Raw genomic sequence first — 230,686 nt, 5'->3', positions numbered from 1 at the left:
CGTCACCCCAGCTGAGGAACTCGTCGCGGGAGGCGTGCGGGAAGCCCAGCATCTCGGTGATGATCGCGATCGGCACCTGCTGTGCGAAGGCCGCGATGAGGTCGGCGGAGCCGTTCGGCGGCAGCGCGTCGAGCAGCTCGGCGGTCACCGACTCCACCCGGTCGCGCAGCCGGCCGATGGCGCGCGGGGTGAACGCCGCCGACACCGACTTGCGGATGCGGGTGTGATCCGGCGGATCGATCATCAGCATCGACGGCGGTTCGACCGGATTGGGCGGGGTCTGCGCCCGCTTCAGCCGGCCGCGCAGCCATGCCGGCATATCCACGCCATCGGGCCCGAACGCGCCGAAGCGGTTGTCACGCAGGATGGCCCGGGTCAGCTCGTAGTCGGCCGTGGCCCAGGTGTACGGGTTGTGCACCAGGCGCCCGCGGCGGCGAATCTCCTCGATCTGCGGGTACGGGTCGTCCAGCGCGTCCGAGGTGGTGATCAGTTTCGCGAACGGATTGTCCTGGCGGGCCTGCAGTCGCAGTGCCCACCGCGGGGCACCGTGTTCGACCAGCCATCGGGTCCAGTATCGAGGACTCATCATCGCGGGACTCCCTCGTCGTCGGATGATTCCACGGTACGGAAACCTCCGCGGGCGAGAAACATCCGTAGGAGGGAAACGGCCCTCCTACCGCGGTAGGAGGGCCGTGCTCGGGAAAGGCGTGCTCAGCGGCGCTGGGCGGTCACCCGCTCCGAAGTGATGCGGCGTTCCTGAGCGGCCGGGTCTGGATTGGCGACCTGGACCAGCGAGGCGCCTACGGCCAGCACCGCGACGAGTCCGTCGACGAGTTCGGCCGGGGTGTCCCAGGCCGCGGTCGACAGCACCCGATCCTCGGCGGTGAAGCCCTGGCGGGCAGCGGATTTGCGGGCCTCGTCGAGGACCGCGGAGACCGAGGTGCCGTCGAGCGCGCAGCCGATGCCGCGCGGATGGAACTGGTCGCCGTGCACCCGCACCGACGTGGCGTAGTCGGTGACGCCGATCGGCAGATCGCGCACCGGCATGCCCATCGGATCCAGGGACAGGGCGGCGACCTCCGCGATCCCGTCGGCCTCGTCGATGCGGTCGGCGGTGACCAGCGCCAGCTCGGCGTCGGGATCGGCGTGCAGCACCACCTCCACACCCGCCCACCAGCAGCCCAGCAGCACGGCCGCGGTCTGCCAGTGCGCCGGGAGCAGCACCGCGACCCGGGCGCCGGAGGACAGCCCGAACTCGTCGCGAATCATATTGGCGGTCTTGGCCGCCCAGTTGGCCAGCGTCAGCGCGGACAGCTCGATCCGCGCGCCCGTGGCGTCGTCGTAGTAAGTGATGCGCGGGCCCGCGGGATCGCGGGCGAGGATGGGGTCGAGTACCGCGTCGGTGAGGGTCTCGTTCAGTTCACGCATTTCGGTCCGTTCGTACCGGCGTCGATGGGTGGGGCGGGTGGCACCGGCGTCGCGGTCGTACTGCTTCCGGAGAAGTCGAAGGTGGCGCTGCCGGTCGCCGAACCCGGACCAGCGTAGTCAGTCGCCAGCACCACGCGAACCGCCCCCTCGGGCAGTCCCGATTCCGCCATCACCGGCAGCCCGCCCAGCGCCTGCGCCACTGCCCTCGCTTTGGCGTCGCCGCCCGAGGACGCCTGCACCCGGCTGCTCTGGATCGGACCGCCGATCCAGTTGTCCACCGTGCCGGTGCGGAAACCCTTGGCCGCCAGCGCCTGCGCCGCCTGCGCGGCCAGGCCACCGGCGCCCGAGGCGTTGTAGACGTCGACGGTCACCGTGGACGGGTCCACTCCGCCCTCGGTCCGGGCGTCATCGTTGCCGATCGCCCTGGCCACATACTTGTGCACCGCCGCCGGATCCACCCGGACCACGGATTCGCCATCCTCGGTCCAGCCGTTGAGGTCCTTGACCGGGATGGTCTCGAACTTCACCTGGCCGCCGGACAGATCCTGCAGCTCGTGCAGGAAGCCGAGCACATCCCAGCCGTCGTCGAGCACGATGGTGCGGCCGACGGCATCGCTGAGTTCCTTCAACCGGCCGGGGCTGGTGAGCGTCCTGGCGCTGAGCACCTGGTGCACCAGCTGCGCCATGTACACCTGCTGGCGCACGATGCGGTCCAGGTCGCCGCGCGGCAGCTCGTGGCGCTGGCGCACGAAGCTCAAAGCCTGTGCGCCATCGAGCTTCTGCTGCCCGGCGGGGAAGTCCGCGCCCGAAAGCGGTTCGTCCACCGGATTCTTCAGGCACACCTCGACGCCGCCGACGGCATCGGTGAGCAGCACGAACCCCAGCAGCCCGACCTCGGCGTAGTGGTCGACGGTGATGCCGGTGAGGTTTGCCACCGTCTTGACCAGCGCCTGCCGCCCGGCCAGCGTCGACTGACGGTCGGCCTCGCCCGGATCGGTGCCCTTGTTGATCAGCTTCTGCTGCGTGGTCGCCTTGGTGACGCCGTAGGCGGAGTTGATCTTTCCCATGCCCAGGCCGGGGATATCGACGTAGGAGTCGCGGGGGATCGAGATGGCGGTCGCCGAGCTGCCGTCGTTGGGCACCCGGATGAGCACGATGGTGTCGGTGTTGAGCCCGCCCTCGCCGTCGTCGCCGGCGTGCAGCATGGCCAATTCGCCTGAGGTGAGCGGGTTTCCGTGGGCGTCGGTGCGGGAGTCGATGCCGACCACCAGGATGTCGGTCGCGCCGTCGGCCCGGTCGCCGCCGAGTCCCAGATTGCCGATCCGCTCGATGCCCGACACCAGCTGATCCACGCTGTGCCAGCCCAATCCGGTCACCGTCAGCACCAGGACCGAGATCACGGCGGCGAGAGCGCGGCCCGGACCGCCGAGCCATCGCCCACGCGATCCCATGCCGGAGCGCGGCGGTAGCGGCGCGGATGCCCACGTGCGGTCCGGCAACCCGATCTCCCTTTCGCGTCTTCGGCCGAGCGGACCCCGATGAGCGAGGTCACGTCGATGGGAAGGCCCCCGCCAGTCAGGCTAGTGGTGGTAGCCGTGATGTTGCCGCATCACCGGCTCCGTGAGTCGTGCGGGGTCCGTGCCAGACTGGCAGCCGTGACCGCCCATGACGTGAGCCCGACCACCGGCCGACCGCGCCCGGATTCCGCGCGACTGCTGGTGACGGGTGCGCGCGGTCAGCTCGGGCGCGCGATGATGACGCTCGCTCCCGGTGCGCGTGGCGTGGCCCACACCGATCTCGACATCACCGACGCCGATGCCGTGCGCAAGCTGGTGAATCCCGGTGACGTGCTGATCAACTGCGCCGCCTACACCGCCGTCGATCGGGCCGAGACCGACGTGGACGCGGCCTTCGCGGTGAACGCCGCCGGGCCGGGCGTGCTGGCCCGGGTGTGCGCCGAGAACGGCGCGCGCCTGATTCACGTCTCCACCGACTACGTCTTCCCCGGCACCGGCACGCACCCGTACGAACCGGACGATCCGACCGGACCGGCCACGGTCTACGGACGGTCGAAACTGGCTGGGGAGCAAGCGGTTCTGGAGTTCGCGCCCGACGCGGACATCGTGCGCACCGCGTGGGTCTACACCGGTGCGGGCGTCGACTTCGTGGCCACCATGCGGCGGCTGGAACGCGAGCGCGACACCATCACCGTGGTGCGCGACCAGATCGGCTCGCCCACCTACGCGCCCGATCTCGCGGCGGGCCTGCTGGAATTGGCGGGCCGGCCCGGCAATCCCGCTACACCTCGAATCCTGCACGCCACCAATGCAGGCCAGGCCAGTTGGTTCGATCTGGCCCGGGCCGTCTTCACCGGCCTCGGCGCGGACCCGGAACGCGTACTGCCCTGCGGCACCGAGGATTTCCCGAGACCCGCTCCGCGCCCGGCGTATTCGGTACTTTCGGGCAATTCGTGGGCCGCTGCGGGCCTGTCGCCACTGCGTCACTGGAAGCGGGCACTGAACGACGCACTGGCCGCCATCTCCGACTATCCTGGGCCCCCGTGAGCCCCTCGGATTCTGTCGGACAACCCCCCGCCGCGGAGAAAAAACCGCAGCTGGCCGTCGTCACGGTGACCTACTCGCCCGGCGAGCACCTGGAACATTTCATCAGCACGCTGGCCACCGCCACCGGTGAGAAGCCGCAGGTCATCCTGGCCGACAACGGCTCGGTGGACGGCACCCCGGAAATGGCCGCCGAGGCCAACGCCCATGTGCGCCTGCTGCGCACCGGCGGCAATATCGGCTACGGCGGCGCCATCAACCGCGCGGTCGCCGAGATCGACCCGGACATCGAATTCATCGTCATCGCCAACCCGGACGTGCGCTGGGGTACCGACTCCATCGACGAGCTGCTGGCCGCGGCCCGCCGCTGGCCGCGCGCCGGCGCCCTGGGCCCGATGGTGCTCGAGCCGGACGGCAGCACCTATCCGTCCGCGCGCTCGGTGCCCGGCATCGCCGACGGCGCCGGCCACGCCATCCTGGGCAGCATCTGGCCCAAGAACCCGTGGACCCTGCGCTACCGCCAGGACAACGAGGAGATCTCCGAACGTTCGGTCGGCTGGCTGTCGGGCTCGTGCCTGCTGGTGCGCCGCGCCGCCTTCGACTCCATCGACGGTTTCGACTCCCGCTACTTCATGTACATGGAGGACGTCGACTTCGGTGATCGCATGGGCAAAGCAGGCTGGCACAATGTCTTCGTGCCGTCCGCGGAGGTCACGCATGCCAAGGGGCATGCCGCGGGTCGTCATCCGGAGACCATGCTGCCCGCGCACCACGCCAGCGCCTATCGGTTCCAGGCCGACCGGCATCCGCACTGGTGGCAGGCTCCGCTGCGGGTCGCGCTGAAGGCTGGACTTGCGATCCGATGCCGGCTTGCGGTTCGATCCGCACTGCGCGAACGTGATCGAAACGAGATTGTTTAACATCGCGGGCGCGCATTCCTGACAACCTGACAACAGGGGAGAAGATGGCGAACAGCGGTAGTACCGCCGGGTCAACGGACGCGGTGATCCTGGTCGGAGGCCAGGGCACCCGCCTGCGTCCGCTGACCTTGTCCGCCCCCAAGCCGATGCTGCCCACGGCCGGACTGCCGTTCCTGCAGCATCTGCTGGCCCGCATCGCCGATGCCGGCATCACTCACGTGGTGCTCGGCACCTCCTACAAGGCGGAGGTGTTCGAGGAGCACTTCGGTGACGGCTCCGACCTCGGCCTCGAGCTCGAATACGTCACCGAGACCGAACCGCTGGGCACCGGCGGCGGCATCCGCAACGTGCTGCCCAAGCTGCGCGCCGACACCGTCCTGGTGTTCAACGGCGACGTACTCGGCGGCACCGACCTCGGCAGCGTCCTCGAGACGCACCACACCTCCGGCGCGGACGTCACCCTGCACCTGGTGCGGGTGAGCGACCCCCGCGCGTTCGGCTGCGTCCCCACCGACGAGAACGGCCGGGTCACCGCGTTCCTGGAGAAGACCCAGGATCCGCCCACCGATCAGATCAACGCGGGCTGCTACGTCTTCCGCCGCGAGTACATCGAGAAGATCCCCGCCGGCCGTCCGGTCTCGGTCGAGCGGGAGACCTTCCCGTCCCTGCTCGCCGAGGGCGCGCACATCCAGGGCCACGTGGACATCTCCTACTGGCGTGACATGGGCACCCCCGAGGACTTCGTCCGCGGCTCGGCCGATCTGGTCCGCGGCATCGCCCCGTCCCCGGCCCTGCCGGGCCAGCGCGGCGAATCCCTGGTCCATCCGGGTGCGGGTGTCGCCCCCGGCGCCCTGCTCATCGGCGGCACGGTTGTCGGCCGCGGCGCCGAGGTCGGCGCGGGCGCCCGCCTCGACGGCGCGATCCTCTTCGACGGCGCACGCGTGGAAGCCGGTGCCACCGTGGAGCGTTCGATCATCGGCTTCGGCGCCCGCATCGGCCCGCGTGCCCTGGTCCGCGACGCCGTCATCGGCGACGGCGCGAACGTCGGCGCCCGCTGCGAACTCCTCCGCGGCGCCCGCATCTGGCCCGGCGTCGACATCCCCGACGGCGGCATCCGCTTCTCCACCGACGTCTGACCGGCGCGAAACCCCTCGATCGGCCGTCCACCTCCCGAGGTGGACGGCCGATCGCATTCTGGCAGTTGGACATTCGCCACGTCGTGGTCGGCAATCACTTTCGATCGCGGGCGACGACAACGTCCGATCGCGGTCGGCAACTACTCCGAAGAGAGTGCGGCCAGCAGGGATTCGCCGCGTGGGGTGAGCCGGTAGACAACATTTCGGCCGGTGCGGGCGCCTGCGATGATGCCTGCGTCGCGCAGTACGGCGAGGTGGGCGCCAACCGTGCCGAGTGAGATGTCGAGCAGGGCGGCCAGTTGGGTGCTGGTGGCGGGGGCCGTCAGTTCGCGGGTGACTCGGGCGCGGCCGGGGCCGAGCAGGGTGGCGAGCGGGTCGGAATCGGCGGCCGGCGCGGGGGCGGCGGTGCCGCGGGCCTGGTAGACCAGGGCGTAGGCGGGTGCGTTGTCGCAGGTCCACCAGCCGCCAGGGGTGGTGCGGGGGACGAAGATCAGGCCTTCCTCGGTGATGTCGAGGTCGGGGTAGTCCCGATTGCTGAAGCGGATGGCGGTGTCGGCGGCGGACCAGATGGGCTTGGCGCGCAGTGAGGCGATGGCCTCGTGCCAGCCGTGGTCGGCGACCAGTCCGGCGCGAAAGGTGATGTCGCGGTCCAGGATTGCGCGCCGGCGCGCCCAGTCCGGGGCGACCAGGGCGGTCCACGCGTACTCGAAGACGGCGGCGATGCGCGGCCCCAGGTTGTCCAGCGCCAGCCACCCGGTGTCCGGTTCCGCCCAGCACGCCGTCAGGGAATCGCGGACCTCGGCCCGCACCAGATCATCGGAATAGGCTGCCACCGCGGCCAATTCGTCGGCCAAGCGGGTGTTCATCCCACCGGTGGGCGGGATGGCGACGAAGGACGGGAACCATTTGGTGGCGGCGACCAGCGGCACCAGGCCGGCGGCCACCGGAGCGCGGTCCAGCCATTCCGACAGGACGGGCCGCAGGCGGGCGTGCCGCTCCGAATAGGCCGGATCCGTGTTCGAGCGGTGGAGGGCGATGAGCGTGCCGAGCGTTTCGGCCAGGGGTGACAGGGCGAAGCGGCACCGGGTCAGCGCGACCGCGTTCAACCTGAGCAAGGTCATCGTTTCGCCTTTCTCCGAAGCGTTAGCCTAGCGAGCCGCCGCCTGAGGAATATCGGAGCGTGGTCTCGCTCTCTGCTCACCCCCGGCTGTCCCCGCTCTTCCGGCGCTTCCTGCTGATTCGCGCGATCTCGCTGGCGGGGAGTGCGATGACTCCGGTGGCCCTCGCGCTCGCGGTGCTCGGGGTGTCGGGTCGGGCGGGGATCTGGGGATTGTGCTTGCGGCACAGGTGATTCCGCAGATCGCATTGCTGCTGGTCGGCGGGGTGGTGGCCGATCGGTGGTCGCGGCGGGCGGTGTTGATGGGGGCCAATCTGTGTGCGGGGGTGACGCAGGCCGGGGTGGCGGCCGTGCTGATCAGCGGGCACTACAGTCTGCCGTTGATCGCGGGGCTGGAGCTGGTCAATGGTGCGGCGAGCGCATTCGCCGCGCCCGCGCTGCGCGGGATCGTGCCGGAGTTGGTCTCGGATGATGGCCTGCAGCGGGCGAATTCGCTGCTCGCCGGGACCCGCAATGCCACCAAGATTCTCGGTCCGGCGGCGGCCGGGGTGCTGGTGGCCACGGTCGGCGGAGGCTGGGCCATCGCGGTGGACGCCGCCAGCTTCCTCGTCGCCGCGGCCCTGCTCACCCGGCTGCGGCTCGCTCCGGTCGCCGCCCCGGCGCGGACCGGGTTGTGGTGGGAGCTGCGGGCCGGGTGGCGCACCTTCCGGGGCATCCGGTGGGTGTGGGTGATCACGGTGGCGTTCTGCCTGATCAACCTGCTCTATACCGGAGTCTGGCAGATCCTCGGTCCGGCGCTGACCCGGCAGCGGGCCGGTGACGCGGCCTGGGGGCTGGTGCTCGGGGTGCGGGCGCTGGGACTGTTCGCCATGAGCGCGGTGATGTACCGGCTCACGTTCCGATATCTGTTGCGCGCCGGGCAACTGCTCGGGGTGTTCGGCGGATTCGGGCTGCTGGCCTTGGGTTTCGGTGCGGGCCTGCCGGTGCTGCTGGGGTGCGCCTTCCTGGCCGGGGTGGGATTCACCGCCCTGGACATCGCCTCGGAAGTCTCACTGCAGCAGCATGTTCCGCGTGACACGCTCTCGCGGGTCACCGCCTACGGCGATCTGCTGTCCTATGCGGCGATCCCGGTCGGGCAGCTGGCAATGGGCCCGCTGGCCGACCGCTTCGGTGCGTCGCCGGTGGCGCTGGTGGGCGGATTCGCCTTCGCCATGGTGTCTCTCGCGCCGCTGCTGGTGTCCGAGGTGCGTGACCTTCCCGGGTAGGAGCGGGTCAGCGCTCCCACTTGCCGGGGTTGAGATGGAACTGGACCAGTGCGGTGGCGTGACCGTGGCCCAGCTCGTGTTCGGTCTTCAGCCAGTTCACCAGGTCCTTGTGCCCGGTGAGTCCGGAAGTGGTCAGTGCGGCGAACCATTCGTCCACGGGGCGGCCGTATTTGGCCTCGATGGAGGGGAAGTACGAGGCCGGGCCGTGCGGCTTGGTGGTCGCCATGATCATCTCCTTGCGCTGTGGTGTCGAAGGGATCGACGGTGCGGCTCGGGCGAATTCATCGCGGTGTGACGCGGGTCATGCGGTGAGGGCGCGGTCGGCGGTGGCGGTGCGCTCGTTCACCAGGAGCAGGCCGGTGGCGGCGACCAGCGCGGCGGTCACGCCGTGGACGCCGAAGGCCATGGCAGTCGAGCCGTCGTGGCGCAGGACGGTGAGCATGTCGCCGGTGGGGATGGTGGCCATGACCAGCATGACGATACCCAGCGAGTAGCGCTGGCGGGCGGCGAGCAGGGCCACGATGAGCAGTCCGCAGGCGGCATCGCGGACGCCCTTCACGTTCAGGAAGTCGGCGGCTTCGCCGGTGGGCGAGACCCGCATGCCGAAGGTGGGCGCCGCGGCCTGCGGGTCGGTCAGGTAGCGGAAGCCGATGTAGGTGATGAAGCTGGCTCCGGCGACGGCGAGGGTGGTGGCGATGCGGGAGGTGAGGCGTGGGGTGATCATGCGGGGTGCTCCAAGTTCTAGCGGTGCTAACTGATGAAGCAACGCTAACTCGTTCGTCGGTAGTTTGTCTAGCGGTGCTAGAGTTTTCTTCATGAGCGCCATCCAGACCCGTAAGGAACGTGAGCGCGCCGAACGCCGGCAGCGCATTGTCGACACCGCCCGCGAGATCGCCGAGACCGACGGCTGGGACGCGGTCACCGTGCGCAAGCTCGCCGAACGCATCGAATACAGCCAGCCCGTGCTGTACAGCCATTTCGCGGGGAAGGACGCCATCGTGTCGGCCGTCGCCGAGGCGGGCTGCACCGAATTCGGCGCGGTCGTCAAGCAACTTCGCGCGTCCGCCGCCACCCCGGAGCAGGCGCTGCGCGCGGTCGCCCAGGGCTTCCTCGACTTCGCCCGCGACAGCGCCGCCCTCTACGACGCCATGTTCCTGCTGCACACGGACCTGAAGTTCGGCCCCGAAGCGCCGCAGGCGTTGAAGGACGCCTTCGGCGAGCTGCTGCAGACCTTCGCCCCCTTCGCCCCGCCGCACGATCCCGAGACCTTCACCGAGGTCGGCTGGAGCAGCCTGCACGGGCTGGCCACCCTGGACCGCAGTGGCCGCCTGCGGCCCGGCTTCCGGGACCAGCGGCTGGAAATCCTGGTCGCGCAATGGGTTCGCGGTGACTGACCCCATGGTTGGGCCGCCACCGGCCGAGCCCGGCCTAGGCTGAATCCATGGCTGACGCGGTGGTGGTTGGATCCGGGCCCAACGGGCTGGCGGCGGCGGTGATCCTGGCTCGGGCCGGGCTCGAGGTGGAGGTGTACGAGGCCTCCGACCACATCGGCGGTGGCTGTCGCACCGGCGAGGTGACCCTGCCGGGCTTCCATCACGACCTGTGCGCGGGCGCGCATCCCATGGCGGTGGCGTCCCCGTTCTTCCGGGCCTTCGATCTGAAGGCGCACGGCGTCGAACTGCTCACCCCGCAGGTGTCCTACGCGCATCCGCTCGACGGCGGGCACGCCGGTCTGGCCTGGCGCGATCTCGACCGCACCGCCGACGGCCTGGGGCGCGACGGCGGTTCCTGGCGGCGGCTGTTCGGCCCGCTGGTGCGCAAGTGGGAGGACCTGGTCGGGCTGGCCATGTCGGATCTGCGGCATCCGCCGATCGACCCGGCCGGCCTGCTGCACCTGGATCCGGGCATCGAACTGCGCTTCGTCCGCCGGGTGCTGGAACAGTCGACGCCGTTGTGGAACATGCGTTTTCGCGAGGACATCGCGCCCGCCCTGCTGACCGGCGTGGCCTCGCATGCCATCCGGCCCCCGCGCGGTGTGCCGGGCGCGGGCGTCGCGATGCTGCTCGGCACCCTCGCCCATGTGAGCGGCTGGCCGGTCCCGCGCGGCGGCAGCCAGGCCATCGTGGACGCGCTCGCCGATGATCTGAAAACCCATGGCGGCCGCATCTTCACCGGCCACCGCGTCGACTCCCTCGACGAATTCGACGAGGTCCGGGCCGTTCTGCTGGATGTCGCGCCCGCCGAACTCCAGCGCATCGCGACCCTGCCCGCCCGATACAACTTCGCGCTCAACAGATTCCGCTACGGCGGTGCGGCCTGCAAGGTCGACTTCGCGCTCGCCGGACCCGTCCCGTGGCAGGCCACCGGCTGTGATCGCGCCGGCACCCTGCACCTGGTCGGCACCCGCGCCGAGGCCGTCGCCGCCGAAAAGGCCGTGACCGCAGGGCGTCACGCCGACCGCCCCTACGTGCTGGCCATCCAGCCCGGGGTCGTCGATCCGACCCGGGCCCCGGAAGGCAAACACACTCTCTACACCTATGCCCACGTCCCCAACGGTTCCGTCGAGGATCTCACCGAGGCCGTCACCGCCCAGGTCGAACGCTTCGCCCCCGGCTTTCGCGACCTCGTCCTCGCCACCCACGTCCGCACGGCCGCCACCATGCCCGCCCACAACCCCAACTACATCGGCGGCGACATCTCCGCGGGCGCGATGACCTTGCGCCAGACCGTGTTCCGCCCCGCGCCCCGCTGGAATCCGTACTCGACCCCGCTATCCGGCGTCTACCTGTGCTCCGCTGCGACCCCGCCCGGCCCGGGCGTGCACGGCATGAACGGCTACTTCGCCGCCCGCCATGCCCTTCGCACCGAATTCGACGTCCGCACCGACCCCCTCGAACTACTGACCGACCACTGGCGCATTTGATTGCTACGCTCCGGGGCATGGCCGGATATTCGGGCACGCCCCTGCCGCGCAAGCTCGGCATCAAGGCCGAGAGCCGGGTGCTGCTGGCCGGTGCGCCGGCGGGTTTCGAGCTGGGCGAACTGCCCGGCGGGGCCGAGGTGCATCGCCGGGCGGGCGCCGGGCCGTACGACGTGATCCTCGGGTTCTGTCCGGACCGTGCCACCCTGACGCGCCGGTTCCCCGGGTGGCGGCAGCGGCTGGCGATCGACGGCGGCCTGTGGCTGGCCTGGCCCAAGAAGGCGAGCGGCGTGCCCACCGATCTCGGTGAGAACGCCGCTCGGGAATACGGTTTGGCTCAGGGGCTGGTCGACAACAAGGTCGCCGCCATCGACGACACCTGGTCGGGCTTGCGGTTCGTCATCCGCCTCGCCGATCGATGAGTGACAACTGATTTCGTGCCGGTCAGGGTAACTCGTCGGGTACTTCTGAAATCGGTTGGGCCGCCAACCGCCGGCACGGGTTCCCAACTGTCAACGGCAGCTGAGCCGTCCGCTAAAGGCTCGGGGAGGCGGAGGAGTGCGTCCGATACAGATCCGGCTCCAGGTAGATGACCCGGGCGGCCGGGACCTCCGCGCGTACCCGCGCCTCGGCGTCGTCGATCGCCGTGGCGATATCGGCGATCGTCAGGCCGGGCACGATGGAAACCTTTGCCGCCACCAGCATTTCCTCCGGGCCCAGATACTGGGTGCGGAGGTGGATGACCCGGTCGATGCGCCGGTCGTCGACCAGTGCGGTGCGGATCTTGGCGTCCTCCTCAGGCGTCGCGCCTTCACCGATGAGCAGGCTCTGCATCTCGATGATGAGGATGACGGCGATGCCGCCGAGCAGCAGGCCGATGGCCAGGGTGCCCACGCCGTCCCACACCGGATCGCCGGTGATCATGGTCAGGCTGATGGCCGCGAAGGCGAAGATCAGGCCGATGAGTGCGCCCGAGTCCTCCAGCAGCACCACCGGCAGCTCCGGATTGCGCGAGTTGCGGATGAACCGCCACCAGCTCGAATTGCCCTTGAGCGGCTTGGATTCCCGCATGGCCGTGATGAAGCTGAAGCCCTCCAGGCCGATGGCGAGGCCGAGAATGATGATCGCGACGACCGGATTGGACAGTTCCTCGGGATGCTGGATCTTGTGGATGCCCTCCCAGATCGCGTACAGCGATCCGAGCGCGAAGATGACCAGCGCGACCACGAACGAATAGAAGTACCGGTTGCGCCCGTAGCCGAACGGGTGCAGCTGGTCGGCCTCCTGTTCCGCGCGGCGCTGGCCGAGCAGCAGCAGCCCCTGGTTGGAGGTGTCGGCCACCGAGTGCACGGCTTCGGCCAGCATGGACGCCGATCCGGTGATCGCCGCGCCCACGAATTTGGCCGCCGCGATACCGGCGTTCGCGCTCAGCGCCGCCAGGATGGCCTTCTTACCGCCGCCCGCAGACAATGAACCGCCCCTTCCCGAATCTATGTCCGTTTTGTCCTAAAACGCCTATGACCGGGAGAGCCTACTGGAGCCCGGGCGTCACTCCTCGCCGACGGCGGCGCAGAACAGCTGCGCCGAGCCGTCCGCTTCCTCGGCTCCGCACTTGTCCCCGGCAATCGCCTGCGCGCGAATCCCGCCGTCGGCGGCCGAGATCCACGCCGCGTGCCCGCATTCCACGATCAGCTCGTGATTGCCATGCGACAGCTTCACCCGCCCGTGCGTGACCAGCGCGATCACCGGCCCCGACCGCACCACCGGCACCGGCTCGGCCCCCGCGGCCAGTTCGAAACGGCTGAGCGCGAATTCGGGCGCGGGCGTGTGATAGCGGAACACGCTCTCCGACACCCGCTCCGCCGTCACGACGGGCAGATCCAGCGGCTCGAAGTCCAGCACCCGCAGCAGCTCCGGCACATCCACGTGCTTGGGCGTGAGCCCGCCGCGCAGCACATTGTCGGAGTTGGCCATGATCTCCACGCCGACCCCGCGCAGGTACGCGTGCAGGTTCCCGGCGTCCAGGAACAGGCCCTCGCCGGGCTCCAAGGTGATGCGGTTGAGCAGCAGCGCCGCCAGCACTCCGGCGTCGCCGGGATACGCCTCGGCGAGCTCGAGCGCCGTGCGCAGCTCGGCCACGAATTCCTTGCCGGCGCCGCCGCTTCGGGCCTCGGACAGATACCGCACGCAGCCGTCGAGCACCTTGGGCAGCAGCATGCTCAGACTGCCCTGTGGCAGCGCGATCCAGGTGGTGAACAGCGTGCGCAGCCCCGCCGAGTCGGGCTGGGCGGCAAGCAGTTCGGCGTACTGGCTCAGTTCCGGCACATCCAGGGCATTGAGCAGCCGCACGGTCTGGCGCGGATCGCGGAATCCGGCCAGCGCCTCGAAGCGGTGCAGCGCCACCACGAGTTCGGGCTTGTGGTTCTCGTCGCGGTAGTTGCGCATGGGGGAGTCGATGGCAACCCCGCTGTGGTTCTCCCGCGCGAACCCGGCCCGGGCCTGTTCAGTGCTGGGATGCGCCTGCAGCGAGAGCGGTTCCTCGGCGGCCAGGATCTTCAGCAGGAACGGCAGCCGTCCGCCGAATTCGCCCGCCACCGGCCCGAGTTCGCGCTCCGGGTCGGCGCTGACCAGCTCCAGCAGGGATTCGCTGTGCCCGTTGATCTGCACCCGCGCCGGATCTGCGGGATGCGCGCCGAACCAGAGTTCGGCCTCCGGGTGCGCGGAGGGGACCGGTCGTCCGCACAGCTGAGCGAGCGCGGTGCGCGAACCCCAAGCGTAGGAACGCAGCGCACCAACGAGTTCGTGCACTAGTAATTGCCCCCGTCGTAGCGTCCCGGTCCGGTGGCCGGGCGGGAACCGAGTAGTCGGAGATAGGCGGCCGCCATCTCCAGCCGAAGTGCGAGTACCGCAAGCTTTTCCAGCTCACCACCCTGGACGGCGGGCGCGGTCTGCCCCTCCGCCTCGGCGGCAACGGTGGCTGCGGCGGCCACCTCGGTGTCCACGGTGATCAGGTTGGTGTCGACCAGCCCCGCGTCGGATCCGAACACGGCCAGTCGCCTGCGCACCGTCACCTCGTCCGGATCGGCGCTCACCACGAACACCCGCACCTGCTCCACCGGTGCGGGCCCGTCCAGCTGCTCGTCGTGGAACAGCGGATCGAATCCGGGGGCCGCGACCCCGGCGGCGGCGACCAACCGGCCGTGCGCCGCAACGGCTTCCGAGAGCGTGACCGCGGTGGCGGTCTGCCCGGCCGTGGCCAGCAGCACCTCGGCGCCGTGCTCGGCGAGCACGGTTGCGGCGCCGGAATCACCGGCCAGTACCAGGCGCTTGCGCTGCTGCATGCGGGTGGCCAGGGTCTTGGCGGGATTGTGGAAGGCCTCGTGCTGCGGTCCGTCGCGCAGCGCCTCTTCGTCGAGCAGGTCTGCGAGAGTGTTCAATTCGGGCACCAGCGGCCCGATACGGTGCGGGTCGATGGTGGTCAGCACGGCCAGACCCGCGGCCAGATAGCGCAGCATGCGGTTGTGGTCGAGGACCCGCACCCGCGGCGCGAGAATGGTGGCGCGCCCGGCGGCGGCCGCCCGCATGGGTCCCTCGTCCGGCGCGGCCACGACCACTTCGGCACCCCGTCGAAGTGCTCGGTCCACCGCTTCGGCCAGCCGCGGATCACCGGCGTCGTCGCCGGCCACCAGCACCACGTCCAGCGGTCCGACCCACGGCGGAATCGAAGTCGCCGGTACCAGCGGCATACTCGTGCGGTCACCCAGGGCCGCGACCAACAGCGCCGCCGCGCGTGCGGCGCGCCCGCTGCCCGACACCAGCACCAGGCTGCGGGGCCGTAGATCGGTCAGTCGGGTCAGCGCATCTTCGGAAAGTGCCGCGGCGGTTGCCCTTACCTGGGCTCCCCCCGACGCGGCGGAGCGGAGTACACCCCCGGCGTCCGCCGCCTCCAGCGAGGCGACGTCATCGAGGTCGATTACCGGTGTCCCAGCGATCATCGGGCGTTGCCACCTCCCCTCATCGGGTCACCAGACGCTGGTGAATCCAAGCTCTGTGATTCCACTATTCCAGTCAGGCGCGGACGATGCTCAGGATCTCGGTTACGAGTGCGTCTACTTCATCCTGCGAGCGCGCCTCGACGTTGAGCCGCAGCAGCGGTTCGGTATTGGAGGCCCGCAGGTTGAACCACGCGCCGTCGGCCAGCTGCACGGTCACGCCGTCCAGCCGATCAACCGATTTCGCCCGCTTGCCGAAGGCCTCGAGCACGGCGAGGGTCCGCTCCTGCGCATCCGAAACCGTCGAATTGATCTCTCCGGAGGCCGCGTACGTCGAGTAGGCGGAGGCCAATTCCGACATGGGCCGGTCCTTCTCGCCCAGTGCAGCCAGCACGTGCAGGGCCGCGAGCATACCGGAGTCGGCGCCCCAGAAGTCGCGGAAGTAGTAGTGCGCCGAGTGCTCGCCGCCGAAGATCGCGCCGGTGGCCGCCATCTGCTGCTTGATGAACGAGTGCCCGACCCGGGTGCGCACCGGGGTGCCGCCGAGCTCGGTCACCAGCTCCGGCACCGCCCGCGAGGTGATCAGGTTGTGGATGACGGTCGCGCCCGGTTCCTTGGTCAGCTCGCGCTCGGCCACCAGGCCGGTGATGGCCGACGGCGAGACCGGGTCGCCCTTCTCGTCCACCACGAAGCAGCGGTCGGCGTCGCCGTCGAAGGCCAGGCCGAGGTCGGCGACGGTCTTGCGGACGTAGTCCTGCAGATCGACCAGGTTCTTCGGATCCAGCGGATTGGCTTCGTGATTGGGGAAGCTGCCGTCGAGTTCGAAGAACAGCGGCTCGACCGTGTACTGCGGCAGCGTGCCCAGCACGGCGGGCACGGTATAGCCGCCCATGCCGTTGCCGGCGTCCACCGCGATGCGCAGCGGGCGCGAGCCGCTCAGGTCCACCAGCTTGTGCAGGAAGTCGGCGTAGGCCGAGAGCAGGTCCTCCCGGGTCTCGCCGCCGCGCGGCCCGTCGAAGGCCGGGACACCCGCGACGACTTCCTCGGTGATGGTGGCCAGCCCGGTGTCCTGGCCGACCGGCAGCGCCTTGGCGCGGCACAGCTTGATGCCGTTGTACTTGGCGGGATTGTGGCTGGCGGTGAACATGGCCCCGGGGCAGTCCAGGCGGCCGGAGGCGAAGTAGAGCTCGTCGGTGGAAGCCAGGCCGATGTGCACCACATCGAGCCCCTGGGCGAGCACGCCGTCGGCGAAGGCGGCAGCCAATTCCGGTGAGGAGTCGCGCATATCGTGACCGATGACGATGCGCTGGGCGCCCTCGCCGCGCATCAGCCGGGCGAAGGAACCGGCGACGTCCCGGACGAAGTCCGCGTCGATCTGTTCGCCGACAACCCCGCGAACGTCGTATGCCTTGATAACTGCTCGAACTGACTCGGCGGACCGGGCGACTGTCATGGCCACCACCCTAGTGGCAGAGTCCGGCAACGCGAGACTTCCCCTGCCCCTGCTGTCTGGGCAACTGAATTCGCGAGGCGAGGGTAACTCGCCGGGTATGTCCGAATTTGGTGACGGCACCCGACCGCCGGCACGGATTGCCAATGGATCACGGCTCCCGGCTGCCCGCTTAAGATTCGGGGAGGCGGTCCGGAGGGTCCGGTAGGACGCGAAGATGGCCGCGTCTGCCGGTGCGACCCGCGCGGGTCGGGCGCTGCGGGGCGGGAGCGTAGTCGGTGTAGCCGCGCGGATCGGGTTCCGGTGTGCGGCGGCGCAATCCGGCCTCGCGGACGGCTTCGGCGAGCGCGGTGAGATCGTCGTCATCCGGCGTCGAGGAGGAAAACCCGCCCTCGTGGCGGACCAACTCCCAGCCCTTGGGCGCGGTGATCCGGGAAGCATGCGTTTCACACAGGTCCCAGGAGTGTGGTTCGGCCACCGTGACCAGCGGACCCACGACTGCCATCGAGTCGGAGTACACATAGGTCAGCGTCGCGACGGCCGGGTTTTTGCAGCCTGGACGGCAGCAACGACGCATGGGAATCACGCCATGCAGGGTAACCCCCCTCACGGCCTCGTGGACACAGACACGCTCAATGAAGCCCGTCTCACTCGTGCCACGAGGGCCTCGGGTAGCTGTGCGCTTTCGTGCCGCGGGCGCGTCGCAACGGCCCTCGGAATGCGGCTCGCCGGGTCTCCGGAACGGCGTCGCAGCGGGCCGCCGCACCGGCCGGGCGGCCGTGCCGGGCGGGTGCGCACACCCGCCCGGGGTAAGGGCTAGATTCAAGGTATGACCCGTTCACGTAAGAGGCGGCCGCCCACCGCGCGGTCGGTCATCCGCCGCGGGCGGGGTGTGCGCGGGCCGATGCTGCCGCCGACAGTGCCCGCCCGGCGCACCCGGGGCCAGGAGTTCGACCGCCTGGTGCTGGAGGCCTTCGCGCCGCTGGAGACCCGTTGGCACGAGCAGCTCACCAAGCTCGACATCGCGGTCGACGACGTGCCGAAAATCCGTCCGCTGCACCCGGATTCGGTCACCTGGCCGGAAGAGGTGGTGGCCGACGGCCCGGTGCCCCTCTCCCGCCTGATCCCGGCCGGTGTGGACCGCTACGGCATGGCCACCCGCGCCCGCGTCGTGTTGTTCCGCAAGCCGTTGGAGCTCCGGGCCGGGGACCCCGACGACCTGGTCGACCTGCTACGCGAGGTCCTCGTGCAACAGATCGCGACCTATCTGGGCGTAGAACCCGACATCATCGACCCTGACCCGGAGTAGGAAAACCCACCGCCCTACCCCGAACTACGTTTCGCAACAACTGATTTCGTAAGTTCGGGGTAACTCGCCGGGTACGTCCAAGGCAGTTTCGGCCCCCAACCGCCGGCACGGGTTGCCAACGGCCCACGGCTCTCGAGCCGCCCGCTGAAGCCGCGGAGAGGCGGGGGAGCGGGAGTTAGCCGATGCCCCGCTTCAAGCGGCGGCGCTCCCGCTCGGAGAGTCCGCCCCAGATGCCGAAGCGCTCGTCGTTGGCCAGGGCGTATTCGAGGCACTCGTCGCGGACCTCGCAGCCCATGCAGATGCGCTTGGCCTCGCGGGTGGAGCCGCCCTTCTCCGGGAAGAACGCCTCCGGGTCGGTCTGGGCGCATAGCGCCCGTTCCTGCCACTGTTCGGCCTCGGTCATCATGCGGCCGCCGCGCGAGAAAGTGTCGTACATATCCTCGGCACCGGTGACGATCAGGCTCAGCCGCGGTGGTTCGGGCTGATAGGCGGCTCGCGCCCACTGCCCGCCCCCCGGTCGCGCAGTCGTCATCGGTTCACCCCCCTCGTATCCGTTCCGATCGTCGGCGCAGAAGTCAGGTGCTGCGCCAGTCGTGGAATCGGTTTGCGATACACCGCCCGGAATGCCCGACGGGGCCAGCTCTTCGGCCATCGCTCCGCCTCCTCACTGTGTGTTAGCGCAGAATGATTAATCCGTCGGAGCCGATCCCACCGACGGCCCAACGCCGCGGCGTAGTCCCGCGGCCATCCCCGAGCTTGGCGCCACCCCGGTGCGAACGCCTGTTCGAAAACCCGTCCGCGCCTTGCACTCTCACGCGGACCCGGAATGACATGCCTGTGATTAGACACGCCGGGAGCGGCGATGGTCAAGCTACCGAAGCGATTCCGTTACCATCTGCGACCCCGTCGGGAGGCGTTCCCGCAGTTCAAATAGCAAATTCACAGCAAATGAACTGCCGACCGACTTTCCGCTCCGAACGCATAGGCTGTGCGGATGTGACTCGAGAACAAGCGGACACCGCGCCCGGCACCGGCCTGCGGATCGCCGTCCTGGTCGGCGGAGTCGGCGGCGCGCGGTTCCTGATGGGGGTGCGCGAACTGCTGCCCGGAGCCGACACCACGGCCATCGTCAATGTCGGCGACGACGTGTGGATGCACGGGCTGCGCATCTGTCCTGACCTGGACACCTGCATGTACACCCTGGGTGGCGGCATCGACCCCGAACGGGGCTGGGGGCACGCGAACGAGACCTGGAGTGCCAAGGAGGAGCTGGCGAAATACAAGGCTCAGCCCGATTGGTTCGGGCTGGGCGACCGGGATATCGCCACACATCTCATTCGCACCGAAATGCTGCGTCAGGGATACCCGCTCTCGGCGGTCACCGAGGCGCTCTGCAATCGGTGGCAACCGGGTGTGAAACTGCTCCCGGCAACCGATGATCGATGCGAAACACATGTCGTAATCGGTGACCCGGAGAACCCTGGCGAACGCCGCGCGATCCATTTCCAGGAGTGGTGGGTTCGATACCGGGCGAACGTAGAGACCCATGGATTCGTGACTATTGGGGCAGATGCTGCGAAACCAGCCCCGGGTGTGATCGAAATCATAGATTCAGCGGATGTGATCCTGCTCGCTCCGTCGAACCCCGTCGTGAGCGTGGGCGCCATCCTCGCGGTTCCGGGCATCCGGGGTGCACTGCGCACCACGGGTGCCAAGGTGATCGGACTGTCTCCGGTGATCGGCGGAAAACCATTGCGCGGCATGGCCGATGAGTGCCTGTCGGTGATAGGTGTGGAAACCTCCGCCGAGGCCGTCGGCACCCACTACGGCGCGCGCTCGGGCACCGGCATTCTCGACGGCTGGCTCGTGCACACCGGCGACACCGCCGACATTCCGGGCGTCGAAGTCCGGAGCGTGCCGCTGCTCATGACCGACCCGGTCGCGACCGCCGAGATGGTTCGCGAAGCCCTCGACATCGCGGGAGTCAAACCGTGACAACGGATTCCATCGAAGCGCTGGGCGATCACGCGTCCGGTGGCGAACTGCGCATCCTGCCTGTTCCCGGCCTGCCGGAATTCCGCCCGGGCGACGATGTCGCCGAAGCCATCGCGGCACAGGCGCCCTGGCTCCAGGACGGCGACGTGCTGGTGGTGACCAGCAAAATCGTCGCCAAGGCCGAGGGTCGCGTCGTGACCGTGCCCAGCGACCCAGAGGAACGCGACGCCGCGCGCCGGCAACTGGTGCTCGACGAGTCGGTGCGAGTGCTGGCGCGCAAGAACCGCACCCTCATCACCGAGAACCGGCTCGGCATCGTGCAGGCTGCCTCCGGAGTCGACGGCTCCAATGTGGAACAGGGCGAACTGGTCCTGCTGCCGGAGGATCCGGACGCCAGCGCCAAGGCGCTGCGCACCGCGCTGGCCGACCGCCTGGGCGTGCAGGTGGCCGTGGTCATCACCGACACCATGGGCCGGGCCTGGCGCAACGGCCAGATCGACGCCGCCATCGGGTCGGCGGGCATCCGGGTGCTGCACGACTACAACGGCGCGGTCGACGGGCAGGGCAATGAACTGCACGTCACCCTGGTCGCGGTGGCCGACGAGCTGGCCGCGGCCGCGGACCTGGTGAAGGGCAAGCTGGGCGGCGTCCCGGTCGCGGTGGTGCGCGGGCTCGACTACATCGACGACGGGTCCACCGCCGGGCATCTGCTCCGGCGCGGCGAGGACGATCTGTTCTGGCTGGGCACCGAGGAATCCGTCGAGCTCGGCCGCAAACAGGCGGTGCCACTACGGCGTTCGGTGCGCCGGTTCGCCGAGACGCCGGTGCCGCCGGAGCTCATTCGAGAGGCCGTCGCCGCCGGTCTCACCGCGCCCGCACCACACCACACCCGTCCGGTCCGCTTCGTCTGGGTCCGCAAGCGCGGCCTGCGCGAGCAGCTGCTCGAGGCCATGGCCGAGAAGTGGCGCACCGACCTGACCGGTGACGGCCGCACCACGGAGAGCGTGGAGAAGCGGGTCGCGCGCGGGCGCATCCTGTTCGACGCCCCCGAGATGATCATCCCGTTCTGCGTGCCCGACGGCGCGCACGACTATCCGGACGAGCGCCGCCGCGCCGCCGAGCAGACCATGTTCACCGTCGCGGTGGGCGCGGCCGTGCAGGGCCTGCTGGTCTCGCTGGCCGTGCGGGGCGTGGGCAGCTGCTGGATCGGGTCGACCATCTTCGCGCCCGAGGTCACCCGTGACGTGCTGGGCCTGGAGGCGGACTGGAATCCGCTGGGCGCCATCGCCATCGGGTACCCGTTCGACGAGGTCGCCCCGCGCGAGGCGCGCGAGCCCGGCCTGGGGCTGGTCGAGCTGTGAGCGCCGAGTCGCTGCACAAATCGGCGACCGAGCTGCTGGAGACCTGGTCTCCGGCAACGGGTTCGGAGTGCTCGATCCGGGAAGCCATGCTGGCCTTCCTGGGTTCCGCGCCGCGCGGCTGCCTGCGCGAGCACGCGGCCGGGCACATCACCGCCTCGGCCATCGTGTTCTCCCACGACGAGCGCGAGGTGCTGCTCACCCTGCACCCGCGGGTGGGCCGGTGGATCCAATTGGGCGGGCACTGCGAGGAATCCGATGATTCGGTCGCGGCGGCCGCCTTCCGCGAAGCGACCGAGGAGTCCGGCATCGACGGGCTGGTGCTCGAGCCCGGCCTCTACGGCGCGCAGGCGCACCCCATCACCTGCTCACTGGGCGTGCCGACCCGGCACTTGGATCTGCTGTTCAAGATCAAGGCACCGGAAGGCGCTGTGCCGGTGCGCAGTTCGGAGTCGACCGACCTGCGCTGGTGGCCGGTGGACGGGCTGCCCGCCGATTCCGACGTACTGGTGCGCTGACACACGGCCGTGCTGTCGCATTGTGCGGTACACGGGGTTCCGGATGCTGGAATCCCCGTGTTACTGTCCGCTACGTAACACGTTCTCAGGGCGGGGTGGAATTCCCCACCGGCGGTAATGGCATCCGGGCCGATCCGGAGCGCACGAGCCCGCGAGCGCCACAGTGTCTTTCATCGGCAGTGTGGGTCGAGCAGATTCCGGTGTGATCCCGGAGCCGACGGTCACAGTCCGGATGAAAGAGAGCGCGGCACCGGCGCGTCCGCACCGCTGGACGGGCCTGTTCGCGTCTTGCCCTGGGTGACATCGCGAACAGGAGGAATCCCCATGTCACCCACTCCCACTCGCATCGCCCTCGTTGCCGCACGCTGGCACAGCGACATCGTCGACAGGGCCGTCGCATCCTGCCGGGCCGGGCTGCTCGAGCGCGGCTACACCGAGGTCGACGTGATCGAGGTGCCCGGTGCGTTCGAAATCCCGCTGCAGGTCAAGCGTTTGGCCACCGGCGGCTCCTACGCCGCTGTCGCGGGCTGCGCGCTCGTCGTGGACGGCGGCATCTACCGGCACGACTTCGTGGCCTCGACCGTCGTCGACGCGCTCATGCGCGTGCAGCTCGAGACCGATGTGCCGGTGTTCTCGGCCGTGCTGACCCCGCACCATTTCCACGAGCACGGCGAGCACCTGGCCTATTTCGCACGGCATTTCGAGGTGAAGGGCGCGGAACTGGCCAATGCCATCGCCGCCACCCTGGCCCTGGACGTGGTCGGCGCCTAGGCAAAAGGGAAACCCTGCCCGCACGAGCCGGAGGCGGCTGGTCGTGCGGGCAGGGTGCGGGTTCCGCCGGCGGGTACGGGGGAGAACGCGCCGACGGTCCGGGCTCGGCCTGGGGGTTGGGTTCAGGCCGGAACCAGGTCTTTCTCTCGAGAGCCCTGCTCGTCGGGGGCGGCGGGCGCCGGGTGGTCCTCCACCATGGCCTGCTCGTCGAAGGGGATCTCGCGATCCAGCACCGCGCGGACGCGGGCCGGGTCGATGGTCTTCGTCCAGGTGCCGATCAGCAGCGTGGCGACCGCATTGCCCGAGAAGTTGGTCAGCGCACGGGCTTCCGACATGAACCGGTCGATGCCGACGATCAGGCCGACGCCGTCCAGCAGTTCCGGGCGATGACTCTGCAGGCCGCCGGCCAGTGTGGCCAGGCCCGCGCCGGTGACACCCGCCGCGCCCTTGGAGGCCACGATCATGAACAGCAGCAGGCCGATCTGCTCGTGCCAGGCCAGCGGCTTGCCCATGGCGTCGGCCACGAACAGGGTGGCCATGGTCAGGTAGATGGCGGTGCCGTCCAGGTTGAACGAATACCCGGTCGGGACGACCACACCCACCGTCGTGCGGTCCACGCCGACGTGCTCCATCTTGGCGATGAGCCGCGGCAGCGCCGACTCCGAGGACGAGGTGGCGAAGATCAGCAGGTACTCCCGCGCCAGGTAGCGCACCAGCTTGAAGATGGAGTTCCCGGCCACCAGCCGCAGCAACAGGCCCAGCACGCCGAAGATGAAGACGACGCAGGTGAGATAGAACGCCACCATCAGCAGCGCCAGCTGCTTGACCGCGTCGAGCCCGGTGCGCGCCACCACATTCGCCATGGCGCCGAACGCGCCGATCGGGGCCAGCCACAGGATCATGGTGAGGATTCGGAACACCAGCTTCTGCACCGACGCGACCCCGCGCAGGATCGGCTCGCCCGCGGCGCCCATGGCCTGGATACCGAAGCCCACCAGTAGCGCCACGAACAGCGCCTGCAGCACCTTGCCCGAGGTGAGCGACGACAGCAGGGTGGTCGGCACGATGTCTTCGAGGAACTGCCAGGTGCCGCCCGCCGCCTTGGCGTCGGTGGCGTACTTGGTGATCTCCTTGGCATGGGCGGCCACGTTCAGGCCCGAACCCGGGTGCAGCAGGTTGCCGACCAGCAGGCCGATGGCCAGCGCCACCGTGGACATGATCAGGAAGTAGCCGATGGCCAGCCCGCCGACCTTGCCGACCTTGGCCGCCGCCCGCACCGAGCCGATGCCGAGCACGATGGTGCAGAAGATGACCGGGGCGATCATCATCTTGATGAGGTTCACGAAGATCGTGCCGAGTTCGCCGACGCTCTTGCCGAAGCCCGGGGCCAGCCAGCCGACCAGGACGCCCGCGACAACGGCCACGATGACCGCCAGGTAGAGCCAGTGGGTACGGTCTCGGCGCCGTCGTGTTGTCGTGTCGCTCATCTCGCTGGTGCCTCCGGGTCAGTGCCCGCATGACGTTTGCTCCACGCGGGTGTTCGGAGAGAATCATGGTCCGGAGAGTGACGCGGGTCACTGTTTCGTAAATTATGTTCATGAAGTACCCGGAGGAATCGTGAGAGGTCGAAGAACCCGGGCCCGCCGTACGCTGGCCGGGCAGGTGTTCATGGTGCAGGTGCTGGTCCTGGCGGTGGTGATCACTGCCGCGTCGATGCTGGCGTTCCTGCAGACCCGCCGGGTACAGGACGACGCCACCCGTGCGGCGGTCATCGATACCGCGATCGCGGTGGCGCAGTCGCCCTCGACGCTGGCCGGGGTGCGGAGCCCGGATCCGACCGCCGCGCTGCAGCCGGTGACCGAGGCCATCCGCAAGGCGACGGGTATGGACTTCATCGTGGTGATGGCCCCGGATCGGACCCGCTACACCCACACCGAGACCGACCGGATCGGAAAACCCTTCAGCGGCAACATCGATCGCGCCCTGGCAGGGGAGACGTTCACCGAGACCTTCACCGGCACGCTGGGTCCGTCGATTCGCTCGGTCACCCCGGTGCGCGATGCCGACGGCCGCATTGTCGCGCTGGTGTCGGCGGGCGTCACCCGCACCCACATCGGCGAACAGGTGCGCGCCCAGCTGCCACTCATCCTCGCCGCCGCGGCGGGCGGTCTGGCGTTGGCCATGATGAGTTCGCTGTTGTTGCGGCGCAGGCTGTTACGGCAGACGCACGGCCTCGCGCCCGCCGAGCTGCGGGCCATGTACGAGCATCACGACGCGGTGCTGCACTCGATCCACGAGGGGCTGCTGGTGTTCGACAGCTCCGATGAGCGCGCCGAGGTGGTCAACGATCAGGCGCGGCTGCTGCTCGATCTGTCGGCCGGGCCGATCACGCGCGCGGATCTGCCGGTGTCGTTGCAGCGCTTGGGAACCGGCGTGGTCCGTGACGAGATGCACGTGACCCCGGACCGGGTGCTGGTCGTCAACCAGGACGTGGTGGAGCAGGCCGGACGCCGCATCGGCACCGTGCTCACCCTGCGCGACCACACCGAATTGCGGGATGTGCTCGGCGAATTGGATTCGGTGCGCGGCTTCGCCGAATCGCTGCGCGCCCAGGCGCACGAGGCCGCCAATCGGCTGCACACCGTGGTCACCATGGTGGAGCTGGGTCGCCCGCGGGAGGCGGTGAACTTCGCGACCGCGGAACTCGAACTGTCCCAGGCCCTCATCGACCGGCTCACCGGCGCGGTGGCCGAACCCGCGGTGGTGGCGCTGCTGCTGGGCAAGGTGGAGCAGGCGGCCGAGAACGGGGTGGAGCTGACCGTCACCGGCGACACGCTGCTCGACACCACGGACCCGCTGACGCCGCACGAGATGGTCACGCTGCTGGGCAATCTCATCGACAACGCCCTGGACGCCGTCGGGCACGACGAGGACGCGTGGGTGGAGGTGACGGTGCGGCGGGACGAGCCGGAGCTGTACATCCGGGTGGCCGACAGCGGCCCGGGCATGTCGGAGGAGCTGTTCACCCGCGCCACCGAACGCGGCTATTCCACCAAGACCGACCACCACGGGCTGGGCCTGGCGCTGGTACGCCGGTTGGTCGCCAGGCACGCCGGTGAGTTGCGGGCCCGGCGGGAACCGGAATCCGCGGTGATCGTGAGGTTTCCGCGATGAACGCCGCGCCGGCATCGGCGATCCGCGTGCTGATCGTCGAGGACGAGCCGAAAATCGCTGCGGCACATCGCTCTTACGTGGAGCGGGTGCCGGGCTTCGCGGTGGTCGCGGTGGCGCACACCGGCCGCGACGCCATCTCGATCGCGAAAAGGTCACAATCTTCCGGCGTCCCCGTTGATTTGGTGTTGATGGATATCGGGTTGCCGGATATGAGCGGGCTCGCCGTCGCCGCAGCGCTGGCGGGATTGCGGCCGCGGCCGGACGTCATCGCCGTCACCTCGGCGCGCGATCTGGCCATGGTGCGCTCGGCCGTCTCGCACGGCGTGGTCCTGTATCTGTTGAAGCCGTTCACCTTTGCGGCCTTCCGCGAGAAGCTGGACCGCTACGTCGAATACCGGGCGGCGCTGCCGGCCGGGGAGACGGCGGTGTCGCAGCAGGACATCGATCGCGCCTTCGGTGTACTGCGCACGCCGGATCAGCGGCCCACCTCACCGAAAGGCATTGCGCCGCAGACGATGGACGAGGTGTCGCGGGCGGTGCGGGCCGCGCCGGGCGGGCTGTCCGCGGGTGAGGCGGGGCGCGCGGTAGGGGTGTCCCGGGTGACGGCGTGGCGGTATCTGGAGCGGATGGCCGAAGACGGCGTGGTGGAACGGCGAACCGACTACGGTCGGACCGGGCGCCCGCAGGTTCGATATGTGTGGCTCCGCTGAGCCCGGTTTCGCTCCCGGTTTGCGCTCGAGGGCTGGTGACGGGTACCGCATGGTCGGTTGCAGCGGAACCGACTGCTCATGATGTAACGGTGGCCACCTTTCGGTTCAGCCGGGTGCTGTAACAGGGGCTAGGTTCCAAGATATGTAGCTGCGAAGTTCTTCGAGGCATTGAATAGCGGGGCAAACGTGCAAATGGTCGGCAAACGGTTGGGTTCGCCGGATCCGAAACGACACCTGTGGGTGCTGGGGTTGATCGCGCCCGGGTGTGCGTTACTGCCGTCGCAGCTGGTGTTGCACACCAAGCTGGAGGTGTTCTGGTGGATCGGACCGATCATCATTCTGATCGCCATTCCGGTCCTGGACTGGGTCGTCGGGGAAGACGGCACCAATCCGCGCGACGAGGATTACGAATTACTCTCCAATGACCGGTACTACCGGTGGTGCACCTATATGTTCCTGCCGATCCAGGTGGTCGGCCTGATCATCGCCGCCTACATGTGGGCCGGAGACGATCTGTCCGTCCTCGACAAGCTCGGGCTGGCGGCCACTCTCGGATTCGTCAGCGGCATCGGCATCAACGCCGCTCACGAACTCGGCCATCGGGTCGAGCGATTGGAGCGCTGGCTGTCGAAAATGGCTCTGGCGCAGTCGGCCTACGGGCACTTCTTCGTCGAGCACAACAAGGGCCACCACGCCCGCGTCGCGACGCCCGACGATCCGGCCAGCGCCCGGATGGGTGAGTCGCTGTGGGAGTTCCTGCCCCGCAGCGTGATCGGTGGCTTCCGGTCGGCAATTCATCTGGAAGGAGAGCGGCTGCGCCGCAAGGGACACCGCTGGTTCAGTGTCCACAACCACGTCCTGCAGGCCTGGGCTATGACCGTCGTGCTGTTCGGCGGGCTGCTGGCGGTCTACGGCTGGCGGGTGCTGCCGTATCTGCTGCTGCAGGCGGTGATCGGGGCGGGCCTGCTCGAAACCGTCAATTACGTCGAACATTACGGCCTGCTGCGGCGTCGCCGCCCGAACGGCGGCTGGGCCCGCTGCTCCCCGGCGGACAGCTGGAACAGCGACCGGCTGGTCACCAATATCTTCATGTTCCACCTGCAGCGGCACAGTGACCACCACGCCAATCCGGGACGGCGGTACCAGACGCTGCGCACCTCCGAGGAGGCCCCGCAGCTGCCCGCGGGCTACGCCACCATGATTCTGCTGGCACTGTTCCCGCCGCTGTGGCGCTCCGTCATGGACCCGCGCCTGCTCGCGCACTACGCGGGCGACGTGAGCCGGGCCAATATCCAACCCCGCAAGCGGGAGCGCATCCTCGCCGAGTACGAGTATCCGGCCGCCGCGTAGGGTTTTGGGAAAGCATCCGACCGGGAGAGGCAGATGACGACCGCTGTGTCCAGCAACATGACCCCTGACGTCCGCAATGGGATCGACTACAAGGTGGCGGACCTGTCACTGGCCGACTTCGGCCGCAAGGAGATTCGCCTGGCCGAGCACGAGATGCCGGGCCTGATGGCGCTGCGTCGCGAATACCACGACGTGCAGCCGCTCAAGGGCGCCCGCATCTCCGGCTCGCTGCACATGACCGTGCAGACCGCCGTGCTGATCGAGACCCTCGTCGCCCTCGGCGCCGAGGTCCGGTGGGCCTCCTGCAACATCTTCTCCACCCAGGATCACGCGGCCGCCGCGGTCGTGGTCGGCCCGCACGGCACCATCGACGAGCCCAAGGGCACTCCCGTCTTCGCCTGGAAGGGCGAGACCCTGGAGGAGTACTGGTGGGCCGCCGATCAGATGCTGACCTGGCCGGGCGAGCCCGCCAACATGATCCTGGACGACGGTGGTGACGCCACCATGCTCGTGCTGCGGGGCGCGCAGTTCGAGAAGGCCGGCGTCGTTCCGCCCGAGGACGACACCCACTCCGCCGAATACAAGGTCTTCCTGAACCTGCTGCGCGCCAGCCTCGAGACCGACAAGGGCAAGTGGGGCAAGATCGCCGAGAGCGTGCAGGGTGTCACCGAGGAGACCACCACCGGTGTGCTGCGCCTGTACCAGTTCGCGGCCGCGGGTGAGCTCGTCTTCCCGGCGATCAATGTCAACGACTCGGTCACCAAGTCGAAGTTCGACAACAAGTACGGCACCCGGCACTCCCTGATCGACGGCATCAACCGCGGCACCGACGTTTTGATCGGTGGCAAGAAGGTCCTGATCTGCGGCTACGGCGACGTGGGCAAGGGTTGCGCGGAGTCGATGGCCGGGCAGGGCGCACGCGTACAGGTCACCGAGATCGACCCGATCAACGCTCTGCAGGCGTTGATGGACGGCTTCGACGTCGTCACCGTGGAACAGGCCATCGGTGACGCCGACATCGTCATCACCTCCACGGGCAACAAGGACATCATCCTGCTCGACCACATGAAGGCGATGAAGGACCAGGCCATCCTGGGCAACATCGGCCACTTCGACAATGAGATCGACATGGCAGCCCTCGAGCGTTCGGGCGCGGACCGGCTCAATATCAAGCCCCAGGTCGACCTGTGGACCTTCAAGAAGTCCGGCAAGTCGATCATCGTGCTGTCCGAGGGCCGCCTGCTCAACCTGGGCAACGCGACCGGCCACCCGTCGTTCGTGATGTCGAACAGCTTCTCCAACCAGGTGATCGCGCAGATCGAGCTGTGGACCAAGCCCGACGAGTACGACAACGAGGTCTACCGCCTGCCCAAGCACCTCGACGAGAAGGTCGCGCGGATTCACGTGGAGGCCCTGGGTGGCACGCTGACCAAGCTCACCAAGGATCAGGCCGAATACATCGGCGTGGACGTGGAGGGCCCGTACAAGCCGGACCACTACCGCTACTGAGCGGAAACTGCCTGTAGCACATAAAGATTCGGCCGGTCACCCGAGAGGGTGACCGGCCGAATCTCGTTGGCGCCGTGCGTCCGCTACTTGAGGCAGATGTCGATCAGGGGGACCCACTTGCCGCCCTGGATGGTGCAGATGGCGGCGCTGAGGAGTTCACTGGCGCTGGAGCCGGTGCCGGCGACATTGCTGGAGCCGGAGTTGCTCGACAGGGAGGATGCCGAGCCGGAGTCGGCCACGGGGCCGGCCTGGTCGGCGGTGGCGGGTTCGAGGGTGACGGGGGCGGCGGTGGCGGTGGCGGCCGTGGAAAGAGCGGCGGCGGTGATCGCTACGGCGGCCAGGGTGGCACGCGGACCGTGGTGTGCGAGATGGGACTTCATCAGGGTTGCGCTCCTTGCAGGGGGAGTGTTGTCCGGGACCCTACAAGAGTTGAACGGCGAGTGTTTCGGATTTGCGTGGCTTATTTGCGAAAGGGCCTCGGGAGGGGGTAGCCCTTCTCCTGCATGACTGGATGACGTCGACGAATTCCCTGGGGGGCAGCGGACTGTACGGGGTGGGCGGCCTCGATTTTGGTCTCCACGTTGTAGCGCACGGTGCCGAACGCGCCCGGATGGCTCTTCACCAGATCGAACAGTTGCGGCAGCGTCGCGATCCTGTTGCCCGGAAGCTCCTGTGCCGCTGCGAATCCCGCGAGCTTCTCGCCGCAGTCGAGGGTGTGGACCCGGTCGTAGGTCAGGTCGTGGACCAGCTTGCCGACATAGGGGAACCGCGGATCGCCGGGGAAGGACGGGGCCGTGTCGGCGCACTTCTCGGCCTGGATGACCGGGTCGCGCCAGAGAGCGGCGTCTTGTCGGCGGTGAGCACGATGTCGAGTTCCAGGGTGGTGACGCCCAGTTCGATGGCCTTGGCCAAGCAGGGCGGCGACACCTCGATGGTCATACCGCGGCCGCCGCGGTGGGCTTGCGGATCGAAGGGGCGGCGTGGATCCGGCCACGGTGACCGGGTTCGTGTCGCTGGAGTTGCTGCCGCAGGCCGTAAGACCGATAGCGGCAATTGCTACCCCGAGGATCGAAAAAGCTCTCTTGAACTGCGTTGACCTCACGTATCCAGCGGTCATGGCCGGACTATGGCAATCGAATGGCTACGAAAATCTGAGCCTTTGGAACAAACGGGATCCCGCCGGTGCGGACCGCGGCCGATTCGGTACTCTCGCGGCATGGGTGCACTGGTTCCGGTGGAAGGACTCGACGGCGCGGGCAAACGCACGCTCACCGATGCCGTGGTCACCGCCCTGCGCGCCCGCGGGCTGCGGATCGCCACGCTGGCCTTCCCGCGCTACGGCGTCTCCGTGCACGCCGACCTCGCCGCCGAGGCCCTGCGCGGCGGTCATGGAGATACCGCTCGGTCTGTGAACGCCATGGCGCTGCTGTTCGCGCTCGACCGGGCCGACGCCCGCGACGAGCTCTCGAAACTGCTGGCGGACAACGACATCGTGCTACTGGACCGCTATGTCGCCTCCAATGCCGCCTACTCCGCGGCCCGCGTGGAACAGGACGCGCACGGCGAAATCGTGGCCTGGGTCGAGGAATTGGAGTTCGAGCGCTTCGGACTGCCCGCTCCGGATGTCCAGATTCTCCTGGATGTTCCGGTCGATGTGGCCGAGGAACGCGCGCGCCTGCGCGGCGAAGCCGATGCCGCACGCGCTTTGGACGCTTACGAGAAAGACGGGGGACTGCAGCGTCGCACCGGTACTGTCTACCGTGAGCTGGCCGAAATGAACTGGCACGGACCGTGGTGGGTGCATCGGACCGGTGACGATCCGGCAACACTGGCCGCGCGCCTCGCGGAAATTGTTGCTGGATAGGGTTGGATGTGCGCCGACAGGTCACGAGTGTTGGCGTGGCGGCCGAATCAGAGCCGGAGAGGTGACAAACTAGACGTTATGAAGCCGAAGATTCTGGTCGTCGACGACGATATGGCTCTCGCGGAGATGCTCACGATCGTCTTGCGGGGTGAGGGTTTCGACCCCCACGTCGTCGGTGACGGCACGCAGGCGCTGACCGCGGTCCGGGAGCTGCGTCCGGATCTCGTGTTGCTGGATCTCATGCTGCCAGGCATGAACGGCATCGACGTGTGCCGGGTGCTGCGAGCCGATTCGGGAGTGCCCATCGTGATGCTGACGGCGAAGACCGACACGGTCGACGTCGTCCTGGGTTTGGAAAGTGGCGCGGACGACTACATCGTCAAGCCGTTCAAGCCGAAGGAACTCGTGGCCCGGGTGCGGGCCCGCCTGCGCCGGACCGAGGAGGAGCCGCAGGAGCTGCTGTCCATCGCCGACATCGTCATCGATGTGCCCGCGCACAAGGTGACTCGCGGCGGGGCGCAGATCTCACTGACTCCGCTGGAGTTCGATCTGCTGGTGGCGCTGGCACGCAAGCCGCGCCAGGTGTTCACCCGTGAGGTGCTGCTGGAACAGGTCTGGGGCTATCGGCACGCCGCCGACACCCGCCTGGTCAACGTGCACGTCCAGCGGCTGCGCGCCAAGGTGGAGAAGGATCCGGAGAACCCTGAGATCGTGCTGACCGTCCGAGGTGTGGGCTACAAGGCCGGACCGCCGTGATCGCTGGCTCCAGAAACCGCGTTCAGCGGTGGCTGGCGGTAGCGGTGGCCTGGTTCCGCAATCTGGGCGAGCAACTGGGCCATGTGTGGCGGCGTTCGCTGCAGTTGCGTGTTGTCGTGTCCACGCTCACCCTGTCGCTGATCGTCATCACGATTCTGGGCGTCGTGCTCACGAGTCAGATCACCGACCGGTTGTTGGACGCGAAGATCAACGCGGCCGTCGAGGAAATGGGCCGCGCTCGCAACACCGTTCAGAACCAACTGACCGGTGTGCACGATTCGGGTACCCAGCAGAGTCGCCTGGACGACGCCCGCCGCGCGCTTTTCAGCAGCGCCGGCGGGACCCAGACCGGCGGCGCCGCAGGAAGTTACGAAGCCGCCCTGGCCATGACGGGCGACAGCGGGCAGGAGATCACCTCGGGCGCCATCCAGGAGATCCCCGCCGAGCTACGCCAATTCGTCAAGCAGCGGCAGGTCTCCTATCAGTTCGCCACGGTCTCCAGTCCGGACGGGTACCGGGGCTCGGCGCTGATCATCGGCAGTCCCTCGGCCGATATCGACTCGCTGGAGATCTATCTGATCTTCCCGCTCACCAATGAGCAACGGAGTCTGTCGCTCATGCGCGGCACCATGCTCATCGGCGGCATCGTGCTGCTGGTGCTGCTGGCCGCCATCACGGCGCTGGTGACGCGACAGGTGGTGCTGCCCATCCGATCCGCGGCGCGGATCGCGAGTCGGTTCGCCGACGGGCGGCTCAAGGAGCGCATGCTGGTGCGCGGCGAGGACGACATGGCGAGGCTCGCCATGTCGTTCAACGAGATGGCCGAGAGCCTGTCCAACCAGATCACCCAACTCGAGGAGTTCGGAAATCTGCAGCGCCGCTTCACCTCCGACGTCAGCCACGAACTGCGCACGCCATTGACCACGGTGCGCATGGCGGCCGACCTCATCCACGGATCGAGCGACGACCTGGACCCGGCGCTGGCGCGCTCGGCCGAACTGCTGGTCAACGAACTCGACCGCTTCGAGGGACTGCTCAACGACCTGCTCGAGATCAGCCGTCACGACGCGGGTGTGGCCGAGCTGCAGGTGGAATCGCTGGACGTGCGCATGTGCGCGCGGGCCGCGGTCTCCACGGTGCGGCACCTGGCCAAGGAGTCCGGCGTCGAACTGGTGGTGGACATGCCCGAGGAACCGCTGGTGGCCGAGGTGGATCCGCGCCGCGTCGAACGCGTGCTGCGCAACCTGCTCGCCAATGCCATCGACCACAGCGAGGGCAAGCCCGTGCTCATGCGCATGCGCGGCGACGTGGACGCCAATGCCGTCGCCATCGTGGTGCGCGACCAGGGCGTGGGCCTGCGGCCGGGCGAGGAGAAGCTGGTGTTCAACCGCTTCTGGCGCTCGGACCCCTCACGCATGCGCCGCTCCGGCGGCACCGGACTCGGTCTGTCCATCAGCGTCGAGGACGCCAACCTGCACGAGGGCAAGCTCGAGGCGTGGGGCGAGATCGGTGTGGGCGCGAGCTTCCGGCTCACCCTGCCGCTGGTCCGCGGCCGCAAACTCGGCACCAGCCCACTCTCGTTGGAGCCGCCCAAGATTCGCGGCGCGGTCTCGCCCGAGCAGCTGGCCCTCGACATCGCGGGCTCGGACGCCGCCCCGGCGGCCATCGGCTCCATCGCGGCGGTGCTCGAATCCGCGCCCGCCGCACCGGAACCGGGCACCGCGGGCCTGGACGGCGCCGCGGCCGAACCCGGCCCCGAGGAGCCGACCGCGGAAACCGAGGACGGGGAACCGGGATTCGAGGTCATCGCCCCGGAATTCCCCTCGACAGCCGGGACTGAAAACGGCACCGCCGCTGGGACTCAAAACGGCACCGCCGCGGGGCCCGGAAACGGCACCGCAGCCGAGGGGGAATCCGCCGCCGCCGCCGCCAACGGGGAAAACCATGCCGCCGATAGTGATTCCGCCGGTTCCGGCGGAACCGGTTCCGGCCGTGACACTTCCGGCGGCTCGGTACCGGCCGCCCAGGGGGACGGCCAATCATGAGGAGGCCGTCCGCGGGCCCGCGCCGGGCCCTGGTGGTGCTCTGCTGCCTGCTCGGTGTCAGCGCGTGCGCGAGCCTGCCGGACTCCTCGGCGCCGCAGGCGCTGGGCAGCCTGGACCACCAGCCCACCAGCGCCTCGCCGCTGCCGCCCGTGGCCGGGCGGGAACCCGAGCAGTTGCTGCTGGACTTCATGGCCGCTACGGCCGATCCGTCCAACCGGCATCAGTCGGCCCGGCAGTTCCTCTCGCCCGCGGCGAATGTGCAGTGGGACGACGCGGCGTCCACCAGCATCGTGGACTCGCAGCCCAATACGCTGCGAGAGTCCCGCAACGGCGACTCCGCCACCTACGTGATCCGGGCGCGCAAGATCGGCGAGTTGGCGTCCGACGGCTCGTACCGGCCCGGTGACGGCACCCTGGAGACCAAGGTCGATATGGAGAAGATCGACGGCGAGTGGCGGATCAAGGATCTGCCGCCCGGCGTGATCGTCGAACAGGCCGCCTTCGCCAAGTCCTACCATCGGTATTCGCTGTTCTTCCCGAACCTGGCCGGGCTGGCCATGGTGCCCGACCTGCGCTGGATCTCCGCCCACAAGGACCAGCTGGCGCAGCGGCTGCTCGGTCTACTCGCCGAGGGACCCCAGTCCGCGCTCGCGCCCGCAGTGCACAACCCCATTGGCGCGCCGGTGACGTTTCGCGGGCCGATCACCAAGGCGAATGGCGATGCCGACAACGTCGGTGTCGGCGGCGGCGGGCTGAGTGTCGACTTCTCCGGTGCCACCGCCCTCGACCCGCCCACCCGCGACGTGATGGCCGCCCAGATCGTGCTCACCCTCTCCGGCGCCGACGTGCTCGGCCCCTACCTGCTCAACGTCGACGGCAAGCCGCTCGACGACAAGTACGCCGGCGGCTGGCAGCGCGCCGATGTGGACGCCCGCAGCCCCGACACCATCGCCCGTAACCGGGCCGGCATGCACGCCGTGCGCGATGGGTCGCTGGTGGCGATCACCGACAGCGGAATCACCGCTGCCCCGGGCTTCTTCGGCGCCACCCACACCCTGCAGTCGGTGGGACTGTCGCCGGACGGGCAGCTGGTCGCCGCCGTCGCCAAGTCCGGCCGTCCGGACCCCGAGCCCGAGCGCACGCTGATCATCGGGACCTATGACGGCCAGGGCTTCCCGGTCGCCACCGGCGGCACCTTCACCCGGCCCACCTGGCCCGCCGACGGCAGCTCGGCCTGGTCGGTGGTGGACGGCCACCGGGTGATCCGGGCCGTCCACGACCGCGCCACCGGCAATGTCTCGGTACAGGACGTCGACATCGCGGAACTGACCGCGGTGGTGGCCAATTCGACCTCGCCGCGCGGGCCGATCACCGAGCTGCGCATCTCGCCGTCCGGGGCGCGGGCGGCCCTCATCGCCAACGGCAAGGTGTACGTGGCGGTGGTGGTGCCGCAGCCGAACGGGAAGTTCTCGCTGTCCTCGCCGCTGCCGCTGGCCATCGGGCTGAGCACGCCCGCGGTGTCCATCGACTGGCTCTCCGACGAGAAGGTCGTGGTGGGCCGCGACGGCAATGTGGACCCGGTGGCCGGGGTGCTGGTGGACGGCTCCGAGTTCCGCGCCCAGACCTCTCAGAACCTCACCCCGCCGGTGCGCGTGCTGAGCGCCGCACCGGACCAGGAGTACGTGGCCGACTCCCGCGCGGTGCTGGAGCTGACCCGCAATCCCGAAGGGCGCGAGGACTACTGGCGCGAAGTTCCGGGTCTGGGGGCCAACGCGGTTCCGGTGCTGCCCGGCTAGGCGCACACTGAGAGGCATGGGGGAACTGTTGGATCTGATCCTGCCGCGTGCCTGCGGCGGGTGCGGGCGGGCCGGCACGGGGTGGTGCGCGGACTGCGCCGCCGCGCTGTCGGGTCCGCCCATCCGGATCCGTCCGCGCGCCGACCCCGGGGTGCCGTGCTGGGCGCTGGCCGGCTACGCGGGCGCGCCGCGGCGGGCTGTGCTGGCGGTCAAGGAGCATGGCCGCCGGGACCTGGCGCGGCCGCTCGGTGCCGGATTGGCCAGGGGGCTGGATCATTTGCGGGACACCGCCCGCCCGCTGGTGCTGGTGCCGGCGCCCAGTCGCGGGTCCGCCGCCCGGCGGCGCGGGGGAGATCCGGTGGCGCGTGCCGCGAACGTCGCGGCGAGTTGGCTACCAGGTTGCCGACTGGTACGTCTGTTGGGCATGCGGCCAGGTGTGCGCGACTCGGTGGGCCTCGGGCACCGCGATCGCCAGCACAATCTGCACGGGCGGATCATCGTAGCCACCACCCGCCCGCCGGGTGCCCTGTTTCCGGCAAATGCCGAGGTAGTGGTGATCGATGACGTGTTGACCACCGGTGTCACGGCGCGGGAGTCGGTGCGTGCGCTGGCTGATGCGAGCGTGACGGTTCGTGCCGTGCTGGTTACTTGCGCGGCTTGATTCTCCGAAATTTGCGTGAACACTGGCGGACGGGTCGCTGGCGCACTAGGTTGGCGATCAGACACCCGAACCGCAAGTTTGGAGGTGGCGCCTCGGACATATGTGCCGAGCGAGTTCATCGATCGGCACACGTTTCAATCCCGCCGCACGAGCGGCTTGTGCGGCCAGATCCGGGAGGTACGCGTGACGACTACTTCACGACTCTCAGCGAAGAACGCAGACACCACGGTGCTGCTCGATGACGAGGTCATCTCAGACGATTCATCCACTCGGGCCACCATCGCGGATGTCGTGGTCAAGGGCAGGACCCTCGGTGAGGGCGGAGTGCCCGACCATTTCCGAATTCACGTGGCGGACAAGCTCTCTCGGCTCGAGCGGTTCGACCCCACCATCTACCTCTTCGACGTGGAACTCACCCACGAACGCAACCGTCGTCAACGCAAGAACTGCCAGCGGATAGAGATCACCGCCCGCGGTAAGGGCCCGGTCGTCCGGGCCGAAGCGTGCGCGGACAGCTTCTATGCTGCCCTCGAGCTCGCGGTCGAGAAGCTGGAGAGCCGACTGCGCCGGCTCAAGGACCGCCGTCGTGTGCATCACGGGGACAAGACACCGATCTCGGTGTCCGAGGCGACCGCCGGTCTCATCGACGAATCCCTGTTCTCCGCCAATGGATCCATCGCGCACGATCACGCGGCCGACGAGATGGACGAAGCCGCCGGCCCCGGCCATGTGGTGCGTACCAAACAGCACTCCGCGATCCCCATGACGGTCGACGACGCCCTCTACCAGATGGAGCTGGTAGGCCACGATTTCTTCCTGTTCCAGGACAAGGAGACCGACCGACCGTCGGTCGTCTACCGCCGCCACGCCTTCGACTACGGGCTGATCAGGCTCGCGTAATCAGCGGCTGAGGAACACCCACCTTTCGACCGGGGTCACGAACAGGACCCCGGTCGCCTGCTGTACCGCCTCCCCGCGACTTTGGCGGGAGGCTGGGGAGCCGTTGGAGTTGGGCACCCGTGCCGGCGGGTTGGGGGTGTCTGGATTTTGGACGTACCCGGCGAGTTACCCCTGGCGCAGCGAGCTCAGTGGTCGCGTTCCGGTCGAAGGCAGCTGTTGCGGCGATGTGTAGTCAGATCCGTCACTTGCTGTGACGCTGTGTATCAGTTAATACTGTGGCCATGGCTACCAAGGGCGCTCGCCGTGCTGTCATCGTCGCCGGGGCGCGGACCCCGTTCGTGCGGGCATTCACCGACTTCACGCGGATGGACTCCATCGACCTCGCCGATACCGCCGTGCGCGGGCTGCTGGAGCGGACCGGGCTGCCCGAGCAGGATGTCCAGGCCATCGTGTGGGGCGGGGTGATTCTGCCCAGCGGTGCACCGAACATCGCGCGGGAGATCGCGCTCGATCTGGAACTGGACCCGGGCTGCGAGGGCTACACCGTGACACGCGCCTGTGCGTCCGGGCTGCAGGCGGTGGTGTCGGCGGCGGCCGCCATCGAACGCGGCGAGTACGACATCATGGTCGCCGGCGGCAGCGACTCCACCAGCAATGCCGAGATCAAGCTGCCGCAGAAGCTGGTGCACGCCGCCGCGCCGCTGGCGCTGGGCAAGCCCAAGGCCAAGGACTATCTCACTGCCGCAACCCAATTGGCCCCGTTCTTCGACCTGATGCCACGCCGGCCCCAGATCGCCGAGCGCACCACCGGTGAGGTCATGGGCGAGTCGGCCGAGAAGATGGCGCGCATCCACGGCATTTCGCGCGGCGCACAGGACCACTTCGCCGTCACCTCGCATCACCGGGCCGCCGCTGCCATCGCCTCCGGCCGCTTCGACCGCGAGGTACTGCCGGTCCACACGCCCGACGGGACCGCGGTGTCGCGGGACGGGCTGGTGCGGCCGGACACCAGCCTGGCCAAACTCTCCAAGCTGGCACCGGTTTTCGCAGAGAACGGCACCGTCACCGCCGGCAATTCCAGCCCGCTCACCGACGGCGCGTCGGCGGTGCTGCTGATGAGCGAGGAGAAGGCGCGCGCGCTCGGCTTCGAGCCCCTCGCCGCCTTCCGCTCCTGGAGCTTCGTCAGCGTCGACCCGCGCGACCAGGTGCTGATCGGCCCGGCCGTCTCCATGCCGCGAGCCCTGGACCAGGCTGGAATGTCGCTAGCGGACATCGATTTCGTCGATATCCACGAGGCTTTCGCCGCCCAGACCCTGTCCGTGGTCTCGGCGCTGGCCAGCCGCGAATGGGCCAAGACCCGCCTGGACCGCGACGCCGCGGTGGGCGAGATCGATCCGGCCAAGCTCAATGTGCACGGCGGCTCGGTCTCCCTCGGCCACCCCTTCGGCGCGACCGGCGCGCGCATGGTCACCACCATGGCCAACGAACTCGCCCTCACCGGCAAGTCCACCGCCCTGCTCGGCATCTGCGCGGCCGGCGGTATCGGCGCCTCGGCGGTGCTGGAACGGGTCTAGCCGACACGCTTCTGCGTCACCGGTTTTCGGCGGCTGTCGCCCGGTCGATTCCCGCCATCCAGGAGTCCGAACCGGCTCGATCAGCATCAGCGGGGACGCGTTCCGCGACCGGTGGACCGGCATCGGCACCGTGAACCGCGTGGGCGGAGATTTCCGGAGCAGTGTGCTGGCCGGCGGATGTGGGCGGTGCCATCGGTGCAGGCCGCGGTTGCCCGAATGCGCCGCAGCGGTGAGCATCGGCGCGAACACGACTTCATGCAGGTGAGACCCTGGCTCGCGGATGCGGGCCGGGGTCTTTTGCGTGCTGCGCGGAAATGGTCGGTGGTGAGGTGATCTCGAATGGGTATTCCCGGGTGACCGAGACGAGCGGAGGTAGGTCATGGTAGCGAGAACGATGATCGGCGCCGCGGCACTCGTGGCCGCGGCGAGCGGCTGTGGCGTGGGAAGCGCTGCGGCGCTGCCACTTCCGGCGACCGGGTCCGAGGGCGGGCAACCGGTGGCGGACCACGACCTGAATCTGCGGCTGCGCAATGCCGAACAGCACGCGGGGGAGCGGTATCCCGTGTACGGGCTGGTGTATTCCGATGCGGCGGTGTGGACTCTGGCGTTCGTGAGCGGCGGGCCGACCGACTACTACACCATCGACGGCGCGCGGGTGGAGCTTGCCGAACCGGCGGCCCGCACTGTCGCGCAGGGCGACGTGTTCACCGGGACCATCACCGTCACGGGTAAGCGCGACTCCGGGGATCCGGTGGTGACCCTCGACGACGTCGCGGTCATCGGTCATCGCCCGGCCGAGGCGCTGCGCTGACACAGAGACGGACCGCCCGTCAGCCGAGCAGCGACTCACCGGTCGCGGAAACGGGTCATCGCCGACAGCCTCACCTATGGTGTGAGTTCGATCGCGGCCGGGGGCTGGACCCCGTGCCGAGCGGCGATACGAAGACCAATCCAAGACACAACGATGCGAACGGCTCGGGCGTGGATTGCTGGACGAATCGCGCGCGGCCGCTGGAGGAGCGGATGGACAGCGTCTTCGCAATCGCCATCGCGATCACGGCCGCCGTGGCGCTGGCCCGGCTCGCCCTGTGGTGCGATGCGCCGCGGACTCGCCCCATCACCGTGGTGCTGTCGCTGCTGGCGATCGGCGCGATCTTCATCGAACCGCAGTGGCATGACGGCGTCGATTCCTTCTTCGCCACCCGTGGTCTGGCGGGCCTCGTCTCGGATGTGGTGCTGCTGGTGGCGGTCTGCCTGCTGTGCGCGCACGTCGCGCGGGTGTGGGACAACGAGTGGCTCCACCGGGCGGCGCTGGTGATCGCGGTCGCCGGGGGTCTCGCGCTCGTCGTCGTCCACGCGATCGCCGTGTACGCGGGCGCGCAGCGCGGATACACCGGTCAATTGAGCGGTCCGGCAACGGTCTACGGGATCTTGCTGTCGGTACTGCTGATCGCAGTGAACGTCGCTCCGCTGATCACGGTGGCGCTGGCGCGTCCCGTCACCCGCATCCAATTCTGGTTCGCTGCTTCGGCTCTGACCTGGATCGTGATCGCCGGGCTGGGTGGCGCGGCGGCCGTCGACCCTGAGCGGTTCGCCGATGTCCTCTGGCAGTTACGCCTGCCGCTGGACACGCTCGCGCTGTTGACAGGATCGGCCGTGGGGCTGTCGAATCTGTGGCGCAGGCGGCGGGCCGGGGCGGCCCCGGTGGGTTGGTCCGCCCGGACATGACGGCGGTCACTCACAGCCACCGGGCAACGACCTGGAAACTGCCACCGCGAACGTATACTCGGCAAATGGCCGAGTGGATCTTTATGATGCATCCGCCCCGCGACAATTTCATCGCCACCATGACCGCCGACGAAAGATCCGCATTCGTCGCGCACAGGGACTGGCTGGCGCGCCTGGACACCGCCGGCGTGCTGCTGGTGGCCGGGCCTACCCTGGGCACAGTCAATACCGGCGTCGGGATCTTCACCGCCGACGACGAGGCCGCCGCGCGGCGCATCATCGCCGATGAGCCTGTCACCAGCGGAGGCTTCATGCGCGGCGATCTGCGGCCGATCCAGCTCGGCTACCTCAACCCCCGCACTGAGAGCGAACCCGTCACCTGATCGTCGCGCCAGCAGGATGGCGTGCGCAGTCCTAGGTCTTTCCCTACCATCCGAGGACAGACAATGGCCATCGCGCATCCGACCGAGCATCACGAAATCATCGATGTCACCCGTGCTCAGCGTCCCCGAGTGCTGATGGTGGTCGCCAACCCGGCGACCTCGACGACGTTGAACATTCCGGTGGGCTTCTGGGCCGCCGAACTCACACATCCCTTTTACGAATTCACCAGAGCCCGTTATGAGATCAGCATTGCCAGCCCAGACGGAGGGCGAGTCGAGATGGACGCCATGTCCGACCCGCGCGACGAGAGCAACTGGTCGGCGGACGATCTGATCACCATGGGCTTCATCAACACCCCCGAATTGGCTGCTCTGCTGGACAATACGGCTGTATTGGCCGATCTGAACCACGACGACTTCGACGCCATCGTGGTCTGTGGCGGTCAGTCGCCGATGTTCACCTTCCGGGGCCGCAAGGATCTGGCCACCACGATCGGGGCATTCCACGCCGCCGAGAAGCCTACTGCGGTGCTATGTCACGGTACCTGCGCGCTACTGGACGTTGTCGCCGACGACGGCACGCCGCTCATCACGGGCAAGACCATGACCGGCTTCGCCAATGTCGAGGAGGACTTCTCGGATCAAGCCCTGGGTCGTACCGTGATGCCGTTCCGAATCCAGGACGAGGCCACCGCGCTGGGCGCCAACTTCGTCACCGGTGGCCTGTTCCGCGCCTTCGCCGTCCGCGACGGCAACCTCATCACCGGCCAACAGCAGTACTCCGGAGCGAAAGTCGCTCAGATGGTGATCGAGTCGCTGGGAATCTGAACGGATCAGGCCGGTGCGTTCAACTGGATGCCGAGGTCGACGGTGAGGATGCGGCCGATCATGCCGCCGAAGGACGGGCCGACGCCGAACTCGCCGCGGTCCAGCCTGCCGGTGGCGGTGAAGCCGATGGACGGGCGGCCGGTCACGGGATGCGGCCGCAGCCCGTTCCATGACACGGTCAGGGGCAGCGGCCGCGTCAGCTCGCCGAAGGTGACCTCGCCGTTCACGTCGAAGGATTCGCCGATCCGGATCGGGCGGGGCGCCCGGAAGGTCATGGTCGGCCGGCGCTCCACATCCAGGAAGTCGGCGTGGCGGACGTGGTCGTCGCGTTTCGCATTGCCGGTGTCGAAGGAATCCAGGTGAACGGTGGCCTCGATGGCCGCCGCTCCGGCCTCGTCCACCATGAATCCGGTGTCGAAGCGCCGGAATTCACCGCGCACGCGCAGCAGTCCGAAGCTGCGCAGCGAGAAGCCGACGGTGGAGTTCGCGGCGTCCAGGGTCCAGAGGCCGGGGGTGAGGGCGATGCCGGTCGAAGTCGTCATGGCCTCGACTGTTGTCCGTTCGGCGGGGCGTAACCAGACCGGCTTGGTCCAGGGACCGCCGGTCCGTGGCTAATCGTCCGTGCGTGGCGTGAATTGTTCCCAGTGCACGGCCGATTCGAGGGGCCGCCGATGGCGCCAGCCGAAGCGCTCGAGGTCCGGGACCTGCTGGAACTCGTGGACCGGGCCGACACAGAGCCAGGCGACCGGTTTCACGCCCGGCGGCAGCGAGAGCAGATCGGTGAGGAACGGCTCGTCGTAGAAGCTCACCCAGCCCACGCCCACGCCCTCGGCGGTGGCGGCCAGCCACAGGTTCTGGATGGCCAGGATGGTGGAGTAGATGCCGGTCTCCGGCACGGTCGCGCGACCCAGCACGTGGGTGCCGCCACGCGCCTGATTGTGGGTCACCACGATGCCGGTGCCGCTCTCCACAATCCCTTCGATCTTGATCGGATTGAAGGTCTCGGCACGATCGGAGGGCAGCGAGTCGTGGAACTGCTGCCGCTTCTCGGCCACATGGTCGGCGAACTTGGTCAGCGTGGCCGGATCTCGCAGCACCACGAAATCCCACGGCATCGAATTGCCGACGCTGGGCGCCCGATGGGCCGCCTCGAGAATCCGGAGCAGCGTGGTGTCGTCGACCACCTCGCCGGTGAATTCGGCACGGACATCACGACGCAGTTTGATGGCGTCGTAGACGCTCAGACATTCGGTGGCGCTGACGGGACCTTCGGAACACACGGCGTCCAGTGAACCAGGCCGGAGGTCGGCCGGGGTCATCGGCCCATTCCCGCGAAAACGCCCCCGCCGGAAATTCGGCGGGAGACGTCTCGGGATGCCGGGTGGCTCAGCCGACCAGGGCCGGTTCGCGCCGGGACAGCTTGCGGCGGCCCTCCCGCAGCGCGGTGCGCAGGCCGCGGCGGCGTCCGGTCATCGGGTCGATGCTTGACTCGCCGCCGAAGATCTTCTCCGACTTGGTTTCCGGAGCGTCGTCGGTGGAGCGGCGCAGGTACTTGTTGGGCAGCGACAGCTTCATGATGGTGCGCCACGACTTGGCGTACTGCACCGGCAGCGAGCCGGTGGTGTAGGGCAGGTCGTACTTCTCGCACAGCGCCCGAACCCGCACCGCGATGGTCGACAGGTGGTTGGACGGAATGTCCGGGTACAGGTGGTGCTCGATCTGGTGCGAGAGGTTGCCGGTCATGAAGTGCATGAGCGGGCCACCCGAGATATTGGCCGAACCCAGCATCTGGCGCAGGTACCACTCGCCCTGCGTCTCGTTGTCGCAATCGAACCTGGTGAACTTCTCGGCGCCGTCGGGGAAGTGGCCGCAGAAGATGACCGCATTGGTCCACACATTGCGGACGATGTTCGCGGCCAGATTGGCGGTCAGCGTGCCCAGGAAGGCCGGGCCGGTGAGCAACGGGAAGATCAGGTAGTCCTTGGCGGCCTGCTTGCCGATCTTCTCGAGAACGGTCTTGCGGTCCTCCTCGAACTGGATGCGCTCGGGCGAACCCGGGGCCCACTTCTTCTTGGCGACCTTGCCGAGCTCCAAATGCTGGATGGCGACACCGTATTCGAAGAACATCTGCAGCAGCAGGTTGTAGACCGGCTGTCCGAGATAGAACGGCGACCAGCGCTGATCGCGGGTGACGCGCAGCAGGCCGTAGCCGATGTCGTCATCCATGCCCAGCACATTGGTGTACTTGTGGTGCAGGAAGTTGTGGGTGATCTTCCAGTGTTCGGACGGGCCCGCGTTGTCCCATTCCCATTTGGTGGAGTGGATTTCCGGATCGTTCATCCAGTCCCACTGCCCGTGCATCACATTGTGGCCGATCTCCATGTTCTCGATGATCTTGGCGGTACCCAGCAGGGCCACGCCGGCCAGCCACGCGGGCGGGAAGAGACTCGCGAAAAGCACTGCGCGGCCACTGATCTCGAGGCCGCGCTGGAGACGGATCACATTGCGGATGTAACGGGCATCCTTCTCGCCCAGGGACGATTCGACCTCACGGCGGATGGCGTCTAGCTCCGCCCCGATCGCTTCGACGTCCTCCGGGGTGAGGTGCGCGTATTCCTTGACATCCGAGATCGCCATGGCGGTTACACTACCGTAGGTTACGGTCCCGTAGGTTGGCGAAGATCGAATCTCTAACGTGTCGAATACCGCATTGTTTTCGTGACTCGACTCTGCTATTGATTGCGTCGGAGTTTACGCGAGAACCAGCCACCGCGTTGGGCTTTATCGGCCAGCGCGGCCTTTTCCGTCCGGGCCTTTTCCTGCAGTGCGGCCTTGGCCTCGCGCAACACCTGCTTCTCCTGCGCGGCCTTCTCCTTGAGCGCCACCTTGGCCTCCTGCATGGCGGACCGCAGCCCGCGCCGCTCGCCGGTCTCGGGGTCCAGACCCCAGCGCGGCTGGTGCTCGGCCAGCCACTCGCTCGCGCTGTGTCCGGCCAGCCATTCACTGCCGTTCCACGTCGGCATGGACGGCAGCGAGATGCCCGCGAACTTGCGCTCCGAGGAGGTCTCCGGTGCGTCGTCGGAGGTCCGCTTGAGCCACTGGTCCGGCAGCGCCAGCTTGTGAATCGTGCGGAATGCCAACAGGTACTGCTTGCCCAGCGAGCCGGTGGTGTACGGCAGGTCGTACTTGTCGCACAGCTCCTGCACCTTCACCGAGACCTCGGGATACCGATTGCTTGGAATATCCGGGAACAGGTGGTGCTCGATCTGGTAGCTGAGATTGCCGCTCATGAACGCCATCACCGGGCCGGCATCGAAATTGGCGCTGCCCAGCATCTGGCGCAGGTACCACTCGCCCTGCGTCTCGTTCTTGAACTGTTCCTCGGTGAACTTCTCGGCGCCGTCCGGGAAATGGCCGCAGAAGATGACCGCGTACGCCCACAGATTGCGAATCAGGTTCGCGGTGGCATTCGCCTTCAGCGTCGACTTCCAGGCGCGACCGGTGAGCGCCGGATAGATCACGAAATCCTTGGCGGCCTGTTTACCGGCCTTGCGCCAGAACGCCCTGTTCGGTTCGTTGATGACGTAGCGCGGGGGGAAGAGCTGGGTCGGGGGCACACCCATCTGCTCCTTGGTGGCCGCCAGATCGTGCAACGCGATGCCCCACTCGAACAGTGCGGCCAGAAACAGATTCGCGACCGGCTGCGCCAGATTGATCGGCTTCCATTCCTCGTCGCGCGTCATGCGCAGGATGCCGAAGCCCAGATCGTCATCCATGTCGAGGATGTTGGTGTACATGTGGTGCGAATAATTGTGCGCGGCTTTCCACTGCGCCGAGGTGCCCGTCATATCCCACTCCCAGGTGGTGGAGTGGATCTCCGGGTCGTTCATCCAATCCCATTGCCCGTGGCTGACGTTGTGCCCGAGCTCCATGTTCTCGATGATCTTGGCGACCGACAGCAGCGCGGTGCCGGTCAGCCACGCCCAGCGCTTCTTCGACGCGAAGAGCGTGGCGCGGCCGGCGGCCTCCAGAATCCGTTGCGCCGCAATGGTGCGCCGGATATAGCGGGCGTCGCGTTCACCGAGCGAGTGCTCGATATCGCGCCGAACGGTGTCGAGCTCCTGACCCAGGGTCTCGATATCGGCCGCCGTCAGATGGGCGAACGCTTTGATGTCGGTGATGGCCACCGGCAATCCTTCCGTGTCTGATTTGCCCTCCGCTTCGCTACGGGCGGGTTCGCGGCCCGGGAGGTCTCGTTCTTCCCTCCCTCCGCTCCCCCCGCTTCGCTCCGCTCAGTCGAGAACGAGACGGGCCGCGAACCAGGAGGGGGCTGATAACGAGAGTAGCGGTGTCTGCGCGTTCGGGTGTCGGTCAGTGGGTGTCAAACCTCGAGGGTGCAGTCACCCGCCGCGGCCGAGATACAGGTCTGGATCTTATCCCCGGCACGGTGCTCCTTGCCGTTACGCAGATCGCGCACATGGCCCTCGGTGACCGTGACCACGCAGGTCTGGCAGATGCCCATGCGGCAGCCGAACGGCATCTGCACGCCCGCGCCCTCACCGGCCTGCAGCAGCGTGGTCGCGCCGTCCACCTCGGCGGAGCGGCCGGCCTTGGCGAAGGTGACGGTGCCGCCCTCAGCGGTGGCGTTGCGCTCGATCTCGAAGCGCTCCACGTGCAGCTTGGACTCCAGACCGGCGGCGGCCCAATGGTTCTCGATCTCGTCCAGCATGGGCAGCGGGCCGCAGGCCCAGACCTCCCGCTCGCGCCAGTCCGGCACCACCTCGTCCAGATCGGCGAGCGCGAACTTGCCCTGCTCGCCGGTGAGGTGCAGGTGCGCGGCGAAACCCGGGTGCCGGTCGTGCATGTCGCGCAGTTCGTCGCCGAACATCACGTCGTCGGGGGTGCGGGCGGAGTGGATGTGCATGACATCCGGGACCGCATTGCGCCGATCCATGGTGCGCAGCATGGCCATGACGGGCGTGATGCCCGAGCCCGCGGTCAGGAACAGCACCTTGGACGGCGCCGGATCCGGCAGCACGAACCCGCCCTGCGGCGCGGCCAGCCGCACGATGGTCCCGGCCGGCACGCCGGAGACGATGTGGCTGGACAGGAAGCCCTCCGGCATCGCCTTCACCGCGATGGAGATGAGCCGCCTGCCCCTGTGCGTGCTGTCGCCGGTCCAATCCGGCGGGCAGGTCAGCGAATACGAGCGCCAGTGCCAGCGGCCGTCCACCAGCACGCCGATGCCGATGTACTGGCCCGGCTCGAATTTGAAGTCGAAACCCCAGCCCGGCTTGATCACCAGGGTGGCCGAATCCGCGGTCTCCTTGCGCACCTCCACGATGCGGCCGCGCAGCTCGCGCGCCGACCACAGCGGGTTCACCAGGTGCAGGTAGTCGTCGGGCAGCAGGGGAGTGGTGATGCGTGCCGCAGCGCCGCGCAGCGTGTCGAGGGGAGTCCGTCCGCCGGTGCCGCCTTCGGCCACGGGGGCTTCCAGCCAGTCCCGCAGTCCTCGCACGGAGAACCCACCACTCTTCGATGCCATATCCCGGAACGCTTCCTGTCGTCGTGCGCGCTGGTCAGCGCGTCGTCGTACGCCTGTCGCCCATGTGATGAGCAACCATCACAGCCAGGTTACGGCATCGTAGGTTACGGGGCCGGAACTACCTGTCGAAGTTCTGTCAGAGCAGGTCGAGCAGGAACGGGAGTTCCTGGGCCGCGTACCAGGCGAGCTGGTGGTCCTCGGCGTCGCCGAGCACGAATTCGGCGTCGGCGTCGCCCATGTCGGCGGCGTCGATGACATCGACGGCCTTGGCGACCTCGGACTCTGCCTCGGCCAGGTCCACGTGGATGGACGCGATGCGGTCGTAGGTGATCGGGCCCGAGAGGCGGACCACGGCATCGTCGAGATCGGGGCGCAGGGTCGCGCCGTCCACGTCCGCCGCGATGACCGCGCGGCGGAATACCGGTCCTGCCGGGGTCTTGCCGGACTCGTCGCCCGCGTCCTCGCCACCAAGATCAGCGACGGCCTGTTCCTCGGCGAGCAGTCGCAGCGAGGCGCGCGCGGCCTCGGCCATGGCGACCTCGGCCAGCTCCTCGTCGTCGCCGGAGGCGTAGGCCTCGCGCAGTGCCGGCGTCACCGCGAAGGCGGTGTCGTTGAGCGCGCGAATCTCGCGGTCGGCGACCAGTTCCCGCAGCATCGGCACCGTGGCCGGGACGTAGACCCGTAGTTTCTTCGAGACGCGGGACGACTCACTGGACGCAGGCACCGAGCATCTCCTCCATCGACTCGTGCACCGAAGCGGTCAGCACCGCGATGTCCGCCATGGCGTCGCGATCGGCGGTGAGTCCGTAGAACACCCGTCCGTCGTAGGACGTGAGCCCGATGCTCAGAGCCTGAAAGCGCAGCAGCGGCGACACCGGGTACATCTCCAGCATCCGCGCGCCGCCGATGTACATGGGCTGCTGCGGACCCGGCGCGTTGGTGATCACCAGATTGAACGTGTGCTCTGCAAAAGTACTCGCCGACCGCACGCTCATGGCATGCAGGCTCGCCGGTGCGAATCCGGCCATGTGCATCAGGGTGCGGGCGCGGACCCCGAGTTGATGCCGGGAGTGGGCCTCGGTCGCGTGCTTGATGTGCTCCATGCGGATCACCGGATTCGGTTCGCCCACCGGCAGATCCACCAGCAGTGAGGTGACCTCGCCCGCGGGTTTGAGCTCACCGTTCGGTCCGTCGGCGTAGACCGACATGGGCACGACCGCCCGCAGCGCGTCGGCCTCGGTGAGCACCTGCCCGCGCGAGAGCAGCCAGTTGCGCAGGGCGCCCGTCACCACGGCGAGGATCACGTCGTTGATGGAGCAGTCGAAGCGCTTGCGGATCTTGCGGTAGTCCTCCAGATCGGTGCGCACCACCTCGAACCGGCGATTGCGGGAGGTGCGGGTGTTCAGGGGACTGTCGGGTGCGCCGATGGCCGCGGCCCGGACCATGGAGACCAGCTTCCGCACCGCCTTGCCGGTGGCGTCGACCATGGCGAAGGCCTCGGCGACGTGGTGGCGGGCCACCTCCAGGCCCTCGCGCGGCTGGGTGGCCAGATGCAGCACCGCGCCGAGCAGCAGTTCGATGTCGGCGGGCTCGCGATGGGCGATCCAGGCGTCGTCGGCGACCTCGCGGGGTGCGGTCGAGGTGTCCAGGATCACATGCCCGATCTCGAGCGCACTGTCCCCGTCGACCAGGGCCGAATGGGTCTTGGTGAAGATGGCGCAGCGGCTCTCGGAGAGGCCCTCGACCAGGTACATCTCCCACAGCGGCCGGGAGGGGTCGAGCGGGCGTGACGCCAGCCGCGCCACCAGATCCAGCAGCTGCTCGTCGGTGCCCGGCTCGGGCAGGGCGGAGCGGCGGATGTGGTAGGTGATGTCGAAGTGGCTGTCGTCCACCCACACCGGGCGGCCCAGCGTGAACGGGATCTCCCGCACCTTGCGGCGGTACAGCGGCACCAGCGGCAGCCGCGCCTCGACCAGGGTTGCCAGCCGCTCGTAATCCAGCGGCCCGTGCCCCGAGTTTCCGGCCGGCGCGGGATTGCGCAGGATGGCCAGGGAACCGATGTGCATCGGGTTGCTGCTGGATTCCAGCCGGTAGAACGACGCGTCCTGGGGCGTCAGTCTGGTGATCACGCTGCCCGCTACTCCCTAGTCCCTGCCTGCGCCCGCAGTGTCCCCCTGCCTAGGCGTCGGCGGTTCTTCCATCAAATGCTGCCGTGGCATTCTTCGAAGGCAAGCTATCGCAATCCGATCACCTGGGGGAATGGATGGGCGGCGCTGCCCGAGATCACACACCGTCATCGGTGTCCCCTGCTCCGGGTGCGCGGGCGCAGGCCTCCGCACGCCGGACCCCCTACATCCTACGTCAGGGGTAACGAATCAGCCTCGGAGGCAAGATCATTCGCTGAACGGTCGCTGGCCCTCCCGATCGGCTCCCGGGCAACCGCGCGGGCCGCTCGGTTTCACAGCTTTCCCTCAGCACGCACACCCTCGCCCGCGCAGTTCAGCACCTACGATGGGCTCCGGATTACCATGGCTAGTGATTGCGCGCCCGCGCGCAGGCTTCCCGCCATGGTGGGGGCTACCGACAACACCGACCAGAGGACTACAAGACCCGTGCCTGCGCTGAGTTTTTCAAGGTTGCTACGGATTGGTGAAGGTCGCACGGTCAAGCGGCTGGCAAGCCTGGCGGACGAGGTCATCGCCCTCGACGAGGAGTACACGGCCCTCACCGATGCCGAGCTGCAGGCCAAGACCGCGGAGTTCCAGCAGCGCTACGCCGACGGCGAGAGCCTCGACGAGCTGCTGCTGGAGGCTTTCGCGACCGCGCGGGAAGCGTCCTGGCGAGTGCTGAACCAGAAGCACTACAAGGTGCAGATCATGGGTGGCGGCGCCCTGCACATCGGCAATGTGGCGGAGATGAAGACCGGTGAGGGCAAGACCCTGACCTGTGTGCTGCCCGCCTACCTCAACGCCATCTCCGGCGAGGGCGTGCACGTCGTCACCGTCAACGACTACCTGGCCAAGCGTGACGCCGAGTGGATGGGCCGCGTGCACCGCTTCCTCGGTCTCGAGGTCGGCGTGATCCTGGGCGGCATGAGCCCGGCCGAGCGCCGCGAGGCGTACGCCGCGGACATCACCTACGGCACCAACAACGAGTTCGGCTTCGACTACCTGCGCGACAACATGACCCACTCGCTGGACGATCTGGTTCAGCGCGGGCACAACTTCGCCATCGTCGACGAGGTCGACTCCATCCTCATCGACGAGGCCCGCACCCCGCTCATCATCTCGGGCCCGGCCGATGCCTCCTCGAAGTGGTACGCGGAGTTCGCGCGCATCTCGCCGTTGCTGAAGAAGGACCTGCACTACGAGGTCGACATCAAGAAGCGCACCATCGGTGTGCACGAGGCGGGCGTCGAATTCGTCGAGGACCAGCTGGGCATCGACAACCTGTACGAGGCGGCGAACTCGCCGCTGGTGAGCTACCTGAACAACGCCATCAAGGCGAAGGAGCTCTACACCAAGGACAAGGACTACATCGTCCGCAGCGGCGAGGTCATCATCGTCGACGAGTTCACCGGCCGAATCCTGGTGGGCCGCCGCTACAACGAGGGCATGCACCAGGCCATCGAGGCCAAGGAAGGCGTGGAGATCCAGCCGGAGAACCAGACGCTGGCCACCATCACGCTGCAGAACTACTTCCGCCTCTACGACAAGCTCTCGGGCATGACCGGTACCGCCGAGACCGAGGCGGCCGAGCTGCACCAGACCTACGGCCTGGGTGTGGTGCCGATCCCCACCAACAAGCCGATGGTCCGCCAGGATCAGTCCGACCTGATCTACAAGACCGAAGAGGCCAAGTTCGCCGCGGTCGCCGACGACATCCAGGAGAAGCACGAGCTGGGTCAGCCGGTCCTGGTCGGCACCACCTCGGTCGAGCGCTCGGAGTACCTGTCCAAGCTGCTGACCAAGCGCGGTATCCCGCACAACGTGCTGAACGCCAAGTTCCACGAGCAGGAAGCGCAGATCGTCGCCGAGGCGGGCCGCCCGGGCGCGGTCACCGTCGCCACCAATATGGCCGGTCGTGGTACCGACATCGTGCTGGGTGGCAACCCGGACATCATCGCAGACATCCTGCTGCGCCGGCAGGGGCTGGACCCGGTGGAGACCCCGGACGAGTACGAGGCCCAGTGGCACCCGACCCTGGAGCGGGTCAAGGAGCAGGTGGACGAGGACGCCGAGGCGGTCCGCGACGCTGGTGGCCTGTACGTGCTGGGCACCGAGCGGCACGAGTCGCGGCGCATCGACAACCAGTTGCGCGGTCGTTCCGGCCGTCAGGGCGACCCGGGCGAGTCCCGCTTCTACCTGTCGCTGGGTGACGAGCTGATGCGGCGCTTCAACGGCGCGGCGCTCGAGTCGATCATGACCCGGCTGAACCTGCCCGACGATGTGCCGATCGAGGCCAAGATGGTCTCGCGCGCCATCAAGTCCGCGCAGACCCAGGTCGAGCAGCAGAACTTCGAGATCCGCAAGAACGTCCTCAAGTACGACGAGGTCATGAACCAGCAGCGCAAGGTGATCTACGCCGAGCGTGCCCGCATCCTCGAGGGCGAGGACATGGAGGGCCAGGTCCAGGAGATGATCACCGACGTGATCACCGCCTACGTCAATGGCGCCACGGCCGAGGGCTATGTCGAGGACTGGGATCTGGAGAAGCTGTGGGGCGCGCTGAAGACGCTGTACCCCATCGGCATCGACTACAAGGACCTCACCGGCGAGAGCGACGGCGGCGAGGTGGGCGAGCTGTCCCGCGAGGAGCTGCTGGACGCGGTGCTCGAGGACGCGCACGCCGCCTACGACAATCGCGAGTCGGAGATCGACGGCCTCGCGGGCGAGGGCAGCATGCGCAATCTGGAGCGCCAGATCCTGCTGAGCGTCCTGGACCGCAAGTGGCGTGAGCACCTCTACGAGATGGACTACCTCAAGGAGGGCATCGGCCTGCGCGCCATGGCGCAGCGCGACCCGCTGGTCGAGTACCAGCGCGAGGGCTTCGACATGTTCGCGGCCATGCTCGAGGGCCTCAAGGAGGAGTCGGTCGGCTTCCTGTTCAACCTCCAGGTCGAGGTGCAGCAGCCGCAGCCGGTCGGCGTGAACGTGGCCGCGGGTCTGCAGTCGCCGGTCGGCAACCGCCCGCTCCCCACCGAGGAGGACGCGGCCGGCAGCGGCAATGGCGCTCCGGCGGCCCTGCGCGCCAAGGGCATCGACGAGTCCGGTCCGCGCGGCCTGTCCTACTCCGGTCCGGACGAGGGCGGTCACGCCGCCATCCGCAGTGACCGCGACGAGTACGGCCTCGAGGACGGTCAGGGCGGCACTCGCCGCGAGCGCCGGGAGGCGGCCCGTGCCCAGGGCAAGGTCGACCGCGCCCCGCGCTCCAAGCGCCGCCACTGAGCCAAGCGCCGCCACCGAGCGAATCGGAAAACACTGCGCCCCGGGTGTTCACACCCGGGGCGCAGTGTTTTCCGGTCTGGACCAGCGGTTTTCGCGTGGTCATGAAACAGTCACGATCGGTTCGCTGAAATGGGTTCCAGTCCGGTCGCCGTGGGGCGGCCGAGCAGGAAGGAATCACGATCATGCGCAAGACTTTTGCCCTCACCGCCATGGCCCTGGGCATCGCCGGGCTGGGCGCCGCGACCGCGCACGCGGAGACCCTGACAGTCGACGGCAACTACGCCACCGTCGACGCCTGCGCCGCCGACGGCAATGGCGGTCAGTTCCACGCGGGCGGCGTGCAGCTGCGCGGTGAGGACGGCTGGCAGTGGCGGTGCGATCAGGGCGCCGACGGCCTGTGGTACATGACCATCTTCCGTTGATCGAACGCCGGACCCCGGCTCCGGCGGAAACCGTGCCCTCGGCGAAAATGCCGGGGGCACTGTCATTTTCGGGAACGAACCGCACGGCTGATTCCTGATGAGGACGTCCGATTCGGACGACCGCAGGGCCGCCGGGTTGGCGTCCGGTGAAATTCCCTGCCGCTCAGGTGTTTCGGCGGCCGGGCAGGGGGTACTCGGTCTCTGGGCGTGGTTGTTGCAGCCTGCCGCCGATCCGAATCCCATTTGTACCATTTTTACTTCGCGGGGATCGCAATCGAGGGCATTTTTATCGCGCGAACCGGGTTGCACGTTAATTGAATTGCTCCCCTCGGATTTGTGATGTGCGTCATTCGAGACATTTTGTGCCAATTGCTCGGCTGCCGCTTGGTTGCACACTATTAGCTGAGTTAAATTCCCGGATGTGTGGGAGGACCTGAAGTTTTACGGGCGGGAACGCGAACGGAGCCAGTTGGATCACGCTCTCGCGGCGGCCAGGTCGGGGCGGGGATCGGCGCTGGTGCTGTACGGCGATCCGGCCATCGGCAAGACCGCGCTGCTACGCGCCGCCGTCGATCGCGCCACCGATTTCCGGGTGCTGCGCTGCCAGGGCATCAGCACCGAATCCGAACTGAATTTCGCAGCCCTGCACGAACTTCTGCTGCCGGTGGCCGACCGGCTACCGACGCTGCCCACGGTCCAGTCCCGGGCCCTGGGCGTGGTGCTCGGCCTGCACGCCGGTGCGGCCGACGCCTTCCTGGTCGGCGCCGCCCTGGTCCGGCTGCTGTCGGCGCTCGCCGCCGAGGGCCCGCTGCTGCTGGTGGTGGACGAGGCCCAGCTGATGGATCCGGAGTCGGCGCAGGCGCTCGTCTTCGCCATCCGCCGGCTGAACGTGGCGCCGGTGACGCTGCTGGTGGCACTGCGCGACGATCCGGCCGGCACGCTCTGGCGGGAACTACCCGCGCTGCCGGTCACCGGCCTACCCGATTCCGACGCCTGCCGCCTGATCGCCGAGCGGCACGGCGCGCTGGGTGCGCTGCGGCTGGCCCGGATCCTCGCCGTGGCCGGTGGCAATCCGCTGGCCCTGCACGAATTGCCGGACATCGTCGGTGATCTCGCGGGCACCGCGCCCGAGCCGATCGCGCTGGGACCCGGACTGCGCGCGGCCTTCCGCGATCGCGTCGCCGCGCTGCCCGCCGGGGTGCGCGTGCTGTTGACCATCGCCGCCACCGAGACCCGCGGCGTGCTGGGCATCGTGACCGCCGCCGCGGAGGCCCTCGGCGTCGATGCCACCGCGTGGGAATTCGCCACGGCCGCAGGCCTGCTCACGGTCGGCGACGGCCGGGTGGAACGCACCCATGCGCTGCTGTGCGCCGCCGTCCACGATGCCGCCACGGCCGCCGAGCGCCGCGCCGCGCAGCTGGCCGTGGCGGACGCGCTGACCGGACCGGGCACGGCGGATCTGCGCCTCTGGCACCGGGCCATGGCCGCCGAGCGCCCCGACGAGGAGATGGCCGCGGCGCTCGCCGCGGAGGCCGCCGGCTCGGATCACGGGCACATGGCCGCCGCGGCCATGCTGCGGCAGGCCGCCGCGATCACACCGGATCCGGAGCGGGCGGGGGAGCGGCTGGCCGCGGCCGGTCGATCCGCCTGGGCGGGCGGCGATATCGCCTCCGCGCGCGGCCTGCTCGATCGCGCCACCGCCCGGCTCGGGCCGGAGCGGGCCGCGGTGGCCGGGCGCGGGCTGGCGGGGCTGCTGGAATTCGTTGCGGGAGAACCGGAGCGGGCGAGCCGCCTGCTGCTGCGCGATGCCGAGCTGGTGGACCCCGAGACGGCCGCGCACCTGCGGATCGACGCCGAACGCGCGCGTTGGGTGGCCGGGCACGGCGTGCTCGACCTGGATCCCGCGGAAGTGACCGTGCGGGAAGGTATTTCGCGCTTCCACACCATGGTCCGTCCGCTGCCGCCGGCGCCGCTGGTGCTGCTGTGGGGGCTGGCGGACGCGGCCCTGGAGCCATATACCCAGGCGGCGGCGTACCTGCGGGGCAGTTCGGCGCCCGCCGCGGTGTCGCTGTTGCCGCAACTGGCGATCATCCAGTTCGCCAATGGCCGGTTCGCGGCCGCCGAGCAGACCCTGGCCGAGGCGTTCGAGCTGGCCGCGGCGGGCGGGGTGGAGAACGTGCTCGCCCAGTGCTGGGCCCTGCGCGCGAAGATTGCCGCGCTGCACGGTGATTCGGATGCGGTGCTGGACAGCGCGGACCGGGTGCTGGCGCTGGCACGTCCGCGCCGGTCGCATGCGCTCATCGCGTCGGCGCACTGGCATCTGGGCTTCCACGCGCTGAGCCTGGGTGATCCGGAGACCGCGTACCTGCGGCTGCGGACCCTGGCCCAGCCGGGGCACGACGCCCACCACCCGACCTACGCGCGGCTGGCGGTGGTGGAGCTGGTGGAGGCCGCCACCCGGGTCGGCCGGCAGGCCGACGCGCTCGAATATTACGGGGAGATCCGCGATTGGGCGGTGCGGTCCCGCGCGGACTGGGCGCTCTCGGCCGCCTACACCTGCCGGGCCCTGCTGTGCTCCGGCGATCGGGCCGACCATTACTTCCGGCGCGCGCTGGCCGTCCGGCGCACCCGCCACGATCTGAATCATGTACGCACCCAGCTGCTCTACGGCAAATGGCTGCGCCGGGCCCGCCGGCGCGCCGACGCGGCCGACCAATTGCGCACGGCCGCAGAGGCGTTCGAGGGCATGGGCGCGGCCCGGTGGGTGCTGCGCGCCCGGCAGGAGCTGGAGCTCACCGGCCGCCGGGCCGCACCGGTCACCGCGCACGGCGAGACCTCGGTGCTGACGGCGCAGGAGCTGCGGGTCGCGCGGCTGGCGGCGCAGGGCCTGACCAATCGGGAGATCGGGGCCGACCTGTTCCTGAGCCCGCGCACGGTGGGCCATCATCTGTCGCGGGTGTTCGGCAAGCTCGGGCTCAGCGGCCGGGCCGATCTGGTCGACGTGGATTTCGACAATGGCATGCGAATTGTGCGGCCACGCTGAAGTTCTCGTATCGGAGTGACGCTCCCGGACGTCATTCCAGGTGGACCGACTCGCCCCAATAGCGTGGATCCCAGTTGATGAGGATCATCCCGGCCACACTGCCCGCGCAGCCACCGCAGGCGTGTACCTGGATGAGATTGTCCACATCGGTGTCTCCGGCGAGCACGGCGCGGGTGGAAAGCCACACCGCCCGCAGGTGCAGGGCGGCGGGCTTTCCGCAGCGCACGCATTCCGGCAGCGCGCCTTCCGGATCGTTGCGCCCTATCCGGACTTCCGGGGTGACGGGTGCGCCGGGCCCGAGGGCGTCGTCGAGGAGCGGCGAAAATTCCTTGCGCTCACGGTCTTCCACCTGGGCAGGCTAACTATTTCCGGCGGTGTCCGCACCCCGGCGGCCGGGATCGGCGACCCCCTTCGGCGTCGATCCGGGACGGCATGGGAACCGGTCGGATCAGTTTCCGGTGGTGGTGGTCGTGGTCGTGCCCGGGGTGGTCGGAGTGGTGGGGGTGGTCGGGTTGGCCGGTGTGGTGCCGTCGGCGGAAGCCGGGCCCGCACCGGCGAACAGCGGACCGGTGGCAGCGGCAGCCACACCCAGAACACGGATCTTGCGCATGAAATCTCCTTGGAATCAAACGAATCAGCGGAACTTCAGCTGACGACGAATGTTTAGTACGCAATCTTCTGGGAATGCAAGGTATCGATTTCGTAAGTCGCCGAATTTCGGGATCGATCGCGCCGCATTTTAGCCGACAGCATGCGAATCAAAATCGGTCGCTGTATCGGTCACTGAATCGGTCATCGATGAAAGGTTCGAAATCGCATATCCCCCACGGGATCTCAGCCGATGGGACGACGGCGACTTCGAGTTTGTCCGGCCCTCGGGCGCCGAGGTAGCTTGCAATGTGCGCGATATCCGGGTTATCCAGGGGAGGGAACGAGAACAGACTGAACTGTCTCGTGTATTGAGCGAGGCGCGCGCCGGCCGCGGCGGGGGATTGCTCCTGTGGGGTGAACCGGGAATCGGAAAAACCGCACTGTTACGTGATGCCGAAGTGCGCGCCACCGATTTTCGAGTGGTGACCTGCCGTGGATTTCCCGCCGAAACGGAGCTGGATTTCGGCGCGCTGCACGAGCTGCTGCTCTCGCTGACCGATCGGGTCGCCGCGCTGCCCGTCCCGCAGGCGCGGGCCCTGGCCGCGGCCCTCAGCCGGGACGCCGGCCCGGCCGACCGTTTCCTGGTGGGCGCGGCCCTGGTCACACTGCTGGCGACGGTCGCCCAGGAACGACCGTTGCTGCTCATCGTCGACGACGCCCAGTGGGTGGACGCCGCTACGGGGCAGACGCTCACCTTCGCGCTGCGCCGCCTGGGCGCCGGCCGGGTGGCGATGCTGGCCGCGATGCGCGAATGCCCGGCCACCACGGTGTGGCAGGCGCTCCCCGTGCTGCCCGTCGCACCGCTGACCGACGCGCACGCGCGACGACTGCTGGCCCTGCGCTCCGGCGGCATCGGCGAGCCGCGCGCGACGCGCATGCTGCGGCTGGCCGACGGCAATCCGCTGGCGCTGCAGGAATTTCCCATCGACTCCGAGGACGGCGCCGGAATCGGCTGGGGACCGGCGCCTTTCGGACCGCGGCTGCGCGCCGCGTTCGCTGATCGGCTGGCCGCCCTGGAGCCTCAGGTGCGCACCCTGCTGAGCGTGGTGGCCGCCGAGGACCATGGCACGCTGTGCCCGGTCACGACGGCCGCGACCGAACTCGGTGTCACCGCGGCGGATTGGGAGTCCGCGCTGGCGACCGGGCTGCTCACGGTCACCGACGGGCGCGTCGAGATGCGGCACCGTCTGCTCTGCGGCGCGGCCTACGACGCCGCGTCCACGGCCGAGCGCCGCACCGTCCACCTGGCCCTGGCCGATGCCCTGCCCGGCCCCGAGAACGGCGACCTGCGCACCTGGCATCTGGCCGTCGTCCTCGACGGCCCGAATCCCACGCTGGCGCAGTCGCTCGCCGACGGCGCCGAGCGTGTGCGGGTCCGCGCCGGAGCGCTGGCCGCGGCCGCGGTGCTGCGCCGTGCCGCGGCCATCACCCCGGACCCGGACACCGCCGGGGTGCGGCTGGCCAGTGCCGCCCGATTCGCCTGGGAGGGTGGTGATATCGAGTCGGCCCAGCGTCTGCTCGCCCTTGCCGAGACCCGCACGACGCCCGCCGCGATCGCAGCGGCCGGCGGCGGCCTGTCCGGCCTGCTCGAATTCGTCACCGGCGACCCGGCCCAGGCGCACATCCTGCTGCTGCGTGATGCCGAGGCCATCCGCTCGTCCGCCGCGCTGCCGGAAACCGCTGCCGCGGGCCCGGATTCGCCATGGAAGGGCGGCGGCGCCGACCTCGCGGCCGGTCTGCGGCTGCTCGCCGACCGGGCGGCCTGGTCGGTGGGCCGCGCCGCGGACCTGCCGTTGGACGGTCAGCTCGAGGCGGCCGGGGCCGCGCCCTCGCCCATCGCGGCCGCGCATCTGCTGCCGCCGGCCGGGCAATTGCTCGAGTGGGGTCTGGCCGAGCGGGCGCTGGAGCCGTATCTGAGAGTGGCCGGGGGCCTGCGTAATTCGGGCGGCCGGCCGGCCGCGCTCGGCGTGCTGCCGCAACTGGCCGTGGTGCAGTTCGCCACCGGCCGCTGGGAGGCGGGGGAGAGCACCCTGGCCGAGGCGTTCGACCTGGCCGCCGGCGCGGGCGCGGCCAATATCCTGGCCCAGTGCTGGAACCTGCGGGCCCGGCTGGCCGCGCAGAGCGGCGACGGGGACACGGTGGCCGAGAGCGTGGATCGCGCGCTGGCCCTGGCTCGCCCGCACGCGGTGTCGGCGCTGATCGGCGGCGCGTACTGGCATCACGGCTTCCACTCGCTGACCGCCGGGGATGCGGAGTCGGCCTATCGCCGCCTGCGCACGCTGTACCTGCCGGGCCACGAGGCCGCGCATCCCACGCTGGCCCGGCTGGCCACCCTCGACGTGGTCGAGGCCGCCTGCCGGGTGGGCCGCTTCGACGAGGCCGCCGAGTACGCCGAGCTGATCTCGGCCTGGGCGCGGCGCACGCGGGCCCGCTGGGCGCTGACGACCGCCTATTCCTGCCGGGCCCTGCTGGCCGACGAGGACCGCATCGAGCACTACTACCGCCGCGCCCTGGCGGTTGGCGACACCCGACATACCAGCTTCGGCCGCGCCCGCACCCAGCTGCTCTACGGCAAGTGGCTGCGCCGGGTTCGCCGCCGCCGCGCCGCCGCCGAGCAATTGCGCGCCGCCGCCGACGCTTTCGACCTCATCGGCGCCATCGCCTGGGCCACCGGCACCCGCTCCGAGCTGGACCTCACCGGCACCGGCGGCAAGCCCGCCACCGGCTCGACACCGCTCACCGCGCAGGAATCCCAGGTGGCCCGGCTGGCCGCCCAGGGTCTCACCAATCGGGAGATCGGCGCGGAACTGTTCCTCAGCCCGCGCACGGTCGGGCACCACATGTCCCGGATTCTCGAAAAGCTCGGTCTCACCAGCCGTGCCGAGCTGCGCGGCATCGACTTCGACAATGGCATGCGCCTGACACGCCCGCACTGAGGCCCGGTTCCAGCAGCCGCGAATGCCGACAGCTAATGTCCAGCAGCAATTTTCGGATCAGGTCCGGGTGAGTTCGAACAGCCGGAAACGGCGAGCGCCCGCGAGCCGCTGCTCCATGGCGTAACCCGGCCAGAACTCCAGCGCCCGCCGCCACGCGCGATCCCGCTCGGCGCCTGTCAGCTGCCGCACCTCGACCGGGAACCGTTCCTCGCGGACCAGCAGTTCGGCCCGTTCGGCGTCGCGCAGATTGGCCGACCAGGACGGCTGTTCGGGCCGACCCCAATTCGACGAGACGATCAGGAAGCGCTTCTCGTCGTACGGGTCCGGGACATAGAGCAGGCTGACCGTGCGCGGCAGGCCGGTGCGGCGGCCGGCCACCGTGAGCTGCAACGCGGGCAGGCCCGCGACATCGAGTATTCCCTTGCGGCCGTGCGTCACTCGCCGGGTGACGCGTTCGAGCGCGAACACCGCCGGCGCGATGCGCATGACGGTCCGGCGGCGGGCCAGGCCGCGGCCCAGCCGCGGGAGCGGGTTCCAACGGGCGGGCGCCTCGGGCCGGCGCCGCCATTCAGCGAAAACCATGCACCGATTATGTTGCTAGGGCGCCCAGCGTGCCCGATCCCAGTCGTCCTGCCACTCGTGCGCGTCGGCCGGGGACCGGTCGTCCGGATGCCCGGGCGGCAGCGTCTCATCCTGGCCCCGCGGCCCGGAATCGTCCTGGTCCCGCCCCGATCGACCCGCCTCGTCGGGTGCTGGCCGGACATCGCTGTGCCGCCACCCGTTGGCGTGCGGCGGTTCGGGAAGTTCCTCGCTCATGACCATCCCTTCGTGCCGGTTATGCACAAAAGGTATCGAATGGGCGATTTTCTAGCTAACTCAGGGCTAGCTTCAGGTGTCGCTGTTGCCCCGGAACCACGGATCGTTCGAACTGAGGGCGATGAGCAGGCGGCGGATGGCCGCTACCCGGAGTTCCTTGCCGGGCAGTTCGTCGAGCGCGCACTCCGGATCGGCGGGCGGGCCCAGGTGGGTGCAGCCGCGCGGGCAGTCCTCGATGGCGTCGGCCAGATCGGAGAACGCCTGGATGACGTCGTCGGGGGTGATGTGCGCCAGACCGAACGAGCGCACGCCGGGCGTGTCGATGACCCAGCCGCCGTCGGGCAGCGGCAGCGCCACCGACTGGGTCGAGGTGTGCCGCCCCTTGCCGACTCCGGACACCTCGCCGACGGCGCGCTCCGCCTCCGGAACCAGCCGGTTCACCAGGGTCGACTTGCCCACCCCGGAGTGGCCGATGAACGCGGTCAGCTTGTCGTCCAGCAGGTCCAGCACCGGCTCCAGCGGATCCTCGATGCCGCCGTAGACGATGGTCAGATCCAAATCCTCGAAGGCCGAGGCGAATTCGGAGTCGGCGGCCAGATCGTGCTTGGTCAGGCACAGAATCGGTTGCAACCCACCGACATACGCCGCCACCATGGCCCGCTCCACGAACCCGGTGCGCGGTGGCGGATCGGCCAGCGCCACCATGATGAACAGCTGCTCGGCATTGGCCACCACCACCCGCTCGAACGGATCGGTGTCATCGGCGGTGCGGCGCAACACCGTTCGCCGATCGACGACCCGGACGATGCGGGCCAGGGTGTCGGGCTTGCCGGACAGGTCGCCGACCACGTCCACCTGATCACCCACCACGATCGGCGTGCGGCCGAGCTCGCGCGCCCGCATGGCCGTCAGCGGCCGGTCCGGATCCCCGTCCAGCACGCACCCCCAGCGTCCGCGGTCCACCGAAACCACCATGGCCGCTTCGGCATCCAGGTGCTGCGGCCGGGTCTTGGTGCGCGGACGCGAGCCCTTGCCCGGGCGTACCCGGACATCGGACTCGTCGTACTCGCGCCGCCTCAGTGGTCTGCTCCCGACGAGCCGAGCATGCCGTCCCAGAGTTCGACGAAGTTCGGCAGGGTCTTGGCGGTGGTGCCGATGTCCTCGATCTCCACACCCGGCGTCACCAGGCCGATGATCGCGCCGGCGGTGGCCATCCGGTGGTCGGCGTAGGAGCGCCACTGCCCGCCGGTGAGCGGGTTGGGCACGATGACCAGCCCGTCCTCGGTCTCGGTGACCTTGCCGCCCAACCGGTTGATCTCGGCGGCGAGCGCGGCCAGCCGGTCGGTCTCGTGCCCGCGCAGGTGCGCGATGCCACGCAGCCGGGACGGCGAATCAGCCAGCGCCGCAAGGGCGGCCACGGTCGGGGTCAGCTCGCCCACGTCGTGCAGGTCGATGTCGATGCCGGCCAGGCGCTCGGGCCCGCGCACGGTGAGCACGCTGTCGAAGAAGCGCGCCTCGGCGCCCATGCGCACCAGGATCTCCCGGATCACGTCGCCCGGCTGGGTGGTGAGCCGCGGCCAGTGCGGAATGCTCACCTCGCCGCCGGTGACGGCCGCGGCCGCCAGGAACGGGGTGGCATTGGACAGGTCCGGCTCGACCTCCCAGTCCACCGCCCGGATCGGGCCGGGGGCCACGGTCCAGGTCTGCGCCTTGCGCGGATCGTTGGGCGCGTCCACGCGAACGTCGGCCCGCCGCAGCATCTCCACGGTCATCTCGATATGCGGCATGGACGGCAGCGCCGCACCGTCGTGGTTCACAGTGACGCCCTGCTCGAACCGCGCCGCCGACAGCAGCAGCCCGGACACGAACTGCGAGGAGCCCGAGGCGTCGATGGTGACCGGCCCGCCGCGCAGCGTGCCCATGCCGTGCACCACGAAGGGCAGCCGGTTGCCGTCGATGTCGAGGCCCAGTGCGCGCAGCGCGTCCAGGATCGTGCCGAGCGGCCGTGCCCGCGCCTGCTCGTCGCCGTCGAAGGCGACATCGCCGCGCGCCAGCGCCGCCACCGGCGGCAGGAAGCGCATGACGGTGCCCGCGAGCCCGCAATCGACCATGGCGCTGGTGAATTCGGCGGGCGGGGTGACGGTGAGCGTCTCGCCCTCGCCCTCGATGCCGGTGCCCATGGCCCGCAATGCCGCGATCATGAGGTTGGTGTCCCGGCTGCGCAGCGCGCCGGTGATGGTGGACGGCCGATCCGCCAGCGCGGCGAGGATCAGCGCACGATTGGTAATGGATTTGGACCCGGGCAGGGTCACGGTCGCGTGGACGGGAACTCGGACGTGGGGCGCGGGCCAGAAAGTCACATGGCCATCTTCGCACTCCCGCGTCCCCGAGCCTTTTCGCCGACCGATAATTCTCACAGGACCTGCGTTGCGGACCGGCGGTCGGGTGCAGTGCCCGACCGAGTCCGTACCCGATGAGTTACCCCGAACTCGCCAAGTCGGTTGTTTCGTCGGGCATGACGAGCCTAGACGTATACGTATATGAGTACGTATACTAGGCCCGTGATCGATCCCATCAGCCTCGTAATCGGTGGCGCGCTCGTCGGCGGCGGCTGGCTCGCGGGCCGATTCGGCTCCCGCCGCATCAAACCCGGCACCGCGGTCGGCCCGGCCGTGTGCGGCTGCGGCCACGACCTCGCCCTGCACGACCGCGAAGCGGGGCATTGCCACGCCGAGACCTTCCGCAAGACCGGCATGGGTATCAAGGCGTGGGCCCGCTGCAACTGTCAGCGCTACACCGGTCCCACCCCGCTCGAAGAGTTCTTCGCCCCCACACCCTTGCCACCGGCTCCTTGAACGCGCGATGCCGGTCTCCGTGGCGGAGACCGGCATCAACTGCCTGTGGCGCTTGGCATTTCGGGGAACCGCTGAGCGCTGTTCCTGTGGTGCTCGGGGTTTCCGGACTCTGAGAGTCCCGAGAGTTGGCTCTCCCTACTTGGCGCGCCCGTGAATCAGCGGCACGATCTTGCGCAGTAGCTTCATGGTGCGGTCGGTGCGGGTGTAGGACAGCAGCGCCATGCCGGGAATCGCGAAGCGCTGCACCGCGATCGAGTGCGGACGCGAGAACTCCAGCAGGCCCGGCGCACCGTGGATGCGGCCGATGCCGGAGTCGCGCACGCCACCGAACGGCAGCCCCGAGATCGCCGCGTAGGACAGCACGGAGTTCACCGAGGTGCAGCCGACCTGGAGGCGACGGGCGATCTCCATGCCCTGATTCTTCGAGTACACCGCCGACCCGAGCCCGTACTTGCTCTTGTTGGTCAGCTCCACGGCCTCGTCCACGCCGTTGACGGTGCGGATGGTGACGGTGGGCCCGAAGGTCTCCTCGCACACCGCATCCGAGGACTCGTCCACGTCGACCAGCACGACCGGTTCGATGAAGGGCCCCTTGACCGATTCGGGCCCGCCCAGCACGGCCTTGCCGCCGTTCTTCAGCGCGTCGTCGATGTGCCGGCGCACGATGTCGACCTGGCTGGGCATGGTCATCGGACCGTAGGAGGCCTTGGCGTCCGAACCCGGCTTGATGTCGGTGAGGATGCGCTTGACCTCGGCGACGAACTCGTCCGCGACCGACTTGTCCACGTACACCCGCTCCACGCCCGCGCAGGTCTGGCCGGAGTTGGCGGTGGCGCCCCAGGCGACCGCGTCGGCGGCGGCCTTGACGTCGGCGTCCGCGGCCACGATCACCGCGTCCTTGCCGCCGCACTCCAGCAGCACCGGGGTGAGGGTCTCGGCGGCGGCGGCCATGATCTTCTTGCCGGTCGCGGTGGACCCGGTGAAGGCCAGCTTGTCGACGCCGGACTGCACCAGCGCCGCACCGGTCGCGCCGTAGCCGTTGATGGTGATGAAGACGCCGTCCGGCAGGTCCGGATTCGCCTCGGCGAACGCCTTGGCCACGAAATTGCCGATGCCGGTGGAGAATTCGCTCGGCTTGAAGACCACGCAATTGCCGGCGGCCAGCGCGTAGGCGATGGAGCCGTTCGGGGTGTAGATCGGGTAGTTCCAGGGCCCGATCACGCCGACCACGCCCAGCGGGCGGTACTCGAGGTGGGCGGCGAAGTTGGCCATGAACGCGCCGGGCGCGACCTTCTTGGCCTCGAGCACCTTCTCGGCATTGGAGGCGGCCCACTTGATGTGCTCGAGGGCCAGCATGAGCTCGAGGAAGGCGTCGTCGAGGGGCTTGCCGTTCTCGGCGTGGATGAGCTCGCTGAGCTCGTCGGACTTCTCGACCAGCTTGCTGCCCCAACGCAGAATGTGCTTCTTGCGCTCGGCGTAGGTCAGCGCGCCCCAGGTGGTGGCGGCGGTCCGGGCCTTGGCGACGGCCGCGCGCACCGCCGCCTCATCATCGATCTTGTAGGTGGCGAGGGCCTCGCCGGTGGCAGGGTTGACCGAAGTCAGCGTGTCGGCCTGATCGAGCGGGGCGGTTTCGGTTGCAGTCATGATTGGCGGCGATCCCTTGATGAGAGTGTGATGAGACGAACGTCTCATACCGTCCAAGTGATGTCAATTGCCATCACATCGTGGACGATTCACTTCTGGTGACTGTCGGCACGCGATGGCAGCATGGTCGGCATGTGCGGTAGATACGCGACCACGACGAATCCCGCGAAGCTGGCCGTCGAGCTCGATGCTATCGACGAGACCGGCGACAGGGGCTTCGATCCGAATTACAACGTGGCCCCGACCAATCAGGTGCTCACCGTCGTCGAACGCCACGACCGCGACCACCCGGAGGACCCGGCCACCCTGCGCATCCGGGCCATGCGCTGGGGTCTGATCCCGCCCTGGACCAAGGCCGCCGAGCCCGGGATCCCGGTGAAGGGCAAACCGCTGTTCAATGCCCGCGCCGACAAGGCCGCCACCACCGCCTCCTTCCGCGATGCCGTGAAGAAGCGCCGCTGCCTGGTGCCCATGGACGGCTGGTACGAGTGGGTCACCGCGGCCGATGCATTCGGAAAGGCCATCAAGCGGCCGTATTTCATGTCCCGCGCAGACGGGGGACGCCTCTATATGGCGGGTCTGTGGTCGGTCTGGCGTGACCGCAGCCAAGGTGACGAGGCGCAGCCGCTGCTGTCCTGCACCATCCTGACCACCGATGCGGTCGGTGATCTGACCAAGGTCCACGACCGCATGCCCCTGCCGATGCCGCGCGAGCACTGGGACGCGTGGCTGGACCCGGACCACCCCGCTCCCGAATCGCTGCTGGAAACGCCTTACCCCGCAGCGGTTTCGGACATTCTGGTCCGGGAAGTGCCGTCGCTGGTCAACAGCGTCAAGAACAACGGCCCCGAACTGCTGGCGCAGGTGGACGAGCAGGCCGGTCAGATCAGCCTGATCTGACCGGCCCGCGAGAGATTCGAATCCCGCTGCCCGCACTTCACGGTCGGTAGCCAATCGCAATGCCCCCGCCGCGTCTCCGCGTCGGGGGCATTGCCGATTCGGTTGTGGTCCGGCCGATCAGACCGCGGCGGCGTCCGCCTCCTCGACGGCTTCCTTCCTGGCCTGGATGCCGCCCGCGGTGCGCAGCGGCACCTCCTTCCAGAACAGCACCAGGATGAATCCGAGCAGCGCCACGAAGGTGGCCGACAGGAACACCCGATCCATGGACTTGGCGAAGCCCTCCTTGAAGGGGTGCGCCAGCGTCGGATTCAGCTGCTGAATCACCGAGCTGTCGTTGAGCACCTGGCCCACGACCGCCGGAGCGGTCTCCTGGTTCGACAGGCCGAGGACGACCTTCTTGTCGACCGAGTCGGGGCCCTTCACCGCGTCCGTAGCGGCCTGCGTGTAGGCATGGTCGCCCCGGACACTCTCCAGCGAGGTGGTGATGTTCGGAGCCAGCTGGGTGAACAGCACCGACAGGAACACCGCCACACCCAGGGTGCCGCCGATCTGCCGGAAGAAGGTCGCGGCCGCGGTGGACACGCCCATGTCCTTGGGCGGCAGCGCGTTCTGCAGCGCCAGGGTCAGCGGCTGCATCAGGTTGCCGAGGCCGAAGCCGGTGATGGCCATGAAGATCATGACAACCCACAGCTTGGTGTCCGCCGACACCAGGTGCAGTAGGAACAGGCCCGAGGTCAGCAGCGCCGCGCCCACCGGCGGGAAGTACTTGTACCGGCCGGTCCGAGCGATCAGCTGGCCGGCCAGGATCGAGCCGGTCATCATGCCCGCCACCAGCGGAAGCATCAGCAGACCCGCCTTGGTCGGGCTCGCGCCCTGCACCACCTGGAGGTACTGCGGCAGCAGGGTGATGCCGCCGAACATGGCCGCACCGACCACCACCGAGATGACCACGCCGAGGGCGAAGGTGGAGTTCTTGAACATGCGCAGCGGGATCAGCGCCGCGTCGCCCTGCTTGGCCTCGACCGCGATGAAGGACAGCACGCCGATCGTGCCCAGCGCGTAGCAGAGGATGGCATGGCCACTGGTCCAACCCCATTCGCGGCCCTGCTCGGCGACCACCAGCAGCGGCACCAGGCCGACGATCAGTGCCGAGATGCCCATCCAGTCGATCGGCACCCTGGTGACGGGGCGCTTGGGCAGCTTGAGCACGCGGGTCACCACGGCCAGCGCGATGATGCCGACCGGCACGTTCACCAGGAACACCCAGCGCCAGCCGGTGACGCCCAGGATCTGGTCGGTGCCGGACAGGATGCCGCCGACGACCGGGCCCACCACGCTGGAGGTGCCGAACACGGCCAGGAAGTAGCCCTGGTAGCGGGCGCGCTCCCGCGGGGACACGATGTCGCCCATGATGGTCAGTGCCAGCGACATCAGACCGCCCGCGCCCAGGCCCTGGAAGGCCCGGAAGGCGGCCAGCTCGTACATGGAGGTCGCCATGGAACAGGCCAGTGAGCCGACCACGAAGATGGAGATGGCGGCCAGGTAGAACGGCTTGCGGCCGTACATGTCCGAGAGCTTGCCGTAGAGCGGCGTCGCCAGGGTCGAGGTGATCAGGTAGGCGGTGGTCACCCACGCCTGCGCCGAATAGCCGTGCAGCTCATCGGCGATGGTACGGATGGAGGTCGACACGATGGTCTGATCCAGGGCTGCCAGCAGCATGCCCATGATCAGGCCGCTCATGATGACCAGGATCTGCTTGTGGGTGAAGCCGGCCGAATTGAGTTCCGGCTCCGCCACTTCCGCTTGTGTAGTCACGAATTGCTCTCCGCGGGTGCGTAATAGGACTGAAGGTCTTTGTGGGCGGCGATATCGGCCAGCATGCGCTGCCGGGTCTCCTCGTATCCGTCGACGAAGCGCCGCAGCAGGGCGGCGAAGGTCTCCTGTTCATCGGGATCCCAGCCGACCAGCATGTGGCGCAGCGAGTCGTTGCGGCGGGCCCGGATCTGGGCGGCCACGGTGCGGCCGGTGCCGGTCACGTCGAGGACGCTGACCCGGCCGTCGGCCGGATCGGCGCGGCGCTCGATGAGTCCGCGCTTGACCAGGCTCGCGACCTGCCGGCTGATGGTCGAGGCGTCGGAGTAGAGGGCCTCGGCCAGCGCGCCCGAGCGTTTCGGGCCGTCGTGGATCAGCTGGAACAGGATGCTGAACGCCGCCGGTTCGATCTCACCCTGGGTCATGGACGCGATCTGCGCATTGGTGCGGTCGCGCAATTTGGTGAGCCGGGCGATCTCGTAGGCGATGGCGTCGACAAGGCCGTCGTCGATGTCGGTGGGGGTAATCGCCGGGTCATCGTCGGTCACGGTCGGTCTCACCTCCTTGCGTCGGGCAACTGCTTGTATGCGTCAACTAGTTGTACGGCGCAAGTATTCCGACATGGTTGTCCCTTGGCAAGTTTTTTCCGGAGGTTGTGTCTCCGCTCACGGGTGAATCGGGCAATTCGCCCTTCAAGGGCAGGTCAGGCCACCGCCACCGCGGCCGTCACCGCTCCCGTCAGCCGAACCAGATCCGCCGGGGCGAGCTCGATCTCCAGGCCGCGCTTACCCGCGCTGCACAGCACCCGATCCCACTCCAGCGCCGACTCGTCGATGACGGTCGGCAGCCGCTTCTTCTGCCCCAGCGGCGAAATCCCGCCCAGCACATACCCGGTCGTTCGCTCCGCCTTGGCCTTGTCGGCCATGGCGGCCTTGCCGCCGCCCAGCGCCGCGGCCGCCGCCTTCAGCGACAGGGTGGTCGGCACCGGCAGCACCGCCACCGCCAGCCCGCCCGACCCGAGCTCGATCACGAGCGTCTTGAAGATCTGCCCGGCGGTAACCCCGAGCTCGCCCGCGAGCGCTTCCACCGCCTCCGCCCCGTACGAATCACTGCGCGGGTCATGGGTATACGAGTGCACCCGGTGGTCCACCTTCGCCTGCATCAGAGCCTTGATCGCCGGGGTCGGAGCTGCAGCCATGGGCTCACCCTATCCAGCGAACACAACCGGATTTCCGGTGCTGGGAACAGGGTGAGCGCCACGCCTGTTGCACGCGATACGCGCTTCGCGGCAACCGCAGGGCCCACGGTTCGCGGGCGCACGCATTCCATTCATCCAAGGAGGAGTCGGTGACCGTTCTGGTCGAAGAGCCCCCGGTGCGGACCGGGCCGCTGCTGTTCCGCAGGGGAGCCGCCGACGTCGCGCCCCCGGCCGGTTTCCTGGCCGAATCCCTGTTCGCGGTAGATTCAATTGCTACGGCGATCGAAGGGATTAGCGTGACGAGCGACGACGACATGGTCGATCGCCAGCGTGATGACGACGCGGACAGCGAGCGCATCGACGCCGGCGACGATCAAACGGTCGACTATGACGAGGTGAGCGAATCCGGTGCCAGGAGTGCCGAATCCGCGGCGGAACTGGCCGCGCGATTCGAGCGTGACGCGCTCCCGCTGCTGGATCAGCTCTACGGGGCGGCGTTGCGCATGACTCGCAACCCGGCCGATGCCGAGGATCTGGTGCAGGAGACCTTCGCCAAGGCCTACCAGGGGTTCCGCTCGTTCCGCGAGGGCACCAACCTGCGGGCGTGGCTGTACCGCATCCTCACCAATACCTACATCAACTCGTATCGGAAGAAGCAGCGCCAGCCCGCGCAGTATCCGACCGACGAGATCACCGACTGGCAGCTGGCCTCCACCGCCGAGCACACCTCCACCGGTCTGCGCTCCGCGGAGATGGAAGCCCTCGAGGCGCTGCCGGACGACGACATCAAGACCGCGCTGCAGTCGCTTCCCGAGGAGTTCCGGATGGCGGTGTACTACGCCGACGTGGAGGGCTTCCCCTACAAGGAAATCGCCGAGATCATGGGAACTCCCATCGGTACCGTGATGTCCCGTCTGCACCGTGGCCGCAAGCAGCTCAAGGGCCTGCTCGCCGACGTGGCGCGGGAACGTGGATTCAATCGATCGGGCAGCGATGCGGCGCGTGAGGAGGTAACCCAGTGAGCGACGAGATGGAAGAACTGGACTGCTCGGCGGTACTCGCCGATGTCTGGCTGCTCCTGGACAACGAGTGCGACGACACCGTGAAGGCACGGTTGCGCGAGCACATCGACCGTTGCTCGCCGTGCATCGAGGCCTACGGCCTGGAGGAGAAGCTGAAGTCGCTGCTGAATCGCAAATGTGGCGGCGACCGCGCACCCGATTCGCTGCGCCAGCGCCTGACGATGGAGATCCGGACCAGCTACACGCGCGACTGACCCGCCTCCCCGCGTCTTCAGCGCACGGCCGGGAGCCGTCGCTGGTCACGCATGCGTGCCGGCGGGCCGGTGCCGAACCGATTTCGGGCGTACCCGGCGAGTTACCCCGGTCAGCGCGAAATCAGCTGTCGCGTTCGGAAACGACTGAGCGGCATGACTTCCCAGCGGGAAGCCATGCCGCTCAGCGGTTTTCGAGCTTTCGCTACGGCTCAGGCGTTCGGCCGCTTGCCGTGGTTGGCGGCATTCTTCTTGCGGCCACGCTTCTTACGTCCACGCTTACCCATAGGTAATCTCCCTTCAGTCGGCCGCCATTCTTTCATGTGTGGTTGGCTGTACCTTCAGGGGCTACGGGTCACTCGAACGTGAGAGGTGTACATGGCTGAGGAAGTGAAGGCCGAGATGGTGTCGACCGTGCTGAACATCGAGGTCGCTGTCGGCGAGAAGGTCAGCGCCGACCAGACCCTGGTTCTGCTGGAGTCGATGAAGATGGAGATCCCCGTCATCGCCGAGATCGAGGGCACCGTCTCCTCCATCCATGTCAGCCCCGGCCAGGTGCTGCAGCAGGGTGACCTGATCGCCGTCATCTCCTGAGCAACGAGCCCCCGACCTGCTCCTGACGCGCCCGTGCCGTGTCGCGTGGGAACATACACGCGACGTGGGAACAGAGGAGCGTGGGTGAATGTCGACACTGAGTGAGCTGCTGGCCGAGCACACCGATCTACCGGGTGCGGCCGTCGACCATTTGCAGCGGGTGGTGGGGGACTGGCAGTTGCTGGCGGATCTGTCCTTCGCGGATCTGCTGCTCTGGGTGGGCACGGGCCCGGTCAGTGCGGGTGCGGAGGTGGTGTGCGTCGCCCAGTGCCGCCCCACCACCGCGCCCACCGTGCACCTCGAGGATCTGGTCGGCACCCTCGCCACCAAGGAGGCGAATCCGCAGGTGTTCGAGGCCCTGCTGACCGCCGATATCGCTCGCACCGAAACCGATACCGCGCTCACCGGCGTCTATCACCCGCATCCCGTGCACGCCATGCGCGAGGCCATTCCGGTGCGGGTCGGTGACGACATCATCGCCGTGCTCGGCCGCGACACCGATATCCAGCGTCGCAAGATGCGCTCCAGCCTTGAGATCGCCTACATGTCCTGCGCGGACGACCTGTGCCAGATGGTCGCCGACGGCACCTGGCCCGCGCTCGAGGACCGCACCGGCGCGCACTCCAGCCCCCGCGCGGGCGACGGTTTCATCCGCCTCGACACCGAGGGCACGGTCGTCTACGCCAGCCCCAATGCCTTGTCTGCCTATCACCGCATGGGTTTGCAGAACGACCTGGTCGGCCAGGATCTGGCGCTGACCACCCGCTCGCTGATCACCGATCCGTTCGACGCGCAGGAAGTGGTCGGCGACATCCAGGCGGCCCTGGCCGGAAAGGCCGGGCGCCGAATGGAAGTCGAGGCCCGCGGCGCGACCGTGCTGCTGCGCACCCTGGTGCTGCGCCCGCACGGGGAGCTCGCAGGGGCCGCGGTGCTGGTCCGTGATGTCACCGAGGTGAAGCGGCGCGACCGCGCGCTGCTGTCCAAGGACGCGACGATTCGCGAGATCCACCATCGGGTGAAGAACAACCTCCAGACGGTGGCGGCGCTGTTGCGACTGCAGGCCCGCCGCACCGAGAACGAGGAGGCCCGCCTGGCGCTGACCGAATCGGTCCGCCGGGTCACCTCGATCGCCTCGGTGCACGAAATGCTGTCCATGTCGGTTGACGAAGAGGTCGATCTGGACGAGGTGGTGGACCGCCTGCTGCCGATCATGGCCGATGTGGCGACGGTCCACACCGCCCGCATCAAGGTGCGTCGCGCCGGATCGCTCGGCGTCTTCTCCGCCGAACGGGCGACGCCGCTGGTCATGGTGCTGACCGAGCTGGTGCAGAACGCCATCGAGCACGCCTTCGACGCCGGCGAGAACGGTACTGTCACAATCCGTTCCGAGCGTTCGGCCCGCTGGCTCGACGTCATCATCAGCGACGACGGCCGCGGCCTGCCCGATGGATTCAGCCTGGAAGCCTCCGACCGGTTGGGCCTGCAAATCGTCCGCACACTGGTGACGGCGGAATTGGGCGGGTCCATCGGACTTCATCCCGGCGCCGATGTCGGCACCGACGCGGTCCTGCGAGTTCCCCTCGGCCGTCGCTCCGCCCGCTGAAAGATATTGCGCGGCGGACAAGTTCGGGCGTGATGAAAAATCTGCGCCCGAACTTTCGTTCGAAGAGGCAATCCCGTTGAACGGGAATTCCTCTCGTGATCAGAATTGGGCAGGGGCTTTGGGGGTGGAGCCCTCGAGGTGCTTCGTGGGGTTCCGGGGCGGAGCCCCTGAGAGTCCGGAGACTTGGCCGGCCCCTATACACACTGAAGCCCGGCACCTGAATTGGTGCCGGGCCGAATTGCGATGCGGCCGCGAGGCTGGGGTCGGCCGTAACGCCTGTCGCCTAGCTGGTTAGACGACGGTGCGGGTACGCGTCCGCGCGTTGCGGCGCTTCAGCGCGCGACGCTCGTCTTCGCTCATACCACCCCACACGCCGGCATCCTGGCCCGACTTCAGGGCCCAGGAAAGGCAGTCAGCGGTGACGGGGCAGCGAGCGCAGACCAGCTTGGCATCGGCAATCTGCGCGAGCGCCGGACCACTGTTTCCCACCGGGAAGAACAGCTCGGGGTCCTCGTCGCGACAGATGGCCTTGTGGCGCCAGTCCATTCCTCTGCTCCTTTGCTAGGGCGCGCACGACGCTGCCCCTTGGGTTTGTGGTCCGTTCACTTGTGCGACTCGAATGTTTCCGCACGGTTGCTTGTGAATGCTTTCACGAACACCGTAGATGTCAATAGATACCCGGTGCACCGTGGGGAAGCTCACGCTGTAAGACCCCTACATGGGGATCCGCCGTGTCATTTGTACTCGGTTGGGCCAGCTTTCGCAGCGCAACCGCGATGTTTCTCACGCGTGTCGAACCGGCTAGGGCTTCGGCGCGACCACATCGAGGATATCCGGGACGGCTGTGAAATTCACCATGTTGCGGCGTCCGATGAAGTCGCCATCGATTTGCAAGCCGATCGGTTCGGTCGCGGTAACGGTCACCGCCGGAACGTCGTCATCGCGAAACAATGTGCGGCCCTTGGGATCTCCGTGGGCTGCCAGCAACTGCCGGGCGACCATCAGGGTGGGCAGAACACCCATAGTTCGCATGGCAAACACCCCGAGACCCGATTCGAATGCGGTTCCCGGGTTCGTGACCACGGGCGTGTTGTCGAGATAAGTCCAGGGACTGGCATTGGTCACGAATGCGTAATGCACGTCCGTGACCGGTTCGTGACCTGGAATGTCGAGACGCACTTGCGGGGCATGTCGTTTGGTGCGGAAGAACTGCCGGACCGTGGTGCGCAGATAGCGAGCGGGCGTGGCGGCTTTGCCATTCGCGCGCTTGGCATCGATGGCCTCGCACACATCCGCGTCGAGTCCGACTCCCGCGCTGAAGAGGAACCAGCGATCGTCGGCGACGCCGAGCCCGATACGGCGGTCTGCGTCGTCGGCCACCAGATCGATGAGCTGATTGGTGGCGGTCACGGGATCCTGTTCGATGCCGAGCGAGCGCGCGAACACATTCGCCGAGCCGCCCGGGATGACGCCGAGCCGCGGCACCCACTCCCGCTGCGGCTCACCCGGCAGCGGGAGGAAACCGTTGACGGTCTCGTTCACCGTGCCGTCCCCGCCGTGCACCACGATCAGGTCCATCCGGGTGTCAGCGGCCCAGCGCGCCAGCTCGGCGGCGTGCCCCCGGTGCTCGGTCTGGTGAACGGTCAGCTGGGTGCGGCTTTCGAGTGCGTGAGCAAGCAGATCGCGAGTGGACCGAGTGGTCGAAGTGGCATTCGGGTTCACGATAAGCAAGGTCCGCACGGTGCCTATTTTGCCTCCGCTCCGCTCCGGCGGGTTCGCGGCCCCGAGGTCTCGTTCTTCCCTCCTCCGCTCCTCCGCTTCGCTCCCCCGCTCCGTCGGTCCAGAACGAGACGGCCGCGAACCTTGAAGTGCCAGTTCCGAACTGATTTCGGCCGTACGGGTGCACTGCGCAACGACGCTCGGTCGTAGGCTGGGCGGGTGGCTGAGGAGAACAACGGCGAGTACAAGCCCGTGGGCGAGAACAAGCCCGCGGGCGAGAGCGACGCGGTGCCGGCGACGGTGCGCGTGGCGGGCGCGCTGGTAGCGCTCGAGGGCGCGCTGGGCCTGGTCGCGATGGTCGTGCTGATCATCGTCGGCGTGAACGGGTCGGCGCAGAGTCCCAAGAACAGCTATCTCACCGCCGGGTACGCGGCCATCCTGGGTGGCGCGGTGCTGGCCGCGGGGATCGGGCTGATGCGCGGGAAGCGGTGGGGGCGGGCCATCGCGACGCTGACCCAGCTGTTGCTGCTGGGTGTCGCGTACTACATGTTCACCTCGGGCCGGCCCGAGTTCGGGGCGCCGCTGGGATTGCTGGCGCTGGGTGCGCTGGGTGCGCTGTTCGCTCCGGCCTCGAATCGGTGGATGGCCGCGGGCTACGGCTCCGTCGAGGAGTAGTCCCAGTCCTTTGCGCAGAGTCGCCGTATTAGTTGCTCAGTGGCCCGTGAGCGAGTTTTCGGACGCTCGCCCACCTCTCGGGTGAGCGAGCGCTTTCCAGCGATCCTGCGGCGAATTCGGATGCCGCGGCGAATTCAGTCGTCGGCGTGCGCCGCCAGGCGGGCCAGGGCCGCGCCGCGCAGGCGGTAGCCGGTCCACTCGTGCTGGTGCTCGGCCCCGATGGATTCGTAGAAGTCGATGCTCGGGGTGTTCCAGGTGAGAACCGACCAGTCGACGCGGGCGTACCCCTGCTCGACGGCCTCGCGGGCCAGCGTCGCGAGCAGGCTCTTGCCCAGCCCGCGGCCGCGGACCTCCGGCTTGACGTAGAGATCCTCCAGATAGACCCCGTGCACGCCCTTCCAGGTGGAGAAGTTCAGGAACCAGATGGCACAGCCCACCACGCCCTGATCACTCTCGGCCACATGGGCGTACAGCGCGGGCTGCGGCCCGAACAGGGCCGTCTCGAGCTGGGCCGCGGTGAGGGTGCACTCGTCGGCGGCCTTCTCGTACTCGGCCAGATCGTGAACGAGCTGCACGAGCGCCGGGATGTCTGCGGGGGTGGCGCGGCGAATCATTCGGCGGCCCCTTCCTACGGGTTGAGCGGCGGAACCAGATTGTGCGCGAGCACGGTTCGAGCCTGGTGATCGTGTCCCAGCACCGTAACCGCGGCGGTGGACAGGAAGAACCGGCGGCCTTCGATCACCTCGAACTCGGCCCAGCGGGCGATGAGCGCGCGGGAGAAGTGACCGTGGCCGACCAGCACCACATCGCGGATGGCGAGCTCGGGTATGACGGTGGCCAGCACGTGGTCGGCGCGCTTGCGGACGTGCTCGGCGGTCTCGCCCTCGGGGGGCTCGCCGGTCCAGATGGTCCAGCCGGGGGACATCTGCTGGATCTCGGGCGTGGTGAGGCCCTCGTATTCGCCGTAGTCCCACTCCACCAGATCGTCGTCGACGATGACGCCGGGGAGCCCGGCCAGCGCCGCGGTGCGCAGCGCGCGCTGCCGGGGGCTGCACAGCACCAGCGGATTCCGCAATTCCATGTCGTACAGCAGTTTTCCGGCGGCCCGGGCCTGGGCCTCGCCGATCTCGGTGAGGGGCACATCGGTGCGGCCGGTGTGGCGGCGCGCGGCCGACCAGGCCGTCTCCCCGTGTCGCAGCACTACCAACCGGAATTCGTCACCACTCATGAATTCGATCATGCTCCACCGCCTCCCCGAATACACAGCGGGCGGCAGAGAGCCGGTCGGAATCGGGCACCCGGCGGTCGGGAGCCGAGCCGATTCTGGACGTACCCGGGGAGTTACCCGGAGCCTTGCGAAATCAGTTGTCGCGACGGCACGCCGAGGGCGGCCGGGGTCAAGAGGCCGTGCCGACGCCGTAGACCTGGGTGCCCCGGTGCTCCAGGAAGACGCTGCCCGAAACGCTCAGCGCGATGGGCTCGTTGTGGTAGTCGCTGCGCTGCAGCGGGATTCGCGAGACCTGCGCGCCAGTGGCGGGATCCAGGATGGCCAGGCCGTCCGGGACCGGGGCCACCAGCTGGCCGGCCATCAGCGCCGGGGTGCCGAGCACGTGCTGGGCGCCCCACTGGGGGTCGAGGGTGGTGGGGTTGAGGGCGATCAGGCTGTCGCCGGTGAAGACGAAGAAACCGGTGGACAGGCGCGCCACCATGGCGGTGTCCGTGAAGGCCGGAACCTGGTGGGTGGCAAGCAGATTGCCGCTGACGTCATAGATGGTCAGCACCGGCGGGGTGGTCGGGGTGGCGGGGAGGTAGAGCGCGGTCCGGGTGTCGGACACCGCGATCACGCGCGCCCCGTCCACCGCGCCGCCGGGTTCGTTGAGCACGTGCGTGCTGTACTCCTCCGGCACCGTGCCGTCCTTGGGCGCGGGATTGAGGATGGACAGCCGGTCGGCGGAATCCTTGGGGCAGCGTTCCAGCACCGCCACCCGGCTGGGCGCCGAGCCCGCCGAGAGCAGGCGGCAGTCGGTGCGCGGCTGGGTGTGCGGATTCACCGGGGCGTCCACATAGCCGTACTCGAGGGTGCGGACCAGATCCGAGCGCCACATCTCCAGGCGGTCGTCGCCCAGCGCGAGCACGTAGGTGCCGTCCGGGGCCAGGGTGATCTGCTTGTCCATGTAGCTGGACCGCGCCGTCACCCGGGTCCCGGTCTCGGCGTTGAGCAGGGTGGTCTGACTGCAGCCGCGCTGATCCCGGTAGGTGGCGATGACCGTCCCGAACTGGACCTCCACCGCGCACAACGGCATGTCCCGCTGGTACTTCCAGACCTCGTCGCCGGTACGGGCATCCCGCCCGGTGACGGTGCCGTCCTCGGCGGTGACGGCCACCGCGCCCACCGTCAGCGAGCGCATGGCCGCGCCGTCCGGTGCGTGCCACAGCTCCTTGACCTGCGTAGGCACCGAGTCGGCCGCCGGTGGCGGGGTGAGGGTGTGGTTCGCGGACTGCGCGTGGGTGCCGCGCACATCGCTGGTCAGCACCACGACCGCTGCCGCGATCGCCACCAGAGCGGCGATCGCGACAGCGGTGAGAATATCGGCGCGCGTCCGCCGCTCGGGTGCGAGCACGACAGCGAGAGTAACCGATCCGCGCGGCTAGGCCGAGGCCGCGACCGCGGTGTCGGTCACCACCACGGTGGCCTCGGCGTCCACGTCGGCCTTCTTCCGCCGGGTCCGCCGCACCGGAGCCGCCGCCGCGGCCTCGTCGGAACCGCTGGCCGCAGCACCCGACTCGACCGCCTCGACCTCCGCCTTGACGGCCTTGCGGACCCGCTTGCGCGGCGCGGCCTTCGGCGCCTCGGTACCGTCCGCCGCCTCCGCGACCACCTCGGCCGCACCGTTGGCGTCCACGGTCGCCGCGGCCGCCTTACGAGTCCGCTTGCGGGGCGCGGCCTTCGGCGCTTCCGCAGCTTCGGCCGGGGCCTCGGCGGCGCCGTTGGCGTCCACGGTCGCGGCCGCGGCCTTGCGAGTCCGCTTGCGCGGTGCGCTCTTCGGAGCCTCCGCGGCGACCTCGGCGTCGGCGATGGCCTCGTCGGCGGTCGGCGCGGTGCTCGCGGCGCGGCTGGTGCGCTTGCGCGGCGCCCGCAGCGCGGGCTCGGCCGAGTCACCGTCGGTGGCAGCCGATTCCACCACGACGGCGGAACCGTCTGCGCCGGTGCCGGATTCGGCCACGGCGGCCTTGGTGCGGCGGGTGCGCCTGCGGGGCGCGTCCGCTTCGGCGGTCACGGGAGCCGCCGCCTCGGTCTCGGCGACGACGGCCGACTCCGTGGCGACCGGGGCCTCGACCGCAGTGACCGGGGCCTTAGCGGCAGTGACCGTGGCCTCGACGGCTGCTTTGGTCCGGCGGGTGCGCTTGCGGGGCGCGTCGGCCACGACCGCGTCGGCGTCGGTGACCGGCTCGACCGTCGTGGTGGCCACGCTCGCCTCGACCGGCGCGGGCGTCTCGGCGGTGGCCTCCGGGACGATGTCGGCGGTGGCCTCCGGGACGATGTCGGCGGTGGCCTCCGGGACGATGTCGGCGGCGGCCTCGGTCACGCCGGTGCTCTCGGCGGAACCCTTGCCCGCACGGCGGCTGCGCTTGCGCCCCCGGCGGGCGCCGTCCGCGGCATCCTCGGCGACGACGTCGGCAACCTCGGCGGGGCCGTCGGTGTCGACTTCGGTCTCGACCGTGGTCGCGACGATAGCGTCGGCCGGGGTGTTGCCGCCCTTGCCACGACGGCGACGGCGACGACGGCGGCCGGTCTTCTCCGGATCACCGGCGGCCGAATCGGCCTCGGCGGCAGGGGCTTCGGTGGTCACCACGGCCGCCTCGCCCTCGACCGGCCGGCCGCCGCGGGTACGACGGCGGTTGCGGTTGCGGGTGTCGCGGCGTTCGCGCTCCACCACGACGGCGTCCTCGTCGCGCTCGGGCTTGCGCTTGCGGATGACGCCGGTGACGCCCTCCGGGATGCCGAGCTCCGCGTAGAGGTGGGGGGAGCGGGAGTAGGTCTCCACCGGTTCCGGGATGCCGAGGTCGAGGGCCTTGTCGATGAGGGCCCAGCGATTCAGCTCGTCCCAGTCGACCAGGGTGACCGCGACGCCGGTGCGGCCCGCGCGACCGGTGCGGCCGATGCGGTGCACGTAGGTCTTCTCGTCCTCCGGGCACTGGTAGTTGACGACGTGGGTGACGTCGTCGATGTCGATGCCGCGGGCGGCCACGTCGGTGGCGACCAGCACGTCGATCTTGCCCTCACGGAACTTCTTGAGCGCCTTCTCGCGCGCGATCTGCCCCAGATCGCCGTGCACCGCGCCGACGGCGAAGCCGCGCTCCGCCAGATCGTCGGCGACCTTCTGCGCGGTCCGCTTGGTGCGTGCGAAAATCATTGTCGAGCCACGGGTTTCGGCCTGCAGGATGCGGGCGACCAGCTCGCTCTTGTCCAGCGCGTGGGCCCGGTAGACCAGCTGCGTGATCCGGTCGTGCACCGCGGAATCGTGCGGCTCCTCGGCGCGGATGTGGGTGGGCCGGTTCAGGAAGGCGCGGGCCAGGGTGATGATCGGGCCGGGCATGGTGGCCGAGAACAGCATGGTCTGCCGCTGCTCGGGGACCATGTTCAGGATCCGCTCGATATCGGGCAGGAAGCCCAGGTCCAGCATTTCGTCGGCCTCGTCGAGGACCAGCACCTGCACCTTGCCCAGGATCAGATGCTGCTGCTCGGCCAGATCCAGCAGGCGGCCCGGGGTGCCGACGACCACGTCGACGCCGGCGCGCAGCGCCTCGATCTGCGACTCGTACGGGCGGCCGCCGTAGATGGAGGTGACCCGGACGGCCTTGCCGTTGCCGTCCTTCAGATACTTGCTCGCGTTCTCCAGGTCCTCGGTGACCTGGATGCACAGCTCGCGGGTCGGCACGATGATCAGGGCGCGCGGAGTGCCGTCGAGTTCCTTCGTGCCGGAGCCGCCGGTGGCGATGCGGTGCAGCAGCGGCACACCGAAGCCGAAGGTCTTACCCATACCGGTGCGGGCCTGGCCGATGAGATCTTCACCGGCCAGCGCGAGCGGCAGGGTGAGTTCCTGAATGGCGAAAGTGCGTTCGATGCCGATGTCGGCGAGGGCCCGGACGATTTCCGGGTGCACGCCCAATTCGGCGAAAGAGGGAGCGAGGTGGGTGTCGTCGAGTTCCGCGGTCAGCAGCGTGTCCGCCACACCCGGTTCCTGCTCTACGGTGATCTTGCTCAGGTTCTTGCCTTTCCTCGTTTATCGCGTCTCGCGCGCACGAGGCGTGGGGCGGACCCGGTCGGTCCGCGACGACCACTTGATCCGTTCTCGCCGCTGCGGGATGCCTCTCCGGTGGATGGGCGTCGACCTGGCGCGGCGGTGCAGTGCTGCGGATCGGAGTGCGCGCACATTTTCCATGGACTACGGGTATGAATTCCGCGTCCGCGGAGATTGTAGCGTGATACGGCCTTCACCCTGATTTCCGCCACCGCTAATGTGTGGCGTTATTGCGCTGGTTGGCGTGCTTATCGGTAGTGAGAGGCGGCCTGATCCGGGGTTTCGCATTGCCGTTAATGATTGTGGCGCACCATAATTCGCCCGGGGACAATCGTGTCGGCCACCGCCTGGACAGTTGAGTTGCTCACATAGGTGATACACCGTGTACCACTATCTGCGAAGGTGGTGCCGTGAGCTTGGCAGACACCGTGAGCACCGCCGCCCGAAACATGTGGTCGCTGACCTTCGGCGACGGCATCGAGGCCCCCGAACCCACCCCGTCGACGGTGCTGTCTGACGCGCCGCATCGCGAACTGCGCCGCTACGACGGCGCGGGCCCCGACGATCCGGCCGTGCTGCTGGTCCCGCCGCTGGCCGCGCCCGCCTTCTGCTTCGACCTGCGCCCCGATCAGAGCCTGGCCCGGTTCCTGCTGGAATCCGGCCGGGCGCCCTACCTGGTCGACTACGGCGACATCACCTTCGAGGACCGGCGCATGGGCTTCGAGACCTGGATCGAGGACATCCTGCCCGAGGCCATCCGCGAGGTCTCCGCGGATCGCGGCGGCCGTCCGGTGGATCTGGTGGGCTGGTCCATCGGCGGCGTCCTGGCCCTGCTGACCGCCGCGGCCGATCAGGCGCTGCCCATCCGGTCCATCACGGCCGTCGGCGCGCCGCTGAGCTACGACCACATGATCGGTGCGCGCGAACTGCGCACCCTGGCACGCATCGACGGCGGCCGCACCGCGACCGCGGCCATTCGCGTCGCCGGTGGGGTCTCGGCGCAGCTGACCCGGATCGCCTACCGCGCCACCGCCTGGGATCGGGAACTCAAGCGGCCGTTCTTCATTGCGAGCAATCTCGCGGACACCGCGACCCTGGCCCGGATGGAGACCATCGATCGGTTCCAGAATTCACTGCCCGGCTATCCGGGGCGTTTCTACAACCAGTTGTGGGGCCGTTTCATCCTCAACAACGACATCGGCAAGGGCGTGGTGCACCTGGGCGACCGGCAGATCGCGCTGGCCGACATCACCCAGCCGGTGCTGCTCGTCGGCGGACCGAACGACGTGATCACCGCGGCCGCCGCCGTGGAGCACGGGACGACGACGCTGACCGGCTCGCCGGAGGTGCGGTACGAGACCGCACCCGGCTCTCATCTCGGCATTCTCATCGCCCGTGACACCACGTGGACGTATCTGGACAAGTTCCTGCGCGACCAGCCCTGACAGGCCGCTACCTCGGAAGGATGGGCCGGCGGTAGCCACGAATCGCCGGTTCGATCCTGAATTGCGTTGTGTTACAAGGCATTACGAGCATATCGGGGGTGCGCCCCGGGTGTCGTCGCCGATGGATGAATGCGCGTCGTTTTCGGCCGCTAGGGTGGGGTCCCATGGGAGCAAACTCGTCCACTGCGCTCGGCGCTACCTCGGAGTCTTCCGACGGCCGTATCTCCGCCGAACATCCTGGAGCCACCGACCTCTTCGCGGTCCTCGCCTACGGTGAGATCTCCGCCTTCTACCGACTGGCCGAAGAGGCCAAGCTGTCGCCCACGCTGCGCGGCCGGGTGGCCGTCGCCAAGATGGCCGGCAACGAGATGGAACACTTCAAGACCCTGGAGCGGGCGCTGGCCGACCGCGGCGTCGACATCTTCGACGCCATGGCCCCGTTCGTGCGCGCCCTGGACGCCTATCACGCCTCCACCGACCCCTCCACCTGGCTGGAGTCGATGGTCAAGTTCTACGTCGGCGACGGCATCGCCGCCGACTTCTACACCGAGATCGCCGGCGCCCTGGCTCCCGAGGTCGCCGACGTGGTGCGCGATGTGCTGGCCGAGACCAGCCACTCCGAGTTCGTCATCGAGGAGGTGCGCACCGCGGTCGCCCAGAACCGGTCCGAGCGGGACCGGCTGGCGCTGTGGGGCCGCCGCCTGCTGGGTGAGGCCATCACCCAGGCGCAGTACGTGATGGCGCAGCGCGACGGGCTCACCGACCTGGTGCTCACCGCCACGGGCGATCTGAACGGCATCGCCACGCTGTTCGAGCACATGCAGAACAGTCACGCCGAGCGCATGCGCGTACTCGGCCTGAGCTGACGCTCCCCGTTTCTCCCCGCCGTCTGCGCTGTTCCCTGGCAGTGCCGTGGGTGCTGTTCGCTGACAGCGCAGGCGGTCGCGGCCGGACGCTGTCCCGGCTGCGCTAGCGTGATCAGGACAGCACAGGACTCTAGGTTCGGAGGTTGGCCGTGGAGGTCAAGATCGGCATTTCGGATAGCCCGCGTGAGCTCGTCATCATCAGCTCGCAGACCCCCGCCGAGGTCGAGGCGGCCGTCACCGGCGCGCTCCAGGGTGAGGGTGGCGTCGTCACGCTGACCGACGAGAAGGGCCGCAAGTTCCTGATCCAGGCCTCGAAGGTCGCCTATGTCGAGATCGGCACCCCCTCTTCGGGTCGCGTCGGCTTCGCGGCCGTCTAGCCGAACTCTCGGGGACTTCCTGAAACCCCTAGTGACGTAAAAGAATTGCCCCGCCGAGCAGCTCGGCGGGGCAATTCTTTTGTTGTTGTCGGGGATTCAGGGGATTACCCCCGAATCCTTCGAGAGATGAGAGAACTTTTCTCTCAATCCATCGGGTGCAGGGGTACGTGCTTCAGGCCGCCCCAGCACAATGCGACGGTGGTGTCGACCGCGTCGTCCTTGCTGATCGGCCGGTCCGCCTCGAGCCAGTAGCGCGCGCTCAGCTGGCTGGCGCCGACCAGGCCGACGGCGAGCACACGGGCGTGGTAGGGCTCCAGGCCGGAGTCGTGGGCGACCAGGTCGAAGACCGCGTCCACGCACGCCTCGGTGGCCTGCTCGACACGGCGCTGCACCTGCGGCTCATTGGTCAGATCGGATTCGAAAACCAGTCGGAAGCCCTGGGTTTCGTGATCGACGAAGTCGAAGTAGGCCTGCACGGCGGCGCGCACGCGCTGCTTGTTGTCGGTGGTGGAGCGCAGCGCCTGGCGCACGCTCGACACCAGGGCGTCGACGTAGTTCTGCAGGACGGCCAGATACAGTTCGAGCTTGCTCGAGAAGTGCTGGTAGAGCACCGGTTTGCTGACGCCGGCGCACTGCGAGATCTCATCCATGCCCGAGGCGTGATAGCCGCGTAGCACGAAGACCTCGCTGGCGGCCGCGAGTAGCTGCGCCCGGCGCGCCTCGCGGGGCAGGCGGGTGCCGCGCTTGCTTGCCGCCATGGCCTCGGATGACGTGCGGTGCGACGTCATCCGGTCCACGAGGTCAGTCATTGCCTTTTCTCCCAGTTGATTCCCGGTGGGAAGGATGTCACCGGTATCCCACGAACGATACTCGCTCATGGGGCCCGTGCCGATCCAGGTTCCGAATATTGGTGTGCTGGTTGTTGCCGATCAGCACCGGTGATGGTCGAGTGGGACTCGCATCGATTATGCGAGGCCGATCACAACTGTGTAGCACATGTTCTGATTTGTGAGCTCTGCCGCATTGGCGTGAGATATCTCGCAGCAATAGCACCGCCTGGCCACGGCCCTTCCGTGCGTGGGGGCGGGCTGTGAGAGTCTGTCAGTCGTGACCGACCATGGGGGCAGCAGTTCCGGCGGGCCTGATTCGCGCCGCCCCGTGGGGGCCGGTGTGCCGGCCGCCGGAAGCAAGCGCCGAAGAAGACCCAGCGGGCCGATCTACGATCCGCTCGGTTTGTACACCCGCGCCAGCGCATCGCAGACCGGCCCCTCGATATCTTCCGGGCTCATCACACCGCCCGAACCCGTACCCGATCCGAGTCAGCCCGCCGGTGATCGCCTGCCGCTGCCGCACCAGCCGCTGCGCGCCCGCTGGGATCCCACCGCCCCGCCCGCCGATGCCCGCAACCGGCAGCGCCCCGACCGCGAGACCAAGAAGCAGAGTCCGCTGGGCCGCTTCGTGAGCACCTACGGCTGGCGTGCCTACGCCCTGCCAGTACTGCTCGTCATCACCGTCCTGGTCGCGGTGGACGCCCTGCGCCACACCGGCGACGCCAGCACCGGACTCCCCGGCTTCGGCCGCCTCAGCGAGCACACCGACAAGCCCAGCGGCATCATCGGCGGCGCACCCAAGGGCGATGGCAGGTACGCCGCCGATCTGCCCACCGGCGCGGTCCCGCCCGGCGGGCCCTACACCGACACCGGTACCGGCAGCTGGCACCTGGTGCCCGGCAATACCGCGCAGGTCGGCACCGGCTCCCAGCACGTGTTCACCTACACCGTGGAGATCGAGGACGGCGTGGACACCGCCAGCCTCGGCGGTGATCCGGCCATCGGCCAGATGGTCGACGCCACCCTCGCGAATCCCAAGTCCTGGACCCATGATCCGCGTTTCGGCTTCCGGCGCGTGGACACCGGCACTCCGGATTTCCGCATCTCGCTGACCTCCCGCGATACCACCCGCAAGTCCTGCGGTTTCGAGATCCCGGTCGACTCCTCCTGCTACAACGCCGATCTGGGCCGCGTGGTGCTCTCCGAGGTGCGCTGGGTGCGCGGGGCGCTGGCCTTCGAGGGCGATGTCGGCTCCTACCGGCAGTACCAGATCAATCATGAAGTGGGACATGCCATCGGCTACCACGAGCACCAGCCGTGCGAGGTCGACGGCGGGCTGGCGCCGGTCATGATGCAGCAGACCTTCGGGACCAGGAACAACGACATCGCGAAGCTCGATCCCGAAGGTGTGGTGCCGATGGACGGCAAGACCTGCCGCTTCAACCCGTGGCCCTACCCGCGGGCCTGAGCGCCCTCCACCGCGGCGGCGGACACGGGTTCCGTTGCGGCCGAAGGCTGGTGCCTGGCGACGCCCAGGCCCGCCAGGGCGCCCAGGGCCGCCGCGGCGGCCGCGGTGAGCAGTGCCGCGCGGAAGCCGTGCTGGACGGCCGTCGTCGAGGTGTAGCCGCCGGCGACGGTGAAAACCGCTGAGGTGACCGCGATTCCGAAGCTGCCGCCGAGCTGGCGCAGGGCGTTGTAGATCCCCGACGCGGTGCCGATGGACTCCGGTCCGACCGAGCTGATCGCCGCGTTCTGCACCGCGGGCATGGCGGCCGATATGCCGATACCGGTCAGCAGCATCGGCCCGATCAGCGCCGGATATCCGGCCCCGGCCCCGGCGGCCAGGGCTATCCAGAGCAGGCCGATCCCCGCCAGCAGCAGTCCGGCCGCGATCAACCGGCGTTCGCCGATCCGGCTCATGCGCGCGCCCGCCAGTGGGGCGACCACGAAAAGCGTTGCGGTCCAGGGCAGCAGGCGCAGCCCGGAGCCGAGCGGGCTGTTGTGCAGCCCGGCCTGCAGGTACTGGGCGAAGAAGAACGCGGTGCCGAAGAGCGCGGCGGTCATCAGGAGCCCCGCCAGATTGGCGGCGCCGAAGCCGGGGCGGGTGAACAGCCGCATGGGCACCATGGGCTGTGGGGTGCGCAGCTCCCAGCCGATGAAGGCCGCCAGCAGGGCACCGCCGCCGAGCAGTGCGCCCAGGACCTCGGCGCTGGTCCAGCCGATCGCATTGCCGCGAACCAGTCCGAGCACCAGCCCGAGTACGCCGAGCCCGGACAGCAGGACGCCGACGGTGTCGACCTGTGCGGCGGGCCCGGTGCTTTCCGCGACCCAGCGGCGGACGGCCGGAATCAGCGCCGCGCCGATGGGCACATTGAGCCAGAAGATCCACTGCCAGGTCAGGCCCTGCACCACGGCCCCGCCGACGACGGGTCCGCCCAGGATGGCCAGCCCGGTGATCCCGGCGAAGATGCCCATGGCCCGTCCGCGCTGGGCGGGCGGGAAGGCCACCGCGAGCAGGGCGAAGGCGGCCGGCATGATCATGGCCGCGCCGACGCCCTGCACCGCGCGGGCGGCGATCAGTGCGCTGATGCCGGTGGCCAGTGCGCAGGCGGCGGAGGAGAGGGTGAACAGCGTGAGCCCGGCGATGAGCAGGCGGCGGCGGCCGATGCGGTCGCCGATCACCGCGGCGGTCATCAGGAGCACCGCGAGTGCGAGCGTGTACGAGTTGAAGGTCCAGCCGAGCGCCTCGAGGGACGCGCCGAGCTGGACCCGGATGGTGTTGAGCGCGGTGGTGACGACGAGTGCGTCGAGCCCCACCATGAGTGACGCCACCGAGGTGAGGGCGAGCGTCCAGCGCTGGTGAGTGGTCATGGGGGAGTGACCTTTCGGGTCGGTTCGGATGTCACCGGTACGTACTCACCGGCTCGTGAAAACTCATCGGCCGCTGGTCGGCGGCCGGTGGCTCGACGGTTCGGCGACGCCGTGCTAGCAAGGTGGGATGACCGCCACCGTCGACGACGTGGTCGCCGTCGCCGATTCGCACCGCTCCGAACTGCTCGCCTACTGCTACCGGATGACCGGCTCGCTGCACGATGCCGAGGATCTGGTGCAGGAGATCCTGGTGCGCGCCTGGCGGTCGGCGGATTCCTATGACCCGCAACGGGCTTCGCTGCGCACCTGGCTGTATCGGATCGCCACCAATGTCTGCCTCACCGCGTTGAAGAGCGCGCAGCGGCGGGCGCTGCCGGTCGATCTGGCGCAGCCGAATCCGGTGGTGGGGGCGGAGCGTCTCGATCGTTCGCCCGAACTGCCGTGGCTGGAGCCGTTCCCGGACGCGCTGCTCGGGGACGGCGATCCGGCCGCGGTGGTGGCGGCCAGAGAGAGCGTGCGGCTGGCGTTCGTGGCCGCGCTGCAACACCTTCCGCCATTGCAGCGCGCGGTGCTGATCCTGCGGGACGTGCTGGCGCTGCGGGCGGCCGAGGTGGCCGGGCTGCTCGATACCAGCACCGCCGCCGTCAACAGCGCCCTGCAGCGGGCGCACGCGCAGCTGTCCGGCGTCCAGGCCGGTCCCGCCGAACTCGGCGACGACGAGCAGCGCGAGCTGCTGAAGCGCTATGTCGAGGCGTTCGAGGCCATGGACATCGACGCCCTCAAGCGCATCCTGCGCGACGACGCCATGCTCCAGATGCCGCCGTTCCTGGCCTGGTTCCAGGGCCGCGACGCCGTCACCGCCTTCCTGGGCCGGGTCTTCGCCCGCGGCGAGGCCTTCCGCCTGCTACCCACTCGCGCCAACAACCGCCCGGCCCTGGCCGCCTATGTCAAACGCGGCGACGTGTTCGAGGCCGCCAACCTCCACGTCCTCACCCTCGACCGCGACGGCATAGCCCGCCTGGACCTGTTCCACTACCCGGACCTCTTCCGCCTGTTCGACCTCCCCGCCCGGCTGTGACGTGACATCCGTAGGCTTGGGAAGAACGCCCCGCCTCGCGGCGTTGCAGCAATGGCCGCGAGTTTCCGGCGAATTCGATTGAGGAGTCCGAAGACGTGTCATCGCATCCCTCCCTGCCGCCCCTGGTGGAGCCGGCGGCGGAGCTGACCCGGGACGAGGTCGCCCGCTACAGCCGCCACCTGATCATCCCGGACCTCGGGGTGGACGGTCAGAAACGCTTGAAGAACGCCAAGGTGCTGGTGATCGGCGCGGGCGGGCTGGGCTCCCCGGCGCTGCTGTACCTGGCCGCCGCGGGTGTCGGCACGCTCGGCATCGTGGAGTTCGACGAGGTCGATGCCTCCAACCTGCAGCGTCAGATCATCCACGGCGAGTCCGATATCGGCCGTTCCAAGGCGGACAGCGCCCGCGATTCGATTCTGGAGATCAACTCCGGAATCACCGTGGAGCTGCACAAGATTCGCCTCGAACCCGACAATGCGGTCGAGCTGTTCAGCCGCTACGACCTGATCGTCGACGGCACCGACAACTTCGCCACCCGCTACCTCGTCAACGACGCCGCGGTCCTGGCCGGCAAGCCCTACGTGTGGGGCTCGATCTACCGGTTCGAGGGCCAGGTCTCGGTGTTCTGGGAGGACGCCCCCGACGCGCCGGATGGCGAAAAGAGAGGCATCAACTACCGCGACCTCTACCCGGAGGCTCCGCCCCCGGGCATGGTCCCGTCCTGCGCCGAGGGTGGCGTGCTGGGCGTGCTGTGCGCCTCCATCGGCTCGATCATGGTGACCGAGGCGATCAAACTGATCACCGGTATCGGCGACCCGCTGCTGGGCCGGCTCATGGTGTACGACGCACTGGACATGAGCTACCGCACCATCAAGCTGCGCCGCGATCCGGAGCGTCAGCCCATCACCGAGCTCATCGACTACGACGCGTTCTGCGGCGTGGTGTCCGAGGAGGGCCAGGCCGCGGCCATCGGTTCCACCATCACCGCCCGTGAGCTCAAGGAGATGCTCGACGCCGGCAAGGATGTCGCCATCGTCGACGTGCGCGAGCCCGTCGAATGGGACATCGTCCGCATCGAGGGCGCGACCCTGATCCCCAAGGACCGCATCCTCTCCGGCGAGGCCCTGGCCGAGCTGCCCCAGAACACCCCGATCGTCCTGCACTGCAAGACCGGAATCCGCTCCGCCGAGGCGCTCGCGGCGCTCAAGAACGCCGGATTCTCGGACGCCACCCACCTTCAGGGCGGAATCATCGCCTGGGCCAACCAGGTCGACCCGTCGCTGCCGGTCTACTGAACGAAAGCGTCGATTTATCGGGACGCGACAACTGATTTCGGAAGGATTCGGGTAACTCCCCGGGGAGGTCCGAAATCGGTGACGCGCCCGACCGCCGGTCCCCGACGACACTCCGACGGCTCTCAGTCTGACCTTGAGTCGCGGGGAGGCGGTACAGCGGTACCGTACGCGCGTGACCATGACTGCTGTGGAACCTCCCGAGCACGTCCGCTCGACCTTCGGGTTGCGCGAGGAAGCGCCGGTTCCGCTGGGGAACTGGGACGGTGGCTGGCGTTGTGGCGATGTGGTCTTGAGCCCGGTCACTGATCATGCGCGAGCGGCGTGGTCGGCGAAGGTACGCGAGACCTTGCGGGTGGACGGGCTGCGCCTGGCGCGGCCGGTACGGGCCACCGATGGACGATATGTCGTATCCGGTTGGCGCGCCGACATCTTCCTCGAAGGGGCGCCGGAGCCGCGGCACGACGAAGTGGTGTCGCTGTCATTGCGCCTGCACCAGGTGACCGCGCGTCTGGAGCGTCCGCGTTTCCTGGCCGCGCAGCCGGTCGCGCCGTGGGTGGATGTGGATGTCTTCGCGGCCGCGGATCGCGCTGCGTGGGAAGCGGTTCCGCTGCGCAGTCTCAAGCTGGGCGGCATGCTGCCGACCACCTCCCCGGACGGCGACCGCAGTCAGATCCTGATCACCCAGCTGTCAACCCTGCGCAAGCCGGTGACCACTCCGGCGCAGCTGGTGCACGGCGATCTGTTCGGAACCGTCCTGTTCTCGGGCTCTTTCGCGCCCGGCCTCACGGACATCACCCCGTACTGGCGGCCGGCCCCCTGGGCGGCGGCGGTCATCGTGGTCGATGCCCTGTCCTGGGGCGGGGCCGACGACGGCCTGCTGGAACGCTGGGGCGATCTGCCCGAATGGCCGCAGATGCTGGTGCGCGCGGTCATGTTCCGTCTCGCCGTGCACGCCCTGCACCCGCGGTCCACCCCCGAGGCATTCCCGGGCCTGGCCCGGACCGCCGACATGATCCGCCTGCTTCTCTAGGGGCCTGGACAGACGGAAAGGCCGCGCCGGGCGACGAATCCGGCGCGGCCTTTCCGTTCCCCTGAGGATGGGGATCTCTGGAAGGGCGCGCTTCCAAAGTCATTGCCTGAGCCCACGGGCTTTCCGGGGTAACTACCTGAGAACCCCGAGAGTTGGGCGGGCTCAGACGTTGGCGTGGGCCAGGGAGGGTGCGCGTCCGACCGCGAAGGAGGAGCGCAGGTAGAACCACCAGCAGATCGCGCCCATGGCGAGGTAGGCCACCACGTAGCCCCAGAAGGCCGGATTCATGCTGTGGTAGTGGGTGTTCGACAGTCGCAGGGCCTGCTGCAGGATCCAGCCGCCCGCCGCGCCGATCGCGCCGATGACGCCGATGGCCGCACCCGCCTGCCGTTTCGCGGAGATCAGGGCCGCCCCGATGTCCTGACCGGTCTCCGAGGCGTGCCGCCGCGCTTCAGCGGTGAAGATCATCGGGATCATCCGGTAGGTCGACCCGTTGCCGATACCGCTGAACACGAACAGCAGCAGGAACGAGATCAGGTACAGCGGGAAGTTCTTGGCCGACAGTGACGCCACGATGAGCGCGGCGGCGGCCGCCATGCCACCGAAGACGTAAAGCGTGATCTTCGCGCCGCTGAGCTTGTCGGCGATCCAGCCGCCGAAGGGCCGGCTCATGGAACCCACGAGGGCGCCGAGGAAGGCCAGGTTGCCCAGGGTGCCCATCCAGCCGATCTTGGCCAGGCTCGGGAAGTTGGCCTTGAGCAGGGTGGGGAAGGCGAAGGAGAAGCCGATGAAGGAGCCGAAGGTGCCGATGTAGAGGATCGCCATCACCCAGGTGTGCTGGTTCTTCAGTGCCAGTTTGTAGGACTTACCATCGGATTTCGCGCCGGACAGCGAGTCCATGTAGCGCAGCGCGCCGAACAGGGCGACGAGGATGAACGGAATCCACACCAGCACAGCGAGAGTGATGCCGAACCGGTAGCCGCCCGGGTTCTTGGCCATGATGTGGGTGCCCAGCGTGATGATGAGCGGCACGAACAATTGTGTCTGTGCCACACCGAGATTGCCCCCCGCGGCATTGATGCCCAGCGCCGCGCCCTTCTTACCCTCGGGGAAGAAGAAGTTGATATTGGCCATCGACGACGAGAAGTTGCCGCCGCCGACACCCGCGAGTGCGGCCAGCACCATGAACACCCACATGGGTGTGCTCGGCTGGTTGATGAAATACGCCAGGCCCAGCGTGGGGATCAACAGCATGGCGGCGCTGAAGGCGGTGAACGCGCGGCCGCCGAAGCGCGGGATGGCGAAGGTGTAGGGCACGCGCAGGGCCGCGCCGACCAGGGTCGGGGTGGAGGTGAGCAGCAGCGCGTTGTTGACCGAGTCGGGATTCTTCGCACTCAGGAAGACGAATCCGGCCGAGCCCATGGCGGTCACCACACTGGCCCACAGCACCCAGACGCTGAATCCGAGGTTCTCGGCGAAAACGGAGAAGATCAGATTTTTCCCGGCGGTTTGTTTACCCCCGTTTTCCCAGAATTCACCGTTATCCGGTTCCCAGCGGTCGATCCACCGTCCGCGTCTTTGGAAGGCGAAGGTCGTTTCGGGCGCCTCTACTACGGTTGCCATGAGCAGCTGTCCTCTCGGCTGTCGCGACCGCCCTCATCATGGGTTCCCGGTCGTCGGGAGAACCGCTGCGGTCGCGTCCAACCGTAGGAAGCGCTTTTTACGTCCGAGTTTTTTTCGGTGACGGAGACGGTAATTCGGCCTCACCCGGCGGTGTGTCGCGTGGTGACCTTTCGGTTACTCGAATTTCGTATCAAGCGTCCGGTATTCGGCCATGAGCGAGTCGAGGAAGCAGTTGGCGGTGCGGGCCGCCCGTTCCGGATCGCCGTCGATGACCGCCTGCACCAGTTCGGCGTGCTCGTCGTGGTACGTCTCGCCCTCACGCTCGGACCGGAAGCGGATCCCGGCCGCGATGACGGGCAGCAGCGAGTCGTAGAACTCCAGGTATACCGCATTGTGGCTGGCGACCACTATGGCGCGGTGCAGTTGCACGTCGGCCTCGATGGCGGCGTCGAAGTCGGTGTCCCAGTTGCGGGTTCGTTCTTCGAGCACGCGTCGCAGGGTCGCGATGTCGGTGTCGTCGCGGCGCTCGGCGGCCAGCCGGGCGGCGGTGGTGTCGAGGGCCCGACGCAGCTCCAGGACGTCGCGCTGCTGGGCGTCGGCCAGGTACTCGGTGAGGGTGCCGCCGAGGGTGGAGGTGGAGATGACGTAGGTGCCCGAGCCCTGTCTGCGCTCGAGCATGCCGGCGTGCACCAGGGCCTGGACGGCCTCGCGCACGGTATTGCGGCCGGTGCCGGTGAGTTCGGTGAGTTCGGGTTCGGTGGGGATACGCGAGCCGACGGCCCAACGGCCGGAACGGATTTCGGCACGAAGCTGCTCGGTCACCTGGGCGATGAGGCTCGTGCGCCGGACTGGTTGCACGGGTGACAGCGTACCTTGCCTCACATTCGTTGCATCACATCATCGGGTCATCCTATGATTTACGGGTGACTGCGACGATGGATGAGACGATGGCCCCGGTGCGGGGCCTTTCCAATGCCCCGGGCGAGACGATCGGGTTCCGCCCCGAAATCTCGAAGCGGGCCCTGTTCGAGGGCCGCCTGCTCGTGCTCGTCGCCATCGTCATGTCCGCTCTCACCCTTCGCGTCGCCGTCACCGCGTTCACTCCGCTCGCCGCCCGGATCGGCCAGGACATCGGCTACTCCACCGCGGTGGTCGGCGTGTTCGGCATGCTGCCGACCGCCATGTTCGCCCTCGGCGGGCTGCTGACCCCGGTGCTGTCGCGTCGCCTGGGCCTGGAGACGACCGCCCTGGTGGCCATGCTCATGACCGGTGTCGGCTCGGTGATCCGCGCCCTGGTGCCCGCCACCTGGGAGCTGCTGGCCTTCTCCGCGCTGGCCCTGGCCGGCATGGGCATCGGCAATGTGGTGATCCCGCCCCTGGTCAAGCGGTACTTCTCGGATCGGCTGGCCGCGCTCAGCTCGGTCTACATCGTGATGGTGCAGCTGGGCACCGTCTTCCCGGCCCTGATCGCGGTGCCGGTCGCGGACGCGCACGGCTGGCGGCTGTCGCTGGGCATGTGGGCCGCGCTGGCCTTCGCCGCCGCGTTGCCGTGGATCGCGGTGCTGCGGGTGCGGCGTGACCACGCCCGGGTCGACACCACCGAATTGCCTTCGGACGCGGTCGAATCCACCGGCAGGGTGTGGCGCTCGCCGGTGGCCTGGGGCATGGCCTTCATGTTCGGCATGACCTCGCTGATCACCTATTCGCTGTTCACCTGGATGCCGACGATCTTCAGCGACGCCGGCGCCAGCGCCTCCTTCGGCGGCAGCATGGTCGGCATCTTCGCCCTCATCGGCCTGGTGGCGGCGCTGAGCGCACCGATCGTGGTGGGCCGCATGGCCAATCCGTTCCCGGTCGTCATCGGCTGCGCGGTGTTCTTCTTCATCGGATTCGCCGGTCTGCTGGTCGCGCCGATGAGCGCCCCGCTGCTGTGGGTGCTGGCGGTGGGCCTGGGCCCGTCGACCTTCCCGATGGCGCTGACCCTGATCAATCTGCGGACCCGTACCGGCGCCGGTTCGGCCGCGCTGTCCGGATTCACCCAGGGTGTCGGCTACACGGTGGCATGCGTGGGCCCGCTGCTGTTCGGCGCGCTGCACACGATGACCGGGGGTTGGCTGGCTCCGTTCGGCTTCCTGGTGGTGGCGGTCCTGATCCTGATGGCGGGCGCCTGGGTGGCGTGCAAGCCGCAGATGCTGGAAGACACCTGGAAATAAATTCACCGTTCGAGTTGCCGAGCCGTGAGGTTGGGGCCATGCTTTGTGGCAAGGCTCTCAACTTCCGGCTCGGTTACGCGTTTTCTCGCGTTTCCTGGCGATTTGTGGCCGCCGGAAATCCTTGTGTCACATAGCTGAAACATAAGGTCACTTCTCACGTTGGTTGCCCGGTATTCGTGAGCAACCGTTGATTTGCCGGTCATTTCGCGCAGCATCGACGCAATACCGATTTCCTACCTTGGGGCCATCCAGATTTCAGGAGGGCCTCTTGTTGACGACGCTGACCCGCAAGCGCGACATCGAGCATTGGGATGCCGAGGATGTCGTGGCTTGGGAAGCCGGTGGTAAGAACATCGCTCGCCGCAACCTGATCTGGTCGGTGTTCGCCGAGCACGTCGGGTTCTCGGTGTGGTCGATCTGGTCGGTCATGGTGCTGTTCATGCCGACCGACAAGTTCGGCATCGACCCGGCCGGCAAGTTCTTCCTGGGCGCGATGCCGACGCTGGTCGGCGGCTTCATGCGGATCCCGTACACCGTCGCCACCGCGAAGTTCGGCGGTCGCAACTGGACCATCGTGAGCGCGCTGCTGCTGCTGATCCCGACGCTGCTGACGCTGTACTTCATCAACCAGCCGGGCACCTCCTACACGACCTTCCTGGTCGTGGCGGCCTTCGCGGGCTTCGGCGGTGGCAACTTCTCCTCGTCGATGTCCAACATCAACGTCTTCTTCCCGCAGCGGCTCAAGGGCTGGGCGCTGGGCGTCAATGCGGGCGGCGGCAATATCGGCGTGCCGGTGGTGCAGCTGGTCGGTCTGGCGGTCATCGCCACCCTGGGCAACCACTACGGCAATGCCTCGGTGGTGTGCGCGGTCTACCTGGTCCTGATCGTGGTGGCGGCGGTGGGCGCGGCCCTCTACATGGACAACGTCAAGAACCAGAAGGCCGACCTGTCCTACATGCTCAAGGCGCTGCGGGTGCCGCAGTCCTGGGCCATCGCCTTCCTCTACATCGGCACCTTCGGTTCCTTCATCGGCTACAGCTTCGCCTTCGGCCAGGTGCTGCAGATCAGCTTCAAGGCCGGCGGCGCGAGCGTCGCCGCGGCCACCCTGCACGCCGCGCAGATCGCCTTCATCGGCCCGCTGCTGGGTTCGCTGGCCCGCCCCTACGGCGGCAAGTGGGCCGACCGTATCGGCGGCAGCAAGGTCACACTGCTCACCTTCGGCGCCATGACCGTGGCGGCCCTGGTGGTCACGGTGGCCTCGACCCTGGGTGATCGCTCCGGGCACCCGCAGGGCGGCGTGCTGGTGGCCATGATCGTCGGCTTCACCGCGCTGTTCGTCATCTCGGGCTTCGGCAACGGGGCCGTCACCAAGATCATCCCGTCGGTGTTCGAGGCCAAATCCCGCTCCCTGGACGGTGATTCGGCCACCCGGGCGGCCTGGGCCCGCAATACCTCGGGTGCGCTCATCGGCTTCGTCGGCGCCATCGGTGCGCTGGGCGGCGTCGGCATCAACCTGGTGCTGCGCTCCTCCTACGCCTCCACCAAGTCCGCGACCACCGCGTTCTGGGTCTTCATGGCCTTCTACATGGTCTGCGCCGTGGTCTGCTGGGCCGTCTTCATGCGCCGTCCGAGCCTGCGCTCGCTGACCTCCCAGACCACCGACGCCGATGTCGTCGTCGAGGCCGAATCCCTGGTCTTGCGAGCCGAATCGGCACTGGTCCTCGAGGCCGAAACCGGCTCCGCCGCAACCGATTCCTCGTCCACCTCGTCGGCTCGCGCCTGACGTCCATTCGCGAAAGGGACTGTCATGACCCACAGCATCGAACGCAAAACCGTTGTGGTGATCGGCCACGGCATGGTCGGACACCGCTTCGTGGAGGCGCTGCGCTCCCGTGACGAGGCCGGAACCTGGCAGGTCATCGTCCTCAGCGAGGAGAAGCTGGCCGCCTACGACCGCGTCGGCCTGTCCTCCTACGTCGGCATCTGGGAGGCGTCCGCGCTGGCGCTGCCCGGCAACGACTACGAGGGCGACACCCTGGTCGACGTCCGGCTCGGCGTGAAGGCCGACGCCATCGACCGCACCGCCCGCAAGGTCACCACCTCCACCGGCGAGGTGATCGGTTACGACGCACTGGTTCTCGCGACCGGCTCCTACGCCTTCGTGCCGCCGGTGCCGGGCCACGATGCCGAGGGCTGCTTCGTCTACCGCACCCTCGAGGACCTGGACGGAATCCGGGCCGCGGCCGAGGCGGCCGGTCCGGGCGCGGTCGGCATCGTGGTCGGCGGCGGTCTGCTCGGCCTGGAGGCGGCCAACGCGCTGCGCCTGCTGGGCATGACCCCGCACGTGGTCGAGTTCAACAAGTGGCTGATGCCGGCCCAGATCGACGAGGGCGGCGGCGCCATCCTCGAGAAGCTGGTGACCGAACTGGGTCTGGCCGTGCACACCGGTGTCGGCACCTCCTCGATCGAGACCGTCGAGGGCGCGCCGGTCGCCGAGCGGCTCTCGGTCAAGTTCTCCGATGAGAGCGAATTGCGCGCCGCGGTGGTGGTTTTCGCGGCCGGTGTGCGTCCCCGTGACGAAATCGCCCGTACCTCCGGGCTGGATGTCGGCGAGCGCGGCGGTGTCCTCACCGACCTGGGCCTGCGCACCTCGGACCCGAACATCTACGCGATCGGCGAGGTCGCCGCGGTGGAGGGCGTCTGCTACGGCCTGGTCGCCCCCGGCTACAACACCGCCGAGGTGGTCGCCGACCGCCTGCTCGGCGGTGCGGGCGAGTTCCCGGGCGCGGACCTGTCCACCAAGCTGAAGCTGCTGGGTGTGGACGTGGCTTCCTTCGGTGACGCGCACGCCCGCACCGAGGGCGCGCTGTCGGTGGTGCTGCACGATGCGGCCAAGGGCACCTACGCCAAGCTGGTCGTCTCCGATGACGCCCAGACCCTGCTCGGTGGTGTGCTGGTCGGTGACGCCACCCAGTACTCGGCGCTGCGCCCGCTGGTCGGCCGCCCGCTGCCGGCCGATCCGGCCGCGCTGATCTCCCCGGCGGGCGCGGAACTGGGCGCGGACGCGCTGCCCGACGACGCCCAGATCTGTTCCTGCAACAACGTGTCCAAGGGCTCGATCTGCGGCGCCATCGCCGACGGCGCCTGCGACGTGCCGGCCATCAAGAGCTGCACCAATGCCGGAACCTCCTGCGGCGGTTGCGTTCCCATGCTCAAGAAACTGCTGGAGCAGTCGGGTGTGGAGGTCTCCAAGTCGCTGTGCGAGCACTTCTCGCAGTCTCGCGCGGAGCTGTTCCACATCATCCAGTCGACCGGCATCCGCACCTTCTCGGGCCTGATCGCCAAGTACGGCACCGGAACCGGTTGCGACATCTGCAAGCCGACCGTCGCCTCCATCCTGGCGTCCACCTCGAGCGATCACATCCTCGACGGCGAGCAGGCCTCGCTGCAGGACACCAACGACCACTTCCTGGCCAACCTGCAGAAGAACGGCACCTATTCGGTGGTGCCGCGCATGCCCGGCGGTGAGGTCACCGCCGAGCAGCTCATCACCATCGGTGAGGTGGCCAAGGAGTTCGACCTGTACGTGAAGGTCACCGGTGGTCAGCGCATCGACCTGTTCGGTGCACGCGTGGAGCAGCTGCCGCTGATCTGGAAGCGCCTGGTGGACGTGGGCATGGAATCCGGTCACGCGTACGGGAAGTCGCTGCGCACGGTGAAGTCCTGCGTGGGTTCGACCTGGTGCCGTTACGGCCAGCAGGACTCGGTCGGCATGGCCGTGCTGCTCGAAAAGCGTTACCGCGGTTTGCGTTCCCCGCACAAGCTGAAGCTGGCGGTGTCGGGTTGCGCCCGTGAGTGCGCGGAGGCGCGCGGCAAGGACGTCGGCGTCATCGCCACCGAGCACGGCTGGAACCTGTACGTGGGCGGCAACGGCGGTCTGACCCCGAAGCATGCGGTGCTGCTGGCCGGCGAGCTCGACGACGAGACGCTGATCAAGTACATCGACCGCTACCTGATGTTCTACATCCGCACGGCCGACCGGCTGCAGCGCACCGCGCCGTGGCAGGAGGCCCTGGAGGGCGGCATCGACTACCTCAAGCAGGTCGTCTGCGAGGACAGCCTGGGCATCGCCGCGGATCTGGAAACGGCCATGGCCAAGCACGTCGAGGGCTACAGGGACGAGTGGGCCGCGGTGCTCGAGGACGACGGCAAGCTGTCACGCTTCGTGTCCTTCGTGAACGCGCCCGAGGAGTCGGACCCGACCATCGGTTTCGACGAGACCGGCGAGCGCAAGGTGCCCGTCCTGCTCGGAATCCCGGACATCCCGGTGAATGCGACCCACGCCACAGAGACCGCCACGCACGGGAAATGACTGCTTAACCGCGAGGAAACAGGGCGCCGGTACCAATAGGTAGGGCGTTCGGAGGAGAGTACCGATGACCGTGATCGACACACCCGGCACCGCAGTCACGACCGTTTCAGGTTGGACGCAGGCCTGCCGGCAGGACTATCTGATTCCCGGCCGCGGCGTGGCGGTCCTGCTGAAGGGCGGCCGCCAGGCGGCGCTGTTCCTCACCACCGACGGGACACTGTTCGCCGTAGGCAATATCGACCCCTTCGGGCGCGCGGCGGTCATGTCACGGGGTCTGGTGGGCGACCGCGGTGGCGTGCCGGTGGTGGCGTCGCCCCTGCTCAAGCAGGCCTTCTCGCTGATCGACGGGCGCTGCCTGGACGACGACTCCATTTCCCTGCCGGTCTATGCGGTCCGCGTCGCGGACGGTGCGGTCTCGGTGTCCAACGACCCCGTCCAATTCATCGGCGGTACGGCATGACCGAGGTTGACGGCGGTACCCCGCTGGCCGGCTTCACGGTCGGCATCACGGCCGCCCGGCGGGCCGAGGAACTCGGCACCCTGCTGGCCCGCCGGGGCGCGAATGTTGTTTCCGCCCCGGCCATCCGGATCATTCCGCTGGCCGACGACACCGAGCTGGAGCGGGTGACGCGGCAGCTGGTCGCGGCCCCGCCACAGATCACCGTGGCCACCACCGGCATCGGCTTCCGCGGCTGGATGGAGGCCGCGGAAGGCTGGGGCCTGGCCGAGGAACTGCGCGCCACGCTGGCCTCGACCCGCATGCTGGCCCGCGGCCCCAAGGCCAAGGGTGCAATCCGCGCTGCCGAACTGCGCGAAGAATGGTCTCCCGCTTCGGAATCCAGCGCCGAGGTGCTGGATCACCTGCTGGCCCAGGGGGTCGAGGGGGTCCGGATCGCGGTGCAGCTGCACGGCGCCACCACCGAGTGGGAGCCGGTGCCGGACTTCTGCGAGGTATTGCGCTGTGCCGGAGCCGATGTGGTTCCGGTCCCGGTCTACCGGTGGATTCCTCCGGAGGACCGTACTCCCATGGACCGCCTCATCGAGGGCATCGTCACCGCCGGACTGGATTGTGTGACCTTCACCAGCGCTCCGGCCGTGGCGTCACTTCTCATGCGCGCCAAGGAGACCGGGCTGCTCGAGGCCGTCCTGCACGCCTTCCGCACCCGGGTGCTGCCGGCCTGCGTCGGCCCCATCACGGCCGCGCCGCTGGAGGAGCTGGGCGTCACCACGTCCATGCCGGGCCGTGCCCGTCTGGGCGCACTGGCCCGCCACGTCGCCGAGGAACTTCCCCGCCGCGCCAACCGGATTCAGGCCGCCGGGCACGTGCTCAGCGTCCGCGGCGGCTGCGTCGTCGTGGACGGTCAGGTGCGCCAGCTGGCCCCCGCGCCCATGGCGCTCATGCGTTCCCTGGCCCGCCAGCCAGGCCGGGTCGTCTCTCGTGAGGACCTGCTCGCCGCCCTGCCCGGTGGAGGCGACGACACCCACGCCGTGGAGACCGCCATCGCCCGTCTCCGCGCGGGCCTCGGCACCCCCAAGGCCATCCAGACCGTCGTCAAGCGCGGCTACCGGCTGGCCCTCGACCCCGCCGAGTGCACCGACAACCCGCACCCGGAGGGTCCGAATCAGGCTGCGCGCCAGCCGGTTCCGGCACACACCCAGGGTCTGGGTGCGCGCCGCGACCTGCCGCCGCGCATCCCCGGCACCCGGGCGCCGCACGCGGAGGTCCCGCCGCCCGCGGCGGCGGCCCGCCGCCCGATCGCCCCGGTGAACGGGACGGCCCGCCCGGTGGGCTTCCCGGCGCAGTCCGTTTCCGCCGCCCGCCCCGCGGTGGCCGCCCGCCCCGGTCGTCCGGCCGGGAGCGCGTGGTGAGCGCGCCGGCGCTGGTACTGGTGGCGCACGGCACCAGGAGCGCGCGCGGCGTGGAGATGATCGCCGAACTGGCGGGAGCTGTTGCGCGGGAGCTGGGTGCGTCGGCGCTCGCACACGGTGTCCGCGGCGATATCGCCGAGACAGGTGCCGGTGCCGATTTCGGGGCCGCATCGGCATCATTGCGTGAGATCGCGGCTGTGTTCGATGGCGGCACCGCCGCTGTGTTCGATGGCGGCATCGCCGCTGTGTTCGATCGCGGCATCGCCGCTGTGTTCGATGGCGGCATCGCCGCCGCGGGCGCGCCGCGGGTGCGCACCGCGTTCGTGGATGTGCTGGGGCCTTCCCCGGCCGAGGTGTTGCGGGATCTGGATCCGGTTCCCGCCGTGGTGGTTCCGGCCTTCCTGGCCTCGGGGTACCACGTGTATCAGGACGTGCCGCGAGAGGTGGCCGCGAGTGCTCATACTGCGGTCGCGGTCACCCAAGCGATGGGCCCGGACCCGGCGCTGGCCGAGGTGATGCACCTGCGGCTGCGTGCCGCGGGCTGGCGGCCGGGAGACGCGGTGGTGTTCGCCGCCGCGGGATCCTCGGACGCGCGGGCGCGCCGGGATGTGCAGCGCGCGGCGAGCCTGCTCTCGGAGCGCGTCGGCACGACCGCCCACCTGGCCTATATTGCGACCGGCGAGCCCAAGGTTCCGGAAGTGGTTGCGGCGGTGCGGGCTTCGGGCGCGCACCGGGTCTTCGTGGCCTCCTACCTGCTCGCCCACGGGCTTTTCCACCAGCGCCTGCACGAGGCGGGTGCGGACGGTGTCGCCGAGCCGATCGGTGTGCATCCGGCCGTGGTGCGCTTGCTGACCGATCGCTACTTCGCGGCGATCGATTCGCTGACGGCCGTCCGGGTCGCCTGATCGGCACGGTCCGGGCCCGTTTCGGATTAGGGGCTCGCCCCGATCCGTTAGGGGCCCGGCCCGAACCGAATCGCTCAATTCCCCTATCACTTGGTGATTTTCGATTCGCGTGGCAACCTTTACCGCAATTCGGTAAAGATTCTGGAGGACCCCACGTGAAGAAGTTTGTCGTCGCCGCTGTGATCGCAGGCGGTATCGCCGGCCCGGCCGCCACCGCCGCCGCCGATTTCCCCACGATCTACGACCCGTGGACGGCGTGCATCCAGTCGGGCCAGACCTACGACCAGTGCCAGGCGCTGGTCAACAACACCCAGCCGACCGATCAGGGCGCGGGATTCGGCTGGACCGGTTCCGCCGCCTCCCATTCCTAAATAATTAAATTTCACATTTCGGGCCGACGCCGAATTGGCGTCGGCCCGAGTTGTCTCCGCGCGTCTCGCCGCCGCGATCGGCGCTTCGATCCCGGTCGCCTGATCTATATCCCGCTCACCGGTATTCGCCGGTTCTCTGCGGTCCGGCGGCGATCAGGATGGCGGGATGTCGCCCGAACATCCCGCCCGCCGCGCCGGACTCGCCTCGCAGGCGGAGGTGCGCGCCAAGCGCAAGGCCGAGTGGCTGGCACTCTTCGCGCCGGACGCGCGTGTCGAGGATCCGGTCGGCATCTCCCCGTATGATCCGGTGGGCGAGGGACATTCGGGCCACGAGGCCATTGCGGCCTTCTGGGACAAAGCGATCGAGCCCAGCCGAATCGAATTCGAGTGGGCCGATTCGTTCGCGTGCGGCGATGAAGCGGCCTTCACCGGGACCATTCGCAGCGCACGCCCCGAGGTGGTCGTCGAGGTCGATCTCGTCGCCGTCTACCGGGTGAATGCGGACGGGAAAATCGTTGCCCTGCGCGCGTTCTGGGAACTGGACCGCGCCCGCGCCACACGAAGCCGTCAGGCGATCTCATAGCCGCCGGTGCTGCCGGTCTGGATCCCGGGGTGCTCGAGGGATCGCGGTCGGCGGGTCGGGTAGGAGCTCACGGCAGTGAGGATGCGCCGATCGGGTGCCGAGCTGCCAGGGAACTACATCTGCCAGGGAACGACGTGGCCACCGCTGCTGCCGGTCTGAAATCCGTTCAGGAACGTGTCGAGCGCATTCAGTCCTGAGCTTCCGGGGATGCGGTTGGCGGCGCTGTAGTTGTAGTCGGCCGACTGCTGGCTGGTGGTGCCATCGGCGTTCTTCTGGGTGACGACGACATGCTGGTCTCCGTCCACCCGTGCGATTTGGACGGTGACGCCGTAGTTGGCGCCGTTGACGCCGCTGCAGCACGGTGTCAGTGCAAAGGGGCTGCCCCCCAGCGTGACTCCGTTGACCACAATCGTGACCGGGCTCGAAGTCGTCGCCTGCACGATGACATAGGCTCCGGAACACCCGTCGACCGCGCCGCCTTGGCAATCCACCCGGGTGGAGACCAGGCTTGCCGAGGCCGGGGCCGCTCCCATCACGAGCCCGGCGACGGCCGCGGATGTGAGAGTGATGATTCCGAATCCCTTGCGGAACAGGTTTTTCACGTTCATCGGTGGTGGATCTCCTTGCCTGTTCCCCGGATCGTCGCGGGGTGTTCGGCAGCTTATCCACCGTTCACATCATCTGAAATAACAACGCTTCAAATGGGTGTGCCCCTAGTTTCCGGGGGTCTGCAAGGCTGGGAACCAGATGTCGGTCAGCACATTCGCGGCTTCCTCGGCGGAGACGTCTATGGTGCCCTGCATGGCCCAGCGGGTGAAGAACCGTTCCAGTTGGGCGACAAGGAGTTCCACGCGCAGGTGGGCTTCGTCCTGGCGGTCGGCGGGCCAGCGGGACAGGTAGGAGCTCATGACATTGGGGAGGGCCATGATGCCCTCTCGTGCCACTTCCCGGAATTCGGGTTCCAGGGTGGTGGCCTCGTCCCAGGCGGGCAGTAGGTCCTTGTATTCCTGGAACCAGTCGATGGCGCGCCGCATCCAGGCGGCGAATTCCTCGCGTGAGCCGGTGTCGAGGACGTGGTCGAGGTCCTCGTAGAAGTGCTGGACGCTGGGCAGGGTGCCCTGTTCCGCGATTGCCCGCAGTACATCGGGTTTCCCGGTGAAGTGCAGGTAGAAGGTGGCGCGGCTGCATCCGACCGCGGCGGCGATGTCGTCGACGCGGACCGGCGCGTACCCCTGCGTGGTGAACAGCTGTTTGGCCGCGTCGATGAGCCGGCTGCGGGTCAGCCGTTTCTGTTCGTCGCGCAGCGATGTGCGGCGGGGCGTGTCGCTCTGGCCGGGTGTCTCGGGGTGGTCTACGTCGGATCGGGTCACGACTGAATGATAGACGCAAGTTCACTCACTAGACACACTGTCTAGCGACTGTTAGCGTGTGTGGCACGTCACGTCCGGCAGGGCTCTGTGACCCGTCGCCGAACCAGGAGAGTGAATTGGCTGCGCTATCTGCACACAATCGTGAATTGCCCAGGGTCTGCGTCATCGGCGCGGGCCCGTCGGGCATCACCGCCGCGAAGCGGCTCGCCGAATACGGCATCCCGTTCGACTGCTACGAAGCCTCCGACGAGGTGGGCGGCAACTGGTACTACAAGAACCCGAACGGCATGTCGGCCTGCTACCAGAGCCTGCACATCGACACCTCGAAGTTCCGGCTGCAGTTCGAGGACTTCCCGGCGCCGCAGGAATGGCCGGACTTCCCGCATCACAGCCAGTTGCACCAGTACTTCAAGGATTACGTCGACCACTTCGACATCCGCGATCGAATCATCTTCGGCAACAAGGTGATTTCCGCCGAGCGCGGCAGCGACGGCCTGTGGACGGTGACCACCGATCAGGGCCGCGTCGAGACCTACGACGCGCTGATCGTGGCCAATGGCCACCACTGGGATCCGCGCACCCCCGACTACCCGGGTGAATTCGACGGCACGCTGATCCATTCGCACGCCTACAACGACCCGTTCGACCCGATCGATATGCGCGGCAAGCGCGTCGTGGTGGTGGGCATGGGCAATTCGGGCCTGGACATCGCCTCGGAGCTGTCGCAGAAGTTCATCGCCTCGAAGCTGTGGGTCTCGGCCCGCCGCGGCGTGTGGGTGCTGCCCAAATACGTCAACGGCAAGGTCGGCGACACCCAGGTGGTGCCGCCATGGATGCCGCCTAAGGTGGCGCTCAAGCTCAAGCAGCGTTTCGTGGTCAAGAACCGCGGCCGCATGGAGGATTACGGCCTGCCCAAGCCGGATCACCTGCCCTTCGAGGCGCATCCGTCGGCGAGTGAGGAGTTCCTGCACCGGGTCGGCTGCGGCGATATCGATTTCAAGCCCGCCATCACCAAGCTGGACGGTAAGACCGTGCATTTCGCGGACGGTTCGTCCGAAGAGGTGGATGTGGTGGTGTGCGCCACCGGCTATCACATCAGCTTCCCGTTCTTCACCGATCCGGCGCTGCGGCCCGACGCGAGTAACAAGCTGCCGCTGTACCGCCAGATGATGAAGCCGGAGATCGACAATCTCTTCTATCTCGGCCTGGCCCAGCCGATGCCGACGCTGGTGAACTTCGCCGAGCAGCAGTCCAAGCTGGTCGCGGCGTACCTGTCGGGCAACTACCGGTTCCCGTCGCAGGCGGACATGACGGCGGCGATGGCGAAGGCGGAGGCTGAACGCGCCGAGCGCTATTACAACTCGCCGCGGCACACCATTCAGATCGACTTCGACGTCTACGTCCGCGAGCTGAAGAAGGAACTCACCGACGGCGCGCGCCGCGCCGCCGCCGCGGGCAACACGCTGCCGGTGCGCAGTCGCGCGCTGGTGCGGGCGTAAGGGGAGAAATGAACACAGCATCGCAAAGCGATTCCCGTAGGAGTGGCGGTGGGGCGACGGGTGGGCGCGACGTGGCTGGATTCTGTGCCGTCGAATTCGACGCTGTCCGTGCGGCTTTCGCCGAGCAGGTGGAGTCGGGCGCGGAGCTGGGCGCCTCGGTGTGCGTGACCGTGGACGGCGAAACGGTGGTGGATCTCTGGGGCGGCTGGGCCGATCCCGAGCAGACCAGGCCGTGGACCGCGGACACCCTGGTGAACACCTTCTCCATTACCAAGACCATGGTCGCGCTGAGCGTGCTGCTGCTGGTCGACCGCGGTGAGCTGGACGTGCACCAGAAGGTGGCCCACTACTGGCCGGAGTTCGCGGTCAATGGCAAGGCCGATATCGAAGTGCGGCACCTGCTTTCGCACACCTCGGGCGTTTCCGGCTGGGAGGCCCCGATCGTGTTGTCGGACATCTACGACATCGACGCGGCCTCGGATCGCCTTGCGGCGCAGGCACCCTGGTGGGAGCCGGGCACCGTCTCGGGTTATCACGCCATGAACTACGGCCACCTGCTGGGCGCGGTGATCAAGCGCGTCACCGGCCGCCCGCTGGGCAGCTTCTTCGCGGAGGAGCTGGCGCAGCCGCTGGGCGCGGACTTCCACATCGGCACGCCCGCAGCCGATTTCGACCGCATCGCCACCCTGGTGCCGCCGGATCTCCCCGAGTTCGATCAGTCGCTGCTGCCGCAGGACAGCGTTATGTTCAAGACGCTGTTCCAGCCCCTGCTCGACTTCGCCGAGTGCGCGACCCCGGGCTGGCGGCAGGCGGAGCTGGGCGGCATGGGCGGCCACGGCAATGCCCGCTCCATCGCCCGGCTGCAGTCGGTGATCAGCAATGGCGGCGAGCTGGACGGCCGGAAGTTCCTGTCGGACAAGACCATCGACCTGATCTTCGAGCAGCAGTCCGATGGGGTGGACCTGGCCATCCTGCTGCCGCTGCGCTTCGGCATCGGCTACGGCCTGCCGCACGCGCAGACCGCCCCGCAGGTGCCGGACGGCCGCGTCTGCTGGTGGAACGGACTGGGTGGCGCGCACGTCGTCAACGACCTGGACCACCGCGTCACGTTCGCCTACGCCATGAACCGCATGGCCCCCGGCCTGATCGGCTCCGAGCGGGCCGACGCCTATATGAAGGCGACCTTCGACACAGTGAGGGAACGTGCGTGACGGGCTTCACTCGGGCAAGCTGCGAAGGTTCGCGCAATCGGATTCGAGGACTTGATTCATGACCAACGCTGTTGATCTCCAGGCTCTGGCCGCGCAGGTGGCCGGGAAGCTGACCGGGCCGGGCGGGCCGTTCGAGATGACGGTCGAGCCGGTGCTCGGGGCGCCGCTGCCGGTGTTCAAGAACCGCCACCGATCGCTGCTGGAGCTGTTGGAAGCGTCCCGTGAGCTGGGCGATCGCGAGTATCTGGTGTCCGCGCGAACCCGCTACACCTTCGCCGAGCATTACGCGGCCGCGAGCGCGCTCGCTGCCGCGCTGGCCGAGCGCTATGGCGTCGGCAAGGGCGACCGCGTCGGCATCCTGGCCGCCAATAACCCCGAGTGGGTGCTGACCTTCTGGGCCGCGCAGCGGCTGGGTGCGATCCCGGTCGGCTACAACGCGTGGTGGGTGCCGCGCGAGATCGCCTACGGCCTCGATCACTCCGCCCCGAAGGTCGTGATCGCCGATGCAAAGCGCGCTGCGCTGGCCGCGGAGACCGGTACGAACATTCCGGTGCTGACCATGGAAACCGACCTGCCCGCGCTGATCGCGGAATTCGCCGGCGGCAATCCGAGCGCGGAAGTGGGCGAGGACGATCCAGCGATCATCCTCTACACCTCGGGCACGACCGGCCGCCCGAAGGGTGTGGTGCACACCCAGCAGAACTTGGTGGCCGTGGCCGACTACCACCGGTTCATGGACGCCCTCGCGGCCGGATTCCGCGGGCAGGCGTGGGACGGTTCCCCGGCGGGTCGCCGTTATCTGGCGACCATGCCGCTGTTCCACATCGCGAGCCTGCACAACCTGTCGATCCCGCGGCTCACCACCGGCGACGCGGTCGTCTTCCCGACCTCGGGCGAGTTCGATGCCGAATCACTGCTGAAGCTGGTCGAGACCGAGAAGGTCACCAACTGGGCGGCGGTGCCGACGCTGGCGAGTCGCATTCTCGGCGTGGATATCTCGAAGTACGACCTGTCCTCGCTGACCGCGTTCTCGCTCAACTCCGCCCCGTCGTCTCCGGCACTGGTGCAGCGGCTGCGGGAGCGGTTCCCGGTCGCCCTGCAGGGCCTCACCACCAGTTACGGGTGCACCGAGTCCGGTACCGCCGCGACCGTGGCAACCCCGCCGGAGCTGGCCGCCGACAACGAGACCGTCGGCCGCGCAGTGGTCGGTGTCTCACTCGAGGTTCGCGACCCCGATGGCAAGCCCGTGCCCGACGGTGAAGAGGGTGAGATCTGCATCCGCAGCCCGTACGTCATGCTCGGCTACTGGAACAACGAGGATGCGACCAAGGCGGCCATCGACGAGAACCGCTGGCTGCGCACCGGCGATTACGGCACCCTGCGTGACGGCAAGCTCTACATATCCGGTCGCCGTTCGGATCTCATCCTGCGTGGTGGCGAGAACGTCTACCCGCAGGAGATCGAGAACGTCCTCGACGAGCACCCGCTGGTGCGGGAGTCGGCCGTGATCGGTGTCCCGCACGAGGATCTCGGCCAGGAGGTCGCAGCCATCGTGGTGGTCGACGATCCGGAGTCGTTGTCCGAGGACGAGTTGCGTGAGCATGTGGCCAGGCAGCTGGCCTATTTCAAGGTGCCCGCTCGCTGGCTGGTCACCGCGGATCCGCTGCCGCGCAATGCCACCGGCAAAGTATTGCGCCGCAATCTATCCCTGGGAAAGTGAATTCCTGTGTACGACACCATCATCAAGAACGGACGCTGGTTCGACGGCACCGGCGCACCCTCGGCCATCCGCAATCTCGGCATCCGTGACGGCCGGGTGGCGACCGTGTCGGCCGCGCCGCTGGACGAGACCAGCTGTGCGCGAGTGATCGACGCGACCGGTCGCTGGGTCATGCCCGGCATGATCGACATTCACACCCACTATGACGTGGAGGTGCTGCTGGATCCGACGCTGTCGGAGTCGCTGCGGCACGGCGTCACCACGCTGCTGCTCGGGTCGTGCTCGCTGTCCACCGTGCATGTCGGCGGTTCGGACGCGGGTGACCTGTTCGGCCGGGTGGAGGCGATTCCGCGCAAGCACGTGGTCGAGGCGGTGGACGCGCTGAAGACCTGGAACAGCGCGCACGGCTATGTGACGGCGCTGGAGTCGCTGCCGCTGGGCCCGAATGTCGCTGCCTTCATCGGTCATTCGGATATCCGGGCGTCCCAGCTGGGCTTGCAGCGGGCCACCGATCCGGATGTGCAGCCGACCGAGTCCGAGCTGACGGCCATGGAGCACAAGCTGACCGAGGCGCTGGACGCCGGATTCGTCGGCATGTCCTCGCAGCAGCTGCTGTTCGACAAGCTGGACGGCGAGGTGTGCCGGTCGCGGACGCTGCCGTCGACCTATGCCACCGCCAAGGAACGGCGGCGGCTGAATCGCATTCTGCGCGATCGCAAGCGGGCATTGCAGGGCGGTCCCGACGTCGCCAAGCCGCAGAGCATGCTCGGCATGGCAGCCAGCAGCCTGGGCTTCTTCCGGCCCAAGCTGAAGGTGAGCCTGCTGTCGGCGGCCGACATCAAGGCGATTCCCGGTGTGGTGAAGGTCTTTCCGCTGCTGGGCCGGATCATCAACGGGCTCGGCGGCGACTTCCGCTGGCAGCATCTGCCGGTGCCGTTCGAGGTGTACTCCGACGGCATCGATCTGCCGGTGTTCGAGGAATTCGGCTCCGGCGCCGCGGCTCTGCACCTGTCGAACCAGCTGGAGGAGCGCCGGGAACTGCTGGCCGATGAGAACTACCGCCGCTGGTTCCGCAAGGACTACGACAAGAAGTGGGGTCCGCGGGTCTGGCATCGAGACTTCTTCGACGCCGAGATCACCGAGTGCCCGGATGCGAGCGTGATCGGCAAGACCTTCGGTCAGGTCGGCGTGGATCGCGGCGGCGTGCATCCGGTTGACGCCTTCCTGGATCTGGTGGTGGAGTACGGGCCCAAGGTGCGCTGGCGCACCACCATCTCCAATCACCGGCCCGAGGTGCTGGATGTGCTGGCCGCGGATCCCAGCGTGCAGCTGGGCTTCTCGGACGCCGGCGCGCATCTGCGGAACATGGCCTTCTACAACTTCGGCCTGCGGCTGCTGAAGCGTGTGCACAAGGCGCAACAGGCGGGGCGGCCGTTCATGACGGTCGAGCACGCCGTGCACCGGGTGTCCGGCGAGCTGGCCGACTGGTACCACCTGGATGCCGGGCACCTGCGCGAGGGCGATCGGGCCGATGTGCTGATCATCGATCCGGCGAGGCTGGACGACAGCCTGGAAGCCTATGCCGAGAACCCGATTCCGGAGTTCGACAATCTCTCCCGCATGGTCAACCGCAATGACGACACCGTCACCGCGGTGCTGGTGAACGGCGAGTTCGTCTTCGGGCTGGGGGAGAAGGCCGACACCCTGGGCAAGGAACGCACCGGCGAATTCCTGCGGGCAGGTGGCCGATGAATGCCCGTAGATTCGACGGCCGTGCCGCGGTCGTCACCGGGGCGGCCTCCGGTATCGGTGCAGCCATCGCCGCCGCACTGATCGCCGAGGGCGCGAACGTCGTCGGCCTCGACATCGACGAGGCCGGCCTCGGGAAGAAGGCCGCCGAACTCGGCGACGCCTTCGTGCCCGTGGTCACCGACGTCACCGACGAAGCCCAGGTGGAGGCCGGGATCGCCACCGCCGCAACCCGTTTCGGCCGCCTCGACGCGGCCTTCAATGTGGCGGGCGCGTCCCGAATCGGCGCGGTCACCGACCTGACCGAAGCCGACTGGGACTTCACCATCGACCTGATTCAGAAGAGCGTCTTCCTGTGCACCAAACATGAAGCGCGCCTGATGAAGTCGACCGGCGGCGGCGCGATCGTCAACATCTCCTCGCTCGACGCCCGCGTCCCCATGCCCGGTGGCAGCCCCTACTCCACCGGCAAGGCGGGCGTGGTCATGTTCACCAAGAACGCGGCCCTGGAGCTGGCCCAGTTCCGCATCCGGGTGAACGCCATCCTCCCCGGGCTGGTGGACACCCCGCTGGTCGCGGCGGTCATGGGCTACGAGCCCGCCAAACAGATGTTCCTGGATCGCATCCCGATGGGCGCGCCCGCCACCCCGGAACAGATCGCCGCCCCCAGTCTGTTCCTCGCCTCCGACGACGCCTCCTACATCACCGGCATCGACATGGTGGTGGACGGCGGCTGGGAGCTGAGCAACTTCCCGAACTTGGCAAAGCTCGCGGGCTGAGCCGAGAACCCGCCCTGGGCCCCGAAACACGTTCCAGCCCAGGGCGGGTCGGTCATATTCCGGTGGGCGTGCCGACTGACGGTGCGGCGGGAAACGGCAACCCCTTCAGCGCACAGCTCGTGGGCAATCCTGGTCGCCGACCACTTGTGCTCGCGGCGCAATTGCTCGATCCGCACCACGATCTCGGCCGGGGTTGCCGTCGGCTGGCTGTATGGTGCCGAGGAACGGTCCATCGGTCCGATGTCTCCGTAATCGCGGTAGCGATTGACCCACTTCGACGCGGTCGCCCTGGACATCCCCATCTCAGCGGCTACGCGAGCGATCGGCCTCGTTTCGCAACGTTGCACCAGGCGACGTCTGCCCTCGGGGCTCAACGGCGCGTTTGCGTGTGGCACCCGGGGTGTCCCAGCCTTGCCCCGGCAACCTGGAGGGGTCACGCGAACCGTTCCCATGCCGACTGACGACGCATCCCAAGGGCTTCCCCGATCCGGTCCCACGAGATGCCGCGCCGACGGGCCTCACCGACCCAGGAGCGCAGATCGTCGTCGACCAGGTGGCGTATCGCCTCGATGCGCGGCAACTGCGCCAGCAACGCCTCGTCGTCGACGCCTTTCCATATCGGCGTGGCGCGATCCAGTCCGGCCGGCTTGTTCTTCACGGCCTCGGCGCACAGGGACACGCAGTCGTTGCAGATGTAGACACCGGTACCGGCGACCAGGGTGTCAACGTTGTCAGCCGAGCGCTTGCAGAAGGAGCAGTGGTTCACGATCAGACCTTTCGTCAGGGCATTCCTGACAAAGGATAGGCGCGTCAGGCAATGCCTGACAAGCTGTCGTAAACAACCTCATGACCCGCAACAACTAGCCGACGCAACACTTCCCCGTGTCCTGCGCACGCCAGCAGGACACGAACAGTGCGGGAATCACGCCACCCGTGAACCCCACCTCAGGCGACTGGATTCGATCGCAGCAGCGACCCACTGCCCCACATGATGTCGATCGTTCACCAGCGGGGTGCCGGTCGGGTCGAGACGTATCGGGGCAATCCAACCGGTCCGCCCCCGATAAGGGGAATCCTTGCCCATGACAACGGTTTTCCAACCCTCGGCACTGTCGTTCACCAGCGCATGGCAGTGATCGCATGCCAAGGTCAGGTTGGTCAGATCGGTGGGGCCGCCTTCGGCCCAGTCGGTGATGTGGTGCACCGCGCACATCGACGCGGGCGCATCGCATCCGGGGCGGGTGCAGCCCTTGTCGCGGGCGATAAGTGCCAGGCGCTGGGCAGGGCTGGCCAGCCGCTGGCAGCGACCCAAGTAGAGCGGCAGCCCGTCCGCGTCGAGGACCGCCAGCACCGGGCGGGTGCCCTCGGCCAGCTTCAACGCCTCGTCGATGCTCACGTGGCCGCCCGAAGCGGTGGTCGCGACCCCGGCTCCGCGCTCGAGGTCGGTGAGGTTCACGGTCAGGATGGTCTGGACCGGCAGGCCGCGGTGGGAGCCGAGCTCGGCGGGGTCGAGGCCGGGCCGCAGCAACGCGAACAGCGCGTCGTGGGTGCGCTGCCCCGCATCGCGACGATCACGACGCGCGGCGACCTCGAGGACTTTCGAATCGATGACACCGGTAGTCGCGGTGGGGCTTTCGGGGTCTTCGAGGTTGCACATGCCCGGACGGGCGAACTTCGCCAGCACAGCATCGAGCAGGGCACGCAGTTCAGGGGTGATCCAGCCCTCGATCCACGACATGCCGTCCACACCGGGACGACCCAGGATCAGGCCACGCCGACGACGGCGGTCGGCGTCGGAGACGACCTTGCCGTCCGGGTCGACACGGGCGAGGATGTCGCGACCGATCTTGGGCAGGTCATCGGCGGCGAAGGCCAGCAGCGACCGAGGGCCAGCCGACACGGCAGTGGCCGACGAGGATGTCCTCGGCTTCGGTGCGGGTCTCGGCGGGGATGTTCGCGGGCAGGTGGTTCATGACGTCGATGATGTTGCGGACATGATCGCGTGAGATAGCGCCTGCCTCAAAGGCTTCGGCGGTCTTCTCCAACGCGGCCGGGCGCAGGTGACCGGAGGGTTCGAAGAACTCTCCGCACTGGCCGGTGATCTTCACCCGCACCGACGCGTGCGTGGGATGCGCTTCCCGCGGCCAGCCAGCGTCTCGTCTCTTTGCTGGCGGCCAGGGCGGCGACGCTGCCGAGCGTGACGAACAGGCTGACGGCATTACCGGCGTTCTGAGCGAGATCATCCATGCGCACGGATTGGAAGATGACCACCGCGTAGCAGAGCCCGCAGGCCGCGATGATGGTGTATTTCCCTGCGGGCAGCCGGAACAGCAGCAGTATCCCGCCTATGGGCAGCGCCGCCAGTGGTCGGAGACCTCGGAACCGCACGCGACCATCGCAGGTTGATCCGGCTACGGCGGGTTGGCGGCGGCTACGTCGAAGTCCGAGTGGCGGCAGGGCGGCAGCCTGGTCGGCACCGTCGCAATCGGGGGAGATGAGCAGTGTCTCAACCAATCTCACACGAGGTCCCCGATTACCCGGTCCAGAAATCTGGAGGTCGCCCGGCGCGGGCTGGAATCGCACGAGTCGTGCGACGGGCGGTGCGAGGCGAAACGCTATTTCGCCGCACTCGTTCCGCATCTGGACATGCTCGCTCGCCGCCGGGCTGCCTCGTCGGGGTGGAATCCGTGGACCTCGAGGCAGTAGCGGTCGGGCGGTGAATTCGCGAGGCGTGCTGGTTGTTTCGGGTCAGTCGCGGCGCGGCGGGATGCCGTCCCGGAGGAGATCCTCGACGGTGGCGAAGGTGTGTGCGGTGAGCCAGAGACGCAGCAGGTGCCGCCGCCGTTCGAGGTCCTCGTGGTCGGTGTACGCCTCCCGGCAGTGCAGGATCTTGGCGTTGTTGAGGATTTGCACGTCGCCGGGGGCGAACTCCATCGGGAGGTAGAAGCGCGGGTCGTTGGCGGTGTCCTCGAGCATCCGCATGGCTTCGAGCTGCAGGTCGGTCAGGGGCGGGACGTCCGGGTGACGCTGGGCGTCGCGGATGTACCAGCCGATGTAGAAGATCCGCGGCGTGCCGTTGATGTCGTGGATCGCGGGCAGCGTGAAATACGGTGTCTCGCCGGGTGATTGCTCGTCGTTGCGTTCCCAGTGAAAGGGCTGCCGCAGGACGTCGATGAGGTCCGGTCGCTCGGCGAGGATGTGGTTGTAGACCGCCAGGGAGCTGGCGATGCGGCTCTGCCCACCGGTTTTCGCGGCATTCAGGCAGAGCAGCCCGACCAGGTCGGAGCCGTCGGTGTGGAAGTCCTGACGCTGTTTGGTGGTGTAGAGCCGCACCGCGGGGCTGTCACGGGCAATCCGCTCGTCCCGCACATGGCCGAGCAGATCGCCGGCGGCGTTCTGGCTGACCGGGGTGCCCAGATGCAGCCCGAGACCCACATAGGCGAGCTCGGTTTCGGCCGGTGTGAGCAGATCCTGCGGAAAGCTCCGGATGAGCACGAACGCGCGCCCGTGGGCGAGGATGGCACTCCATTCCCGCAGCGGCTCGGTCAGCCCCGGGAGCGGGAAGTCCTCGCGTCGCACCGTCGCGGCGGTTAGGCCCGCGGCAATGGCGGCGCGGGCGGTATCGGCGATCTCCCGGCGCTGGGCATCGGTGAGCACTGTCGCCCACTCGGCGGGATCGCCGAGATCCGCGCCGTGCCACACGGCCGGTGATTCCACAGGTTGGTAGGGGGCGGCCGTCATGCGGGTGCTCCTGATCGAGAGGTGGTCGTCGGGGCCGGTTCAGGACTGGACAGCGGTGTCCGTCCGGCCGGCAGCAGTTCGCCGATGAGTTGTTCTACACGCGTGCGGATTTCATCGCGAATGGGCCGCACGGCGGCAACGCTCTTGCCCGCGGGATCGTGGAGCTGCCAGTCGCGGTAGTCGACGCCGGGGAAGTACGGGCAGGTGTCGCCGCAGCCCATGGTGATGACGACGGTGGAGGTCTGCACGGTGTCGGGTGTGAGGATCTTCGGTGTCTGAGCGGTGATGTCGATGCCGAGTTCGGCCATCGCCTCGACTGCGGCGGGGTTGATGGTCTCGGCGGGCGCGGCCCCGGCCGACCGGACCTCGATCGCGTCGCCGGCGAGGTGGGTGAGGAAGCCCTGGGCCATCTGGGAGCGTCCGGCATTGTGGACGCAGACGAACAGCACGCTGGGTGTGGCGGTCATCGGCTGGGACGGCCTTTCAGGAGGTCCGGACGTTGTGGGGTGTGACGATGTCGTCCGCCGGTACGGGATCGGGGTAGAGCAGCCCGATCAGGACGAAACCGAGTGCGGCCCCGAGAATTTGGGCGGCGATGAATGCGGGCACCGACGCGGGGGCGATCCCGGCGAAGGTGTCGGAGAAGACACGCCCGACGGTGACGGCCGGGTTGGCGAAGCTGGTGGAGCTGGTGAACCAGTAGGCCGAGCCGATGTAGGCGGCGACGGCTGCGGCCGAGAGCGCCGCGCGGCCGGTGCGCGCGAGCGCGAAGATGACCGCGATCAGTCCGGCCGTGGCGACCACCTCACCGACCAGATGGCCGGTGGTGACGCGGTGATGTGTGGAGATCTGGGCGGCGGGCTGGTCGAACATGATGTTGGCCAGCACCGCCCCCACGATCCCGCCGAGGATCTGCGCACCGATATAGGCCACCAGGTCGGTGGCGCTCAGCCCGGTGCCGCGGCGGCGTCCGGCCCACCAATCCGCGGCCGAGACAACAGGATTGAAGTGCGCGCCGGAAGCCGGGCCGAGCATCAGGATCAGGATGCCCAGCCCGAATACCGTGGCGGTCGAGTTCTCCAGCAGCTGGAGACCGAGATCGTGTGCTGACAGTTGCTGGGCGGCGATGCCGGAGCCGACCACCACGCACACCAGCAGGCCGGTGCCGATGAACTCGGCCAGCAAACGTCGTTTGAGCGTGTTCATCGGAGCACCGCCTCGGGGAGCGCGATGTCCAGCAGTGCCGAAAGCCGGCGCAGCGCGGCGGCTTCGACCCGGTAGTACACCCACGACCCGCGCCGCTCGCTCGACAGCAGCCCCGCTTCGCGCAATACCCGCAGGTGATGGGAGATGGTCGGCTGGGAGACGTCGAAACCGTCGGAGATGTCGCACACGCAGGCTTCCTGTCCGGTGTGGCTGGCGATCACCGACAGCAGCCGCAAACGGATCGGGTCCGACAACGCCTTGAACGCCGCGGCCAGCTCCGTGGCGGCCTGCGCTGTCAACGGTTCGCGGACCAGGGGCGTGACCTCACACGCGGGTGAGGTCACGGCCAGCGAAAGCACTCGATTCGACACTCGTCGATATTGATGGATGTCGAAATCCATGGGCAAGCGAACGCCTGGTGAACGACTCGGTGCGGGCTCAGCCGCAGCAGGATGCCCCGGAGGCCACGGCATCCGCCTTTGCCGCTCTGCCGCAGCAACCACCCTCGGCGGCGGCGTCTCCGGTGGTGCCGCAGCAAGCCCCCTCGGCCACCGTTTCTTCGGTGGTGCCGCAGCAGATTGCCATCGCTTGTGCGTCGTCGGCGGTTGCGCCGGATTCCAATACCGGTGCGGTGCCGAAGGTTTCGCTGTCCGCCAGGACGGTGTAGACCTCCCAGCGCTCGGTGTCGGGTGCGGTGACCCACACCTTGTCCTGGGTGGCGAAGCAACAGGTGGTCGCGATCTGCTCCTCGGTGAACATGCCTGCCGCCGACAGTCTGGCGATCTCGGCATGCACCTGGTCGCTGGACTCGACCTCGACCCCGAGGTGGTTGAGGCTGCCGCCGTGCCCCGGGTTCTCGATCAGCACCAGCTTGAGCGGCGGCTCGGCGATCGCGAAATTCGCGTAACCGGGCTTGCGCTTGGCCGGCTCGGCCTGGAACAGGGTCGAATAGAACGCCACCGCCTGGTCGATGTTGTCGACGTTGAGAGCGAGCTGAACACGGGACATGAGACCGTACCTCCACTTGTGAGACATATGTCGAAGAGCTGGTGTGGCCGAGTCTGCGCCACTATTTCGACATATGTCAAGGAGGTGGGTAATCTCGTTCGCATGCCCAAGGCGCTGCCCGTAATCGACATGTCCGCCCCGGTCTGCTGCGCCCCCGTCGCCGCCGGCCCCGTCGACGACGCCGCCGCCCTGGAAATCGCTCTGCGCCTCAAGGCCATAGCCGACCCGGCCCGCGTGAAACTTCTGTCCCTCCTGCTCGCCAGCCCCCACGGCGAGGAGAACACCGGCGACCTGGCCGCAGCCGTCGCACTCGCCGAATCCACCGTCAGTCACCACCTCGGCCAACTGAAGAAGGCCGGCCTGGTCGAGTCCGAACGCCGTGGCATGAACACCTACCACCGTGCCCAGCGCGCGTCCCTCGCGGCGCTGTGCGTCGTCCTCGACCCGAACTGCTGCCGCTAGCCCGGCGGTCAGGATCCGCGAACAGCCCTGGTTATCAGAGGCTTTCGGTGGTTCGGGCTGCCTCGGGTGCCGGTAGCGGGGAGTCGTTGGCGGTGAGAATGCATTGGCGCGGCGGGCTTTTCGTGAGCGGGCTGCGCCGATGCAAGCCTGTCGTGTTCGCGTCAGTTGTGGACGCCGGAGCCGGTGGCGGCGTTGTTGTAGATCTGCGCCATGGGGCAGGTGGGCTGGGGGTTGCCGCCGCAGAAGACGAGGACCAGGAAGCCCAGTGGGAAGAGGATGGGCGCGGTCAGGACGTCGGTGAGGGCTGAGCCGGTGGTGGCCACCGGCGTCGCGACGACGGGTTGGATGGGGGCGGGAGCGGGTGCTGCCGCTGCTGTAGCGGCGGGCGCGGCCGCCGCGAGCGCGATCGAGACGATGGCTGCTGCACCAAAACGCTTGGCAATGTTCACTATTGGTCCTCCGTGGCGGGAGAGTATCGATTTGCGAACACTGTAGTTCGTGAAGGTTCGGTATGAAGTGGCATTGCTTCAAATCGGGTGGGGTTCCGCGGGTGGCGTCGGATGCTCGGCCGGGGGAGCCGATAGTGGCCCCTCCGTCCGGAATCTGTGCTTGGATACGCGAACCCGGGCGGCCTGGCGAGTTGGTCCGATGTGACCTTCCGTTGGAACCTGTTCCACTTGGTGGGATAGGCTTGACCAGGGATTATCGGGTTCGATGCCCCCGAAGTTGGGGGCAGTTTCCCGAATCGGGGTGGGTGGGGTGAACGCGTTTTGTACACTGCCCGCTGAAGTGAATAGACGTCACTTCAGATCCTGAATTCGAGGTACCCATGAAGTCTTCAACACCGGTGGGGGTGTTTGCCGTCCGTGTCGCCGCGGCCGTGATCGGCGCGGGGCTGCTGATCGCGGGCGTTGCCGGGTGCGGCAGCGACAAGTCGTCCGACAGTTCGCCGGGCGGTGCCACCAGTACCGCTGCCACATCCGTGAGCTCCACGGCCGCCCCCGCGCCGACGACCGTCGCGCCCGCGCCGACCACCCAGGCACCCGCGCCGCAGCCGGCGGCCACGGAACCGGCCGCACCGCAGCCCGTCGCGCCGGAGGCCGTCGCGCCGCAACCGGTCGCCCCGCAGCCGGCCGCGCCCAAGCCTGCACCGCAGACGCAGCAGCAGCAGAAGCCCGCGCCGCCGACCCTGGACGCGCCCGGATTCGAGCCGCGTGCGGGTTACTGAGAAGGCCGGACAAGTTCGTGCTGGATAACGGTGGGCGGTGGCTGTGTGCCGCCGCGGTAGCGCTAGCGGCCTCGGTGTCGACCGTGGCCGCTGCGAACGCGGATCCGGCCTCGCCGGATGCCGCCCCCGCGGGCAAAGAGCTGGTGGTCCTGGGTGATTCGTTCTCCGCGAACGCCTGGGACTTCTTCGACGAGAGCAACAGCTGCCTGCGCCACGGCCGGACGGCCTGGCCGGTGCAGCTGGGCAGGCTCATGGGCGTGTACGGGACCGACGAGATGGCCGATCCCTCCTGCCCTGGCGCGTCGATCGACAGTGGCCCGGGGTGGAGCCTGGCCCAGGAGGCTCAGAAAGCGGACAGGGCAGGCGCTTTCGGGCCGAATACCAAAGTGGTCACGCTGCAGTTCGGGCTCAACGACAAGTGGGGCGAGAACGACCAGACGCTCTGGAAGTCGTTGCAGGGCTGCGTGTTCAACCTTGTCGACGGCTGCGATCCGGAGTCGGTCGATCAGGGCCGGATGCCCGACTACAACGGTGTGTCCGGGGCATTGATGGCCAAGCGCATGAGCAACGCGGTCGCCTACATCAAGTACTACGCGCCGAACGCCCGCGTCGTGTTCGTCGGCTATCCGGAGTTGTTCCCCCCGGGCAGCAGCACGGTCTGTCTCAGCATCGGCGGCGTCGCGCCGTTCATCCAGTCGCGCGGTCGCGCGGTGGTGGAGTACTTCGACCGCATCGACCAGGCGCAGCGGGAAGCCGCCCAGCTGTTGGGTATCGAGTTCCTGGATTCCCGCGCGCTCACCACCGGTCATGGGCTCTGCTCGTCGCAGCCCTGGCTGAATGGCGTGTTCGATCCGCGAACCGATCTCGACGGCCTGTTCTTCCACCCGTCGAGTCAGGGCGACGCCGTGGTCGCCAACGCCATCTACGACCGATACGGGCACTGATGCCATCGAGATTCCGTCGATCGGCCCGTTGATCATTGATAGCCTCCTCGTCGAGTTTCCCGATTGTCCAGGGGTTTTGTGGTTTGCTGAATCCCGCACTCCGGCCCTCGGGGCCTCTTGTACACTCCGCGCAAAAGTGAAAAGTCACCATTCAATTTGCGATTCGAGGGTTCCATGAAGTTCCGTATCCCAGGCGCGCGCACTGCGGCGGCCGCCATCGGCGGGGTCGTGCTGATCGGCGCGCTGGCGGCGTGTGGAAGCGACAAGGCCGCCGACACGCCCACCACCCAGGCGAGCACCACCGCTGCGGTCGTGAGCAGTTCGGCCGCCCCCGCGAGCAGCGCCGCCCCGGCGCCGAGCGCGGCCCCCGCGCCCGCCGTGGCCCCGGAGGCCACCACCGAAGCACCCGCCCCGCAGCCGGTGGCCCCCGCAGCGCCCGAAGCGCCTGCGGCACAACCGGTTGCGCCCAAGCCCGCGCCGCAGACCCAGCAGGCGCCCAAGCCCGCGCCGCCGACCCTGGATGCCCCCGGGTTCGAGCCCCGCGCAGGCTACTGACGAAACCGGAGAACATACGTGTCGGGAAACAACGGTCGGTGGCTGTGTGCCGCGGTGGTCGCGTTCGCCGCGGTCATGACGGGAACATCGGGGGCGCAAGCGGATTCGGTTCCGCAGGGTAAGGAACTCGTCATCCTGGGCGACTCGTTCACGGCCAACGGCTGGAACCCGCTGTCGCAGGAGAAGAAGTGCGACCACGGCGACACCGCGTGGCCGGTGCAGCTGAGCGCACTGATGGGCGTGCAGGGCACCGATCGGATGTGGAACCAGTCGTGTCCGGGCGCGTCGCTCGACACCGGGGACGGGTACACCCTGAAGGTCCAGGCCAGCAACGCCGACAAGGCGGGCTCGTTCGGACCGAACACCAAGCTGGTGACGGTGCAGTTCGGCCTCAATGACGTCTGGGGCGGCGCCGCGCAATCCCCGTGGACCTCGATCGAGCACTGCTTCTACGACGTCGTCGGCGGCTGCGGTCCCGACGCGGTGGCCGCCGGCCGAATGGTCGACCCGCAGAACGTGACCGGCGCCGAATACGCCTCCCGCATCAGCAAGGTCATCGCGTACATCCGGTACTACGCCCCGAACGCGCACGTCGTGATCGTCGGCTACCCGGAGCTGTTCCGGCCCGACCAGGACGCCATCTGCTTCGATATCGCCGGCGTCCCGGCCACCCAGCCGCGCGGCCGCACCGTCGTCGAGTACCTCAATCGGATCGACCAGGCCGAGCGGGAAGCCGCCGCGCAGCTGAACCTGGAATACCTCGACGCCCGCGCGCTCACCGCCGGGCACGGGCTGTGTACGCCGCAGCAGTGGGTCAACGGAGTGTTCGACCCGAAAGTCAATATCGCCGGTCTGCCGTTCCACCCCGCTCCCCAGGGCGACGCCGTGGTAGCAAACGCACTGTACGAGAGGTACGCACGATGACCCGCCCACCCGAAGTCGCCCCGCGCGAGGCCTCCGCCGCGCTCGGGGTGGAGCAGTACGCCACGCAGCTTCTCCAGCCCGCCCCGTCCACCCGGGCCGCCGAACCGGTCCGGGCCGCCGAGCCCGCCCGGACCGAGGGCCGCACCGAGTCCGTCGCCGAGCGCGCCCGGCGGGAGCGGCCCGCGCTGCCCTCGCTGACCGGCGCGCGGTGGTGGGCGGCGTTCGCGGTATTCGTATTGCACGCCTTGGTGTTCCTGCCGGTCTACCCGTTCCAGAAGTCGGCGCTGTTCCGCCACATCCACGAGTGGATCCCGATGCAGCTCGGGGCCGCGGGCGTCACCTTCTTCTTCGTGCTGTCCGGCTTCATCATCTACTGGTCGTTCCGGCCGGGCATGTCGGTGAGTGGCTTCTACCGGCGGCGGGTACTGAAGATCTACCCGACACACCTGCTGGCGGCCGCCGCGTTCATCGTGGTCGCGAGTGTGCCGCTGCACCGCGCTGTGGTGTGGGTGCCGAACCTGCTGCTGGTGCACACCTGGGTGCCGAAGTGGACCACGGTCGGCGGCTTGAATGTGCCGTCCTGGTCGCTGGCCGCGGAAATGCTGTTCTACCTGAGCTTTCCGTTGTTGCTGCCGCTCATCACGCGGATCCCGACCCGCCGGCTGCTGCTGGCCATGGGCCTGCTGATGCTGGGCATCGTCGCGCTGCACACCTCGTACTTCCTCTGGGTGGACGGCCCGAAGGGCATCGCGAATGCCTTTGCGCCGCGCCTGGTTCCGGGCAACACGTCGCCGTACTACGAACTGCACGCCTCCCCGGCCTGGTTCCAGCAGCCCGACATCCCGGTGTCTCCGTCGTACTGGCTCAGCTACACCTTCCCGCTGTCCCGCCTGCCGGAGTTCTTCCTGGGGGTGCTGGCGGCCCGCATGGTGCTCGAAGGTCGTTGGCGCAATACGAATCTCGCCTGGCCGCTGCTGGCGCTGACCGTCGCGTACGCGGCGACCTGGGTGGTGCCGGTGAACTACAAGATGTCCGTGCTGCTGCTCCCCCCGATGACCGCGGTGGTCGCCACCATGGCGGCGCGAGACCTGGCCGGCATCCGCGGCCTCAACGCCCACCCGCGCATGGTGTGGCTGGGCAATGTGTCCTTCGCCTTCTACCTCATCCAGTTCCCGGTCATGGTCCTGGTCACCCGATACCTGATCGGCGGCAAGGAGTTCGGCATTCTCGGCTGGGCGGGCTTCTCCCTGCTGTGCCTGGTCCTCTCCACCGCCATCGCCGCGGTGCTCTACCACTGGGTCGACCTGCCGATCATGCGCAACTTCGCCCGCTCTAAGCGGGACGCCCGGGCGAAGGGTTAGCATCCGCTGCGCGAACTGCTTGCGGCAGTAGCGTTTCCATGCGGTGAACGCGTGTCCATTCGGTGGGCGGTGTTCATCGCCTGGCCATGGGTGGCAGGGCGAGTCGACATCTGAAACATGTTTCATTCGGAGCGCATTTCGGTGTCGACTCGCAAAGGAACATGTATGCGCCACAACGGCGTTGGAGACTATCGCAGCAAACCATTCGCTATCGCAGCGGCGGCCGCACTGGCCGTGCTCGGGGGCTCGGCTGTCACACCGACCGTGGCGCACGCCGCGGTCACGAGCCCGAACCTGATCGTGGATGGCGATGCCGAGGCGGTGGCACAGTGCTCGCCGAAGGGGCTGGACGGCATGACCCTGCCGGGCTGGAATATCGGCTACGGTGAGCCGAATGCGGTGTGCTACGGGCAGCCTGGATGGCCGGACGCGTCCTCGCCGGGTCCGTCGAACCGGGGTTCGAAGTTCTTCGCCGGCGGCGGCACCGGTAATGCCGAGATGGATCAGACCATCAACGTCTCGGCCGCGGGTGCGGCCATCGACCAGGGTGGCGTGAGCTTCGATCTCAATGGCTGGCTGGGCGGGTACGGTGCCCAGGACGATCGGGTCAACATGACGGCGACGTTCCTCAGCGCATCGGGGTCCCAGCTCGGTTCCGCCGAGTGCGATGACGTGAGCAGCATCGATCGCGGCCTGAAAACAGGTCTGCTGCAGCGTGATACGAAGGGCACCCTGCCGAAGGGCACGCGCGCGGTGAAGATCCAGCTGAACTTCACCTGGACCTACGGCGACACCAACGACGGCTACGCCGACAACCTGTCGTTCACCATCGGCGCTGCACTGCCCGCGCCGAAGCTGACCGCGCCCGCCTCGACGGTGCCTGGTTACGACCACGTCTTCGTGGTCTACATGGAGAACCAGGATTACGACGGGCTCACCGGAATCATCGGTAATCCACTGGCCCCCTACATCAACGGCCTGCGGCCGCAGGGCGCGACGCTGAGCCAGTCCTACGCCACGACGCATCCGAGCGATCCGAACTATGTCGCGCTGGCGGCGGGCGGACTGTACGGGCTGGTCGACAACAGCGTGGGTACGACGACCCTCGACGCGCGCCACATCGGCAACAGTGTGGACGCGGCGGGCAAGAGCTGGAAGGGCTACGCCGAAGAGGCCAACGGCAATTGCGACCAGGCATCCCACGGCCAGTACTACCCGGATGACCTGCCGTTCTTGTACTTCCAGAACATGAAGTCCAACCAGGGCTATTGCGCGGCGCACCTGCAGCCGCTCACGCAGATGACGACCGACCTGCAATCCGCCGCCACCACCCCGAACTTCGTGTGGTTCGCCGCCAATGAATGCCACAACATGGAGGGCTGCGGCGTCGCCTCGGGTGACAGCTGGCTGAGCACCACCCTGCCCACCATCCTGAACTCCCCGGCCTGGAAGCAGCAGCGCTCGCTGCTCATCCTGACCTGGGACGAGGGTGCCACCAAGGCGTTCGGCCCGCTGTTCCCCAATCGGGTCCCGACCATCGTGCTCGGCTCGCAGAACACCGTGAAGCCCGGCTACACCAGCTCCCAGCGCACCGATCAGTACGGCTTGCTCCGTACGATCGACACCGCCCTGGGCCTGAAGCCCCTGACCAACAACGACGGTTACGCGGCCACGGTGAACGACATCTGGTCCGGCCACTGACGGTGCCCTTGCCCGTCCGGATGACCTGATCGCGCAGGCACACCCGGTGTGCCTGCGCGGCGTGTCCCGCGCGACGCGCGGAATCCTGGGCGGATGGGGAGGTGCGGGATCCTGTCGGTTCGCGCGGCTAGTCTGCGGGGATGGTCAAACCGGAGTCGGCGCTGCGCCGCCTGATGCGCGATACAGGAAAACTGCTGCAGCCGTACGGGTTTGAGGGGGCCGAGCCGACCTGGGTGCGGGTGATGCCCGGCGGTACGGCCACCGTGGCGCGCACGCGGACATTCCGGACATTCACCGGTGGACAGCAGATGCTCCGATTCGGGCTGGGCGCCTGGGCGACCCCGACCGCGTGGTGGGAATTCCGCAACTGGCGCAACGAACGCCTGGGCCGTGCGCCTCTCGCGATCGAGACCGCGGCGGGGCCCGGCCTGCTCCCGGGCGAGGGTCTGCCCGAGGACCCGGACCAGCTGTGGTCGGTGCGCCTCGACCCCGACCAGCCGGGTCACGTCCAGCCCGGCGATATCGACCTCATCCGCGCAGAGCTGCCCCGGCGCGTCCACGCCCACGCCCGCCGCGCGCTGCGCCTGCTCGACCCCGACGGCTATCTCGAAGAGCTACTGGCGCAACCGAATCCGACCGCCGCCACCTGGGAGGCCATTGCCGTCCTGCTCGCCGAGCACGGCCCGAGTTCCCGCCTCGACGACGCTCTGGATCGCTTGACGCGCGCGGCGCGGGAACAGCCCGACCCCCGCACCCAGGACGTCGTCGACTTCATCGCGGCCCGCACCTTGTCGAGCCGCTCGGCGTAGAAGAACACCCGTCCGCATCCGAGACAGGGCAGGGCGGGCAGGTCCGTCAGCGCCCGCCCGCCATTGCGCTGGATCAGACTCGAAGCGGGACGCCCGGGCGAAGAGCTAGCGCACGATCAGCCTTCGACGCAGGCTGCGCCCAGCCGGGGCCGTCGGCCGGCGCCACCTCTGGCCCCGATCCCGGGGGCAAGGGGTGCAGGGGCAAGGGATTTGGCGGGTACGAGCCGGCCGTTCGCTGACCTAACGTTCAGCGCCGCAGGGTAATCAGTTGCGGTAGCTCTCGGAGGAATCGGCGTGGTTGTGCAGTCGGCCGTCAAGGCGGACGTCGCGGGGACGGGTGAGCCGCGATGGAGTCCGTTGCGGCGGATGGTGTTCCGGTATTCATTCGTGACGCTGGGCGTTGGAATGGCCGGGGTATGGGTGCTGCACATGCTGCTGCGGTCGGTAGGAGTCTCGCAGCAGACCGTGATGGGTGTGGCGAAATGGACAGCACTGCATCCGCTCACGGATTGGCTGGGGAAGCATATCTTCGGCGTCCATGTCGACTGGTCGTTCACGGGAAGCGGTGATACCGCGGCGAATTGGGTGTCGATTTTCACCCTGCTGGTCGTCGCGGCGCCGGTCACGGCGGTGTGGTCGGTGCTGGATCGGCGGCGGCCGGACTATGTGCGGCTGTACGCGTGGTTCCGGATGGTGGTACGTCTGGCCCTGATGAGCGCCCTGCTGCTGTACGGCGTCACGAAACTGTTGCCGTCGCAGATGGCGTTCGCGCTGGACCGGCTGGTGGAGCCGTTCGGCGATCTCAGCCCGATGGCGGTGTTGTGGTCGCAGACGGCCAGCTCTGAGCCGTACGAAATCGCCTTGGGTGCAGCGGAAGTCACCGCGGGTCTGCTGCTGATCCTGCCGTTCACCGCGGGACTGGGTGCGCTCCTGTCGGTCGTGGTGACCCTCCAGGTGTTCCTGCTCAACCTCACCTTCGATGTGCCGGTGAAGATCCTCTCCGGTGAGCTGCTGGTGTATGCGACGGTGCTGGCGGCCCCGGATATCGGACGCACCGTCCGGGCTCTGGTCGGCCGGGCAGTGCCGGTGCGCGTGCCCGAGCCGCTGGTCTCCTCGGTGCGCGGGCGACGAATCCTGGTGGCGGCACAGGCGATTCTGGGGGTGTGGATATTCCTCGCAACTCTCGCCGAGGGCCATGATGCCTGGCAGGCGTACGGGAACGGCCGGCCGCACTCGCCGCTGTACGGGATCTGGAACGTCACCGAATATACAGTCGCGGGCCAGGAGGTCCCGGCGCTGGTCGACTTCCGGTCCTCGCCACCGGATGGGCAGCTCGCAGGTCCACTGGACCGCTCCCGCCGTCTCATCTTCGACGTCCCGCAGGGCGTGACCGCCCAGCGCATGGACGACTCGCTGGTGTCATTCCCGGTGGAGATCGATACCGATCTGCACACCGTGACCATTACGAGGGATCCGGCGCACCAGTGGAAGCTCGCGGTCCTGAACTATGAACAGCCCCAGCCCGATCAGCTGATATTGAACGGTCAGCTGGCCGGCCGTCCGGTGCATCTGCGCCTGACCCGCGTCGACCTCGACCGGTTCCGGCTGATCTCGCGCGGATTTCATTGGGTCCAGCCCGTCCCCTACCTCCGTTAGTGACGGCGTGTTCGTTGCGACGCGCCGCATGCCGGGCGGATGGCAGCTACATCGTCCTGTCGGTTCGCGCGGCTGGTCTGCGGGCGATGCCCGGGAGTACGGCCACTGTGGCGCGGACGCGGACATTCCGAACGTTCACCGGTGGACAGCTGACGCGCGCAGCGCGGGAGCAGCCCGACTCGCGCACTCAGGACGTCGTCGACTTCATCGCGGCCCGCACTTTGTCGAGCCGCTCGGCGTAGAAGAACACCCGTCCGCATCCGCGCCGAGCCATAACACCGGCCGGGACCGGGCGCCATCGATGAATCGATGCACGCCCGGTGTCTCAGCGACGAGGAATGGCGGGGGTATCCCAGGCGCGCGCGTAGCGGGTCTTGTCCGCGGACTTCTTCGGCTTGGCGCGGTACACCACGTACGGGCGGACCAGATAGCCGATGGGCGCGGAGAACATGTGGACCAGGCGGGTGTAGGGCCAGAAGGCGATGAGGGACAACACGATCAGGCCGTGCGCCTGGAAGGTCCAGGGGGTGCCGACCATGAGATCGGGGTGCGGGTGCAGGGTGAAAATACTGCGGAACCAGGGGGAGACGGTCTCGCGGTAGTTGTAGGTGCCCCAGAGCAGGTTGCTGCCGACGGTGTTGAGTAGACCGGTGATCAGGGCGGCGGCCAGCAGGATGTACATCACCTTGTCATTGGTGGTGGTGGCCTGACGGACGGCGGGGACGGTGACGCGGCGGTAGAGCAGGATGCCGATCCCGGCGATGACCGCCACGCCCGCAACGGATCCCGCAGAGACGGCGACCACGTGATAGGTCTCCTCGGAGATGCCGACGGCGTCGGTCCAGGACTGCGGGATGAGCACGCCGAGCACGTGCCCGCCGATCACCCCGAGCATGCCGAAGTGGAACAGCGGGCTGCCCAGACGCAGCAGCCACGACTCGTACACCTGCGAAGACCGTGTGGTCCAGCCGAATTGGTCGGTGCGATAGCGCCACAGGTGCCCGAGCACGAACGACGTGAACGCGATGTAGGGCAGCATCAGCCAGAGCGCGGAGCTCATCGGCGGGCCTCCGATCCGGTGAAGGCGAGCGGGTCCATGGCGAAGGGCTCGAGTCCAGCGGCGGTGCCGCCAATGCCCACAGCTTCTTCGGGCGGGCCCTGGGCGGCGAGTTCGGCGATGCGCCGGCGGTCGGCGGTGGTGACCGGTGGCAGGGTCGCCACCACCGACGCCAGCACCCCGGCGTAGGGAGATCCGCTGTCGGAAAGCGACAACCGCAGCAGTTCCAGCACCGGGACATGTTCGCCCAGCAGTCGTTCGCCGCCGACAGGATCGACGGTGGCGGCGAATTCGAGCAGCACGGGCAGGTGGTCGGGCAGTTCCTCGTCGCCGAGCTCGACCCCGGCATGCCGGTAGGCGTGCTTGAAACGCAGCAGCGCCATCCCGCGCTTGCGGGTGTCCCCGTAGGCGTAGAAGGTCAGGTGCAGGCTGGCCCGGCGGCGCATGTCGAAGGTCTCGACATACTCCTGGGCAAGCGCGATCGCATCGCCGGTGCGCAGGTGCGCGAGGAACCCGTCCAGCAGCGGACGCACGGTGTCCGGCAATTCCGCTGCGGCGGCGTCGAGTTCGTCGAGCATGGCCAGGGTCTGCGCGCTCGGATAGTCGAGCAGCAGCGCGCCCAGCCGCCACACCAGCCGCCGATCACGTTCGCTCATGGCGACGGCGGGTTCGGGCCGTCGCCGCAGTTTCAGCAGGCTCATCGCGTGACTCCGGTGGATTCCGGTGCGGCGGCGTCGAGTTCGTCGATCCTGGCGCGGGTCCGCGGGTGCGGGTAGTCGAGCGACAGCGCGGTCAGCCGCCACGCGTGCCGTCGATCGTCCTCGTGCGCGGTAACGGCGGGTGCGGTGCGCCGGCGCAATCTCAGCAGGTTCATCGTGTGGCTCCGGTGGGTTCCGGCTCGGCGGCGGTAGCGCCGTTGCTGACGCCGTCGATGCCGGAACCATGGTGGCCATTGCCGTTTCCGTTGCCGTTGCCGGACGTGGCGGTGGATGCGACGGCGCCGCTGCCGTTCGCTCCGTTCCCGCCGTGGCCATCGGCACCGGAGCCATTGGTGCCGTTTTCGGTGGGCACCAAGCCTTTCGTGCTCTTGCCGTCCCAGTTCAACAGGTTGATCCGGTTGGATTTCCGGTCGGGGGAAGCGTCGTTGGTGTCGGTGAGGTGGAACTTGTCGGCCATGTAGTCGAAGGCCGTCATGCCGGGCCCGCCGTCGGTGTCCAGGGAACAACCGGTAGCAAGCGAATCCAGTTCGTGGGCACGCGAAGTCGCGCCCGAGGGGATCACGTACCGGTGTTCGTATTTCGCGATGGCGAGCAGCCGGTACATGGCTTCGATCTCTTCGGGTTCGAGCCCGACCGCGTCCGGGATGGAGAGGTCGGGTTCTTGGCCGAGGTTGATCGAGCGCATGAACGACCGCATCCCCGCCAACCGCTGCAGCGACGCGCGGACCGGGCCGATTTCACCGGCGGTGAACAGTTCGGCCAGGTACTCCAACGGGATTCGCAGGGCGTCGATGGCGCCGAAGAGGTTGTTGCGGTTCTCCCCGTCGTGCCCGGTCTGGGTCAGGGTGTCGACCACCGGCGACAGCGGCGGCACGTACCAGACCATGGGCATGGTCCGGTATTCCGGATGCAGCGGCAACGCGATCTGGTAGTCCACGATCAGCTTGTAGACCGGTGAATCCTGGGCGGCCTGAATCCATTCCGGGGAGATGCCGGCGGCTTCGGCCTCGGAGATGACGCGGGGGTCGTGGGGGTTGAGGAACACGCCCAGCTGCGACGGGTAGAGGTCCTGGTCGTTCTGCACCGAGGCGGCTTCGAGGACCTTGTCGGCGTCATAGAGCATGACGCCGATGTAGCGCAGTCGCCCGACGCAGGTTTCGGAGCAGACGGTGGGGATGCCGACTTCCACACGCGGGTAGCAGAACGTGCACTTCTCTGCCTTGCCGGTCTTGTGGTTGAAGTAGATCTTCTTGTACGGGCATCCGGTGACGCATTGGCGCCAGCCGCGGCACTTGTCCTGGTCGACGAGCACGATGCCGTCCTCGGCGCGCTTGTAGATCGCACCCGAGGGGCACGACGCGGCACACGAGGGGTTGAGGCAGTGCTCGCAGATGCGCGGCAGGTAGAACATGAACGTTTCTTCGAACTCCAGCTTGACCTGCTCGGAGAGCTTGGCCAGCAATGGGTCCTTACCCACCTGCTCGGGGCCCGACCCCAGCGAGTCGTCCCAGTTCGCGCCCCAGGTGACGTTGGTGTCCTCACCGGTTATCAGCGACTTGGGCCGCGCCACCGGCGTGGTGTCCATCTGCGGCGCCGACAGCAGATTGTCGTAGTCGTAGCTCCACGGGTCGTAGTAGTCCGACACCGTGGGCAGGTCCGGGTTGGCGAAGATATTGAGCAGCCGCTTCATGCGCGACCCGGACTTGAGGGTGAGCCGGCCCTTCCTGTCGAGGGTCCAGCCGCCCTTCCACTTCTCCTGGTCCTCGTAGCGACGCGGATAGCCCTGTCCCGGACGGGTTTCCACATTGTTGAACCACACGTACTCGGTGCCGGAACGGTTGGTCCAGGCCTGCTTGCAGGTGACGCTGCAGGTGTGGCAGCCGATGCACTTGTCCAGGTTCATGACCATGGCCAGTTGCGCCATCACACGCATATCAGTACTCCACTTCCTGCGAGCGTTTGCGAATCGTGGTGACCTCGTCGCGCTGATTTCCGGTGGGGCCGTGGTAGTTCAGCGCGAACGACTGCTGCGCATAGCCACCGATGAGGTGCGAGGGCTTGATCATGATCCGGGTCAGCGCATTGTGGATACCACCGCGTTTACCCTTGCCCTGCTTGACATCCGCGGTGCCTTCGATGCGCGGCACGTTCACCGCGCGGTCCTGGGCGTGATACATGAACACCGTGCCCTCCGGCATGCGGTGCGACACGATCGCGCGCGCCACCACAATGCCGTTGCGGTTGATGGCCTCGATCCAATCATTGTCGGCGACACCGATTTTCGCGGCGTCCCTGTCCGACATCCAGATCGCCTGACCGCCCCGCGAGAGCGTCAGCATGTGCAGGTTGTCCTGGTAGGCGGAGTGGATCGACCACTTCGAGTGCGGCGTCAGATACCGCACGGTCACGCCGTTCCCGCTCGCCTTGCCGATACCCGGCTCGGCACAGTGTCCAATTTTCGGCTCGCCGAAGAGCGCGGTCATGTCCAGCGGCGGCCGGTAGATCGGTAGCTGCTCGCCCAGCTCCATCATCCAGTCGTGGTCGAGATAGAAGTGCTGCCGCCCGGTCAGCGTGTGCCAGGGCTTGGACCGCTCCACATTGATGGTGAACGGCGAATAGCGGCGCCCGCCCGTCTCGCTCCCGGACCATTCCGGTGAGGTGATCACCGGAACGGGCCGGGCCTGCGTGTCGGCGAAGGTGATTCGCTTCCCCTCGTGTTCGGCAGCCAGATCGGCCAGCTCGGTTCCGGTGCGCCGTTCGAGCGCATGGAACCCTTCCACCGCGAGCCGGCCGTTGGTGGTGCCGGACAGTGCCAGGATCGCCTCGGCCGCGTGGGTGTCCTTGGCCAGGGACGGACGGCCCTGCGCGACACCGGAAACCACAGTGCCGTTGACGCCGCGCAGGTAATCTACCTCGACATCGGGCAGAGTGGTGACACCCTTGGTGGTGAGTCCCAGCGTTTCGACCAACGGACCCAACGCGGCCATCTTGTCCGCGACGTTGGGGTAGTCACGTTCGACGACAACGAGTTTCGGCATGGTGACACCCGGAATGGCTTCGCATTCGCCGTGCTTCCAGTCCAGCACCCGCCCGCCGGCCTGCGCCAGCGCGTCGGCGGTGTCGTGCTGCAGCGGCACGGCGACCAGGTCCCGGCGCACCCCCAGGTGCTTCTCTGCCAGCCAGGAGAACCCGCGGGCAATGCGGTGGAAGGCCTCGAAATCGGTCTTGGCCTCCCATGGCGGGGAGATGGCCGGGGAGAAGGCGTGCACGAACGGGTGCATGTCGGTGGAGGACAGGTCGTGCTTCTCGTACCAGGTGGCGGCCGGGAACACGATGTCGGAGAACAGGGTCGTGGACGTCATGCGGAAGTCCATCGACATCAGCAGATCCAGCTTGCCGGTGGCGGCCTCGTCGCGCCATTCCAGTTCCTGCGGCCGCACCCCGGTGGTCTCGGTGGTCTGCAGGTTGGAGTCCGCGCCGAGCAGGTGCTTGTGGAAGTACTCGTTGCCCTTGCCGGAGGAACCCAGCAGGTTGGCGCGCCACACCGTCAGCACGCGCGGGAAGTTCTCGGGCGCGTCGGGATCCTCGCAGGCGAAGCGGAGATCGCCCGACTTCAGGCCGTCCACCACGTAATCCGCGGGGGTCTTGCCTGCCTGCTCGGCCTCGTCGACGAGATCGAGCGGGTTGCGGTTGAGCGTCGGATACGACGGCATCCAGCCCAGACGGGTTGCGAGCGCGATGTTGTCGGCGGCCGTGCGCCCGGCGAAGGTGCCCTTGCTCAGCGGCGAGGCGAACGATTCGGAGGTGAACGGGTCGTAGCGCCACTGGTTGTTGGCCAGGTACCAGAACACGGTGCCCTGCATCTGCCGCGGCGGCCGCTGCCAGTCCGAGGCGAAAGCCAGTGTGGCCCAACCGGTCACCGGGCGGCACTTCTCCTGGCCCACGTAATGCGCCCAGCCGCCGCCGTTCACGCCCTGGCAGCCGGTGAGCAGGGTCAGGGTGAAGAAGGAGCGGTAGATCTGGTCGGAGTGGAACCAGTGATTGGTGCCCGCGCCCATGAGGATCATGGACCGGCCCTTGGAACGCTCGGCATTGTCGGCGAATTCGCGTCCGAGGCGTTCGGCCTGTTGGGCGGGGACGCCGGTGATCGACTCCTGCCAGGCGGGAGTGTACGGCTGGGTCGCATCGTCATAGCCGGTCGGCCAGCTGCCGGGCAGGCCGGACCGGGCTACGCCGTACTGCGCCAGCAGCAGGTCGAACACCGTCGTCACCCGTCGTCCCGCGATGACGGTGGTCGGCACGCCACGGGTGAGGACATCCACTGTGTCGCCATCCCGCCCACCACCATCGAAGCGGGGGAACTGCACAGCCGCAACATCATCGGTGCGCCCGTGCAGGGTCAGCAGGGGATCGGTGTCCCCCAGGTCCAGATTCCAGCGCCCCTTGCCCGCCTCGTTGAAGCGGTGGCCGAGCGAGCCATTTGGCACCTGCGGACTGCCGTCCGCATCCAGCAGCACCGTCTGGTGCTCGACGCCCTCACCGGTGCGGCCGAGATCGGCGGCGGTGAGGAACTTGCCGGGCGTGAAGGTGTGACCGCTGTAGTCGCCGTCGGTGGACCAGCCGCCCTCGTGCTCGTCCAGCACCACCAGGTACGGCAGATCGGTGTAGCGCTTGACGTAGTCGTTGAAGTATGGAGTCTGCTTGTCCACGAAGAACTCTCGCAGCACCACGTGACCCATGGCCATGGCCAGGGCGGCGTCCGTACCCGGGCGCGCGGGCACCCATTCGTCGGCGAACTTGGTGTTGTCGGCGTAGTCGGGGGAGACCACCACGACCTTCTGGCCGCGGTAGCGGGCCTCGGTCATGTAGTGCGCGTCCGGGGTTCGGGTGACCGGGACGTTCGAGCCCCACATGATCAGGTAGCCGGCGTCGAACCAGTCGGCGGACTCGGGCACGTCGGTCTGGTCGCCGAACACCTGTGGCGAGGCGACGGGTAGGTCGGCGTACCAGTCGTAGAACGACAGCATCGAGCCGCCGATCAGCGAGATGAACCGGGCGCCCACGGCATGCGAGACCATGGACATGGCCGGGATCGGCGAGAAGCCCGCGACGCGGTCGGGGCCGTACTTCTTGATCGTGTAAACGTGTGCGGCGGCGGCGATTTCGGCGGCTTCCCACCATTCGGCGCGCACGAACCCGCCCTTGCCGCGGGCGGACTTGTAGGCCTTGGCCCGGTCCGCGTCCTCGACAATGGACTCCCACGCCAGCACCGGGTCCTTGAGCCGGGTCTTGGCGTCGCGGTACAGCTCCAGCAGCGTGCCACGCACGTACGGGTAGCGGATGCGCGCGGGGGAGTAGGTGTACCAGGAGAACGACGCGCCACGGGGACAGCCGCGCGGCTCGTACTCCGGCTTGTCGGCACCGACGCTCGGGTAGTCGGTCTGCTGCGACTCCCAGGTGATCACGCCGTCGGAGACATAGATCTTCCACGAGCACGAACCGGTGCAGTTCACGCCGTGCGTGGACCGCACCACCTTGTCGTGCGACCACCGATCCCGGTAGAACTCGTCGGCCTCGCGCCCGCCCACCTTGTGCAGGGTGCGCAGGTCACCGGACACTTCGCCGCGGTTGAAGTACTTCCCCAGTCGAAGCAGCGCATCGGCGGACGAGTGTCCGTTCTGCGTAATAGCCATAACGCCCCCTTCGAGCTGGAAAACCGGGCTGCTGGCTCGACTGTAGGGACGCCGGGGGAGGCATCAAAACGGTTTGCTCACAATGCTCGAAGCGCATTTGTGAGCTGTGAGATCGCCGCAATGTTCCGGTCACTGCGGGGTAGCGGCCGAGGTCACACCTTGCGGTCGCGACCTGGGAAAACTACCTCGCAGGCAGTGAAACAAGTTCTCGGAAGGGGCTTCCGGGACAGTAGCGGTGAAGCTTCCGAAACGGTCGGTTCTCGGTTACTTAATATTTGTTAACACACCGCTGGATTGCTGAGTGATCGCTATATCGTGCACCCATCCAACGATTCGACGGCGTGATCGAGACCGCGGCAAACGGCGGTGCATACATTCCCATTCCCCCGGCATCATCACCGCCCTCGGCGGTGGCGGCCGCATCCCCGTCCAGGCGACCTTCGACAGCATCCCCTACCGCGGCTCCATCGCCAACATGAACGCAGGCCCCTGCCTCGGCCTGCTGAAGGCCATCCGCGCCGAACTCGGCAAGGGCCCCGGCGACCAGGTCGCGGTAACCGTCGAACGCGACACCGCCGACCGCGCCCTCACCATTCCCGACGACCCGGCCGCGGTCCTGCACGCGGTGGGCGCCCAAGCTGCCTTCGACGCACTCTCCTACACCAGCCGCCGCGAACACGTCACCGCCGTCACCGGCGCCAAGAAGGGGAGCTGTTCGGTCGTTGAAATTGACTGGGAGAGCGGCAATTTAGTGAATGACTAGTCGAATTACGCAGGTATGCAGGACATTTCGGGCTCCGATGTGCTGGGGGCTCGCGATGGAATCAGTGCATGAGTTCGAAGGGGGAATGACTCGACACGTGCGGCATCGCCGAATTGGCGGCCGCCGTCGAGACCCTGTCGAACGCCATCCTCCACGGAAGTCTGATCCCGTTCTCCGGGGCGCTGGCCCTCGCGCCACGACTGCTGGTGGCGGACGAGCCGACCAGTGCGCTGGATGTGTCGGTGCAGGCGCAGGTGCTCGAACTGTTCGCCGATCTGCGCGCCGAATACGGATTCGCCTGCCTGTTCATCAGTCACGATCTCGGCGTCGTGCATCAGGTGGCCGACCGCGCGGTGGTGCCGCGGGAGGGTCGTACAGTCGAATCAGGCCCGGTCACGGCCCTTTTCCAGCATCCGCGGGAGGAGTGCGCGCGGCGCCTGCTGGACGCGGTTCCCGCCCCGGATCCGGCCCGCGCCCGCCGAGACGAAATCGTGTCCACGCAAGTGCCCCTCGCGTTGGGGGCCTGAGAGTAATTTGGGGAGCACCATTCCGCGCTGACAGCCACGGACACACCGGAACTTATACCAATAGGAGTATCCGGTGATACTAACTGGATTTGCCGCGCAGAACGGGTCGTATCCGAATCTGTGTAAGTATCCGTCTCGAAGGAGATCTCGGCGCTGCCTCCACCGGGAGGCTGGGTGGGCTGCCGGGATTCCGTACAGAAGGGAACCAGGTGGGCGCGAAAGCGGTATATGGACAGGATTTTCCGGAACTCGAAGCACCTACCTTGGGAAGCCTGCTCCGCCGCCTGCGCGACAATCGCGGTGTTTCCCGCGAACGCCTGGCATTCAACGCCGGTGTGAGCGCGAGTTACATCACGCATTTGGAGAAAGGCGACCGCGGCAACCCGACCCGGGAAGTGGTCGAGGCGCTCACCCGCTATCTGCACCGGCTGGACCCGCTCTCCACTGATGATCGCCGCCAGCTCGGCGACCTCGTGGGCCTGGGATCGGGTGAGCTTCCCTCCCCGAAGGAACTGCGCGCGGCGATCACACCCGAGATGATGCGGGCCCTGGAACTGCACAGCCCGAATATGGCCGCCCTGATCGACATTCGCGCCAACCTGCTGGCCAGCAATGACAGCTGGGACGCCGCCTTCCCGGGCCTGACCGAGGACGGCAATATGCTGCGCTGGTTCTTCGGCAATGAGCTGGCGACCCGGGTCATAGTGAACTGGGAGGCCGATGCCCGCCGGGTGACCCGCTGGATGCGCGGATTGATCGGGCGATCGGGCAATACCGACGGATTCGCCGATCTCATTCATGATCTCGGAGAATTCCCGAAATTCCGGCAGGCCTGGTCCGAGGGCGGCGTGGAGTTCGCACCGCATGTCTGGGCCGTGCAGCTGCGCAATCCGGTGACCGGGCTGCGGCGCAAAGTCCACGCCCAGCACGGCAGGCTCGACAGCACCGCCTACCCCGGGCAGTTGCTGACAGTGCTCGGGCTCCCCGGCTGAACCCGCTTCACCCGGTACGGGTGAGGCGCACCACCGCAAATCCGCTGGAGTGCAGCGCTTCTGCTCGCCTACCGGGGTGGGGGATCTTGGATGCCGTTGGAGTACTGGCGACTTGTCGCCGGGGACTGCGAGATCGCGGTGGCCAGCGGCGTGGAACAGGTCGGCCGCATCCCCATGGGCACCAGCCTGCTCGACGTGGACAACCTCATCGGCGCGGGCTTCCTGGAACGCTGTCCGCAGGGCGTGCCGTGGCGGGGCATCAGCGCCGAACTCATCACCGCCCGATGGATCTCAACCGCGCCGAGCTCGACGACTGGTGATCGAGACGCTTTACCAGCGGACCGGATCACCCACGCAGCGGGATGAATTCGGCCGGCGCGCCGTCCGCCGCGTCGGCCGGGACGACCACGATGCCGTCGCGGTGCAGCAGATCGGCCAGATGCGCGGTGCGCAGCCGGAGATCGCCTCGGAAGCCGCCTCCGGGCAGCGCCTGGGCCGGGACGATGCGCGCGACCGGCGCGGTCAGCTCGGCGGCGTTCACCAGCGGGCCCACGATCGGGTGAGCCGGGGTCGCGCCCGTCAGACCCTCGACCGTGGCGCCGATCAGCGTGAGCAGAGTGGCGATCGCCGCGAACGGATTACCGGGCAGCCCCAGAACGACTGTGCCGGAGGCCAATTGCGCCGCCACCGTGGAACCCCCGGGGCGCAGGCGCAGGCGGCGCAGCAGCATCGTGGCATCGGAGCGGTCCAGCGCCGAGCGCAGCTGATCGGCCGCGCCGCCGCCGGTCGCGCCCACGATGACCAGCAGATCGCAGTCCGCGGCCGCGACCAGCACCTCGTCGAAGGCATTCGCGGTGTCGCGCAGGTGAACCCGATCGATGGTGGCTACGCCGTACCAGCCCAGGACATCGGGCAGGATGGGCCCGATCGAGTCCCGGGTCTGACCGGTGTGCAGCGGCCCCTCGCCGCGAATCTCATCGCCGGTCATGACGATTCGCGCCCGCACCGGGCCGCGCACGTCCGCCGCCGCGACCTCCGCGCTGGCCGCCACCGAGATCAGCGCCGCCGTCACCGGGGTGCCCGCGGCGGCGACTTCCGCACCGGGGAGCCAGTATTCGCCGCGCCGGCGCACATCCTCGCGAATCGGAGTGTCCGGCAGCCGGTACAGCGTCCCGTCGGCCTCGAGGCGGACGAACTCGTCGCGTACCACCGAACCGGTACCGTCGGGCACGTGCGCGCCGGTGGCGATCCGCACCGCCTCGCCGTCCAGCAGGCCCACCGGCCGCTGGCCGCCCGCGAAACCGATATCGCGGCGCAGCTGCCAGGGCCCGTCGCCGCTCACCGCGTAACCGTCCATGGCCGAGACATCGAAGCGCGGCAGGGCGTCCGCCGCGAGCAAGGGCGCGGCCAGCGTCGCCCCACGCGCGGAGCGCAGCACCGCGCGGCGCACCGGCAGCGGGGAGATGCTCCCGCGCAGCACATCCCGCGCCTCGTCGAGCCACAGCGGCGCGGCGGTGCGCGCCGCCCCGGTCCGGGCCCGTCGCACGTCCTCGAGGGTGTCGCAGTCGTCCACGCCGGGCAGCGCCACCATGGCGGTCTCCACCGGCACCAGCGCCTTCATCGGCTGATTCACCAGGGAATCCAGGTTTTTCAGCGCCGCGACCAGGGCGGCGCGCCGCCACACCCCGACCAGATACTGCGGGCGGCCCGAGGAATCCGCGGCGAAGACCGCGTCGCTGCCGGATTCCCGTGCGTGGGAGAGCAGTTCGTCCACCGCAGAGGCGGTGAGGAAGGGCATGTCGGCGGCCAGTACCACGATCAGCGCGGCCGGGAACTCACAGCCGGCGAGGGCGCCCAGCCCTGCGGCAATGGCCGCCACCGGGCCCGCTCCGGCCGGTATCTCCTGTGCCTGAAGGATTTCCGGCGACAATTCGGGCCGATGTGGGCCCACCACCACGGTGCGTGCGCAGCCGGCGACCGCCGTCAGCGCTGCGTCCAGCATGGACTGCCCGCCGACCACGATGGCCGGCTTGTCCACCCCGCCCATCCGGCTGGCCTTTCCACCGGCCAGCACGATGGCGTCGACGGGTGTCACGAGCCCGATCCGGGGTAGGGGTGTGTCCTTCGTTCACAGCGCATGGTTGAAGATCGTAGTGGCAGGCTGTTCAGAGCTTGTTGGGCGCGCCCGGAAACCTGCGCTTGCCAAGCAATTGCCGATAGTCGTTGTGTTATGAGATGTGGTACGACACATAGTAGAAATGGTCTTGTTTTAACGTTGAGAACAATCTCATATGGCAGTATCCGACCTGAGAACTGGCGGAGTACGCGGCGTTCGTCACGGTTCACACCGGGCGCCACACCGGGTCCCACTGTTCGGTGCTGTGAGGACCCGGAGCAATGAGATTAGTTTGCTAAATGTTTGCGGAGAGGGAACGGCGTGGTGCTGGGCGTGAAACCGGATAGGGACTCCGACGATCTGAAGCCGCCGACATTCGGACTGCTGCTGCGCCGCCTGCGTGATGCACGAGGCGTATCACGAGAAAGGCTGGCGTTCAATGCCGGCGTGAGCGCCAGCTACATCAGCCATTTGGAGAAGGGCGATCGCGGCCACCCCACCCGCGAAGTGGTGGATGCGCTGCTGCGATATCTGGACCGAATAACCCCGCTGTCGGCCGTCGAGCGCCGGCATCTGCTCGATCTGGCCGGACTCGGCGTGAGCGAATTCCCCACCGTGGAAAAACTACGCGGTGAAATCACCGACGATATGCGCCGCGCCCTCGACCTGCACGAACCAAATCTCGCCGCCTACGTCGACACCCGCTGGAATGTGCTCGCCTGCAACGAAAGCTACTCCCGTGCCTTCCCCGGGCTGGAGCGGGACATCAATATCCTGCGCTGGTTTCTGGGTAACGAGGCCGCCCGCGAGGTCATGGTCGAGTGGGAGGAGGAGGTCCGGCTCACCGTGCACTGGTTGCGCGGTCTGATCGCGAGCTCTGGAGATACCGATTGGTCGGTTGAATTTCTCGCAGAACTCGGACGTTTCGGACTTTTCCGGGAAATGTGGGACGAGGGCGTCGCGGCCTACGGTCGGCCCCGCGCCACCATGCGCCTGCGCGACCGCGAGAGCAACCGGCGCTTCGATATCGCGGTGCAGCTGTTCAGCGTCTTCAATGCGGCCTACCCCAGTCAGATTCAGATCTTCCTCGGCATCCCGAGCTGGCCCGAGGCCGGGTGAGTATCCGCCGGCCGTGACCGCCATGGGCACGGCCTGCTCCCTCGAACACTCGGGGAAGAAGGCTCCCCGTCACTGCGCGGCTTGGATCTCGCGTCCCACGCGCATCCGCGGCCACGGTGTCGACAGCGCCCGCGCCGGCCGGTTCTCCCGCCGGGCGTTGGACCGCTCGACCAGCCGGATCAGCAGCGGCGCAACCACTTCCGGATGAGTCCAGGCCGCGCCGTGTCCCGCGCCCGGAATGGTGACCACACCGTCGGCCCCGGCCAGCCCGGTGGCCAACGCCTCGGACTTCTGGGCGGTGCTGTTGGCGTCGTGACTACCGCGCACCACCAGCGCGGGCGCGGATATCTCCGGTAGTCGATGCAGTACCGAGCGCCGGTCCATCAGGCACCGGGCGGCGAGCACGATGCTCTGGCGATCGGAGCTGTACCAGCGGCTGGTCCAGGTGCGCCACAGCCGCGGATCGGTGCCGCCGATGAGCTGCGGGGCCAATTCGGCGACCAGCGGGGCCAGCGGCTCCGGACCGGTCCAGCATTCGAAGAATTCACGGTAGTAGGCCAATTCGGCCGGATTGCACGCGGTGGCCTCGGTATCGATCAGGGCCAGGCCCTGCACCCGCTCCGGCGCCAGCAATGCCATGCGCAATGCGGCGTAGCCGCCCTGGCTCATTCCGCCGATGACCGCCTTCTCGATTCCGAGTTCATCGAGGACCGCCAATCCGTCCGCCGCCAGATCCCAATAGCTGAACGGTTCGCCATCGGGTGACCGGGTGCGACCATGGCACCGCGCATCGACCGTTACGAGGTTGACACCGGCGTCTGCCAGAGGTTCGCGCATCGGCTCGAACATCGACTCGTCCATGAAGAACCCGTGGGCGAGCAGCAAGGTCGGGCCGTTGATCTGGCTGGTGACGTAATGAACTGTCGCTGAACCTGATTGAACATAAGGCATGGTCAGACCCTAAGCGGCGGAAGTGGCCGCTCCCCAGACGTTTGCCCGTGTGGTGCCGGGCACCGTTCGGTGAGGTTCCCGACGGGTACCCACACTGGCCGGTGTCAGTACTGCTAGGGGTTTGCCCTAGATTGCCTCAAAACTGGACAACAAGATCGCGAGGCACTTTTAATCAGGCCGTGACGCTTTTGGGACAAGCGCAATATCAAGGGAGGAAACATATGCTCGACGCCACCACCGCAGCTCGACGCAACGACTTCCGGATCGATCGCGGCGCGGGATTGCGGGAGTCGCTCGAAGGTCTGCTGCTGCACGACGGGGTCGGCCTGGATGCGCGGATGCGCCACGCGATTTCCGCCGTGGTTCACCTCGCGGTAGATGCTCCGCTCGGCCTTCCGGAAGACGCCGAAGAATTCCTGGGCCGGCTGGACGCCTCCTGGCTTTTCGCCGCCTGGAATGACAGCGACCAGGAACTGTCTCTGCTGAATACCCTCGCGTGTGGTGAGGTTCCGGCATTGAGCTGGTGCGAACTCATGTTCACCACCGCGCTCGCGCCGTGGTCGGATGCGCCGGCGGCCGTGCATGCCCGTCGTATCTTCGTCAATGGTGAGCAGGCCCGCCTCGCCGCTGTCAGTGGTGACTGCGGTATGGGCCACGCATAAAACATACCGCGCGTTTTTCTTTCCGATACATATTGAAGGGATAGAGGAAGTGAAGCTGCTTTTCACCAATTTCGACGCAATGTTCGAATCCCTCGCCCGCCGCGATGGAGGCGAAAACGAAACCTGGCACCAGCAGGCGCTGTGCACCCAAACCGATCCCGAGGCATTCTTTCCCGACAAGGGCGGCTCCACCCGGGAGGCCAAGCGCATTTGCTTCTCCTGCGAGGTACGCAAGGAATGCCTCGACTACGCAGTCACCCACGATCAGCGTTTCGGCATCTGGGGCGGTCTTTCGCCGCGCGAGCGCCGTCGTTACGAGCGCGGCGCGGCCTGAAGGGTGATCGGACCCTCCGGGTGATCCGGCTCAGCGCGGAGCACGGAATTGCCTGATCCTCGCGCGGGGAAGCGGTCGGGATCAGCAGCGTCAATCGGCAGTTGCTCGTAGCAGACAGAATTCATTGGTCTCCGGATCGGCCAGGACCAGGACCGACTCGACAGCCGGTGATTCACCGCCGAACGGCGGTGCGTCGGGGCCGACCGGAACCGCGCCCGCGGCCCGCAACCGGGCCGCCTCCTCGACGGGATCGTCGGTGGGGAAGGCGACGAGATCCAGGTGGAGACGGCTGCGCCCACCCGGCGCCGCCGGTTCGAGCAGGAATTCCAGCCACGGGCCCTGCCCGGTGGCGGCCCGGATACCCGCGTAGCGGGCGGTCCGGTGGGTGAGCGGCCAGCCGCAGGCGGCGGACCAGAACTCGGCCAGCCGCAACGGGTCCCGGGTGTCCATCACGATGGCCGCGACCGCGCCGGTGTCCACGTACTGCTCACGCGGCTCCAGCACACAGAACTCATTGCCCTCGGGATCGGCCAGCACCGTCCACGGCACCGAGCCCTGGCCGATGTCCAGCCGGCGGGCGCCCAGGGCCAGCGCCCGGTCCACCTGCAGCCGCTGATGATCCAGCGAGCGGCTGCACAGATCCAGGTGGATGCGGTTCTTGGCGGTCTTGGGCCGCCGCGACGGGAGGAAGGCGAGCGCCACGTCCGGAGCGTCCGGGTCAGGTGCGGCGACATCGACCTCGCCGGGTCGATCCATCGTCACCTCCCAGCCCAGCAGCTCGGCCCAGAACCGGGCCGCCGCCCTGGGCTCGACCGCATCGAACACCACGCAGGCCAGACGGGTGGACATATTTTCACGGTAACCGGCGGGCGGGTGGCGCGTATCAGGTTCCGGCGAACCGGAAACGGGCACGCCGCAGGTCCACCCGGCCGTCCGCGATCGGGCAGCCCTCGGCCGCCAGCTCGGCCAGCTGCCGATGCGCCAAATGTGGTGCGGGCGTGCCGTTTGCGCGCAGCACCCGATGCCACGGCAGATCCGCGGAATCGGTGCGCATGATCCAGCCGACCGTGCGAGGCGTGGACAGACCCGCCGCGGCCGCGATGTCTCCGTAGGTGGCGACCCGGCCGGGCGGAATGGCCGCGACCAATTCGCGTACTCGCTCGACTTCGGCTTCGGTGGTTGGCATTTCGCGCCTCCTGGGTCAGAGCAGGGCACGGACCAGCGCGGCGGTCTGCAGCGGCCGCGCCTGCGCGACCATGTGGTCGCAATCGAATTCGTGGACGGTGAGCCGGTCACCCAGATGAGCGGTGAGCGCTGCGCGGAAGTCGGGAGACACCAGCGGCGGGTTCACCTTCATCGCCTGCACCATGACCGTCGGCAGCTCGCGTGGCGGCAGCACGAAGTCCCGGGCGATCTCACCCCAGAAGGCGATGATCGCCGGCATGGTCATCCGCCAGCCCACGCGGCCGTTCGCGGTGGGCACCAGGTGCTCTGTCAGCTCGGCGTCCAGGACCGCCGGGTCCACCTCGGCCCAGGAGGTCTCCAGCTTGTCGAACCGGGCCTGTTCGATGCTCTCGTAATCCGGTGCCGCCAGCATGGAATTCGCGATGGTCAGCATGCGCTCGGGTTCCAGGCCGATGGCCGGATCCAGCAGTACCAGCCCGCGCACCAGTTCCGGGCGGCGATGCGCCAGGTGCACCGCCGTGGCCGCGCCGAACGAATGCCCGAGCACTACCACGGGTTCGCTCGTCTCGTGCTCCAGCAGCGCCGCGAGATCATCCACGAGAGTTTCGAAATCCCACGGCGGCACGCCGGGCGACCTCCCGTGCCCTCGCAGATCCGGTGCAATGATCCGGACATCGGGGAGATGCTCGTCGGCCAGCGCCTGCCAGCGCCGGCCGTGGCCCGTCAACCCGTGCAACGCCAGCACGACCGGACCGGTCGGGGGACCGAAACGATGACTATGAAGCTCCACCACGCTGCCCATTCTGCTGCCTGCGTCCGATATGAACAGCTTCCGGACTGTGATCGGCGGCACGGCCAACTCATGGCAAACGAAATCTGTCGGGGCGGTCTGTTGAAATAGCCCACGTGATGCGATCGGATAGCTCGGTGCAACTGGTGCGCCGGGCCGAGGCGGAGACCCCTTTACGGGAGTGGGACGCCGCCCTCCGGCCGCTGTTCGACGACCTCGGCGCCGACCCCGGCTGGCAGCCCTGGCAGGTGCTCGGCGGACCCGGGACCGGCAAGACCGCACTGCTGGTCGATATGGCCGCCGCGCGCATCCTGGCCGGGGCAGCACCCGAATCGGTGCTGGTGCTCACCTACACCAAGCGTGCCGCCACCGCCGTGCGTGCCGCCATCACCGCCCGCATCGCCGCGGCCGATCCGGAACTGGGCGGGGTGCCCGGCGCCACCCGCGGGCCGCTGGTGCGAACCATCCACTCCTACGCCTTCGGGCTGCTGCGCTCCTTCGCGGCAGCACACGGCAATCCACCGCCGCGCCTGCTCACCGGATCCGAGCAGGACATCGTGGTGCGCGAACTGCTGCGTGGCGACCTCGCCGACGGCGCCGCCGCATGGCCCGAACGACTGCATCCCGCGCTGCCCGCCGCCGGATTCGCCGAACAATTGCGGGACCTCATGCTTCGGGCCACCGAACGCGGTCTGGGGCCCGAGGATCTCATCGAACTCGGGCGCGCCCACGGCCATCCGGAATGGGTCGCCGCCGGGCGCTTCGCCGAACGCTACGAGCAGGTCATGATGCTGCGCTGGTCGGTCGGCATGGACGTGCCCGAGGCCAGCGCTCCCGCCCTCGATGCCGCCGAACTCGTCACCGCCGCCCTCGACGCCTTCTACGCCGACCCCGAACTCCTTGCCGCCGAACGCAATCGGCTGCACTGCATTCTCGCCGACGACGCCCAGCACCTCGATCCCCATGCCGCCCAGCTCATTCGTGCCCTGGGCAGCGGCGCCGCCACCACCGTCATCGCCGCCGACCCCGACCAGGCCGTCTACACCTTCCGCGGCGCCGACCCTCGCTTCGCAGCAGACCCCGGCGCACCCGCCGACCGCCGAATCATCCTGCGCCACAACCACCGCTCCGCCCCCGCTGTCCAGGAAATAGCCGACCGCATAGCCGCCCGCCTCCCCGGCGCCGCGCCCCACCGCACTCCACCGCCCGATCCGCGCCCCACTGCGGCCACCGTCGATTTCCTCCACGAGATCGCCGCCGGCCTCGTGGACGGCGACGAATCTCGTGGTGCCACAACCCCGCCGCACATCGACGACCCAGCCGGCACATCGGGACCGGACGACGCAACGTCCGCCACCGTCAACGGCGGCACGTGCCGTTCGAACGGCGTACGGCACGCCGCGGCGGTCCGGCCGGACACGACCGGCGATTCGGTGCGCGTGCAGGTGCTGACGACACCGGCCAAAGAGGCGGCGCTGATCGCCGATCACCTGCGGCGTGCGCATCTGACGCACGGGGTGCCCTGGTCTCGGATAGCGGTGATCGTGCGGTCGGTGCCATTGTCGCTGGCGCCGCTGCGGCGGGCGCTGCTGGCCGCCGGTGTGCCGGTGAGGCAGCCGCCGGTGGACGTTCCGCTCGCGCGTCGGCGTGGCGCGGTGTGGATGTTGCTGGCGCTGCGGGCCGTTACCGCAGGCGATCCGACCTCGGTGCGGCATCCGCGGCCGATTGCATTCACCGCCGACGATGCGCTCGACCTGCTGGCCGGCCCGCTGGGCGGTGCGGACCAGATCAGCCTGCGGCGGCTGCGGCGCGGTATCCGGCGCACGGTGATGGAGCTCGGATATCCGGACCGCGCGGCCGCGGACGACGCCGAGCGCGATTCGATCGGCGCGGCCGAATCCGATGTGTCGGAATCGGATCCGACAGGCAGCGGGCGGCCCTCCGAGTCGCCCGCTGCGGATGCGGGCTCGTCGTCCGCTGCCGGACAGCCGCGCGGCGACAGACCGGTCCGGCCGCGACCGGACGCCGAATTCGACGGGGACGCGGAGCGATTCGCCGACTTGGATAGGTCGTCGGCGGAGATTCTGCGGGATCTGCTGGTGGGGGCCGGGAACCGGATGGTGCTCGAGAAGCTCACGCCGGTGGAGGCCGCGCCGCTGCGGCGGGTGCTGAAGGCGCTGGGGCGGGCGCGGAAGGTGCGGCGGGACGGGGGCGGGCTGGAAGACGTGATGTGGGGGGTGTGGACGGGCTCCACGCTGGAGCGGCGGTGGGTCGCGCAGTCCGAGCGCGGGGGAGCGGTCGGGATGCAGGCCGATCGGGATCTCGACGCGGTGGTCGGGTTGTTCGAGGCGGCCGCGGCGTATGTGGACCGGCTGCCGCGCGCCACGATCGAAGGGTTCGTGGAATACCTGGAGCAGCAGGAGATTCCGCAGGACAACGCACCGGTCACCGATCAGGGCGAGGCGGTGACCATCTGCAGCGCGCACGCGGCCGCGGGACGGGAGTGGGACACCGTGGCGGTGGCGGCCGTGCAGGAGGGCATCTGGCCCAATCTGCGGCCGCGCGGCACCCTGCTCGGCGTCGAGGATCTGGTGGATCTGCTTGCGGGCGTGGGCGGTTCGGGGGAGAAGATGAGCCGGGCCGCGCCGCTGCTGGCCGAGGAGCGGCGGCTGCTGCTGGTGGCGTGCAGCCGGGCGCGCCGGTCGCTACTGGTGACCGCGGTCGAATCCGCCACGGGGGACCAGGATCTGGTGCCGTCGCGGTTCCTGGCCGACATGGACGGCGAGGCCGCCGACGGACAGCCGGGCCGGATCCCGCCGCCGGTGGACCCGGGCCGCGCCCTGGCCATGCACGCCCTCATCGCCGAATTGCGTGCCGCCGCCTGCGATCCCGAGACCGCGCCGGAGCGTCGCCTGCGCGCGGCCCGGCAGCTGGCGCGGCTGGCGGAGGCCGGGGTGCGGGGCGCGCACCCGGACGACTGGTACGGCACAGCGGAACTCTCCTCCACGAATCCACTGTGGGACAGCGAAGACGGCGCGATCTCGCTGTCGCCGTCCACCGTCGATCAGCTCGAGACCTGCCCGCTGCGCTGGGCACTGGAACGTCACGGCGGCGGGGATGGCGAGAACCCGCACGCGCTCAAGGGCAATCTGGTGCACACCCTGGTGCAGGCGCTGGCCGGGCAGGTCAGTGAGGACCAGGTCAAACAGGCCCTGGCGAAGGCGTGGAAGAAGGTCGACCCCACCGCCCGCGACGGCGAGAACTGGCACTCCCGGGCGGAACTGCGCCGCACCGAGACCATGGTCGACACCTTCCTGGCCTGGCTGCGCAATACCCGCGACGAGCTCACGGCCATCGGCGTCGAGGTGCCGGTGGACTGCGTGCTGCCCGCCCGCGGCCCCGGCGAACAGCCCGTGCGGATCAGCGGCCGGGTGGACCGCGTGGAGCGAGATGCCCTGGGCCGCTTCGTCATCGTCGACGTGAAGACCGGCAAGACCCCCATCTCCAAGCAGGCCGCCGAGGAGCACACACAGCTGGCCACCTATCAGGTCGCCGCCGCCGAGGGCGCGCTCGGCGAGGGCGAGCCCGGCGGCGCGCGCCTGGTGTATGTGGCCAAGCCCAGCAGCAAGGAGGGCGCGACCCAGCGCACCCAGCCGCCGCTGGACGCGGACGGAATCGAGACCTGGCGGACCGTCATCCACGACGCCGCCGATGCCTCCAAGGGCCCCAGCTACCTCGCCATGCGCAATGACGGCTGCCGTCACTGCAAGGTCGCCGGCAGCTGCCCGGTGCAGGACACCGGCCGGCAGGTGACGGACCAGTGAATGCGGCATCGCGTAGCGATTCCGTGGGGGATGGTGGCCGGGTGACGGGTGGGCTCACCCCGCGTCAGCTCGCCGACGCGCTGGGCCTGCCGCCGCCCACCGACGAACAAGCCGCCGTCATCGCCGCCCCGCCGGGACCCACCCTGGTGGTGGCGGGCGCGGGCGCGGGCAAGACCGAGACCATGGCCGCCCGCGTGGTCTGGATGGTGGCCAACGGCCTGGTCGAACCCGAACAGGTGCTGGGACTGACCTTCACCCGCAAGGCCGCCCAGCAGCTGACCCAGCGCATCCGCACCCGCCTGGCCCGGCTGGCCGGCGCCCCGGTGGTGCGCGACATCGACCCCACCGGCCACCTCCGCGCCCAGCTCACCCGGTCCGAACCGGAGATCAGCACCTACCACTCCTACGCGGGCCGCCTGCTCACCGAATACGGCCTGCTGCTGCCGGTCGAACCCACCGCCACCCTGCTCACCCAGACCCAGCTGTGGCAGCTCGCCTACCGGGTCGTCTCCACCTGGGACGGCGACCTCGACACCGACCGCAGTCCCGTCGGCGTCACCGAGGCCGTGCTCGCCCTCTCCGGCCAGCTCGCCGAACACCTGGTGGAACCGCACCAATTGGCCACGGCCCACCTGGAATTGGAGCACCTGGTCCACACCCTTCCCGCCGGACCCCGGCAGAAGGGCGGCCCCAAGAAGGCCCTTCTCGACCTCCTCGAAGCCCAGCACGAGCGCGTCGCCCTGCTGCCCCTGGTGGATCGCCTCACCGAGGAACTCCGCCGCCGCGGCGCCCTGGACTTCGGCGCGCAGATGTCGCTGTCCGCCCGCCTGGCCGCCACCCACGTGGAAGTCGGTGCGGCCGAACGCGATCGCTTCCGCCTGGTCCTCCTGGACGAATACCAGGACACCGGCCACTCCCAGCGCATCCTGCTCTCCTCCCTCTTCGGTGCGACGGCTCCGGCCGACCCGGCCGCCGGGCGGACCCGGTGGCAACCGCTGGCCGTGACCGCGGTCGGCGACCCCATGCAGTCGATCTACGGCTGGCGTGGCGCGTCGGCGGCCAATCTGCCGCGCTTCGCCACCGACTTCCCCAGTGCTCCAGGGATTCCCGCGCCGATCCTGCCGCTGCTCACCAGCTGGCGGAATCCACCGGAGGCCCTGGATCTGGCCAACCTGGTATCGGATCCCCTGCGCGAGCGGGCTGCGCGCGGCGGGGGAGTGACGGTGGACGCGCTGCGGCCCCGCCCGGACGCCACGGCCGGACTGGTCGCCTTGGCACTCGCGGAAACCGTTGCGGTGGAACGGGAGTGGGTCGCCGAACGGATCGCCGCCGAATGGGAGGCCGCGAGCGAAGACGGCGACCCGCCGCCCACCTCCGCGGTACTGGTGCGGCGCAATGCCGATGCCGCCCCGCTCGCGGAAGCCCTGCGGGAGCGCGGATTACCCGTGGAGATCGTCGGCCTGGGCGGGCTGCTGCACACGCCGGAGGTCGCCGATATCGTCGCCACCCTGCGCCTGGTCGCCGACCCGTCGGCCGGCAGCGCGGCGGTGCGCATCCTGACCGGTGCCCGCTGGCGGATCGGCGTCGCGGACATCGCGGCCCTGTCCCGCCGTGCGCGGGAACTGTCCATCCGCCGCCCCGCCGGGCAGACCGACGCCATCACCGACACCGCCACCCTGGACGAGGCGCTGCGCGAGGTCGCGCCCGAACCCGCCGAGAAGGCCGGACTCGGCGACGCCATCGCCGATCCCGGTGAGCCGGACGAGTATTCGGCCCAGGGCTTCGCCCGTATCACGGCTCTCGGCCGCGAGCTCTCCGCGCTGCGCGAGCGGGCCGGGCAGCCGCTGGCCGAACTGGTCGCCGATGTGGAGCGCACCATCGGCGTCGGCGTGGAGACCCAGGCCCGCCGCACCCACGCCGCCGCCGGGCGCGAGCACCTCGACGCCTTCGCCGAGGTGGTGGCCGGATACTCGGCCGACCACCGCTCCTCCCTGTCCGGCCTGCTCGACTTCCTCGCCGCCGCCGAAGAGGTCGAAAACGGTTTGGAGCCGGGCGAAGTCGAGGTCGCCCACGATCGCGTCCAGGTGCTCACCGTGCACGCCGCCAAGGGCCTGGAATGGGAGGTGGTCGCGGTCCCGCACGTGGTGGACGGCACCTTCCCGTCCGGCACCGGCACCGCCACCTGGATGGGTGCGCTCGCCGAACTCCCGACCGCGCTGCGCGGCGACCGCGAGCAGGAGGACGCCACCGACGGCGTCCCCGTCCTCGACCTGGCCGGCCTCTACGACCGCGCCGATCTGGAACGCGCCCTCGACGAGCACAAGAAGGCCCTCGCGGCCCGCCGCCTCGACGAGGAACGCCGGCTGTTCTACGTGGCCCTCACTCGCACCGAGCGCGCCCTGTTCGTCTCCGCCCACCACTGGTCGGAGACCGGCTCGAAACCCAAGGGCCCCTCCGCTTTTCTGCTCGAACTCAGACATGAGACCGAGGCTCCGGGCTCGCAGCTGGCGCACGGTGTGCACATCGACCGCTGGGACGATCCGCCCCTGCCCGACACCCCCAACCCCTTCACCGACAACCCGCAGACCGCCACCTGGCCGCGCGACCCGCTCGGCTCCCGCCGCGAATTCGTGGAGGAGGGCGTGACCCTGGTCAAGGCCGCACTCGAAACCCTGCGCGCCGAATCCCGCCCGCAGCAGACCGAACTCGACTTCGGGCCCGAATTCGGCGGCGCCGCAGCGGATCCCGAGCCAAATCTCGAGCATGGGGACGCGGACGAGGATCCCGAAGGCTGGGCCGAGGATGTCAGCGCCCTCATCGCGGAACACCGCGCCGCCGAACAGGCCGCGCGCGAGGTCGAACTGCCCGGGCAGCTCGCCGCTACCGCCCTGGTCGACCTGAGCGCCGACCCCGCGAAGCTCGCCGCCCGCCTGCGCCGTCCGCTCCCGTACCCGCCCAGCCCTTACACCCGACGCGGCACCGCCTTCCATGCCTGGCTGCAGCGCTGGTTCGGCGGCGCACGCCTGCTCGGCTTCGAGGACCTGCCCGGCGCGGCCGACATCACCGACACCGACGCCGACCTCATGCGCCTGCAGGAGGCCTTCCTCGCCTCCCCGTGGGCAGACCGCAATCCCGTCGAGGTGGAGATCTCCTTCGAAACCACCATCGCGGGCACCGTGATTCGCGGCCGCATGGATGCCGTCTTCCGCCGCCCCGACGGCACCTGGGTCATCGTCGACTGGAAGACCGGCGCGGAACCGCAACGCGCCGACGAGGATTCGGTCGCCGTCCAGCTCGCCGTCTACCGGCTGGCCTGGGCCCGTCTGGAGGCCGCCCGCAGCGGCCGCACCGAAGCCGACCTGCTGGCCGAGACGGTCGCCGCCTTCCACTATGTCCGCACCGGCCGCACCATCGCCCCCGAACACCTGCCCGGCCCAGCCGAACTCGCCGCCATCATCACCGACGCGGCCCCGCGCCGGATCCCGCCGACCCCGCCCGAACCCCCGCTCCCGCCCGAGCCGGACGGCGACGACCCGGGTCCTGCCGAGCCCACCGATGTCGAAATGCTGCGTCTCCCCGCCACTTCGGGGCGACCCGGATACGACGACGGACCCGCGCCCGCGTTCGAGCCGCCGCCCGACCCGGAAGCGCCACCCGGCCCCGATGCGCCGCCGCCCTCCGCGCTGATGCCCGCCGCTGCCCGCCCGGGCCCACACGGGGATCCCGTGCCGGGCTTCGATTTCCCGCCCGATTTCGAGCCGCCACCCGATCCGGAGTCGGTGCCGCCGGACCGGCTGCACTGAGCGCCGGACCGCCGCGCGACTTCGCGACGCGCGCCCGCCGAAACCGCCGCACGCCGTTTCGCCCGGTACGCTCCGGACCTGTGCCGCAGCCAGAAGTGACCGAAATGACCGGTGATTCGCGTGTTCGGTGACTCCCCGCGCGGACTGGCCGGTCTCACCGAGCGGCCCGACTTCGCGCTGGTCGGCGTCCTGCGGGTCCCCTCCGCCCAGTCCAGCCCCTGGTATTCGCTGGTGCGCCGGCTGGGCCTGGCGGTGCTGCTGCTGGTGGGGGCCACCCTGGTGGTGTACATCGGACGTGACGGCTACCACGACAACGCCCGCGACCGGATGGGCCTGCTGGACTGCGCCTACTACGCCACGGTGTCGCTGTCGACCACCGGCTACGGCGACATCACACCCGTCACTCCCACCGCGCGGCTGATCAATATCTTCGTGGTCACGCCGCTGCGGATCCTGTTCCTCATCGTCCTGGTCGGCACCACCCTGTCGGTGCTCACCGAACGGTCCAGGCAGGCGTTCAAGATTCAGCGATGGAGGCGCACCGTGCGTAATCACACCGTGGTAGTCGGCTACGGCACCAAGGGCCGCACCGCCGTGGACGCCATGCTGGCCGACGGCGTGCAGGCCGGCGACATCGTGGTGGTCGACACCGACCCGCAGGTGCTCGAATTCGCCGCCAATGCCGGACTGGTGACGGTGCACGGCTCGGCCACCAAGTCGGATGTGTTGCGGCTGGCCGGAGTTCAGCACGCCGCGGCCGTCGTGGTGGCCGCCAATCGCGACGACACCGCCGTCCTGGTCACCCTGACCGCCCGCGAAATCAATCCCAGGGCAAAGATTTCCGCGGCCGTGCGCGAGGCCGAGAACACCCACCTGCTGCGTCAGTCCGGCGCCGACTCCGTGGTGGTGTCCTCCGAGACCGCCGGCCGCCTGCTCGGCATCGCCACCACCACCCCGGCCGTTGTCGACATGATCGAGGACCTGCTCACCCCCGAGGCCGGCTTCGCCATCGCCGAACGCGACGTGGAGACCGAAGAGATCGGCGGCTCCCCGCGTCACCTGCGCGACATCGTGCTGGGTGTGGTCCGCGACGGCCGCCTGTTCCGCGTCGGCGATCCCGAGACCGATGCCCTCGAAACCGGGGACAGGCTCCTCTATCTGCGCCGCGTCCACGCCTGACGACCACGCCCGTCTAATCTCGGGGTGTGTCAGGTTTCCAGCTGAATACCGTTCCGGTGCTGTCCCGTACCTCACTCGACCGGGCCGAAGACCTCCGCTCCGACGAACAGGCCCTCAAAGCGGGCTGGGCCCAGGCCAAACTCCTGCGAATGAACAAGCGCGGCCAGGTCCGCGTCGACAACGGGACCGTGGTGCTCGAGGCCGCGCTCACCCTCGCCCCCGAACGTGCGCCCGAGGCCGTCTTCCTCGGTGTGGACGACGGCACCCACCTGTGGGCCGTGCGCGACAACACCATCGAGGGCACGCTGGCCGACCTGCGCGCCTACGGCTCCACCCTGGACCTCGACGATTTCGGCACCGGCCTGCTCTCCACCGCCATCGCCCTGCTGAATTGGCACGACAAGGCGTCCTTCAGCGCCGTCGACGGCACCCCGACCAGCTCCGCCAATGGCGGCTGGTCGCGCATCAGCGAAACCGGGCATGAGGACTTCCCGCGCACCGACCCGGCCGTCATCTGCCTCATCCACGACGGCGGCGACCGCGTGCTGCTGGCCCGCCAGCACACCTGGCCGCAGGGATTGTTCTCGCTGCTGGCCGGCTTCGTGGAGGCGGGGGAGTCCCTGGAACGCTGCGTCGAACGCGAGATCAAGGAGGAGGTCGGCGTCGACGTCCGCGAGATCCGCTACCTGGGCAGCCAGCCCTGGCCCTTCCCGCGTTCGCTCATGCTCGGCTTCGCCGCCGTCGCCGACCCGGACCAGCCGCTGGCCTTCCACGACGGCGAGATCGCCGAGGCCTACTGGTTCACCCGCGACGAGGTGCGGGCCGCGCTGGCCGCGGGCGCGTGGGGATCACCCACCGGGGCCACCGGCGGCGAAGCGAAACTCCTACTGCCGGGGTCGATTTCGATCGCCCGGACCATCGTCGAATCCTGGGCCGCCGAAAGCTGATCGGGCACAACAAGAAGCCGCACACCTGGTGGTGTGCGGCTTCTTTCTTCATCCCCGGGGCTAGCCGATGGCGGCCAGGGCCTCTTTCACCTGTACCAGGGTGGGGTTGGTGGCCGTCGAGCCGTCGCGGTACTTCACGGTCGGCACAACGTGATTGCCGTTGTTCACACTGCCCACGAATTCGGCGGCATCGGGGTGGTCTTCGATGTCGATCACCTCGTAGGTGATGCCGGCCTCGTCGAGTTGCTTCTTGAGGCGACGGCAGTAGCCGCACCAGGTCGTCGAGTACATGGTCAGATCGGTAGCAGTCACGGTCGGTGCAACATACTCGCCGCTGGTCGTGTTCCCCGCAGAGGGTCGTTTGTGAGCCGATCGACCCCGTTCCGGAACCGATCGAAGATCAGGGGTTGACGAAGAAATAATAAGCGCGCATACTAATTGCATGACGTTGATCGCTGAAGCCTCCGCCACCTCGACTGCCACCCCCGCCGCCTTCTTCACCAAGTGGGCCGACATGGCCACCTGGCCCGAGTGGAACCAGGACACCGAGTGGGTCACCCTCGACGGCCCCTTCCAGCAGGGCGCCACCGGCACCCTCAAGCCCAAGGGTGGCCCCAAGACCAAGTTCGTCGTCACCAAGCTCACCGACACCGAATTCATCGACTCGTCCAAGCTGATCGGCGCGCGGCTGATCTTCGCCCACCAGGTCACCACCGACGGTGAGCGCACCACCGTGAAGGTCCGCATCACCATGGAGGGCCCGCTGCGCGGCCTGTGGAACAAGATCATGGGCGGCAATCTCGCCAAGACCCTGCAGGGCGATGTCGAGGCGCTGGTCGCGGCCGCCGAGGCGGTGCTGGTATGAGTACCAGGTACTGGCTCGCGGTCGTCTCCCGCGATCACGTCCGCCGGGGTGTGGAACTCGGCTTCGCGCAGGCCAATCACGGCAAGCGCACGGCCGTGGAACGCATGAAGGCCGGGGACGGACTCGTCTACTACTCGCCCCGCACCGGTATGCGCGAGGGCGAACCGATCAAATCCTTCACCGCCATCGGCACCGTCGCCGATGGCCCGGCATGGCAGGTCGAGGAACAGGGCGGCTGCTTCCGCCCCTGGCGGCGTGCGGTCGACTACGACCGCACGGCCCGCCAGGTCGCCATCGACGACCTGCGCACCGAGCTCGACCTGACCAGCGTCCCCAACTGGGGGATCGTGCTGCGCCGCGGTCTGGTCGAGCTCACTGCCCACGATTTCGACCTCATCTCCCGCGCTATGGTCGGGCAGTGATGGCGAATGACGGACTACGCACCGAATTCGAGCACACCGACGAAAGCCCCGGTCTGTTGCTCTGGCAGGTGACCAACCGCTGGCAGGCCGCGCAACGCGCGGCACTGGCCCCCTTCGACCTGACCCACGTCCAATTCGTCCTGCTCGCCTCCCTGACCTGGCTCACCAGCCGGTCGGGCGGCGAGCCGGTCACCCAGCGCGACCTCGCCGACCACGCCGCGACCGACCCCATGATGACCTCCCAGGTGCTGCGTACCCTGGAACAGAAGGGCCTGCTGGAACGGCGCGACCACCCCACCGACCGCCGCGCCAAATCCCTCGTTTCCACCGAATCCGGTGCGGCCCTGGTCAATCGGGCCATCGGCGCCGTCGAAACCTGCGACCGCGAATTCTTCGCCCCTCTCGGCGACCGCACCCCCCGCTTCACCGCGGCATTGCGCCGGCTTCGCGACCGCGGCTAGTCCAGGTCTCCCACAGCAGCGGCCACACCTGTCGGAGGGCACTGTCATGATGGATCGCGTGACTGCCGCGACCACCCAGGCCCAGCTCCGGCTCGACGACCTCGATGCCGAGCAGGCCGCGGCCGTGCGCGCACCCCGGGGACCGGTCTGCGTGCTGGCGGGCGCGGGCACCGGCAAGACGCGCACCATCACCCATCGCATCGCGCACCTGGTCTCGGCCGGGCATGTGCGCGCCGACCAGGTGCTGTCGGTGACCTTCACCGCCCGCGCGGCGGGGGAGCTGCGGAATCGGCTGCGGGTACTGGGTTTGAGTGGTGAGGCCGGGCAGGTGCAGGCTCGGACCTTCCACGCCGCGGCCATGCGGCAGCTCAAATACTTCTGGCCACAGGTCGTCGGCGATGTGCCGTGGCGGTTGATCGACGGCAAGTTCCCCATTGTGGCCCAGGCCGCCGGCCGGGCCGGGCTGCCCACCGACACCGACAGCCTGCGCGATCTGATCGGTGAGATCGAATGGGCCAAGGGCTCGCTCGTCGCGCCCGAGGACTACGCCGGCGAGGCGGCCCGCCGCCACCGCGATCTGCCCTACGAGGCGAAGAAGGTCTCGGCGGTCTACACCTACTACGAGGCCCTGAAGAACACCCCCGACGGGCTGCTGCTCGATTTCGACGATCTGCTGCTGCACACCGCGGCCGCGCTCGAGGACTATTCGTCCGTGGCCGAGGAGTTCCGCGGCCGCTACCGGTGTTTCGTGGTGGACGAGTACCAAGACGTCACCCCGCTGCAGCAGCGGGTGCTCGACGCCTGGCTCGGCGATCGCGACGACCTGACCGTGGTCGGCGACGCCAACCAGACCATCTACTCCTTCACCGGAGCCAGCCCGGCGTATCTGCTCGACTTCTCCCGCCGCTTCCCCGACGCCACCGTGGTCCGCCTGGAACGCGACTATCGCTCCACCCCGCAGGTGGTGTCGCTGGCCAACCGGGTGATCGGCGCGGCCCGCGGCCGCATCGCGGGCACCCGGCTGCAGCTCATCGGCCAGCGCGCCGACGGCCCGGAACCGACCTTCGCCGAATTCGACGACGAGCCCGCCGAGGCCGCCGCCGTCGCCAAGGCCGTGGCCAAACTGCTCGGAAACGGCGTTCCCGCAGCGGAAATCGCGATCCTCTACCGCATCAACGCGCAATCGGAGGCCTACGAGCAGGCACTCACCGAGGCGGGCATCCCGTATCAGGTGCGCGGCGGCGAGGGCTTCTTCCACCGGCCCGAGGTGCGGCAGGCGGTGTCGGCGCTGCGCACGGCCGCCAATCGCGACGACCTGCCCGACGCCCGTGGCGAGCAGCTGGTCACTCTGGTGCGCGCGGCGCTGGCCCAGGTCGGGCTCACCAAGGAGGAGCCGGTCGGCGCCCAGGCCCGCGAACGCTGGTCCTCGCTGATGGCACTGGTCCAGCTCACCGAGGAACTCGCCGGACAGGATCCGGACCTGGAACTGACCGGCCTGCTGCGCGAGCTGGCCGCCCGCGCCGAGGGCCGGCACCCACCGACCGTGCAGGGCATCACCCTGGCCTCGCTGCACGCTGCCAAGGGCCTGGAGTGGGACGCCGTCTTCCTGGTCGGCCTGGCCGACGGCACCCTGCCCATCCAGCACGTACTCGGCCCGGACGCAACGGTTTCCGACGAAGCCGCCCTCGAGGAGGAACGCCGCCTGCTCTACGTCGGCGTCACCCGTGCCCGGGAACACCTCCAATTGTCCTGGGCCCTGGCCCGTTCCGCGGGCGGCCGCAAGGTGCGCCGGCGCTCCCGCTTCCTCGTCGGCCTGGTCCCCGACGACTCCCCGGCCTCGCGCATCGCCGCCCACACCACCGAACGCCGCAACGGTCCCAAGCGCGTCCACCCGACTTGCCGCATCTGCGGCCGGCCGCTGCTCAATACCCAGGCCACCATGCTCGGCCGCTGCTCCCGCTGCCCCGCCGACATCGACCCGGAACTGCTGGAAGCGCTGAAGGAATGGCGGCGCGAGAAGGCCGACGAGCTGTTACTGCCACATTTTGTGGTGTTCAGTGATACGACCCTGACCGCCATCGCCGAACAGCGCCCGGCCGACGAACGAGCCCTGGTGGCGATCCCCGGCATCGGGGCCAAAAAGCTGCGCACATACGGCGCGGATGTCCTCGCGATCGTCCGATCGCGGCTACGGGACTCTTCCTAGTCCATGCGAAGAATGTGTGCAAGCCCCTAAAACCGCAGGTCAAAAATAGGTTGTGCGTATCCGTATAGGTACCTAGTGTGGTTCTCACGCACCGGGGAAGAACCCGCGTGTTTCAAGCACTGATCGCATACGAGTGAAGGAGGGAGGCAGACCGATGAACAACATTTCGAGCTTCGTTTCGACCGGCAGCATCGCCGGCCGTCTGGCGACGGCACGTGTCATGTCCGTCGCGTCCGTCTCCCGGGGGATCCTCGCGCCCAAGGGGATTCGTATGTCCGGCGTGAATGGCGATCTTGGTCTTCAGGTCTTTGCAAGCAAAGCCCAAGCGGATCAGCAGATTGTGATCAAGCAGGACAAGCCCAAGGGTGACTGGCACCCGGCAGCCGTGTACGCGGCCGTCGAAACCCTCGCAGCCGCAACCGGAACCGAGCGTCCGGTGCATCTGCTGGCAGCCCGTCCCCGCACCACCGACCCAGCGACCGTGATCAGGAGTCGACACCGAAGTCGACTCAGGTAGGGAACCACTCCCAGACCTCCTGGCCACGGATCGCGAACCCCGCGAAACCGTGGCCATAGTTTTATCGGCCCTGCAGCCACCGGCACCGGTTTCGCGAAACACCGAACGACCGATGCACGAGCTGAAGGAGCCCGACGTGTCCACCACGGTCATCCGTGAACGAGTGACATGCCGCAACACCGTGGCCAACACGACGACCCGCACCCGCCGGGGAGTCACCATCACCCTGCCCTGCCGAGTCGGCAACCCGGACCTCTGGTTCGCCGAGGCCCCCGCCCAGCTGGAAGAGGCGAAGGCGCTGTGCGCGTCCTGCCCGATCCGTCAGGGCTGCCTGTCGGCCGCACTGGATCGCGGTGAGCCCTGGGGTGTCTGGGGCGGTGAGATCTTCGACCAGGGTGTCGTGATCGCTCGCAAGCGCCCGCGTGGCCGCCCGCGCAAGGTCGCGGTGGCATGACCGCCCCGGCTTCCGGGGGAGTAGAACGCATACGACCCGCTTACCAGACGGTAGGCGGGTCGTTTTGCGTCGCAGGGGAATTCAGCTCGCGGCGCGGAGGGTCTCGACGTAGCCGGGGACCCAGTCGTTCATGAGCTTCATGAACGGGATTTCGGCGTCGAGCTGGGCGCAGATGCCTACCGAGCCGCCGAGTACTCGGAAGATCATCACGTGTTCCGCCGGGAGTTGCAGGGAGCGAGCGGTTTTCATCATCTCGGCGTTGGAGATGTCGGTGGCCTTGCCCGCCACGCGCTGCATCCACCGGCGGGTGAAGTGGAAGGTTTCGGTTTTGATGGGGTCGGTGAAGGGGCGCAGGTAGTCCTGGATCTCCTGGATGCTCACGGTCTTGCCCGGGATGACCCAGCCGTTGTCGTGCAACAGCGCTGTCAGTTCGTCGTAGCGCTGCTGGACCTCGAGTGCCACCATCTGGCCCAGGATCTTGGGGAAGCCATTGGGCAGCGGAGCGCAGGCGCCGTAGTCGATGACCGCGAGGCGGCCGTCCTCGAGCACCATGAAGTTGCCCGGATGCGGATCGGCGTGCAGCAGGCCCGCGATCGACGGTGAGCTGAAATGGAATTCGCCCATCAGTGAGGCCGTCCGGTTGCGCAGATCGACCGTTCCGGCCGGGTCCGCCATGCCGCGCTGGATGATCTTCGAGACCGGGGTGGCATTGTCCAGCCACTCGGTGACGATCACCTTCGGTGCGCTGGCCACCACCCTCGGCACCAGGAAGCGCGGGTGCCCGTCGTAGGCCCGGGCGAATTGGCGCTGATGCCCGGCCTCGATGCGATAGTCCAGCTCCTCCTCGGTGCGCTCACTGATCTCGGCGAGGATCGGCTTGATGTCGGCGCCCGGAATGAGCGCGCCCATCATGCCCGCCATCCGGTTGAGCGTCTTGAGATCGGCGCGCAGCGCCTCGTCGGCACCCGGATACTGCACCTTCACCGCGACCACCCGGCCGTCGGACCAGATCGCCTTGTGCACCTGGCCGATGCTGGCCGAGGCGGTGGGCGCGTCGTCGAATTCCCGGAAGCGTTGCCGCCAGCCGGTTCCCAGCTGCTGGTCCAGCTGCCGGTGCACGGCCGCGGCCGGCATGGGCGGCGCGGCGGCCTGCAGCTTGGTGAGCGCCTCGCGATAGTGCTCGCCGAACTCCTCCGGGACGGCGGCCTCCATCACCGACAGCGCCTGACCGAACTTCATGGCGCCGCCCTTGAGCTCACCGAGGACGGCGAAGAGCTGTTCGGCGGCCTTCTGATTCAGCTCGGCGTTGATCTCCTGCTTGTCTCCCCCGGCAAGTTTGCGGCCGAAACCCACGGCCGCCCGCCCTGCGATGCCGAGTGGAATCTTGGCCAGCTTGGCATTGCGGGAAGAGCGCTTGCTCACAATCTCTGACACGTTCCCATCATGCCGATGTCCCAGACGGTCCGCCATGGGATTGGGGTGTTCTTCCGGGTGAGCGGCGATAGTGGTTTCCATCACACTCCTGCGCTTTCGCGGCAACCGCAGTTCGGATGGACGGGCCACGGACGCCGATCCAGGTGCGGAATCTCCGGATCCAATTCGAGCGTGGCATGCAGCGTGGCCGGTGGGCGCTCCGCCCGGCCGAAGGACACGGTCTCGATCTCCTTCAGCGCCAAGGCCGCGGTCATGGCCACCCCCGCCGGGGACGCATACCCGACCCGCCCCAGCAACTGCGCCGCCAGCTGGGGCCAGGCCGGTTCGGACTCGGCGCGATACATGTCCGCGCAACGCAGACAATCGGTTTCGCCCGGCAGCACCAGTGGGCCGACGATCCCGCGCCCATCGCGGATGCGGACCGGCAGATGGGGAATGCGGCGGCGCATGAGCGCGGTCACCAGCGCCGGATCCGGGACCAGGGTGTCGGCCAGCACGAGCAGATCCGGCCGATCCGCCTCGAGACTCTCGATGCCGGGCTCGCCGAAGCCCGCGTGGGAGTGCTTGGCCCGCAGGCCGATTCGGCGCAGGCCGTCCAGCAGTGCGTCGGCCAGCGGCCCGCGGCCGTGGACCCGCACCTTCCGCAACCGCGCACGCGGCTCATCCGAGGCCAGCAGCTCCGCGGCCGCCATCTGCTCGAGCAGCGACTGCGCGATATCGGTCCCGAATCCCAATTCCCGGGCCTGCCAGAGAATCTCGGCCTCGGTGCGGGACCCGTCCAGTAGCCGCACTAGCGCCGGCACCGCCTCGATCGGCCCCGGCGGTTGCAGGATGACCGCGTGCTCGGGATCCCAGCCGAGCTGTACCGCGCCATTCGGGCGCATCAGCACGGTGATTCGGGGATGGAGCATTGGTCCACGGGTCTGCAGCACAGTCGTCATGCCATCAGCGTGCACGCTCCCGGAAGCGCGGAAACCCGCGAAAACGCTCGTTCATCAGCGCTTTCGCGGGTTATCCACAACTCGGGTCAGGGCCTTGCGCCCATTCCACAGGTCAGGCGGTAGCGTCGCCCTCGGGCTTGTCGCCGGTGGAATCCTCGCCCTTGCCTTCCTTTTCTGCGCGCTCCCGCGCCTCCGTCTCGGCCAGCTGCGCCAGCGGATCGTCGAACACCGCCGCGCCGCCGCCCAGCACCGAATCGATGAAGCCCGTCGGGGCGTCCAGGTCGGAGGAGTCGGGCAGCAGGTCCGGGTGCGCCCACACGCCGTCGCGCTTCTCCAGCCCGGCGTCGGTGGTCAGCCGCCGCCACAGCGCCGCGGCCTCGCGCACCTTGCGCGGCCGCAGCTCCAGGCCGACCAGCGTCGCGAAGGTCTGCTCGGCCGGCCCGCCGGTCGCGCGGCGACGGCGCAGCGTCTCGGCCAGCGCGCCCGCACCGGGCAGCCGATCGCCCACCGCATCGGTGACGACGGTCTCCACCCAGCCCTCGATCAGGGCCAGCAGCGTTTCCAGCCGCTCCAGAGCGGCCTTCTGCTCGGGGGTGGTCTGCGGTTCGAAAGTGCCCTGCGACAGCAGCTCTTCCAGCTTCGACGGATCCTGCGCCAGCGTCATGGGATCCAGGTTCTGGGCGGCCTGCTCAATGGCCGAGAAGTCCATCTTGATGCCGCGCGCGTAATCCTCGACCGCGCCCAGCACCTGCTGGCGCAGCCACGGCACGTGCGCGAACAGCCGCTGGTGCGCGGCCTCGCGGGCGGACAGGTAGACCAGGATCTCGCTCTCCGGCTGCTCGAGCCCGGCGCTGAATTCCGAGATGGCCGCGGGCAGCAGCGCCGCGGTGCCGTCGGGACCCAGCGGCAGGCCGATGTCGGTGGAGGTCAGCACCTCCTTGGCGAGCTGACCCAGGGCCTGGCCGAGCTGTGAACCGAACGCGAGTCCGCCCATCTGGCCGAGCATTCCGAACATCGGCGCCGCGAATTCCCTGGCCTCGGCCGGGAGCGTGGCGGTCCACATGCCCGAAACCTGTTCGGCTACCGGATCACACAGCCGCTTCCAGGTGGGCAGCGTCTCCTCGATCCAGTCGTTGGCGGTCCACGCGACGGTCCTGGTCGCGCCCGCGGGGAAGGTGGTGGCGGCGTCGAGCCACAGCTCCGCCAGGTGCGCCGCGTCGGCGACCGCGCTCTGCGCGCCGGACGAGACGGGCGGGACACTGGACCCGAGCTGCTGGCGGGCCAGCCGCTTGGCGATGTCGTAATTGACCGGACCGGTCTGTGCGCCCGGCTGTCCCATGCTCGAGAACATGGCACCCAGCTGCGTCAGCATCTGACCGAGTTGCGAGGGATCGAATCCGCCGCCGCCCGGACCGCCCATGGCGAATCCGAACGGGTTGTTCGCACCAGAACCGCTGGACTGGTCCCCGGGCTTGCGCTCCGGATCGTCATCGCGATTCGAGAATCCGAACGGAAAATCACTCATACCCACTACGGTACTGGAGCCGCGGACGACGCGAACCGCCGAGCGGAGCGCGGCAATGGCCTCGATGACCAGTACCCTTGGCCGCGTGAACCGTCGGATATTCACCCTGCTCGCCGCTCTGGTCCCGATTCTGGCGCTGGGCATACTGGGCAGTGTCGTCACCGTTCCATTCGTGGCGCTCGGACCAGGGCCGACCTTCAATACGCTGGGCGAAGTCGACGGAAAACAGGTAGTCGATGTTCAGGGCGCGCCGGTGAAACCGGTGTCCGGCAATCTGAATATGACGACCGTCTCCGTTCGCGATCGGCTGAATATCTTCGAGGCGATCGGCTTGTGGATCGACGGCCAGCACGGTTTGGTGCCGCGCGCGGAGGTCTACCCGCCGGGGCAGTCGCGTGATGATGTCGACAAATCCAATCAGCAGCAGTTCAAGGATTCCGAGGACTCCGCGGAATTGGCGGCCCTCAACTATCTGAAGCTGCCGACCGCGGTGCAGCTGGCGAATGTCGCCGACGACGGCCCGGCCAAGGGCATGCTGAAGAAGGGCGACGAGATCGTCAGCATCGACGGTAAGCCGATCGCCACCACCAAAGACGTTGTGACCGCGGTCTCCTCGGCCAAGCCCGGCACCACCATCCCCGTGGTCGTCCGCCGCGACGGTGTCGAGCAGACCGCCGAGATCACCCTGGGCGCGCGCCCCGACGATTCCAGCAAGGGCTACCTCGGTATCACCCCCGACGAGGTCAACAGGGGCCCGATCAAGGTCGACTTCAACCTCGGCGAGATCGGCGGCCCGTCCGCGGGCCTGATGTTCACCCTGGCCCTCATCGACAAGCTCACCACCGGTGACCTGTCCGGCGGCAAGTTCGTCGCGGGCACCGGCACCATCGACCCCGACGGCAAGGTCGGCCCGATCGGCGGCATCCAGTACAAGATGATCGCCGCCCGCGAAGCCGGCGCCGAGACCTTCATGGTTCCCGCCGCCAACTGCAACGAGGCCGCTCAGCGCACGCCCGCGGGCCTGCGCCTGGTCAAGGTCGAAAACCTGTCCGGCGCAGTTCAATCGCTCGAGGACATCAACGCGGGCAAGGAAGTCACCAGCTGCGGCTGACCTCGTTCAGAAGTCGTCTGGGTCGTTCTCGAGGGTGTGGCGCAGGGCTTCGACGAGATTCGGGGCGAGGTTGGGGGCGGTGCGCAGATCGAGGTCGCCGAAGGGATCCTCGTCCTCCTCGCTGGGGCGGACCTGCAGCAGCGACAGCGAGGTGCCGTCGCGCAGGACGCTGACGAACAGGCGGGCGTCGCGGCGCTCGGCGTGGGTCATGGCCGCGCGGCGGGCGGCCTGGTCGGCGGCGTCGCGGTCGGCGAGCAGGGGCGCGATGGCATCATCGAGGGTCTGCTCGGCGGTCGGCGGCAGCACCACGATCTGCTGTACCAGAACACAGCCCGCGACCGAGGGCGGCCAGCTGGTGGTGGCGAGGAACTCGTCGAGCGCCATGGCGTCGGCCTCACCCGCGATGTCCTCGGGGAAGGGCTCCTGCGCAATGGGAGTCAGGGCGTCCTGCTCGTCCAGCTGATCCAGCAGCGCGGGTTCGGCGGCGACCAGGTCCGCGGTCGGTACCAGCGCGAACATCTGCGGCGGGCGGTCCCAGCCCTCGCCGTCGACATATTCCGCGACTTCCCGGATACACCGGTACAGGGCCGAGGCCGCCCACTGCTCAGGATTCACCCGGCAATCCTCGCATCCCGCTCGTGTCCGGCCCACGCGGCAGGTGTTGGGTCGCGCGGCGGGCGTTTTACGTAGAGTGGGGCGCGAAAGGTCCCCTGGGACCAACTCGCATCATCGGACTGCGACGCTGCGTGCCGGTATCCCGGCCGGGGCGTCGCCGGACCCTGGGAGAGTGGCATCGTGGGCATGCGCCCCCCGACCGGCTTACCTTCGTTGTCGCGACGCAGCCGCATTCTGCTCGTCACGGCGCTGGTGCTGGCCGCCCTGTTACTGGTCGGGCCCCGGCTCACCGACGCCTACACCAACTGGTTGTGGTTCGGTGAGGTCGGATTCCGCAACGTCTACCACACCGTGCTGCTCACCCGGATCCTGTTGTTCCTGGTTGTCGCTCTGGTCGTGGCCGTCATCATCTGGCTGGCGCTGCTACTGGCGTACCGGTCGCGTCCGGTGTTCGTGCCGATGAACGGACCCGGCGATCCGATCGCCCGCTACCGGACCACGGTGATGAGCCGGCTGCGTCTGTTCGGGATCGGCATCCCGGTGCTCATCGGCGTGCTGTCGGGTCTGGTGGCGCAGTCGAGCTGGGTGACGGTGCAGCTGTTCCTGCACGGCAGCTCCTTCGGGGTCAAGGACCCGCAGTTCCATCTGGACGTCGGCTTCTACGCCTTCGATCTGCCGTTCTATCGGATGGTGCTGAACTGGCTGTTCGTCTCCGTGGTGATCGCCTTCTTCGCGAACCTGGTGGCGCACTATGTCTTCGGCGGGCTGCGGCTCTCCGGCCGCGAGGGCACGCTGAGCACCTCGGCGCGCGTGCAGCTGGCCATCCTGGCCGGAATCTTCGTGCTGCTCAAGGCGGTCGCGTACTGGCTGGACCGCTATGCGCTGCTGTCGAGCACCCGCAAGGAGCCGACCTTCACCGGTGGCTCCTACACCGATATCAACGCGGTGCTGCCGGCCAAGCTGATCCTGCTGTCCATCGCGGTCATCTGCGCCATCGCCTTCTTCGCCGGAGTCGTGCTGCGCGACTTGCGGATTCCGGCCATGGCGGCGGCGCTGCTGGTGCTGTCCTCGGTGCTGGTGGGCGCGGTATGGCCGCTGCTGGTGGAGCAGTTCTCGGTGCGCCCGAACGCGGCCACCAAGGAACAGGCCTACATCGAGCGCAATATCGAGGCCACCCGCGAGGCCTACGGGCTTACTCAGGACAAGGTCCAGTACGTCGACTACAAGGGCGAGGCGACCAAGGACCCGGTCACCGTGCCCGCCGACCAGCAGACCATCAAGAACATCCGGCTGCTGGACCCGAACCTGCTGACCCAGACCTTCATCCAGCGCAACCTGCAGCTGCAGAACTTCTACGGCTTCCCGGATCCGCTGGACATCGACCGTTACACCATCAACGGTGAGATGGGCGATTACATCGTGGCCGCGCGCGAGCTGCAGCCGCAGAACCTGTCCGGTAACCAGACCGACTGGATCAACAAGCACACCGTGTACACGCACGGCAACGGCTTCGTGGCCTCGCCCGCCAACAAGGTGAACGCGGCTCCGCCCAAGGAATCCCAGCAGGCCGGTCAGTCCGCGGGCAGTGATTCCGGTGGCGGGTACGGCTATCCGGTGTTCAATGTCGGCGACAAGAAGACGGTCAGCGACCTGTTCACGCCCAAGGAAGAGCAGGCCATCCCGGTCGATGAGCCGCGCATCTATTACGGCGAGCTGATCTCCAAGAGCGATTCCGACTACGCCATCGTCGGCGCCAATGGTGGACCGGCGCGCGAATACGACAAGCCCGACGCCCAGTTCACCTACACCGGCGCGGGCGGCGTGCCGATCGGCAACTGGTTCAACCGGCTGGCCTTCGCGGCCAAGTACGCCGAGCGCAACATCCTGTTCTCGGGCGCCATCGGACCGGATTCGAAGATCATCTTCAACCGCAATCCGCGCGACCGCGTCACCCAGGTGGCGCCGTGGCTGACCGCCGACGGCGACGTGTACCCGGCCGTCGTGAAGGGCCGCATCGTCTGGATCGTCGACGCCTACACCACCCTCGACAACTACCCGTACGCGCAGAAGACCTCGCTCGACGGCGTCGTCGAGGACTCCATCGACCAGACCACGGGGCGCCTGCTACCCCGCAAGGAGGTCTCCTACATCCGGAACTCGGTGAAGGCCACCGTCGATGCCTACGACGGCACCGTCAGCCTGTACCAGGTGGACAAGACCGACCCGGTGCTCAAGGCGTGGATGGGCGTGTTCCCGAACACGGTGAAGCCGGAGAGCGCCATCTCCGACGAGCTGCGCGCGCACTTCCGATACCCGGAGGACCTGTTCAAGGTGCAGCGCGAGATGCTGGCGAAGTACCACGTGGACGATCCGCGAGAGTTCTTCACCAACAACGCCTTCTGGTCGGTACCCAATGATCCGACCCAGGAGGGCGCGGCCAGCGGGGCGCATCAACCGCCCTATTACGTCCTGCTCGGTGATGCGAAGACCGGCAAGTCGCAGTTCAACCTGACCAGTGTGATGGTGGGTTACAAACGGAACTTCCTGTCCGCCTACATCCAGGCGCATTCGGATCCCGACAACTACGGCAAGATCACCGTTTTGAAGCTGCCCCCGGATTCGCAGACGCCGGGCCCGGGCCAGACGCAGACGTCCATGACGACGGCCGATCAAGTGTCCCGAGACCGGAACCTGCTGACCGGTGGCAATGTCAACAAGATCAAATACGGCAATCTGCTGACCCTGCCGGTCGGTGACGGCGGCATCCTGTACGTCGAACCCTGGTACCTCGAACGCAATACCGGCGGGCCCAACGCGCCGTCCTTCCCGCAGCTGGTGAAGGTGCTGGCCAGCTACCGCGACAAGGTCGGCTACGGGTCGACGGTCAAGGAAGCACTCGACCAGGTGCTGCCCGGAACCGGCAGCGCCGCAACCGATCAGCCGGGACAGGCGGCCACCCCGCCGACCCAGGGCGCGACACCGCCGACCGCCCCGGTGACACCCCCGGCCACCGGGTCCGCCGGTAAGGACGCCGCGGTCAAGCAACTCGACGACGCCTTGAGGGCGGTTCAGGACGCACAGAAGTCCGGCGACCTGGGCCAACTGGGCAAGGCGCTGGAGCAGTTGCAGACGGCCGTGAACAACTACGAGAGGACGGGTAACTGACCCGTTAGCGCAAAGGCGCTGTCACCCGCTGGGTGACAGCGCCTTTCGCATTCCTGGGCTGGGTGCGATGTCTCGCGGTGCGGTCGCGGACCGCGGGGTTGTCGACGCGCACCTCGGCGAGTGGGTGTATCGCGCATCCTTCCGGCTCGTGTTGCGCGCCGAGGCGATGGTGTGGCTGGGGCGCTTCGGATTTCAGGGAAACGGTCGAGAGGTGAGCGCAGTGGGCGGCGCGGTCGACTTGACCGTGTAGAGGACCGGGGTGGTCTCGAGCGCGTGGATGGCATCGAAGGATCCCAGGCGGCGAGTCAGATAGCGGTGCAGTGCGGCCGGGTCGGGGCAGAGGGCCTCGGCGATCAGATTGGTGCGGCCCGTCGTGGCGGCGACGAACGCCAATTCCTCGTGCTGGGACAGGGATTCGGCTACCGCGTCGAGCTGCCCCGGAACGACGGTCGCCCACAGCAGGGCGCGGGTGGTGACGCCGAAGACGCGATCGTCGATGTCGACATCGAAGTAGAGCGCCCCGGCAGCGCGCAGGTCGGCGATGCGCCGCGCCACCGTGGACTGTGACCAGCCGGTGGCGCCGGCCATGTCCGACAGGGTCGCGCGGCCGTCGGCGCGCAATGCCGAGAACAGTGGCGCATCGGTGGGAGAGACCGGTTTGTGAACGCCGGCAGGGGAATTCGGCTGTCGGCCGGCCCCGGACGGGTCTGAGCTGTGTATCTCGGCGTGCCCGGTTGGTCTGTGCGTCTCGGTCGTCGTAACCGAGTGGCGGTTGTCGGCGGATGAGTTCGCTGCGGCCGGAACCGACGGCTCATCAGGGCCGAAAATATTGTGTGACAGTAGTTTCCGGCGTTGTTCGGTGTCCAGAGCGGTCAGTCGACCGGGCCAGGCGGTCGGGCCGCCGAGGTAGGTGTGCAGTACGTTGTGCGCGGAAATTCCGGTGATGGCCGAGGTTCGGGGAAGGTCGTCGAGGAGCAGCGCGGGTGCGTCGGGACCGGGGCCGTCGACGATGAGGAAGAGTTCGGTCCCGCCGGAGGTGAGCATTACCCAGCTGGTGTCGCCGCGTCTCGCCAAGGCCTGCGCCAATTTTCGCGCAGCCGCCGGGGTGCAGGTGAGCCGGACCAGCCACTGGGTGGTGCTGGTGCGCCCCGGGTCCGGCAGCCCGACCACCCGTAGCCCGAACTCCGCGCGCAGGCGGCGGTAGCGGCGGGCGACGGTCTGGGTCGAGACGCCGAGCACCTCGCCGATGCGGTTGAAGGGCACGCGACCATCGATGTGCAGGGCGTGGACAACACCGCGATCCACCTCGTCCAGCATGGAAGAAATCATCGCAGATCAGGCTAGTACGGAAAATATCTGCAATCCGAAGCGCTGGTTAGCCGCTATTCCGCGCCGTTCGCAGGATGAAGGAACGGGATACACCCGCCTCCCACCGACGAACGGAGTACCCATGTTTCTCGTGACCGGAGCCACCGGCACCGTTGGCCGCGCGGTTGTCGATCGGCTGCTGGCCGAGGGCCTGCCGGTGCGGGCCGTCACCCGCCGCCCCGAGGCCGCCGGCCTGCCCGACGGCGTGGAGGTCGTGCGCGCCGATCTCGGCGACGCGGACAGCCTGCCCGCCGCGCTGACGGGTGTCCACCGCGTCTTCCTGTCGACCGCGGGCCCCGAGATCCCCACGCACGACGCGAATCTCGCCCGGGCCGCTGCGGCCGCGGGCGTCGAGCACATCGTGAAGCTGTCCTCGGGTCGAGCCGGTGACGCGGCCGCGACCGACCCGATCCCCGCCTGGCATCGCGCCGGCGAGGACGCGGTGCGTGCGAGCGGGGTCGCGTGGACCATGGTGCGCCCCATGGGATTCATGTCCAACGCGCTGCACTGGGCGCCATCGATCCGTGAATCAGCCACCGTCCGTGCGCCTTTCGGTCAGGGCCGCATCGCGATGGTCGATCCGCGCGATATCGCCGCCGTCGCTGTCGCGGCGCTCGGCGACCCGCCGCTCCACGCCGGTCGGGTCTACACGGTCACCGGTCCGCAGGCGCTCTCTCCGGGCGAGCAGACCGAGACCCTCGCCGAAATCCTCGGCCGCCCACTGCGATTCGAGGAGATCTCGGCCGACCGGGCACGGGCGGATCTGCTGCGCTTCGGGGTGGAGCCGGAGATGGCCGCGGCCGTCATGGCCCTGCGCGCTACGGCGCTGGAGTCCTTCACCTCGGTGGTGCACCCGACGGTCGCGGAGGTCACGGGTCGGTCACCGCGAACCTTTCGAGAATGGGCCTTCGATAATCGGGCGGAATTTGCTGCCGCACAATAAGAATTGTTGCCTCCGAATAGCGAAAGGTGCTGCGTCGCCGTTGACGCAGCACCTTTCCATTTCTTCCGGTACGGGAAGGAGATTCGGGCTATTTGCCCCAGGATTCGATGAGGGCGGCGTTGGACTGGAGGACCTGGTTGTACTGGTCCTGCACGCCGAACTGCTCGGCGAGGCCGCCGGCAACGCTCTTGGCCTGATCGATGATGGCCTGGCGATCGGTCGGGAGGGCGGGGACGGGAGCCGGGGCTTCGGGCTCCGGGGCGGCCTGGGGCTCGGGCTCGGTGACGCCCGCGCGCAGGTACTGGCCGCACACCGGCCAGGCACCGGCGCCCTGGGTGGACAGCACGTTCTCGGCCACGCGGATCTGCTCGGCCTTGCTGGCGTTGGAGGCGAGGCCGGCGCCGCCGTTGGCGGCCCAGGTGCGCTGCGAGAACTGCAGACCGCCGTAGTAGCCGTTGCCGGTGTTGATACCCCAGTTGCCGCCACTCTCGCACTGGGCGACGCCGTCCCAGTCGTGAGTCGGGGCGGCGGAGGCGGTTGCAGTGAAGCCGAACGGGACGGCAACAAGTGCGCCGGTGACGGCGGCGAAGCCGAGGACGCGAGTGTTGATCTTCCGGTTCTGTTTCATGGTCTTTTCCCTCCCTGTGCCGACCGGCCCGGCGCAAATGCTCCGCCGTGTCCCTGTCCCCAGGAGTCGGGGTGCCCGACCGCGGGACAGGGTTTCCGGAGTGCAGCGGTTCGGGTCGGAGCCCATCTCAGGTTTGATCCGGGCCGGAACTGACGATAACGAGTAAATCTCGACAGATCACGTCTTGATAACTCCAGAATTGCATGAAGCGAATGACCCGAAAAACGGCGTTGATGCTGGTTGGCTATGCTACAAATGCCAATCCCGAGCGGTCTGTTATCTGGTCGTGATGTGATTCAACTCACCAAGAATTTGTGACCCTGGTCACGTTTCATGTCTGAATGAACAACCGAACGTGCGCTCGAGACTCTCAAATGGAAGATTTTCACCCTGATTACTCCGCTTTAAGGGCAATCGTCCGGCCTGATTCGCTCCGCCGTCCTCGCTCACCCTGCTGTCTTGGGCCCCAGAACCTGGCTTGACCAGCTGATTTGGTGCATCTCCCAGCCCGTGTGTAATGTTGTGTTCACCGACGCGGGGTGGAGCAGCTCGGTAGCTCGCTGGGCTCATAACCCAGAGGTCGCAGGTTCAAATCCTGTCCCCGCTACAAATGAGGGCGGTTCTGGCCAGAAGGTCCAGGACCGCCCTCAATCTTTGTCGAGGTTCTTCGCAGCGGCGCTCGCATCGGCCCGAAACCTTTGGAATCAACAGGTGATCCGCGCGCCCGTAAAGCGGTGTCATCGCTACCAGCACACCCGGTCTCGGCACCGCCTACTCGCCGCCGCGGTCACCGACGGAGTCGTTCACCGTGTTGCCGCCGCTGCGTCTGGTCAATCAGGTGCTGCCGGCGTTCCTTGGCGGCAGCGTCGGAATCATGTGGTGCTGCTGGCCAACCCGGGCGGCGCTCGGGTCACCGACATCCTCACATTGCACGAAATGTTCGGGTACAACCCGATTCTGGTTAGCGCGGTCCTGGTGCTGCGCGTGCTGTACGTCGTCTTCAGGGCACGCCGCGAATAGCCGCATCCGTGCCGCGAACGCGAGTATCGCGATCCCTCGCGAAGGCGAGGGATCGCGGCTCGACAACTCCTCAGCGCTCGACCGTGTGCTCCGCCTTCTGCTGCGCATCGCCGGCCTCACGGGCCGCGGCCGTTATCGGGCCGCGCAGGCACAGGAAGAACATGGCGAAACCAACGGACAACAGGATGTGGCCGAGTCCGGCGATACCCGAGATGGCGGCACTGACATCGTGATTCAGAACCGTCAGGATGCCGTGCGCGACCATCATGGCCACGGTCACGACCAGCCCGGCGTTGTAGGTCCAGAAGAAGGCGTTGAACCATCGGCCGGGGGTCAGCGCGAATTGCTTGTCCAACACGATGACGATGAGGAAGAACAGCGTTCCGAGCGCGAGGACGTGGGTGTGGGTGGCGGTGAGTTGTGAGCTTCCGGAGAAGTCGTGGGCCTTGGTGAATTCGCGGTAGAAGAACCCCAGGACGAGCCCCAGGACGGTGTAGCAGGCGGCGGCGTAGTACGACTTTCTCATCGGCTCTCCATGGTGGATGTTCGGCGGGTGCGGGAACTCAGGATGGTCGCGCTCACCAGGCCGAGCGCGAGAAAGGCGGCGGCCACGCCCAATGCGGTCCTGGTGGCGTCGCCGAATCCTTCGGACAGTGCAGTGGTGACCTGTGGTCCTGCGGGTCCGAGTCGTCCGGCGTCGCCTTGTGCGCGCAGTGCGGAGATCATTCCTCCGGCCGAATCTCTGGTTGCGGTGACCAGGTGCTGTGCCGTTGGCGGCGGCAGCTGGGTGACCGATTCCAATCGGTCGGTCAGGTTGTGCGCCAACCCGACCGACAGCACGGCGCCGAGAATGGCGGAGCCGAGTGCCGCACCGAGCTGCCGGACGGTACTCTGCGTCGCCGAACCCTGGCCCGACCGTTCCGGCGGGATGTCGGCCAGTACGGTGCCGGTCAGCTGCGCCGAGGCGAGACCGAGTCCGGCGCCATACCCGGCCAGCAGCACGGCCAGCAGCCAGGGCGAGACCGTCGAGGAGAGGAACAGCGCGACCACAGCGACGCCCACCGCCTCCAGGGCCAGGCCCACGATCACCGTTCTCGAGGCACCGAGCACGGCGGCGATGTGCCGGGCGGCGGCACCGGATCCGAAGGCGCCCAAGGCCATTGCGGCCAGTACCAGACCGGCGCCCAGCGTCGACAGGCCGAGCGCGTTCACCAGGAACAGCGGCAGCACGAGCAGCAGGCCGAATTCACCGATCGCCACGGTCATCGCGGTCAGATTGCCCCAGCTGAAGGTCGAGACGGAGAACAGGCTCACGTCCAGGATCGCGGACCGGCCCACCCGCGCCCGGTGGCGTTCCCAGATTACGAACAGCACCAACGCGACCACGCCGATCAGCCCGATGACCGGAACCACCGAGATCGGTGCGCTTCGCGGCCAATCGATTCCGAGGACACTGAACGCGGAGTTCGGCCGCCACCAGCCCAGGCTCTGACCTTCGATGAGTGCGAAGACGACCCCGCCGAACCCGATCGCGCTGAGCAGCAGTCCGTCGACGTCGAGCCCGGGTTCGCTGACCGCGGCCTTGGTTTCGCGCACCGCGAGCAAGGTGCCGATCAGTACCGCCGCCCCGATCGGGATATTGACGATGAAAATCCATCGCCAGCTGAAGTAGGTGGTCAGGCTGCCGCCCAGGAGCGGGCCCACGGCCGCCATGCCGGAGATGACCGCGCCCCACACCGCGAACGCGATGACGCGGTCCTTGCCGCGGAAAGTGGCGTTCACGCTCGACAGGGTGGCGGGCAACACGAACGCTCCGCCGACACCCTGCACCACACGCGAAAGGATCAACGTCGCGACGCTCGACGCGACGGCGGCCATCAGGCTGCCCGCCAGGAACACGAGTACGCCGAGCACGAACATCCGTCGTCGGCCGAGCCGGTCGCCGAGGCGGCCCGCAGTCAACAATAGGGCGGCGAAGACGACCGAATAGGCGCTGTTGACCCACTGGGCATCGGTCAGATTGAGTCCGAGATCGGTGACGATCACCGGTAGGGCGACGCCGACGATGGTGCCGTCCACGACGATCAACGAGAGCCCTGCGGCGAGGACACCGAGCCCGATCCACGCGCTTCGGTCGGCCCGCGGCACCGAGTCGGCCGCTGTACTTGGATCGATCTGCATTGTTGCGATTCTGCGAGCTCGGACCGGCCGACGGTAGATTCGATCGGTCCACGCCGGACCAACCTTCGAAGGAGTCTCGATCGTCCGATCGGCAACCCGGCGAAGGGGACGACGGCTCCGTGCGCCGGGTCCGGCCAGCGTGGCTCGGTCCCGCCGTCGATGTGACCGCCGGTGGTCGTGGCAGCCGGCGACCATGCCGAAGGCACCGACGGCGGAACCGGGCGATTGCGAGAGCCAGCCGATGACCCGGATGTATCCGGTGGCGGCCAGGCCAGTCCGGCCAGCAGCGACCACACCAGCATCGCCCGGCACGCGCCGCGGCGTAGCACGTCCTTCGTGAACCTCCCGAATTACTCAGCAAGCACACAGACAATTCGGGAGCGGAGCTTGGGTTTCGGTCGTTGAATGGGGTAGTGCTGCAGGACAGCACCCCGTGAGACGGAGTCCCAGGAGGTCCGGTCGTGCACACCGAAGCCATCGAGGTGAGGGATGTCGCCGCTGTCGACGCCGATGCGCAGGCGCGGCTCGGCCTGGTGGCCGGGGCGGGGGTGAGCCGGCTGGGGCGGCGCACGATCAATGCGGACGCGTTCGCCACGTTCACCGATGCGCGGCTGGGGCGGAGCGCTTTCGTGGCGGCGGACGGGGTGGGGGATCATCTGGCGGCGGCCCGGGCGGCGCGGCTGGTGGCGCAGACCGCGGCGCGCGCGGCGGTAGGGGACGGTGCGCAGGCCGGAATCCTGGCGGCGCAGCGGGAATTGCTGCGGGAGCTACCCGAGTCGAGCGCGGACAGCGTGCTGGTGGTCGCGGTGCTGCCGAGTAGTGGTCAGCTGGATGGTCCCTGCGATATCGCCTGGGTGGGTGACTGCCGGGCCTACCGGTGGAACGGCCGCGTGCTGCACCGCATGACCACCGATCACACTGTCGCCGAGTACTTCCGGGCGCGCGGGCACGACCCGCTACCGGGCATGCGGCATCTCGTCACGACCTCGGTGCGGACCGTGCAGCCGGGTGATATCGGGCGTGCGGCCACCGGGTCGAGCGCGGGCCGGCTGCTGCTGTGCACCGATGGGGTGGGTAAGAAGCTCGGCATGCCGATCATCAAGTCGATGCTGTCCGCGGGGACTTCGGCGGGTCACACGGCGGAGGCGCTGGTGGGGACGGCCCTCGGTCGCGGCGGCACCGACAACACGACCGCACTGGTGGTGGACGCGAGCCGCTGAGCCGGGCGGGTATTTCCCCGAATTCGCACATTCTGGACGTGTGACCAGGTAGCTTGGGCCCGAACTTGGCAGTGCGCAGTATCGGGGTTCGCCGTGGCAGACAGATCGACATCCATCCGTAGTCACCTCGGCGGTCTGCTCGGGCGCAAGCCGTCGGGATCCGCGTTCGCGCGAGCCTCGATCGTGCTGCTCCTGGTGGTGCCGACGCTGGTCTCCGCGGTCTACATGTGGATCATGTGGGATCCGGAGCTGTACCTGAAGCAGATACCGGTCGCCGTCGCCAGCGACGATGCCGGCGGCATCTCCGACGGCAAGGCCCAGAACATGGGCACCGAGATTCTCGACAATCTGGTGTCCAGCGGTGAACTCCAGTTCCACCGGGTCAGCAGCGCGGAAGCGGTGCGGGGGCTGCGGGAGAGCCGGTACGCCTTCTCGGTCGTCATTCCCTCCGACTTCACCCGGAACGTGCTGAGCGTGACCGATCCCGCGCCGCAGCATGCTCGGATCATGGTCTGGTACAACGACTTCAACGGCACGCTGGGACCCGCGGTGGCCAATAGCGTTGTCACCGAAGCGCAGAGCCAGATCGCGGCCACCATCGGGCGCGGTTACGCCGGTCAGGTCCTGGTCGGAGTCAACAGTCTCGGCTCCGGCCTCGGTGACGCCGCCAAGGGGGCGACCCAACTGGCCCAGGGCACCGCGCAGCTCGCCGACGGCTCCGGCCAGCTGACCGCCGGACTCGACCAGGCCGCCACCGGTGCGGCGCAACTCGTGACCGGTGCAGGCCAGCTTCATACCGGCGCGGTCCAGCTCGCCGACGGTGCCAACCAATTGGTCACCGGCACCGATCAACTCGGCTCCGGCGCGCGGCAGATCCGCGACGGTGTCGACCAGGTCGTCACGCCGCTGCTGGACGCCCTCCAACCCGCCGGACGGCTCGCAACCCAGCTCGATCCGCTGCTCGACCAGTTGAGCAGGAATCCGGACCCCGCGGTGGCCGACGCGGTCACTCAGTTGAAGAGCCTCATCGGCCAGGTGCGGCCCGGCGACCCCGATTCCCTCGTCGGCCAGCTGACCCAGTTGCGTGACGGCACAAAGGAATTGGCCAGGCAGCTCACCGACCCCAAGGCCGACTATCGCTCCGGTGTGCTGGCCCTCGCCGACGGCAGCGCCCAATTGCGTGACGGTACAGCACAACTCGGCAGCGGCGCGAACGACCTGTCCACGGGCCTCGACCAGCTGGTCGCCGGTGGCCGCGACCTCCGGGCGGGTGTCGCCCAATTGGGCGACGGCGCAACCCAGCTCGACACCGGACTGCGCGACGGTGCGGCTGCCGCACCCCACATCGCCGACCCCAACGCCTCGGCCGACATCATGGCCCAGCCCGTCACCATGGACATCCGCAACCAGGAACCCAGCCAGCTGGTCCGTGATGGCGACCGCAGCCACAAGGAGATCGCCCGCGGCGCAGGCCCTGTGCTGGTAGTGATGGGCTCCTTCCTCGCGGCCATCGTCCTGTGGATGCTGGTGCGCCCCTTGCGCGGAGCCGCCCGCGGCCGTTCACCCTGGAGGCGCGCCGCAGGGCCCGTCCTGCGCGGCACCGCGGTCGGCGCGGTGTGCGTCATCGTCCTGTCCGCCCTCGCTGCCGGTTACGGCAGCTGGCTCGGCTGGTCCCCGCAACAGTGGCCCGCCATGATTGCCGTCATCGCCCTCGTCGGGCTGGTGGCAGCGGTGACCGCTCAACTGTTCGTCGTGCTCTTCGGCCGCGTCGCCGGTTCCATCGCGGCCTTCTCGTTCTATATGTTCCAGATCTTCGCCTTCGGCGGCGTGTTCCCCGCCGGCACCACCCCACTCCTGTTCCGACCCTTCAAAGACATCGCCCCCATGACCTTCGCCCGCCGAGCCATCATCCGCGCTGACATCGCCCTCTACGACCGCATGTTCTGGATCTCCATCGCGGCCCTGCTCCTCATCCTCACCGCCTCCCTGGCGATCATGATCGCCGCCCGCTATCTCGCCACTCCCGTACCCGATCCGGCCCGCGCCGATCGCACCCCCGAACCACTGCACCCGATTCCCTCCCGACCCTGAAAACCGGCTCTGACCAGTCGATTAGGTTCTCTTCCCCACTCGTGTGTAATGTTGTGTTCACCGACGCGGGGTGGAGCAGCTCGGTAGCTCGCTGGGCTCATAACCCAGAGGTCGCAGGTTCAAATCCTGTCCCCGCTACAAATGAAGGGCCCCGGAGAGAATCTCTCCGGGGCCCTTTCGCTGTCCGCCTGCTCGGCGTGGTCGTCCGCGGCCCCCGACGTGGTCTGAAACGATTATGTGTCTGAAAAGCCTGCGAAACCGACCGCGAGTGGCGAGAATTGTCTATGACTGCGCAGCGGAACGAGGACCTGCCGCCGCACCGGCCCGAAACCCCTTCGGCACCAGAGGAATTGGACAATGAGCAGGCTGGCGACAGCGTGCGCGGCGATCTTGGTTGCCGCGGGCGTCACGGTCGGAACCACGGTGGTCGGCGATGCGCGGGCGGAGACGCACGGCGCGCTGCCCTGCACCCCGTATACGGCGATTCTCGCGCCGGGGACCTGGGAGACGCGTTCCGATGCGGATCCGACGGTGCCGGTCGGCATGCTCAGGCCGATCGGCGATGGGCTGCAACGGCAGTACGGCAGTGACATCACCGTCCTCTATGCCCCGTATGCCGCGAGCGCTTTCGATCAGGGGCTGAGCTATGCGCAATCCCTGAATACGCTCGAATCCCGGCTGCACCAGATGGCGAGCAGCCTGTGTAGTTCGACGCGAGTCTTCCTTGCCGGGTACAGCCAGGGTGCGGACGGTATCGGCGATTTAGCGACCGAGATCGGCAATGGCGAGGGGCCGATCAGCGCCGATCGGGTGGTCGGCGTGGGGCTGCTCGCCGATCCGCATCGCGATCCGAGAACCGCACTCTCGCTGGGCGACCCGCAACCCGGTCACGGCATCGCGGGGACGCGGAGTCAGGATTTCGGTGCGCTGACCGATCGGGTGCGCACCCTGTGCGTCGAAGGCGATCTGTACTGCTCGCTCAATGCCGCCACGTCCCCGTTCCTCTCGGCGCTCGGCCGGGTGCTCAGCGGCGACTCCGCGATGATCGCATCCCTGATTCCGGCGGGCACGGATCCCAGCACACTCCTCGCGCAGGCCGTGAAGGTCGGTGCCGGCTGGACGGCGACCGCCGCGAACCTGCCCGCCATTCTCCAAAGCCTCACCAACCTCCCCGATCTGATCCAGGCGGGCGACATCACCGGTGCGCACGAGATCGCGAGCAACCTCAATATGGCCCTGGCTCCGATGGTCCAGGCGGCCGCGGGCGTGGACCTGCCTCTCATCGGCTCGGTCATTCGTGCGGCCGCCGCCATCGACCCTTCGGGCTGGACCGCCGCTGCCAGCGTGATCGCCGACGCCCTGACCCAGATCGACATCCTGCGCATCGCGGGGAATGTCGGCCGAATGCAGGAAACCCTCTGGCATGCAGTCGAATCCCTCACCCGCAACGACGCGCGCGGCGCCGCTGCCGAAGTGGCGACCCTCGCCCCGGCCGGACTCGATCTGGCCGGCTCCGTGCTCGGCCCCCTCTCCAACGCCGTACGGGGTGATCTCCGCGTCGCCGCGCAAACCCTGCTCAGCATCGGCGGCGTCGACAGCATCAACGATCTGCTGGAACTGAGCCGCCAAGGCGTCGACATGGCCACCTTCTACGCCTCGAAGGCCCACGTCGACTACGGCGACGACGCGCAGATACTGCTGAGTTTCCTGGGCTCCCTGGCCACTTCGTAGGACGCTCGCTCCCGGTCCCGGAACCAATGGTTCCGGGGCTGCTCGTGGTGGGGCGGGCTAGGATCTGTGTTTCATGGACCGGTGGGGAGCCGGACCTGAGGGGGAGCGAAACATGGGGACCACGACCGAGATACCCGTGATCGGCCGCAGGGAGCGCAACAGGCAGCGGGTCCGTGCCCGTATCTACACGTCCGCGCTCGAGTTGTTCGCCGAAAAGGGCTATGACGCAACGACCATCGACGAGATCGCCGAACGCGCGGACATGTCGCGCGGCACCTTCTTCAATCACTTCCCGCGCAAGGAAGACCTCATCACCGAGTGGGCGCGGGACCGTCGCCGCACACTGATGGACCGGATCGAGCAGCCACCCGGGACCGATGCGGACGACACCGGCGCGCTGCTGCACCTGTGCATGTCCGGTCTCACCCAGCTCAGCGAGGCGCAGCGCCGGGTCACCGAGATCATGCTGACGGCGTGGGTGAAGACAGGCGGGCCGCTGACCGAAGAGCCCTGCACCGCCGAGGTTTTCGCGCGGATCATCGAGATCGGCGTCCGGCGCGGTGACATCGACTCACGGGTGGATCCGGTCCTGCTGGGGAACCTTCTGCGCGACGCCTACCTCGGGGTCGTGTACCGCTGGGCCCGCCGCACGACCGACCCGGGGCGGATCGCCGGCGAACTGCGCGACGTGCTCGACGTCATCCTGCGAGGTGTCGCAGCCCGGACCGCGACGCCGGAAGTCCGCTGACCCCGGCGTTGGTCGCGCGGCAGACCCTCACCAACTACAGCTCCCGTCGGCGTCGCTGGTGGACACGACGATGAATGGGGACAACGAGATCCACTCGCGGTCGCGCGGATGCAGCACGACCCGTTCCTTCTCGACCGCCCGCTCGCTCGGCGCACCCAGTAGTTCACGGAGCCGGGCCGGAGTGGTGATCTCACTCATGCTCCGATTCAACGTGTTTCGGCAGCGTCCATGCCGGCGACTACCGTGAATGTGATCTGGGCTCCATTGGTCGTCGAGTCATGCGGATCGAATCATGCACTTTGGCGCAAAATGTCCCCTAGCAGGCGCGTTCCATCCCTGTCCGGCCATGGGAACACCGGTAGATTTGCCCGGTCCGGGCCCAACGAGGGGTGGGTCCGCACATACCTTGAAGCGGATGCGGAATGGAGGCTCGATGCCCAGCAGGGCGGTGCGGGAGAGGATCGCGGGACTCACGGCCCGGCGCCCGGCGACCCCGCACATGCAGACCCTGGAGCAGCCCGCGCTGGTCGCGTCGGCGCTCGACGATTTCCTGCCCGCCGACCGTTGACAGCCCTCAGGCCAGGGCGCTGCCGCGCTGCCAGTCCGGCCAGAGGATGGTCCAGTCTCCGCCCTGCCCGATGTCGAGGGGATCGCCACCGGTATTGCGGACCTCGACCACATCGCCGGGATTGGCGAAGTCGAAGAACCAGGCGGCGTCCGCGGGACTGAGGTTGAGGCAGCCGTGTGAGACGTTGGTATAGCCCTGCGCCCAGACCGTCGCGGCGAGTTCGTGCAGGTAGATGCCGTCATGGCTGATGCGGACGGCATTCTTGATAAGTTCGCGGTAGCCGAGGCCGGAGTTGACGGGCAGGCCGTAGCTGGAGGAGTCCATGCTGACGACGCTGTTCTTGTCGAGCACGGTGTAGACCCCGGGATGGGTCCAGAACGACAGCACCCGCCCGCCCACCACGGCGGTGCCGCCCCGGCCCATGGACGTGGGCATGGTGCGGATCAGGTTGCCGTTCTCGAAGACCTCGATGTGTTTGGTGTTGTCGTCGGCGATGGCGATGTGGGAGGGGCCGATCACGACGGAGACCCGCTGGTCGTCCTGGCCATACAGGCCGTCGCCGAGGCGGGTGCCGAACAGGTTCGCCGCCACCGTGATTCGGGTGCCGGGCGTGTGATAGTTCTCCGGACGCCAGTGCGCGTTGTGGTCGTCGAGCCAGTACCACGCGCCCGGCACGGGGGGCTCGGTGGTGACCCGGAGGGTGCGTTCCGCGGCGGCGCGGTCGATGGCCTCGTCGAAGTGCGCGACCAGCACCAGGCCGATGCCGTAGGTTTCGCCGTCCTGGATGTCGAGGAGATTGTTCGAGCGGAAGGAGACGCTGGTCAGCCTGTCGGGCCGGACAGTGGTGAAGACGGCGGTGGCGTCGACGTGTCCGGTCTCGCCGTTCGCCACCACCGACGCCGTATAGGTGTGACCGTAGCCGAGCGGTTCGGAACTGATCCAGGCCCGGCGATCCGCGGAGAGCGCGCCCGGTAGCGCTCGACCGGTTTCGTCGATCCAGGAGACCGAGGTCAAGGTGCCGTTGAGAACACCGACCCGGCCGAGTTGGCGCGGACTCAACTCGCGCCCGGCGGCCACGGGCGGAAACACGATGGCCGCGGGCCGCGAGGCGCGCGGGAGCAGCCCGTTGCCGCGGTACGGCACGCTGCTCGCGACGAACAGGCCGCCCAGCCCCATGATCCCGGTCAATATCTGACGACGCCGCAACCCCATCGCCCGCTCCCTTCGACCTGAGCCCGAACCGGCTCGGACGTGTCAGCATCACGCCGTCGGCTATCAAGATCACGACGCCGGACGGGATCTCCACCGTTCTGTCGCGCAACCGACACCTAGCGGCAATCGAACGGGAGTGCTCAGCGGGTCGGTATCACTTCAGCGTCGCGTGCATGAGGTAGACGTTGTAGCTGTTCCAGGTGGAGATGGTGAAGTAGAGGTCCTTGGCGGTGGACCAGGGGTGGATGAAGCCGCCATAGGCCGTGGGGTAGTCGTCGGTGCCGAGCAGCGGGGTCGGATCCGACCAGGCGCCCTGGGGTTCGGCGGCGGTGCGGAGGACGATCTGGTTGCGGGTGACGTCGAGGTAGACCATCCGCCACAGGTTGGACTCGGGGTCGTAGTGGATGGACAGTTCGCTGGCGGTGCCGGAAACCAGTGGGGTGGCGAGCAATTCGTTGCGGCCGTCGGCCGGGGTCCAGGTGCCGTCGATCCAGTACTGGTACGCGGACTTGTTGAGAACCTGGTCGGCGGGGACGCGGGCGAGGCCGATGACGCCGAGCCGGCCGTTGGATGTCCCGAACATGTAGACGTAGTCGCCGTGCGGAACCATGGTGGCGACCTGGAATCGGCCGAGTCCGAACATGTTGTCCCAGCGGGCCCACTGCGATTTGGTCCAGGTGCGGGCATTGTCATCGGACCAGGCGATGCCGCCGTGGTTGGTCCACCACATGCCGGGGATCTTGGACCAGTGGTTGACCGACATGTAGGTCAGGTACTGGCGGTCGCCGATGGCGAATCCCGAGGTCGGGATGGTGGTGGTCTCGAAGTTCTTGATCTTGCGGCTGTCGAGCAGTTCGGCGGCGTGGCAGCGGCTGTTCTGCACGAAGTCGTCGAGGATCAGACCCTGCGACAGATCGCGAGTGCTGCTGTAGGCCAGCACATTGCTGCGCCAGTCCTGCTGGTCGGTGCCGGCGCCGGTGGGTTTCCAGCCCTTGCCGAAGGTGTCGCCGAACATGACGGCGACCTGGCCGGGCTTGGTCTCCCACATGAGCCCGAGGTCGGTGCCGTCGACCGACCAGCGCATATCGGTGCGATTGACCGATCCCTGCCCGGTGACCTGATTGACCAGCTGGACCGAATCCACCTGCGGCGCGTCCACCGCCGCGGCCACGGGCGCGGGCGCGGCGGCCTGGACGGCCGCGGTGGGCGCGGCCTGGGGTTCGGGTGGTTCGCCGCCCGGCACCACGATCGGGATGGGTTCGGGCTCGGTGGTGATCTCGACCTGCGGCAGCGACGCGCTGCCGCCGCCGGGCTGATTCGCCGGGGCCGGGACGGTGTCGCGGACGTCCGGGCACGGGTTGGCGCAGGGATCGGACGGCAGTGCGACCGGATCGACGCGGGTGTTGTCGGGCTTCGGACCCGGCACCTGGACGGTGACGATCTGGGGCACCGGGATCGGGACCCTGATGGTCTGATTGCCCTGTGGCTGGGAGCTATTCGGGTCGGCTCGGCGATCCAGCGGGTCGAATCCGGTCTCGCCGCAGCTGTTCACCGGCGCGGGCGCCCACGGATGCGGCGCGGCCCCGGCGGGCGGCGCGGGCAGCAGCATCGCACCCAGTGCGACGACGCCCGAGAGGGCCGGCGTCGCAGGGAATCCGGAATGACTCGACCAGCGGCGGGATCGAATTCCCATGTCGTGTGCGGCTCCTCATCCACGATCGACTGACTCACCCTAGTCCGGTTCCGCCCGCTACACGTAGCGGTACGAACCGGTCACAGTATCGGTCGTTCCGGGCCGTCGCCGCCCACGCCGGTGGCGGCGGCGCGTCGCCAGGGCGGCAGACTGAGCGGTAATGAAGCTGCCTGTTCTTCCCGACCTCCCCGTACGCCCGGCGCTGGACCGCATCGCGGCCACCCTGGGCGAGTGCGGGACCGCCGTGCTGGTCGCGCCGCCCGGAACCGGCAAGACGACGCTGGTTCCGCTGGCCCTGGCCGCGACCACCGGCGGACGGGTGGTGGTGGCGGAGCCACGCAGGCTGGCGGCGCGGGCGGCGGCCGCGCGAATGGCGGCGCTGCTGGGCGAGCGGGTCGGGGAGACCGTCGGGTATGCGGTGCGCGGGGACCGGAAGATGGGGGCCGGGACTCGGATCGAGGTGGTGACCTCCGGGCTGCTGGTGCGGCGGCTGCAGAACGATCCGGAGCTGGCCGGGGTCGACGTGGTGGTCATGGACGAGTGCCACGAACGCCACCTGGACGCGGATCTGCTGCTGGCCCTGCTGCTGGATGCCCGGGCCGGACTGCGGCCGGACCTGCGGGTGCTGGCGACCTCGGCGACCGTTGCGGCGGACCGGCTTTCGGCGCTGCTGGGCGGCGAGGGGGAGCCCGCCGCGCCGGTGCTGGAGGTGCGGGGCCGGGCCTATCCGGTCGAGCTGGAGTACGTGCCGCCGGCGGCCCGGGAGCGGATCGAGCAGCAGGTGGCGCGGGTGACCCGCCAGGCATTGGCGGGCAGCGTGGGCGATGTGCTGGTCTTCCTGCCCGGAGCCGGGGAGATCCGCCGGACCGCCGACCTGTTGTCGGGACTGCCCGACGTGGACGTGATGCCCTTGCACGGCAGGCTGTCCGCCGCGGCCCAGGATGCGGCGCTGCGGCCGGGCGCGCGGCGGCGGGTAGTGCTGTCCACGGCGGTGGCCGAATCCAGTCTGACCGTCCCGGGGGTGCGGGCGGTGGTGGACTCGGGGCTGGCTCGGGTGCCGCGCATCGATCATCGGCGCGGGCTGTCCGGGCTTGCGACCGTTCGGGTTTCGGCCGCGGTGGCCGAGCAGCGGGCCGGGCGCGCGGGCCGCGAAGGCCCGGGGTGGGCGTGGCGGTGCTGGCCGGAATACGAGCACGCGACACTGCCCGCGTATCCGGAACCGGAGATCCGCACCGCCGATCTGACCCGGCTGGCCTTGGAATTGGCGTGCTGGGGCACCGTCGACGGGCAGACGCTGGCCTGGTGGGACGCCCCGCCGGTGGGTGGCCTGGCGGCGGGGCGCGCGGTGCTGCGGGCACTCGACGCGGTGGATGACCATGGGGCGGTGACGGATCGGGGACGGCGCATGGCGGCCGTCGGATTGCATCCGCGCCTGGCGCGCGCACTGCTCGACGGGGCGCGCGAGGTGGGGGCGCGGGCGGCCGCCGAGGTGGTCGCGCTGCTCGATGATGATTCCCTCGCTCCCGGTATCGATCTGGTCGCGGCGCTGCGGAGCCTGCGCGGCGACCGGCCCGCCCGCTGGCAGCGGGAGGCGCAGCGGCTGGCGAAACTCGTCGAGGGCGACGGCGTGGACGACCCGGCTCTCGTTGCGGCACTGGCCTATCCGGAGCGGCTGGCCCGCCGCCGCGCCCCTGGTTCGGCCAGTTACCTGATGGCGGGCGGCACCGCGGTGACGCTGCCGCCGGGCAGCGGGCTGGGCGATGCCGAATGGCTCGCCATCGCGGTGGCCGGGCGCGACCCCGGTCAGGCCGAGGGGCGAATCCGGCTGGCCGCCAAGGCCGATGAGCAGCTCGCCCGCCGGGCCGCCGCGAACCTCCTGGAGACCGTCGACGAGGTCGATTGGGCCGACGGCGATCTGGTGGCCCGCCGGATGCGGCGCCTCGGCGCGATCGTGCTCTCGGAGCAGCCGCTCAGAGATCCGGATCCGAGCCTGGTGTCGGCGGCCCTGCTGCGCGGACTGCGTGCCACCGGTCTGGACCTGCTGCGCTGGGACGAGGATGCCCGCAGCTTGCGGCAGCGCCTGGACTTCCTGCACCGCACCCTCGGCGCGCCCTGGCCCGCCGTCGACGACGCGACCCTGCTGGCCGCCGCCGGAACCTGGCTCGCCCCCGAACTTTCCACCGCCCGCCGCCGCGCCGACCTGGAGCGCGCCGACGCCGGTCAGGCGTTGCGCCGCCTGCTCCCGTGGCCAGAGGCCGCACGCCTGGACGAGCTCGCCCCCGAACGCCTGGAGGTCCCCTCCGGCAGCCGCGTCCGCCTCGACTACTCCGCCGACCCGCCGGTGCTCGCGGTCATGGTGCAGGAGATCTTCGGCTGGACCGAGCCGCCTCGCCTGGCCGGCGGCCGTGCCTCGATCCTGCTGCACCTGCTGTCCCCGGCCCAGCGCCCGGTGGCCGTCACCGCCGACCTGCCGTCCTTCTGGCGCACCGGCTGGCCCCAGGTCCGCGCCGACCTGCGCGGACGCTACCCGAAGCACTCCTGGCCCGAGGACCCCACCACGGTCACCGCCCACCGCGGCACCGCCCGCAACGCCAATCGCTCTGGCTGACAGGGCCTATCGCTCGAATTGACGTGTCTCACCGGACCAGGGGGCGAGGACCAATTGCTAGGACCGAGGAGGGCTCACCGCTCTGGCCGGCGAAGAGCGCTCGCACCGGGTACCGGTGTTGCACTGGACCGGGTGGAGGGAGTGAGACTTGAAGGGCAGCATGCGGAATAGCCGGTGACGCCCCGATGCTGCAAGGCGGTGCGTCCGGCGTTCGGATGATGTGGTTCGACCCGCTCGGAGAGCGGGCGGAGAGGGAGTGTGGCGGCATGCGTGCGATTCGATTCGACGAATTCGGCGGACCGGAGGTCCTGCGGCCGGTGGAGCTCGCGGTGCCGGAACCGGGGGCCGGGCAGGTATCCATCGACGTGGCCTATGTCGGAGTGAATTTCGCCGATCTGCAGGCGCGGGCCGTGGGCTATCGGGTGCCGGGACTGCCGTTCGTGCCGGGCCTGGAATTGTCCGGGCGGGTCCGGGCCGTGGGCGAGGGCGTCGAGGGCTTGCGGGTCGGCCAGCCGGTGGCCGCCATCACCGAGGGCGGCGCGTACGCCGATGTCGCGGTGGTCTCGGCCGCGACGGTGTTCCCGGTACCGGAGGGCGTCGATCTGCGCACCGCCGCAACGCTTCCCACGGTGCTGCCGACCGCCTACGCCCTGGTGCACACCGTCGGCCGCCTGCAGCCCGGGGAGACCATGCTGGTGCAGGCCGCGGCGGGCGGCGTCGGCACTGTGGTCGCGCAGATCGCCAAGCTCGCGGGCGCGGGCGCCGTGTACGGCGTGGTGTCCAGCCCGGCCAAGGCCGAGTACGCCCGCGAATACGGTTATGACGCAGCATTTCTGAACGAATCCTTCGATGCGGAGGTCGCCGCCGCCACCGGCGGTCGCGGCGTGGACCTCGCGCTGGAGTCCATCGGCGGCGAAACCCTGCGCCGCACACTGGATTCCCTGGCCCGCTTCGGCCGCCTGGTCTCCTTCGGCAATGCGGGCGGTGCGGAACCGTGGCAGGTCGGCGCGCCCGACCTCTACCCGCAGGGCCGCTCGGTGGCGGGGTTCTCCATTCTCGGCCTGAGTGTCGCGGCCCCGGACGTTCTGCACGAGATCGCCTCGCACGCCTTCGAATTGGCCACCTCGGGCAAGGTGCGGCTGCCCATCACCGCCGAGTTCCCGCTCGCCGAGGCCGCGGACGCACACCGGTTGATGGCGGGCCGCTCCTCGACCGGCAAGCTGGTGATCGCCGTCAATCCGGAGTAGCGCCCGGCCCGCCTATTGCCTGTTCTTTTCCGGCGCCAGATTTTCCGCAGCGGTGACGCGACCGGATTCGATGGCGGCGAGCAGGGATTCGTGATCGGCCGCCGTCTGATCGGCGTAGGCCAGCGCGAAGGCCCCCATGGCCTGGTCGAAGACGTCGTTGCCGCCGAGATACGCGGCGATGGCCACCCGATCTCCCGATCGCGCGTGGCCACGCGCCAGCGTGTGCCCGCACAGGCTCGCGTACTGCCGCAGCTGCGCCGCCGACATCTCGTCGATGACCAAGGAGCCCTTCATGTCTCGCAGCTGCCGCCAGTAGTAGGACAGCCCATCGGAGCCGGTCGCCCAGCCCAGGAAGATATCACCGGCCGACTGGGTGAGCCGCTGCCCGTGCACCACCCGATGCCCCTGATGCTGGAACCGGCTGCTCCGCAGGTGCGCGGCCAGTACCGAATTCTCGGCCTGCTTCACCTGGAGGAAGAGCGGATCGCCGGTATTGCGCCCGGTGAGCAGCGCGATGAAGCAGCGCGTGCCCACGCTGCCCACGCCCACGACTTTCATGGCGATATCCCGCAATTCGTACCGATCCAGCAGCACCCGGCGCTCCTCCGGCAGCGTGTCCCGGTAGTTCGAGAGCACCGAGAGCAGTTCGGTGTGCAGCTCTTTCGGTACCGGCCTGAGCAGCGGCGGCTCGGCCTTGATGCGCGGCGCGCCATCGGGCCCGGGTTCGGTGAGCTTGTCCAGTGCCTGCAGGCTGGTGCGGGCCCGCGCACGGCTGATCACCTTCTCCGTCTGCTTGCGGTCGCGCGGGTGCAGCAGCTCGGCAACCTGTTCGGCGTCCACCATCTCGTACCAGACGTCGGTCTCGCCCAGACACGCCAGCCGCACCATGGAGTCGCGATAGGCCTGCGCCGCCGCGACCGCCGCCCCGCTCGCCTCGGCGTCGTCGCACCCATTGGCCCGCGCCGCCACCGCCACGCTGGCCACCAGCCGCTTCACATCCCATTCGAACGGCCCGGGCAGGGTCTCGTCGAAGTCGTTGACGTCGAACACGAGTGACCGCTCCGGCGAGGCGAACAACCCGAAGTTCGACAGGTGCGCGTCCCCGCACAACTGCACGTTGAGCCCGGTGTTCGGCCCGCTCGCCAGATCGGCCGCCATGATCGCCGGCGCACCCCGATAGAACGGGAACTGCCCGGCCACCATGCGCGCGTACCGGATCTCCACCAACTCGGGCACCCGGGTCGCGGCCTGACGCTCCAGCACCGCCACCGGATCCTCCCGATCCGCCGCGAGCTTCCACTCACCGAGCGATCGTCGTGGCACCTGCTTCCGGGCGGCACGCCCGGCCTCCGCCGCCCCGTTACCGCCCGCCACCGATGTCGCCATGGGAGGACTCTAGTTCGACCGCACGCGGATTCGCAGAACACCGCGGGCGACGGTGCCGACGGGCTCGACCGGGTTGGCTGCCTTGCCTTCGGCGGCGATGCCCGATCGAGCCCGCACGACGCCGCTATGCGGTCGAGCCGTGGAGAGCGGGTGCGCCGAACCATCGATGCAGGGCGTTCCGGAGGCTCTCCCGAGCAGCCGGGGTGACGTCGTCGGTCGCCCAGGCCACGTAGCCGTCCGGCCGGATCAGCAGTGCTGCGACGGGGGCGTCGGTGGCGGTGGCGGCGATGGGTGTGACACGGTCGGTCCAGCCCGCAGTGGCGGCGACCGGATCGAGGGCGGTGTCGAAGGTCACCAGGAGGGGGCGGGCGTCGCGCAGGAGTTCAGCGATCCGGGTTGGGCCGCCGGCTGTTTCGAGGGCGCAGTCGGGGAAGAAGTAGCCGGACAGCCGATGGTCGTCGCCGACGTCGTAGCGGATGTCCGAGCCTGCCAGCAGCCCGGCGATATGGGCGGCCGCTGCCGGGAGCCGCAGCAGCTCGCCGAAAAGCTCTCGGAGAGCGGTGATTTCCGGACCGGGGGAGACCAGAGCCGCCTGGGAGAGCGAGTACATCACCACGCGCTCGGCCACCGGGTGGCGTTCGGACTCGTAGGTGTCGAGCAGGCCCTCGGGGGCCCAGCCCCGGATTTCGGCCGCGAGCTTCCAGCCGAGGTTGACGGTGTCCTGCAGGCCGAGGTTCAGCCCGGGGCCGCCCATCGCCGAATGCACGTGTGCGGCATCGCCGAGCAGGAGGACGGCGCCCTGCCGGTAGTGCTGCGCTACCCGGGTGTTCTGGCCGATCGTGCGGCGCAGCGTGTGCGGACCCGGGCCGGGCGGCGGCGTGATGGGCAACGGGGCGCCGAGGACGCGTTCGACGCTCTCGCGCAGTTCCTCGAAGGTCAGGGGCTCGTCGTCGGAAAACTGCTCGCCGCCTTGGAATTCCATGGTTCCGATGATCGGCCGGCCCGGATCGAGTTCGGCATAGATGAAGATGCCGCGTTCGAGCCGATGATGGCCGAGTCCGAACCGGCCCACCCCGGGAATCTCGATGCCGCCTTCGCCGGAACGGAACTCGCCGGGCAGGGTGGCATGGCCGACCCGGCTGACGTGCCCGTCGGAGGTGATGCCCGGGAATTCGATCCCGATCCGCTTGCGCACCAGGCTCTTTCCGCCGTCCGCCGCGACCAGGAAGCGGGCGGTCAGCGGGTAGGGCCCGTCGGGCGAGGACACCGTGACGGTGACTTGGTCGCGGGCGGGTTCGATGCCGGTCAGCTCGTGTCCCCAGCGCAGGTCCACGCCGAGGTCGATGGCGCGCTTGGTGAGGATTTCCACCATCTCCGGCTGCGGCTTGAAGACGACGTGCACTGGATTCGGTTGTACGGCAGTGAGATCCAGGGGCAGGCCGCCGAAGATGTAGCGCGGCGTCGGGGCCGGTGCGGACGGACTGCCGCTGAACGCGCCGTACAGCCCCCGCATATCCAGGACCCGGACCACCTGCCCGGCCAGGCCGTTGGCCTTGGGTTCGGGGCTGGGTGCGGGTAGTCGATCCAGCACGATCGGGCGGAGGCCGGCGAGTGCGAGTTCGCAGGCGAGCATCAGACCGTTGGGTCCGGCTCCGGCAATGACGATGTCGACGGTGTTTTCGGGCATGGCAAATAAACCTCTTGTCGTTGAGGGTATTTGGAGAAACCGGCGAGAGCGGCGCTGCTATGCCGGTGGTTGCGGCAGGCCCGCCGCGAGCGCGGTCAGGGCCTGCCGGAGCAGATGGGTGACGGGGACGGTCGGGGCCGTGCGCACATAGACCTCGAAGGCGGCCTGCAGTGCGGCGCCCGCCGCCCCGGCCACCAGCCGGGGGTACAGGTCGAGTTCTGGGTCGGTGCCGGTGCGTTCGGCGATGGCGGTGATGAGGTTGTCCTCGACACCCTTGGACAGCAGGGCCCGAGTCTCGGGGGCGGCCACCAGTTTCCGGACCTCGGCGAGCTCCGTGGCGGAGGGCAGATACCCGGGCGACTCGGCGAGTTCCGCCTCGAGCGGCTCGAGCAGTGCCGCCGTAAGCGACTCCCACAGCGGCTCGTTCGCCGGGCGGGAGCGCAGAATCTCGACGGCGCTGCTGATTCGGGCCAGGTGCCGGTAGGCGAGCGCGTCGTACTTGCCGGAGAAGTAGTTGTTGAAGGTGCGCACGGACACTCCCGCGCGGGCGGCGATGTCCTCGCGCACCACGTTCTCCAGGCCGCGCTCGAACATGAGCTGAAGTGCCGCATCGCTCAAGGCTTTGCGGGTGTCGAGCTTCTTGCGTTCGCGGAGACCGAGGGGCTGTTCGTCCGGCATGACTCCAGTATGCGCAAAACATGCCCAATGGGCAATATTGCTCGCTGGGAAATTTTTGGCCGCTACTCGTGGCCCACGTGTCGGCGGCGTGGCTTAGGCTCCCGGGGATTCGGAAGGAGCGTGACGTGCGACGAGGTTGCGGGGTGGGGCGGTGAGCAAGCGCGGCTGGTTGCTGTTCCTGGGCATGGGTGTCATCTGGGGTGTGCCGTACGCCATGATCCGGGTCGCGGTGCGGGATTTCGATCCGGTGTTCGTGGCCTTCGGGCGGACCCTCCTGGGTGCGCTGGTGCTGTTGCCCATCGCGCTGTCCACCCGGGTGCTGCGGCCGGCGCTGCGGCACTGGCGCTGGGTGCTGGCGTACACGATCGTCGAGATCACCGGTCCGTGGCTGCTCATCGGGCGTGCCGAGACCAGGCTGACCAGCTCCACGGTGGGCCTGCTGATCGCGGCCGTGCCCCTGATCGCCATCGTGCTCACCACCCGCCTCGGGCACGAGCGCCTCGACCCGCGGCGCATTCTCGGCCTGGTGATCGGCTTCGCGGGCGTGACCGCCCTGGTCGGTCTGGATATCGACGTCTCGAATCTGGGTGCGCTGGCGGCCATCGGCGTGAGTGTCATCGGTTACGCGCTGGGTCCGATCATCATCGACCGCAAGCTGGCCGAGCTGCCGCCGATCGGCGTGGTGACCGGTTCGCTGATCTTCGCCGCCGCCATCTATCTGCCGTTCGCGCTGTGGCGCATGCCTTCTCGCTTCCCGGCCGGGGCGAGCTGGTCGGTGGTGGGCCTGGGCCTGATCTGCACCGCGCTGGCCTTCGTGGTCTTCTTCGCCCTGATCGGCGAGGTCGGCCCGTCGCGCGCCACCGTCATCACCTACATCAATCCCGCGGTGGCACTGCTGATCGGCGTCTCGCTGCTGGACGAGTCCCTCACCGCGGGCATGGCGATCGGCTTCCCGCTGGTGATCCTGGGCTCGATCCTCGGCACCGCCCGGGCCCGGGTGCGGCCCGCGGTCGAGCCCGCGCCGGCCTAGCTCGGTCGGCCGCGATCTTCGGCCGGTTGCGGCCGGCGCCGACCCGGGCACAGCGGTTCTTTCGTATGCTCATTGTTAGCGAGTGGGGGGAAGTGCTGGATCTCGATGGTCCGGCAATGGAGGAAGGTCCTCACGGATGGACGGTCGTGAGGTTGCAGACATGGCGCGGGAATGGTCGGCGGCCCTGGTCGATTGCGATGGCGTGCCGGCATCGGTGCCGGACGATATCGGCCAGTTGACGACAAGATGGATCGTCGAGCTGGAAGCTGCCTTGTCGGCTGAGTCGTTCGACCCGTCGCCCGCATGCCGAGTCGGGGTCGAGATGGTCCAGTCGAACCTGACGGTCCCCGCCATGATGACCCCGACCGCGGCGGTGCTGGCCGGTTTGCTGGAGCGGTCACAGCGGCCGGATCGAGCACAGCGGTTCGGCGCACTCCTGGGAGAGCTGGGCCGCGGCTACACCACCGAGCTGCTGGACGTCCACGCCCGCAGCCAGGAGGCTGCCGAGCAACGCTTCCGCGTGGTGTTCGACAACGCGGCGGTGGCTATCGCGCTCTACGACGACTACGGCATCACGCTCGAGGCCAATGCCACGACGGCACGGATGGTCGGGATGAACCAGGAGGACCTGCCGGGAGTGTCCGCTCTGGACTTGATGCACCCCGAAGACCGCGACAAACTCCGTCACGCGGTCGTCGGTTTGCTCAAGCGCAGAGACGGCACCGCGTACTTGGAAGGCCGCTTCTGTCGCCCCGACGGCAGCGTCTGCTGGGGTGCATGGACGATGACGCTGGTGCACGACGCGGACGGACGTGAGGTGCGCGTGCTCGCCGTCGGGGAGGACATCACCGAACGGCGGGCTATGCAGCAGAAACTGTGGTGGGAGGCCCGTCACGACCCGTTGACGGGTCTGCCGAATCGTCTTTACCTGCTCGAGCAGTTGGAGGCCATTGTCGCGGCGGCCCGGCCCGACGATCACATCGGTTTGTGCTTCCTCGATCTCGACGGGTTCAAGCTGATCAACGACCGCTACGGCCACCACGCGGGAGACAGCGTGCTGGCGGAGGTCGGCCGCAGGCTCGACGCGACCCTGACCTCGCCCACGGTCACGCCGGCCCGTATCGGAGGAGACGAGTTCGTCGCGCTACTCGCACCGCCCTGCGACGACGACACAGCCCACGCGGCCGCCGAGACCATGCTCGCGACACTGCGAGACCCGGTTCCGGTCGGTCCCAGCGATCTGCTGTCGATCTCGGCCAGCATCGGCGCCGTTGTCACCCCGGTTGCCGGCGCGAATGCCGAAAAGCTGTTGGACGACGCCGATGCCGGCCTGTACCGCGCCAAGGCCGCCGGCCGTGGCACCTGGGTACTGCACCGCACCGACAACGGCCCCGCAGCCGGGCAGTAGGCCATGGCCGACACGTGGGTGTCCGACGGCTATGAGAGCGCGCTGGGGCAACTCTGGTGGCCACTGGTCCGCTGTTCCTCTGGCGCAGCACGGTATTCGAGCAGGTGGTGACGATCGGGAGCCGGCTCACTTCCGACTGGGCGGTCGGTTTTTGCCTCGGGAGGAGAATCGAGAGCCGTTCGGGGATAAAGGTTTTGCCGCGATAGTGTGCAGGCATGCGGGTGGGCGGCCAAGATATGCGAGTGCGCACGAAATTCTCCAGCGAGCTGATAGCGCTGACCGATGAGCTCGCGCATATGGCGCGGCTGACACATGAGGCCTCCGAGCGGGCCGCGGCGGCGCTCCTCGGCAGCGACCTGACCGCCGCCTACGAGGTGTTCGCGCTCGAAGAGCAGGTGGAGATCGAGCACGCGAAATGTGAGGACCGGTCGGTCATCCTGCTCGCCCTGGAGGCGCCGGTGGCCCGCGACCTGCGCCAGGTGGTGACGGCCATGCAGATCGCCGACGACCTGCTGGCGGTCAGCCGCGCCCTGAGCCGGGTGGCCGATGTAGTGGTGCGCCGCTACCCGAATGCGGTGGCCCCGCAGCACGTGCTCGACCTGCTCGCGGAAATGTCCGCCGCAGTCACCGATCTCACCGATCTGGCGGGCAAAGTCATTGCGGCACAGAACCCGCCGCGCGATCGCGCCCTGGTGCCGCGCGACGAGAACCTGGAGCGGCTGCGCGGCCGGCTGGTGGAGCTGGCGGCCGATGATGACTGGCCGCACGGGTCGGCCATGGCCATCGACATCGCCTTGCTGGCCCACCACTACGAGCGCGGGGCCGACCACTGCGTGCGCATCGGGCGGCTCATTCGCTTCTTCCACACCGGTATTCCGCTCTACGCGCAAACGGAGGCGTAACCACCACCTCGTGTGAGGGGCCCCGATCGGCGGGAGTAGGCTGCTCGAATTGCTTCATGGCGAGGTCTTTTCGAGTAGTACCGCACGCACGGACAGTCGAAATCCGACAAGGGCCCCAAACATGACCAACATCTCCACCCAGACATCGGTGTCCACCCCGCCGCAGGTGGCGGCGCCGGTCCGGGTCGCCCCGGCACCGAGCGACAGGGCAGCGCCGATCGAGAGAACGCTGTCGCACCGTCAGATCATGACCATCCTGTCCGGCCTGCTGCTGGGCGTCTTCCTGGCGGCGCTGGACCAGAACATCGTGAGCGTGGCGATCGTCCGCATCGCCAACAGCCTGCACGGCTTCGACAAACAGGCCTGGGCCACCACGGCCTACCTCATCACCGCCACCATCTCGACGCCGCTCTACGGCAAGCTCGCCGACATCTACGGCCGAAAACCCTGCTACCTCATTGCCATCGGCGTCTTCGTGATCGGCTCGGTATGCTGCACCTTCGCGACCTCCATGTACCAGCTCGCGGGATTCCGTGCGCTGCAGGGCGTCGGCGCGGGCGGGCTCATGTCGCTGGCCTTCACCATTATCGGCGATATCGTGCCGCCCCGCGAAAGGGTCAGGTACCAGGGCTATTTCATGATGGTCTTCGGCATCGCCACGGTGCTGGGACCGGTCCTGGGCGGCTTCTTCTCCAATGCCGACCACCTTCTCGGGCTCGCGGGCTGGCGCTGGGTGTTCCTGGTGAACGTGCCGATCGGGGTGCTGGCGCTGCTCGTGGTCGGCAAGGTGCTGGACGTGCCTTTTGCACGGCACCGCCACCGCACCGACTGGCTGGGGGCGATAACCCTTGCGGCGGGCACGGTTCCACTGCTCATCGTCGCTCAGCAGGGCCGCGACTGTGGCTGGGGCTCCCATCGCGCGCTGCTCTGCTACGGCATCGCGGCGGCCGGTCTGGTGCTGTTCCTGATCGTCGAATTCCGCATGAAGGGCAGCGCGCTGATTCCGCTGCGGCTGTTCGCGAATCGCACCTTCAGCATCGCCATCCTCGGCGGGTTCATCGTCGGTGTCGCCATGTTCGGCGCGATCGTGCTGGTGCCGCTGTATTTCCAGGTGGTACGCGGATATTCGCCCACGCGCTCCGGGCTCTTCATGCTGCCGCTGGTGGTGGGCATCATGCTGGGCGCGCAATTGTCCGGGCTCATCACCAAATTCACCGGGCGCTACAAGGCGCTGCCGATCCTCGGCTCGCTGGTGATCGCCGCCGGGTCGGTGCTGTTCGCGTTCGTGCACTACGACAGCCCGCTGTGGCAGCCGCTGCTGTACTGCGGCATCATCGGTTTCGGCCTCGGTGGGTGCATGCAGACGCTCATCATCGCGGCGCAGAACGCCGGGCCGCACTCGGATATGGGTGTGTCCACCGCGTCGGCCACCTTCTTCCGGCAGATGGGCGGCACGCTCGGCGTCGCGGTGTTCCTGACCATTCTGTTCAACCTGCTGCCGCGCAAGATCCTGGCGGCCTTCGGCGGACAGCTGCCCCCGGGATTCGACGCCGGGCAGCTGGGCCGGATCCAGAGCAACACCAGCGGTATCGCGGCACTGCCGGACCAGCTGCGCGTACCCATCCTGACCGGCTTCACCCACGCCATGGGCGGGGTTTTCTTCGTGGCGGCCGCGGTGGCGGTGGTGGCGGCGTTCGTGCTCACGTTCATGAAAGAGATTCCGCTACAGGATGTTCCGACGCCGGTCGTGGAGGAGATCGCCGAGCCGGAACCCGAACTCGAGCCCGAGCCGGAATTCCATTTCGTCGAGCGGTCGGGGCTGTCGGTGTCGGGGTGTGTGCACCGCGAGGACGGGCAGTCGGTGCCCGACGCCGTGCTCACCCTCATCGACCAACGCGGACGCCAGGTTTCGCGAGCCGTCGGCGAGCCCGACGGCGGCTATGTCATCGGGGTTCCGCGGGCGGGCGGCTATGTACTGATCGTGTCGGCGTTCGGGTATCAGCCCGCCGCGGTGACCATCTCGGTCGGCCGCCGTCCGCACCGCCTGGATGTGGCCCTGCTCGGATCCGGTGAGGTGTCGGGCGTGGTGCGGTCGGTGGGACGCGGTGCGCCGCTGGGCGATGCGACCGTCACCCTCACCGACGCGTTCGGTGACGTGGTCGGCTCGACGATCACCACCCCGGAGGGCGATTTCATCTGCCGCGGCGTGCTGGCCGGCACCTACACGCTGGTCGCGGTGGCCGATCACATGCGTCCCTCCGCGGTCACCCTGACCGTGCCCGACAGCGGAATGCTGCGCCACGACATCGAATTGGCGCCGCGCGCGGTGCTGGCCGGATCGGCCTGCGACGACCGCGGGCACGGTGTGCCCGATGCCCAGATCACGGTGCTGGACGAGGCCGGGGATCTGATCGCCGTGACCCGCACCGACGACACCGGACGCTATGCCGTGCCGGATCTGGCGGAGGGGCGCTACACCGTGATGGCCCGGGGATATCCGGCGGTGTTCAGCCGGGTTACGGTCGCCGATGGCGAGGTCGCCCACGATGTCCGGCTGGGCTATGAGCGGGTGCAGTCGCCGGAGCGGGAGCGCTGGGAGTCGGTGGATCGGGTCTGAGCCGGGCCGGGAGAGGTTGCGAGTAAGGATTGTTTCAATTCACCGCACGCTACGGTCGTGTCGCTGTCAGGTTTCCGATCTGAATACGGTACAACATTCGGTATTGGGCTGGTTGAGGGGAGAACTGACATGAATACCTCGCGTGCACTGCTGACCGTGGCCGCCCTCGCCGCTATCGTGCCCGCCGCCGCCCAGGCCGCACCCGCCTCCCCCAAGACCGGCGCAGCCGTCAACGAGTATGTGGCCCTGGGCGATTCCTGGGCCGCCGACGCCACCCTGAGCCAGCTCACCACCGCCTTCACCCCGGCGCCCTGCGTGCAGAGCGTCCACAATTACGCCAAGCAGGTCGCCGCGGCCCTGGCCGTGCCGGTGTTCCGCGACGCCACCTGTGCCGGCGCGGTCACCGCCGACATGACCCGGCCGCAGCACACCGCACTCGGCGACAACGCGCCGCAGTTCGACCGGTTGACCGAGAACACCGACCTGGTCACCCTCGAAATCGGCGGCAATGACGCCGATCTCGCGGCCACCGTCACCGACTGCATCACAGTCGATCCGGCCATCAGCCCGTGCCTGAACGAGATGGTGGTGAACGGCGCCGACCGGATGTCGCAGAACATCGCCCGCACCGAATCCCGGGTGGCCGTCACCATCGCCGGCATTCGTGAGCGCGCCCCGCACGCCCGTATCCTGCTGCTCGACTATTTCGAGGGCATCGGCCTCGTCGGCGGCTGCTGGCCGGAGATCCCCATCTCCGACGCCGACGCCATCTGGCTGGGACAGAAGCTGATCGAACTGCACGACATGCTCGGGCGAGTGGCCGCCGAGACCCGAGTCGAGTTCGTCGACACCTACGACGGCAGCTCCGGGCACGACGCCTGCCAGCCCGTCGGCACCCGCTGGGTGGAGGGGCTGCTGCCGTTCTCGGGCAGCCCGGTCGGGCTCGCGGTGCCGTTCCACCCCAACCAGCTCGGCGCGGACTACCAGGCGCGGCGGGTCCTCGAGACCCTCGACGCCACGTCCTGACCCGACGTTTCCGTTCCGTCAGCGGCGCGGGGTGATCGATACCCGGTTGTCGTGGAACACCGCGCCGCCACCGAAGTCCGAATCACGTTCCGCGACCGTCGCATTCACCGTCGAACCGCCGGAGTGCTTGGCCCAGCGGCCCTTCGTGGTCGCGGCGACACCGGGCCGGACCCGGTCGGAGACCTCGGCGACGGCCTCGAAGGAGCCGCGGTCGTTGTGGACGGTGACCGGATCGCCGTCCGTGATGCCGCGCGCTGCCGCGTCACCGGGATGCAGGGTGACGGTCGGTTCGCCCGCGCGCCTGCGTAATTCGGGATCGATGCCGAAGCTGGTGTTCAGGAAGTAGTGCGACGCCGCGGAGATCAGCACCAGCCCGTCGCCCGGATCGGCGGGCGAGGTGTACCCGGCCAGCGGATCGTGGCCCGCCCGCGCGGCGCGGTCCGACACGAACCGGAGCTTGTCCACGGGCACCGGGCGCGGATCGATCTTCAGGAAGCCGTCGGCGCGCAGCCGGTCGACGTCGTACTGTTTCAACAGCTGGTTCGCCAGGTCCTCATCCGACTCGTACAGCGCCGGTTCGGTCAGCCCCAGGCGTCGGGCCAGCCGGCGGAAGGTCTCGGTGGTGGGCAGACATTCGCCGGGTGGGGAAACGGCCGGTTCGTTCCAGACCAGATAGAGATTGCCGTACGCGGCCAGCACATCGAGGTGCTCGGGTTGCATGGTGGCCGGGAGGACGATATCGGCGTAGTCGACCGTGTCGGTCGGAAAGTGTTCCAGGACAACGGTGAACAGGTCCTCGCGGGACAGGCCCTCGATCACGCGGCGCTGATCGGGATTGGAGCCCACCGGATTCGCCGCGATCACGAACAGCGCCTTGACCGGCGGCCCGTCGGTGTCCAGCAACACCTCGCCCATGCGGGTCATGGACAGGGTCCGAACCGGATGCGGCAGCAGGTCGAACCGCATCAGCGCCGGGGTGTCGAGCCGGAAGTGCCCGCTGGTCGAATAGTGCAGTCCGCCACCGGGAATCGCCCAGTCGCCGGTGACGCCGGGCAGGCAGGCCAGGGTGCGCAGTGCCATCCCGCCGCCCGCGTGCCGCTGCATCCCCTGCGAGGCGCGAATGGCCGTGGGCCGGGTGCGGGCGATGCGTTCGCCCAGGGCCACGATGCGTTCCACCGGCAGCCCGGTGATCTCGGCGACCCGCTCCGGCGGGTACTGCGCGATGCGGTCACGGAATTCGGGCCAGCCCTCGGTGCGGGCTTCCAGGAATTCGGTGTCCTCGGCCCCCAGCCCTACGACGACGTGCATGAGACCCAGCGCCAGCACCGCGTCGGTGCCGGGGAGCGGGGCCAGGTGCTCGTCACACCGTTCGGCAGTGCGGGTGCGCACCGGATCGATGGCCACCGTGTACGCGCCGCTGTCCTGGATGAACTTCCAGACATGATGGCCGGAGCTGAGCGGATTGGTGCCCCACAGCAGGATCAGCCGCGACTGCGCCAGCTCCTCCGGGTCCATGCCGCCCGCGGTGCCCAGGGTGTATTTCAGCCCCGTGCTGCCCGCGATGGAGCAGATGGTCGGGTCGTGCAGGGAGGCGCCGAGCGCATTGAAGAATCGCCGGCCGGAAAAGCCCTCCAGTCCTTGGATGTAGCCGAGGCTGCCGGTGCCGTGGAAGGGCCAGACGGCCTCGCCGCCGTACTCGGTGATGATGCCGGTGAGCCGGGTGGCGATCTCGTCGAGCGCCTCGTCCCAGGTGATCGGCTCGAAGCGGCCCTCGCCCTTGCGGCCGACCCGGCGCAGTGGCCGGGTGAGGCGCTCGGGAGAGTGGACCTGGTCGAGGTAGCGGTTCACCTTCACGCACAGTGCGCCCCGGGTGACCGGGTGCTCACGGTTGCCGCGCAGGCCGGTCGCCCGGCCGTCCTGTACGTCCACCACCCAGGAGCAGGCGTCCGGGCAGTCGAGTGGGCATGCTCCGAGAACCTTCACCCGATCGATCGTAGGCAGGTCCGCGCGGGCGCGCGAAAGGCGAGCGTACGGCCGGTTTCCGGGTGCGACACGCCTATGCTGTCATGTGACGACACGCGTTCGAGCTGGGGTACTCTCGGCGCGCGGCTAATCAGCCGCAACAGGAGTGCGGGGGCGGAAGTGCGCGGTGGAATGGGAGATTCATGATCACCCCCGGCCGAGGTCTCGTCGGTGTCGTCTCGGGATGTGCGGCGCTGCTGACCGGATGCGCTCACTCCGGCCATACCGATGCCGCGCACGCACACCAGTCGAGCGAGATGGCGTCCACCGATACGGGCGAGATGCAGCGCAGCGCCTTCGTCACCGCCTGCGCGGGGACCTCGGCGGGCTGGCAGGCGACGGCGGTGGTGAGCAATCGGGATGTGGTGGAGCACCGGTATCTGGTGGTGATCAGTTTCATGTCACCGGAGTCCACCGATCTGGAACGAACACGCACCGAGGTACTGGTGGCGCCGGGCTCGACGCAGGGCTTCACCACGGAGACGCGGCTGGATCCGGTGTCGCGGCCACAGACCGTCCGGTGTGTGCTGCGCGGGGTCGAGCAACTCTGACCGATACTCGCGAATCGGGCGACCGGGCGGTCGCGCTGCCTCGAAAGTTGCGCGGGGACAGGGGTGGACGCTTAGGATCACCAGCGCCGGTCATGCTCTGTGGGCCGCACCAGTAGGAATAGCTGACGGTTCACTGGCTCTCGGGCGGTGACCATGTGCGTTCTCCGGATGTGGATTTGTCGGTGCCATGGTGCATGCTCTTGGCACGCAGATGTCCGCCCCGTCCGCCCGGAGTGCCCCATGTCGACCCGTACCAAGCCACAGCCCTTGTCGGATACCGAAATTCGGCAGATCGCCGCGGAAATCGACGCGGGCCGGCCACCGATGGTGTGGTTCACCGCGGTGGCGGTCGGTGTCCCGGAAGGCCGTTCCGGAAAGGTGATGTCCCTCGGGGATCCGTCCGAGGGGGATTTCCTGCAGGTGAAGCCGACGGGCTCGAAGGATGTGCTGTCCTTCGGTCCCACCGAGGTGACCCTGACCAAACCGGCCCGGCAGAACCCGGCCAAACCGGCCGGAGCTCAACCGAAAACGGCAACCAGGAAGGAACCCACCGTGACGATGTCGTCTCCCGTGACGATGCCGGCCACCGCGCCGAGCGCTTCGCCCGCTCCGGAAGCCAAGGTCGAGACCCCGCAGCCGGCTGCGGATTCCGCGCCCGAGGCCAAGGCCAAGCCCGCCGCGTCGCGTCCGGCCCGCAATGCCGCCAGCACCGCCGCCGCGAAGAAGCCGAAGACTCCGGAGGTGACGGTCACCCTCAGCGGCACCGCCGAGGGTGAGTGGACCCTCGATGTGGTGAACGGCAAGAAGCGCACCATCAAGGGTCTGCCGGTCACGAGTTCCGCTGTGGCCCAGGCCGCCAAGATTCTCCATCCCGAATTCGCCGAGGTCGTCGACTCCATCCACGAGTCGGTCCGTGCCGCCCAGCATGCCAAGGTCGCGCAGCTGCAGGCCGAACTCGAATCGGCCCGTCGGCTACTCGAAGACCTGGCCTGACGAGATTCCGCGCGGGTAATTCCGCCGCGAGGACCAGTGGCCCAACCCTTTTCGTGTGGGGCTGGGCCGCTTCCGGGTCACACCGCGGATTCGCGCTGCCAGGTGCGAGGACCGGATTCGGGACGGTTGCGGCGTAGGTCGTCGTGGAAGATGTAGCCGAGGGAGTATTCCTTGGCGTGGTACATGGCCGAATCCGCCTCGCGCAGTAGCTCGTAGACCGTGGTCTCGGTCTCACGCGGCTTGGTGCAGGCGATTCCGATGCTGGCCGCGATGCGCACCTCGGCCGCGCTCAGCTCGAACGGTTCCCCCAGGGTGGCCAGCAGCCGCTCCGCCAGCTGGCGGGCCTGCTGCTGTGCCAGCGGGGCGAGCACCACGAATTCGTCGCCGCCGTAGCGGGCTGCCGCGTCATCGCGGCGGATCACGCGGCGGATGCGGGCGGCGGCATTGGCGATGAGTTCGTCACCCACCGCGTGACCGTAATTGTCGTTGACCCGCTTGAAGCCGTCGAGGTCGATGAACAGCAGGGCCAAAGGCTGTCCGGCCCAACGCTCCCGATTACGATGCAGCGCCCGCAGCAGGGCGGCGCGGTTCAGGAGTCCGGTGAGCATGTCGTGGTCTGCCTGATACTGCGCGCGCCGTTCGCTGCGGGCGCTGCGTTCGATGGCGCGTTCACTGCGTAGCAGTACGCCCGCTAGTAGTAGGGCGAACAGCGAGGACACCACCACGCGGTCGAGTGTGTCGAGGCTGGAGCCCACCACCGGCACCAGCGAGGCCACGATCATGACGATGGCGATGATGCTGGCGCGCTGCCGGGACCGGTGCGGATGGATGTCGCGCGGCTCGCCGAGGACCACCATGCTCGGGTGCAGGGCGGCCGCGCCGATCAGCGTGAAGCCCAGTTGCAGTGGCAGCAGCTGGATCTGACGGCCGAAGACCGCCGAGCCCGCGGTCTCCAGGTTGTAGGCCAGGTCACCGGCCAGAATCACCAGCATGGCCAGATGCACCAGGCGCAGCGAGGTTTCCGAGCGCGCCGAGGTGATCACCGAGTGCACGATCACGGTGAGCAGCAGGGCGTCCACGATCGGATCCGCGACCGAGGTGATAGTGGCGAAGTGGGTGTGGTGCGTCATGTGCAGCACCGGTGAGATGAGGAATGTCCACGACAGCAGCAGCGCGCCCAGGCCGATCAGCCCGGAGTCCAGTAGCAGATCGTGATCGGCGCTGTTCTGCCGCGGGCGCAGCCACAGCACCGCGGCCACGCCGACGCAGCAGTACCCGCTGAGGGTGAACAGATCGTCGAAGGGGTGGCGCTGCGATTCCGAGATGTGGCGCAGCCCGGTGCCGATGGCGAATTGCACGGCGGACGCGGACAGCAGATACCAGGGCAGGGGATGGCGGGGGCGGTACCTGCGCACGCCGAGCCCGATCATGGTGAGGCTGATGGCCACCGACACGAACAGGGTGCCCAGGGTCACCGCGCGGGTACTGACCACCATGGGCAGGCCGAGAATGAGTACGCCACCGATGAACAGCACGGTGCGCCAGCAGATTTTGAAGCGCGGACCAGACCGTTCGGCCGATTGTGCGTCTGTTCCCACCAGCCCCCCTTGTCCGAGCAGTACTCGAAAAGACACCGCCGATCATCAACCGAGTGTTGCGGTACGAGCATAGGTCCCGCGCAGCGGTGGCAGAGTGCCCGGTAGAGAAAGGCGCTGCCACTATCTGGGCAACCGAACCGATCATGACATGAAAACGGCCGCTCCGGAGCGGAGTTCGGCGAACCCGTAGGACCGCTTTCCGCGAGACTCGTTATGCTCCCCAGCGAATCGAACCGTACGGCCTGCGCGACCCTGTGAACGGAGCCGGAAGTGGAATCGACGGCGGGACGCTGGTGGGCCCCGGGCCGGGTGAATCTCATCGGTGAGCACACCGATTACAACGACGGCTACGTGCTGCCAATGGCCCTGCCGCTGGGTGTCACCTGCACCGCGGCGGCCGGACCGGGTGGTGTGGTGCGGCTGAGATCCCGGCAGGCGCCCGGTGACTCGGTCGACACCACCACGGCCGCGCTCGGCACCGGCGGCTGGTCCGAATTCCCTGCCTGGTCGCGCTACCCGCTCGGCGTCGTCCGCGAATTCGAGCGCCGCGGCCACAAGGTGTCCGGCGTCCACCTCGACCTCGACGGCACCGTCCCGATCGGCGCGGGCCTGTCCTCCTCGGCCGCTCTGTCCTGCTCGGTCGCCATCGCCCTGCGGGACCTGTTCGCCCCCACCACCACCGATACCGAGCTCATCGACATCGCCCGCACCGCCGAAAACGTCTACGCCGGCGTACCCACCGGCACCCTCGACCAGTCCGCTTCTCTCCTCTGTACCCCGGGCCACCTCCTCTTCCTCGACACCCGCACGGGAGCCGCCGAACAAATCCCCTTCGACCTGGCCGCCTTCGGCCTGACGCTGCTCATCATCGACACCGGCACCCCCCATCGCCTGGTGAACAGCGACTACGCCGCCCGCCGCGCCGAATGTGCCGCCGCCGCAGCCCAACTGGGCGTCCCCGCCCTCCGCGACATCCCCTTCGCCGCCGAAGCCGACCGCCTCACCGACCCGCTCCTCCGCCGCCGCGCCCGTCACGTGATCACCGAAAACGCCCGTGTCCTGCAAATAGCCGAACAATTGCGCACGGGCGCCGACCCTCGCACCATCGCCCCGCTCCTCACCGCCGCCCACCAATCCCTGCGCGACGACTTCGAAGTCTCCTCCCCACCCCTGAACATCGCCGTAGAGACGGCCCTGACCGCCGGCGCCCACGGCGCCCGCATGACCGGCGCCGGCTTCGGCGGCAGCATCCTCGCCCTCACCGACCGCGACGACACCCCCACCATTGTCACGGCCATCCGAGAATCCTTCGCCGCCAAGGGATTCCCCCCGCCCCGCGACTACACGGTGACCCCCTCCGCCGGCGCCCATCGCCTTCCTGGACCCAACGTCGTGTAAGAGGCCGCGCGCTGTGCATCCAACTCGTCGTTGGAGGCTGTCCGCCGTAACAGGATCCACGTACGCCGGACTCGAGCGGTAACCCTCCGCCGGGCAACGCGCTGTTCATCGCGGCGGCGAAACCATAGTGCGTGTGGGTCATTCGCCCGGTTTCGGTCAGTGCGGCGGTAGGTCAGCCGTGAACAGAGACCGCTGGCGTTGTTGTCGTCCAGATCGGTGTAAATGCTGACGGGACGCCGTTTCGTTGGTTGTGACCACGGTGCCGCCGGCCGATCGTGAAGACGGTGGATCGGTCGGCGGCAACGGGTTTCGGGCTACTTTGCGGCCGTGATCGACGGCTGGGTGATGGTTGTGAAGTACTGGACTGCGGCGGCGATGGCTACCGGGGCGGTTACGAAGAGCTGGCCGGCGATGGTGCCGAGGAAGCCTACGGCGGCTGCGCCGACGAGGCAGCCCGTGCCGGCTGCGCCGAGGAGCGGGACGAACATGGCGGCGAGGACGCCTGCGGAGCCGAGGGTGACCAGGCCGGCGGCTCCGACGGCGCCCAGTAGGCAGCCGAGAGCCGCACCGCCGAGGCCGCCGGCCAGGGTGCCGACGGTGGCGCCCATGGAGAGGGTGCTGGTCATGCGGTTCCAGGCGGCCTGTTCACGCTCGTAGTCCGACTTCCAGGGGGCGCTGTTCTCGAAGGGCAGCGCGACCGGCTGGTACACCGCGTGCGCGGCGTCGAACTGCGGGGTGAGCGTGGCGACGCGGTCGTGGACATCGGCGGCGATCGGGAAGACGAAATCGTCAAGCCGGAACGACAATTCGGTGCCTGCGACCGTGGTCCCGTCGGCGGCCTCGATCTTCAGCACACCGTTGTCCACCACCAGCGACCCGGCATCCGTGCGGATGGTCAGGTCCCTCTCGCCGGTGGTGGCGGTGTAGTTGATGACACCCGCGTCGGACTGGGCGGGTGCGGCGTTCACGGTTCCGGCGGTGACCCCGAGCGCGGTCGTCACGAGGGCGGCGGACACGGCGAACTTGTTGAGCTTCATGAGGTTTCGTCTTTCGTCAGTGCGGGTCAGGGTCCGCACGAATGGCGCGGCTCTGCTATGCGCGTGAGTCGCGAAAGGATGTGACCGGCCGGCGGCACGGCCCGGAGGCCGTGTCGCTCAGCGGTTCTCGTGGACTAGGCGGTGGCGCGCAGGCGGGCTCCCACACCCACCAGCACGTCGATCACCAGGAAGCCCAGCAGTGGAATGCCGATCATGGGCGCGAACCAGCCGACCACCGCGGCGGCCGCTGCCAACGGCGCCAGGACGATCAGCGGGGTCTGCGCCAGTGCCCGGCGCGGGGCCTTGCCCGCGCCGAGCCTCGACTCCTTGGTCGGGCGGCGCCGCCACCACATGAGGTAGCCGCGCACGATCACCGTGACCAGCCCGGCCATGATGACCAGCAGCAACAGCTGATTGGCCAGGCCGAACATCAGGCCCATGTGGAACTGGATGCCCCAATTGGTGAGCTTGGCCATGAGCGGCCAGTCGGAGTACGGCAGCTTGTCGGTGACATTGCCGGTCACGCCGTCCACCGCGATGGCGTCACGGGTGTACTGGCCGGGGCGGCGCAACTCCTGCGCCACGAAGGCCATGCCCCCCTTGGCCGGAATGCCGATCTCCAGGGGCCCGGTCAGGCCATTGGCCCGGGCGACGCCGTACACGGTGTCGACCAGTGCCGCCTTGTCGGCGGGAGGCATGGCCGCGGCCGCACCGCCACCGTGGTGATCGTGTTCACCGCCCGCGGACATGGCCGGACCGGTCGACCCGGGCAGCTTGGCGCTCACCGCAGGCGTGGTCCAGCTCATCGCCTGCCGCAGCTGGGTGACGTTCTCACCCGCGTACTTCGACCAGGTCATACCGGTGGCCGACAGCAGCAGGAGCACCGGCAGGATCCAGACACCCACCACCGCATGCCAATTCAGTGTCCGGGCTCGCGGCTGCGACCGATCCGGCCGCAGCAGCCAACCGGCCGAACGCTTCTCGCGCCGCGCCCGCACCCGCCGATACCAGAGCATCAGCCCGGCCAGCGCCACCAGCCACAGCCAGGAGGCCGCGATCTCGCTGTAGTAGCGGCCGAACGTGCCCAGGTGCAGATCCTTGTGCAGCTGGTCGATCCAGGTGCGCATGGGCAGCGCGCCCGAGCTGCCGTAGACGACGCTGTCGCCCACCGGCTGTGCGGTCACCGGGTCGACGAACACCGCCCGCCGCTCGGATTCGCCCAGCGACGGATCGCTGAAGAGCACGCGCGTGGTCTCACCGGCCTGCTGTCCCGGGGCCACCGCCACCAGTGCCAGGTTCGGCTCGGCCGCCTGCCCGGCGGCGACCTGCTCCCGCAATGGCTTGGCCGGCCCGGTCGAATCGGTGTGCAGCAGGCCGCTGGAGGTGATGGTCTCCAGCGTCGGCGAGATCGCGTACAGCGCACCGGTCACGGCCGCGATCAGGATGAACGGCGCCACGAAGACGCCGGCATAGAAGTGCAGTCGCAGCATGAGCGCCTGAAAGGCATTGCCCGCGCGGCGTTTCGGTGGCGGCCCGGACGGCGGCGGCGGCTCCGTCGTCCGGGTATGGGAGGGCGGCGGTGTCGTATCGACACCGCTGTCAGTGATTGTCACCAGCGATCTTTCGGGTTCGAGGGAACACCCGGGAACACGCGGTACCGGGGAGCGAACACGTCGAGGCGACGCATGTCAGGGCACACCATGACCCCCTCATGGTGCGCACGCGACTGCCACCGCGTGCGCACAGCGGTCATGGGGATGCCCGGACGCGCATGACGCCACCGCGACGGCCGCGGGCGTACAGCGAAGTCACACGATGCGAAGGTCCGTGTGCCCGGGTGTGAAAGAAGGGAATCAGCCTCGAACGAGCGCGGGCGGTCCGCGAGTGCGGAATACGTCGGCCGCGAAGATACGCAGTACGACCAGGTCCCGGTGCGGGATGGGCAGCAGCGGCTGCCCGGTGAGCACCGGCAGTGAAATCGGCAGCGGCAGCGCCCAGGACAGCACCGTGGTGCCGATCCGATAGGCCGCCTCCGCGCCCAGAATGACCACGGCGGCTGCGCACGCCGCCACGATGTGCGCGGCCAGCATGGCAGGACTCCACATCGAGGCATTGTGATGGTGATGGTGCATGCTGCCCGGCGAGCCCCACATCATGCTGAAATGACCCAGGAATTGCCCGCCGATCAGCGCGACCAACAGCCCCAGCGCCGTGGTGCGCAGCGTGTGCACGCTCGCGACCACCGCGCCGACCGCCGCCGAGGCGGCGACCAGTAGCGTCAGCGGACCGGACTCCAGGGGCGCGGCCCCCGAGATCCAGCCGTGCGCGGCCACCGCGAGCGCCCCGGATACCGAACCGGCCGCCCCACCGCGCAATCCGGCAGCATCGCTGCGGGAATGCGCTGTAGAGCGGCCGGATTCGATGGTCACGCGCTGATAATAGCCAAGCCTGATCTCGCCCCCTGCTCGTACCCTGCCGTTAACCGACGGGGTGCGAACGGCTTTGGCTAATTCTCCGTGACTTCCATCTCGATCAGTGGCTTGCGCAGCAGCTTTCCGGTGGCATTGCGCGGCAGCTCATCGAGGAAGATCACCTCGCGCGGCACCTTGTAGCGCGCCAGGTTCTCCTTCACGTAGTCCTTGATCTCCTGCACGTCCCGCTTGGAGTCGGGCCCCGGAACCACGATGGCGCGCAGGCGCTTTCCGAAGTCGCGGTCCTCGACGCCGACCACCGCCGCCTCCAGGATGTCGTGGCGGTTGGACAGCAGGTTCTCGACCTCCTGCGGGAAGACGTTCTCGCCGCCGGAGACGATCATGTCGTCGTCGCGGCCGTCGATGAACAGCAGCCCGTCGGTGTCGAAGTGGCCGACATCGCCGGAGGACATGAGGCCGTCCACATATTCTTTGGTGCGGCCGTCGGTGTACTGCTTGAACGAGTGCCCGTTCTCGATGAAGATCGTGCCGGTCACGTTGGGCGCGGAGATGCGCCTGCGGTTCTCGTCGTAGAGCGCGACGCGGATGCCGACCGGCGCCTTGCCCGCGGTGGTCGGGGCCTTGCGCAGTTCCGACGGGGTGGCCACGGTCATGACCGCGCACTCGGTGGAGCCGTACACGTTGTAGAGGGTCTCGCCGAAGTAGTCGAGGGTGCGGGTGACGACGTCCGGCGGGATGGCCGAGCCGGCGGCGAAGACGACCTTCAGGGTCTCCGCCGGGTTGTACTTCGCCAGCGTCTCTTCCGGCAGGTCCAGAATGCGCTGCAGCATGGTCGGGACCACGGTCAGACCCTGCGCGCGGAACTTCTGGATATTGGCCAGCGTGTGTTCGGGATCGAAGCGGCGCTGCTGGAACACCACCCGGTTACCCAGCGCGATCGACAGCGTGAACTGCGACAGGCCGGTGGCGTGGAAGATCGGGGCGGCCATCACCACGGTGCTGTTGCGCGGCAACGGGATTCGATCCAGGAACTGGGCCGTGATGAACGGGCTGACCTTGTCACGCGGCGCGCCCTTGGGGGTGCCGGTGGTGCCCGAGGTCAGGATGACCATGCCGCCCGGCTTCTCCGGCGGGGTCAGCGCCGCGGTGGACTGCCCGGCCGCCACCGACTCGATGGTCGGAATCGACGGGTCGGCATTGTCCTTCTCGTCGACCCAGGTCAGGATGCGGGGAATCTCCGCCGGAATGGCCGACATGAGATCGAAGAACTCGCTGTCGTGCAGCACCGCCTTGACGTTCTCGCGGGCGGCCACATCGGTGAACTGCGGCTTGGCGAAGCCGGTGTTCATCAGCACCGCGCGCACGCCCAGCTTGCCGGCGGCGACCAGGCTCAGCACTATGCCGCGGTGGTCGCGGGCCAGCACGCCGATCACGTCGCCGGGGCCCAGGCCCTGGGCGGCGAGGCCGCGCGCGAAGGCATTGGACTGCTGGTCGAGCTGCTCGAAGGTCAGCTCACCGCGCTCGTCGACAATGGCCGCGGACTTGGGGTTGGTGTTGGCCGCATGCACGACCGCGCCCGCGAACGGGCCGAACTTCAGCACATTGAGCGCCGAGCGCACCGCGTGATCGGGGCGCAGCGGATTGAAGAGTCCCCCTCGGACCATGGCATTGACGCTGAGCGCCGTATCGCCGGCCTTGCGTAGAACCGTGCCAGCCGATGGAAGGGCAAGTGACATGGGTACAACCTTCCGCGATCCCCGCCGGACGAGTCGGCCGACGGACCGCAACATCGAGATCCAGTGCGGTGCTAACCCTAGCAAGCGCAGGCAGCCGGGGTGTGGCCGAGGTCTCCGTTACTCGCGGTTACGAATAAACCGTGCAGCTCGTGGTGGGGATCCCAGGATTGCCGCCGTGTCGCGGGCACCGTCGGTGCTGTGTCGCCTACCGACTCGTGACGGGAGGCTCGTACTCCACGAGGACCCGGCGCAGCAGTTTGCCGGTGGCATTGCGTGGCAGATCGTCGAGGAAGAAGACGTCCCGCGGTACCTTGTAGCGGGCCAGATTGTTCTTCACATGGGTCTTGATCTCCTCGGGCGCGAGCTTCGCGCCGGGCTCGGGAACGATGAACGCGCGCAGGCGTTTACCGAATTCGACATCGTCCACGCCGACCACGGCCGCATCGAACACGTCGGGGCGCTCCAGCAGCAGGTTCTCGACCTCCTGCGGGAAGACGTTCTCGCCGCCGGAGACGATCATGTCGTCGTCGCGGCCGTCGATGAACAGCAGTCCGCGACCGTCGAAGTGCCCGACATCGCCGCTGGACATGTATCCGTCGATGACCTCCTTCGTCCGCCCATCGGTGTAGCCCTTGAACGGCGAGCCCGAGCGGATGAAGACACGGCCGGTCACGTTCTTGGCGAGGACGCGCTGCCCGTCGTCATCGAAGAGCGCCACCTCGCAGGTCAGCGGTGCCCGTCCCGCCGTCCCCGGCGCAAGGGCCAGGTCCTCCGGCCGGGCGACCGAGGCGATCGCGCATTCGGTGGAGCCGTAGAGGTTGTAGAGCACCGGCCCGAACACCTCGGCCGTGCGCACCGACAGCTCCGGCGACAGCGCCGAACCGGCCAGCACGATCCCGGTCAGCGAGGAGGTGTCGTACTGCTGGCGAATCTCCTTGTCCAGCTCCACCATTCGATGCAGCATGGTCGGCACCGCGACCAGCATGTCGGCGCGGTGCTCGGCGATCAGGCGCAGCGTTCGCTCGGCGTCGAAGCGGCGCGCCATCACCACCTTGTTGCCGAAGGCGCACGCGGTCAGCCAGGTCGCGAACCCGGTGGAGTGGAAGATGGGGGAGACGATGACCATCGTGCCCTGCCGCGGAAAGTCGATGCGGTCCACCATCTGCACCGTCGACAGCGGTCCGGTGCGCTCGCGCGGGGCGCCCTTGGGCAGGCCGGTGGTGCCCGAGGTGAGGATGATGAAGCCGCCCGGCTGCTTCGGCGCGGGCAGCGGCGTCGGTGCGTTCGCGGCGATGAGTTCGTCCAGAGTTTTTGCGCCGGAGGGTATTTCGGTGCCCTCGTCGACCCAGGTCAGCACGCGGGGAAGGCCCTCGGGCAGGGCGTCGAGCAGGCCGAGGAATTCGCTGTCGTGCAATACGAATCGCACGTTCTCGCGCTCACAGACCTGGGCGAACTGCGGTTTGGCGAATCCGGTGTTCATCAGTGCCAGCCGCGCGCCGAGTTTGCCCAGCGCCGCCATGGTCAGCACGAGACCCCGGTGGTCGCGGGCCAGCACGCCCACCACGGTCCCGGGTTTGACGCCGTTGCGCTGCAATCCGCGCGCCACCGCGTTCGACTGCTCGTCCAGCTCCCGGTAGGTGAGCTCACCCCGCTCGTCCGCGAGGGCCGGCCGGTCCCCGAACAGGCGTGCCGCGCGCCGTACCGCGGTCGCCGGTGGCCCGAAAACCCTGGCGTCCCTGAGCAATCGGACCGTCCCCACCGGATCGGTGGGATCGCTCAATCCCAGCTCCCGCAAACGCCGCAGGCCCTTGAGCGCCTCACCGGTGTGCGCCATGCGCTGCCGAGCCGAATGCAGAACCGAGGCCATGCGGACCACCTCCGTTGACGAGCCGTCCACCGCCCGGACCCGAGGGCGGTAGCGCCACCGTAACAGCGGCCTGTGACGGCCGTTACACAAATTCGGTCACAACAGACACACGGCAACTCTGAGCGTATCGCCCCACTGCGTTCACCTATTGATTGCTCGCCCGTAACCTGGGTCGCCCAGGCTGCGGGTTCCCCTTCCCCGAACCGATGAGGTACTCCCATGGAATTGCTCGCTGCGCTCGCCAACATCGTCTCCATCATGAGCACTGGAAGCGCGTCGCTGGCCGCGCTGTAATCCGGCGCTCACGCGAACAGCCCGCCGACCGCTCGGCGGGCTGTTCGCGTATCCGGGCTCAGACCTCGTCGAAGCCGGTGGTCAGGCCCAGGTGGGCGGTGGCGTCCAGCTCGGCGGCTACGGTGGCCAGCTTGCCGCGGATGGCGCCGACCGCGTCCGGGCCCAGGGGCAGCCGCAGCGGGGCGTCCGCCTGGCCGACCACCGCGAGGACCGCGGCCGCGGCCTTGCCGGGATCGCCCTGCTGCTGTTGGTCGGAGGCTGGCAGGCCGTCGCGGATGGCGCCCACGGTGCCGGCGTAGTCCGGGATGGCGGAACCGATGGTGAGGGCGGCGGGCTTGGCGAAACCGGTTCGGAATTCCCCGGGTTCGACGATCAGCACCTGGATGCCGAGCGGATTCACCTCGGCGGCAAGGGCTTCACTGGCCAGCTCCAACGCGCCCTTGGCGGCGCTGTAGGCGCCCACGCCCGCGAAGGACAGGAACCCGCCCATGCTGGTCAGCTGGACGATGGCGCCCGCGTGGCGCTCGCGCATCTGGGGGAGGACCAGCTGGGTCAGCCGCAGCGGTCCGAAGAACATGACCTCCATGGCGTCACGCAGATCGGCCTCGGTGGTCTCCTCGATCGCGCCGACGATGCCGTAGCCCGCATTGTTGACCAGGACGTCGATCCGCCCGGCCTCCTTCACCGCCCGCTCGGCGGCGGCCGGGTCGCGCACATCCAGGGTCACCACCTGAACCCGGTCCGGGTGCGCGGCAACCACGTCCGCCATGGTCTCGGGGCGGCGCACCGCGGCCACCACCGCGTCCCCGGCGGCCAGCACGGCCGTGGTGAAGGCCGCGCCGAAACCGCTGTTCGCTCCGGTGATCAGCCAGCGGCGCGGGTCTTCTGCACTCATGTCGATCCTTTGCTACTTGATCCGGCTATGCCCTGAGTCGGGGTCGATGACCAGCTTGCCCGCCGTTGGCCGGGATGTCATGCGCCGGGCCGGAAGATGGTTCCGCGACTGAGGGTTTGGGCAGATCCGAACCAATTCTCGTGCTGATCGCCGCAGAATCAGAAGATGAGCGACCTCTTCGATTTCTCCGGCCGGACGGTCTTCGTGGCGGGCGGTACCAGCGGCATCAATCTCGTTGTGGCTCGGGCCTTCGCGCGGGCGGGAGCCTCGGTGGCGGTGCTCTCGCGCACGCCGGACAAGGTGCGGGCGGCGGTCGACTCGCTCGGTGAATGCGGGGTCACCGCCCTGGGCTTCGCCGCGGACGTGCGCGACTACGAGACGGTCGCCGAGGGCCTCGCCGCGACCTGCACCGAGCTCGGGGAGCTGGACGTGCTGGTATCGGGTGCGGCCGGGAACTTCCCCGCCGCAACGGAATCCATGTCGGCGCGGGCCTTCGGCGCGGTCGTGGACATCGATCTGAAGCACCTTCAATGTCCTGCGCGCCGCCCGCGAGCACCTACGTACGCCCGGGGCCTCGGTCATCACCATCTCCGCGCCGCAGTCGACCATTCCCATGACGTTCCAGGCCCACGCCTGCGCGGCCAAGGCGGGCGTGGACATGCTCACCAAGGTCGCGGCCATCGAGTGGGCGCCCGCGGGCATCCGCGTCAACGCCGTGGTGCCCGGGCCCATCGAGGACACCGAGGGCATGTCGCGGCTGGCCCCCACTCCCGAACTTGCCGATGTCGTGGCCAAATCCGTTCCTATGGGCCGCTACGGCACCGCCCAGGAGATCGCCGACTGCTGCCTCTGGCTGGCGTCCCCGCTGGCCTCCTACGTCAACGGCGCGGTCATTCCCGTCGACGGCGGCTGGTCCCTGGGCGGCGCCTCGGAGGTCTTCACCGCCATGCGAAACCTACTGGCGGGCTGACGCTTCCGCCTTTTCGGCCTTCAGCGCCCGCCCGAGGCGATCTTCTTCGGATCGATGAACGACTGCAGCGGTGACAGATGCGTATAGGTGTCCAACAGCGCCCGCCCCAGCGTGGCATGCGCCTCCACCATCGGATTCGTAGCCCCGTAGTTGTCCGCGTCCGGCGCCTGATCGGCGAAGAACGAGAACACCACCAGCGGCGCCCCCGCCGCATCGAACATAATTCCCGTATCGTGCCGCTTGTCTTCGGACGCACCGTGTTTGGTGGCGAAGCGAGCCCGTTCATCCGAGGACATGTTGCGCCGGATCCCGTCGGTGTACCCCACCGCCGACCACGTCATGATCCGCAGCACCGCCTGTGTCGACTCCTTCGACAACAACGTCCCCGACGCCAGCCGGAACAGCAGATCGTTGTTCTCCCGGGCCGTCGTATTCCCCAGATAGAACCGGCTCTCCCCGGGCAACGGCACCACCCGGGTCTCCTTGAACCCCAGCCGATCCAACGTCGCGTTGATCTGCTCCCCCGACACGAACCGCGACATCAGCCGCACCGCGGTGTTATCCGAAACCTGCAACATCGTGGTCAGCAGATTCGCCACCGTGAGCTGATCCCCGAACGCCGCCTGATTCAAATACAGTCCGCTGCCCTCGGCCACCATATCCGCATCGAGAGTCGTGGTGTCGGACAACCTGATCCGCCCCGCATCCACCTCACTCATCAGGGCGGTCATCACCGCCAGCTTCTGCACACTGGCCCCCTCGATGACGAAGTCCGCATCCTCCTCCACCACCGGAACCGGCTTCCCCGACCCCAAATCACTGACCAGGCAATGCCACCGCCCCCCGGCCACCTTCGTGATCGCCCGATACTGCGCATCGAATGCCGGCCCCACCACCGGCACCCCCGCCCGCGCCGTCCCCGCCCGCATCATCCCTCCAGCAGCAATAGCGCCGGCCCCCAATAGCATCCGCCTACTGAATCCACGCACCGGCGAAACCTATCCGCGTAGATCACATTTCGGCAACTGCGGCACCAATACTCCCAGCTTGTAGCCATTTCGCCAGCTCGTCGTGCCAGATCTACCGCGGTTCCCCAGCGCGGAGTGTCGACATGGCCTGGTAGCCGCCCGCCGACCGCGACGTCGGCCGTGAACGTGACGGCTGCGCAAACCAGCACGGGCAGCGCCGACTCCATTCCGGTTATCGGCAACCTGCTGAAGGCGCTCGGAATCCGACCCGACGCGGATCATCGCGTCCGGAAGCGAGAAAACCGGTGCGGGCCACGAATACGGCCCGCACCGGTTTTTCCTTGTGGGACTTGCTACTTCAGCTTGTCGCTCGACAGCCCGAGCACGCGGCGGGCCACAATCAGCTGCTGGATCTGCTGGGTGCCTTCGAAGATGTCGAGGATCTTCGAGTCGCGGGCCCACTTTTCCAGGAGGGTGCGCTGGGAGTAACCCGTGGTGCCGGCGAGTTCGACGGCCTTGAGGGTGACGTCGGTGCCCATGCGGCCGGCCTTGGCCTTGGACATGGAAGCCTCGAGGGAATTGGGCTTCTTGTTGTCGGCCATCCACGCCGCGCGCAGCGACAGCAGGTAGGCGGCTTCCCAGTCGGCCTCCAGGCGGAGGAATTCCGCGGCAGCGGCGTGCTGGTTGTTGGCCGGCTTGTCGTAGGAGATCTCGATGCCCGCGTCGGTGAGGACGGTGCGGAGCTCCTCGAGGGCGGCGCGGCCGACGCCGACGGCCATGCCGGCGACCAGCGGGCGGGTGTTGTCGAACGTCTGCATGACGCCCGCGAAACCCTTCTCCACATTGACTTCCGGCGAGCCCAGGATGTTGTCCTTGGGGATGCGGCAGTCCTCGAGGCGGAGCTCGGCGGTATCGGAGGCCTTGATGCCCAGCTTGTGCTCGAGGCGGGACACGGTGAGGCCCTTGGCATCCCGCGGCACCACGAACGACTTGATGGCCGCACGGCCCAGCGACTTGTCGACGGTCGCCCACACCACGATGTGGGTGGCGCGCGAACCGGCGGTCACGAAGATCTTGGTGCCGTTGAGCACCCACTCGTCGCCGTCGAGCACCGCGGTGGTGGACACGGCCGCGGAGTCGGAGCCGAAGGACGGCTCGGTGATGGCCATGGCGGCCCACACCTTGCCGAAACGCGACAGCTGCTCATCGGTGGCGACCGCCGCGATGGCGGCGTTGCCGAGACCCTGGTAGGGGATCGACAGCATGAGGCCGACATCGCCCCACGAGGTCTCCAGCGCGTTCATCAGCGCGGACATATTGCCGCCATTGGTGTTTCCGAGCAACTCGGTGGCGTGCGCATCACCGGCGGTCTTCTCACCGGCCTTGCGGCCACCGGTGGCGCCGGAGACGTCGGCCGAGCCGGAGTCGGACAGGCCCTCGACCATGGCGGCCATGGTGTCCAGCTCGACCGGGTATTCGTGCTCGGCCAGGTCGTACTTGCGCGACGCGGGACGGAAGATCTCCTGCGCGACCTGGTGGGCCTGGTTGGCACTGGCCCGCAGCTTCCTGGGGAGTTCGAGATTGATCATGAGTGGTCTCTCCGTTGAGGTTCGGTCCCGCGACGCGCAGCGTCTCGATCGAGGGTGGCGGCCGGGACGAGGCGGGCTCAGATGAGGACGATGCCTTCGGCCACGCCGACGCCGCGCAGATCGCGGTACCAGCGCTCGACCGGGTGCTCCTTGGTGAAACCGTGGCCGCCGAGCAGCTGCACACCGTCGAGGCCGATCTGCATGCCCTTGTCGGTGGCCAGCTTCTTGGCCAGCGCCGCCTCGCGGGCGAAGGACAGCCCCTGCTCCGCGCGCGACGCACCCCGCAGCGTTACGAGACGAAGACCGTCCAGCTCGATCGCCATATTGGCGACCATGAAGGCGACCGCCTGGCGGTGTGCGATCGGCTCACCGAACGCCTCGCGCTCCTTCACGTACGGAATCACGTAGTCCAGCACGGCCTGACCGGTGCCGATGGCCAGCGAGGCCCAGCCCAGGCGGGCCAGCCGCACGACGTCGGCGTACTCCTCGGCGCGCTGCGCGCCCTCCGAGTCGCCCAGCAGGGCGGTGGCGGGCACAGCCACATTGTTCAGCACCAGCCGGCCCAGGCCCGCGGCGCGCATACCCATGCTCGGGTCCGCCTCGATCACCACACCGTCGGTGCCGGACTCGACGATGAAGAAGGTGGGACGGCCGTCCAGCTCGGCGGCGACGATGAACAGCTCGGCGTCACCCGCGGCCGGGACCAGGGTCTTCACGCCGTTGAGGCGGAAACCGCTGGGGGAGCGGGTGGCCTTGGTCTTCAGCGCGAACGGATCGAAGAGGGCCTGCGGCTCGGCGATGACGACCGAGGCCTGCGGCACATTCTCACCCGTGAAGGCGCCCAGGTAGGTCTGCTGCTGCGCGTCGGTACCCCACTGCGACAGCGCGATCGCGACACCGCTGGGCGCCAGGATCGGCAGCGCCAGGCCCATGTCGCCGTACGAAAGCGCCTCGGCCACCATCGAATTGGTGACCGCGCCCCGCTCGGACGCGGCACCCTCGAGCTCCTCGGGCACGTTGATCAGGGTGATGCCCAGCTCGGCGGCGCGCTCGAGCAGGTCGCGCGGGGCCTTGGCGGCATTGTCGGCCTCGTGCGCGGCCGGGCGCAGGATCTCGCCGGCGAAGTCGCGCACCGTCTCGACGATCATCTGCTGCTCGTCGGTCGGGGTGAGGTCGAAGTAGTCCTTCTTGCGAGACTCGTTGGCGGGCAGCCGCTTCGGAGCGCCACCGCCGGCGACCTTCTCGAACACCCGGGTCGCCGCGCCCAGGGTGCGGAACCCGGTCTTGGTGCCCTCGTAGGTGATTCGTTCGATCGGCTTGCGCAGCTTGTACTTCTCCGCCAGCTCCGATCCCGTGATGGTCGTCATGACCCGCATCGCCGCGCCCATCCAGTCGCGTTTGACCGGGTTGAGGCCAACGGCGGAGGTATCCCGCTTTGTTGCGGTGTCTCGAGTGCTCATAATCACCAGTTTTCTATCGAGGAGGTGGGTGATCCTGCCCAGCAATCTTACTCCTGAGTAAGACTATCTTACTTCAGAGTAAGAACTGGCGTCGATGATTGTCGAATCGGGAGGTCAGGGCAGTGGTTCGAATTTACCGACGGTGATCACTCGGATCTAGTGAAACAAATACGCTTCAGAAGGACGCCAGGTGGGCTAGTGTGTCGGCGCATAACTCGCTCCTGATGGAGGTTCATACATATGAAGATCGCGCTCGGAACGGCGGGCATCATTGCCGCCGGTCTCTTCCTCGCCGCCCCCAACGCCAGCGCCGACGTGCAGCTGCAGCCGGTCGATGTGGGCATCACCGGTTCCGGTGTCGGCCTGGGCACCGGATCCGGCACGGGTGGCTGCATCAGTGGCGTCGGCACTGAGCTCGGACTCGGTTCGGTCGGTGTGGGCTCCGCTGCCCCCGGCGGCCCGTTCCTCGACTTCGGCTCGGTCTGCGTCCCGCTCGGCTGAGAGACAACGGCGTAGCGACGCTGAATAGCAGAGCGTAGCAACGCGCCCGGTGGCGGGACCGCAGCCCGCGCCGGGTACCCCCAGCACCGGTGGCCCGGCCGCCCCGGAGATGCGACGATGCGGGGGATGCGCGAACGGCCGGTCAATGCCTCGGGTGGCGAAACATACTGGATAGCCGGAATTTTCGCGGTGCTGCTCACCGCGCTCTCCGGACGGTACGGGTACCACCGCGATGAGCTCTACTTTCTGGCCGCGGGGCGGCGATTGGACTGGGGATATCCCGATCAGCCGCCGCTGGTGCCACTGCTGGCCCGTGCGATGTCGGCCATCGATCCGAATTCCGTGCTGCTGCTGCGTCTTCCGGCGACGCTGGCGGCCACCACCGTGGTGATCTGCGCCGGACTCGCCGCCCGCGAACTCGGCGGCGGCCGGGTGGCGCAGGCGGTCGCGGCCGGGACCATGGCGTCGGCGGCCGCGGTGGCCGGAGCCGGGCACACTCTCAGTACCGCGGACATCGATCTTGCGGTGTGGTCGGTACTGATGCTGCTGGTCCTGCATCTGCTGCGGCCGGATGCCGATCCGCGCTGGTGGCTCGCGATCGGCGCGCTGGCCGGAATCGGGGTGCAGAACAAGGCCCTGATCGTGGTTCCCCTTGCCGCGCTGGCCTTCTCGCTGCTCCTGGTCGGACCGCGAGAAGTGTTCGCCACCAGGTATTTCCCGCTCGCGCTGGTTATCGCGGCGGTGATCAGCGCGCCCTACGTGGTGTGGCAGGCGCGCAACGGCTGGCCGCAGTGGGCGCTGAGCCGGGCCATCGCGGGCGGCTCCTCGGGCAGCTCGAATTCGCGAATCGGGTTCGTGCTCCTGCAATTCGGGCTGATCGGCGTGCTGCTGGTGCCACTGTGGGCGTTCGGCCTGTGGTGGCTGTGGCGGCGCTACCGGGCGTTCGCCGTCGCCTACGCGATGCTGTTCGTGGGCTACCTGGTCATGGTGGGCAAGGCGTACTACCTCGGCGGGATGTATCCATTGCTCGTGGTCGCGGGCGCCGTCGGACTGGAGTCGCGGCTGAGCGGGCATCGGATACGGCTTGCCGCACTGACTTTCGTCATCGCGCTCAATGCGGTGTTCTCGGCGGTGGTCTTCCTGCCCGTGCTTCCGATGTCCGCCCTCCGGGACCGGTCGGCTCTGCTCGCGATCAACAAGGAGGCGGGGGAGACCGTCGGCTGGCCGCAGTTCACCGCGCAGATCGCCGATGTCCGAGCACATTCCGCGCCCGACGCCGACATCCTCACCGCCAACTACGGTGAGGCCGCCGCCCTCGAACAGTTCGGCGGACGCTACAACCTGCCGACCCCGCACAGCGGGCACAACGCGTATTGGTGGTGGGGCCCGCCGCCGGGCGCGCACGCGGTGCTCGTCCTCGGCATGCCCGCCGACCGGGTGAGCCGCTTCTGTGTGGACCCGGAACCATTGGGGCGCTCGGACAATGGCCTGGACATCCGCAATATCGAGCAGGGGCGCGCGATCATCCTGTGCCGCACACCCCGCCGCCCCTGGTCCGAGATGTGGCCCGCCATGCGGCAACTCGGCTGAGGCTCGGACCTCCGGGCTGTGTCAGGCCTGCAGGGCCGCCAGCACCTGGTCCTGCAGATGCGAGTTGGTCGCCACCGCGCTCCCGCCGTGCGGCCCCGGTTTGCCGTCCAGCGCCGTGAAGGTGCCGCCCGCCTCGCGGATGAGAATGTCCAGCGCCGCCATATCCCACAGCGACAGTTCGGGCTCGGTGACGATGTCGACCGCGCCCTCGGCCAGCAGCGTGTACCCGAAGAAGTCGCCGTACCCGCGCACTCGCCACACCTCGTCGGTGAGCGCGATGAGCTTGGCCCGGCGCCCGATGGCCCGCCAGCCCGACAGGCTGGAGATCGCGAGGCTGGCCGCACCCAGCTCGGCCACCGCCGACACCGAGATGGCCCGCGGCTCGCTCCGCTCGAAACTGCTCCATGCGCCGTGACCGGCCGCCGCCCACCAGCGCCGCGCCAACGCCGGCGCGCTCACCACGCCTACCACCGGCACGCCGTCCTCGAGCAGCGAGATGAGCGAGGCCCACACCGGCACCCCGCGCACGAAGTTCTTGGTTCCGTCGATCGGGTCGATGACCCACTGCCGGCCGCTGAATTCGACGTCCCCGCCGAATTCCTCACCGAGCACCAGGTCCCCCGGCCGCTCGGCGGCGAGGATCTCCCGCAGCGTCCGCTCGACCGCCAGATCCGCATCCGACACCGGCGTCAGATCCGGCTTGGAATCGATCTTCAAATCGAGCGCCCCGAACCGCTCACGGGTGATCCCATCGGCCGCGTCGGCCAGCTTCAGCGCGAGTTCCAGGTCAGCGGAGTATCCGGTCACGCCCCAGCACGTTAGTCCCTCCCAGTTAACGGTGGGTGTCCCCCGCCCCCAACGCCGAGTGGCACAACAGTGAGGGGATTTGCCCGGATTCCCCTCCATGGTGTGCCTCGATGAACTACGCGGGAACGGCTTCGTGGCGGGCGGTCGTGAGAGCGGTTGCCCACCAGTGGAGTTGGTCGAGGAGACGGCTGGCCGACTGCTCGAATTCGGCGGGTTCGTTGAGCGCGCCGTCGGGGCCGAAGTGAAGGAAGTAGCGGGGGAAGATGACGGTGGTGCGGGCGGTGTGGGCGTTGAGCTCGTTGAAGACGGTGCGCAGGGATTCGATGGCGAGCAGGCCGCCGGTGCTTCCGCCGTAGCCGACGAATCCGACCGTTTTGCGATCCCACTGCGTGAAGTGCCAATCGATCGCGGTCTTCAGCGAGGCTGGGAAACTGCGATTGATATCGGGCGTGACGACCACGAATGCGTCTGCGGCAGCGAGGCGCCCGGCCAGCTCGTCACCCCTGCCGGGGCGAACCGGATTCGGCTCCATGAGCGGTGACACCGCGGGCAGCGCGTGCGGCAGGTCGTAATCCGCCAGGTCGATGAGGTCGATCTCGAACGCGCCATGAGCGCGGGCCTGCCCAGCGAACCAGTTCGCTACCACCGGCCCGAAGCGCCCTTCCCGGACGCTGCCGATGATCACCGCGAGGCGCAGAGTCGTGCTGGTCATGTGGGTCTCCTTCGAGATTCGCCGCGACCGGTCGGCCGCTCGAGATCAACTCTGCGAGCCCGGCCGAGCGCTAGGGAGACCACGCTGAGGGTGGTAGTGGCAGGGACACGATAAGAACCACGCCCGTTGCTAGCGTCGAATACGTGAGTGAGAACGAGCTGGGCCTGTTCCTGCGGCTGCGCCGCGAAGCGGTCACTCCCGCCGAAGTGGGCCTGCCGACGGGGCCGCGCCGCCGCACACCCGGCCTGCGCCGCGCCGAATTGGCCACACTCGCAGGAGTTTCCGTCGAGTACCTGACTCGGCTGGAGCAGGGCCGCGACCGGCACCCGTCCGCGCCCGTGCTGATCGCGCTGGCCGATGCGCTGCGATTGACCCCGGCGCAACGGGTGCACCTGCTCAATTTCGCCAAGGCTGGGGATCCGAACTTCAACTGCCGCGGCGGTTCCGGGCCCAACCGCCGCATCCGCCCGGCCGTGCAGGCCATGCTGGACCAACTCGAACCCGCGCCCGCGGCCGTCATGAACCGGCTCAGCGAGATCCTCGCGGTGACCGACGGCTACCGTGCCCTGTTCGGCCCGATCGGCCTGCTCGACGGCGGTCTGCCCGGCAGTTACGCCCGCTACGTCCTGTCCGACCCGCGCGCCCGCGACGCCTACCCGGACTGGGAACACAAGGCCGACAAGGTGGTCGCCACCCTCAAACAGGGCCCCGGCCGCGCCGATCCCCATGTCAATGCCCTCATGGATGAACTGGCCGCCACTGTCGGCCCCGAATTCACCCGCCGCCTGGACACCCTCCCCGGCCTTCCCGACACCAATGGCGTCGGCCGCCTCACCCACCCCGAGGCGGGTCCGCTGCGCCTGGCCTACGAAACCCTGCACCTCTCGGCCGACGACGACCAATTCCTCATGGTCTACCTGCCCGCCGACGACGCCACCGCCACCGCCCTGGACCGTCTCGTCGGCCGCCGCCCAGGAGGGCTGCGCGCCGTCGCCGGGTGATTTGCCGATATAGCGCTCGATGGCAGGTTCTCGGCCCGTTCGGGAGGTGACAACTGATTTCGCGACGGTCGGGGTAACTCACCGGGTACGTCCAAAATCGGATCGGCTCCCGACCGCCGACATGGGTGCATGAGTCAGGGGTGCACAAGTTCTACGGCACTCAGCCGTCCGCTAAAGCCTCGGGGAGGCGGGGGAGCGGCGAGGTAGTAGATTTGAACATCGTGCATCCTGACGTCTCCGCTGATCTGGCCGAACTCGATACGACTCTGAAGACCATCGAGTCGGTGCTCGACATCGACGAGCTGGCTCGCCGCATCGACGAGCTGGAACACCAGGCGGCCGACCCGGAGCTGTGGAACAACCAGGAGCACGCGCAGGCCGTGACCAGTCAGCTCTCCCACGCACAGAGTGAACTGCGCCGGGTGCGCGACCTCCGCCAGCGGCTCGAGGATCTGCCCGTGCTCTATGAGCTCGCCGAGGCGGAAGAGGGTGCGGATCGCACGGCCGCGCTCGCCGACGCTGATTCGGAGCGGGCCAGCCTGCACGCCGATGTCGAGGCCATGGAAGTCCGGACCCTGCTCTCGGGCGAGTACGACAAGCGTGAGGCGCTGGTCAACATTCGCTCCGGCGCGGGTGGCGTGGACGCCGCGGACTGGGCGCAGATGCTCATGCGCATGTATGTCCGCTGGGCCGAGGGCCACAAGTACGCGGTCGAGATCTACGACACGTCGTATGCGGAAGAGGCGGGGATCAAGTCGGCGACCTTCGCGGTCAAGACGCCCTACGCGTACGGCACGCTATCGGTGGAAATGGGTACGCACCGGTTGGTCCGCATCAGCCCGTTCGACAACCAGGGTCGTCGCCAGACCTCCTTCGCCGAGGTCGAGGTGCTGCCGGTGGTCGAGACCACCGACCACATCGAGATTCCCGAGAACGAGGTCCGGGTCGACGTCTACCGTTCGTCCGGCCCCGGTGGCCAGTCGGTCAACACCACCGACTCCGCGGTCCGCCTCACCCACATCCCGACCGGCATCGTCGTCACCTGTCAGAACGAGAAATCGCAGCTGCAGAACAAGATTTCGGCCATGCGCGTGCTGCAGGCCAAGCTGCTCGAACGCAAGCGCCAGGAAGAACGCGCCCAGATGGACGCGCTCAAGACCAACGAGGGCGCGTCCTGGGGTAACCAGATGCGCTCCTACGTGCTGCACCCGTACCAGATGGTCAAAGATCTCCGCACCGGTTACGAGGTCAACAATCCCTCCGCCGTGCTCGACGGCGACATCGATGCTTTCATCGAATCCGGCATCCGCTGGCGCATGCGGGAGCAGACGACAAACTAGCCATTGGTGGCGGCTCACTTCGGTGTTCGCGGCCCGCCCCGGTCTGGACTGCGGCTTGATAGACCTCCGCCCTGTCGCGGAAGCGGGAGCGAAGCGGAGGAGCGGAGCAGGGAAGACCGGGGTTACGAGGGCCGCGAACCGCCGGAGCGAAGCGGAGGCAAAATGGGCATGGTTCTCGCCGCGAGCACCGGAGCCGAACTCGGGAACTGGCTGCGGTCCAGCGGTCTCGAGATCGTGCTGCTGGTCGTCGGCGCCATGTTGTTCAGTCGCGCCGCGACCTTCGTGCGCGACCGCATCACTCGCAAGATCGACGCCGGCTTCCGCAGCAGCGATTCGCTGGTGCGGTCCGAGGCTGCCAAGCACCGGCATGCGTTGGCCCAGGTCATCACCTGGGTGGTGCTGTCCATCGTCTACTTCCTGGTGTCACTGGAAGTATTGCGGCGCTTGGGTTTCGAGCTCGGTGGACTGGTCGCCCCGGCCGCGGTGCTCGGAGCCGCCCTGGGTTTCGGGGCGCAACGGATAGTGCAGGACCTGCTCGCCGGATTCTTCCTGATCACCGAAAGGCAGTACGGCTTCGGCGATGTCGTGCGCATCGCGGTCACTGGCAATTCGACCGAGGCCGAGGGTACGGTCGAGGACGTCACGCTGCGCATCACGACGCTGCGTAGCGCCGACGGCGAAGTGATAACCGTCCCGAACGGTCAGATCGTGAAAGTGACCAACCTGTCGAAGGATTGGGCGCGCGCCGCCATCGACGTGCCCGTTCCCGCCACGTCCGACATCAACAAGGTCAACGAGATCCTGCGCGAGGTGGGGGCCAAGGCCTTCGCCGATCGCAAGCTCAAAGCGCTGCTGCTGGATGAGCCGAGTGTCATGGGTGTCGAAGATCTCACCGTCAACCAGATGAACATCAAGATGGTGGCCCGGACGCTACCGGGCAAACAGTTCGAAGTCGGGCGCGAGCTGCGGGTGCGAGTGGCCGCCGCGTTGCGCAGGGAAGGTCTCAGTGTCGGTGCTGATTAAGAGAATGCGTAAGTCCACGGCGATCCTGATGGCCGTGTGGGTAGCAACATTCATTCTGTACATCTTCGTCAAGCCCACCGAACACCAGACCAACAGCACCCCGCCGATCGTGAACACCATGCTCAGCAACTATCTGCCAAACACTTCCGGGCACACTGGCCGCTGAGCCCGAGTCCGCGCGGTGTAGTCGGCCGCGGCGTCGTGCTGGCTACACTGGCTCCCCGTGATAACCCTGCGCAACGTCACCAAGTCGTATCAGACCTCGACGCGGCCGGCGCTGGACAATGTCTCCGTCGATATCGGAAAAGGCGAGTTCGTCTTCGTTATCGGGCCCTCGGGCTCCGGAAAGTCCACGTTCATGCGGCTGCTGCTCAAGGACGAGAAGCCGACCACCGGTGAGGTGTGGGTCGCCGACTTCCGGGTCGACCGGTTGCCCGGGCGCAAGGTTCCCAAACTGCGCCAGCGCATCGGCTGCGTCTTCCAGGATTTCCGGCTGCTGCAGCAGAAGACCGTGGAACAGAACGTGGCCTTCGCGCTGGAAGTGATTGGCAAATCACGAGCATTCATCAATCGCTCGGTGCCCGAGGCCCTCGACATGGTCGGCCTCGCCGGCAAGGCCGACCGGCTGCCGGGTGAGCTCTCCGGTGGTGAACAGCAGCGGGTGGCGCTCGCGCGCGCCTTCGTGAACCGGCCGCTGGTACTGCTGGCCGACGAACCGACCGGCAACCTCGACCCGGAGACCAGCCAGGACATCATGACGCTGCTCGAACGCATCAACCGCACCGGAACCACGGTCATCATGGCCACCCACGACAACACCATCGTCGACGCCATGCGCCGGCGGGTGGTCGAACTCGATCGCGGGCGCATCGTGCGCGACGACGAGATGGGCGTGTACGGGGTGGGCCGGTAATGCGCGCGGGATTCCTGTTCAGCGAGGTCTTCACCGGCCTGCGCCGCAATGTCACGATGACCATCGCCATGATCCTCACCACCGCGGTGTCGCTGACCATGCTGGGCGGCGGTCTGCTGGCGGTGCGCATGGCGGACAAGATCCAGGACTACTACGTCCAGCGCGTCGAGATCCGGTTGTATCTCGACGATCAGGTCTCCAAGACCGATCCGGACTGCACCGGGCAGCCGTGCGCCTCGCTCATGGCGGATCTGAAGAAGCACGACTATGTGGCGAACGTGCAGTACATCAACAGCCAGGACGCGGTGAAGGAGGTCAAGGAGACCACCTTCAAGGATCAGCCCGGGCTCGCCGACGAGGTGAGCAAGGACGGGCTGCCCTCCTCGTTCCGGGTGAAGCTCGACGATGTCACCAAATACCGGTCCATCTATGACGATTTCTCCAAGCGGCCCGGCGTCATGACCGTCCTCAATGACATGGACATCGTGGACCGGCTGGTCAGCTTCTTCGTCGGATTGCGCAATGCCGCCTTCGGGTTGGCGGCGCTGCAGGCGCTGGCCGCGCTGCTGCTGATCGCCAATATGGTTCAGGTGGCGGCGCTGGCCCGCAAGACCGAGGTCGGCATCATGCGGCTGGTCGGTGCCACGCGGTGGTACACGCAGCTGCCGTTCCTGCTGGAGGCGGTGCTGGCCGCCCTGGGGGGATCGGTGCTGGCCGTGGCCGGTCTGTTCGTCGCGCAACCGCTGGTGATCAACCGGGCGCTGGGGTCGCTGTTCAATGACCAGGTGCTGCCGCGGATCACGGGCGACGACATCGCGGCCGTCGCGATGATCGTCACACCGATCGGTGTCGGATTCGCCGCTCTCACGGCATATGCCGCACTTCGGTACTACGTCCGCGAGTGAATGCTCCCCCGCCTCTCCGCGACTTCAGCGGGCGGCTGAGTACTGTGAGCCGTCGCGCACCCGTGCCGGCGGTTGGGTGCCGAACCTATTTTGGACGTACCCGGTGAGTTACCCCGATCGGTACGAGATCAGTGGGTCGCCTACGGATACGAAACATCCGCCGGGTGCGAAGTTCGGCGCACACGGGCCAACGGCATTCCGGTGTCGGGCGGTGTCCGTAGGATTGCGGGCGTGAGTGCGCCGGAGGTCGAGACCGTGGTCGGAAACCTGGATGACGTCGGAAGTGATCCGGCGCACCAGGTTCTGCGAAAGACGTTCGGGTACGACAGTTTTCGCGGGCCGCAGCGGGAGATCGTCGACCAGGTGATCTCCGGCGGCGACGCCCTGGTGCTCATGCCCACCGGTGGCGGCAAATCGCTGTGCTATCAGATTCCGGCGCTGGTTCGGCCGGGCGTGGGCGTGGTGATCTCACCGCTCATCGCGCTCATGCAGGACCAGGTGGACGCGCTCAATGCGGTCGGCGTGCGCGCCGGATTCCTGAACTCCACCCAGTTCCCCGACGAACGGCGCACGGTCGAGGCGCAATTCGTGGCGGGCGAGCTGGATGTGCTCTACCTCGCACCGGAGCGGCTGCGGCTGGAGTCCACCACGCAGTTGCTGGACCGGGGCAAGATCTCGGTCTTCGCCATCGACGAGGCGCACTGTGTCTCGCAGTGGGGCCACGACTTCCGGCCCGACTATCTGGGCCTGTCAATGGTGCACGAGCGCTGGCCGGACGTGCCGCGCATCGCGCTCACCGCGACCGCGACCGAGGCCACCCGCAAGGAGATAGCCGAGCGGCTGGACCTCACCCGCGCCAAACACTTCGTGGCCAGCTTCGACCGGCCCAATATCCAATACCGGATCGAGGCCAAGAATCGGCCGGAGCACCAGCTCCTCTCGTTCATCCAGACAGAACACGCCGGCGATGCGGGCATCGTCTACTGCCTCTCGCGCAATTCCGTCGAGAAGACCGCGGCCTTCCTGACCGCCAATGGTGTGGAAGCCGTGCCGTACCACGCGGGGCTGGACAATCGCACCCGCGCGACCAACCAGGCGCGGTTCCTGCGTGAGGACGGGCTCGTGGTGGTCGCCACCATCGCCTTCGGTATGGGCATCGACAAGCCGGACGTGCGCTTCGTCGCACACCTGGATCTGCCCAAGTCGGTCGAGGGCTACTACCAGGAGACCGGCCGTGCCGGGCGCGACGGGCAGCCGTCCACCGCGTGGATGGTGTACGGCCTCAGTGACGTTGTGCAGCAACGGAAGATGATCGACTCCTCCGACGGCGATGCCATGCACCGCCGCCAGCTGCAACTGCACCTGGACGCCATGCTCGCGCTCTGCGAGACCGTGCAGTGCCGCCGCGTCCAGCTGCTGGGCTACTTCGGTCAGCAGGGCGAGCGCTGCGGCAATTGCGACACCTGCCTCAACGCGCCGGAGGCGTGGGACGGCACCGTGCCCGCCCAGAAGGTGCTCTCCACCGTGCTGCGGCTCAAACGCGAACGCGGCCAGAGCTTCGGCGCGGGCCACATCGTGGACATCCTGATCGGCAAGCGCAATCCCAAGGTGGAGCAGCACGCCCACCACGAGCTGAAGGTGTTCGGCATCGGCACCGAGCTGCGCGATGTCGAGTGGCGCGGCGTCGTCCGCCAGCTGCTGGCCCAGGGCCTGCTCGCCGTGCACGGCGACTACGGTGTGCTCACCCTCACCGACGCCAGCAACCAGGTGCTGTTCGAGAAGCGCCAGGTCATGTTCCGGCGTGAGCCCGAACGCGCCAAGGCTGCCCGAACCGCCAAGCCCGCCAAGGCATCCCGCCTGGCCGCCGGCGACCTCAGCCAGTCCGACACCGACCTGTTCGAAAAGCTCCGCGCCTGGCGCGCGGCCACCGCCAAGGAGCAGGGCGTCCCCGCCTACGTGGTCTTCCACGACGCGACCCTCCGCGAGATCGCCACCCGCAAACCCGCCACCCTGTCCGACCTCGCGGGCATCTCCGGCATCGGGGAGAACAAGCGGGCCAAATACGGTGAAGGCGTGCTGGAAGTGGTCGCCGCCGGCGGTTCGAGTACCGAAACATCAAGCTCCGCACCGGCTTCCGGCTCCGGCGTCGCCATGCCGACCGGCCGGTCGGCGGCCTCGTCCCAGGGATCTCGGTCCGCGGCCCCGAGCGCGGGCCCCCAATCCGGGGTCCCCGAGCGGCGCTCCTCGCGTTTCGACGCGTCGTCGGCCACTGCGCCGAAACCGAGTCCGGTCATGGTCACCCCCGCCGACGAGATCCCCTGGCCCGATGAAGCGCCACCGGACTTCGACGAACTCCCGCCCGACTATCAGTGATCGGTATCCGGAAATGACCTCGCGTACGTCCATTAGCAGGCGATTTGGTTGCTGGGCGGCGGCACGATAAGCTTTCGGAGCTGCCGCGGTCCACGGATCGCAGCGAGCGACCTGGTCCCGTCGTCTAGCGGCCTAGGACGCCGCCCTCTCAAGGCGGTAGCGCGGGTTCAAATCCCGTCGGGACTACTGAGAAGGCCCTTCAGTGAATGCTGGAGGGCCTTTCTGTATTTCACATCTCATCCGTGCCCGAAAATCATTGGCGTGCACCGCGATACCGTGGCTACCGTGGGTCCCGGTCGTTCGAGGGGTGCCCCGGAATCTCCGGATCGTATTCCCCGTTCGAGAGCGGCCACGTCATTCAGGTTGGCGCAGAACAAATCTGCCGGGGTTCGATTCCCTTCACCGGTACGCCTCGCCCGGTCGGGTGCGGTGCCGTGGCCCTGCGGGCTCCCCGACTTCGGTCGGGGGACGCCCCCGCCGCGGTCCCGTGACCGGGCGAGGCGTGTCCGGTCACGCCGAAACCACTGTGGGGGAAGGAGATACACATGTTCACGACGGTCATGGAATACAAGACGGTCATGGAATACCAGCGCACGCTGCGATTCGAGGACGGCACCCTGCGGGAGGTTCTCGGCCCCGGCCGGCACCGCTACAACAAGGAGCGCTGCACCCTGGTCACGGTCGATATGCGCCCGCGTCTGCTGCAGGTCGGCGGCCAGGAGCTGCTGACCCGCGACGGTCTGTCGCTGCGCGTCAGCTTCGTCGGCGACTGGGTGGTCACCGATCCGGTGACCTTCATCACCGGCGCCCAGTCCGCGGAGGCCGCGCTCTATGTGACGGTCCAGGAGGTCGCTCGCGATCTCGTGGCCGCGCACACCCTCGACGAGCTGGTCGCCGACCGCACCCGGCTCGGCGCGGGCACCGAGCGCGTGGCGGCCGCCGTCGAACGCCTCGGCATTCGCGTCGAGAGCCTCCGCGCCAAGGACCTCATGCTCCCGGGCGAGCTCCGTAAGGCCGCCCTCGAAACGGTGCTGGCCCGCGAGCGCGGCCGCGCCGAGCTCGAGCGCGCCCGCGCCGAGGCTGCCGCGTTGCGCTCACTGGCCAACACCGCGAAGTTGCTCACCGACAACCCGGTCCTGCTGCGCCTGCGCACCCTGCAGGTCGCGGCCACCCCGGGCACCAAGGTCGTCCTCGACTCGCGCGAGAGCGTCTGATCAGCACGCGCAGCGAAGGCACGGCACCGCCCCGGCCGAAACATGCCGTTTCGGCCGGGGGCGGTTCAGGCCAGCGCGGTCGTATGGTTCTGCTCCCACACCTGGATGTGCGGCCCGAACTCGGTGAGGAAGGTCCGCACGTGCGGGGTCGAGCCGTGCGCGTCGAGTGCCTGACGTGAATCCCAGTGCTCGAAGCACAGGAACAGCGACGGGTCGTCCTGGTCGCGGTAGAACTCGTAGGTGTGGCAGCCCGGTTCGGCGAGAGTGGGCGCGGTGAGCGTCAGCATCGCCTGTGCGACCCGGTCGGCCGCCGTGGGATCGACCTTGGTGCGGATGAAAGCCGTATGCACGGAAGTCCTTTCGAGGGGAGTCGCTGTGAACTGGCTCACGCCAGCACTGTTCTCATGACTAACACCGGGCCCGCCGGGACGGGCCGGGCGCGTCCCGGCCACCGGAACAAGACGCCGGCCGGCGTCGTTGGAAAACGAGGCCCGACCCCGTGACCCTGCGGGCTCGGGCCGGAGCATCCGTAAGCTGGTTGGGCACTCCGAGCAGCGACGGGACGATTGAGGAGACATGAAGGAAAAGGGGCGCAAGGTCATCGCCAGCAACAAGAAGGCGCGGCACAACTACGCGATCCTCGAGACCTACGAGGCCGGGGTCGCGCTGGTCGGCACCGAGGTGAAGAGCCTGCGCGAGGGCAAGGCTTCGCTGGTCGACGCCTACGCCTCCATCGACGACGGCGAGGTGTGGCTGCGCGGCCTGCACGTACCCGAGTACGGGCACGGCACCTGGACCAACCACGCACCGCGCCGCACCCGCAAGTTGCTGCTGCACCGCCGCGAGATCGACAAGCTGCTCGGCAAGACCAAGGAGTCGAGCCTGACCTTGGTCCCGCTGTCGATGTACTTCTCCGATGGCAAGGTCAAGGTCGAACTGGCCCTCGCCAAGGGCAAGCAGGACTACGACAAGCGCCAGGACCTGGCCCGACGCGACGCCGAACGCGAGGTCACCCGCGAACTCGGCCGCCGCATCAAGGGCATGCGAGGCTGACCCCCGGGACCCCCGGCTGACGGCGCGTTAATGGAATGAACCAAGGTTTGTTCGGTGTTAGGATAGGTAGCCCGGTGAGAGCCGGGTAGTTCATCTGAATCGGTGAACACAGACGGGGCTGAACGGTTTCGACTGCGTGCGTTGATTCAGGGGAAGCGTGTCGGTGCAGGCAGGAGACCACCGTATAAGCGTCGCTGTAACCCTATAAGCGCCGATTCTCATCAGCGCGACTACGCTCTCGCTGCCTAAGCAACGAAGCGTGTCTGTCAGCCCGGGTTCGCCCTCGACCCGGTCCCTGGCATCAGCTAGAGGGCTCTACCGTCCGACGCGGTCGCGGCGCCGGACGGGACATCCAACAGCGACTGGGATCGTCATCTCGGCTTGTTCGCGTGACCGAGAGATCCGAGCAGAGGCATAGCGAACTGCACACGGAGAAGCCCTGAAGATGCGGCGGAGGACCCGGGTTCGATTCCCGGCAGCTCCACTGAGAAGGCCCGGTCCATCAGGACCGGGCCTTCGTCGTTCATGGAATCCATTGGCCTCCTGCGGATCTCGAGCACGGGGTGGGGCCGTCGGTCACGCGGCTGGTGCGGGCTGCCGGCGTCGTGGACGATCCATCGGCTGACCTACTGGATTGAGTTCGTCCACCATTTCATGTCGCGGATGCCGGAGTTGGTGCAGTTCACCGTGCCGGAGAAACCTTCAGCCCGGCCGTTCCGGTACCCGGTGATCGTCCCGACGTAGTCACAGGTTTGCGGTGAGTTGTCGGTGAGCCGATGGATTCGCACAGTGGTCCCGTCGAAGCTCATCGTCGCTGTCCCCCTGACGGTAGGGCTGCCGGGGAGGGCGGTGTTGGTCTCGGACCAGTTCCAGGTTGTCCGTGGCCATGAGAAAGTCCCCGCTGGTGGCCAGCGGTAGGTCCCCGCTGGCGGCCAGGTAGAAGTCCCCATTTCCCCTTTGCTCGTCGTGT

General features: G+C 68.3%; 205 protein-coding genes, 3 tRNA genes, 1 other RNA gene, 6 pseudogenes and 1 riboswitch (1 of these 216 cut by a window edge). Of the genes and pseudogenes, 120 read left to right on the top strand and 95 right to left on the bottom strand.

What is annotated here, in order from left to right; translation table 11 throughout:
* The 3 genes from ACIRRA_RS17565 to ACIRRA_RS17555 form a co-directional block, all read right to left on the bottom strand.
* A protein-coding gene (locus ACIRRA_RS17565) for a cytochrome P450 (RefSeq protein ID WP_402768757.1) crosses the window boundary here: on the bottom strand, positions 1–586 show its beginning. Its footprint begins 710 nt before the window's first position; only the first 586 of its 1,296 coding nucleotides appear in the window; it begins with the start codon at positions 584–586; its stop codon lies off the left edge, out of view.
* A gap of 125 nt (positions 587–711) precedes the next feature.
* Positions 712–1,428: a TIGR03089 family protein gene (locus ACIRRA_RS17560; RefSeq protein WP_402768645.1), complete on the bottom strand. Its 717-nt coding sequence runs from the start codon at positions 1,426–1,428 to the stop codon at positions 712–714.
* Positions 1,416–2,879 carry an LCP family protein gene (locus ACIRRA_RS17555; protein ID WP_402768754.1) on the bottom strand — a complete coding sequence of 488 codons (1,464 nt, stop codon included), beginning with the start codon at positions 2,877–2,879 and terminating at the stop codon, positions 1,416–1,418. Before ACIRRA_RS17555 ends, ACIRRA_RS17560 begins: the two co-directional genes overlap by 13 nt.
* 204 nt (positions 2,880–3,083) lie before the next feature.
* Between ACIRRA_RS17555 and rfbD the strand changes: the two genes are divergently transcribed.
* From rfbD to ACIRRA_RS17540, 3 genes are read left to right on the top strand one after another with little or no spacing between them, the layout of a single operon-like run.
* The gene (gene rfbD, locus ACIRRA_RS17550) at positions 3,084–3,992 is read left to right on the top strand and encodes a dTDP-4-dehydrorhamnose reductase (protein ID WP_402768642.1); all 909 of its coding nucleotides are present in this window, start codon (positions 3,084–3,086) and stop codon (positions 3,990–3,992) included.
* A complete protein-coding gene (locus ACIRRA_RS17545; protein ID WP_402768639.1) occupies positions 3,989–4,909 on the top strand; it encodes a glycosyltransferase family 2 protein in 921 nt (306 codons plus the stop codon). Before rfbD ends, ACIRRA_RS17545 begins: the two co-directional genes overlap by 4 nt.
* A 44-nt stretch (positions 4,910–4,953) precedes the next feature.
* A complete protein-coding gene (locus ACIRRA_RS17540) occupies positions 4,954–6,045 on the top strand; it encodes a sugar phosphate nucleotidyltransferase (RefSeq protein WP_402768636.1) in 1,092 nt (363 codons plus the stop codon).
* Positions 6,046–6,185: 140 nt separating this feature from the next.
* Here ACIRRA_RS17540 and ACIRRA_RS17535 read toward each other — a convergent pair whose 3' ends face one another.
* Positions 6,186–7,166: an ArsR/SmtB family transcription factor gene (locus ACIRRA_RS17535; protein ID WP_402768633.1), complete on the bottom strand. Its 981-nt coding sequence runs from the start codon at positions 7,164–7,166 to the stop codon at positions 6,186–6,188.
* Positions 7,167–7,215: 49 nt separating this feature from the next.
* Between ACIRRA_RS17535 and ACIRRA_RS17530 the strand changes: the two genes are divergently transcribed.
* Positions 7,216–8,427 (top strand): MFS transporter, encoded by a 1,212-nt coding sequence (locus tag ACIRRA_RS17530; RefSeq protein ID WP_402768751.1) that lies wholly within the window; start codon positions 7,216–7,218, stop codon positions 8,425–8,427.
* 7 nt (positions 8,428–8,434) lie between these two features.
* On the opposite strand, the gene ACIRRA_RS17525 is transcribed toward ACIRRA_RS17530, so the two are convergent.
* Positions 8,435–8,653 (bottom strand): DUF4287 domain-containing protein, encoded by a 219-nt coding sequence (locus ACIRRA_RS17525; RefSeq protein WP_402768630.1) that lies wholly within the window; start codon positions 8,651–8,653, stop codon positions 8,435–8,437.
* 75 nt (positions 8,654–8,728) lie between these two features.
* Positions 8,729–9,151: a DUF4267 domain-containing protein gene (locus ACIRRA_RS17520; protein WP_402768627.1), complete on the bottom strand. Its 423-nt coding sequence runs from the start codon at positions 9,149–9,151 to the stop codon at positions 8,729–8,731.
* Positions 9,152–9,242: 91 nt separating this feature from the next.
* Here ACIRRA_RS17520 and ACIRRA_RS17515 point away from each other — a divergent pair, with 91 nt between their 5' ends.
* From ACIRRA_RS17515 to ACIRRA_RS17505, 3 genes are read left to right on the top strand one after another with little or no spacing between them, the layout of a single operon-like run.
* Entirely contained in the window at positions 9,243–9,821 is a 579-nt protein-coding gene (locus ACIRRA_RS17515) for a TetR/AcrR family transcriptional regulator (RefSeq protein ID WP_402768624.1), read from the top strand.
* A gap of 47 nt (positions 9,822–9,868) precedes the next feature.
* Positions 9,869–11,350, top strand: coding sequence for a phytoene desaturase family protein (locus ACIRRA_RS17510; protein WP_402768621.1), 1,482 nt, complete (start codon positions 9,869–9,871; stop codon positions 11,348–11,350).
* Between the two features lie 17 nt (positions 11,351–11,367).
* Positions 11,368–11,769, top strand: coding sequence for a DUF3052 domain-containing protein (locus ACIRRA_RS17505; protein ID WP_402768618.1), 402 nt, complete (start codon positions 11,368–11,370; stop codon positions 11,767–11,769).
* Positions 11,770–11,881: 112 nt separating this feature from the next.
* Here the strand turns inward: ACIRRA_RS17505 and ACIRRA_RS17500 are convergent, their stop codons facing one another.
* The 5 genes from ACIRRA_RS17500 to ACIRRA_RS17480 all read right to left on the bottom strand — a co-directional run bounded on the left by ACIRRA_RS17500 (position 11,882) and on the right by ACIRRA_RS17480 (position 17,366).
* Positions 11,882–12,817, bottom strand: coding sequence for a cation diffusion facilitator family transporter (locus ACIRRA_RS17500; RefSeq protein WP_402768615.1), 936 nt, complete (start codon positions 12,815–12,817; stop codon positions 11,882–11,884).
* Positions 12,818–12,895: 78 nt separating this feature from the next.
* Positions 12,896–14,155 carry a mannose-6-phosphate isomerase, class I gene (manA, locus tag ACIRRA_RS17495; RefSeq protein ID WP_402768612.1) on the bottom strand — a complete coding sequence of 420 codons (1,260 nt, stop codon included), beginning with the start codon at positions 14,153–14,155 and terminating at the stop codon, positions 12,896–12,898.
* Positions 14,155–15,342: a tobH protein gene (locus ACIRRA_RS17490; protein ID WP_402768610.1), complete on the bottom strand. Its 1,188-nt coding sequence runs from the start codon at positions 15,340–15,342 to the stop codon at positions 14,155–14,157. Before ACIRRA_RS17490 ends, manA begins: the two co-directional genes overlap by 1 nt.
* 73 nt (positions 15,343–15,415) lie before the next feature.
* The gene (locus tag ACIRRA_RS17485) at positions 15,416–16,792 is read right to left on the bottom strand and encodes a phosphomannomutase/phosphoglucomutase (protein WP_402768607.1); all 1,377 of its coding nucleotides are present in this window, start codon (positions 16,790–16,792) and stop codon (positions 15,416–15,418) included.
* 169 nt (positions 16,793–16,961) lie between these two features.
* On the bottom strand, positions 16,962–17,366 hold the full coding sequence (locus ACIRRA_RS17480) for a DUF3499 domain-containing protein (protein ID WP_402768749.1): 405 nt from the start codon (positions 17,364–17,366) through the stop codon (positions 16,962–16,964).
* Positions 17,367–17,618: 252 nt separating this feature from the next.
* Here ACIRRA_RS17480 and ACIRRA_RS17475 point away from each other — a divergent pair, with 252 nt between their 5' ends.
* Positions 17,619–18,098: a metallopeptidase family protein gene (locus ACIRRA_RS17475; RefSeq protein WP_354833925.1), complete on the top strand. Its 480-nt coding sequence runs from the start codon at positions 17,619–17,621 to the stop codon at positions 18,096–18,098.
* 175 nt (positions 18,099–18,273) lie between these two features.
* Here the strand turns inward: ACIRRA_RS17475 and ACIRRA_RS17470 are convergent, their stop codons facing one another.
* Entirely contained in the window at positions 18,274–18,534 is a 261-nt protein-coding gene (locus ACIRRA_RS17470; protein WP_402768746.1) for a WhiB family transcriptional regulator, read from the bottom strand.
* Positions 18,535–19,133: 599 nt separating this feature from the next.
* Here ACIRRA_RS17470 and cofD point away from each other — a divergent pair.
* From cofD to ACIRRA_RS17450, 4 genes are all read left to right on the top strand, one after another.
* Positions 19,134–20,093, top strand: coding sequence for a 2-phospho-L-lactate transferase (cofD, locus tag ACIRRA_RS17465; RefSeq protein ID WP_402768743.1), 960 nt, complete (start codon positions 19,134–19,136; stop codon positions 20,091–20,093).
* Complete coding sequence (locus ACIRRA_RS17460) at positions 20,090–21,454, top strand: coenzyme F420-0:L-glutamate ligase (protein ID WP_402768604.1); 1,365 nt, start codon at positions 20,090–20,092, stop codon at positions 21,452–21,454. Before cofD ends, ACIRRA_RS17460 begins: the two co-directional genes overlap by 4 nt.
* Positions 21,451–21,969: an NUDIX domain-containing protein gene (locus ACIRRA_RS17455; RefSeq protein ID WP_357002050.1), complete on the top strand. Its 519-nt coding sequence runs from the start codon at positions 21,451–21,453 to the stop codon at positions 21,967–21,969. Before ACIRRA_RS17460 ends, ACIRRA_RS17455 begins: the two co-directional genes overlap by 4 nt.
* Positions 21,970–22,046: 77 nt before the next feature.
* Positions 22,047–22,217: riboswitch (FMN riboswitch) on the top strand.
* Between the two features lie 76 nt (positions 22,218–22,293).
* A complete protein-coding gene (locus ACIRRA_RS17450) occupies positions 22,294–22,740 on the top strand; it encodes a 6,7-dimethyl-8-ribityllumazine synthase (protein WP_402768601.1) in 447 nt (148 codons plus the stop codon).
* A 122-nt stretch (positions 22,741–22,862) separates the two neighbouring features.
* Here ACIRRA_RS17450 and ACIRRA_RS17445 read toward each other — a convergent pair whose 3' ends face one another.
* Complete coding sequence (locus ACIRRA_RS17445) at positions 22,863–24,227, bottom strand: cation:dicarboxylate symporter family transporter (RefSeq protein ID WP_402768599.1); 1,365 nt, start codon at positions 24,225–24,227, stop codon at positions 22,863–22,865.
* 181 nt (positions 24,228–24,408) lie between these two features.
* Between ACIRRA_RS17445 and ACIRRA_RS17440 the strand changes: the two genes are divergently transcribed.
* The 4 genes from ACIRRA_RS17440 to ahcY all read left to right on the top strand — a co-directional run bounded on the left by ACIRRA_RS17440 (position 24,409) and on the right by ahcY (position 29,483).
* Positions 24,409–25,914 carry an ATP-binding protein gene (locus ACIRRA_RS17440; protein WP_402768740.1) on the top strand — a complete coding sequence of 502 codons (1,506 nt, stop codon included), beginning with the start codon at positions 24,409–24,411 and terminating at the stop codon, positions 25,912–25,914.
* Positions 25,911–26,624: a response regulator gene (locus ACIRRA_RS17435; RefSeq protein ID WP_402768596.1), complete on the top strand. Its 714-nt coding sequence runs from the start codon at positions 25,911–25,913 to the stop codon at positions 26,622–26,624. The genes ACIRRA_RS17440 and ACIRRA_RS17435 overlap by 4 nt, the downstream gene beginning before the upstream one ends.
* Positions 26,625–26,816: 192 nt before the next feature.
* Positions 26,817–27,974, top strand: coding sequence for an alkane 1-monooxygenase (locus ACIRRA_RS17430; protein WP_402768593.1), 1,158 nt, complete (start codon positions 26,817–26,819; stop codon positions 27,972–27,974).
* Positions 27,975–28,007: 33 nt separating this feature from the next.
* A complete protein-coding gene (gene ahcY / locus ACIRRA_RS17425) occupies positions 28,008–29,483 on the top strand; it encodes an adenosylhomocysteinase (protein WP_402768592.1) in 1,476 nt (491 codons plus the stop codon).
* A gap of 83 nt (positions 29,484–29,566) precedes the next feature.
* Here ahcY and ACIRRA_RS17420 read toward each other — a convergent pair whose 3' ends face one another.
* Positions 29,567–29,863: a hypothetical protein gene (locus ACIRRA_RS17420; RefSeq protein WP_402768590.1), complete on the bottom strand. Its 297-nt coding sequence runs from the start codon at positions 29,861–29,863 to the stop codon at positions 29,567–29,569.
* An 80-nt stretch (positions 29,864–29,943) separates the two neighbouring features.
* Complete coding sequence (locus tag ACIRRA_RS17415) at positions 29,944–30,600, bottom strand: hypothetical protein (protein WP_402768588.1); 657 nt, start codon at positions 30,598–30,600, stop codon at positions 29,944–29,946.
* Between the two features lie 99 nt (positions 30,601–30,699).
* On the opposite strand from ACIRRA_RS17415, the gene ACIRRA_RS17410 reads away from it, so the two are divergent.
* From ACIRRA_RS17410 to ACIRRA_RS17360, 11 genes are all read left to right on the top strand, one after another.
* Positions 30,700–31,347, top strand: coding sequence for a dTMP kinase (locus tag ACIRRA_RS17410; RefSeq protein WP_402768585.1), 648 nt, complete (start codon positions 30,700–30,702; stop codon positions 31,345–31,347).
* A 78-nt stretch (positions 31,348–31,425) separates the two neighbouring features.
* The gene (gene mtrA, locus ACIRRA_RS17405) at positions 31,426–32,103 is read left to right on the top strand and encodes an MtrAB system response regulator MtrA (RefSeq protein WP_033090495.1); all 678 of its coding nucleotides are present in this window, start codon (positions 31,426–31,428) and stop codon (positions 32,101–32,103) included.
* Entirely contained in the window at positions 32,100–34,148 is a 2,049-nt protein-coding gene (gene mtrB / locus ACIRRA_RS17400) for an MtrAB system histidine kinase MtrB (protein WP_402768582.1), read from the top strand. The genes mtrA and mtrB overlap by 4 nt, the downstream gene beginning before the upstream one ends.
* Positions 34,145–35,944 (top strand): MtrAB system accessory lipoprotein LpqB, encoded by a 1,800-nt coding sequence (gene lpqB / locus ACIRRA_RS17395; protein WP_402768579.1) that lies wholly within the window; start codon positions 34,145–34,147, stop codon positions 35,942–35,944. Before mtrB ends, lpqB begins: the two co-directional genes overlap by 4 nt.
* Before the next feature lie 16 nt (positions 35,945–35,960).
* Positions 35,961–36,605: a ComF family protein gene (locus ACIRRA_RS17390; protein ID WP_402768577.1), complete on the top strand. Its 645-nt coding sequence runs from the start codon at positions 35,961–35,963 to the stop codon at positions 36,603–36,605.
* 183 nt (positions 36,606–36,788) lie between these two features.
* On the top strand, positions 36,789–37,505 hold the full coding sequence (hpf, locus tag ACIRRA_RS17385; RefSeq protein ID WP_402768574.1) for a ribosome hibernation-promoting factor, HPF/YfiA family: 717 nt from the start codon (positions 36,789–36,791) through the stop codon (positions 37,503–37,505).
* 281 nt (positions 37,506–37,786) lie between these two features.
* Complete coding sequence (locus ACIRRA_RS17380; RefSeq protein WP_402768572.1) at positions 37,787–39,079, top strand: acetyl-CoA C-acyltransferase; 1,293 nt, start codon at positions 37,787–37,789, stop codon at positions 39,077–39,079.
* A gap of 379 nt (positions 39,080–39,458) precedes the next feature.
* Positions 39,459–39,890 (top strand): hypothetical protein, encoded by a 432-nt coding sequence (locus tag ACIRRA_RS17375; RefSeq protein WP_402768569.1) that lies wholly within the window; start codon positions 39,459–39,461, stop codon positions 39,888–39,890.
* A 212-nt stretch (positions 39,891–40,102) separates the two neighbouring features.
* Positions 40,103–40,807 (top strand): hypothetical protein, encoded by a 705-nt coding sequence (locus ACIRRA_RS17370; protein WP_402768566.1) that lies wholly within the window; start codon positions 40,103–40,105, stop codon positions 40,805–40,807.
* A gap of 65 nt (positions 40,808–40,872) precedes the next feature.
* On the top strand, positions 40,873–41,190 hold the full coding sequence (locus ACIRRA_RS17365) for a YciI family protein (RefSeq protein ID WP_402768564.1): 318 nt from the start codon (positions 40,873–40,875) through the stop codon (positions 41,188–41,190).
* A gap of 63 nt (positions 41,191–41,253) precedes the next feature.
* Positions 41,254–42,018, top strand: a complete 765-nt coding sequence (locus ACIRRA_RS17360) for a type 1 glutamine amidotransferase domain-containing protein (RefSeq protein WP_402768561.1) — start codon at positions 41,254–41,256, stop codon at positions 42,016–42,018.
* Positions 42,019–42,023: 5 nt separating this feature from the next.
* Here ACIRRA_RS17360 and ACIRRA_RS17355 read toward each other — a convergent pair whose 3' ends face one another.
* From ACIRRA_RS17355 to ACIRRA_RS17325, 7 genes and pseudogenes are all read right to left on the bottom strand, one after another.
* Positions 42,024–42,560, bottom strand: a complete 537-nt coding sequence (locus ACIRRA_RS17355) for a YceI family protein (RefSeq protein ID WP_402768558.1) — start codon at positions 42,558–42,560, stop codon at positions 42,024–42,026.
* Positions 42,561–42,629: 69 nt separating this feature from the next.
* Positions 42,630–43,262, bottom strand: a complete 633-nt coding sequence (gene bluB / locus ACIRRA_RS17350; RefSeq protein ID WP_402768738.1) for a 5,6-dimethylbenzimidazole synthase — start codon at positions 43,260–43,262, stop codon at positions 42,630–42,632.
* A gap of 142 nt (positions 43,263–43,404) precedes the next feature.
* Positions 43,405–44,655 (bottom strand): fatty acid desaturase family protein, encoded by a 1,251-nt coding sequence (locus ACIRRA_RS17345; RefSeq protein ID WP_402768555.1) that lies wholly within the window; start codon positions 44,653–44,655, stop codon positions 43,405–43,407.
* A 386-nt stretch (positions 44,656–45,041) separates the two neighbouring features.
* Positions 45,042–46,205: pseudogene (locus tag ACIRRA_RS17340) on the bottom strand (fatty acid desaturase family protein); the annotation flags it as partial.
* A 194-nt stretch (positions 46,206–46,399) separates the two neighbouring features.
* Positions 46,400–47,563 carry a ferredoxin reductase gene (locus ACIRRA_RS17335; protein WP_402768552.1) on the bottom strand — a complete coding sequence of 388 codons (1,164 nt, stop codon included), beginning with the start codon at positions 47,561–47,563 and terminating at the stop codon, positions 46,400–46,402.
* A gap of 136 nt (positions 47,564–47,699) precedes the next feature.
* Positions 47,700–48,218 (bottom strand): DUF6912 family protein, encoded by a 519-nt coding sequence (locus ACIRRA_RS17330; protein ID WP_402768735.1) that lies wholly within the window; start codon positions 48,216–48,218, stop codon positions 47,700–47,702.
* 52 nt (positions 48,219–48,270) lie between these two features.
* Positions 48,271–49,692: a wax ester/triacylglycerol synthase family O-acyltransferase gene (locus tag ACIRRA_RS17325; protein WP_402768549.1), complete on the bottom strand. Its 1,422-nt coding sequence runs from the start codon at positions 49,690–49,692 to the stop codon at positions 48,271–48,273.
* A gap of 483 nt (positions 49,693–50,175) precedes the next feature.
* On the opposite strand from ACIRRA_RS17325, the gene secA reads away from it, so the two are divergent.
* From secA to ACIRRA_RS17310, 3 genes are all read left to right on the top strand, one after another.
* Positions 50,176–53,010 carry a preprotein translocase subunit SecA gene (gene secA / locus ACIRRA_RS17320; protein ID WP_402768546.1) on the top strand — a complete coding sequence of 945 codons (2,835 nt, stop codon included), beginning with the start codon at positions 50,176–50,178 and terminating at the stop codon, positions 53,008–53,010.
* 182 nt (positions 53,011–53,192) lie between these two features.
* Complete coding sequence (locus ACIRRA_RS17315; protein ID WP_357002099.1) at positions 53,193–53,432, top strand: hypothetical protein; 240 nt, start codon at positions 53,193–53,195, stop codon at positions 53,430–53,432.
* 421 nt (positions 53,433–53,853) lie between these two features.
* Positions 53,854–56,475 carry an AAA family ATPase gene (locus ACIRRA_RS17310; protein WP_402768543.1) on the top strand — a complete coding sequence of 874 codons (2,622 nt, stop codon included), beginning with the start codon at positions 53,854–53,856 and terminating at the stop codon, positions 56,473–56,475.
* A gap of 31 nt (positions 56,476–56,506) precedes the next feature.
* Here the strand turns inward: ACIRRA_RS17310 and ACIRRA_RS17305 are convergent, their stop codons facing one another.
* Both ACIRRA_RS17305 and ACIRRA_RS17300 read right to left on the bottom strand, forming a co-directional pair.
* Complete coding sequence (locus ACIRRA_RS17305; RefSeq protein WP_357002103.1) at positions 56,507–56,824, bottom strand: hypothetical protein; 318 nt, start codon at positions 56,822–56,824, stop codon at positions 56,507–56,509.
* A 99-nt stretch (positions 56,825–56,923) separates the two neighbouring features.
* Positions 56,924–57,085, bottom strand: coding sequence for a hypothetical protein (locus ACIRRA_RS17300; protein WP_402768540.1), 162 nt, complete (start codon positions 57,083–57,085; stop codon positions 56,924–56,926).
* Positions 57,086–57,374: 289 nt separating this feature from the next.
* Between ACIRRA_RS17300 and ACIRRA_RS17295 the strand changes: the two genes are divergently transcribed.
* Complete coding sequence (locus ACIRRA_RS17295; RefSeq protein WP_402768537.1) at positions 57,375–60,062, top strand: AAA family ATPase; 2,688 nt, start codon at positions 57,375–57,377, stop codon at positions 60,060–60,062.
* A 57-nt stretch (positions 60,063–60,119) separates the two neighbouring features.
* Here the strand turns inward: ACIRRA_RS17295 and ACIRRA_RS17290 are convergent, their stop codons facing one another.
* From ACIRRA_RS17290 to aroA, 4 genes are all read right to left on the bottom strand, one after another.
* Positions 60,120–60,644 (bottom strand): nitroreductase family deazaflavin-dependent oxidoreductase, encoded by a 525-nt coding sequence (locus ACIRRA_RS17290; protein ID WP_402768534.1) that lies wholly within the window; start codon positions 60,642–60,644, stop codon positions 60,120–60,122.
* A 15-nt stretch (positions 60,645–60,659) separates the two neighbouring features.
* Complete coding sequence (locus ACIRRA_RS17285; protein WP_402768532.1) at positions 60,660–60,878, bottom strand: hypothetical protein; 219 nt, start codon at positions 60,876–60,878, stop codon at positions 60,660–60,662.
* 72 nt (positions 60,879–60,950) lie between these two features.
* The gene (gene rsgA, locus ACIRRA_RS17280; protein WP_402768732.1) at positions 60,951–61,994 is read right to left on the bottom strand and encodes a ribosome small subunit-dependent GTPase A; all 1,044 of its coding nucleotides are present in this window, start codon (positions 61,992–61,994) and stop codon (positions 60,951–60,953) included.
* Complete coding sequence (gene aroA, locus ACIRRA_RS17275; RefSeq protein ID WP_402768530.1) at positions 61,955–63,238, bottom strand: 3-phosphoshikimate 1-carboxyvinyltransferase; 1,284 nt, start codon at positions 63,236–63,238, stop codon at positions 61,955–61,957. The genes rsgA and aroA overlap by 40 nt, the downstream gene beginning before the upstream one ends.
* Before the next feature lie 201 nt (positions 63,239–63,439).
* Here aroA and ACIRRA_RS17270 point away from each other — a divergent pair, with 201 nt between their 5' ends.
* Positions 63,440–63,733, top strand: a complete 294-nt coding sequence (locus ACIRRA_RS17270) for a hypothetical protein (protein WP_402768527.1) — start codon at positions 63,440–63,442, stop codon at positions 63,731–63,733.
* A 135-nt stretch (positions 63,734–63,868) separates the two neighbouring features.
* Here ACIRRA_RS17270 and ACIRRA_RS17265 read toward each other — a convergent pair whose 3' ends face one another.
* Positions 63,869–65,377, bottom strand: coding sequence for an aldehyde dehydrogenase family protein (locus tag ACIRRA_RS17265; RefSeq protein WP_402768525.1), 1,509 nt, complete (start codon positions 65,375–65,377; stop codon positions 63,869–63,871).
* A 132-nt stretch (positions 65,378–65,509) separates the two neighbouring features.
* On the opposite strand from ACIRRA_RS17265, the gene ACIRRA_RS17260 reads away from it, so the two are divergent.
* Complete coding sequence (locus tag ACIRRA_RS17260) at positions 65,510–66,277, top strand: SOS response-associated peptidase (RefSeq protein WP_402768522.1); 768 nt, start codon at positions 65,510–65,512, stop codon at positions 66,275–66,277.
* A gap of 117 nt (positions 66,278–66,394) precedes the next feature.
* Here ACIRRA_RS17260 and ACIRRA_RS17255 read toward each other — a convergent pair whose 3' ends face one another.
* From ACIRRA_RS17255 to ybaK, 3 genes are all read right to left on the bottom strand, one after another.
* Positions 66,395–68,017 (bottom strand): MDR family MFS transporter, encoded by a 1,623-nt coding sequence (locus ACIRRA_RS17255; protein WP_402768729.1) that lies wholly within the window; start codon positions 68,015–68,017, stop codon positions 66,395–66,397.
* A 71-nt stretch (positions 68,018–68,088) separates the two neighbouring features.
* A complete protein-coding gene (locus ACIRRA_RS17250) occupies positions 68,089–68,637 on the bottom strand; it encodes a MarR family winged helix-turn-helix transcriptional regulator (protein WP_402768519.1) in 549 nt (182 codons plus the stop codon).
* A gap of 155 nt (positions 68,638–68,792) precedes the next feature.
* Positions 68,793–69,287, bottom strand: a complete 495-nt coding sequence (gene ybaK, locus ACIRRA_RS17245) for a Cys-tRNA(Pro) deacylase (protein ID WP_357002122.1) — start codon at positions 69,285–69,287, stop codon at positions 68,793–68,795.
* Between the two features lie 314 nt (positions 69,288–69,601).
* Here ybaK and ACIRRA_RS17240 point away from each other — a divergent pair, with 314 nt between their 5' ends.
* Positions 69,602–70,309 carry a sigma-70 family RNA polymerase sigma factor gene (locus ACIRRA_RS17240; RefSeq protein WP_402768726.1) on the top strand — a complete coding sequence of 236 codons (708 nt, stop codon included), beginning with the start codon at positions 69,602–69,604 and terminating at the stop codon, positions 70,307–70,309.
* Positions 70,310–70,317: 8 nt separating this feature from the next.
* The gene (rsrA, locus tag ACIRRA_RS17235; protein ID WP_402768723.1) at positions 70,318–70,563 is read left to right on the top strand and encodes a mycothiol system anti-sigma-R factor; all 246 of its coding nucleotides are present in this window, start codon (positions 70,318–70,320) and stop codon (positions 70,561–70,563) included.
* A 209-nt stretch (positions 70,564–70,772) separates the two neighbouring features.
* On the opposite strand, the gene ACIRRA_RS17230 is transcribed toward rsrA, so the two are convergent.
* Positions 70,773–70,847, bottom strand: a complete 75-nt coding sequence (locus tag ACIRRA_RS17230; RefSeq protein ID WP_153805149.1) for a 50S ribosomal protein bL37 — start codon at positions 70,845–70,847, stop codon at positions 70,773–70,775.
* Between the two features lie 91 nt (positions 70,848–70,938).
* Here ACIRRA_RS17230 and ACIRRA_RS17225 point away from each other — a divergent pair, with 91 nt between their 5' ends.
* Together ACIRRA_RS17225 and ACIRRA_RS17220 are read left to right on the top strand one after the other, a co-directional pair.
* A complete protein-coding gene (locus tag ACIRRA_RS17225; protein WP_402768516.1) occupies positions 70,939–71,154 on the top strand; it encodes a biotin/lipoyl-binding carrier protein in 216 nt (71 codons plus the stop codon).
* Between the two features lie 88 nt (positions 71,155–71,242).
* The gene (locus ACIRRA_RS17220) at positions 71,243–72,757 is read left to right on the top strand and encodes a sensor histidine kinase (RefSeq protein ID WP_402768513.1); all 1,515 of its coding nucleotides are present in this window, start codon (positions 71,243–71,245) and stop codon (positions 72,755–72,757) included.
* Between the two features lie 291 nt (positions 72,758–73,048).
* Here the strand turns inward: ACIRRA_RS17220 and ACIRRA_RS17215 are convergent, their stop codons facing one another.
* Together ACIRRA_RS17215 and ACIRRA_RS17210 are read right to left on the bottom strand one after the other, a co-directional pair.
* Complete coding sequence (locus ACIRRA_RS17215) at positions 73,049–73,303, bottom strand: WhiB family transcriptional regulator (protein WP_011211115.1); 255 nt, start codon at positions 73,301–73,303, stop codon at positions 73,049–73,051.
* A gap of 255 nt (positions 73,304–73,558) precedes the next feature.
* Positions 73,559–74,497: a diacylglycerol/lipid kinase family protein gene (locus ACIRRA_RS17210; protein WP_402768510.1), complete on the bottom strand. Its 939-nt coding sequence runs from the start codon at positions 74,495–74,497 to the stop codon at positions 73,559–73,561.
* Between the two features lie 198 nt (positions 74,498–74,695).
* Between ACIRRA_RS17210 and ACIRRA_RS17205 the strand changes: the two genes are divergently transcribed.
* A complete protein-coding gene (locus tag ACIRRA_RS17205; RefSeq protein WP_402768507.1) occupies positions 74,696–75,151 on the top strand; it encodes a hypothetical protein in 456 nt (151 codons plus the stop codon).
* A 134-nt stretch (positions 75,152–75,285) separates the two neighbouring features.
* Here the strand turns inward: ACIRRA_RS17205 and ACIRRA_RS17200 are convergent, their stop codons facing one another.
* The 4 genes and pseudogenes from ACIRRA_RS17200 to ACIRRA_RS17185 form a co-directional block, all read right to left on the bottom strand.
* The gene (locus ACIRRA_RS17200; RefSeq protein ID WP_402768504.1) at positions 75,286–75,765 is read right to left on the bottom strand and encodes a GNAT family N-acetyltransferase; all 480 of its coding nucleotides are present in this window, start codon (positions 75,763–75,765) and stop codon (positions 75,286–75,288) included.
* Between the two features lie 14 nt (positions 75,766–75,779).
* Complete coding sequence (locus ACIRRA_RS17195; RefSeq protein WP_402768501.1) at positions 75,780–76,379, bottom strand: acid phosphatase; 600 nt, start codon at positions 76,377–76,379, stop codon at positions 75,780–75,782.
* Positions 76,380–76,548: 169 nt separating this feature from the next.
* Positions 76,549–77,772, bottom strand: a complete 1,224-nt coding sequence (locus ACIRRA_RS17190; protein ID WP_402768499.1) for a hypothetical protein — start codon at positions 77,770–77,772, stop codon at positions 76,549–76,551.
* 1,241 nt (positions 77,773–79,013) lie between these two features.
* Positions 79,014–80,385, bottom strand: a pseudogene (locus ACIRRA_RS17185) (DEAD/DEAH box helicase); the annotation flags it as partial.
* Positions 80,386–80,864: 479 nt separating this feature from the next.
* Here ACIRRA_RS17185 and ACIRRA_RS17180 point away from each other — a divergent pair.
* From ACIRRA_RS17180 to ACIRRA_RS17170, 3 genes are all read left to right on the top strand, one after another.
* Positions 80,865–81,899 (top strand): alpha/beta fold hydrolase, encoded by a 1,035-nt coding sequence (locus ACIRRA_RS17180; RefSeq protein ID WP_402768495.1) that lies wholly within the window; start codon positions 80,865–80,867, stop codon positions 81,897–81,899.
* 164 nt (positions 81,900–82,063) lie between these two features.
* Positions 82,064–82,765: a ferritin-like fold-containing protein gene (locus ACIRRA_RS17175; protein ID WP_402768492.1), complete on the top strand. Its 702-nt coding sequence runs from the start codon at positions 82,064–82,066 to the stop codon at positions 82,763–82,765.
* Positions 82,766–82,914: 149 nt separating this feature from the next.
* Positions 82,915–83,142: a DUF3107 domain-containing protein gene (locus ACIRRA_RS17170; protein WP_357002150.1), complete on the top strand. Its 228-nt coding sequence runs from the start codon at positions 82,915–82,917 to the stop codon at positions 83,140–83,142.
* A 143-nt stretch (positions 83,143–83,285) separates the two neighbouring features.
* Here the strand turns inward: ACIRRA_RS17170 and ACIRRA_RS17165 are convergent, their stop codons facing one another.
* Entirely contained in the window at positions 83,286–83,951 is a 666-nt protein-coding gene (locus tag ACIRRA_RS17165) for a TetR/AcrR family transcriptional regulator (RefSeq protein WP_402768489.1), read from the bottom strand.
* Between the two features lie 298 nt (positions 83,952–84,249).
* On the opposite strand from ACIRRA_RS17165, the gene ACIRRA_RS17160 reads away from it, so the two are divergent.
* Positions 84,250–85,440, top strand: a complete 1,191-nt coding sequence (locus tag ACIRRA_RS17160; RefSeq protein ID WP_402768486.1) for a DUF3152 domain-containing protein — start codon at positions 84,250–84,252, stop codon at positions 85,438–85,440.
* On the opposite strand, the gene ACIRRA_RS17155 is transcribed toward ACIRRA_RS17160, so the two are convergent.
* On the bottom strand, positions 85,425–86,843 hold the full coding sequence (locus ACIRRA_RS17155; RefSeq protein ID WP_402768483.1) for a DHA2 family efflux MFS transporter permease subunit: 1,419 nt from the start codon (positions 86,841–86,843) through the stop codon (positions 85,425–85,427). The two genes, ACIRRA_RS17160 and ACIRRA_RS17155, sit on opposite strands and share 16 nt — an antisense overlap.
* 127 nt (positions 86,844–86,970) lie before the next feature.
* Between ACIRRA_RS17155 and ACIRRA_RS17150 the strand changes: the two genes are divergently transcribed.
* The 3 genes from ACIRRA_RS17150 (at position 86,971) to ACIRRA_RS17140 (ending at position 90,246) form a co-directional block, all read left to right on the top strand.
* Positions 86,971–87,921 carry a sigma-70 family RNA polymerase sigma factor gene (locus tag ACIRRA_RS17150; protein WP_402768481.1) on the top strand — a complete coding sequence of 317 codons (951 nt, stop codon included), beginning with the start codon at positions 86,971–86,973 and terminating at the stop codon, positions 87,919–87,921.
* 95 nt (positions 87,922–88,016) lie between these two features.
* Positions 88,017–89,216 carry an adenylyltransferase/sulfurtransferase MoeZ gene (gene moeZ, locus ACIRRA_RS17145; RefSeq protein ID WP_402768478.1) on the top strand — a complete coding sequence of 400 codons (1,200 nt, stop codon included), beginning with the start codon at positions 88,017–88,019 and terminating at the stop codon, positions 89,214–89,216.
* A gap of 178 nt (positions 89,217–89,394) precedes the next feature.
* Complete coding sequence (locus tag ACIRRA_RS17140; protein ID WP_402768720.1) at positions 89,395–90,246, top strand: TIGR02569 family protein; 852 nt, start codon at positions 89,395–89,397, stop codon at positions 90,244–90,246.
* Between the two features lie 162 nt (positions 90,247–90,408).
* Here ACIRRA_RS17140 and ACIRRA_RS17135 read toward each other — a convergent pair whose 3' ends face one another.
* Positions 90,409–91,869, bottom strand: a complete 1,461-nt coding sequence (locus tag ACIRRA_RS17135; protein ID WP_402768475.1) for an MFS transporter — start codon at positions 91,867–91,869, stop codon at positions 90,409–90,411.
* Between the two features lie 174 nt (positions 91,870–92,043).
* Complete coding sequence (locus ACIRRA_RS17130; RefSeq protein ID WP_357002164.1) at positions 92,044–92,727, bottom strand: FadR/GntR family transcriptional regulator; 684 nt, start codon at positions 92,725–92,727, stop codon at positions 92,044–92,046.
* Positions 92,728–92,792: 65 nt separating this feature from the next.
* On the opposite strand from ACIRRA_RS17130, the gene ACIRRA_RS17125 reads away from it, so the two are divergent.
* From ACIRRA_RS17125 to ACIRRA_RS17090, 8 genes and pseudogenes are all read left to right on the top strand, one after another.
* A complete protein-coding gene (locus ACIRRA_RS17125; RefSeq protein WP_402768472.1) occupies positions 92,793–94,082 on the top strand; it encodes an MFS transporter in 1,290 nt (429 codons plus the stop codon).
* Positions 94,083–94,350: 268 nt separating this feature from the next.
* The gene (locus tag ACIRRA_RS17120) at positions 94,351–95,865 is read left to right on the top strand and encodes a nitrate/nitrite transporter (RefSeq protein ID WP_402768470.1); all 1,515 of its coding nucleotides are present in this window, start codon (positions 94,351–94,353) and stop codon (positions 95,863–95,865) included.
* Positions 95,866–95,889: 24 nt separating this feature from the next.
* The gene (gene nirB / locus ACIRRA_RS17115) at positions 95,890–98,454 is read left to right on the top strand and encodes a nitrite reductase large subunit NirB (protein WP_402768467.1); all 2,565 of its coding nucleotides are present in this window, start codon (positions 95,890–95,892) and stop codon (positions 98,452–98,454) included.
* A gap of 64 nt (positions 98,455–98,518) precedes the next feature.
* On the top strand, positions 98,519–98,914 hold the full coding sequence (gene nirD / locus ACIRRA_RS17110; protein WP_402768464.1) for a nitrite reductase small subunit NirD: 396 nt from the start codon (positions 98,519–98,521) through the stop codon (positions 98,912–98,914).
* Positions 98,911–100,056: pseudogene (locus tag ACIRRA_RS17105) on the top strand (uroporphyrinogen-III synthase); the annotation flags it as partial. The gene nirD and the pseudogene ACIRRA_RS17105, both read left to right, overlap by 4 nt.
* A 527-nt stretch (positions 100,057–100,583) precedes the next feature.
* Positions 100,584–101,228, top strand: a complete 645-nt coding sequence (locus ACIRRA_RS17100; protein WP_402768717.1) for a sirohydrochlorin chelatase — start codon at positions 100,584–100,586, stop codon at positions 101,226–101,228.
* A gap of 155 nt (positions 101,229–101,383) precedes the next feature.
* Positions 101,384–101,599, top strand: coding sequence for a hypothetical protein (locus tag ACIRRA_RS17095; RefSeq protein ID WP_357002179.1), 216 nt, complete (start codon positions 101,384–101,386; stop codon positions 101,597–101,599).
* Between the two features lie 166 nt (positions 101,600–101,765).
* Positions 101,766–102,182: a nuclear transport factor 2 family protein gene (locus ACIRRA_RS17090; protein ID WP_402768461.1), complete on the top strand. Its 417-nt coding sequence runs from the start codon at positions 101,766–101,768 to the stop codon at positions 102,180–102,182.
* 113 nt (positions 102,183–102,295) lie between these two features.
* Here the strand turns inward: ACIRRA_RS17090 and ACIRRA_RS17085 are convergent, their stop codons facing one another.
* Both ACIRRA_RS17085 and ACIRRA_RS17080 read right to left on the bottom strand, forming a co-directional pair.
* Entirely contained in the window at positions 102,296–102,790 is a 495-nt protein-coding gene (locus tag ACIRRA_RS17085; protein WP_402768459.1) for a hypothetical protein, read from the bottom strand.
* Between the two features lie 105 nt (positions 102,791–102,895).
* A complete protein-coding gene (locus tag ACIRRA_RS17080) occupies positions 102,896–103,552 on the bottom strand; it encodes a TetR/AcrR family transcriptional regulator (protein ID WP_402768456.1) in 657 nt (218 codons plus the stop codon).
* 146 nt (positions 103,553–103,698) lie between these two features.
* On the opposite strand from ACIRRA_RS17080, the gene ACIRRA_RS17075 reads away from it, so the two are divergent.
* The 5 genes from ACIRRA_RS17075 to ACIRRA_RS17055 all read left to right on the top strand — a co-directional run bounded on the left by ACIRRA_RS17075 (position 103,699) and on the right by ACIRRA_RS17055 (position 110,510).
* A complete protein-coding gene (locus ACIRRA_RS17075) occupies positions 103,699–105,051 on the top strand; it encodes a flavin-containing monooxygenase (RefSeq protein ID WP_402768454.1) in 1,353 nt (450 codons plus the stop codon).
* Between the two features lie 71 nt (positions 105,052–105,122).
* A complete protein-coding gene (locus tag ACIRRA_RS17070) occupies positions 105,123–106,262 on the top strand; it encodes a serine hydrolase domain-containing protein (RefSeq protein ID WP_402768451.1) in 1,140 nt (379 codons plus the stop codon).
* A 58-nt stretch (positions 106,263–106,320) separates the two neighbouring features.
* A complete protein-coding gene (locus ACIRRA_RS17065) occupies positions 106,321–107,982 on the top strand; it encodes a class I adenylate-forming enzyme family protein (RefSeq protein WP_402768449.1) in 1,662 nt (553 codons plus the stop codon).
* A gap of 6 nt (positions 107,983–107,988) precedes the next feature.
* Complete coding sequence (locus ACIRRA_RS17060) at positions 107,989–109,734, top strand: amidohydrolase family protein (RefSeq protein ID WP_402768446.1); 1,746 nt, start codon at positions 107,989–107,991, stop codon at positions 109,732–109,734.
* A complete protein-coding gene (locus ACIRRA_RS17055) occupies positions 109,731–110,510 on the top strand; it encodes an SDR family NAD(P)-dependent oxidoreductase (protein ID WP_402768444.1) in 780 nt (259 codons plus the stop codon). Before ACIRRA_RS17060 ends, ACIRRA_RS17055 begins: the two co-directional genes overlap by 4 nt.
* Before the next feature lie 59 nt (positions 110,511–110,569).
* On the opposite strand, the pseudogene ACIRRA_RS17050 reads toward ACIRRA_RS17055, so the two are convergent.
* The 4 genes and pseudogenes from ACIRRA_RS17050 to ACIRRA_RS17035 form a co-directional block, all read right to left on the bottom strand.
* Positions 110,570–110,905, bottom strand: a pseudogene (locus ACIRRA_RS17050) (helix-turn-helix domain-containing protein); the annotation flags it as partial.
* Between the two features lie 38 nt (positions 110,906–110,943).
* Positions 110,944–111,276, bottom strand: coding sequence for a ClpX C4-type zinc finger protein (locus tag ACIRRA_RS17045; RefSeq protein ID WP_402768441.1), 333 nt, complete (start codon positions 111,274–111,276; stop codon positions 110,944–110,946).
* Between the two features lie 156 nt (positions 111,277–111,432).
* Positions 111,433–112,410 (bottom strand): DUF222 domain-containing protein, encoded by a 978-nt coding sequence (locus ACIRRA_RS17040; RefSeq protein ID WP_402768438.1) that lies wholly within the window; start codon positions 112,408–112,410, stop codon positions 111,433–111,435.
* Positions 112,367–112,624, bottom strand: a complete 258-nt coding sequence (locus ACIRRA_RS17035; protein WP_402768435.1) for a DUF222 domain-containing protein — start codon at positions 112,622–112,624, stop codon at positions 112,367–112,369. The genes ACIRRA_RS17040 and ACIRRA_RS17035 overlap by 44 nt, the downstream gene beginning before the upstream one ends.
* Here ACIRRA_RS17035 and ACIRRA_RS17030 point away from each other — a divergent pair.
* On the top strand, positions 112,608–112,916 hold the full coding sequence (locus ACIRRA_RS17030; protein ID WP_402768432.1) for a hypothetical protein: 309 nt from the start codon (positions 112,608–112,610) through the stop codon (positions 112,914–112,916). The genes ACIRRA_RS17035 and ACIRRA_RS17030 overlap by 17 nt on opposite strands.
* A 342-nt stretch (positions 112,917–113,258) precedes the next feature.
* Here the strand turns inward: ACIRRA_RS17030 and ACIRRA_RS17025 are convergent, their stop codons facing one another.
* The 5 genes from ACIRRA_RS17025 to ACIRRA_RS17005 all read right to left on the bottom strand — a co-directional run bounded on the left by ACIRRA_RS17025 (position 113,259) and on the right by ACIRRA_RS17005 (position 116,465).
* Positions 113,259–114,251, bottom strand: a complete 993-nt coding sequence (locus ACIRRA_RS17025; RefSeq protein WP_402768429.1) for a TauD/TfdA family dioxygenase — start codon at positions 114,249–114,251, stop codon at positions 113,259–113,261.
* Positions 114,248–114,718, bottom strand: a complete 471-nt coding sequence (locus ACIRRA_RS17020; protein WP_402768427.1) for an arsenate reductase ArsC — start codon at positions 114,716–114,718, stop codon at positions 114,248–114,250. The genes ACIRRA_RS17025 and ACIRRA_RS17020 overlap by 4 nt, the downstream gene beginning before the upstream one ends.
* 16 nt (positions 114,719–114,734) lie before the next feature.
* Positions 114,735–115,457, bottom strand: coding sequence for an aquaporin (locus tag ACIRRA_RS17015; RefSeq protein WP_402768424.1), 723 nt, complete (start codon positions 115,455–115,457; stop codon positions 114,735–114,737).
* Positions 115,454–115,828 (bottom strand): ArsR/SmtB family transcription factor, encoded by a 375-nt coding sequence (locus ACIRRA_RS17010; RefSeq protein WP_402768421.1) that lies wholly within the window; start codon positions 115,826–115,828, stop codon positions 115,454–115,456. Before ACIRRA_RS17010 ends, ACIRRA_RS17015 begins: the two co-directional genes overlap by 4 nt.
* 67 nt (positions 115,829–115,895) lie before the next feature.
* A complete protein-coding gene (locus ACIRRA_RS17005) occupies positions 115,896–116,465 on the bottom strand; it encodes an ArsI/CadI family heavy metal resistance metalloenzyme (protein WP_402768418.1) in 570 nt (189 codons plus the stop codon).
* Between the two features lie 102 nt (positions 116,466–116,567).
* On the opposite strand from ACIRRA_RS17005, the gene ACIRRA_RS17000 reads away from it, so the two are divergent.
* Complete coding sequence (locus ACIRRA_RS17000) at positions 116,568–116,927, top strand: Rv2640c family ArsR-like transcriptional regulator (protein ID WP_402768714.1); 360 nt, start codon at positions 116,568–116,570, stop codon at positions 116,925–116,927.
* Positions 116,928–117,088: 161 nt separating this feature from the next.
* Here ACIRRA_RS17000 and ACIRRA_RS16995 read toward each other — a convergent pair whose 3' ends face one another.
* Complete coding sequence (locus ACIRRA_RS16995) at positions 117,089–117,376, bottom strand: hypothetical protein (protein ID WP_402768415.1); 288 nt, start codon at positions 117,374–117,376, stop codon at positions 117,089–117,091.
* 380 nt (positions 117,377–117,756) lie between these two features.
* Between ACIRRA_RS16995 and ACIRRA_RS16990 the strand changes: the two genes are divergently transcribed.
* The 8 genes from ACIRRA_RS16990 to ACIRRA_RS16955 all read left to right on the top strand — a co-directional run bounded on the left by ACIRRA_RS16990 (position 117,757) and on the right by ACIRRA_RS16955 (position 126,105).
* Positions 117,757–118,155 (top strand): hypothetical protein, encoded by a 399-nt coding sequence (locus ACIRRA_RS16990; RefSeq protein ID WP_402768412.1) that lies wholly within the window; start codon positions 117,757–117,759, stop codon positions 118,153–118,155.
* 83 nt (positions 118,156–118,238) lie between these two features.
* Positions 118,239–119,099 carry an SGNH/GDSL hydrolase family protein gene (locus tag ACIRRA_RS16985; RefSeq protein ID WP_402768410.1) on the top strand — a complete coding sequence of 287 codons (861 nt, stop codon included), beginning with the start codon at positions 118,239–118,241 and terminating at the stop codon, positions 119,097–119,099.
* A gap of 174 nt (positions 119,100–119,273) precedes the next feature.
* A complete protein-coding gene (locus tag ACIRRA_RS16980) occupies positions 119,274–119,654 on the top strand; it encodes a hypothetical protein (protein ID WP_402768407.1) in 381 nt (126 codons plus the stop codon).
* An 18-nt stretch (positions 119,655–119,672) separates the two neighbouring features.
* Positions 119,673–120,578, top strand: a complete 906-nt coding sequence (locus ACIRRA_RS16975; RefSeq protein ID WP_402768404.1) for an SGNH/GDSL hydrolase family protein — start codon at positions 119,673–119,675, stop codon at positions 120,576–120,578.
* Complete coding sequence (locus ACIRRA_RS16970) at positions 120,575–121,939, top strand: acyltransferase family protein (protein ID WP_402768401.1); 1,365 nt, start codon at positions 120,575–120,577, stop codon at positions 121,937–121,939. Before ACIRRA_RS16975 ends, ACIRRA_RS16970 begins: the two co-directional genes overlap by 4 nt.
* Before the next feature lie 165 nt (positions 121,940–122,104).
* Positions 122,105–123,640: an alkaline phosphatase family protein gene (locus tag ACIRRA_RS16965; RefSeq protein WP_402768399.1), complete on the top strand. Its 1,536-nt coding sequence runs from the start codon at positions 122,105–122,107 to the stop codon at positions 123,638–123,640.
* A gap of 140 nt (positions 123,641–123,780) precedes the next feature.
* Positions 123,781–124,449 carry a hypothetical protein gene (locus ACIRRA_RS16960; protein ID WP_402768396.1) on the top strand — a complete coding sequence of 223 codons (669 nt, stop codon included), beginning with the start codon at positions 123,781–123,783 and terminating at the stop codon, positions 124,447–124,449.
* A gap of 294 nt (positions 124,450–124,743) precedes the next feature.
* A complete protein-coding gene (locus ACIRRA_RS16955; RefSeq protein ID WP_402768393.1) occupies positions 124,744–126,105 on the top strand; it encodes a DoxX family protein in 1,362 nt (453 codons plus the stop codon).
* Positions 126,106–126,430: 325 nt separating this feature from the next.
* Here ACIRRA_RS16955 and narI read toward each other — a convergent pair whose 3' ends face one another.
* The 5 genes from narI to ACIRRA_RS16930 are packed head-to-tail and all read right to left on the bottom strand — an operon-like array spanning position 126,431 to position 133,574.
* Positions 126,431–127,165: a respiratory nitrate reductase subunit gamma gene (gene narI, locus ACIRRA_RS16950; RefSeq protein WP_402768391.1), complete on the bottom strand. Its 735-nt coding sequence runs from the start codon at positions 127,163–127,165 to the stop codon at positions 126,431–126,433.
* Positions 127,162–127,863, bottom strand: a complete 702-nt coding sequence (gene narJ, locus ACIRRA_RS16945; RefSeq protein WP_402768388.1) for a nitrate reductase molybdenum cofactor assembly chaperone — start codon at positions 127,861–127,863, stop codon at positions 127,162–127,164. The genes narI and narJ overlap by 4 nt, the downstream gene beginning before the upstream one ends.
* Complete coding sequence (locus tag ACIRRA_RS16940) at positions 127,860–128,036, bottom strand: hypothetical protein (RefSeq protein ID WP_402768385.1); 177 nt, start codon at positions 128,034–128,036, stop codon at positions 127,860–127,862. Before ACIRRA_RS16940 ends, narJ begins: the two co-directional genes overlap by 4 nt.
* Positions 128,033–129,805 carry a nitrate reductase subunit beta gene (gene narH / locus ACIRRA_RS16935; protein WP_402768711.1) on the bottom strand — a complete coding sequence of 591 codons (1,773 nt, stop codon included), beginning with the start codon at positions 129,803–129,805 and terminating at the stop codon, positions 128,033–128,035. The genes ACIRRA_RS16940 and narH overlap by 4 nt, the downstream gene beginning before the upstream one ends.
* Before the next feature lie 10 nt (positions 129,806–129,815).
* Entirely contained in the window at positions 129,816–133,574 is a 3,759-nt protein-coding gene (locus ACIRRA_RS16930; RefSeq protein WP_402768383.1) for a nitrate reductase subunit alpha, read from the bottom strand.
* Positions 133,575–133,875: 301 nt separating this feature from the next.
* Here ACIRRA_RS16930 and ACIRRA_RS16925 point away from each other — a divergent pair, with 301 nt between their 5' ends.
* The 4 genes and pseudogenes from ACIRRA_RS16925 to ACIRRA_RS16910 all read left to right on the top strand — a co-directional run bounded on the left by ACIRRA_RS16925 (position 133,876) and on the right by ACIRRA_RS16910 (position 136,222).
* Positions 133,876–134,337, top strand: a complete 462-nt coding sequence (locus tag ACIRRA_RS16925; RefSeq protein ID WP_402768380.1) for a YdeI/OmpD-associated family protein — start codon at positions 133,876–133,878, stop codon at positions 134,335–134,337.
* A 176-nt stretch (positions 134,338–134,513) separates the two neighbouring features.
* Positions 134,514–134,864, top strand: a pseudogene (locus tag ACIRRA_RS16920) (glutathione ABC transporter ATP-binding protein); the annotation flags it as partial.
* Between the two features lie 263 nt (positions 134,865–135,127).
* On the top strand, positions 135,128–135,856 hold the full coding sequence (locus tag ACIRRA_RS16915; RefSeq protein ID WP_402768377.1) for a helix-turn-helix transcriptional regulator: 729 nt from the start codon (positions 135,128–135,130) through the stop codon (positions 135,854–135,856).
* Positions 135,857–135,946: 90 nt separating this feature from the next.
* Positions 135,947–136,222 carry a hypothetical protein gene (locus ACIRRA_RS16910; RefSeq protein WP_402768374.1) on the top strand — a complete coding sequence of 92 codons (276 nt, stop codon included), beginning with the start codon at positions 135,947–135,949 and terminating at the stop codon, positions 136,220–136,222.
* On the opposite strand, the gene ACIRRA_RS16905 is transcribed toward ACIRRA_RS16910, so the two are convergent.
* Entirely contained in the window at positions 136,203–137,951 is a 1,749-nt protein-coding gene (locus ACIRRA_RS16905; RefSeq protein WP_402768371.1) for an NTP transferase domain-containing protein, read from the bottom strand. The two genes, ACIRRA_RS16910 and ACIRRA_RS16905, sit on opposite strands and share 20 nt — an antisense overlap.
* 354 nt (positions 137,952–138,305) lie before the next feature.
* Between ACIRRA_RS16905 and ACIRRA_RS16900 the strand changes: the two genes are divergently transcribed.
* On the top strand, positions 138,306–139,091 hold the full coding sequence (locus ACIRRA_RS16900; RefSeq protein ID WP_402768368.1) for a helix-turn-helix domain-containing protein: 786 nt from the start codon (positions 138,306–138,308) through the stop codon (positions 139,089–139,091).
* Between the two features lie 69 nt (positions 139,092–139,160).
* Here ACIRRA_RS16900 and ACIRRA_RS16895 read toward each other — a convergent pair whose 3' ends face one another.
* Positions 139,161–140,042 (bottom strand): alpha/beta fold hydrolase, encoded by an 882-nt coding sequence (locus tag ACIRRA_RS16895; protein WP_402768365.1) that lies wholly within the window; start codon positions 140,040–140,042, stop codon positions 139,161–139,163.
* 221 nt (positions 140,043–140,263) lie between these two features.
* Here ACIRRA_RS16895 and ACIRRA_RS16890 point away from each other — a divergent pair, with 221 nt between their 5' ends.
* Positions 140,264–140,704, top strand: a complete 441-nt coding sequence (locus ACIRRA_RS16890) for a hypothetical protein (RefSeq protein ID WP_402768362.1) — start codon at positions 140,264–140,266, stop codon at positions 140,702–140,704.
* Between the two features lie 49 nt (positions 140,705–140,753).
* Complete coding sequence (locus ACIRRA_RS16885; protein WP_402768361.1) at positions 140,754–141,038, top strand: WhiB family transcriptional regulator; 285 nt, start codon at positions 140,754–140,756, stop codon at positions 141,036–141,038.
* Positions 141,039–141,128: 90 nt separating this feature from the next.
* On the opposite strand, the gene ACIRRA_RS16880 is transcribed toward ACIRRA_RS16885, so the two are convergent.
* From ACIRRA_RS16880 to ACIRRA_RS16870, 3 genes are read right to left on the bottom strand one after another with little or no spacing between them, the layout of a single operon-like run.
* A complete protein-coding gene (locus ACIRRA_RS16880) occupies positions 141,129–141,887 on the bottom strand; it encodes a VOC family protein (protein WP_402768358.1) in 759 nt (252 codons plus the stop codon).
* Positions 141,888–141,921: 34 nt separating this feature from the next.
* Positions 141,922–142,224, bottom strand: a complete 303-nt coding sequence (locus tag ACIRRA_RS16875; RefSeq protein ID WP_402768355.1) for an MGMT family protein — start codon at positions 142,222–142,224, stop codon at positions 141,922–141,924.
* Positions 142,225–142,239: 15 nt separating this feature from the next.
* A complete protein-coding gene (locus ACIRRA_RS16870) occupies positions 142,240–143,025 on the bottom strand; it encodes an alpha/beta fold hydrolase (RefSeq protein ID WP_402768353.1) in 786 nt (261 codons plus the stop codon).
* 107 nt (positions 143,026–143,132) lie between these two features.
* Between ACIRRA_RS16870 and ACIRRA_RS16865 the strand changes: the two genes are divergently transcribed.
* The 4 genes from ACIRRA_RS16865 to nudC all read left to right on the top strand — a co-directional run bounded on the left by ACIRRA_RS16865 (position 143,133) and on the right by nudC (position 152,766).
* Entirely contained in the window at positions 143,133–146,837 is a 3,705-nt protein-coding gene (locus ACIRRA_RS16865) for an ATP-dependent helicase (RefSeq protein ID WP_402768709.1), read from the top strand.
* 41 nt (positions 146,838–146,878) lie between these two features.
* Positions 146,879–150,640, top strand: coding sequence for an ATP-dependent helicase (locus ACIRRA_RS16860; RefSeq protein ID WP_402768350.1), 3,762 nt, complete (start codon positions 146,879–146,881; stop codon positions 150,638–150,640).
* A 120-nt stretch (positions 150,641–150,760) separates the two neighbouring features.
* A complete protein-coding gene (locus tag ACIRRA_RS16855) occupies positions 150,761–151,819 on the top strand; it encodes a potassium channel family protein (protein ID WP_402768347.1) in 1,059 nt (352 codons plus the stop codon).
* A gap of 26 nt (positions 151,820–151,845) precedes the next feature.
* Complete coding sequence (nudC, locus tag ACIRRA_RS16850; protein ID WP_402768345.1) at positions 151,846–152,766, top strand: NAD(+) diphosphatase; 921 nt, start codon at positions 151,846–151,848, stop codon at positions 152,764–152,766.
* Positions 152,767–152,826: 60 nt separating this feature from the next.
* On the opposite strand, the gene ACIRRA_RS16845 is transcribed toward nudC, so the two are convergent.
* Positions 152,827–153,078: a mycoredoxin gene (locus ACIRRA_RS16845; RefSeq protein WP_354840418.1), complete on the bottom strand. Its 252-nt coding sequence runs from the start codon at positions 153,076–153,078 to the stop codon at positions 152,827–152,829.
* A gap of 130 nt (positions 153,079–153,208) precedes the next feature.
* Here ACIRRA_RS16845 and ACIRRA_RS16840 point away from each other — a divergent pair, with 130 nt between their 5' ends.
* The 6 genes from ACIRRA_RS16840 to ACIRRA_RS16815 all read left to right on the top strand — a co-directional run bounded on the left by ACIRRA_RS16840 (position 153,209) and on the right by ACIRRA_RS16815 (position 157,691).
* Complete coding sequence (locus ACIRRA_RS16840; RefSeq protein ID WP_402768341.1) at positions 153,209–153,631, top strand: SRPBCC family protein; 423 nt, start codon at positions 153,209–153,211, stop codon at positions 153,629–153,631.
* Positions 153,628–154,053, top strand: coding sequence for an EVE domain-containing protein (locus tag ACIRRA_RS16835; protein WP_402768338.1), 426 nt, complete (start codon positions 153,628–153,630; stop codon positions 154,051–154,053). Before ACIRRA_RS16840 ends, ACIRRA_RS16835 begins: the two co-directional genes overlap by 4 nt.
* The gene (locus ACIRRA_RS16830) at positions 154,053–154,514 is read left to right on the top strand and encodes a MarR family winged helix-turn-helix transcriptional regulator (RefSeq protein ID WP_402768706.1); all 462 of its coding nucleotides are present in this window, start codon (positions 154,053–154,055) and stop codon (positions 154,512–154,514) included. The genes ACIRRA_RS16835 and ACIRRA_RS16830 overlap by 1 nt, the downstream gene beginning before the upstream one ends.
* Positions 154,515–154,563: 49 nt before the next feature.
* Entirely contained in the window at positions 154,564–156,720 is a 2,157-nt protein-coding gene (locus ACIRRA_RS16825) for an ATP-dependent DNA helicase UvrD2 (protein ID WP_402768704.1), read from the top strand.
* Positions 156,721–156,874: 154 nt separating this feature from the next.
* Positions 156,875–157,237 (top strand): hypothetical protein, encoded by a 363-nt coding sequence (locus ACIRRA_RS16820; RefSeq protein ID WP_402768335.1) that lies wholly within the window; start codon positions 156,875–156,877, stop codon positions 157,235–157,237.
* 112 nt (positions 157,238–157,349) lie between these two features.
* Entirely contained in the window at positions 157,350–157,691 is a 342-nt protein-coding gene (locus tag ACIRRA_RS16815; protein WP_379379392.1) for a WhiB family transcriptional regulator, read from the top strand.
* 81 nt (positions 157,692–157,772) lie between these two features.
* Here ACIRRA_RS16815 and ACIRRA_RS16810 read toward each other — a convergent pair whose 3' ends face one another.
* The 3 genes from ACIRRA_RS16810 to ACIRRA_RS16800 form a co-directional block, all read right to left on the bottom strand.
* Complete coding sequence (locus ACIRRA_RS16810; RefSeq protein WP_402768701.1) at positions 157,773–159,161, bottom strand: ABC1 kinase family protein; 1,389 nt, start codon at positions 159,159–159,161, stop codon at positions 157,773–157,775.
* A 44-nt stretch (positions 159,162–159,205) separates the two neighbouring features.
* The gene (locus tag ACIRRA_RS16805) at positions 159,206–160,066 is read right to left on the bottom strand and encodes a TOMM precursor leader peptide-binding protein (protein WP_402768331.1); all 861 of its coding nucleotides are present in this window, start codon (positions 160,064–160,066) and stop codon (positions 159,206–159,208) included.
* Positions 160,067–160,178: 112 nt separating this feature from the next.
* Positions 160,179–161,591 carry a zinc-dependent metalloprotease gene (locus ACIRRA_RS16800; protein WP_402768328.1) on the bottom strand — a complete coding sequence of 471 codons (1,413 nt, stop codon included), beginning with the start codon at positions 161,589–161,591 and terminating at the stop codon, positions 160,179–160,181.
* Between the two features lie 85 nt (positions 161,592–161,676).
* Between ACIRRA_RS16800 and ACIRRA_RS16795 the strand changes: the two genes are divergently transcribed.
* Positions 161,677–162,702, top strand: coding sequence for a PDZ domain-containing protein (locus tag ACIRRA_RS16795; protein ID WP_402768325.1), 1,026 nt, complete (start codon positions 161,677–161,679; stop codon positions 162,700–162,702).
* 6 nt (positions 162,703–162,708) lie between these two features.
* Here the strand turns inward: ACIRRA_RS16795 and ACIRRA_RS16790 are convergent, their stop codons facing one another.
* Positions 162,709–163,317: a PPA1309 family protein gene (locus ACIRRA_RS16790; RefSeq protein WP_402768322.1), complete on the bottom strand. Its 609-nt coding sequence runs from the start codon at positions 163,315–163,317 to the stop codon at positions 162,709–162,711.
* Positions 163,318–163,497: 180 nt separating this feature from the next.
* On the opposite strand from ACIRRA_RS16790, the gene ACIRRA_RS16785 reads away from it, so the two are divergent.
* Positions 163,498–166,482 (top strand): UPF0182 family protein, encoded by a 2,985-nt coding sequence (locus tag ACIRRA_RS16785; protein ID WP_402768319.1) that lies wholly within the window; start codon positions 163,498–163,500, stop codon positions 166,480–166,482.
* A gap of 192 nt (positions 166,483–166,674) precedes the next feature.
* Here the strand turns inward: ACIRRA_RS16785 and ACIRRA_RS16780 are convergent, their stop codons facing one another.
* On the bottom strand, positions 166,675–167,811 hold the full coding sequence (locus ACIRRA_RS16780) for an Lrp/AsnC family transcriptional regulator (protein WP_402768316.1): 1,137 nt from the start codon (positions 167,809–167,811) through the stop codon (positions 166,675–166,677).
* A 121-nt stretch (positions 167,812–167,932) separates the two neighbouring features.
* Between ACIRRA_RS16780 and ACIRRA_RS16775 the strand changes: the two genes are divergently transcribed.
* Entirely contained in the window at positions 167,933–168,793 is an 861-nt protein-coding gene (locus tag ACIRRA_RS16775) for an NAD(P)H-binding protein (RefSeq protein WP_402768313.1), read from the top strand.
* Between the two features lie 88 nt (positions 168,794–168,881).
* Here ACIRRA_RS16775 and ACIRRA_RS16770 read toward each other — a convergent pair whose 3' ends face one another.
* Complete coding sequence (locus ACIRRA_RS16770) at positions 168,882–169,421, bottom strand: transglycosylase family protein (RefSeq protein WP_402768311.1); 540 nt, start codon at positions 169,419–169,421, stop codon at positions 168,882–168,884.
* Between the two features lie 533 nt (positions 169,422–169,954).
* Here ACIRRA_RS16770 and ACIRRA_RS16765 point away from each other — a divergent pair.
* Positions 169,955–170,028: transfer RNA gene (locus tag ACIRRA_RS16765), tRNA-Met, on the top strand.
* A 272-nt stretch (positions 170,029–170,300) separates the two neighbouring features.
* Positions 170,301–170,441 carry a hypothetical protein gene (locus ACIRRA_RS16760; protein ID WP_402768309.1) on the top strand — a complete coding sequence of 47 codons (141 nt, stop codon included), beginning with the start codon at positions 170,301–170,303 and terminating at the stop codon, positions 170,439–170,441.
* A 70-nt stretch (positions 170,442–170,511) separates the two neighbouring features.
* Here the strand turns inward: ACIRRA_RS16760 and ACIRRA_RS16755 are convergent, their stop codons facing one another.
* Together ACIRRA_RS16755 and ACIRRA_RS16750 are read right to left on the bottom strand one after the other, a co-directional pair.
* Entirely contained in the window at positions 170,512–170,967 is a 456-nt protein-coding gene (locus ACIRRA_RS16755; RefSeq protein WP_402768306.1) for a DUF2871 domain-containing protein, read from the bottom strand.
* Positions 170,964–172,622: a DHA2 family efflux MFS transporter permease subunit gene (locus ACIRRA_RS16750; RefSeq protein ID WP_402768303.1), complete on the bottom strand. Its 1,659-nt coding sequence runs from the start codon at positions 172,620–172,622 to the stop codon at positions 170,964–170,966. The genes ACIRRA_RS16755 and ACIRRA_RS16750 overlap by 4 nt, the downstream gene beginning before the upstream one ends.
* A 461-nt stretch (positions 172,623–173,083) precedes the next feature.
* On the opposite strand from ACIRRA_RS16750, the gene ACIRRA_RS16745 reads away from it, so the two are divergent.
* From ACIRRA_RS16745 to ACIRRA_RS16725, 5 genes are all read left to right on the top strand, one after another.
* Positions 173,084–173,842, top strand: coding sequence for a PP2C family protein-serine/threonine phosphatase (locus ACIRRA_RS16745; protein WP_402768300.1), 759 nt, complete (start codon positions 173,084–173,086; stop codon positions 173,840–173,842).
* 93 nt (positions 173,843–173,935) lie between these two features.
* Complete coding sequence (locus ACIRRA_RS16740; protein WP_402768298.1) at positions 173,936–175,933, top strand: YhgE/Pip family protein; 1,998 nt, start codon at positions 173,936–173,938, stop codon at positions 175,931–175,933.
* Between the two features lie 64 nt (positions 175,934–175,997).
* Positions 175,998–176,071: transfer RNA gene (locus ACIRRA_RS16735), tRNA-Met, on the top strand.
* A gap of 219 nt (positions 176,072–176,290) precedes the next feature.
* The gene (locus ACIRRA_RS16730) at positions 176,291–177,664 is read left to right on the top strand and encodes a cutinase family protein (protein WP_402768295.1); all 1,374 of its coding nucleotides are present in this window, start codon (positions 176,291–176,293) and stop codon (positions 177,662–177,664) included.
* Positions 177,665–177,776: 112 nt separating this feature from the next.
* Positions 177,777–178,412, top strand: a complete 636-nt coding sequence (locus tag ACIRRA_RS16725; RefSeq protein WP_402768292.1) for a TetR/AcrR family transcriptional regulator — start codon at positions 177,777–177,779, stop codon at positions 178,410–178,412.
* Positions 178,413–178,439: 27 nt separating this feature from the next.
* Here the strand turns inward: ACIRRA_RS16725 and ACIRRA_RS16720 are convergent, their stop codons facing one another.
* Positions 178,440–178,610 carry a hypothetical protein gene (locus ACIRRA_RS16720; RefSeq protein ID WP_402768289.1) on the bottom strand — a complete coding sequence of 57 codons (171 nt, stop codon included), beginning with the start codon at positions 178,608–178,610 and terminating at the stop codon, positions 178,440–178,442.
* Positions 178,611–178,845: 235 nt separating this feature from the next.
* On the opposite strand from ACIRRA_RS16720, the gene ACIRRA_RS16715 reads away from it, so the two are divergent.
* On the top strand, positions 178,846–178,980 hold the full coding sequence (locus ACIRRA_RS16715; protein WP_402768286.1) for a hypothetical protein: 135 nt from the start codon (positions 178,846–178,848) through the stop codon (positions 178,978–178,980).
* A gap of 6 nt (positions 178,981–178,986) precedes the next feature.
* On the opposite strand, the gene ACIRRA_RS16710 is transcribed toward ACIRRA_RS16715, so the two are convergent.
* On the bottom strand, positions 178,987–180,192 hold the full coding sequence (locus tag ACIRRA_RS16710) for an Ig-like domain-containing protein (protein ID WP_402768284.1): 1,206 nt from the start codon (positions 180,190–180,192) through the stop codon (positions 178,987–178,989).
* Between the two features lie 154 nt (positions 180,193–180,346).
* Positions 180,347–181,885 (bottom strand): DUF4185 domain-containing protein, encoded by a 1,539-nt coding sequence (locus ACIRRA_RS16705; protein WP_402768281.1) that lies wholly within the window; start codon positions 181,883–181,885, stop codon positions 180,347–180,349.
* Between the two features lie 160 nt (positions 181,886–182,045).
* Between ACIRRA_RS16705 and hrpB the strand changes: the two genes are divergently transcribed.
* Complete coding sequence (gene hrpB / locus ACIRRA_RS16700) at positions 182,046–184,493, top strand: ATP-dependent helicase HrpB (protein WP_402768278.1); 2,448 nt, start codon at positions 182,046–182,048, stop codon at positions 184,491–184,493.
* 266 nt (positions 184,494–184,759) lie between these two features.
* The gene (locus tag ACIRRA_RS16695) at positions 184,760–185,740 is read left to right on the top strand and encodes a zinc-binding alcohol dehydrogenase family protein (RefSeq protein WP_402768276.1); all 981 of its coding nucleotides are present in this window, start codon (positions 184,760–184,762) and stop codon (positions 185,738–185,740) included.
* A gap of 12 nt (positions 185,741–185,752) precedes the next feature.
* Here the strand turns inward: ACIRRA_RS16695 and ACIRRA_RS16690 are convergent, their stop codons facing one another.
* From ACIRRA_RS16690 to ACIRRA_RS16680, 3 genes are all read right to left on the bottom strand, one after another.
* On the bottom strand, positions 185,753–187,126 hold the full coding sequence (locus ACIRRA_RS16690; protein ID WP_402768273.1) for a DUF2252 domain-containing protein: 1,374 nt from the start codon (positions 187,124–187,126) through the stop codon (positions 185,753–185,755).
* A 124-nt stretch (positions 187,127–187,250) separates the two neighbouring features.
* Positions 187,251–188,813, bottom strand: coding sequence for an FAD-dependent monooxygenase (locus ACIRRA_RS16685; protein WP_402768270.1), 1,563 nt, complete (start codon positions 188,811–188,813; stop codon positions 187,251–187,253).
* Between the two features lie 57 nt (positions 188,814–188,870).
* Positions 188,871–189,491 (bottom strand): TetR/AcrR family transcriptional regulator, encoded by a 621-nt coding sequence (locus tag ACIRRA_RS16680; RefSeq protein ID WP_402768267.1) that lies wholly within the window; start codon positions 189,489–189,491, stop codon positions 188,871–188,873.
* A 151-nt stretch (positions 189,492–189,642) separates the two neighbouring features.
* Here ACIRRA_RS16680 and ACIRRA_RS16675 point away from each other — a divergent pair, with 151 nt between their 5' ends.
* The 5 genes from ACIRRA_RS16675 (at position 189,643) to ACIRRA_RS16655 (ending at position 196,474) form a co-directional block, all read left to right on the top strand.
* Entirely contained in the window at positions 189,643–190,521 is an 879-nt protein-coding gene (locus ACIRRA_RS16675) for a DMT family transporter (RefSeq protein WP_402768264.1), read from the top strand.
* Between the two features lie 160 nt (positions 190,522–190,681).
* On the top strand, positions 190,682–191,929 hold the full coding sequence (locus tag ACIRRA_RS16670) for a diguanylate cyclase domain-containing protein (RefSeq protein ID WP_402768262.1): 1,248 nt from the start codon (positions 190,682–190,684) through the stop codon (positions 191,927–191,929).
* Positions 191,930–192,171: 242 nt separating this feature from the next.
* Complete coding sequence (locus tag ACIRRA_RS16665) at positions 192,172–192,831, top strand: phosphate signaling complex PhoU family protein (RefSeq protein WP_402768259.1); 660 nt, start codon at positions 192,172–192,174, stop codon at positions 192,829–192,831.
* Between the two features lie 121 nt (positions 192,832–192,952).
* On the top strand, positions 192,953–195,448 hold the full coding sequence (locus tag ACIRRA_RS16660; RefSeq protein WP_402768256.1) for an MFS transporter: 2,496 nt from the start codon (positions 192,953–192,955) through the stop codon (positions 195,446–195,448).
* Between the two features lie 129 nt (positions 195,449–195,577).
* On the top strand, positions 195,578–196,474 hold the full coding sequence (locus ACIRRA_RS16655) for an SGNH/GDSL hydrolase family protein (RefSeq protein WP_402768253.1): 897 nt from the start codon (positions 195,578–195,580) through the stop codon (positions 196,472–196,474).
* Between the two features lie 18 nt (positions 196,475–196,492).
* Here ACIRRA_RS16655 and ACIRRA_RS16650 read toward each other — a convergent pair whose 3' ends face one another.
* Complete coding sequence (locus tag ACIRRA_RS16650) at positions 196,493–198,457, bottom strand: molybdopterin-dependent oxidoreductase (RefSeq protein ID WP_402768250.1); 1,965 nt, start codon at positions 198,455–198,457, stop codon at positions 196,493–196,495.
* A gap of 182 nt (positions 198,458–198,639) precedes the next feature.
* On the opposite strand from ACIRRA_RS16650, the gene ACIRRA_RS16645 reads away from it, so the two are divergent.
* Positions 198,640–199,047, top strand: coding sequence for a hypothetical protein (locus ACIRRA_RS16645; protein ID WP_402768247.1), 408 nt, complete (start codon positions 198,640–198,642; stop codon positions 199,045–199,047).
* Positions 199,048–199,287: 240 nt separating this feature from the next.
* Positions 199,288–200,040 (top strand): DUF6319 family protein, encoded by a 753-nt coding sequence (locus ACIRRA_RS16640; RefSeq protein WP_402768244.1) that lies wholly within the window; start codon positions 199,288–199,290, stop codon positions 200,038–200,040.
* Between the two features lie 77 nt (positions 200,041–200,117).
* Here ACIRRA_RS16640 and ACIRRA_RS16635 read toward each other — a convergent pair whose 3' ends face one another.
* Positions 200,118–201,638, bottom strand: coding sequence for a diguanylate cyclase domain-containing protein (locus ACIRRA_RS16635; protein ID WP_402768242.1), 1,521 nt, complete (start codon positions 201,636–201,638; stop codon positions 200,118–200,120).
* A gap of 270 nt (positions 201,639–201,908) precedes the next feature.
* On the opposite strand from ACIRRA_RS16635, the gene galK reads away from it, so the two are divergent.
* A complete protein-coding gene (gene galK, locus ACIRRA_RS16630; protein WP_402768239.1) occupies positions 201,909–203,036 on the top strand; it encodes a galactokinase in 1,128 nt (375 codons plus the stop codon).
* Positions 203,037–203,350: 314 nt separating this feature from the next.
* Here galK and ACIRRA_RS16625 read toward each other — a convergent pair whose 3' ends face one another.
* The 6 genes from ACIRRA_RS16625 to ACIRRA_RS16600 all read right to left on the bottom strand — a co-directional run bounded on the left by ACIRRA_RS16625 (position 203,351) and on the right by ACIRRA_RS16600 (position 211,297).
* On the bottom strand, positions 203,351–204,073 hold the full coding sequence (locus tag ACIRRA_RS16625) for a hypothetical protein (RefSeq protein ID WP_402768236.1): 723 nt from the start codon (positions 204,071–204,073) through the stop codon (positions 203,351–203,353).
* Positions 204,074–204,207: 134 nt separating this feature from the next.
* Entirely contained in the window at positions 204,208–205,563 is a 1,356-nt protein-coding gene (locus ACIRRA_RS16620) for a PepSY-associated TM helix domain-containing protein (RefSeq protein WP_402768698.1), read from the bottom strand.
* A gap of 363 nt (positions 205,564–205,926) precedes the next feature.
* Positions 205,927–206,502 (bottom strand): hypothetical protein, encoded by a 576-nt coding sequence (locus ACIRRA_RS16615; RefSeq protein WP_402768233.1) that lies wholly within the window; start codon positions 206,500–206,502, stop codon positions 205,927–205,929.
* 77 nt (positions 206,503–206,579) lie between these two features.
* Complete coding sequence (locus ACIRRA_RS16610; RefSeq protein ID WP_402768230.1) at positions 206,580–208,241, bottom strand: acyl-CoA synthetase; 1,662 nt, start codon at positions 208,239–208,241, stop codon at positions 206,580–206,582.
* A gap of 205 nt (positions 208,242–208,446) precedes the next feature.
* Positions 208,447–210,108: an acyl-CoA synthetase gene (locus ACIRRA_RS16605; RefSeq protein ID WP_402768228.1), complete on the bottom strand. Its 1,662-nt coding sequence runs from the start codon at positions 210,106–210,108 to the stop codon at positions 208,447–208,449.
* 352 nt (positions 210,109–210,460) lie between these two features.
* Positions 210,461–211,297, bottom strand: coding sequence for an SDR family NAD(P)-dependent oxidoreductase (locus ACIRRA_RS16600; RefSeq protein ID WP_402768225.1), 837 nt, complete (start codon positions 211,295–211,297; stop codon positions 210,461–210,463).
* A 165-nt stretch (positions 211,298–211,462) separates the two neighbouring features.
* On the opposite strand from ACIRRA_RS16600, the pseudogene ACIRRA_RS16595 reads away from it, so the two are divergent.
* Positions 211,463–212,267 (top strand): annotated as a pseudogene (locus tag ACIRRA_RS16595) (SDR family oxidoreductase).
* 20 nt (positions 212,268–212,287) lie between these two features.
* Here ACIRRA_RS16595 and ACIRRA_RS16590 read toward each other — a convergent pair.
* The 3 genes from ACIRRA_RS16590 to ACIRRA_RS16580 all read right to left on the bottom strand — a co-directional run bounded on the left by ACIRRA_RS16590 (position 212,288) and on the right by ACIRRA_RS16580 (position 216,290).
* Entirely contained in the window at positions 212,288–213,196 is a 909-nt protein-coding gene (locus ACIRRA_RS16590; RefSeq protein WP_402768222.1) for a serine hydrolase, read from the bottom strand.
* 392 nt (positions 213,197–213,588) lie between these two features.
* Entirely contained in the window at positions 213,589–214,824 is a 1,236-nt protein-coding gene (locus ACIRRA_RS16585; RefSeq protein WP_402768220.1) for an acyl-CoA dehydrogenase family protein, read from the bottom strand.
* A gap of 77 nt (positions 214,825–214,901) precedes the next feature.
* On the bottom strand, positions 214,902–216,290 hold the full coding sequence (locus tag ACIRRA_RS16580; protein WP_402768217.1) for an acyl-CoA dehydrogenase family protein: 1,389 nt from the start codon (positions 216,288–216,290) through the stop codon (positions 214,902–214,904).
* A gap of 234 nt (positions 216,291–216,524) precedes the next feature.
* On the opposite strand from ACIRRA_RS16580, the gene ACIRRA_RS16575 reads away from it, so the two are divergent.
* Together ACIRRA_RS16575 and ACIRRA_RS16570 are read left to right on the top strand one after the other, a co-directional pair.
* Positions 216,525–216,785: a hypothetical protein gene (locus tag ACIRRA_RS16575; RefSeq protein ID WP_379379274.1), complete on the top strand. Its 261-nt coding sequence runs from the start codon at positions 216,525–216,527 to the stop codon at positions 216,783–216,785.
* 126 nt (positions 216,786–216,911) lie between these two features.
* A complete protein-coding gene (locus ACIRRA_RS16570) occupies positions 216,912–218,375 on the top strand; it encodes an ArnT family glycosyltransferase (RefSeq protein ID WP_402768214.1) in 1,464 nt (487 codons plus the stop codon).
* A 21-nt stretch (positions 218,376–218,396) separates the two neighbouring features.
* Here the strand turns inward: ACIRRA_RS16570 and hisN are convergent, their stop codons facing one another.
* Together hisN and ACIRRA_RS16560 are read right to left on the bottom strand one after the other, a co-directional pair.
* A complete protein-coding gene (gene hisN, locus ACIRRA_RS16565) occupies positions 218,397–219,182 on the bottom strand; it encodes a histidinol-phosphatase (protein WP_402768211.1) in 786 nt (261 codons plus the stop codon).
* Positions 219,183–219,297: 115 nt separating this feature from the next.
* Entirely contained in the window at positions 219,298–219,894 is a 597-nt protein-coding gene (locus ACIRRA_RS16560) for an NADPH-dependent FMN reductase (RefSeq protein WP_402768209.1), read from the bottom strand.
* Positions 219,895–220,037: 143 nt separating this feature from the next.
* On the opposite strand from ACIRRA_RS16560, the gene ACIRRA_RS16555 reads away from it, so the two are divergent.
* The 9 genes from ACIRRA_RS16555 (at position 220,038) to ACIRRA_RS16515 (ending at position 228,663) form a co-directional block, all read left to right on the top strand.
* On the top strand, positions 220,038–220,895 hold the full coding sequence (locus ACIRRA_RS16555; protein ID WP_402768206.1) for a helix-turn-helix transcriptional regulator: 858 nt from the start codon (positions 220,038–220,040) through the stop codon (positions 220,893–220,895).
* 221 nt (positions 220,896–221,116) lie between these two features.
* On the top strand, positions 221,117–222,235 hold the full coding sequence (prfB, locus tag ACIRRA_RS16550; RefSeq protein ID WP_402768203.1) for a peptide chain release factor 2: 1,119 nt from the start codon (positions 221,117–221,119) through the stop codon (positions 222,233–222,235).
* 162 nt (positions 222,236–222,397) lie between these two features.
* Positions 222,398–223,258, top strand: a complete 861-nt coding sequence (locus ACIRRA_RS16545) for a mechanosensitive ion channel family protein (RefSeq protein ID WP_402768201.1) — start codon at positions 222,398–222,400, stop codon at positions 223,256–223,258.
* Positions 223,242–223,424 (top strand): hypothetical protein, encoded by a 183-nt coding sequence (locus tag ACIRRA_RS16540; protein ID WP_402768198.1) that lies wholly within the window; start codon positions 223,242–223,244, stop codon positions 223,422–223,424. Before ACIRRA_RS16545 ends, ACIRRA_RS16540 begins: the two co-directional genes overlap by 17 nt.
* Positions 223,425–223,481: 57 nt before the next feature.
* On the top strand, positions 223,482–224,171 hold the full coding sequence (gene ftsE, locus ACIRRA_RS16535) for a cell division ATP-binding protein FtsE (RefSeq protein WP_402768195.1): 690 nt from the start codon (positions 223,482–223,484) through the stop codon (positions 224,169–224,171).
* Positions 224,171–225,076: a permease-like cell division protein FtsX gene (gene ftsX / locus ACIRRA_RS16530; RefSeq protein ID WP_402768193.1), complete on the top strand. Its 906-nt coding sequence runs from the start codon at positions 224,171–224,173 to the stop codon at positions 225,074–225,076. The genes ftsE and ftsX overlap by 1 nt, the downstream gene beginning before the upstream one ends.
* Before the next feature lie 231 nt (positions 225,077–225,307).
* Positions 225,308–227,449: a DNA helicase RecQ gene (gene recQ / locus ACIRRA_RS16525; protein WP_402768190.1), complete on the top strand. Its 2,142-nt coding sequence runs from the start codon at positions 225,308–225,310 to the stop codon at positions 227,447–227,449.
* Between the two features lie 113 nt (positions 227,450–227,562).
* A tRNA-Glu gene (locus tag ACIRRA_RS16520) sits at positions 227,563–227,635 on the top strand.
* Positions 227,636–227,994: 359 nt separating this feature from the next.
* A complete protein-coding gene (locus tag ACIRRA_RS16515; RefSeq protein ID WP_402768187.1) occupies positions 227,995–228,663 on the top strand; it encodes a slipin family protein in 669 nt (222 codons plus the stop codon).
* Positions 228,664–228,728: 65 nt separating this feature from the next.
* On the opposite strand, the gene ACIRRA_RS16510 is transcribed toward ACIRRA_RS16515, so the two are convergent.
* Positions 228,729–229,052: a putative quinol monooxygenase gene (locus ACIRRA_RS16510; RefSeq protein WP_402768184.1), complete on the bottom strand. Its 324-nt coding sequence runs from the start codon at positions 229,050–229,052 to the stop codon at positions 228,729–228,731.
* A gap of 187 nt (positions 229,053–229,239) precedes the next feature.
* Between ACIRRA_RS16510 and smpB the strand changes: the two genes are divergently transcribed.
* Entirely contained in the window at positions 229,240–229,716 is a 477-nt protein-coding gene (gene smpB, locus ACIRRA_RS16505; RefSeq protein WP_154787106.1) for an SsrA-binding protein SmpB, read from the top strand.
* Positions 229,717–229,830: 114 nt separating this feature from the next.
* Positions 229,831–230,203: a transfer-messenger RNA gene (gene ssrA / locus ACIRRA_RS16500) on the top strand.
* A gap of 257 nt (positions 230,204–230,460) precedes the next feature.
* Here ssrA and ACIRRA_RS16495 read toward each other — a convergent pair.
* A partial coding sequence (locus ACIRRA_RS16495; protein WP_402768181.1) for a hypothetical protein occupies positions 230,461–230,686 on the bottom strand: 226 nt, incomplete at its 5' end.

Origin of the sequence: Nocardia sp. NPDC101769 (genome assembly GCF_044766925.1) — a bacterium.
GTDB lineage: Bacteria > Actinomycetota > Actinomycetes > Mycobacteriales > Mycobacteriaceae > Nocardia.
This window is presented reverse-complemented; position numbering and strand designations above follow the sequence as displayed.

Excerpts from the sequence above, each read along its gene's own strand:
- ACIRRA_RS16625 (WP_402768236.1), bottom strand. The coding sequence starts at position 204,073 with ATGAAGCTCAACAAGTTCGCCGTGTCCGCCGCCCTCGTGACGACCGCG.
- ACIRRA_RS16755 (WP_402768306.1), bottom strand. The coding sequence starts at position 170,967 with ATGAGAAAGTCGTACTACGCCGCCGCCTGCTACACCGTCCTGGGGCTC.
- ACIRRA_RS17520 (WP_402768627.1), bottom strand. The coding sequence starts at position 9,151 with ATGATCACCCCACGCCTCACCTCCCGCATCGCCACCACCCTCGCCGTC.
- ACIRRA_RS17355 (WP_402768558.1), bottom strand. The coding sequence starts at position 42,560 with ATGACGACTTCGACCGGCATCGCCCTCACCCCCGGCCTCTGGACCCTG.
- ACIRRA_RS17200 (WP_402768504.1), bottom strand. The coding sequence starts at position 75,765 with ATGATTCGCCGCGCCACCCCCGCAGACATCCCGGCGCTCGTGCAGCTC.
- ACIRRA_RS16640 (WP_402768244.1), top strand. The coding sequence starts at position 199,288 with ATGTCGACCCGTACCAAGCCACAGCCCTTGTCGGATACCGAAATTCGG.
- ACIRRA_RS17335 (WP_402768552.1), bottom strand. The coding sequence starts at position 47,563 with ATGGCATCGAAGAGTGGTGGGTTCTCCGTGCGAGGACTGCGGGACTGG.
- ACIRRA_RS16830 (WP_402768706.1), top strand. The coding sequence starts at position 154,053 with ATGGCGAATGACGGACTACGCACCGAATTCGAGCACACCGACGAAAGC.
- smpB (WP_154787106.1), top strand. The coding sequence starts at position 229,240 with ATGAAGGAAAAGGGGCGCAAGGTCATCGCCAGCAACAAGAAGGCGCGG.
- ACIRRA_RS17240 (WP_402768726.1), top strand. The coding sequence starts at position 69,602 with ATGGTCGATCGCCAGCGTGATGACGACGCGGACAGCGAGCGCATCGAC.
- ACIRRA_RS16715 (WP_402768286.1), top strand. The coding sequence starts at position 178,846 with ATGCCCAGCAGGGCGGTGCGGGAGAGGATCGCGGGACTCACGGCCCGG.
- ACIRRA_RS17415 (WP_402768588.1), bottom strand. The coding sequence starts at position 30,600 with ATGACCGCTGGATACGTGAGGTCAACGCAGTTCAAGAGAGCTTTTTCG.
- ACIRRA_RS16720 (WP_402768289.1), bottom strand. The coding sequence starts at position 178,610 with ATGAGTGAGATCACCACTCCGGCCCGGCTCCGTGAACTACTGGGTGCG.
- ACIRRA_RS16685 (WP_402768270.1), bottom strand. The coding sequence starts at position 188,813 with ATGCCCGAAAACACCGTCGACATCGTCATTGCCGGAGCCGGACCCAAC.
- ACIRRA_RS16680 (WP_402768267.1), bottom strand. The coding sequence starts at position 189,491 with ATGCCGGACGAACAGCCCCTCGGTCTCCGCGAACGCAAGAAGCTCGAC.
- narH (WP_402768711.1), bottom strand. The coding sequence starts at position 129,805 with ATGGCGCAACTGGCCATGGTCATGAACCTGGACAAGTGCATCGGCTGC.
- ACIRRA_RS17255 (WP_402768729.1), bottom strand. The coding sequence starts at position 68,017 with ATGAGCGGCCTGATCATGGGCATGCTGCTGGCAGCCCTGGATCAGACC.
- ACIRRA_RS17330 (WP_402768735.1), bottom strand. The coding sequence starts at position 48,218 with ATGCTGCGGGAACTGGTCGCCGACCGCGAGATTCGCGCGCTCAACGAC.
- ACIRRA_RS16875 (WP_402768355.1), bottom strand. The coding sequence starts at position 142,224 with ATGCCAACCACCGAAGCCGAAGTCGAGCGAGTACGCGAATTGGTCGCG.
- hrpB (WP_402768278.1), top strand. The coding sequence starts at position 182,046 with ATGAAGCTGCCTGTTCTTCCCGACCTCCCCGTACGCCCGGCGCTGGAC.
- ACIRRA_RS17195 (WP_402768501.1), bottom strand. The coding sequence starts at position 76,379 with ATGAGTGGTGACGAATTCCGGTTGGTAGTGCTGCGACACGGGGAGACG.
- ftsX (WP_402768193.1), top strand. The coding sequence starts at position 224,171 with ATGCGCGCGGGATTCCTGTTCAGCGAGGTCTTCACCGGCCTGCGCCGC.
- ACIRRA_RS16605 (WP_402768228.1), bottom strand. The coding sequence starts at position 210,108 with ATGGCCTCGGTTCTGCATTCGGCTCGGCAGCGCATGGCGCACACCGGT.
- ACIRRA_RS17225 (WP_402768516.1), top strand. The coding sequence starts at position 70,939 with ATGGCTGAGGAAGTGAAGGCCGAGATGGTGTCGACCGTGCTGAACATC.
- ACIRRA_RS16815 (WP_379379392.1), top strand. The coding sequence starts at position 157,350 with ATGCACGAGCTGAAGGAGCCCGACGTGTCCACCACGGTCATCCGTGAA.
- ACIRRA_RS17485 (WP_402768607.1), bottom strand. The coding sequence starts at position 16,792 with ATGACAGTCGCCCGGTCCGCCGAGTCAGTTCGAGCAGTTATCAAGGCA.
- ACIRRA_RS16730 (WP_402768295.1), top strand. The coding sequence starts at position 176,291 with ATGAGCAGGCTGGCGACAGCGTGCGCGGCGATCTTGGTTGCCGCGGGC.
- ACIRRA_RS17315 (WP_357002099.1), top strand. The coding sequence starts at position 53,193 with ATGCGCAAGACTTTTGCCCTCACCGCCATGGCCCTGGGCATCGCCGGG.
- narI (WP_402768391.1), bottom strand. The coding sequence starts at position 127,165 with ATGAGCTCCGCGCTCTGGCTGATGCTGCCCTACATCGCGTTCACGTCG.
- ACIRRA_RS16585 (WP_402768220.1), bottom strand. The coding sequence starts at position 214,824 with ATGATCAATCTCGAACTCCCCAGGAAGCTGCGGGCCAGTGCCAACCAG.
- ACIRRA_RS17450 (WP_402768601.1), top strand. The coding sequence starts at position 22,294 with ATGTCACCCACTCCCACTCGCATCGCCCTCGTTGCCGCACGCTGGCAC.
- ACIRRA_RS17525 (WP_402768630.1), bottom strand. The coding sequence starts at position 8,653 with ATGGCGACCACCAAGCCGCACGGCCCGGCCTCGTACTTCCCCTCCATC.
- ACIRRA_RS16825 (WP_402768704.1), top strand. The coding sequence starts at position 154,564 with ATGGATCGCGTGACTGCCGCGACCACCCAGGCCCAGCTCCGGCTCGAC.
- ACIRRA_RS17215 (WP_011211115.1), bottom strand. The coding sequence starts at position 73,303 with ATGGACTGGCGCCACAAGGCCATCTGTCGCGACGAGGACCCCGAGCTG.
- nirB (WP_402768467.1), top strand. The coding sequence starts at position 95,890 with ATGACCCACAGCATCGAACGCAAAACCGTTGTGGTGATCGGCCACGGC.
- ACIRRA_RS16725 (WP_402768292.1), top strand. The coding sequence starts at position 177,777 with ATGGGGACCACGACCGAGATACCCGTGATCGGCCGCAGGGAGCGCAAC.
- ACIRRA_RS17345 (WP_402768555.1), bottom strand. The coding sequence starts at position 44,655 with ATGGCGATCTCGGATGTCAAGGAATACGCGCACCTCACCCCGGAGGAC.
- ACIRRA_RS16940 (WP_402768385.1), bottom strand. The coding sequence starts at position 128,036 with ATGAACCTGCTGAGATTGCGCCGGCGCACCGCACCCGCCGTTACCGCG.
- ACIRRA_RS16970 (WP_402768401.1), top strand. The coding sequence starts at position 120,575 with ATGACCCGCCCACCCGAAGTCGCCCCGCGCGAGGCCTCCGCCGCGCTC.
- ACIRRA_RS17020 (WP_402768427.1), bottom strand. The coding sequence starts at position 114,718 with ATGACCGCCACACCCAGCGTGCTGTTCGTCTGCGTCCACAATGCCGGA.
- ACIRRA_RS16770 (WP_402768311.1), bottom strand. The coding sequence starts at position 169,421 with ATGAAACAGAACCGGAAGATCAACACTCGCGTCCTCGGCTTCGCCGCC.
- ACIRRA_RS16545 (WP_402768201.1), top strand. The coding sequence starts at position 222,398 with ATGGGCATGGTTCTCGCCGCGAGCACCGGAGCCGAACTCGGGAACTGG.
- ACIRRA_RS17490 (WP_402768610.1), bottom strand. The coding sequence starts at position 15,342 with ATGATCGCTGGGACACCGGTAATCGACCTCGATGACGTCGCCTCGCTG.
- ahcY (WP_402768592.1), top strand. The coding sequence starts at position 28,008 with ATGACGACCGCTGTGTCCAGCAACATGACCCCTGACGTCCGCAATGGG.
- ACIRRA_RS17505 (WP_402768618.1), top strand. The coding sequence starts at position 11,368 with ATGGCCGGATATTCGGGCACGCCCCTGCCGCGCAAGCTCGGCATCAAG.
- ACIRRA_RS17300 (WP_402768540.1), bottom strand. The coding sequence starts at position 57,085 with ATGCGCAAGATCCGTGTTCTGGGTGTGGCTGCCGCTGCCACCGGTCCG.
- ACIRRA_RS16810 (WP_402768701.1), bottom strand. The coding sequence starts at position 159,161 with ATGGCGGACCGTCTGGGACATCGGCATGATGGGAACGTGTCAGAGATT.
- ACIRRA_RS17265 (WP_402768525.1), bottom strand. The coding sequence starts at position 65,377 with ATGACTGCAACCGAAACCGCCCCGCTCGATCAGGCCGACACGCTGACT.
- ACIRRA_RS17025 (WP_402768429.1), bottom strand. The coding sequence starts at position 114,251 with ATGACGGCCGCCCCCTACCAACCTGTGGAATCACCGGCCGTGTGGCAC.
- ybaK (WP_357002122.1), bottom strand. The coding sequence starts at position 69,287 with ATGGCTGCAGCTCCGACCCCGGCGATCAAGGCTCTGATGCAGGCGAAG.
- ACIRRA_RS17390 (WP_402768577.1), top strand. The coding sequence starts at position 35,961 with ATGGGGGAACTGTTGGATCTGATCCTGCCGCGTGCCTGCGGCGGGTGC.
- ACIRRA_RS17155 (WP_402768483.1), bottom strand. The coding sequence starts at position 86,843 with ATGACCACTCACCAGCGCTGGACGCTCGCCCTCACCTCGGTGGCGTCA.
- lpqB (WP_402768579.1), top strand. The coding sequence starts at position 34,145 with ATGAGGAGGCCGTCCGCGGGCCCGCGCCGGGCCCTGGTGGTGCTCTGC.
- ACIRRA_RS17435 (WP_402768596.1), top strand. The coding sequence starts at position 25,911 with ATGAACGCCGCGCCGGCATCGGCGATCCGCGTGCTGATCGTCGAGGAC.
- ACIRRA_RS17515 (WP_402768624.1), top strand. The coding sequence starts at position 9,243 with ATGAGCGCCATCCAGACCCGTAAGGAACGTGAGCGCGCCGAACGCCGG.
- ACIRRA_RS17560 (WP_402768645.1), bottom strand. The coding sequence starts at position 1,428 with ATGCGTGAACTGAACGAGACCCTCACCGACGCGGTACTCGACCCCATC.
- ACIRRA_RS17470 (WP_402768746.1), bottom strand. The coding sequence starts at position 18,534 with ATGTACGACACTTTCTCGCGCGGCGGCCGCATGATGACCGAGGCCGAA.
- ACIRRA_RS16835 (WP_402768338.1), top strand. The coding sequence starts at position 153,628 with ATGAGTACCAGGTACTGGCTCGCGGTCGTCTCCCGCGATCACGTCCGC.
- ACIRRA_RS17480 (WP_402768749.1), bottom strand. The coding sequence starts at position 17,366 with ATGCGTCGTTGCTGCCGTCCAGGCTGCAAAAACCCGGCCGTCGCGACG.
- ACIRRA_RS17475 (WP_354833925.1), top strand. The coding sequence starts at position 17,619 with ATGACCCGTTCACGTAAGAGGCGGCCGCCCACCGCGCGGTCGGTCATC.
- ACIRRA_RS17540 (WP_402768636.1), top strand. The coding sequence starts at position 4,954 with ATGGCGAACAGCGGTAGTACCGCCGGGTCAACGGACGCGGTGATCCTG.
- ACIRRA_RS17135 (WP_402768475.1), bottom strand. The coding sequence starts at position 91,869 with ATGGCAACCGTAGTAGAGGCGCCCGAAACGACCTTCGCCTTCCAAAGA.
- ACIRRA_RS16895 (WP_402768365.1), bottom strand. The coding sequence starts at position 140,042 with ATGCCTTATGTTCAATCAGGTTCAGCGACAGTTCATTACGTCACCAGC.
- nirD (WP_402768464.1), top strand. The coding sequence starts at position 98,519 with ATGACCGTGATCGACACACCCGGCACCGCAGTCACGACCGTTTCAGGT.
- ACIRRA_RS16780 (WP_402768316.1), bottom strand. The coding sequence starts at position 167,811 with ATGATTTCTTCCATGCTGGACGAGGTGGATCGCGGTGTTGTCCACGCC.
- ACIRRA_RS16560 (WP_402768209.1), bottom strand. The coding sequence starts at position 219,894 with ATGACCAGCACGACTCTGCGCCTCGCGGTGATCATCGGCAGCGTCCGG.
- ACIRRA_RS16655 (WP_402768253.1), top strand. The coding sequence starts at position 195,578 with ATGAATACCTCGCGTGCACTGCTGACCGTGGCCGCCCTCGCCGCTATC.
- ACIRRA_RS17150 (WP_402768481.1), top strand. The coding sequence starts at position 86,971 with ATGACCGCCACCGTCGACGACGTGGTCGCCGTCGCCGATTCGCACCGC.
- ACIRRA_RS17420 (WP_402768590.1), bottom strand. The coding sequence starts at position 29,863 with ATGAAGTCCCATCTCGCACACCACGGTCCGCGTGCCACCCTGGCCGCC.
- rsrA (WP_402768723.1), top strand. The coding sequence starts at position 70,318 with ATGGAAGAACTGGACTGCTCGGCGGTACTCGCCGATGTCTGGCTGCTC.
- ACIRRA_RS16965 (WP_402768399.1), top strand. The coding sequence starts at position 122,105 with ATGCGCCACAACGGCGTTGGAGACTATCGCAGCAAACCATTCGCTATC.
- ACIRRA_RS17555 (WP_402768754.1), bottom strand. The coding sequence starts at position 2,879 with ATGGGATCGCGTGGGCGATGGCTCGGCGGTCCGGGCCGCGCTCTCGCC.
- ACIRRA_RS17370 (WP_402768566.1), top strand. The coding sequence starts at position 40,103 with ATGGACAGCGTCTTCGCAATCGCCATCGCGATCACGGCCGCCGTGGCG.
- ACIRRA_RS17380 (WP_402768572.1), top strand. The coding sequence starts at position 37,787 with ATGGCTACCAAGGGCGCTCGCCGTGCTGTCATCGTCGCCGGGGCGCGG.
- ACIRRA_RS16805 (WP_402768331.1), bottom strand. The coding sequence starts at position 160,066 with ATGACGACTGTGCTGCAGACCCGTGGACCAATGCTCCATCCCCGAATC.
- ACIRRA_RS16575 (WP_379379274.1), top strand. The coding sequence starts at position 216,525 with ATGAAGATCGCGCTCGGAACGGCGGGCATCATTGCCGCCGGTCTCTTC.
- ACIRRA_RS17535 (WP_402768633.1), bottom strand. The coding sequence starts at position 7,166 with ATGACCTTGCTCAGGTTGAACGCGGTCGCGCTGACCCGGTGCCGCTTC.
- ACIRRA_RS17055 (WP_402768444.1), top strand. The coding sequence starts at position 109,731 with ATGAATGCCCGTAGATTCGACGGCCGTGCCGCGGTCGTCACCGGGGCG.
- ACIRRA_RS17140 (WP_402768720.1), top strand. The coding sequence starts at position 89,395 with ATGACTGCTGTGGAACCTCCCGAGCACGTCCGCTCGACCTTCGGGTTG.
- ACIRRA_RS16800 (WP_402768328.1), bottom strand. The coding sequence starts at position 161,591 with ATGAGTGATTTTCCGTTCGGATTCTCGAATCGCGATGACGATCCGGAG.
- ACIRRA_RS16910 (WP_402768374.1), top strand. The coding sequence starts at position 135,947 with ATGCCGTTGGAGTACTGGCGACTTGTCGCCGGGGACTGCGAGATCGCG.
- ACIRRA_RS16620 (WP_402768698.1), bottom strand. The coding sequence starts at position 205,563 with ATGCTGCGACTGCACTTCTATGCCGGCGTCTTCGTGGCGCCGTTCATC.
- ACIRRA_RS16750 (WP_402768303.1), bottom strand. The coding sequence starts at position 172,622 with ATGCAGATCGATCCAAGTACAGCGGCCGACTCGGTGCCGCGGGCCGAC.
- ACIRRA_RS17260 (WP_402768522.1), top strand. The coding sequence starts at position 65,510 with ATGTGCGGTAGATACGCGACCACGACGAATCCCGCGAAGCTGGCCGTC.
- ACIRRA_RS17000 (WP_402768714.1), top strand. The coding sequence starts at position 116,568 with ATGCCCAAGGCGCTGCCCGTAATCGACATGTCCGCCCCGGTCTGCTGC.
- ACIRRA_RS17090 (WP_402768461.1), top strand. The coding sequence starts at position 101,766 with ATGTCGCCCGAACATCCCGCCCGCCGCGCCGGACTCGCCTCGCAGGCG.
- ACIRRA_RS16865 (WP_402768709.1), top strand. The coding sequence starts at position 143,133 with ATGCGATCGGATAGCTCGGTGCAACTGGTGCGCCGGGCCGAGGCGGAG.
- ACIRRA_RS16870 (WP_402768353.1), bottom strand. The coding sequence starts at position 143,025 with ATGGGCAGCGTGGTGGAGCTTCATAGTCATCGTTTCGGTCCCCCGACC.
- ACIRRA_RS16600 (WP_402768225.1), bottom strand. The coding sequence starts at position 211,297 with ATGAGTGCAGAAGACCCGCGCCGCTGGCTGATCACCGGAGCGAACAGC.
- ACIRRA_RS16990 (WP_402768412.1), top strand. The coding sequence starts at position 117,757 with ATGAAGTCTTCAACACCGGTGGGGGTGTTTGCCGTCCGTGTCGCCGCG.
- ACIRRA_RS16695 (WP_402768276.1), top strand. The coding sequence starts at position 184,760 with ATGCGTGCGATTCGATTCGACGAATTCGGCGGACCGGAGGTCCTGCGG.
- ACIRRA_RS17430 (WP_402768593.1), top strand. The coding sequence starts at position 26,817 with ATGGTCGGCAAACGGTTGGGTTCGCCGGATCCGAAACGACACCTGTGG.
- ACIRRA_RS16705 (WP_402768281.1), bottom strand. The coding sequence starts at position 181,885 with ATGGGAATTCGATCCCGCCGCTGGTCGAGTCATTCCGGATTCCCTGCG.
- ACIRRA_RS16660 (WP_402768256.1), top strand. The coding sequence starts at position 192,953 with ATGACCAACATCTCCACCCAGACATCGGTGTCCACCCCGCCGCAGGTG.
- ACIRRA_RS16840 (WP_402768341.1), top strand. The coding sequence starts at position 153,209 with ATGACGTTGATCGCTGAAGCCTCCGCCACCTCGACTGCCACCCCCGCC.
- ACIRRA_RS17375 (WP_402768569.1), top strand. The coding sequence starts at position 39,459 with ATGGTAGCGAGAACGATGATCGGCGCCGCGGCACTCGTGGCCGCGGCG.
- ACIRRA_RS17365 (WP_402768564.1), top strand. The coding sequence starts at position 40,873 with ATGGCCGAGTGGATCTTTATGATGCATCCGCCCCGCGACAATTTCATC.
- ACIRRA_RS16570 (WP_402768214.1), top strand. The coding sequence starts at position 216,912 with ATGCGCGAACGGCCGGTCAATGCCTCGGGTGGCGAAACATACTGGATA.
- ACIRRA_RS16775 (WP_402768313.1), top strand. The coding sequence starts at position 167,933 with ATGTTTCTCGTGACCGGAGCCACCGGCACCGTTGGCCGCGCGGTTGTC.
- ACIRRA_RS17015 (WP_402768424.1), bottom strand. The coding sequence starts at position 115,457 with ATGAACACGCTCAAACGACGTTTGCTGGCCGAGTTCATCGGCACCGGC.
- ACIRRA_RS17290 (WP_402768534.1), bottom strand. The coding sequence starts at position 60,644 with ATGGTTTTCGCTGAATGGCGGCGCCGGCCCGAGGCGCCCGCCCGTTGG.
- ACIRRA_RS17065 (WP_402768449.1), top strand. The coding sequence starts at position 106,321 with ATGACCAACGCTGTTGATCTCCAGGCTCTGGCCGCGCAGGTGGCCGGG.
- ACIRRA_RS17165 (WP_402768489.1), bottom strand. The coding sequence starts at position 83,951 with ATGACTGACCTCGTGGACCGGATGACGTCGCACCGCACGTCATCCGAG.
- ACIRRA_RS16890 (WP_402768362.1), top strand. The coding sequence starts at position 140,264 with ATGCTCGACGCCACCACCGCAGCTCGACGCAACGACTTCCGGATCGAT.
- ACIRRA_RS16515 (WP_402768187.1), top strand. The coding sequence starts at position 227,995 with ATGTTCACGACGGTCATGGAATACAAGACGGTCATGGAATACCAGCGC.
- ACIRRA_RS17440 (WP_402768740.1), top strand. The coding sequence starts at position 24,409 with ATGGTGCAGGTGCTGGTCCTGGCGGTGGTGATCACTGCCGCGTCGATG.
- ACIRRA_RS16590 (WP_402768222.1), bottom strand. The coding sequence starts at position 213,196 with ATGCGGGCGGGGACGGCGCGGGCGGGGGTGCCGGTGGTGGGGCCGGCA.
- narJ (WP_402768388.1), bottom strand. The coding sequence starts at position 127,863 with ATGAGCCTGCTGAAACTGCGGCGACGGCCCGAACCCGCCGTCGCCATG.
- ACIRRA_RS17005 (WP_402768418.1), bottom strand. The coding sequence starts at position 116,465 with ATGTCCCGTGTTCAGCTCGCTCTCAACGTCGACAACATCGACCAGGCG.
- ACIRRA_RS16960 (WP_402768396.1), top strand. The coding sequence starts at position 123,781 with ATGGTCAAACCGGAGTCGGCGCTGCGCCGCCTGATGCGCGATACAGGA.
- ACIRRA_RS17510 (WP_402768621.1), top strand. The coding sequence starts at position 9,869 with ATGGCTGACGCGGTGGTGGTTGGATCCGGGCCCAACGGGCTGGCGGCG.
- ACIRRA_RS16690 (WP_402768273.1), bottom strand. The coding sequence starts at position 187,126 with ATGGCGACATCGGTGGCGGGCGGTAACGGGGCGGCGGAGGCCGGGCGT.
- ACIRRA_RS16610 (WP_402768230.1), bottom strand. The coding sequence starts at position 208,241 with ATGTCACTTGCCCTTCCATCGGCTGGCACGGTTCTACGCAAGGCCGGC.
- ACIRRA_RS16880 (WP_402768358.1), bottom strand. The coding sequence starts at position 141,887 with ATGTCCACCCGTCTGGCCTGCGTGGTGTTCGATGCGGTCGAGCCCAGG.
- ACIRRA_RS16710 (WP_402768284.1), bottom strand. The coding sequence starts at position 180,192 with ATGGGGTTGCGGCGTCGTCAGATATTGACCGGGATCATGGGGCTGGGC.
- ACIRRA_RS17085 (WP_402768459.1), bottom strand. The coding sequence starts at position 102,790 with ATGAACGTGAAAAACCTGTTCCGCAAGGGATTCGGAATCATCACTCTC.
- ACIRRA_RS16820 (WP_402768335.1), top strand. The coding sequence starts at position 156,875 with ATGAACAACATTTCGAGCTTCGTTTCGACCGGCAGCATCGCCGGCCGT.
- ACIRRA_RS16670 (WP_402768262.1), top strand. The coding sequence starts at position 190,682 with ATGGCGCGGGAATGGTCGGCGGCCCTGGTCGATTGCGATGGCGTGCCG.
- ACIRRA_RS17220 (WP_402768513.1), top strand. The coding sequence starts at position 71,243 with ATGTCGACACTGAGTGAGCTGCTGGCCGAGCACACCGATCTACCGGGT.
- ACIRRA_RS17410 (WP_402768585.1), top strand. The coding sequence starts at position 30,700 with ATGGGTGCACTGGTTCCGGTGGAAGGACTCGACGGCGCGGGCAAACGC.
- ACIRRA_RS17445 (WP_402768599.1), bottom strand. The coding sequence starts at position 24,227 with ATGAGCGACACGACAACACGACGGCGCCGAGACCGTACCCACTGGCTC.
- ACIRRA_RS17285 (WP_402768532.1), bottom strand. The coding sequence starts at position 60,878 with ATGAGCGAGGAACTTCCCGAACCGCCGCACGCCAACGGGTGGCGGCAC.
- mtrA (WP_033090495.1), top strand. The coding sequence starts at position 31,426 with ATGAAGCCGAAGATTCTGGTCGTCGACGACGATATGGCTCTCGCGGAG.
- ACIRRA_RS16645 (WP_402768247.1), top strand. The coding sequence starts at position 198,640 with ATGATCACCCCCGGCCGAGGTCTCGTCGGTGTCGTCTCGGGATGTGCG.
- ACIRRA_RS17360 (WP_402768561.1), top strand. The coding sequence starts at position 41,254 with ATGGCCATCGCGCATCCGACCGAGCATCACGAAATCATCGATGTCACC.
- ACIRRA_RS17175 (WP_402768492.1), top strand. The coding sequence starts at position 82,064 with ATGGGAGCAAACTCGTCCACTGCGCTCGGCGCTACCTCGGAGTCTTCC.
- ACIRRA_RS16930 (WP_402768383.1), bottom strand. The coding sequence starts at position 133,574 with ATGGCTATTACGCAGAACGGACACTCGTCCGCCGATGCGCTGCTTCGA.
- ACIRRA_RS16980 (WP_402768407.1), top strand. The coding sequence starts at position 119,274 with ATGAAGTTCCGTATCCCAGGCGCGCGCACTGCGGCGGCCGCCATCGGC.